General features: G+C 32.5%; 232 protein-coding genes, 6 tRNA genes, 3 rRNA genes, 4 pseudogenes and 2 other annotated features (1 of these 247 only partly in view). Of the genes and pseudogenes, 205 read left to right on the top strand and 40 right to left on the bottom strand.

Features of this window, described 5'->3' with window-relative positions; all coding sequences use genetic code 11:
* The 8 genes from BQ4446_RS07980 to rpsR all read left to right on the top strand — a co-directional run.
* Nucleotides 1–110: the 3' end of an acyl-CoA dehydratase activase gene (locus BQ4446_RS07980; protein ID WP_071028215.1), read on the top strand. Its footprint begins 709 nt before the window's first position; the window shows 110 of its 819 coding nt (coding positions 710–819); its start codon lies off the left edge, out of view; it ends in the stop codon at nucleotides 108–110.
* A gap of 13 nt (nucleotides 111–123) precedes the next feature.
* Entirely contained in the window at nucleotides 124–1,452 is a 1,329-nt protein-coding gene (locus BQ4446_RS07975) for a 2-hydroxyacyl-CoA dehydratase subunit D (protein WP_071028214.1), read from the top strand.
* 13 nt (nucleotides 1,453–1,465) lie between these two features.
* Nucleotides 1,466–2,614, top strand: a complete 1,149-nt coding sequence (locus tag BQ4446_RS07970; protein ID WP_071028211.1) for a 2-hydroxyacyl-CoA dehydratase subunit D — start codon at nucleotides 1,466–1,468, stop codon at nucleotides 2,612–2,614.
* Nucleotides 2,615–3,101: 487 nt separating this feature from the next.
* A complete protein-coding gene (rpoB, locus tag BQ4446_RS07965; RefSeq protein WP_071028209.1) occupies nucleotides 3,102–6,836 on the top strand; it encodes a DNA-directed RNA polymerase subunit beta in 3,735 nt (1,244 codons plus the stop codon).
* Between the two features lie 17 nt (nucleotides 6,837–6,853).
* Nucleotides 6,854–10,450, top strand: coding sequence for a DNA-directed RNA polymerase subunit beta' (gene rpoC, locus BQ4446_RS07960; protein ID WP_071028207.1), 3,597 nt, complete (start codon nucleotides 6,854–6,856; stop codon nucleotides 10,448–10,450).
* A gap of 91 nt (nucleotides 10,451–10,541) precedes the next feature.
* The gene (gene rpsF, locus BQ4446_RS07955) at nucleotides 10,542–10,826 is read left to right on the top strand and encodes a 30S ribosomal protein S6 (RefSeq protein ID WP_071028205.1); all 285 of its coding nucleotides are present in this window, start codon (nucleotides 10,542–10,544) and stop codon (nucleotides 10,824–10,826) included.
* Nucleotides 10,827–10,835: 9 nt separating this feature from the next.
* Entirely contained in the window at nucleotides 10,836–11,357 is a 522-nt protein-coding gene (locus BQ4446_RS07950) for a single-stranded DNA-binding protein (protein ID WP_071028203.1), read from the top strand.
* A gap of 12 nt (nucleotides 11,358–11,369) precedes the next feature.
* A complete protein-coding gene (gene rpsR / locus BQ4446_RS07945) occupies nucleotides 11,370–11,594 on the top strand; it encodes a 30S ribosomal protein S18 (protein WP_071028201.1) in 225 nt (74 codons plus the stop codon).
* A 37-nt stretch (nucleotides 11,595–11,631) separates the two neighbouring features.
* On the opposite strand, the gene BQ4446_RS07940 is transcribed toward rpsR, so the two are convergent.
* On the bottom strand, nucleotides 11,632–13,344 hold the full coding sequence (locus BQ4446_RS07940) for a hypothetical protein (protein ID WP_071028199.1): 1,713 nt from the start codon (nucleotides 13,342–13,344) through the stop codon (nucleotides 11,632–11,634).
* Between the two features lie 147 nt (nucleotides 13,345–13,491).
* Here BQ4446_RS07940 and hpf point away from each other — a divergent pair, with 147 nt between their 5' ends.
* The 12 genes from hpf (at nucleotide 13,492) to BQ4446_RS07885 (ending at nucleotide 23,496) form a co-directional block, all read left to right on the top strand.
* Nucleotides 13,492–14,028: a ribosome hibernation-promoting factor, HPF/YfiA family gene (gene hpf / locus BQ4446_RS07935; protein ID WP_071028198.1), complete on the top strand. Its 537-nt coding sequence runs from the start codon at nucleotides 13,492–13,494 to the stop codon at nucleotides 14,026–14,028.
* Between the two features lie 108 nt (nucleotides 14,029–14,136).
* On the top strand, nucleotides 14,137–14,298 hold the full coding sequence (locus tag BQ4446_RS08430; RefSeq protein WP_167632523.1) for a hypothetical protein: 162 nt from the start codon (nucleotides 14,137–14,139) through the stop codon (nucleotides 14,296–14,298).
* Nucleotides 14,225–14,899 carry a DMT family transporter gene (locus BQ4446_RS07930; RefSeq protein WP_167632546.1) on the top strand — a complete coding sequence of 225 codons (675 nt, stop codon included), beginning with the start codon at nucleotides 14,225–14,227 and terminating at the stop codon, nucleotides 14,897–14,899. The genes BQ4446_RS08430 and BQ4446_RS07930 overlap by 74 nt, the downstream gene beginning before the upstream one ends.
* Nucleotides 14,900–15,091: 192 nt before the next feature.
* Nucleotides 15,092–15,415, top strand: a complete 324-nt coding sequence (locus tag BQ4446_RS07925; protein WP_071028196.1) for a hypothetical protein — start codon at nucleotides 15,092–15,094, stop codon at nucleotides 15,413–15,415.
* Nucleotides 15,408–16,403: a V-type ATPase subunit gene (locus BQ4446_RS07920; protein ID WP_071028194.1), complete on the top strand. Its 996-nt coding sequence runs from the start codon at nucleotides 15,408–15,410 to the stop codon at nucleotides 16,401–16,403. Before BQ4446_RS07925 ends, BQ4446_RS07920 begins: the two co-directional genes overlap by 8 nt.
* 4 nt (nucleotides 16,404–16,407) lie before the next feature.
* Entirely contained in the window at nucleotides 16,408–18,342 is a 1,935-nt protein-coding gene (locus BQ4446_RS07915) for a V-type ATP synthase subunit I (protein ID WP_071028192.1), read from the top strand.
* A gap of 31 nt (nucleotides 18,343–18,373) precedes the next feature.
* Nucleotides 18,374–18,796, top strand: coding sequence for an ATP synthase subunit C (locus BQ4446_RS07910; RefSeq protein ID WP_071028190.1), 423 nt, complete (start codon nucleotides 18,374–18,376; stop codon nucleotides 18,794–18,796).
* Complete coding sequence (locus BQ4446_RS07905) at nucleotides 18,796–19,101, top strand: V-type ATP synthase subunit F (protein WP_071028188.1); 306 nt, start codon at nucleotides 18,796–18,798, stop codon at nucleotides 19,099–19,101. The genes BQ4446_RS07910 and BQ4446_RS07905 overlap by 1 nt, the downstream gene beginning before the upstream one ends.
* 10 nt (nucleotides 19,102–19,111) lie before the next feature.
* A complete protein-coding gene (locus BQ4446_RS07900; RefSeq protein ID WP_071028186.1) occupies nucleotides 19,112–19,732 on the top strand; it encodes a V-type ATP synthase subunit E family protein in 621 nt (206 codons plus the stop codon).
* Nucleotides 19,729–21,501 (top strand): V-type ATP synthase subunit A, encoded by a 1,773-nt coding sequence (locus BQ4446_RS07895; protein ID WP_071028184.1) that lies wholly within the window; start codon nucleotides 19,729–19,731, stop codon nucleotides 21,499–21,501. Before BQ4446_RS07900 ends, BQ4446_RS07895 begins: the two co-directional genes overlap by 4 nt.
* On the top strand, nucleotides 21,498–22,886 hold the full coding sequence (locus BQ4446_RS07890) for a V-type ATP synthase subunit B (RefSeq protein ID WP_071028181.1): 1,389 nt from the start codon (nucleotides 21,498–21,500) through the stop codon (nucleotides 22,884–22,886). The genes BQ4446_RS07895 and BQ4446_RS07890 overlap by 4 nt, the downstream gene beginning before the upstream one ends.
* On the top strand, nucleotides 22,876–23,496 hold the full coding sequence (locus tag BQ4446_RS07885; RefSeq protein ID WP_071028179.1) for a V-type ATP synthase subunit D: 621 nt from the start codon (nucleotides 22,876–22,878) through the stop codon (nucleotides 23,494–23,496). The genes BQ4446_RS07890 and BQ4446_RS07885 overlap by 11 nt, the downstream gene beginning before the upstream one ends.
* Nucleotides 23,497–23,623: 127 nt before the next feature.
* Here BQ4446_RS07885 and BQ4446_RS07880 read toward each other — a convergent pair whose 3' ends face one another.
* Nucleotides 23,624–24,811: a coenzyme F420-0:L-glutamate ligase gene (locus BQ4446_RS07880; RefSeq protein WP_071028177.1), complete on the bottom strand. Its 1,188-nt coding sequence runs from the start codon at nucleotides 24,809–24,811 to the stop codon at nucleotides 23,624–23,626.
* Nucleotides 24,812–25,102: 291 nt separating this feature from the next.
* Here BQ4446_RS07880 and BQ4446_RS08505 point away from each other — a divergent pair, with 291 nt between their 5' ends.
* The 27 genes from BQ4446_RS08505 to BQ4446_RS08495 all read left to right on the top strand — a co-directional run bounded on the left by BQ4446_RS08505 (nucleotide 25,103) and on the right by BQ4446_RS08495 (nucleotide 50,440).
* Nucleotides 25,103–25,402 (top strand): hypothetical protein, encoded by a 300-nt coding sequence (locus BQ4446_RS08505; RefSeq protein WP_071028175.1) that lies wholly within the window; start codon nucleotides 25,103–25,105, stop codon nucleotides 25,400–25,402.
* A gap of 248 nt (nucleotides 25,403–25,650) precedes the next feature.
* A complete protein-coding gene (locus tag BQ4446_RS07870) occupies nucleotides 25,651–26,895 on the top strand; it encodes a uracil-xanthine permease family protein (RefSeq protein WP_071028174.1) in 1,245 nt (414 codons plus the stop codon).
* Nucleotides 26,896–27,059: 164 nt separating this feature from the next.
* Nucleotides 27,060–27,572 (top strand): translation initiation factor IF-3, encoded by a 513-nt coding sequence (gene infC / locus BQ4446_RS07865; RefSeq protein ID WP_071028172.1) that lies wholly within the window; start codon nucleotides 27,060–27,062, stop codon nucleotides 27,570–27,572.
* A 33-nt stretch (nucleotides 27,573–27,605) separates the two neighbouring features.
* The gene (rpmI, locus tag BQ4446_RS07860; protein WP_071028170.1) at nucleotides 27,606–27,797 is read left to right on the top strand and encodes a 50S ribosomal protein L35; all 192 of its coding nucleotides are present in this window, start codon (nucleotides 27,606–27,608) and stop codon (nucleotides 27,795–27,797) included.
* Between the two features lie 10 nt (nucleotides 27,798–27,807).
* On the top strand, nucleotides 27,808–28,158 hold the full coding sequence (gene rplT, locus BQ4446_RS07855; RefSeq protein ID WP_071028167.1) for a 50S ribosomal protein L20: 351 nt from the start codon (nucleotides 27,808–27,810) through the stop codon (nucleotides 28,156–28,158).
* A 157-nt stretch (nucleotides 28,159–28,315) separates the two neighbouring features.
* Nucleotides 28,316–28,804: a DUF4342 domain-containing protein gene (locus BQ4446_RS07850; protein ID WP_071028165.1), complete on the top strand. Its 489-nt coding sequence runs from the start codon at nucleotides 28,316–28,318 to the stop codon at nucleotides 28,802–28,804.
* Complete coding sequence (locus BQ4446_RS07845; RefSeq protein ID WP_245149698.1) at nucleotides 28,764–29,609, top strand: TrmH family RNA methyltransferase; 846 nt, start codon at nucleotides 28,764–28,766, stop codon at nucleotides 29,607–29,609. The genes BQ4446_RS07850 and BQ4446_RS07845 overlap by 41 nt, the downstream gene beginning before the upstream one ends.
* Nucleotides 29,606–30,295, top strand: coding sequence for a DUF6873 family GME fold protein (locus tag BQ4446_RS07840; protein ID WP_071028163.1), 690 nt, complete (start codon nucleotides 29,606–29,608; stop codon nucleotides 30,293–30,295). Before BQ4446_RS07845 ends, BQ4446_RS07840 begins: the two co-directional genes overlap by 4 nt.
* 261 nt (nucleotides 30,296–30,556) lie before the next feature.
* The gene (gene thrS, locus BQ4446_RS07835; RefSeq protein WP_071028378.1) at nucleotides 30,557–32,467 is read left to right on the top strand and encodes a threonine--tRNA ligase; all 1,911 of its coding nucleotides are present in this window, start codon (nucleotides 30,557–30,559) and stop codon (nucleotides 32,465–32,467) included.
* Nucleotides 32,468–32,523: 56 nt separating this feature from the next.
* Complete coding sequence (locus BQ4446_RS07830; RefSeq protein WP_071028162.1) at nucleotides 32,524–33,390, top strand: hypothetical protein; 867 nt, start codon at nucleotides 32,524–32,526, stop codon at nucleotides 33,388–33,390.
* 242 nt (nucleotides 33,391–33,632) lie between these two features.
* Entirely contained in the window at nucleotides 33,633–34,076 is a 444-nt protein-coding gene (locus BQ4446_RS07825) for a hypothetical protein (protein ID WP_135100597.1), read from the top strand.
* Nucleotides 34,077–34,179: 103 nt separating this feature from the next.
* Entirely contained in the window at nucleotides 34,180–35,736 is a 1,557-nt protein-coding gene (locus tag BQ4446_RS07820) for a hypothetical protein (RefSeq protein WP_167632545.1), read from the top strand.
* A 302-nt stretch (nucleotides 35,737–36,038) separates the two neighbouring features.
* Complete coding sequence (locus BQ4446_RS07815; RefSeq protein WP_071028155.1) at nucleotides 36,039–37,043, top strand: methionine ABC transporter ATP-binding protein; 1,005 nt, start codon at nucleotides 36,039–36,041, stop codon at nucleotides 37,041–37,043.
* A complete protein-coding gene (locus BQ4446_RS07810) occupies nucleotides 37,043–37,696 on the top strand; it encodes a methionine ABC transporter permease (RefSeq protein ID WP_071028153.1) in 654 nt (217 codons plus the stop codon). Before BQ4446_RS07815 ends, BQ4446_RS07810 begins: the two co-directional genes overlap by 1 nt.
* A 99-nt stretch (nucleotides 37,697–37,795) precedes the next feature.
* Nucleotides 37,796–38,692 (top strand): MetQ/NlpA family ABC transporter substrate-binding protein, encoded by an 897-nt coding sequence (locus tag BQ4446_RS07805; protein WP_071028151.1) that lies wholly within the window; start codon nucleotides 37,796–37,798, stop codon nucleotides 38,690–38,692.
* Nucleotides 38,693–38,803: 111 nt separating this feature from the next.
* Nucleotides 38,804–40,348 carry an NAD(P)/FAD-dependent oxidoreductase gene (locus tag BQ4446_RS07800; RefSeq protein ID WP_071028149.1) on the top strand — a complete coding sequence of 515 codons (1,545 nt, stop codon included), beginning with the start codon at nucleotides 38,804–38,806 and terminating at the stop codon, nucleotides 40,346–40,348.
* Nucleotides 40,342–40,806: a tRNA (cytidine(34)-2'-O)-methyltransferase gene (locus BQ4446_RS07795; protein ID WP_071028147.1), complete on the top strand. Its 465-nt coding sequence runs from the start codon at nucleotides 40,342–40,344 to the stop codon at nucleotides 40,804–40,806. Before BQ4446_RS07800 ends, BQ4446_RS07795 begins: the two co-directional genes overlap by 7 nt.
* Nucleotides 40,807–40,830: 24 nt before the next feature.
* Nucleotides 40,831–43,125: an ATP-dependent DNA helicase gene (locus BQ4446_RS07790; RefSeq protein WP_071028144.1), complete on the top strand. Its 2,295-nt coding sequence runs from the start codon at nucleotides 40,831–40,833 to the stop codon at nucleotides 43,123–43,125.
* A gap of 72 nt (nucleotides 43,126–43,197) precedes the next feature.
* Entirely contained in the window at nucleotides 43,198–44,229 is a 1,032-nt protein-coding gene (locus BQ4446_RS07785; RefSeq protein ID WP_071028142.1) for a hypothetical protein, read from the top strand.
* Nucleotides 44,230–44,328: 99 nt separating this feature from the next.
* Nucleotides 44,329–44,478 carry a 50S ribosomal protein L33 gene (gene rpmG, locus BQ4446_RS07780; protein WP_071028139.1) on the top strand — a complete coding sequence of 50 codons (150 nt, stop codon included), beginning with the start codon at nucleotides 44,329–44,331 and terminating at the stop codon, nucleotides 44,476–44,478.
* A gap of 9 nt (nucleotides 44,479–44,487) precedes the next feature.
* Nucleotides 44,488–44,703, top strand: coding sequence for a preprotein translocase subunit SecE (gene secE, locus BQ4446_RS07775; RefSeq protein ID WP_071028135.1), 216 nt, complete (start codon nucleotides 44,488–44,490; stop codon nucleotides 44,701–44,703).
* Between the two features lie 14 nt (nucleotides 44,704–44,717).
* The gene (gene nusG, locus BQ4446_RS07770; protein WP_071028132.1) at nucleotides 44,718–45,257 is read left to right on the top strand and encodes a transcription termination/antitermination protein NusG; all 540 of its coding nucleotides are present in this window, start codon (nucleotides 44,718–44,720) and stop codon (nucleotides 45,255–45,257) included.
* A 50-nt stretch (nucleotides 45,258–45,307) separates the two neighbouring features.
* The gene (gene rplK, locus BQ4446_RS07765; protein WP_071028130.1) at nucleotides 45,308–45,733 is read left to right on the top strand and encodes a 50S ribosomal protein L11; all 426 of its coding nucleotides are present in this window, start codon (nucleotides 45,308–45,310) and stop codon (nucleotides 45,731–45,733) included.
* A 39-nt stretch (nucleotides 45,734–45,772) separates the two neighbouring features.
* Nucleotides 45,773–46,474, top strand: a complete 702-nt coding sequence (gene rplA, locus BQ4446_RS07760; protein ID WP_071028128.1) for a 50S ribosomal protein L1 — start codon at nucleotides 45,773–45,775, stop codon at nucleotides 46,472–46,474.
* Nucleotides 46,475–46,675: 201 nt separating this feature from the next.
* On the top strand, nucleotides 46,676–49,678 hold the full coding sequence (locus BQ4446_RS08175; protein WP_083329063.1) for an S-layer homology domain-containing protein: 3,003 nt from the start codon (nucleotides 46,676–46,678) through the stop codon (nucleotides 49,676–49,678).
* Between the two features lie 163 nt (nucleotides 49,679–49,841).
* The gene (locus BQ4446_RS08500) at nucleotides 49,842–50,051 is read left to right on the top strand and encodes a helix-turn-helix domain-containing protein (RefSeq protein ID WP_209019099.1); all 210 of its coding nucleotides are present in this window, start codon (nucleotides 49,842–49,844) and stop codon (nucleotides 50,049–50,051) included.
* 23 nt (nucleotides 50,052–50,074) lie between these two features.
* Nucleotides 50,075–50,440 carry a hypothetical protein gene (locus tag BQ4446_RS08495; protein ID WP_209019098.1) on the top strand — a complete coding sequence of 122 codons (366 nt, stop codon included), beginning with the start codon at nucleotides 50,075–50,077 and terminating at the stop codon, nucleotides 50,438–50,440.
* A 65-nt stretch (nucleotides 50,441–50,505) separates the two neighbouring features.
* Here BQ4446_RS08495 and bioA read toward each other — a convergent pair whose 3' ends face one another.
* The 3 genes from bioA to BQ4446_RS07735 are packed head-to-tail and all read right to left on the bottom strand — an operon-like array spanning nucleotide 50,506 to nucleotide 52,964.
* A complete protein-coding gene (bioA, locus tag BQ4446_RS07745) occupies nucleotides 50,506–51,705 on the bottom strand; it encodes an adenosylmethionine--8-amino-7-oxononanoate transaminase (protein WP_071028126.1) in 1,200 nt (399 codons plus the stop codon).
* Nucleotides 51,706–51,715: 10 nt separating this feature from the next.
* Nucleotides 51,716–52,399, bottom strand: coding sequence for a dethiobiotin synthase (gene bioD, locus BQ4446_RS07740; protein WP_071028124.1), 684 nt, complete (start codon nucleotides 52,397–52,399; stop codon nucleotides 51,716–51,718).
* A gap of 10 nt (nucleotides 52,400–52,409) precedes the next feature.
* Nucleotides 52,410–52,964 (bottom strand): biotin transporter BioY, encoded by a 555-nt coding sequence (locus BQ4446_RS07735; RefSeq protein ID WP_071028122.1) that lies wholly within the window; start codon nucleotides 52,962–52,964, stop codon nucleotides 52,410–52,412.
* Nucleotides 52,965–53,102: 138 nt separating this feature from the next.
* Nucleotides 53,103–53,225 (top strand) — a sequence feature (ribosomal protein L10 leader region).
* A gap of 6 nt (nucleotides 53,226–53,231) precedes the next feature.
* Between BQ4446_RS07735 and rplJ the strand changes: the two genes are divergently transcribed.
* Both rplJ and rplL read left to right on the top strand, forming a co-directional pair.
* A complete protein-coding gene (rplJ, locus tag BQ4446_RS07730) occupies nucleotides 53,232–53,768 on the top strand; it encodes a 50S ribosomal protein L10 (protein ID WP_071028121.1) in 537 nt (178 codons plus the stop codon).
* 22 nt (nucleotides 53,769–53,790) lie between these two features.
* Nucleotides 53,791–54,177 carry a 50S ribosomal protein L7/L12 gene (gene rplL / locus BQ4446_RS07725; RefSeq protein ID WP_071028118.1) on the top strand — a complete coding sequence of 129 codons (387 nt, stop codon included), beginning with the start codon at nucleotides 53,791–53,793 and terminating at the stop codon, nucleotides 54,175–54,177.
* Nucleotides 54,178–54,237: 60 nt separating this feature from the next.
* Here rplL and BQ4446_RS07720 read toward each other — a convergent pair whose 3' ends face one another.
* Nucleotides 54,238–55,215 (bottom strand): electron transfer flavoprotein subunit alpha/FixB family protein, encoded by a 978-nt coding sequence (locus BQ4446_RS07720; protein WP_071028116.1) that lies wholly within the window; start codon nucleotides 55,213–55,215, stop codon nucleotides 54,238–54,240.
* Nucleotides 55,215–56,006 (bottom strand): electron transfer flavoprotein subunit beta/FixA family protein, encoded by a 792-nt coding sequence (locus BQ4446_RS07715; protein WP_071028114.1) that lies wholly within the window; start codon nucleotides 56,004–56,006, stop codon nucleotides 55,215–55,217. Before BQ4446_RS07715 ends, BQ4446_RS07720 begins: the two co-directional genes overlap by 1 nt.
* Before the next feature lie 414 nt (nucleotides 56,007–56,420).
* Between BQ4446_RS07715 and rpsJ the strand changes: the two genes are divergently transcribed.
* The 42 genes from rpsJ (at nucleotide 56,421) to BQ4446_RS07510 (ending at nucleotide 80,135) form a co-directional block, all read left to right on the top strand.
* A complete protein-coding gene (gene rpsJ, locus BQ4446_RS07710) occupies nucleotides 56,421–56,738 on the top strand; it encodes a 30S ribosomal protein S10 (protein ID WP_071028112.1) in 318 nt (105 codons plus the stop codon).
* 53 nt (nucleotides 56,739–56,791) lie between these two features.
* On the top strand, nucleotides 56,792–57,421 hold the full coding sequence (rplC, locus tag BQ4446_RS07705) for a 50S ribosomal protein L3 (RefSeq protein WP_071028110.1): 630 nt from the start codon (nucleotides 56,792–56,794) through the stop codon (nucleotides 57,419–57,421).
* Between the two features lie 11 nt (nucleotides 57,422–57,432).
* Entirely contained in the window at nucleotides 57,433–58,056 is a 624-nt protein-coding gene (rplD, locus tag BQ4446_RS07700) for a 50S ribosomal protein L4 (RefSeq protein ID WP_071028109.1), read from the top strand.
* Complete coding sequence (gene rplW, locus BQ4446_RS07695; protein ID WP_071028107.1) at nucleotides 58,056–58,343, top strand: 50S ribosomal protein L23; 288 nt, start codon at nucleotides 58,056–58,058, stop codon at nucleotides 58,341–58,343. Before rplD ends, rplW begins: the two co-directional genes overlap by 1 nt.
* 13 nt (nucleotides 58,344–58,356) lie before the next feature.
* Nucleotides 58,357–59,187 carry a 50S ribosomal protein L2 gene (rplB, locus tag BQ4446_RS07690; RefSeq protein WP_071028105.1) on the top strand — a complete coding sequence of 277 codons (831 nt, stop codon included), beginning with the start codon at nucleotides 58,357–58,359 and terminating at the stop codon, nucleotides 59,185–59,187.
* 12 nt (nucleotides 59,188–59,199) lie between these two features.
* Complete coding sequence (rpsS, locus tag BQ4446_RS07685) at nucleotides 59,200–59,484, top strand: 30S ribosomal protein S19 (protein WP_071028103.1); 285 nt, start codon at nucleotides 59,200–59,202, stop codon at nucleotides 59,482–59,484.
* Nucleotides 59,485–59,497: 13 nt separating this feature from the next.
* Nucleotides 59,498–59,833 (top strand): 50S ribosomal protein L22, encoded by a 336-nt coding sequence (rplV, locus tag BQ4446_RS07680; protein ID WP_071028101.1) that lies wholly within the window; start codon nucleotides 59,498–59,500, stop codon nucleotides 59,831–59,833.
* An 11-nt stretch (nucleotides 59,834–59,844) separates the two neighbouring features.
* A complete protein-coding gene (gene rpsC / locus BQ4446_RS07675) occupies nucleotides 59,845–60,651 on the top strand; it encodes a 30S ribosomal protein S3 (protein WP_071028099.1) in 807 nt (268 codons plus the stop codon).
* Nucleotides 60,652–60,671: 20 nt separating this feature from the next.
* Nucleotides 60,672–61,100 (top strand): 50S ribosomal protein L16, encoded by a 429-nt coding sequence (rplP, locus tag BQ4446_RS07670; RefSeq protein WP_071028097.1) that lies wholly within the window; start codon nucleotides 60,672–60,674, stop codon nucleotides 61,098–61,100.
* Nucleotides 61,090–61,299, top strand: coding sequence for a 50S ribosomal protein L29 (rpmC, locus tag BQ4446_RS07665; protein ID WP_071028095.1), 210 nt, complete (start codon nucleotides 61,090–61,092; stop codon nucleotides 61,297–61,299). The genes rplP and rpmC overlap by 11 nt, the downstream gene beginning before the upstream one ends.
* A 1-nt stretch (nucleotide 61,300) precedes the next feature.
* The gene (gene rpsQ, locus BQ4446_RS07660) at nucleotides 61,301–61,555 is read left to right on the top strand and encodes a 30S ribosomal protein S17 (protein ID WP_071028094.1); all 255 of its coding nucleotides are present in this window, start codon (nucleotides 61,301–61,303) and stop codon (nucleotides 61,553–61,555) included.
* A gap of 19 nt (nucleotides 61,556–61,574) precedes the next feature.
* Complete coding sequence (gene rplN, locus BQ4446_RS07655; RefSeq protein WP_071028091.1) at nucleotides 61,575–61,943, top strand: 50S ribosomal protein L14; 369 nt, start codon at nucleotides 61,575–61,577, stop codon at nucleotides 61,941–61,943.
* A 14-nt stretch (nucleotides 61,944–61,957) separates the two neighbouring features.
* Nucleotides 61,958–62,266, top strand: a complete 309-nt coding sequence (gene rplX, locus BQ4446_RS07650; RefSeq protein ID WP_071028090.1) for a 50S ribosomal protein L24 — start codon at nucleotides 61,958–61,960, stop codon at nucleotides 62,264–62,266.
* An 11-nt stretch (nucleotides 62,267–62,277) separates the two neighbouring features.
* A complete protein-coding gene (rplE, locus tag BQ4446_RS07645) occupies nucleotides 62,278–62,823 on the top strand; it encodes a 50S ribosomal protein L5 (RefSeq protein WP_071028088.1) in 546 nt (181 codons plus the stop codon).
* Nucleotides 62,824–62,840: 17 nt separating this feature from the next.
* Complete coding sequence (locus tag BQ4446_RS07640; protein WP_071028087.1) at nucleotides 62,841–63,026, top strand: type Z 30S ribosomal protein S14; 186 nt, start codon at nucleotides 62,841–62,843, stop codon at nucleotides 63,024–63,026.
* A gap of 27 nt (nucleotides 63,027–63,053) precedes the next feature.
* Nucleotides 63,054–63,449: a 30S ribosomal protein S8 gene (rpsH, locus tag BQ4446_RS07635; protein WP_071028085.1), complete on the top strand. Its 396-nt coding sequence runs from the start codon at nucleotides 63,054–63,056 to the stop codon at nucleotides 63,447–63,449.
* 14 nt (nucleotides 63,450–63,463) lie between these two features.
* Complete coding sequence (gene rplF / locus BQ4446_RS07630) at nucleotides 63,464–64,000, top strand: 50S ribosomal protein L6 (protein WP_071028084.1); 537 nt, start codon at nucleotides 63,464–63,466, stop codon at nucleotides 63,998–64,000.
* 14 nt (nucleotides 64,001–64,014) lie between these two features.
* Complete coding sequence (gene rplR, locus BQ4446_RS07625) at nucleotides 64,015–64,377, top strand: 50S ribosomal protein L18 (protein ID WP_071028082.1); 363 nt, start codon at nucleotides 64,015–64,017, stop codon at nucleotides 64,375–64,377.
* Between the two features lie 10 nt (nucleotides 64,378–64,387).
* Nucleotides 64,388–64,894: a 30S ribosomal protein S5 gene (rpsE, locus tag BQ4446_RS07620; protein ID WP_071028080.1), complete on the top strand. Its 507-nt coding sequence runs from the start codon at nucleotides 64,388–64,390 to the stop codon at nucleotides 64,892–64,894.
* 7 nt (nucleotides 64,895–64,901) lie between these two features.
* The gene (gene rpmD / locus BQ4446_RS07615; protein WP_071028078.1) at nucleotides 64,902–65,078 is read left to right on the top strand and encodes a 50S ribosomal protein L30; all 177 of its coding nucleotides are present in this window, start codon (nucleotides 64,902–64,904) and stop codon (nucleotides 65,076–65,078) included.
* An 11-nt stretch (nucleotides 65,079–65,089) separates the two neighbouring features.
* Nucleotides 65,090–65,539 (top strand): 50S ribosomal protein L15, encoded by a 450-nt coding sequence (gene rplO, locus BQ4446_RS07610; RefSeq protein ID WP_071028076.1) that lies wholly within the window; start codon nucleotides 65,090–65,092, stop codon nucleotides 65,537–65,539.
* Nucleotides 65,539–66,819 carry a preprotein translocase subunit SecY gene (gene secY, locus BQ4446_RS07605; protein WP_071028074.1) on the top strand — a complete coding sequence of 427 codons (1,281 nt, stop codon included), beginning with the start codon at nucleotides 65,539–65,541 and terminating at the stop codon, nucleotides 66,817–66,819. Before rplO ends, secY begins: the two co-directional genes overlap by 1 nt.
* A gap of 9 nt (nucleotides 66,820–66,828) precedes the next feature.
* Complete coding sequence (locus BQ4446_RS07600; protein ID WP_071028072.1) at nucleotides 66,829–67,470, top strand: adenylate kinase; 642 nt, start codon at nucleotides 66,829–66,831, stop codon at nucleotides 67,468–67,470.
* A gap of 7 nt (nucleotides 67,471–67,477) precedes the next feature.
* Entirely contained in the window at nucleotides 67,478–67,732 is a 255-nt protein-coding gene (locus BQ4446_RS07595; RefSeq protein WP_071028070.1) for a KOW domain-containing protein, read from the top strand.
* A gap of 18 nt (nucleotides 67,733–67,750) precedes the next feature.
* Nucleotides 67,751–67,969 carry a translation initiation factor IF-1 gene (infA, locus tag BQ4446_RS07590; protein ID WP_071028067.1) on the top strand — a complete coding sequence of 73 codons (219 nt, stop codon included), beginning with the start codon at nucleotides 67,751–67,753 and terminating at the stop codon, nucleotides 67,967–67,969.
* 18 nt (nucleotides 67,970–67,987) lie between these two features.
* Nucleotides 67,988–68,101, top strand: a complete 114-nt coding sequence (gene rpmJ, locus BQ4446_RS07585) for a 50S ribosomal protein L36 (RefSeq protein ID WP_071028065.1) — start codon at nucleotides 67,988–67,990, stop codon at nucleotides 68,099–68,101.
* A gap of 11 nt (nucleotides 68,102–68,112) precedes the next feature.
* Complete coding sequence (gene rpsM / locus BQ4446_RS07580) at nucleotides 68,113–68,475, top strand: 30S ribosomal protein S13 (protein ID WP_071028063.1); 363 nt, start codon at nucleotides 68,113–68,115, stop codon at nucleotides 68,473–68,475.
* A 12-nt stretch (nucleotides 68,476–68,487) separates the two neighbouring features.
* Nucleotides 68,488–68,883 carry a 30S ribosomal protein S11 gene (gene rpsK / locus BQ4446_RS07575; RefSeq protein WP_071028060.1) on the top strand — a complete coding sequence of 132 codons (396 nt, stop codon included), beginning with the start codon at nucleotides 68,488–68,490 and terminating at the stop codon, nucleotides 68,881–68,883.
* Between the two features lie 43 nt (nucleotides 68,884–68,926).
* Nucleotides 68,927–69,874, top strand: coding sequence for a DNA-directed RNA polymerase subunit alpha (locus BQ4446_RS07570; protein ID WP_071028058.1), 948 nt, complete (start codon nucleotides 68,927–68,929; stop codon nucleotides 69,872–69,874).
* A gap of 11 nt (nucleotides 69,875–69,885) precedes the next feature.
* On the top strand, nucleotides 69,886–70,227 hold the full coding sequence (gene rplQ / locus BQ4446_RS07565; protein WP_071028056.1) for a 50S ribosomal protein L17: 342 nt from the start codon (nucleotides 69,886–69,888) through the stop codon (nucleotides 70,225–70,227).
* Between the two features lie 107 nt (nucleotides 70,228–70,334).
* A complete protein-coding gene (locus BQ4446_RS07560; RefSeq protein WP_071028054.1) occupies nucleotides 70,335–71,258 on the top strand; it encodes an SAM-dependent methyltransferase in 924 nt (307 codons plus the stop codon).
* Nucleotides 71,259–71,387: 129 nt separating this feature from the next.
* Nucleotides 71,388–71,666, top strand: coding sequence for an HU family DNA-binding protein (locus BQ4446_RS07555; RefSeq protein WP_071028052.1), 279 nt, complete (start codon nucleotides 71,388–71,390; stop codon nucleotides 71,664–71,666).
* Nucleotides 71,667–71,710: 44 nt separating this feature from the next.
* Complete coding sequence (locus tag BQ4446_RS07550; RefSeq protein WP_071028373.1) at nucleotides 71,711–71,953, top strand: RNA-binding S4 domain-containing protein; 243 nt, start codon at nucleotides 71,711–71,713, stop codon at nucleotides 71,951–71,953.
* Complete coding sequence (locus BQ4446_RS08425; protein WP_167632544.1) at nucleotides 71,950–72,120, top strand: hypothetical protein; 171 nt, start codon at nucleotides 71,950–71,952, stop codon at nucleotides 72,118–72,120. The genes BQ4446_RS07550 and BQ4446_RS08425 overlap by 4 nt, the downstream gene beginning before the upstream one ends.
* A gap of 65 nt (nucleotides 72,121–72,185) precedes the next feature.
* Nucleotides 72,186–72,518, top strand: coding sequence for an FtsB family cell division protein (locus BQ4446_RS07545; protein WP_071028050.1), 333 nt, complete (start codon nucleotides 72,186–72,188; stop codon nucleotides 72,516–72,518).
* A 3-nt stretch (nucleotides 72,519–72,521) separates the two neighbouring features.
* Nucleotides 72,522–72,914, top strand: a complete 393-nt coding sequence (locus BQ4446_RS07540) for a S1 RNA-binding domain-containing protein (protein WP_071028048.1) — start codon at nucleotides 72,522–72,524, stop codon at nucleotides 72,912–72,914.
* Nucleotides 72,915–72,973: 59 nt separating this feature from the next.
* Nucleotides 72,974–74,320 (top strand): tRNA lysidine(34) synthetase TilS, encoded by a 1,347-nt coding sequence (gene tilS / locus BQ4446_RS07535; protein ID WP_071028046.1) that lies wholly within the window; start codon nucleotides 72,974–72,976, stop codon nucleotides 74,318–74,320.
* The gene (gene hpt, locus BQ4446_RS07530) at nucleotides 74,307–74,840 is read left to right on the top strand and encodes a hypoxanthine phosphoribosyltransferase (RefSeq protein ID WP_071028045.1); all 534 of its coding nucleotides are present in this window, start codon (nucleotides 74,307–74,309) and stop codon (nucleotides 74,838–74,840) included. The genes tilS and hpt overlap by 14 nt, the downstream gene beginning before the upstream one ends.
* Before the next feature lie 12 nt (nucleotides 74,841–74,852).
* Nucleotides 74,853–76,817 (top strand): ATP-dependent zinc metalloprotease FtsH, encoded by a 1,965-nt coding sequence (gene ftsH, locus BQ4446_RS07525; RefSeq protein WP_071028043.1) that lies wholly within the window; start codon nucleotides 74,853–74,855, stop codon nucleotides 76,815–76,817.
* Between the two features lie 146 nt (nucleotides 76,818–76,963).
* Nucleotides 76,964–77,455, top strand: a complete 492-nt coding sequence (locus BQ4446_RS07520; RefSeq protein WP_071028041.1) for a COG2426 family protein — start codon at nucleotides 76,964–76,966, stop codon at nucleotides 77,453–77,455.
* A 608-nt stretch (nucleotides 77,456–78,063) separates the two neighbouring features.
* Nucleotides 78,064–78,381 (top strand): type 2 periplasmic-binding domain-containing protein, encoded by a 318-nt coding sequence (locus BQ4446_RS07515; protein WP_071028040.1) that lies wholly within the window; start codon nucleotides 78,064–78,066, stop codon nucleotides 78,379–78,381.
* A gap of 113 nt (nucleotides 78,382–78,494) precedes the next feature.
* Nucleotides 78,495–80,135, top strand: a complete 1,641-nt coding sequence (locus BQ4446_RS07510; RefSeq protein WP_071028037.1) for an S-layer homology domain-containing protein — start codon at nucleotides 78,495–78,497, stop codon at nucleotides 80,133–80,135.
* A 412-nt stretch (nucleotides 80,136–80,547) separates the two neighbouring features.
* Here BQ4446_RS07510 and BQ4446_RS07505 read toward each other — a convergent pair whose 3' ends face one another.
* Together BQ4446_RS07505 and BQ4446_RS07500 are read right to left on the bottom strand one after the other, a co-directional pair.
* Nucleotides 80,548–82,992: a transglycosylase domain-containing protein gene (locus tag BQ4446_RS07505; RefSeq protein ID WP_071028036.1), complete on the bottom strand. Its 2,445-nt coding sequence runs from the start codon at nucleotides 82,990–82,992 to the stop codon at nucleotides 80,548–80,550.
* Between the two features lie 132 nt (nucleotides 82,993–83,124).
* A complete protein-coding gene (locus tag BQ4446_RS07500; protein ID WP_071028034.1) occupies nucleotides 83,125–83,658 on the bottom strand; it encodes a biotin transporter BioY in 534 nt (177 codons plus the stop codon).
* Between the two features lie 133 nt (nucleotides 83,659–83,791).
* Here BQ4446_RS07500 and BQ4446_RS07495 point away from each other — a divergent pair, with 133 nt between their 5' ends.
* From BQ4446_RS07495 to lysS, 4 genes are all read left to right on the top strand, one after another.
* Nucleotides 83,792–84,577: a type III pantothenate kinase gene (locus tag BQ4446_RS07495; protein ID WP_071028032.1), complete on the top strand. Its 786-nt coding sequence runs from the start codon at nucleotides 83,792–83,794 to the stop codon at nucleotides 84,575–84,577.
* A gap of 10 nt (nucleotides 84,578–84,587) precedes the next feature.
* On the top strand, nucleotides 84,588–85,514 hold the full coding sequence (locus BQ4446_RS07490; RefSeq protein WP_071028030.1) for a tRNA dihydrouridine synthase: 927 nt from the start codon (nucleotides 84,588–84,590) through the stop codon (nucleotides 85,512–85,514).
* Nucleotides 85,515–85,622: 108 nt separating this feature from the next.
* Nucleotides 85,623–86,096 (top strand): transcription elongation factor GreA, encoded by a 474-nt coding sequence (greA, locus tag BQ4446_RS07485; RefSeq protein WP_071028028.1) that lies wholly within the window; start codon nucleotides 85,623–85,625, stop codon nucleotides 86,094–86,096.
* 8 nt (nucleotides 86,097–86,104) lie between these two features.
* A complete protein-coding gene (lysS, locus tag BQ4446_RS07480) occupies nucleotides 86,105–88,027 on the top strand; it encodes a lysine--tRNA ligase (protein ID WP_071028026.1) in 1,923 nt (640 codons plus the stop codon).
* A 214-nt stretch (nucleotides 88,028–88,241) separates the two neighbouring features.
* Here the strand turns inward: lysS and BQ4446_RS07475 are convergent, their stop codons facing one another.
* The 4 genes from BQ4446_RS07475 to BQ4446_RS08850 all read right to left on the bottom strand — a co-directional run bounded on the left by BQ4446_RS07475 (nucleotide 88,242) and on the right by BQ4446_RS08850 (nucleotide 90,518).
* Nucleotides 88,242–88,490, bottom strand: coding sequence for a hypothetical protein (locus BQ4446_RS07475; RefSeq protein ID WP_071028025.1), 249 nt, complete (start codon nucleotides 88,488–88,490; stop codon nucleotides 88,242–88,244).
* Between the two features lie 18 nt (nucleotides 88,491–88,508).
* Nucleotides 88,509–89,648 (bottom strand): G5 domain-containing protein, encoded by a 1,140-nt coding sequence (locus BQ4446_RS07470; RefSeq protein ID WP_071028023.1) that lies wholly within the window; start codon nucleotides 89,646–89,648, stop codon nucleotides 88,509–88,511.
* Between the two features lie 79 nt (nucleotides 89,649–89,727).
* Complete coding sequence (locus BQ4446_RS07465; RefSeq protein ID WP_071028021.1) at nucleotides 89,728–89,997, bottom strand: hypothetical protein; 270 nt, start codon at nucleotides 89,995–89,997, stop codon at nucleotides 89,728–89,730.
* Nucleotides 89,998–90,284: 287 nt separating this feature from the next.
* Nucleotides 90,285–90,518 (bottom strand): YSIRK-type signal peptide-containing protein, encoded by a 234-nt coding sequence (locus BQ4446_RS08850; RefSeq protein ID WP_083329062.1) that lies wholly within the window; start codon nucleotides 90,516–90,518, stop codon nucleotides 90,285–90,287.
* A gap of 508 nt (nucleotides 90,519–91,026) precedes the next feature.
* Between BQ4446_RS08850 and trmB the strand changes: the two genes are divergently transcribed.
* From trmB to BQ4446_RS07430, 5 genes are all read left to right on the top strand, one after another.
* Entirely contained in the window at nucleotides 91,027–91,668 is a 642-nt protein-coding gene (gene trmB, locus BQ4446_RS07450; protein ID WP_071028011.1) for a tRNA (guanosine(46)-N7)-methyltransferase TrmB, read from the top strand.
* Between the two features lie 103 nt (nucleotides 91,669–91,771).
* A complete protein-coding gene (gene bioB, locus BQ4446_RS07445; protein WP_083329072.1) occupies nucleotides 91,772–92,797 on the top strand; it encodes a biotin synthase BioB in 1,026 nt (341 codons plus the stop codon).
* 403 nt (nucleotides 92,798–93,200) lie between these two features.
* On the top strand, nucleotides 93,201–94,100 hold the full coding sequence (rocF, locus tag BQ4446_RS07440; protein ID WP_071028009.1) for an arginase: 900 nt from the start codon (nucleotides 93,201–93,203) through the stop codon (nucleotides 94,098–94,100).
* A 95-nt stretch (nucleotides 94,101–94,195) separates the two neighbouring features.
* Nucleotides 94,196–94,271 (top strand) — tRNA-Thr (locus tag BQ4446_RS07435).
* A 104-nt stretch (nucleotides 94,272–94,375) separates the two neighbouring features.
* Nucleotides 94,376–94,450: transfer RNA gene (locus BQ4446_RS07430), tRNA-Gly, on the top strand.
* Between the two features lie 46 nt (nucleotides 94,451–94,496).
* Here BQ4446_RS07430 and BQ4446_RS07425 read toward each other — a convergent pair.
* From BQ4446_RS07425 to BQ4446_RS07405, 6 genes and pseudogenes are all read right to left on the bottom strand, one after another.
* Nucleotides 94,497–95,204 (bottom strand): annotated as a pseudogene (locus BQ4446_RS07425) (PPK2 family polyphosphate kinase); the annotation flags it as partial.
* Nucleotides 95,205–95,219: 15 nt separating this feature from the next.
* Nucleotides 95,220–95,372, bottom strand: a complete 153-nt coding sequence (locus BQ4446_RS08690; RefSeq protein WP_245149697.1) for a hypothetical protein — start codon at nucleotides 95,370–95,372, stop codon at nucleotides 95,220–95,222.
* Between the two features lie 85 nt (nucleotides 95,373–95,457).
* Complete coding sequence (locus BQ4446_RS07420) at nucleotides 95,458–97,467, bottom strand: hypothetical protein (RefSeq protein WP_071028007.1); 2,010 nt, start codon at nucleotides 97,465–97,467, stop codon at nucleotides 95,458–95,460.
* A gap of 122 nt (nucleotides 97,468–97,589) precedes the next feature.
* On the bottom strand, nucleotides 97,590–98,024 hold the full coding sequence (locus tag BQ4446_RS07415) for a zinc ribbon domain-containing protein (protein ID WP_071028005.1): 435 nt from the start codon (nucleotides 98,022–98,024) through the stop codon (nucleotides 97,590–97,592).
* 37 nt (nucleotides 98,025–98,061) lie between these two features.
* Entirely contained in the window at nucleotides 98,062–99,645 is a 1,584-nt protein-coding gene (locus BQ4446_RS07410) for a hypothetical protein (RefSeq protein WP_071028004.1), read from the bottom strand.
* Between the two features lie 265 nt (nucleotides 99,646–99,910).
* Nucleotides 99,911–100,243 (bottom strand): zinc ribbon domain-containing protein, encoded by a 333-nt coding sequence (locus tag BQ4446_RS07405; protein WP_071028002.1) that lies wholly within the window; start codon nucleotides 100,241–100,243, stop codon nucleotides 99,911–99,913.
* Between the two features lie 91 nt (nucleotides 100,244–100,334).
* Between BQ4446_RS07405 and BQ4446_RS08310 the strand changes: the two are divergent.
* Together BQ4446_RS08310 and BQ4446_RS07400 are read left to right on the top strand one after the other, a co-directional pair.
* A pseudogene (locus BQ4446_RS08310) lies at nucleotides 100,335–100,601 on the top strand (glycerophosphodiester phosphodiesterase family protein); the annotation flags it as partial.
* Nucleotides 100,602–100,764: 163 nt separating this feature from the next.
* Nucleotides 100,765–101,067: a hypothetical protein gene (locus tag BQ4446_RS07400; RefSeq protein ID WP_071028000.1), complete on the top strand. Its 303-nt coding sequence runs from the start codon at nucleotides 100,765–100,767 to the stop codon at nucleotides 101,065–101,067.
* Between the two features lie 271 nt (nucleotides 101,068–101,338).
* On the opposite strand, the gene BQ4446_RS08685 is transcribed toward BQ4446_RS07400, so the two are convergent.
* Both BQ4446_RS08685 and BQ4446_RS07390 read right to left on the bottom strand, forming a co-directional pair.
* Nucleotides 101,339–101,443: a pyridoxamine 5'-phosphate oxidase family protein gene (locus tag BQ4446_RS08685; protein ID WP_245149696.1), complete on the bottom strand. Its 105-nt coding sequence runs from the start codon at nucleotides 101,441–101,443 to the stop codon at nucleotides 101,339–101,341.
* Nucleotides 101,444–101,578: 135 nt separating this feature from the next.
* Complete coding sequence (locus tag BQ4446_RS07390; protein ID WP_071027998.1) at nucleotides 101,579–102,565, bottom strand: aspartate-semialdehyde dehydrogenase; 987 nt, start codon at nucleotides 102,563–102,565, stop codon at nucleotides 101,579–101,581.
* Nucleotides 102,566–102,705: 140 nt separating this feature from the next.
* Here BQ4446_RS07390 and BQ4446_RS07385 point away from each other — a divergent pair, with 140 nt between their 5' ends.
* The 16 genes and pseudogenes from BQ4446_RS07385 (at nucleotide 102,706) to tnpA (ending at nucleotide 125,928) form a co-directional block, all read left to right on the top strand.
* Nucleotides 102,706–103,875 (top strand): homoserine dehydrogenase, encoded by a 1,170-nt coding sequence (locus tag BQ4446_RS07385; protein WP_071027996.1) that lies wholly within the window; start codon nucleotides 102,706–102,708, stop codon nucleotides 103,873–103,875.
* Between the two features lie 74 nt (nucleotides 103,876–103,949).
* Nucleotides 103,950–106,247, top strand: coding sequence for a stalk domain-containing protein (locus BQ4446_RS07380; protein ID WP_071027994.1), 2,298 nt, complete (start codon nucleotides 103,950–103,952; stop codon nucleotides 106,245–106,247).
* Nucleotides 106,248–106,296: 49 nt separating this feature from the next.
* A complete protein-coding gene (lepB, locus tag BQ4446_RS07375; protein ID WP_083329061.1) occupies nucleotides 106,297–106,884 on the top strand; it encodes a signal peptidase I in 588 nt (195 codons plus the stop codon).
* Between the two features lie 135 nt (nucleotides 106,885–107,019).
* A complete protein-coding gene (gene pheS, locus BQ4446_RS07370) occupies nucleotides 107,020–108,042 on the top strand; it encodes a phenylalanine--tRNA ligase subunit alpha (RefSeq protein ID WP_071027992.1) in 1,023 nt (340 codons plus the stop codon).
* Nucleotides 108,043–108,059: 17 nt separating this feature from the next.
* Nucleotides 108,060–110,441 (top strand): phenylalanine--tRNA ligase subunit beta, encoded by a 2,382-nt coding sequence (gene pheT / locus BQ4446_RS07365; protein WP_071027990.1) that lies wholly within the window; start codon nucleotides 108,060–108,062, stop codon nucleotides 110,439–110,441.
* 10 nt (nucleotides 110,442–110,451) lie between these two features.
* On the top strand, nucleotides 110,452–111,000 hold the full coding sequence (locus BQ4446_RS07360; protein ID WP_071027988.1) for a cell division protein ZapA: 549 nt from the start codon (nucleotides 110,452–110,454) through the stop codon (nucleotides 110,998–111,000).
* Nucleotides 110,990–113,320 carry a U32 family peptidase gene (locus BQ4446_RS07355; RefSeq protein WP_071027986.1) on the top strand — a complete coding sequence of 777 codons (2,331 nt, stop codon included), beginning with the start codon at nucleotides 110,990–110,992 and terminating at the stop codon, nucleotides 113,318–113,320. The genes BQ4446_RS07360 and BQ4446_RS07355 overlap by 11 nt, the downstream gene beginning before the upstream one ends.
* On the top strand, nucleotides 113,317–115,683 hold the full coding sequence (locus tag BQ4446_RS07350) for an endonuclease MutS2 (RefSeq protein WP_071027985.1): 2,367 nt from the start codon (nucleotides 113,317–113,319) through the stop codon (nucleotides 115,681–115,683). Before BQ4446_RS07355 ends, BQ4446_RS07350 begins: the two co-directional genes overlap by 4 nt.
* 9 nt (nucleotides 115,684–115,692) lie before the next feature.
* Nucleotides 115,693–117,402 carry an arginine--tRNA ligase gene (argS, locus tag BQ4446_RS07345; RefSeq protein WP_071027983.1) on the top strand — a complete coding sequence of 570 codons (1,710 nt, stop codon included), beginning with the start codon at nucleotides 115,693–115,695 and terminating at the stop codon, nucleotides 117,400–117,402.
* Nucleotides 117,403–117,412: 10 nt separating this feature from the next.
* Entirely contained in the window at nucleotides 117,413–118,189 is a 777-nt protein-coding gene (locus BQ4446_RS07340) for a hypothetical protein (RefSeq protein ID WP_071027980.1), read from the top strand.
* A complete protein-coding gene (locus BQ4446_RS07335; protein WP_071027978.1) occupies nucleotides 118,179–119,309 on the top strand; it encodes a tetratricopeptide repeat protein in 1,131 nt (376 codons plus the stop codon). Before BQ4446_RS07340 ends, BQ4446_RS07335 begins: the two co-directional genes overlap by 11 nt.
* 256 nt (nucleotides 119,310–119,565) lie before the next feature.
* Nucleotides 119,566–121,091, top strand: a 16S ribosomal RNA gene (locus BQ4446_RS07330).
* Nucleotides 121,092–122,039: 948 nt separating this feature from the next.
* A tRNA-Ile gene (locus BQ4446_RS07320) sits at nucleotides 122,040–122,116 on the top strand.
* Nucleotides 122,117–122,258: 142 nt separating this feature from the next.
* Nucleotides 122,259–125,111 (top strand): 23S ribosomal RNA (locus BQ4446_RS07315).
* Between the two features lie 29 nt (nucleotides 125,112–125,140).
* Nucleotides 125,141–125,257, top strand: a 5S ribosomal RNA gene (gene rrf / locus BQ4446_RS07310).
* Together the 16S, 23S and 5S rRNA genes with 1 tRNA gene alongside form the textbook arrangement of a ribosomal RNA operon.
* Before the next feature lie 236 nt (nucleotides 125,258–125,493).
* A pseudogene (gene tnpA, locus BQ4446_RS07305) lies at nucleotides 125,494–125,928 on the top strand (IS200/IS605 family transposase).
* 404 nt (nucleotides 125,929–126,332) lie between these two features.
* On the opposite strand, the gene BQ4446_RS08790 reads toward tnpA, so the two are convergent.
* The 4 genes from BQ4446_RS08790 to tyrS all read right to left on the bottom strand — a co-directional run bounded on the left by BQ4446_RS08790 (nucleotide 126,333) and on the right by tyrS (nucleotide 129,605).
* A complete protein-coding gene (locus BQ4446_RS08790; protein WP_335341266.1) occupies nucleotides 126,333–126,461 on the bottom strand; it encodes a hypothetical protein in 129 nt (42 codons plus the stop codon).
* Between the two features lie 108 nt (nucleotides 126,462–126,569).
* On the bottom strand, nucleotides 126,570–126,785 hold the full coding sequence (locus BQ4446_RS08785; protein ID WP_245149695.1) for a methylglyoxal synthase: 216 nt from the start codon (nucleotides 126,783–126,785) through the stop codon (nucleotides 126,570–126,572).
* A 187-nt stretch (nucleotides 126,786–126,972) separates the two neighbouring features.
* Complete coding sequence (gene pepD, locus BQ4446_RS07295; protein WP_083329060.1) at nucleotides 126,973–128,370, bottom strand: beta-Ala-His dipeptidase; 1,398 nt, start codon at nucleotides 128,368–128,370, stop codon at nucleotides 126,973–126,975.
* Nucleotides 128,371–128,378: 8 nt separating this feature from the next.
* Complete coding sequence (tyrS, locus tag BQ4446_RS07290; RefSeq protein ID WP_071027972.1) at nucleotides 128,379–129,605, bottom strand: tyrosine--tRNA ligase; 1,227 nt, start codon at nucleotides 129,603–129,605, stop codon at nucleotides 128,379–128,381.
* 197 nt (nucleotides 129,606–129,802) lie between these two features.
* Between tyrS and BQ4446_RS07285 the strand changes: the two genes are divergently transcribed.
* The 10 genes from BQ4446_RS07285 to BQ4446_RS07240 all read left to right on the top strand — a co-directional run bounded on the left by BQ4446_RS07285 (nucleotide 129,803) and on the right by BQ4446_RS07240 (nucleotide 140,412).
* Nucleotides 129,803–130,963: an NAD(P)H-hydrate dehydratase gene (locus BQ4446_RS07285; RefSeq protein WP_071027971.1), complete on the top strand. Its 1,161-nt coding sequence runs from the start codon at nucleotides 129,803–129,805 to the stop codon at nucleotides 130,961–130,963.
* Between the two features lie 90 nt (nucleotides 130,964–131,053).
* Complete coding sequence (locus tag BQ4446_RS07280) at nucleotides 131,054–131,398, top strand: type II toxin-antitoxin system PemK/MazF family toxin (RefSeq protein ID WP_071027968.1); 345 nt, start codon at nucleotides 131,054–131,056, stop codon at nucleotides 131,396–131,398.
* Nucleotides 131,399–131,538: 140 nt separating this feature from the next.
* Nucleotides 131,539–132,294 (top strand): WecB/TagA/CpsF family glycosyltransferase, encoded by a 756-nt coding sequence (locus BQ4446_RS07275; protein ID WP_071027966.1) that lies wholly within the window; start codon nucleotides 131,539–131,541, stop codon nucleotides 132,292–132,294.
* A gap of 18 nt (nucleotides 132,295–132,312) precedes the next feature.
* A complete protein-coding gene (gene tkt, locus BQ4446_RS07270; protein ID WP_071027964.1) occupies nucleotides 132,313–134,259 on the top strand; it encodes a transketolase in 1,947 nt (648 codons plus the stop codon).
* A gap of 34 nt (nucleotides 134,260–134,293) precedes the next feature.
* On the top strand, nucleotides 134,294–135,361 hold the full coding sequence (locus BQ4446_RS07265; RefSeq protein ID WP_071027962.1) for a hypothetical protein: 1,068 nt from the start codon (nucleotides 134,294–134,296) through the stop codon (nucleotides 135,359–135,361).
* Nucleotides 135,362–135,370: 9 nt separating this feature from the next.
* Entirely contained in the window at nucleotides 135,371–135,595 is a 225-nt protein-coding gene (locus tag BQ4446_RS07260; protein ID WP_071027960.1) for a DUF951 domain-containing protein, read from the top strand.
* 163 nt (nucleotides 135,596–135,758) lie between these two features.
* Nucleotides 135,759–137,255, top strand: a complete 1,497-nt coding sequence (locus tag BQ4446_RS07255; RefSeq protein WP_083329071.1) for an ABC transporter ATP-binding protein — start codon at nucleotides 135,759–135,761, stop codon at nucleotides 137,253–137,255.
* Nucleotides 137,245–138,378 carry an ABC transporter permease gene (locus BQ4446_RS07250; RefSeq protein ID WP_071027956.1) on the top strand — a complete coding sequence of 378 codons (1,134 nt, stop codon included), beginning with the start codon at nucleotides 137,245–137,247 and terminating at the stop codon, nucleotides 138,376–138,378. The genes BQ4446_RS07255 and BQ4446_RS07250 overlap by 11 nt, the downstream gene beginning before the upstream one ends.
* Nucleotides 138,371–139,333, top strand: a complete 963-nt coding sequence (locus tag BQ4446_RS07245; RefSeq protein ID WP_071027954.1) for an ABC transporter permease — start codon at nucleotides 138,371–138,373, stop codon at nucleotides 139,331–139,333. Before BQ4446_RS07250 ends, BQ4446_RS07245 begins: the two co-directional genes overlap by 8 nt.
* Before the next feature lie 17 nt (nucleotides 139,334–139,350).
* Nucleotides 139,351–140,412, top strand: a complete 1,062-nt coding sequence (locus BQ4446_RS07240; RefSeq protein ID WP_071027952.1) for a M24 family metallopeptidase — start codon at nucleotides 139,351–139,353, stop codon at nucleotides 140,410–140,412.
* Between the two features lie 85 nt (nucleotides 140,413–140,497).
* Here the strand turns inward: BQ4446_RS07240 and BQ4446_RS07235 are convergent, their stop codons facing one another.
* The 3 genes from BQ4446_RS07235 to BQ4446_RS08765 are packed head-to-tail and all read right to left on the bottom strand — an operon-like array spanning nucleotide 140,498 to nucleotide 142,452.
* Nucleotides 140,498–141,418 carry a TlpA disulfide reductase family protein gene (locus BQ4446_RS07235; protein WP_071027950.1) on the bottom strand — a complete coding sequence of 307 codons (921 nt, stop codon included), beginning with the start codon at nucleotides 141,416–141,418 and terminating at the stop codon, nucleotides 140,498–140,500.
* Between the two features lie 4 nt (nucleotides 141,419–141,422).
* On the bottom strand, nucleotides 141,423–142,343 hold the full coding sequence (locus BQ4446_RS07230) for a 4Fe-4S binding protein (protein ID WP_470381995.1): 921 nt from the start codon (nucleotides 142,341–142,343) through the stop codon (nucleotides 141,423–141,425).
* On the bottom strand, nucleotides 142,330–142,452 hold the full coding sequence (locus tag BQ4446_RS08765; RefSeq protein WP_280630416.1) for a CD1871A family CXXC motif-containing protein: 123 nt from the start codon (nucleotides 142,450–142,452) through the stop codon (nucleotides 142,330–142,332). The genes BQ4446_RS07230 and BQ4446_RS08765 overlap by 14 nt, the downstream gene beginning before the upstream one ends.
* Nucleotides 142,453–142,585: 133 nt before the next feature.
* Between BQ4446_RS08765 and BQ4446_RS07225 the strand changes: the two genes are divergently transcribed.
* On the top strand, nucleotides 142,586–143,260 hold the full coding sequence (locus BQ4446_RS07225; RefSeq protein ID WP_071027948.1) for a response regulator transcription factor: 675 nt from the start codon (nucleotides 142,586–142,588) through the stop codon (nucleotides 143,258–143,260).
* Nucleotides 143,257–144,417, top strand: coding sequence for a sensor histidine kinase (locus tag BQ4446_RS07220; protein ID WP_071027947.1), 1,161 nt, complete (start codon nucleotides 143,257–143,259; stop codon nucleotides 144,415–144,417). Before BQ4446_RS07225 ends, BQ4446_RS07220 begins: the two co-directional genes overlap by 4 nt.
* 53 nt (nucleotides 144,418–144,470) lie before the next feature.
* Here BQ4446_RS07220 and BQ4446_RS07215 read toward each other — a convergent pair whose 3' ends face one another.
* Nucleotides 144,471–145,862 carry an S-layer homology domain-containing protein gene (locus BQ4446_RS07215; RefSeq protein WP_071027945.1) on the bottom strand — a complete coding sequence of 464 codons (1,392 nt, stop codon included), beginning with the start codon at nucleotides 145,860–145,862 and terminating at the stop codon, nucleotides 144,471–144,473.
* Between the two features lie 300 nt (nucleotides 145,863–146,162).
* Here BQ4446_RS07215 and rpsL point away from each other — a divergent pair, with 300 nt between their 5' ends.
* From rpsL to BQ4446_RS07115, 20 genes are all read left to right on the top strand, one after another.
* Nucleotides 146,163–146,576, top strand: coding sequence for a 30S ribosomal protein S12 (gene rpsL / locus BQ4446_RS07210; RefSeq protein WP_071027943.1), 414 nt, complete (start codon nucleotides 146,163–146,165; stop codon nucleotides 146,574–146,576).
* 84 nt (nucleotides 146,577–146,660) lie between these two features.
* Nucleotides 146,661–147,131, top strand: coding sequence for a 30S ribosomal protein S7 (gene rpsG / locus BQ4446_RS07205; protein ID WP_071027941.1), 471 nt, complete (start codon nucleotides 146,661–146,663; stop codon nucleotides 147,129–147,131).
* 20 nt (nucleotides 147,132–147,151) lie between these two features.
* Entirely contained in the window at nucleotides 147,152–149,227 is a 2,076-nt protein-coding gene (fusA, locus tag BQ4446_RS07200) for an elongation factor G (protein ID WP_071027939.1), read from the top strand.
* Nucleotides 149,228–149,245: 18 nt separating this feature from the next.
* Complete coding sequence (gene tuf, locus BQ4446_RS07195; RefSeq protein ID WP_071026522.1) at nucleotides 149,246–150,439, top strand: elongation factor Tu; 1,194 nt, start codon at nucleotides 149,246–149,248, stop codon at nucleotides 150,437–150,439.
* Nucleotides 150,440–150,574: 135 nt separating this feature from the next.
* A complete protein-coding gene (gene proB / locus BQ4446_RS07190; protein WP_071027937.1) occupies nucleotides 150,575–151,357 on the top strand; it encodes a glutamate 5-kinase in 783 nt (260 codons plus the stop codon).
* Nucleotides 151,335–152,597, top strand: a complete 1,263-nt coding sequence (locus BQ4446_RS07185; RefSeq protein WP_071028365.1) for a glutamate-5-semialdehyde dehydrogenase — start codon at nucleotides 151,335–151,337, stop codon at nucleotides 152,595–152,597. The genes proB and BQ4446_RS07185 overlap by 23 nt, the downstream gene beginning before the upstream one ends.
* Nucleotides 152,597–154,069, top strand: coding sequence for a threonine synthase (gene thrC / locus BQ4446_RS07180; RefSeq protein ID WP_071027935.1), 1,473 nt, complete (start codon nucleotides 152,597–152,599; stop codon nucleotides 154,067–154,069). The genes BQ4446_RS07185 and thrC overlap by 1 nt, the downstream gene beginning before the upstream one ends.
* Nucleotides 154,059–154,904, top strand: a complete 846-nt coding sequence (thrB, locus tag BQ4446_RS07175; protein ID WP_083329059.1) for a homoserine kinase — start codon at nucleotides 154,059–154,061, stop codon at nucleotides 154,902–154,904. Before thrC ends, thrB begins: the two co-directional genes overlap by 11 nt.
* A complete protein-coding gene (locus tag BQ4446_RS07170; RefSeq protein ID WP_071027931.1) occupies nucleotides 154,888–155,814 on the top strand; it encodes a DMT family transporter in 927 nt (308 codons plus the stop codon). The genes thrB and BQ4446_RS07170 overlap by 17 nt, the downstream gene beginning before the upstream one ends.
* A 44-nt stretch (nucleotides 155,815–155,858) precedes the next feature.
* Nucleotides 155,859–156,650 (top strand): inositol monophosphatase family protein, encoded by a 792-nt coding sequence (locus tag BQ4446_RS07165; RefSeq protein WP_245149694.1) that lies wholly within the window; start codon nucleotides 155,859–155,861, stop codon nucleotides 156,648–156,650.
* 7 nt (nucleotides 156,651–156,657) lie between these two features.
* Nucleotides 156,658–157,116, top strand: coding sequence for a TRAP transporter small permease (locus BQ4446_RS07160; protein WP_071027926.1), 459 nt, complete (start codon nucleotides 156,658–156,660; stop codon nucleotides 157,114–157,116).
* A complete protein-coding gene (locus tag BQ4446_RS07155) occupies nucleotides 157,113–158,411 on the top strand; it encodes a TRAP transporter large permease (protein WP_071027924.1) in 1,299 nt (432 codons plus the stop codon). The genes BQ4446_RS07160 and BQ4446_RS07155 overlap by 4 nt, the downstream gene beginning before the upstream one ends.
* Complete coding sequence (locus BQ4446_RS07150) at nucleotides 158,408–159,439, top strand: TRAP transporter substrate-binding protein (RefSeq protein ID WP_071027922.1); 1,032 nt, start codon at nucleotides 158,408–158,410, stop codon at nucleotides 159,437–159,439. The genes BQ4446_RS07155 and BQ4446_RS07150 overlap by 4 nt, the downstream gene beginning before the upstream one ends.
* Entirely contained in the window at nucleotides 159,429–160,292 is an 864-nt protein-coding gene (gene aroE / locus BQ4446_RS07145) for a shikimate dehydrogenase (protein ID WP_071027921.1), read from the top strand. The genes BQ4446_RS07150 and aroE overlap by 11 nt, the downstream gene beginning before the upstream one ends.
* 327 nt (nucleotides 160,293–160,619) lie before the next feature.
* Nucleotides 160,620–161,672 (top strand): N-acetyl-gamma-glutamyl-phosphate reductase, encoded by a 1,053-nt coding sequence (gene argC / locus BQ4446_RS07140; protein WP_071027919.1) that lies wholly within the window; start codon nucleotides 160,620–160,622, stop codon nucleotides 161,670–161,672.
* 46 nt (nucleotides 161,673–161,718) lie between these two features.
* Nucleotides 161,719–162,942 carry a bifunctional glutamate N-acetyltransferase/amino-acid acetyltransferase ArgJ gene (gene argJ, locus BQ4446_RS07135; protein ID WP_071027917.1) on the top strand — a complete coding sequence of 408 codons (1,224 nt, stop codon included), beginning with the start codon at nucleotides 161,719–161,721 and terminating at the stop codon, nucleotides 162,940–162,942.
* A complete protein-coding gene (gene argB / locus BQ4446_RS07130; RefSeq protein WP_245149693.1) occupies nucleotides 162,923–163,840 on the top strand; it encodes an acetylglutamate kinase in 918 nt (305 codons plus the stop codon). The genes argJ and argB overlap by 20 nt, the downstream gene beginning before the upstream one ends.
* 22 nt (nucleotides 163,841–163,862) lie before the next feature.
* Entirely contained in the window at nucleotides 163,863–165,077 is a 1,215-nt protein-coding gene (locus BQ4446_RS07125; RefSeq protein WP_071027915.1) for an aspartate aminotransferase family protein, read from the top strand.
* A 139-nt stretch (nucleotides 165,078–165,216) separates the two neighbouring features.
* Nucleotides 165,217–166,704 (top strand): Na+/H+ antiporter NhaC, encoded by a 1,488-nt coding sequence (gene nhaC, locus BQ4446_RS07120; RefSeq protein WP_071027914.1) that lies wholly within the window; start codon nucleotides 165,217–165,219, stop codon nucleotides 166,702–166,704.
* Entirely contained in the window at nucleotides 166,665–167,774 is a 1,110-nt protein-coding gene (locus BQ4446_RS07115; protein ID WP_071027912.1) for an alanine racemase, read from the top strand. The genes nhaC (BQ4446_RS07120) and BQ4446_RS07115 overlap by 40 nt, the downstream gene beginning before the upstream one ends.
* A gap of 273 nt (nucleotides 167,775–168,047) precedes the next feature.
* Here the strand turns inward: BQ4446_RS07115 and BQ4446_RS07110 are convergent, their stop codons facing one another.
* Nucleotides 168,048–168,395, bottom strand: a complete 348-nt coding sequence (locus BQ4446_RS07110) for a transposase (RefSeq protein WP_083329057.1) — start codon at nucleotides 168,393–168,395, stop codon at nucleotides 168,048–168,050.
* Between the two features lie 101 nt (nucleotides 168,396–168,496).
* Between BQ4446_RS07110 and BQ4446_RS08300 the strand changes: the two genes are divergently transcribed.
* The 5 genes from BQ4446_RS08300 to BQ4446_RS07080 all read left to right on the top strand — a co-directional run bounded on the left by BQ4446_RS08300 (nucleotide 168,497) and on the right by BQ4446_RS07080 (nucleotide 171,315).
* Complete coding sequence (locus BQ4446_RS08300) at nucleotides 168,497–168,640, top strand: helix-turn-helix domain-containing protein (protein ID WP_135100594.1); 144 nt, start codon at nucleotides 168,497–168,499, stop codon at nucleotides 168,638–168,640.
* Between the two features lie 245 nt (nucleotides 168,641–168,885).
* Nucleotides 168,886–169,227 (top strand): integrase core domain-containing protein, encoded by a 342-nt coding sequence (locus BQ4446_RS07100; protein WP_071027906.1) that lies wholly within the window; start codon nucleotides 168,886–168,888, stop codon nucleotides 169,225–169,227.
* 257 nt (nucleotides 169,228–169,484) lie between these two features.
* Nucleotides 169,485–169,664, top strand: a complete 180-nt coding sequence (rpsU, locus tag BQ4446_RS07095) for a 30S ribosomal protein S21 (protein ID WP_071027903.1) — start codon at nucleotides 169,485–169,487, stop codon at nucleotides 169,662–169,664.
* Nucleotides 169,665–169,676: 12 nt separating this feature from the next.
* Entirely contained in the window at nucleotides 169,677–170,120 is a 444-nt protein-coding gene (locus tag BQ4446_RS07090; protein WP_071027901.1) for a GatB/YqeY domain-containing protein, read from the top strand.
* Nucleotides 170,121–170,442: 322 nt separating this feature from the next.
* Nucleotides 170,443–171,315 (top strand): putative ABC transporter permease, encoded by an 873-nt coding sequence (locus tag BQ4446_RS07080; protein WP_071027897.1) that lies wholly within the window; start codon nucleotides 170,443–170,445, stop codon nucleotides 171,313–171,315.
* 301 nt (nucleotides 171,316–171,616) lie between these two features.
* Here the strand turns inward: BQ4446_RS07080 and BQ4446_RS08675 are convergent, their stop codons facing one another.
* Nucleotides 171,617–171,754: a VOC family protein gene (locus tag BQ4446_RS08675; RefSeq protein ID WP_245149692.1), complete on the bottom strand. Its 138-nt coding sequence runs from the start codon at nucleotides 171,752–171,754 to the stop codon at nucleotides 171,617–171,619.
* 137 nt (nucleotides 171,755–171,891) lie between these two features.
* On the opposite strand from BQ4446_RS08675, the gene BQ4446_RS07070 reads away from it, so the two are divergent.
* From BQ4446_RS07070 to BQ4446_RS07030, 9 genes are all read left to right on the top strand, one after another.
* Nucleotides 171,892–172,734 carry an NfeD family protein gene (locus BQ4446_RS07070; protein WP_071027895.1) on the top strand — a complete coding sequence of 281 codons (843 nt, stop codon included), beginning with the start codon at nucleotides 171,892–171,894 and terminating at the stop codon, nucleotides 172,732–172,734.
* 14 nt (nucleotides 172,735–172,748) lie between these two features.
* Nucleotides 172,749–173,741 (top strand): flotillin-like protein FloA, encoded by a 993-nt coding sequence (floA, locus tag BQ4446_RS07065; RefSeq protein ID WP_071027893.1) that lies wholly within the window; start codon nucleotides 172,749–172,751, stop codon nucleotides 173,739–173,741.
* Complete coding sequence (locus tag BQ4446_RS07060; RefSeq protein WP_071027890.1) at nucleotides 173,741–174,325, top strand: hypothetical protein; 585 nt, start codon at nucleotides 173,741–173,743, stop codon at nucleotides 174,323–174,325. Before floA ends, BQ4446_RS07060 begins: the two co-directional genes overlap by 1 nt.
* A 110-nt stretch (nucleotides 174,326–174,435) precedes the next feature.
* The gene (locus tag BQ4446_RS07055) at nucleotides 174,436–175,623 is read left to right on the top strand and encodes a MalY/PatB family protein (RefSeq protein WP_071027887.1); all 1,188 of its coding nucleotides are present in this window, start codon (nucleotides 174,436–174,438) and stop codon (nucleotides 175,621–175,623) included.
* Between the two features lie 167 nt (nucleotides 175,624–175,790).
* The gene (locus BQ4446_RS07050) at nucleotides 175,791–179,465 is read left to right on the top strand and encodes a phosphoribosylformylglycinamidine synthase (protein WP_071027884.1); all 3,675 of its coding nucleotides are present in this window, start codon (nucleotides 175,791–175,793) and stop codon (nucleotides 179,463–179,465) included.
* Between the two features lie 143 nt (nucleotides 179,466–179,608).
* A complete protein-coding gene (locus tag BQ4446_RS07045; RefSeq protein WP_071027881.1) occupies nucleotides 179,609–180,526 on the top strand; it encodes a CPBP family intramembrane glutamic endopeptidase in 918 nt (305 codons plus the stop codon).
* Between the two features lie 14 nt (nucleotides 180,527–180,540).
* On the top strand, nucleotides 180,541–181,272 hold the full coding sequence (locus BQ4446_RS07040; protein ID WP_071027879.1) for an SIR2 family NAD-dependent protein deacylase: 732 nt from the start codon (nucleotides 180,541–180,543) through the stop codon (nucleotides 181,270–181,272).
* On the top strand, nucleotides 181,262–181,975 hold the full coding sequence (locus BQ4446_RS07035; protein ID WP_071027877.1) for a class I SAM-dependent DNA methyltransferase: 714 nt from the start codon (nucleotides 181,262–181,264) through the stop codon (nucleotides 181,973–181,975). The genes BQ4446_RS07040 and BQ4446_RS07035 overlap by 11 nt, the downstream gene beginning before the upstream one ends.
* A 171-nt stretch (nucleotides 181,976–182,146) precedes the next feature.
* Nucleotides 182,147–182,220, top strand: a tRNA-Cys gene (locus tag BQ4446_RS07030).
* Nucleotides 182,221–182,343: 123 nt separating this feature from the next.
* On the opposite strand, the gene BQ4446_RS08875 is transcribed toward BQ4446_RS07030, so the two are convergent.
* Both BQ4446_RS08875 and BQ4446_RS08870 read right to left on the bottom strand, forming a co-directional pair.
* Nucleotides 182,344–182,508 carry a hypothetical protein gene (locus tag BQ4446_RS08875; protein ID WP_470381994.1) on the bottom strand — a complete coding sequence of 55 codons (165 nt, stop codon included), beginning with the start codon at nucleotides 182,506–182,508 and terminating at the stop codon, nucleotides 182,344–182,346.
* A gap of 50 nt (nucleotides 182,509–182,558) precedes the next feature.
* A complete protein-coding gene (locus BQ4446_RS08870) occupies nucleotides 182,559–182,870 on the bottom strand; it encodes a Fic family protein (protein ID WP_470381993.1) in 312 nt (103 codons plus the stop codon).
* Between the two features lie 350 nt (nucleotides 182,871–183,220).
* Here BQ4446_RS08870 and BQ4446_RS08170 point away from each other — a divergent pair, with 350 nt between their 5' ends.
* The 11 genes from BQ4446_RS08170 (at nucleotide 183,221) to BQ4446_RS06970 (ending at nucleotide 192,691) form a co-directional block, all read left to right on the top strand.
* A complete protein-coding gene (locus BQ4446_RS08170; RefSeq protein ID WP_083329056.1) occupies nucleotides 183,221–186,955 on the top strand; it encodes an S-layer homology domain-containing protein in 3,735 nt (1,244 codons plus the stop codon).
* A 287-nt stretch (nucleotides 186,956–187,242) separates the two neighbouring features.
* Nucleotides 187,243–187,548 (top strand): 50S ribosomal protein L21, encoded by a 306-nt coding sequence (gene rplU / locus BQ4446_RS07015; protein WP_071027875.1) that lies wholly within the window; start codon nucleotides 187,243–187,245, stop codon nucleotides 187,546–187,548.
* A complete protein-coding gene (locus tag BQ4446_RS07010; RefSeq protein ID WP_071027874.1) occupies nucleotides 187,548–187,868 on the top strand; it encodes a ribosomal-processing cysteine protease Prp in 321 nt (106 codons plus the stop codon). The genes rplU and BQ4446_RS07010 overlap by 1 nt, the downstream gene beginning before the upstream one ends.
* Nucleotide 187,869: 1 nt before the next feature.
* On the top strand, nucleotides 187,870–188,160 hold the full coding sequence (gene rpmA / locus BQ4446_RS07005; protein ID WP_071027872.1) for a 50S ribosomal protein L27: 291 nt from the start codon (nucleotides 187,870–187,872) through the stop codon (nucleotides 188,158–188,160).
* A gap of 145 nt (nucleotides 188,161–188,305) precedes the next feature.
* Nucleotides 188,306–189,571: a GTPase ObgE gene (gene obgE / locus BQ4446_RS07000; RefSeq protein WP_071027870.1), complete on the top strand. Its 1,266-nt coding sequence runs from the start codon at nucleotides 188,306–188,308 to the stop codon at nucleotides 189,569–189,571.
* An 8-nt stretch (nucleotides 189,572–189,579) separates the two neighbouring features.
* A complete protein-coding gene (gene yhbY, locus BQ4446_RS06995) occupies nucleotides 189,580–189,876 on the top strand; it encodes a ribosome assembly RNA-binding protein YhbY (protein WP_071027868.1) in 297 nt (98 codons plus the stop codon).
* A 1-nt stretch (nucleotide 189,877) separates the two neighbouring features.
* Nucleotides 189,878–190,492, top strand: coding sequence for a nicotinate-nucleotide adenylyltransferase (nadD, locus tag BQ4446_RS06990; RefSeq protein ID WP_071027866.1), 615 nt, complete (start codon nucleotides 189,878–189,880; stop codon nucleotides 190,490–190,492).
* Nucleotides 190,476–191,048: a bis(5'-nucleosyl)-tetraphosphatase (symmetrical) YqeK gene (yqeK, locus tag BQ4446_RS06985; RefSeq protein ID WP_245149691.1), complete on the top strand. Its 573-nt coding sequence runs from the start codon at nucleotides 190,476–190,478 to the stop codon at nucleotides 191,046–191,048. Before nadD ends, yqeK begins: the two co-directional genes overlap by 17 nt.
* The gene (locus BQ4446_RS06980; RefSeq protein WP_071027864.1) at nucleotides 191,045–191,917 is read left to right on the top strand and encodes an LCP family protein; all 873 of its coding nucleotides are present in this window, start codon (nucleotides 191,045–191,047) and stop codon (nucleotides 191,915–191,917) included. The genes yqeK and BQ4446_RS06980 overlap by 4 nt, the downstream gene beginning before the upstream one ends.
* A gap of 10 nt (nucleotides 191,918–191,927) precedes the next feature.
* On the top strand, nucleotides 191,928–192,317 hold the full coding sequence (rsfS, locus tag BQ4446_RS06975; RefSeq protein ID WP_071027861.1) for a ribosome silencing factor: 390 nt from the start codon (nucleotides 191,928–191,930) through the stop codon (nucleotides 192,315–192,317).
* A complete protein-coding gene (locus BQ4446_RS06970; protein WP_071027859.1) occupies nucleotides 192,314–192,691 on the top strand; it encodes a RidA family protein in 378 nt (125 codons plus the stop codon). Before rsfS ends, BQ4446_RS06970 begins: the two co-directional genes overlap by 4 nt.
* A gap of 57 nt (nucleotides 192,692–192,748) precedes the next feature.
* Here BQ4446_RS06970 and BQ4446_RS06965 read toward each other — a convergent pair whose 3' ends face one another.
* The gene (locus BQ4446_RS06965; protein WP_245149690.1) at nucleotides 192,749–193,291 is read right to left on the bottom strand and encodes a tryptophan transporter; all 543 of its coding nucleotides are present in this window, start codon (nucleotides 193,289–193,291) and stop codon (nucleotides 192,749–192,751) included.
* A 75-nt stretch (nucleotides 193,292–193,366) separates the two neighbouring features.
* Nucleotides 193,367–193,593: a binding site (T-box leader), on the bottom strand.
* A gap of 135 nt (nucleotides 193,594–193,728) precedes the next feature.
* Between BQ4446_RS06965 and BQ4446_RS06960 the strand changes: the two genes are divergently transcribed.
* From BQ4446_RS06960 to BQ4446_RS06880, 17 genes are all read left to right on the top strand, one after another.
* Nucleotides 193,729–193,929 (top strand): hypothetical protein, encoded by a 201-nt coding sequence (locus BQ4446_RS06960; protein WP_071027855.1) that lies wholly within the window; start codon nucleotides 193,729–193,731, stop codon nucleotides 193,927–193,929.
* Between the two features lie 106 nt (nucleotides 193,930–194,035).
* Nucleotides 194,036–196,648: an alanine--tRNA ligase gene (gene alaS, locus BQ4446_RS06955; RefSeq protein ID WP_245149689.1), complete on the top strand. Its 2,613-nt coding sequence runs from the start codon at nucleotides 194,036–194,038 to the stop codon at nucleotides 196,646–196,648.
* Between the two features lie 56 nt (nucleotides 196,649–196,704).
* Nucleotides 196,705–196,962, top strand: a complete 258-nt coding sequence (locus BQ4446_RS06950; protein WP_071027852.1) for an IreB family regulatory phosphoprotein — start codon at nucleotides 196,705–196,707, stop codon at nucleotides 196,960–196,962.
* A gap of 56 nt (nucleotides 196,963–197,018) precedes the next feature.
* Nucleotides 197,019–197,465, top strand: coding sequence for a Holliday junction resolvase RuvX (ruvX, locus tag BQ4446_RS06945; RefSeq protein WP_071027850.1), 447 nt, complete (start codon nucleotides 197,019–197,021; stop codon nucleotides 197,463–197,465).
* Complete coding sequence (locus tag BQ4446_RS06940; RefSeq protein ID WP_071027848.1) at nucleotides 197,443–197,688, top strand: DUF1292 domain-containing protein; 246 nt, start codon at nucleotides 197,443–197,445, stop codon at nucleotides 197,686–197,688. Before ruvX ends, BQ4446_RS06940 begins: the two co-directional genes overlap by 23 nt.
* Nucleotides 197,689–197,696: 8 nt before the next feature.
* Entirely contained in the window at nucleotides 197,697–198,158 is a 462-nt protein-coding gene (locus BQ4446_RS06935; RefSeq protein WP_071027845.1) for a Fur family transcriptional regulator, read from the top strand.
* On the top strand, nucleotides 198,148–199,809 hold the full coding sequence (locus BQ4446_RS06930) for a ribonuclease J (RefSeq protein ID WP_071027843.1): 1,662 nt from the start codon (nucleotides 198,148–198,150) through the stop codon (nucleotides 199,807–199,809). Before BQ4446_RS06935 ends, BQ4446_RS06930 begins: the two co-directional genes overlap by 11 nt.
* 33 nt (nucleotides 199,810–199,842) lie before the next feature.
* A complete protein-coding gene (locus BQ4446_RS06925) occupies nucleotides 199,843–200,493 on the top strand; it encodes an O-methyltransferase (RefSeq protein ID WP_071027841.1) in 651 nt (216 codons plus the stop codon).
* Nucleotides 200,486–201,715, top strand: coding sequence for a peptidase U32 family protein (locus tag BQ4446_RS06920; protein ID WP_071027838.1), 1,230 nt, complete (start codon nucleotides 200,486–200,488; stop codon nucleotides 201,713–201,715). The genes BQ4446_RS06925 and BQ4446_RS06920 overlap by 8 nt, the downstream gene beginning before the upstream one ends.
* A complete protein-coding gene (gene udk, locus BQ4446_RS06915; RefSeq protein WP_071027837.1) occupies nucleotides 201,708–202,328 on the top strand; it encodes a uridine kinase in 621 nt (206 codons plus the stop codon). Before BQ4446_RS06920 ends, udk begins: the two co-directional genes overlap by 8 nt.
* 358 nt (nucleotides 202,329–202,686) lie before the next feature.
* Nucleotides 202,687–204,024: an electron transport complex subunit RsxC gene (rsxC, locus tag BQ4446_RS06910; RefSeq protein WP_071027835.1), complete on the top strand. Its 1,338-nt coding sequence runs from the start codon at nucleotides 202,687–202,689 to the stop codon at nucleotides 204,022–204,024.
* A gap of 9 nt (nucleotides 204,025–204,033) precedes the next feature.
* Entirely contained in the window at nucleotides 204,034–205,029 is a 996-nt protein-coding gene (locus tag BQ4446_RS06905) for an RnfABCDGE type electron transport complex subunit D (protein WP_071027833.1), read from the top strand.
* On the top strand, nucleotides 205,026–205,613 hold the full coding sequence (locus BQ4446_RS06900) for an RnfABCDGE type electron transport complex subunit G (protein ID WP_071027831.1): 588 nt from the start codon (nucleotides 205,026–205,028) through the stop codon (nucleotides 205,611–205,613). Before BQ4446_RS06905 ends, BQ4446_RS06900 begins: the two co-directional genes overlap by 4 nt.
* Before the next feature lie 9 nt (nucleotides 205,614–205,622).
* A complete protein-coding gene (rsxE, locus tag BQ4446_RS06895; RefSeq protein ID WP_071027829.1) occupies nucleotides 205,623–206,222 on the top strand; it encodes an electron transport complex subunit RsxE in 600 nt (199 codons plus the stop codon).
* On the top strand, nucleotides 206,222–206,800 hold the full coding sequence (gene rsxA / locus BQ4446_RS06890; RefSeq protein ID WP_071027827.1) for an electron transport complex subunit RsxA: 579 nt from the start codon (nucleotides 206,222–206,224) through the stop codon (nucleotides 206,798–206,800). The genes rsxE and rsxA overlap by 1 nt, the downstream gene beginning before the upstream one ends.
* Before the next feature lie 9 nt (nucleotides 206,801–206,809).
* The gene (locus tag BQ4446_RS06885; RefSeq protein WP_071027825.1) at nucleotides 206,810–207,751 is read left to right on the top strand and encodes an RnfABCDGE type electron transport complex subunit B; all 942 of its coding nucleotides are present in this window, start codon (nucleotides 206,810–206,812) and stop codon (nucleotides 207,749–207,751) included.
* Between the two features lie 199 nt (nucleotides 207,752–207,950).
* Complete coding sequence (locus BQ4446_RS06880) at nucleotides 207,951–208,244, top strand: hypothetical protein (RefSeq protein ID WP_071027822.1); 294 nt, start codon at nucleotides 207,951–207,953, stop codon at nucleotides 208,242–208,244.
* Between the two features lie 610 nt (nucleotides 208,245–208,854).
* Here BQ4446_RS06880 and BQ4446_RS06870 read toward each other — a convergent pair.
* Both BQ4446_RS06870 and BQ4446_RS06865 read right to left on the bottom strand, forming a co-directional pair.
* Nucleotides 208,855–210,033, bottom strand: coding sequence for an ISL3 family transposase (locus BQ4446_RS06870; protein WP_071027818.1), 1,179 nt, complete (start codon nucleotides 210,031–210,033; stop codon nucleotides 208,855–208,857).
* A gap of 166 nt (nucleotides 210,034–210,199) precedes the next feature.
* Nucleotides 210,200–210,994 carry a nitroreductase family protein gene (locus BQ4446_RS06865; RefSeq protein WP_071027816.1) on the bottom strand — a complete coding sequence of 265 codons (795 nt, stop codon included), beginning with the start codon at nucleotides 210,992–210,994 and terminating at the stop codon, nucleotides 210,200–210,202.
* Between the two features lie 100 nt (nucleotides 210,995–211,094).
* Between BQ4446_RS06865 and BQ4446_RS06860 the strand changes: the two genes are divergently transcribed.
* Nucleotides 211,095–212,927 carry an ATP-dependent helicase gene (locus BQ4446_RS06860; protein ID WP_071027814.1) on the top strand — a complete coding sequence of 611 codons (1,833 nt, stop codon included), beginning with the start codon at nucleotides 211,095–211,097 and terminating at the stop codon, nucleotides 212,925–212,927.
* A gap of 12 nt (nucleotides 212,928–212,939) precedes the next feature.
* Here the strand turns inward: BQ4446_RS06860 and sfsA are convergent, their stop codons facing one another.
* Entirely contained in the window at nucleotides 212,940–214,130 is a 1,191-nt protein-coding gene (gene sfsA, locus BQ4446_RS06855; RefSeq protein ID WP_071027813.1) for a DNA/RNA nuclease SfsA, read from the bottom strand.
* A 104-nt stretch (nucleotides 214,131–214,234) separates the two neighbouring features.
* Here sfsA and BQ4446_RS06850 point away from each other — a divergent pair, with 104 nt between their 5' ends.
* The gene (locus tag BQ4446_RS06850) at nucleotides 214,235–214,657 is read left to right on the top strand and encodes a hypothetical protein (RefSeq protein ID WP_071027811.1); all 423 of its coding nucleotides are present in this window, start codon (nucleotides 214,235–214,237) and stop codon (nucleotides 214,655–214,657) included.
* 49 nt (nucleotides 214,658–214,706) lie between these two features.
* Here the strand turns inward: BQ4446_RS06850 and BQ4446_RS06845 are convergent, their stop codons facing one another.
* Nucleotides 214,707–216,719 carry a urocanate hydratase gene (locus BQ4446_RS06845; RefSeq protein ID WP_418008179.1) on the bottom strand — a complete coding sequence of 671 codons (2,013 nt, stop codon included), beginning with the start codon at nucleotides 216,717–216,719 and terminating at the stop codon, nucleotides 214,707–214,709.
* A gap of 241 nt (nucleotides 216,720–216,960) precedes the next feature.
* Between BQ4446_RS06845 and hutI the strand changes: the two genes are divergently transcribed.
* The 8 genes from hutI (at nucleotide 216,961) to BQ4446_RS06805 (ending at nucleotide 226,894) form a co-directional block, all read left to right on the top strand.
* Nucleotides 216,961–218,223: an imidazolonepropionase gene (gene hutI, locus BQ4446_RS06840; protein ID WP_071027809.1), complete on the top strand. Its 1,263-nt coding sequence runs from the start codon at nucleotides 216,961–216,963 to the stop codon at nucleotides 218,221–218,223.
* 428 nt (nucleotides 218,224–218,651) lie between these two features.
* The gene (gene nhaC / locus BQ4446_RS06835; protein WP_071027807.1) at nucleotides 218,652–220,211 is read left to right on the top strand and encodes a Na+/H+ antiporter NhaC; all 1,560 of its coding nucleotides are present in this window, start codon (nucleotides 218,652–218,654) and stop codon (nucleotides 220,209–220,211) included.
* Nucleotides 220,212–220,240: 29 nt separating this feature from the next.
* The gene (locus BQ4446_RS06830; protein ID WP_245149688.1) at nucleotides 220,241–220,744 is read left to right on the top strand and encodes a hypothetical protein; all 504 of its coding nucleotides are present in this window, start codon (nucleotides 220,241–220,243) and stop codon (nucleotides 220,742–220,744) included.
* Nucleotides 220,745–220,785: 41 nt separating this feature from the next.
* The gene (gene hutH, locus BQ4446_RS06825; RefSeq protein WP_071027806.1) at nucleotides 220,786–222,330 is read left to right on the top strand and encodes a histidine ammonia-lyase; all 1,545 of its coding nucleotides are present in this window, start codon (nucleotides 220,786–220,788) and stop codon (nucleotides 222,328–222,330) included.
* 13 nt (nucleotides 222,331–222,343) lie between these two features.
* Nucleotides 222,344–223,237 (top strand): glutamate formimidoyltransferase, encoded by an 894-nt coding sequence (gene ftcD, locus BQ4446_RS06820; protein WP_071027803.1) that lies wholly within the window; start codon nucleotides 222,344–222,346, stop codon nucleotides 223,235–223,237.
* A 2-nt stretch (nucleotides 223,238–223,239) separates the two neighbouring features.
* Entirely contained in the window at nucleotides 223,240–224,916 is a 1,677-nt protein-coding gene (locus BQ4446_RS06815; protein WP_071027801.1) for a formate--tetrahydrofolate ligase, read from the top strand.
* Nucleotides 224,917–224,924: 8 nt separating this feature from the next.
* Nucleotides 224,925–225,551, top strand: coding sequence for a cyclodeaminase/cyclohydrolase family protein (locus tag BQ4446_RS06810; RefSeq protein WP_071027799.1), 627 nt, complete (start codon nucleotides 224,925–224,927; stop codon nucleotides 225,549–225,551).
* Entirely contained in the window at nucleotides 225,548–226,894 is a 1,347-nt protein-coding gene (locus BQ4446_RS06805) for a glutamate mutase L (RefSeq protein ID WP_071027798.1), read from the top strand. The genes BQ4446_RS06810 and BQ4446_RS06805 overlap by 4 nt, the downstream gene beginning before the upstream one ends.
* Nucleotides 226,895–226,962: 68 nt before the next feature.
* Here the strand turns inward: BQ4446_RS06805 and BQ4446_RS06800 are convergent.
* A tRNA-Leu gene (locus BQ4446_RS06800) sits at nucleotides 226,963–227,048 on the bottom strand.
* A 271-nt stretch (nucleotides 227,049–227,319) separates the two neighbouring features.
* Here BQ4446_RS06800 and BQ4446_RS06795 point away from each other — a divergent pair.
* A pseudogene (locus BQ4446_RS06795) lies at nucleotides 227,320–228,258 on the top strand (IS30 family transposase).
* Nucleotides 228,259–228,431: 173 nt separating this feature from the next.
* Here BQ4446_RS06795 and BQ4446_RS06790 read toward each other — a convergent pair.
* A tRNA-Lys gene (locus BQ4446_RS06790) sits at nucleotides 228,432–228,507 on the bottom strand.
* Between the two features lie 197 nt (nucleotides 228,508–228,704).
* Between BQ4446_RS06790 and BQ4446_RS06785 the strand changes: the two genes are divergently transcribed.
* Complete coding sequence (locus tag BQ4446_RS06785; protein WP_071027796.1) at nucleotides 228,705–230,027, top strand: aspartate kinase; 1,323 nt, start codon at nucleotides 228,705–228,707, stop codon at nucleotides 230,025–230,027.
* A gap of 10 nt (nucleotides 230,028–230,037) precedes the next feature.
* Nucleotides 230,038–230,676 carry a putative periplasmic lipoprotein gene (locus BQ4446_RS06780; RefSeq protein WP_071027795.1) on the top strand — a complete coding sequence of 213 codons (639 nt, stop codon included), beginning with the start codon at nucleotides 230,038–230,040 and terminating at the stop codon, nucleotides 230,674–230,676.
* The last annotated feature ends 10 nt before the right edge of the window (nucleotides 230,677–230,686 follow it).

Here is a 230,686-nt window from a genome sequence, read left to right as displayed (position 1 = left end):
AAATTTTAACGTCACCTTTATGTCAATTAAATGGGGCACTGGGAGCTGCTCTATTTGGTTTTCAAAAATATAAACTAATGGCTAGGAAAAAAGCCAAAGTTAAGGCATAATTAGGAGGGAAATATGTCTGGAAAAGTAATTCAAAAAATACCGGGTAAAAAGCCAAGACCACTAGAAGGTCATAAACCGGCAGCAGCAGTATTAAGAGGTGTAGTAGATAGAGTTTATGGAGCCGCATGGGATGCAAAGGCAAGGGGAGAATTAGTTGGATGGTCTTCATCAAAATTTCCAATTGAACTTGCAAAGGCTTTTGATTTAAACGTAACTTATCCTGAAAATCATGCTGCAACAACAGCTGCAAAAAAAGATGGCTTGAGACTTTGCCAAGCAGCTGAAGATATGGGCTATGATAATGATATTTGTGGTTATGCAAGAATAAGTCTTGCCTTCGCAGCAGGAGAACCTACTGACTCAAGAAAAATGCCACAACCTGACTTTGTTTTGTGTTGCAACAACATCTGTAACATGATGACAAAATGGTATGAAAACATTGCTAGAATTCACAATATTCCAATGATTATGGTAGATATACCATTCCAAAATACAGTAGATGTTCCTGAAGAAAAAGTTGATTATTTAGTTGGCCAATTTAAATATGCCATTAAACAATTAGAAGAACTTACAGGAAAGAAATTTGACGAAAAGAAATTTGAAGAAACTTGTAAAATTGCCAACAGAACTGCAGCAGCATGGTTAAAAGCTTGTTCATATATGGCTTATAAACCATCTCCACTTTCTGGATTTGATTTATTTAACCATATGGCAGATATAGTTGCAGCAAGATGCGAAATTGATGCAGCTGAAGGTTTTGAACTTCTTGCTGATGAATATGAACAATCAGTTAGAGAAGGCACCTCAACTTGGGAATATCCTGAAGAACACAGAATCCTATTTGAAGGCATACCTTGCTGGCCGTCCTTAAGAGCATTATTCAATCCTCTTCAAGAAAATGGTGTTAACGTAACAGCGGTTGTTTATGCACCAGCTTTTGGTTTCCAATATACAGACGTTCGTTCAATGGCAGCGGCTTATTGCAAGGCTCCATGTTCAGTATGTATTGAAGATGGAGTTGAATGGAGAGAAACAATGGCAAAAGAAAACGGAATTTCTGGAGCTCTAGTAAATTACAACAGATCATGTAAACCATGGTCAGGAGCAATGCCTGAAATCGAAAGAAGATGGAAAGAAGACTTAGATATTCCTGTAGTCCACTTTGACGGAGACCAAGCCGATCCGAGAAACTTCTCTGAAGAACAATATAAGACAAGAGTTCAAGGTCTTGTAGAAATCATGGAAGAAAGAAAACAAAAGAGAATTGCAGCAGGCGAAGACGTATATACAAACTTTGACAACACAAAAGAAACAGACTGGTCAAGGACGACTATTGATTAAGAAGGTGTGAGACATGGCTGATATAAAAGAATTATTAGAAAAATTTAAACATATAGCAGAAAATCCAAGAGAACAATTAGATAACTATCTTGCACAAGGTAAAAAGGCAGTAGGAATTTATCCCTACTATGCACCAGAAGAAATAGCCTATGCAGGTGGACTTGTACCAATGGGTGTTTGGGGCGGACAAGGCCCTATTGATAGAGCAAAAGAATACTTCCCATCATTTTATTATTCACTTGCACTAAGATGCCTAGAAATGGGACTTGATGGTACACTTGATGGTTTAAGTGCTTGTATGCTAACAACACTTGATGATACATTAAGACCACTTTCTCAAAATTATAAAGTTTCAGTAGGTCTAAAAATTCCAATGGTATTTTTAAACCACGCTCAACATAGAAAAGAAGATTTTGGTAAAACTTACAATGCAAAAATATTTGAAAAGGCGAAAGAAAGACTTGAAGATGTTTGCGAAGTAAAAATTACTGATGAAAATCTTAAGAAAGCTTTTGAAGTTTATAATGAAAATAGAGCATTAAAAAGAGAATTTATTAAACTTTGTGGCGACTATTCAAAAACAATTAAAGCATCTGACAGATGTAACGTTTTAAAGGCATCTTACTTTATGTTAAAAGACGAACATTCAAAAATGCTTAAAGAATTAATTGATGAACTTAAGAAACTTCCTGAAGAAGAAAATTCAGGACCAAGGGTTGTCCTTTCAGGAATTATTGCAGACAATCCAGGACTACTTAAAGTTTTAGATAATTTTAACATAAATGTTGTTGCTGATGACCTTGCCCATGAATCAAGAGCCTTAAAGATAGATGTTGATACATCAATTGAAGATCCAATGTATGCACTTGCAGATCAATTTGCAAGAATGGACGAAGATCCAATTCTTTATGACCCGGATATTTGGAAAAGACCAAAATATGTTGTTGATTTAGCCATAGATAATGACGCAGATGGATGCCTATTATTTATGATGAACTTTAACGATACAGAAGAAATGGAATACCCATCATTAAAACAAGCTTTTGAAAAAGAAGGAATTCCACTAATTAAAATGGGTTATGATCAACAAATGACAGACTTTGGACAAGTAAAAACACAGCTAGAAACATTTAGCGAAATGGTTGAACTTAATAGAGCATAAAAAAGAAAATTTTGGCGGCTTCGGCCGCCTTTTTTTGATTTACATAATAGAATGTCAGTTTTTAAAAGTGTTTTTATAATAAAGTTATCTATTAACTAATCATCATAAAAATAAACTTATATTAATAAATATTTTGTTCTTTACATACATATATAAAAATCATTTAATTAAATTCTTGCAATTAACCATTAATTATTTTCCATTAACTTCTAAATTTCTTACTCTCAACTGAAATAAATATTATTAGGATAATAATATCCATAATTATTTTAAAAATTGCTTTTAAGATATTTTTAATTTTTACATATTATTAATATTTTTTTGTCCTTACATCAGTTTTTAAAATTGCAAAAAATGGATTTTTGCTGATTTAATAGCTTGAATATATTGACTATTTATGATAAAATAACTATTTGCATAATAATAATTAGAGTGGATAAGTGTCCTCTAATTTAGGAAATTACTCATGAAAGGCTAGGGTGAAAAAATGGCACATCCTGTGAAATATGGGAAACGTGAGAGAATGAGCTTTTCTCGTGTAGATGAGGTGTTGAGTTTACCAAATCTTCTTGAAGTGCAGACTTCTTCCTTTGATTGGTTTATCAAGGAAGGGTTAAGAGAAGTTTTTGACGATGTCTCACCTATTGAGGATTACTCGGGCAAATTAATTTTAGAATTTGTTGACTATTATATTTCTGATGATATTAAGTATGATGTTGACGAATCGAAAAAAAGAGATACAAATTATTCTGCACCTTTAAAGGTTAAGGTTAGACTTATTAATAGCGAAACTGGCGAAGTTAAGGAACAAGAAGTTTTTATGGGGGATCTACCTCTTATGACTCCTACTGGTACTTTTGTTATTAATGGTGCGGAACGTGTTGTTGTATCACAACTTGTAAGAAGTCCAGGAGCCTATTTTAAAGAAGATAGGGACAAGACCGGTAAGAAATTATATTCTGCAACTTTAATTCCAAATCGTGGAGCTTGGCTGGAATTTGAAACTGATGCCCAAGGGGTTATTAATGTTCGTATTGATAGGACAAGAAAGCTTCCTATCACAATTCTTGCTCGTGCAATTGGAGTTGAATCTAACAGAGAAATAACTGAAATTCTTGGCGAAAATGAATCTCTTATAAAGACTTTTGAAAAAGATACAACTTCTACAAGGGAAGAGGCTCTTTTAGAAATTTATAAGAAATTAAGACCTGGAGAACCGCCAACCCTTGACAGTGCTAAATCTCTTTTTGAAAATATGTTTTTTGATGAAAGAAGATATGATTTAGCTCATGTTGGTAGATATAAATTTAACAAAAAACTTGGCATTGCTGCAAGGATTGAAAATCATTTTTTAGCTGAGGACCTTGTAAATCCTGAAACTGGTGAAGTTATTGCAGAAAGTGGGCAAAAGCTTGACAGGGAAAAGGCCTTTGAAATTGAAAATGCAGGAATTAATAGAGTTTTGTTGAAGGTAATTAATCCCTTTGATGAAGAAGAATCAAAGGAAGTAATTGTAATTGGAAATAACTTCTGTCTTCCTTCATCTTTTGATCTTTCCTTTGACCTTAGGGATTTGGGCTTTAAGGAAAAAGTTCATTATCCGACTTTTAAGGCTATTTACGAAGAGTTTGCTAATGATGAAGAAAAACTTAAGGAAGAGTTATTAAAAAATACCCATAAGTTAAGCCCAAAACACATTATTATTGACGACATGATAGCTGCCATTAATTATGAGTTTGACCTAATGGGACAAGTTGGTTTTGTTGATGACATTGACCATCTTGGCAACAGAAGAATTAGATCTGTTGGCGAACTTTTACAAAATCAATTTAGAATCGGTATTTCCAGAATGGAACGTGTGATTCGTGAAAGGATGACTGTACAAGATATTGAGGCTACAACTCCTCAATCCCTAATAAATATTAGACCTGTTACAGCTGCCATTAAAGAATTTTTCGGTTCTTCACAACTTTCACAATTTATGGACCAAAATAACCCTCTATCAGAATTAACCCACAAGAGAAGGTTATCTGCACTAGGACCTGGTGGTTTAAGTAGAGATAGAGCTGGTTTTGAAGTGCGTGACGTCCATAACTCACACTATGGAAGAATGTGCCCGATTGAAACGCCTGAAGGCCCTAACATTGGCCTTATAACTTCACTTACAACTTATGCTAGAATTAATGAATATGGATTTATTGAAACTCCTTATAGAAAAGTTGTGGATGGAGTTGTTACAGATACAATTGAATATTTAACTGCAGATGTAGAATATGAACAAATTATTGCTCAATCTTATGAAAAACTTGATAGTGATGGAAAATTTATTGCCAAGAGAATTGCAGCCAGAGGTCATGAAGGTATTGTAGATATTTTTGATGTTAATGATGTAACTTACATGGACGTATCTCCTCAACAAATTGTTGCCGTTGGTACATCAATGATTCCTTTCCTTGAAAATGACGATGCCAATAGAGCTCTTATGGGAGCTAATATGCAAAGACAAGCTGTGCCCCTTCTTACAACAGAAGCACCTATTGTTGGAACAGGAATTGAATATAGGGCTGCAAAGGACTCAGGAGTTGTAATTGTTTGCACAGATGATGGAATAATTGAAAAAGTTGATGCCCGCCATATTGAACTTAGGAAGGATAGTGACAAGTCATTAATTTTTTATAAGCTTCATAAATTTATTGGCGGCAACCAAGGAACAACTATAAACCAAAGACCTATTGTTAAGGAAGGACAAAGAGTAAAAAAAGGCGAAATTATTGCTGACGGTCCTTCAACTGATATGGGCGAAATGGCTCTTGGTAAAAATATCTTAATAGCTTTTATGAACTGGGAAGGCTATAACTATGAAGATGCCGTTCTTGTTAATCAAGAACTTGTTATAAATGATACTTTAACTTCTCTTCATATAGAAGAATATGAATCAGAAGCAAGAGATACGAAACTTGGACCTGAAGAAATCACTCGTGACATTCCAAATGTGGGTCCTGATATGTTAAAAGATCTTGACGATCTTGGAGTCATTAGAATTGGAGCTGAAGTAAAACCAGGAGATATTTTAGTTGGAAAAGTTACTCCAAAGGGAGAAACAGAACTTTCAGCAGAAGAAAGACTACTTCGTTCAATTTTTGGCGAAAAGGCTAGAGAAGTGCGTGACACATCTTTAAGGCTACCCCATGGTGAACATGGAATTGTTGTTGACGTTAGAACATTTACAAGGGCAGAAGGTGATGAACTTCAACCGGGTGTTAATGAAATGGTAAGAGTTTTTGTTGCAACTAAGAGAAAAATCCAAGTTGGAGATAAAATGTGCGGTCGTCACGGAAACAAGGGTGTTATTTCAAGGGTACTTCCTTCAGAAGACATGCCCTATATGCCTGATGGCACACCAATTCAAATTGTTTTAAATCCCCTTGGCGTTCCATCTCGTATGAATTTGGGACAAGTTCTTGAAGTCCATTTAGGACTTGCTGCTAAAAAACTTGGTTGGCATGTTGCAACACCAGTCTTTGATGGTGCAAATGAAGAAGATATTTTTGAATCTTTAGAAATGGCTGGTTATCCTTATGACGGAAAAATTCAGCTTCGTGACGGCAGAACTGGCGAAGAATTTGACCATCCAGTAACAGTTGGTTATATGTATATGTTAAAACTTCACCATTTAGTAGACGAAAAAATCCATGCTCGTTCAACTGGGCCTTACTCCCTAGTTACTCAACAGCCACTAGGAGGAAAGGCACAATTTGGAGGACAAAGATTTGGAGAAATGGAAGTTTGGGCCTTAGAAGCCTATGGAGCATCCTACACATTGCAAGAAATGCTTACTGTAAAATCAGATGATATTGTAGGCCGTGTAAAAACTTATGAAGCAATTGTTAAAGGAGAAAATATTCCTCAACCAGGAATTCCCGAATCCTTTAAAGTTTTAATAAAAGAACTTCAATCACTTGCCTTAGAAATAGAAGTGCTTGACGAATTTGGAAATCCTGTTGATCTTGAAACAGATGAAGATGATTTGACAAAAATTGATTCTATTGGCGATGATAAGGATGTTAAGGATTTAATAGAAAACACAATCACGAGTTCTTCAACAGGCATTAGAACAATTTCAGGAGAAGAAGTTGAAGCTATGGATAATTTTTCTCTAGCTGATGAAGATGAAGAATTTGACGATGATGATGAAGATTCTCAAAGTGATTTTGATGAATAAGAGAAAGGAGTATCCTTTTGAGCGAACACGAATTATTCCATTCAATTAAAATTGGTTTAGCCTCTCCTGAAAAAATTAGAGAATGGTCATATGGAGAAGTTAAAAAACCTGAAACTATAAATTACAGAACCCTAAAACCTGAAAAGGAAGGACTTTTTTGCGAAAAAATCTTCGGCCCTACTAAGGACTGGGAATGTTCCTGCGGCAAATATAAGAGAATTAGATTTAAGGGAGTGGTCTGCGAAAAATGTGGAGTTGAGGTAACAAAGGCCAAGGTTAGACGTGAAAGAATGGGCCATATTGAACTTGCAGCCCCAGTATCACATATTTGGTACTTTAAGGGCATACCTTCAAGAATGGGTCTTGTTCTTGACATGAGTCTAAGAGCTCTTGAAAAGATTCTTTACTTTGCTTCTTACGTAGTAACAGATGTTGCTCCTGGAGAAACTGTTCTCTACGAAAAGCAGCTTTTAACGGAAACTGAATATAGAGAATTTAAGAGAGAATATGGAGATAAATTTACTGCCAAAATGGGTGCTGAAGCCATTAAAGACCTTTTAGAAAAGGTTGATCTTCAAAAAGAAAATGATGAGCTGACAGCAGACCTTGAAAATGCAACTGGACAAAAGAAAATTCGTATTACAAGAAGACTTGAAGTAATTGATGCCTTTCTCCAATCAGGAAATAATCCAACTTGGATGATTTTAGAGGCAATTCCAGTAATTCCACCAGATTTAAGACCTATGGTTCAGCTTGATGGGGGAAGATTTGCTACAAGTGATTTAAATGACCTCTATAGAAGAATTATTAATAGAAATAATAGACTTAAAAAGTTAATGGATATAAATGCGCCTGACATTATTGTTAGAAATGAAAAGAGAATGTTGCAAGAAGCAGTTGATGCTTTAATTGATAACGGAAGGCGTGGAAGGCCAGTAACTGGCCCTGGAAATAGGCCTTTAAAATCCTTATCAGAAATGCTTAAGGGAAAACAAGGTAGGTTTAGACAAAATCTTTTAGGTAAGAGAGTTGACTATTCAGGACGTAGCGTAATTGTCGTTGGTCCAGATTTGAAATTTTACCAATGCGGTCTTCCAAAAAATATGGCTCTTGAATTATTTAAACCCTTTGTCATGAAAGAACTTGTTGCAAGAGGTCTTGCCCACAACATTAAATCTGCAAAGAGAATGGTTGAAAGAGTTAGAGAAGATGTGTGGGATGTTTTAGAAGATGTAATAAAGGATCATCCAGTGCTTTTAAACCGTGCCCCTACTCTTCACAGACTGGGTATTCAAGCCTTTGAACCCGTTCTTGTAGAAGGAAAGGCAATAAAACTTCATCCCTTATCTTGTACAGCTTATAACGCCGACTTTGACGGTGATCAAATGGCTGTCCATCTTCCACTTTCTATGGAAGCTCAAGCTGAAGCAAGACTTTTAATGCTATCAACTAATAATATTTTGGCATTAAAGGATGGCAAGCCTATTACAACGCCTACTCAAGATATGATTTTAGGATGTTATTATCTAACTCTTGATAGGAAAGATAAATTAAAGGGAGATGGATCGGTATTTGTTTCCTTTGACGAAATGATGCACGCCTACTATTGTGGATATTTACATTTGCAAGCTCATGTAAAAATTAGAAGATATGCAGATGAAAATGACAAGAGAGGTAAAATTGTTGCATCATCTGTGGGAAGATTTATAGTAAATGAGTTTATCCCTCAAGATTTGGGTTTTGTCAATAGAGATGAAGATAAATATTCCCTTGAAATTGATAGAGTAATTGACAAAAAACTATTAGGAAAAATTATTGAAAAGACCTATAAAAAACACGGAAATATTGGAACTGCAAAGCTGCTCGATAATATTAAATCAGCAGGCTACCACTATTCAACAATTGGTGCAATTTCTATTTCTATGGGCGACGTACAAATTCCAGAGACTAAACCTGAAATTCTTGACAAGGCTCAAAAGGAAGTAGACAAATATGAAAAAGCCTATAGACGTGGTCTTATTTCAGATGAAGAAAGATATGAAAAAGTAATTGACATTTGGAACACTGCAACTGATGACTTAACAGAAGATGTTATGGATGGTTTTGATCCCCTAAATAACATTTATATTATGGCGGATTCTGGAGCCAGAGGTTCTAAAAACCAAATCAGACAGCTTGCAGGTATGCGTGGACTTATGGCATCTCCATCAGGAAGGACAATAGAAGTGCCAATTACTTCAAACTTCAGAGAAGGACTAAGTGTGCTTGAATTTTATATGTCAGCCCATGGATCCAGAAAGGGTCTTGCTGATACAGCTTTAAGAACTGCCGACTCAGGATATTTGACAAGAAGACTTGTTGACGTATCTCAACAAATTATTGTTCAGGAAGAAGACTGTCATAGTGATGAATATTTAGTTGCCAAAGCCTTTACAGATGGCAAGGAAGTAATTGAAGACTTATTTGACAGAATTTGCGGAAGATATGCCTTTGAAGATATAGTAGATCCTAATACGGGAGAAATGTTAGTTAAAGAAAACACAGAAATTTCTGATGAAGCTGCAGAAAAAATTGTTGGTGCAGGCATAAAAGAAGTTAAGGTTAGAACAGTTTTAGGCTGTAAAAATAAGACTGGAGTTTGTGGGCACTGTTATGGCAGAAATCTTGCAACTGGAAATCCTGTTGGTGTTGGAGAAGCTGTTGGAGTTATTGCAGCTCAATCAATTGGAGAACCTGGTACTCAATTAACAATGAGAACATTCCATACAGGCGGTGTTGCTCAAGCGGCAGATATTACTCAAGGTCTTCCTAGAGTTGAAGAACTTTTTGAAGCCAGAAAGCCTAAGGGTCTTGCAATTATTGCAGAGCATGATGGCGAAGTTGAAATTAGAGAAACTAATAAGAAAAAAGAAATTGTAATTACAAATGAAGAAGGAACGAAAGATTCCTACAACTTAGTATATGGTGCTAGACTTAAGGTTAAAAATGGCGACTTTGTAAAAGCTGGAGATGAATTAACTCAAGGTAGTGTTTACCCTCAAGACCTTTTAAGAGTAAAGGGTGCTAAGGGTGTTGAAGAATATATTGTTAAGGAAGTTCAAAGAGTTTACAGACTTCAAGGTGTAGATATTAATGATAAGCACATTGAAATCATTGTAAGACAAATGCTATCAAAAGTTAAAATTGATGAAGCAGGAGATACAAACTTTTTGCCAGGAACTTTAGTTGATTCTTCAGAATTTAAAAGCGTCAATAAGGAAATGGAAAAAGAAGGCAAAAATCCGGCAGTAGGAAAGGAAACTTTACTTGGAATTACCAAGGCTTCCCTTGCAACGGATTCCTTCCTATCAGCTGCATCCTTCCAAGAAACTACAAGAGTTTTAACAGATGCTGCCATAAAAGGAAAGGAAGATACTCTTCACGGCCTTAAAGAAAATATAATCATTGGCCAATTAATTCCTGCTGGAACTGGAGCTAGAAGAAATAGAAAAGTCCAAATTGACGTTTCAAAAGAATTAAAAGAAAATTACAATATTTTGGAAAATTCTGAAATAGTTAAGAGAAAAGAAATAGAAGTTAAGGAAACAGTTGAAGAAAATCAAGGCTTAGTTTGACAAGAATAAATTATTCCTGTATAATTTTTTAGGTTAAATATAATCCTTGCATAGATAATTTCTATGCCATTAGTCCATGAGGAGGTGAATTATGAATAAGTACGAAGCAGTTATAATGTTTTATCCTGAAGTAGAAGAAGAAAAAAGAGAAGCTTCTTTTACAAGAATAAAAAATGTTATGGAAGAACATGGAAAAATTAACAATATCGATGAATGGGGAATGAGAAAACTTGCCTATGAAATCGAATATAAACAAGAAGCTTATTATATCTTTGTTGAATTTGAATGTGATCCTACAGAAATTCTAGAAATAAACAGAATTGCAAGAATTAGTGATCCTGTTATGAGAATTATGGTAATAAAAGTAGATGAATAAGGAGAAATTATGAACAGTTGTTGTTTATTTGGAAGATTAGTAAGAGATCCTGAATTAAGATATACACCTCAAGGCACTGCAATTGTAAGATTTACAGTGGCTTGTGACAGGCGTTTAAGTAAGGAAAGAAAAGCTGAAGCTGAAGCAGCAGGTCAGCCAACAGCAGACTTTATTTCATGTACTGCCTGGAGAAGTCAAGCTGAACTTATAGCTAATTATTTCCATAAGGGTGATCAAATAGGGATTGAAGGTAGAATTCAAACAGGTTCCTATGAAAAAGATGGAAGAAGAGTTTATACAACTGAAGTTGTTGTAAATTCCCTTGATTTTGTTTCTAAATCATCTGGTGGATCCTATGGTGGAAATTTCAATAGAGAAGATTATGGAAATACAAACTATAATCAAGCTACAAGTAAGCCGGCTAATAATCCGCCAGTAAATTCAGCTTATAATGACGATTTTCCAAGTTCAAACGGAGATTCAGATGGGGATGGATTTTTCCCCATGGATAATGATGACATACCATTTTAAGGAGGATAAATAGTGCAAAGAAGATTTAGCAGAAGAAAAAAAGTCGATCCTTTTGAAAAGGATAAGACTAAAAAAATAGATTATAAAGATGTTGAAATGCTAAGAAATTATATTTCTGACAGAGGCAAAATTCTTCCTAGAAGAATTACAGGTCTTACTGCAAAACATCAAAGAGAAATGACTGTTGCTATTAAAAGAGCACGTCAAATCGCACTAATTCCATATAGTGCTGACTAAAAAGCAAAACCCCTGAATTTCAGGGGTTTTTCTATGTTTAAATATTATTTTGTCTAAAATCAATGCTTATTAAATTTTTTTCAGTCCCCATTTTATTGTAATATTTAAAGATTTTTTTACCAATACTTGTAAATTTTATTGATGAATTTATTTTGATTATGTTTAAATCTACAAGGATATCAATATAGGGTTCCATTTCCCTTGGGATTTTATAATCTTTAGGAAGATTTTTTTTGTCAATAGCAATTAAGAGGTCAACTAAAAAGTCCTTTATTTTTTTTATCTTATCTTCTGTCAAAATGTCCTTATAAAAATCTGCCCTTAAAAGTGTTGAAAGCCATAGGCTATATTTTTCATGTATATCAAGGGACATATATTTTTCAATGCCCTCAGAAATTTCGTATTCCTTAGTTCCCCATACTTCATCATCATTATAGATAAGAATATTTTTTAATTTTGAAAACTGTATAAAAATTAAAATTTGCGGGAAATGATACTGTCTTAAATTTTTCACATCCTTTGTCGGCCTTAAAAGTAGTTCTTCTGCAATGTCCTTTACAATTGCAGGAGATATTTCACCGTTTTTCACCAAGAAAAGGTGAGAAAACTGCCCATAATCAAGAAAATTTTCATAGTCGGCTAAAAATTTAGAATCAGGTTCTTCCTCTTCCATAATTATATTTAAAAGACTTTCATCAACAAAAAAGCCATTGAGGGACCTTGACAAAAGATTTTGATATAGAAAAATATTGTTCATAGCCCTGTCAAGAGATTTTAAAAGCTTAGATAGATCTACTTTCTTGGCTGTTTTTAAGAAAGTATAATAATTGCTAAAAAGTATGAGAGAATCATTTAGCTCATTAGTGGTAACAAAGTAACCATTTTTTGCCATATTTTCATAGATTTTTTCAAAATTTAATTTGTTGTAAGATGAAAAATTAATATTATTTTTATCTAAATAGGAAGTAAAGAGAAGACTTAAATAATAAGAAATTTTTTCATCTGTAAAATCTTTAAATCTGTCAGTAGACATAAGTTTACCTTTAAATTTATTAAAATATTTAAGATCATCCTTAGAAAATACTGATTTATAAAAATCATCTAACATGTCTTTTTCATATTCTTCTTGTTTTTCATAAAGATAATTATTTACGACAGACCTATACATAAGCAGAATATTAGATAAATATTCCTTCAAAAATTCTTTACTTACTACTTTTTTATTTTTAATTATATGATTATCCAGTAAAAATCCCCAAAAAATATTCATAAAATAATTTGAAAATTCTTCATCATAGGTACTATACACATGCATTAGAAAATCTTCGTCATTATAGGATCCAATTCTTATAAAATAATAATCTGCCTCTTTGTTTATGAGATTTTGGCTGTTAAATATTTTTATGTTCTTATCAAGAATTAAATCCCTTACGTAGGCATAGTTTTCCTCAATTTTTAATAGTTTAAAAAAGGAAGCATATGAAGTAAATAAACATATATAAAAATCGTCGCCAAATTCTTTATCAAAGAGCTCAGATGACATAGTCCTAATAAAGCTTTCAGATTTTTTATGATCTTCAGCAGAGTCAAATAAAATCCATGATGCTATATCTTTTCTGAATTGGTCATTAATAGCACCAGCATATTCATTATCGTCATCTTCCAAATTCAAATCTTCAAGGGCAAAGTTATCCTTTGACTGATTAAGTATTGTATTAATAATAAAATAAATTGAATCAAAATAATTCATCTTTTCCCCTTTATTAGTAAATTGCTTTATTTATCATATACATTATATCAAGAAGAAATTAAAAAGTATATTACAAGTAAATAAAGTATTAAAAGAATAAATAATGGGTATTAAATAACAAAGATAAAAGTTAGGAAGGTGTATTATATGTTACTAAATTATGTTGGAAAAAATATGGAATTAAAAGAAGGCTTAAAAAATCAAGCAGAAAAAAAATTCTCCAAATTGGACAAATACTTTTCTGAAGAAATTGAAACAAGAGTGGTATTTTCCCAACCCAAGTCAGGCCAAAAAGTTGAGGTAACAGTATTTTTACCTGGTACAATTTTAAGAGCTGAAGAAGAAACGGATGATTTCTTTACATCTATTGACAAGGTCCTTGATATTTTAGAAAGACAAATTAGAAAATATAAGACTAGACTTAAAAAAAGATATCAAAATAATGAAACTATAAGATTTGATTCTTTTGAAAAATTTGCTCCTGCTGAAGAAGTTAAGGAGGATGACAAAATTTTAAGGAGAAAAGAATTTACTGTAAAGCCTATGAGTGAAGAAGAAGCTATTATGCAGATGGAACTTTTAAATCATAATTTCTTTATATTTCTAAATTCCGCAAGTGAAAAGATAGAAGTTGTTTACAAGAGAAAGGATAGTAATTACGGAATAATAGAAGTTAATAAATAATATATAAAAACTTGCCTTAAAGCTGAAAAGCTTTAAGGCTTTTTTATTGGATATTTATCTTCAAAGAATGTATAATGAGGGAAGTAATTAAGATTTTTAGGAGGGTCTATGAAAAACAAAAGTAGTTACATTTTTGCAATTATGTCAGCAGGCATATTTGGTTTTATACCTCTTATGACTAAGTATTTCATTTCCATTGACCTTGATTTCATTTCCTCATCCTTTTATAGGATGTCTTTGTGGCTTATTACTATCTTTTATAATAAATAAAGTTTTTTTAAAACTCGATATGAAAGTTAGCCTCGAAGATTTTTTTCATCTTTTTCTGGCAGGCTTTGCCTATGGAATGACCTCCCTTACTCTTTTTTCATCTTACAATTATTTGACAGGCGGTTCAGCAACTTCCATCCATTTTATCTATCCAGCATTAATTTTCATTTTATCATCCTTAATTTATAGAAATAGGCCCACAAGAGGGGAAACTATTGCCCTAATTTTATGTGCCTTTGGTCTTTTTATGCTCTTTGATTTTTCAAATTCATCTTCTTTAAGGGACATTATTTTTGCTGTTATTTCAGCCTTTACCTTTGCATTTTATTCAATAATTGTTGAAAGGTCAAATATTTCCTATATGAATGTGAAGAAGAGCTTATTTTACATATGCCTTACAGCATCTCTTGTTATTTTTGTCTATACCCTTATTTTTAAAAGTCCAATTTATATAGACATATCTTTTAAGGATTTTTTGTTTTTACTTTTTTATGCTTTTATTTTAACCTTAGGGGCAACTTTAATGTTTCAAACAGCAGTTATTATTGGGGAAAGAAACAGGTATTCTTTCAACAGCAGAACCAATGGTATCATTAATTAGCGGCTATTTATGGGAGAAAAAATTTCATTAAAGGGATTTGTGGAAATTTTCTTTATTTTATGTGCTGCGGTTTATATCATTAAGGGTCAAAAAATTAATTATTTGAAATGAATAATTTTCTTGATTATTTGCTTAAAAAGCATATAATTTAATTGTCAGCTCAAAATATATTTTTTTAGAAAGGAGCAAAGATTGAAAGATAGTATTAATAGCGTAATTTCAATAGACAATAAAACTAGGCAGCTAGTTCAAAATACAGAAGATGAAATTACAGCCCTTAGAGAAGATCTTCAAAAAAAGCTTGTCGATATGGAAAACAAAAGTCTTGAAGAAGCAAAAAATGAAGCTCAAGCGAAGTTTGAATCCATAAAAAAATCCTTTGAAGCAAAGGAACAGTCCATTCTTTTAGAAAATAAGGAAAAGGCTGCAAATGTTGAAAGTGAATATTTGAAGGAAGAAAAAACTCTAATTGATAGGGCAATTTCAATTATTTTAAACGAGGAAGACTATGAGTGATTTTTTAGCATTAAACACTAAAATTGACGGCATATTTTCCAAACTTTTTTTTGACGAGGATTATGAAAGGTTAGAAGAAGCTTCCACGTTTAGGGAAGTTATCGATTACCTTAATAATCACATTTTTTTTGAAAAAAATAAATTGACCTATGATATTAGTTATTCAGAAGCAAAACTTGGTGAATCTCTATTTATTACTCTAAATAAGCTTAAAAACTTTACTATAGGGCCCTATAGGGAATTTATTACTGAATATTTAAGACAGGAAGAAATAAATTCTATAAAAAAAGCCCTGAGATTTCTAAAAAGAGAAAGCGAAGAGGAGGACTATATTTTTAAATACCAGGATAAATCCTTTAGCTTAAAGGGCATGACCATCAAGGGATTTGTGGAAAAATTAAAAAACACTATATATTATAGGCCACTAGCAACCTATGAGGACGAACCGTCAGATGATATTTTATTTTATATGGAAATGAACCTTGACAAGTTATTTTTCAATAGAATCATTGAAACGGTAAAAAAATTTTCAAAGGAAGACCAAAGAGAATTTATCAATATATTTGGAAGACAAATAGATATTTTAAATATTTTATGGATTTATAGGGGGACTGTAAATTATAGGCTTCTGCCGGAAGAACTTCTAAATTTTGTAATCTTTGGAGGCAAGTTCCTGAGTTTTAATCTTCTAAAAGAGATGTGTTATTTAGATAATCGAAGTTTTTTAGAAGTCTTGGAGAAAACGCCTTACAGGTATCTTTTTACAGAAGAAGGGGCTGTGGAAAATTTTTCTGCCCATGGTAATAGGCTCGTATATAACTTTGCGAGGAGTGAATTTAGAAAGACCTTTGACAGTTTTGGTCATCTTCTTTCTTTTATAATCATCCTTGAAAATCAAATAAAAGATTTAAAGATATTTATGGAAAGTCATAGGCTAAATCTTGGCATAGAAAAGACTTCCAAATATCTTGTTAAGTTAAGGAAGTGAAATTATGGCCGTTGAGCAAATGAGAATGATGAATGTTATGGCACCTCTTGGAGAAATTGACAATATCCTTCTTGATATTTTAAAATCCAAGACCTGCAAATTTGTTTCATCTCAAAGTGAACTTGACAAAAACAATTTTGTTTTCAGCTTGGAAGATGAGAGAAATCTTGAACGTAACATAGAACTTAATTACATTACAACTTTTAAAACAAATTTAAAAAATCAGGAAAATGTAAAAAGAGCAAAAGAAATAATGCAGTTTTTACAAATTGATGAAGTAGATGAGGAATTTTTAGAAAAGGTGGACCTTTCCATTGACTTTGATTCTATCTACACCATCTTAAAGGAAAAACTTGACAGGTCAAATGATATTCATGAAAAGTTAAAGGCAATTGAAAGCATAGAAGAAAACTATAAACTTTTCAAAAATGTAAATTTAGACCTTTCAGAAATTTCCAATATGGAATATTTTACAGTACGTTTTGGAATTTTGGATAAGGATGGTCGTTTAAGGCTAAAAAGGTCTTATGACACTATGATTGCCATGATTTTCCATACAGCAACTATAGAAAATAATGAAATTTACCTTGCCATCTATCCCAACGATATGGGCCAGGAAATGGACAGGGTTTTAAAGAGTTTAAATTGGAGAGATATAGATTTAAGTATAAAAACTAAGGGAACTGCAACAGATATTTTATTAAACCTTAAAAAGGAAGAAACAAATATTAAAAAGGAACTTTTTGACATAGAGGCCTATAAGAATTATCTCTATAAAGAAAAAAGAGATGAACTTATGACAACTCTTGCTTCCATGCTTGTCTATGAAAAAATTGAACAAGTTAAAAAATTCCTATCAAGGTCAAAAAAATATTTTTACCTTTCAGCTTGGGTTGGAGTAACAGATGTTGAAAGATTAAAGAACCTATTATTTTCCTATGACGGAGTTTCTATAGCCTTTTTGGAACCAGAAAAGGATGTAAATCCGCCAACAAAACTTAAAAATAATTCTTTACTGAAACCCTTTGAAGCTCTTGTAAATATGTATGGAACGCCAAATTATAATGAAATTGACCCGACACCATTTTTTGCCATCACTTATATGATTTTATTTGGGGCAATGTTTGGAGATCTTGGTCAGGGAGCTGTATTTTTACTTGGAGGTATAATATTATCAAAGACTAACAAAACCTTTGGAGGTCTTTTAAAGAGAATGGGTATATCTTCCATGATTTTTGGACTTTTATATGGTTCAGTTTTTGGAAAGGAAGATTTAATAGAAGGATTTTGGTTTAAACCCTTTAACTCTATAAATAAAACCCTTGTTATTGCTATTTATTTTGGTATAGGCCTCTTATTTGTGTCATATGTCCTAGGAATAATTAATAGACTTTTAAGAAATGAAAAATTTGAAGCAATTTTCGACAAGGAAGGTCTTTTAGGGGTAGTTATATTCTTCTCTATGATAAATATAGGAATATCAGTAATGGGAGGAAAATCACTAATTTCAATGCGTCTTGGTCTAGACTTAATTCTTTTAGCATTAGTTTTAATGATTTTAAAGAGAATTATTGTTGCAATCATTACTAAAGAAAAACCAAAGGAATCAGCAAGTGACTATTATATTGAAGGAGCTTTCGGCTTAATTGAAGCCCTACTTTCAACAATGTCAGGGATTATTTCCTTTATAAGAGTTGGGGCCTTTGCCATAAACCACGTTGGACTATTTCTAGCTTTCCAAACTCTATCAGAAATGATTGGAAAATTCCCGGGAAATCTTTTAGTATTAATTCTTGGAAATGTAGTAATAATATGCCTTGAAGGTCTAATTGTATTTATACAATCCCTAAGACTTGAATATTATGAAATGTTTAGTAAATATTACAAGGGAGACGGCTATGAATTCCGCCCCGACTATGTAAATCTTAAAGAATCTTAATCTTAGATACTTGAAATATAAGGAGGAAATTATGGAAAAACTTATGATTTTATCAATTTTAGCACTAATAGCAATCTTTGGAAGCACAGGATATTTTATGCTTTCAAAAACAAAGAAATCTCAAAAATTTATGAGAGCTTTTTTAAGACTGAACTTATTAATCTTTATACCCGTTATTGTATTTGGTGTAATTACACTTGTGCCACAAATGGCAAGTGCAGCTGAAAATGCACCTCAAGGCGGAAATGGTCTTGGATTTTTAGCAGCTGGACTTTCAACAGGTCTTGCATCAATTGGTGCCGGACTTGCAGTTTCTCAAGTAGGAGCAGCAGCCATAGGAGCAATTTCTGAAGATGAAACAATCCTAGGTAAGACAATGATTTATCTAGGCCTTGCAGAAGGTATTGCTATTTACGGCTTAATTATTTCAATAATGATTTTAGGTAGATTATAATGAAATCCCTTCTTTTAACCGATAGCAGAGATATAGTTACAGGTTTAAGACTGGCGGGGATAATGGGAATTTATTGTAAGGATAAAAATATTTTAAAGGAACAATTTTTAAAGGCCTCCCAAGATAAGGACATAGGTATAATAATTTTAACTGCCGGTTCCCAAAGGGAAATTTCAAAAGAAGTTTTGCAAGTAAAAAAGGAAGGCATGCCCTTAATAGTAACAATCCCCGACTTTAAAAATGATTTGGAAGAAGATTTTATTATCAAATATATTAGAAATTCCATTGGAATAAAAATAAGCTAGTGAGGTTAATATGATTTTACTTGAAAATAAAATTACAATCTTCAATCAAATGGTTTTTGTTAAAAAACAGGAAGAATGTAGAAAAAAATTAGAAGAAGAAAAAGAATTATATAATAGAAAGATAATGGAGAAGGAAAGGACTCTAAAGGCTGAAAAAGAAGAAATCATTAATAGAAGAGCATCCCTTGCATCAAAAAACGGCTATGAACTTTTGTCAAAAGCTCATGAAGAAAACCGTATTGCAGAGTTAAGACAAGGTGAGAAACTTTTGGATAGTCTTCTTGAAAAAGTTAAGCTGAAATTAAAGGACTATACCCAAACTGATAACTATGCAAGATTTGTCCTATCAACCCTTGATAAGGCCCTTGAAGATGTAAAGGAAGAAAATATCATTGTCTATATGAGAAAAAAGGATTCCCATATTTTAAAGGAAAGAGTTATTGAAAAGCTAAAGGCCCACAAAATCAAGGCGGAATTTAGAGAACTTTATGATAAGCATATAGGAGGTCTAATTATTTCAGACGAAAATGAAACCTATGAAATAAACTTAACCCTCCTACAAAGAATTGAAGACAGCCGTTACAAAATCGGTTCAATGCTTCATTTTGGTGTAAAAGAGGTGGATAATTGAATAAAGGATATATTAAATCCATAGATGGTCCCGTTGTTTCAGGCACCAATATGAAAGATTTTAAAATACGTGAAATGGTAGTTGTAGGCGACCAAAAATTAATAGGAGAAGTTGTTTCCCTTGAAGGAGATCTTGGAACTGTTCAGGTCTATGAAGAAACTCAAGGCCTAAAGGCAGGAGGAGAAATTATTTCAACGGGAGCACCCCTTTCTGTAAAACTTGGTCCCGGCCTTATATCAAATATTTTTGACGGAATTGAAAGGCCTCTTACAAGAATAAAAGATTCCTATGGCAACTTTATGCCAGAAGGTATAGGTCTAATTTCTCTTGATGAAGAAAAGTTATGGAAGGTTCATTTTTTAGTTAAAAATGGAGATGAAGTTAAGGAAGGACAAATTTTTGCAGAAGTTCCCGAAACCGAAATCATAACCCATAAACTGTTAATTCCTATAGGAGTAAATGGAACAGTAACAGGAAGACTTGAAGATGGCTCCTATAATATAGAAGAAGTTTTATTAAAGGTTCAAGATGAAAATAAAAGTCTTCATGATGTTAAAGCCTATCAAAACTGGCCAGTAAGAATACAAAGACCAGCCCATGAAAGGCTGCCAATTGAAAAATTACTACTGACAGGCCAAAGAGTTTTTGATGTATTCTTTCCAATTGCCAAGGGCGGAACAACGGCCATACCTGGAGGATTTGGAACGGGAAAGACAATGACTCAGCACCAAATTGCAAAATATTGCGATGCTGATATTATTGTTTACATCGGCTGCGGCGAACGTGGAAATGAAATGACAGAAGTTTTGGAGGACTTCCCAAAACTAATAGACCCAAATACGGGAGCACCACTAATGGCAAGGACAATTTTAATTGCAAATACATCAAACATGCCAGTTGCTGCCCGTGAAGCAAGTATTTATACTGGAGTTACAATTGCAGAATATTTTAGGGACCAAGGCTTTCACGTTGCCCTAATGGGCGATTCAACATCAAGATGGGCAGAAGCATTAAGAGAAATTTCCGGAAGACTTGAAGAAATGCCAGCAGAAGAAGGCTATCCAGCTTATTTGCCATCAAGAATTGCAGAATTTTATGAAAGAGCAGGCTATGTAAATACACTTTCTGGAAACGAAGGATCAGTTACCTTAATCGGTGCAGTATCTCCAGCAGGCGGCGACTTTTCAGAACCCGTTACAGAAAATACAAAGAGATTTGTAAATGTATTTTTGGCCCTTGACAAGGACCTTGCCTATGCAAGACACTATCCAGCCATAAACTGGATGAATTCCTATTCGCAATATATAAATCAGCTTAAAAATTATTATGATATGAATTTAGATGGAGATTTGCCAGAACTTAGGAGCAAATTTTTAGACCTCCTTCATGAAGAGGCGAAACTCAATGAAATTGTAATGTTAGTTGGGGCTGATGTACTACCCGATTCGTCAAGGCTTATTCTTGAAATTGCAAGAGTTATAAAAGTAGGATTTTTGCAACAAAATGCCTTTAACGACATTGATACCTTTGTACCCTTAAATAAACAGTTTGAAATGTTAAGGACAATTGACCTTTTATATAGACTTGGCAAAGAAGCCCTAAAGGAAAATATACCAATTTCAAAAATTAAGGACGACAAATTATATAGCGAAGTAATAAATATGAAATACAATATAGGAAATGACCAATTAAGTAAGTTTGTAGAATTAAATAATAAAATTTCTTTATTCTACACAAATCTTATGAGTGAATATGAGGTGAGAGATTGAAAAAAGAATATTTTACCCTTAAAAAAATTGAAGGAGCACTAATTGAACTTTCTAACCTTCATCAAGTTTCCTATGGAGAAGTAGTAAAAATAAGGTCAAAGGAATCTAAAAAAATACAAGTAGGAGAAGTTGTAAAGATTACAGATGACAAGGCAGTTGTACAGGTTTATGGTTCAAACCTTGGAGTATCTGGAACAAATACTGGCGTGGAATTTACTGGAGAGCCCTTTGAAATTCCCTTGTCAAAAGAGATTCTTGGCAGAGTTTTTAATGGGATTGCAGAACCCATTGATAGGGGTGGAGATATTTATTCTGGCAAATTTTATAATGTAAATGGCAGGCCGATAAATCCCTGTGCCAGAGAATATCCAAGAAACTTTATTCAAACTGGAATCTCCTCAATTGACACTCTTACGACATTAATTAGAGGTCAAAAACTCCCAATCTTTTCAGGATCAGGATTAAATCATAACGAACTTGCAGCCCAAATTGTAAGGCAAGCAAAAATTTCAGGAGAAAATGCAGATAACTTTGCCATAGTCTTTGCAGCAATTGGTGTAAAACATGATGAAGCCGACTTTTTTAGAGATGCCTTTAAAAATGCTGGAGTTAATGAAAGGGTAGTAATGTATATAAATTATGCAGATGACCCGATTATGGAAAGATTAATTGTACCCAAGTGTGCCTTAACAGCAGCAGAATATTTAGCCTATGAAGAAAATACTCACGTTCTTGTAATTATGACAGATATTACATCCTATGCTGAAGCCCTAAGAGAAGTTTCATCTTCAAGAGAAGAAGTGCCATCTCGTAAGGGATATCCAGGCCATTTGTATTCAGACCTTGCAGCTCTTTATGAAAGGGCGGGAATGATAAAGGGAATTGACGGATCAGTAACCTTAATTCCAATTTTAACAATGCCAAATGATGATATTACCCACCCAATTGCCGACTTGACAGGCTACATTACAGAAGGTCAAATTGTACTTTCTCGTGATTTGGAAGGGGAAGGAATTTACCCACCAATAAATATTTTGCCATCTCTTTCAAGACTTATGAAGGACGGAATTGGTGAGGGCTATACAAGAGAAGATCACGCAGACCTTTCAGCCCAATTATTTTCATCCTATTCAAAGGTACAAGATGCAAGAGCCCTTGCCCAAATTATTGGTGAAGATGATTTGTCAGAAGCCGACCAAAAGACCCTCACCTTTGGTAAGGAATTTGAAAGAAGATTTTTGTCCCAATCAAGGGATGAAAATAGATCGATTGAAGATAGTCTAAACCTTGGCTGGGATTTATTAAAGAGCCTGCCAAGAGAATCTCTTGACAGAATTTCTCCTAAATTTCTTGATAAATATTTAGGTGATGAAAATGGCAAGTAAGGTAGTACCAACTAAGGCAAATTTACTTGCAGTTAAGGGACAGCTGTCTTTTGCCCAAAAGGGTTATGAACTTTTGGACAGAAAAAGAACAGTTTTAATGAGAGAAATCATGGAATTAAATAAAAGGGCCGAAAATTTGCAGGCAAAAATAAAAGAAACCTTTAATATTTCCTATGAATCATTAAAAGAGGCCACAATTTCCATGGGTTCAGAGGCTCTGGCTGACATTTCTCAGTCTGTTAATTTAGAAGAAGACTATGAAATAAAAAATAGGTCAGTAATGGGAGTAGAAATTCCTGAAATTGAATATAGGGAAAAGGAAATAAAGACAGAATATTCCTTTCATAATTCTACAATTTCCCTTGACAAGGCCACAATAAATATGAAAAACCTCCTGCCCTTAATCTATGAATTGGCAGAAGTTGAATCATCTTGTATAAGACTTGCAGAGGAAATAAAGAAGACAGTTAAAAGAGCAAATGCCCTTGAAAAAATTCAAATTCCAAGATTTGAAACAATCATTGCAAGCATAGAAAATACCCTTGGAGAAAAAGAAAGAGAAGACTTTTTTAGAATGAAAAAAGTTAAAAATAAGAAAAATAGAAGATAAAATTAAATCAAAAACAATCAAGCAGGACTGTCCTTTTACGGCAGTCCTGCTTGATGTCCTTTTACAATGAAGGGGACTGTCCCTTGTGGACTATCCCCATTTATAAATTCATTCACTAAATATAAAATTATTCACTTGCAAAATTATCAAAATAACCTTGAATCAAAACAACAGGAGTTCCCTTGTCGCCAGAACCTGAAGTTAAATCACAAAGAGATCCCAAAAGGTCAGTAATTCTTCTCGGTGTTGTGCCCAAAGTTTCATCCTTACCAACAAGGTCAGCATCCTTAGATGAAATTTTTTCTTTCATAGCCCTAGTGGCTTCTTCAGGATTCATTTCAGCCAAATCATTATCAGCAATAAACTTAATCTTAAGTTCATTAGGAGTGCCTGAAAGGCCCTTAGTGTGAGCGGGAGAAACAACAGGATCGGCAAGTTCCCAAATCTTTCCAACCGGATCTTTAAAAGCACCGTCACCGTAAATCATAACTTCAATTTGCTTACCATAAATATTAATAAGTTCCTTTTGAAGTTCATTTACAAATTTTTCTCCATCTCTTGGGAAAAGTTTAAGCCTTGTATTTGAAGTATAATTTGAACCTAAAAGACCAAACTCTTCATTATACCCAGAACCGTCAATAGATTTATTCATAATATCATCAAGAGCATAAACCTTTTTTGCTCCCCCATCTTGTAGCATTCTCTTAATAGAAAAACGAGTGTGAGTAGAACAAATTAAAGCTTCGTCAGTATAATTTAAAATAGTTAAAGGATTGTTAGAAAAATGAATTTCAACATCATTATCCTTACAAATATCCTTATAAAGACTTACATAGTCAATACCTGTAAATTTATGTTTAACAACAGGTCCAAAAATATTTCTATATTCATCTTCTTCAATCACATCAGTATAAAGATTGATATTTTTATCATATAAAAGATTGGGATCCATTAAAGAATTTCCAACTTCATCAGAAGGATAAGAAAATAAAATATGAATTTTTTTACCCGTTTTGGCAATTGCCCTCAAAATAGTGGAGAACCTGTTACGACTTAGAATAGGAAAAACAATGCCAATTTCATCGTCAAATTTATCATTAAGGTCCTTGCAAATATCGTCAGTAGAAACATAATTATTTTGAGCTCTTGCAACTAAAGATTCAGTAACTGCAACAACATCTCTGTCATGAAGAGAAATATTTTCTTCATCAGTAGCTTTTTTGACACAGTCCTTCACAATAGACACAAGCTCATCGCCGGCCTTAACAATTGGAGCACGAATACCCCTAACTACAGTTCCAATATATCTTGTCATTTATAACCTCCCAAAGCTAATAACATAAATAAACTTTTTACTAATGAATTATACCCTATCTTAATCTTAAAGTAAAATAAAATTCATATAAAATAATTTGTAAATTTAAAACAAATAAAAATTTAAGATACAGTAAAATAATAAAAAAATTATAGATTAGCTGAATTTTATGTTATGTGTTAAGACATATGTTACAGATTAAATAGAAAAAAGAAAGGTACTTTTGATACAATAAGATAAACGAAAAAAGTATTAAAAGGAGACCTCTCTATGAATATAATGACATAAGAAATGATATTCCGTCAAAAATTATGTGAATACGCATTAAAAAATGGAGTTACAAAAGCTGCAAGAAGATATCACACTAACCGACAATTTGTGTATAGGCAGTTAAAAAAATATAGCGGAAATGTAAGAAGTCTTACATTAAAATCAAGAGCCACAAAAACAAGCCCAAATGCTCATACAAGAAAAGAATTAGAAACAAAAATAAAAGAGTATGAAGAAATATACAATAATACAGCAAAATATGTATTGAATTTTAAAAGTCCAAATGAAAAAATAGAAGAATACTATCTTCAAAAACTTTAAAAATTATAAAAAGGAAACTCATTAATGTTAAGGTACGCTTCGCTCTAAAGCCCTTGACAATCATTCGCTTCCTTTTTAATAAACAATTAAGCTTTTGAAATAATTGTATAAAAGTACTATAAGTGTAACATATGTCTTGACAGTTAAGAATGAATTAAATTTTTTTATATTTCTTTTCTTGACAAGCTTTTTGCGTAAGTATAGAATTATTAAGAATGTAAATTTTGTAAAGATTTTTAGGAGGAGCAATGGATAGAATAATGAGTAAGAATCAAGTTAGTGTCTTATCTTATAGTAAAAAGATTATTTTAGGTCTTCAACATTTAATAGCTATGTTTGGGGCGACTGTTTTAGTTCCCATTTTAACTGGTTTTGATGTTTCAACAGCAATTTTTGCAGCAGGTGCAGGTACTCTTATTTTTCATTTTTGCACGAAAAATAAAGTACCTGTTTTTTTAGGCTCATCTTTTGCCTTTATTCCTGTTATTCAAATTGTGGGCCAGGCTGAAGGTTTAAGATATGCCCAAGGTGGAATTATTGTAGCTGGTCTTATTTATGTTCTGCTTTCACTTGTCATAAATAAAATTGGCGTGTCAAAAATTATTAAATTTTTTCCAGCACAAGTTGTTGGACCAATGGTTATTGTTATTGGCTTTAACTTAATTCCCACTGCCTTTAATATGGCGAAGACAAATTTTTATCTTTCCCTTACAACTTTTGCCACTTGTCTTATTCTTTCTAATTTTGCCAAGGGTTTCATTAAGCAGCTTGCAATTATTATTTCTGTAATTGTTGGCTATCTTCTTTCCCTAAAAATGGGTGTTGTTGACCTTAGCTTAATTTCAAATGCAGGATTTTTACAAGTTCCAAAATTTCAGCTTCCTGCCTTTTCAATCTCAGCAATAATTACAATTGTGCCTGTTGTTATGGCGGTTTTTATGGAACATCTTGGAGATATTACAACAAATTCTCAAGTTGTTGGGAAAAATTTTATTGAAGACCCTGGACTTAATAGGACGCTTTTGGGAGACGGACTTGCGACGATGTTTGCAGGACTAATCGGCGGGCCTGCCAACACGACTTATGGTGAAAATACTGGAGTTTTGGCCCTAACAAAAAATTATGACCCTAGCATTTTAAGACTTGCTGCAATTTTTGCAATTATTTTATCTTTTGTGGGAAAAATTGGTGGTTTTTTATCATCAATTCCCCAAGCGGTTATGGGCGGAATTTCTCTTGTACTTTTTTCGATGATTGCCCTTGTAGGCTTTAAGACTTTAAAAAATGCTCATACGCCTATGAATTTAAAAAATATTTTAATTATAGCTTCAATTTTAATTATCGGTCTTGGTGGTCATGTGGGTATTAATCTCGGTATTAAACTTTCTGATGCAGTTTCTCTAAGTGGTCTTTCTCTTGCAGCCCTTGTGGGAATTATACTTAATGCTCTTCTTGTTAAATTTGAAGACTATGTAAATAGGAAAAATTCATAAAAATTAAAAAAAACTTGACAAAAGGGGACTTTTTATATATACTATTTTTGTAATTAAGAAGAAGTCCGCTTCTCACCTTACGCTCTTAGTTTAAGGTTATTTATTAATTTGTTATTTGTGCGGGCATTTTTTAATGCTCGCTATTTTTATGGAGGTGCTTAGAAATTAAAGAACTTCAAATTAATGAGGAAATCAGAGAAAAAGAAGTGCGTCTTGTCGATGACAAGGGAGGTCAAATAGGCCTTGTTGATATTGACAGAGCACTTGACATGGCTTTTGAAAAGAAACTTGACTTAGTAAATGTTGCTCCCAGTGCCAAGCCGCCTGTTTGCAGAATTATGGATTATGGAAAATACAGGTATGAATTAATAAAAAAGGAAAAGGAAGCTAAGAAAAAGCAAAGAGTTATTAATGTTAAGGAGCTTAGGCTTACTCCGAATATTGAAAGTCATGATTTGAATACTAAGGCCAATAGGGCTATCGACTTCTTAAAATCAGGCGACAGGGTTAAGGTTGTTGTTAGATTTAGGGGTAGAGAAATGGGCCATACTGATATTGGAAAAGAAGTTCTGGAAGAATTTGTGAATTTAATTTCTGAGTATGGAGCTGTTGATAAAAAGCCAAAGATGGAAGGTAGAAATATGGTTATGTTTCTATCTGCAAAAGAGCAAAATTAAGGATATAGGATTATATTTATAAGGAGGATTTTTATGGGAAAGATGAAAACTCATAGAGCTTCTGCAAAAAGGTTTAAAAGAACTGGCAGTGGTAAAATTAAGAGATTTTTTGCTTATAAAGGACATTTAACAGGAAAGAAAACTGCTAAAAGACTTAGAAAATTAAGAAAGTCTTCTGTAGTTAGCAAGGGTGATCAAAAGAGAATTGATCACATGATTCCATAGGAGGTTTAGGATGGCTAGAGTAAAAAGAGGCGTTAATGCTAAAAAAAGACATAAAAATATTTTAAAGCAAGCTAAGGGATACTTTGGAGCAAAATCTAAATTATTTAGACCTGCAAATCAAGCTGTTATGAAATCTCTTAACTATGCATTTATTGGCAGAAAGCAAAGAAAAAGAGATTTTAGAAAACTTTGGATTACAAGAATCAATGCAGGGGCAAGATTAAATGGGATGTCTTATTCTAAGTTTATTTCAGGTTTAAAAAAGGCTGGAGTAAATATTAATAGAAAGATGCTTTCAGAAATGGCAATTAATGATCCAAATGGTTTCGCAGAACTTGTAAGAATAGCTAAAGGCGAATAAATTAGGTAAAATTAGGCGGCGGTTGCCGCTTTTTTTGTTGGAAGAAATTTTGGTGTAGCAAATGCTAAGTAATGTTAAAGTGAGCTTTTATTTTTTCTTAACAATTTCTTTAGTTTTTCTACTCACATTTTGGGTAAAATTATGATGAGGTGATAAGATGATTAATTTGGAAAAAATTGACTACGTAATCAATGCCACAGGCGCAAGCTATGAACTTGTAAGGGATGCACTACTTAATACTGACGGAGATGTTGACAGAGCTATTGGATATATTGAAGCTAAAAGAGGAGCGGAAGAATTTAAAAAGGATGAAAAAATTGAAGCAGAAGCTGAAGTTATAGAAGAAAAAGAATCTAAAAATAAATTTTTTGGAGATGTTTCTGATACCCTTGACGAAATTATTGATGCCATTAAAGAAATTTGGCGCAAGGGTAATGCTTCAAGGCTTATTGTTGAAAAGAATAAGGAAACTGTTTTATCTCTATCCCTAACTGTTTCAACAATCGGGGCACTTATTGCTCCAATTGCTTCGCTTTTAGGACTTACTGTTGCCTATATTACTGACTATGATTTTAAAATTATTATGGCTGATGGCGATGTAATTGATGTTAGAGAATATCTTAGGGGCAAGAAGAAAAACAAATAAAGATTTTTGTGAAATTAAGGTGGATTTTTCCACCTTTTTTTTATATTATAAGACCATGAAAGAAATTATTAATTCAAAGGACAACAAATATTTTAAATTTTTTAAAAAGATTTTAATAAAAAAATATCGCTATAGGGAAAATTTATTTTTAGTTGAGGGCTCAGTTGTTATTTCTGAGGCTCTAAAATATTGTAAGCCTTCCTATATTGTTGTAGAAGAGTCTAAGGAAAGTGAGTTTTCATATATTCTTAAGAAGCAAAAGTATTTAGTTTTTTCTGACGAACTTTTTCAAAAGATTTGTGATTCTGAAAGCCCCCAGGGAATTTGTGCCTATTTTCCCATGATTCACAAAAAGTTTGAAGAAAAGGAAGGGCAATTTTTATTTTTAGATGACATAAAAGACGCTGGAAATCTTGGCGGCATCATTAGGACTTGTGACGCTTTTGGAATTTCAGGTCTAATTATTTCAGAAAATTCTTGCGACCTTTACAATCCGAAAACTGTAAGGTCAACTATGGCTTCAATTTTTAGACTGCCCATTTATTTTGCCTCAAGAGAAGAAATTATTTTATCTACATTTAAAATAACTTCAACGAGCTTAAATGACGCTGTGGATATTAATGAATATAAATTTTCAAAAAATGAAATTATAGTTATTGGAAATGAGGCCCATGGTGTTAGCCAAGAGATTTTAAAAAGATCAGATGGCAAAATTAAAATCTCCATTAGGGAGGGGGTAGATTCTCTTAATGCTGGAGTCGCAGCTGGGATTTGCCTTTTTATGATGAATGGTAAAGAATTATGAAATATATTTTAGTAGACCAAAAAATGCCCCAAGAGTTTGTAGAAAAGCTAAAAGTTTTCCCCTATGAGATTGTAAAGACTAGGGCCAATAAAAATATAAATTCATCTTTAAATTCCCACCCTGATATTTTAGTTCATGGTCTTCCTAATGGAGATATTATTTGTGATAGGGATAATTTTTCCTATTACAGGGATAAATTCAAGGGCAGACAGCTTTATATGACTGAAAAATCACTGGGTGATGCCTATGAAAATCACGTCTACTTAAATGCCTTTTTCTATGAAAATTACCTTGTTGGAAATTTAAAACTGCTGGATAAAAATCTATTAAATTTTTATAGGCAGAGAAATTTTATGCTTATAAATGTGAAGCAGGGTTATAGTAAATGCTCAAGTCTTGTTACTAATAAATTTATAGCAACAAGCGATATGGGAATTTATAAGGCCTTAAAGGATAAGATTAATGTAATAAAGATTAATCACAAGGAAATAATTTTAAAAGACTATCCCTATGGTTTTATTGGCGGGGCAAGCGGTTTTATTGACAACAACTTAATTTTAACGGGAAACCTTGGCAAACATTCATCAGGATATTTAATAGAAAATGAGTGCCAAAAGGAGAAGCTGAAAATTTTAGAATTAGGTCAAAATTTTTTAGAAGATTTTGGGTCAATTTTATTAATTTGAAAGAATTTATCTAATCTTGAAATAAATATTTTTTTATGGTAAAATTTTTTTAACGGTGAAAAGAAAAGTAGGATATGAGAAGTTTTTAGAGAGAGCCGGCTGGTGAAAGGCTTAATAGATCATATTTGAAAACTAACTTGGAGTTCTGCAGCAAACTGCAGCGTTAGATGCGTTAAATCTTTTAAGTTTAATTAAGGTGGAACCACGGCCTATCGTCCTTTGGATGATAGGTCTTTTTTAATTTTAAGGAGGAAAGAGGAAATGGTTATAAGATTCCCGAATGGGGATGAAAAAGAATTTGAAAAGGGCGTAAGTGTTGGCGAAGTTACAAGGTCAATTTCAGAAGGTCTATATAGGGACAGCCTTGGGGCTAAGGTCAATGACAAAATAATGGGTAATACTGAAAAAATTGAAGAAGATTGTGATTTTAAGGTTTTGAAATTTGATGACCTTGATGGCAAAAAAATCTTGTGGCATACTGCAAGTCATTTAATGGCTCATGCCATTCAAGATCTTTATCCTGACACAAAATTTGCCATAGGACCTGCCATAGATAATGGATTTTATTATGACATGGAACTTAATCATAGATTTGTGGAAGAAGATTTTAAGGCCATTGAAGATAGGATGATTGAACTTGCAAGAAAAGATTTAAAAATTGTAAGAGTTGATATCACAAGAGATCAGGCTCTTAAATATTTTAAGGACAAGGGTCAAGATTATAAGGTTGAATTAATTGAAGATTTGCCAGAAGATGAAGCCTTGACTTTATATCAAATGGGAGATTTTACAGACCTTTGTAAGGGACCTCATATTGAATCTACAAAGAGAATTAAGGCAGTAAAACTTCTTTCAACGGCTGGAGCTTATTGGAGGGGAGATTCCAACAATAAAATGCTTCAAAGAATTTATGGTATTGCCTTTGAAAAGAAAAAACAATTAGATGAATATATTGAAAAACGTGAAGAGGCTGAAAAGAGAGATCATAGAAAATTAGGAAGAGAACTTGACATCTTTTCAATGCATGAAGAAGGCCCGGGATTTCCATTTTTCCATCCAAATGGTATGATTTTAAGAAATAATTTACTTTCATGGTGGAGAGGAGTTTTACTTGACAGAAATTATGGCGAAATTTTAACTCCAATGATTTTAAATGAAGATTTGTGGCATAGAAGTGGTCATTGGGACCACTACAAAGAAAATATGTATTTCACAGAAATTGATGAAGAAGGCTACGCAGTAAAACCGATGAATTGCCCCGGCTCAACTATTATCTATAATACAAATTCTCATTCATATAGGGATTTCCCAATGAGATTTGCAGAATTTGGTCTTGTCCATAGGCATGAACTTTCAGGTGCACTTCACGGACTTTTCAGAGTGAGATCATTTACTCAAGATGATGCACATATTTACTGCTTACCATCACAAATTAAGTCAGAAGTTTTTGACATTATAGACTTGGCAGACCTTCTATATTCTACTTTTGGTTTTAAATACACAGTTGAACTTTCAACAAGGCCTGAAGATTATATGGGCGATTTAGAATCTTGGAACTTGGCGGAAAAATCTTTAAAAGAAGCCTTGGAAGATAGAAATATGCCTTACACAATAAATGAAGGTGACGGAGCTTTTTATGGTCCAAAAATTGACTACCATTTAGAAGATGCCATTGGCAGAACTTGGCAATGCGGAACAATTCAGCTCGATTTCCAACTTCCAGAAAATTTTGACTTAACTTATGTTGCTGAAGACGGAAGCAGAAAAAGACCTGTTATGGTCCACAGGGCTTTAATGGGTTCAGTTGAAAGATTTATGGGAATTTTAATTGAACACTTTGCAGGCAAATTCCCTCTATGGTTAAGTCCAGTTCAAGTTGCAATTATTCCAGTTTCAGAAAAATTCACGGACTATGCAAAAGAACTTGAAGGCAAATTTAAATCTTTTGGTTTAAGAGTAAAACTTGACGCAAGAGCAGAAAAAGTTGGCTACAAGATTCGTGAAGCACAGCTAAAGAAAATAAATTATATGCTTGTAATTGGTGAAAAAGAAGTGGAAAGTCATAAACTTTCAGTTAGAAAGAGAAATGGTGACGAAGTTAAAGATGTTGATGTTGATAGATTTATCGAAGACCTTAAAGAAGAAGTCATTACTAAGGCAATAGTTTTATAAAAATCAAGTGGGGCTGCCTTTAATTTGGCTAGTCCCACTTTTTATAAGGATATTTTATGAAAAAGAAATTATTATTATTTTTTGGACTTTTGCTTCTGATTTTCTGCATCTTATTTTTAAAGACGGGAGTTTTTAAAAGTAAATCAGTGCCAGAAGCCTACAATATAAATAAAAAAATTTATATGGAAGAAAATGGAAGAGAATATTTTTACAAAGACCTTGTTATAAGTAAAGGTCAATCAATTTTACTAACAGACATGGGAGAAAAATTTTCCTTTGAAGGGAACAAGGAAATAATTTTTAAAATTTATGGTTATCCTCTCATAAAAAGAGGAGAATATGAAAATTATTGGGAAAAAGATTTTTTAATAAATTTTTCTGATAAGGAAAGTTTTGATGAAGAAAAAAGTCCCCAAGGAGAATTTTATATTGATTCAAAAACCATAAAAGGCCTTCCTGATGGTGATTATTTCCCGGTTTTAACAAATCTTGGCATAAATTATTATATAGAAAAGCTAAGTTTTGAAATTGTAGACAAGGGAGCATATCCAAATTCATCAGAAATTATTTTTGTAGATGGAAAGACTTTTAAATTTAAGGACCTTGATATTTTTAAGGCAGATGGAAATTTGAAATTTTATCCCCTTGAATTTTCTGAAGATGAACTAAAAGAAATAGTAAATTCTTTGGAGGGAAGCGAGCTTTTAGATGAAAGCGAAATTTATGCCCTTGCTCCAGATATTGGATCCTATGCAATAAAATTTTATGGGCAAAAAGGCGAAAGTTATTTATATGTATATGACAGCAGAAAAAATGATGATGGCTTTTATTATGCAGAATTTGTAAATGAGGAAGATGGAAATTCTTATTCTTTAAAAATGAAGGATAATTTATTTGATATTATAAAAGTTTTCGATTTATAATAATAATTATAACGTTTCTAGCGTATAGTTCATATTGAGAGTAAATTTATTTAAATTCCAATTCTAAGAAAAACCTAAAACAATTTAACTAAGTACCGAAAAAAATAGTTGAAATATATATATATATATCTTATACTTAAATAAGATACAATACTAAGAGTATATCTTAGTTTATGTATTAATTTAAAATGAGGTGAAGGATTATGAAAAAGAAGATAACGTTTATTTTACTGTTTGTAATTATGACTTCGCTATCAAGTGTTTTTGCTAAAACAATTTGGTCAAATGGAAGAAATATAGTTAGAAGTTCTGAGTTAGGGGATTTAATTTATGAGGGTTCTATGTATTTGTATCCTGCTGATGAAATGGTGGGTTCATATAGTGGAAGATATGCACATAGTGGCTGGATAAGATATAAATCTAATGCAGATGGGAGAACAAAAACTGAATATACGGGCTCATTAAGAGCTGAAGGATTTGTTACTGCTGTACTAAGGTTTAGAGACACTATATGTTGGGATTGCCCAAAGACCACTTTTAATTTTGATTTTTATACAGAATCCTATCCGAAATTTAAAAAACTTAACAATTCTGAAGAACCACAGATAAAAACTGAATATTTTAATCCTGATGTAAAAATCACTGTTGATGGTAATCATACAAGTGGAGAATATACTCACAAATAGTTAAATGAAAACAGCAAAAACAAAAAATATTCTATTGATGTGTGTACACATATTTATTTTGATATATTTAATTTTATTAGCATATGGCAGAATTCAAAGAGAAGTGTGTGCACCATTTAATTTTGAAAATAAAGCTTATGAATACAGTTTTTATCCAAAGAATTTCTATGATAACATAGAAAAAGAAGCTATAAGACAAAAAATTGATGAGTTCTTAATAAATAAAAATGGGAATAAATTATTAGTATATGAGTATCCTAATGCTATGGCTTTAGGAATTTATGACGCTGACAAGTATTATTTAAAAAGATATGACTTAGATTTTGACCAATATGTATACTATAATGGGAAGATAAAAAGGTTTTCCTATGAAAATTACCTTGAAGACCTATATAATATAGAAAGTAATTTAAAATTAATAGCTTGTGACACAGAAGATTTTTTTCTTAATAATATATTTTTAGAAAAAAGTAGTGTAAGAAAAATTATACCTAATAGGATATTTACCGAAAAACAAGTTATTAATTTCTCGGAAAATATTAATAAATATTATGATATAGAGGAAAAAGAATACGAGGGTTGGGATTTTACTAATATTAACTTTTATCTTATATTTATTAAATATTTTTTAACTATGCTTTGTTTTTTATTTATAGTATCACTGCCATACTATATTAGCTTAGATAAAGAGATTTATAAAAAAAACTATATTATCCTTAAGTTATCATTTTTGCTACTAGCTATTTGTTTACTAATAATTAGTGTTGGCAACTTAAAATCTAGCTTTAATATATATAGAGTTTTAATATTAACTATATTTACCTATTGTATAGATATCTTTTTTTGTAAAAATTTTATAAAGTTCAAGAGTAAAATTGCTAAAAAAGAGAGAATCTTGAAGCTGATTGTTGTTTTTTTAATAACTCATATATTATTACTTAATTTATTTAGCCCACAAGTTTTATATAATTTAAAAACTTATAAATACATGAATAAGGCTTTTTACAAAAACAATGAAAAAGTATTAAATTTCCGAAGTTTTTATGACAATTATAGCAATGGAATTTTAAGTCAAAGGGACGAGAAAGATTTAAAATATATAATAAATAATGGTGGATATTTTCTATATGGAGCAAGTAAGGAAATAAAGTTTATAAATGGAGAAGATAAACTATTACCCATTCTTGTAACTAATAAATTTGAAGATTCTTTTTATTACAAACATGGTATTTTTAAGTTAGGAAAAACAATTAAGAGGTATTCAGATGGTCATTTAATAGAGCCGAATAAAAATATTCTTATAAAAGATTTAAAAAATATATCTATTAATAATAGACCCGTACTTTTAGATAATAAAGAGTTTCTTATTTTAAATTTTAAAGATTTTTATAAGTTATATAAAGGAGAAATAGATCTCTTTAACCTATCTTTAAATTTTGCCTATGAAGGCTATAAAAATAACGGTTTAGATAAAATAAGAAATTTATTTAAAAGTCATGATTATTTTATAATTCCTCTTAAAATTTATCCTGATAATTCTTATAATTATGAAATGACAGCATACAATATATTTTTCTTGTTTATAAATTTAATATATATTTATGGATATTCTGATCTTATATTTAAGAGAAAAGCTAGAGAAAAATTAAAAAAAGCTTGACAAGTATTTTTTTAAAGTGTAATATATCTATAAAGTTTTTTAAACTTAATAAAGAGAAGAGTAACTAAGATTCTTAGGATTAAAGAGAGCTTCGTATGGTGAAAGAAGATGAATAAGGCTTAGTGAATATGGCCTCTTTAAAGGAAGATTCGATATTAGAGTCTTACGGGCCTTCCCGTTACAGAAGTAGAGTATGTTTGTACTTAATGAGTTTGTATGCGTGAGTATGCAATAAATAAAGGTGGTAACACGAGCTTTCGTCCTTTGTGGATGGGAGCTCTTTTTTATGTCATGGAGGAAAAATGATAGAGGTAAAAAATTTATTCAAAGTCTTTAAATTAGACGGAAAAGATTTTAAAGCACTTGATGATGTGTCCTTCAATGTAGAAAATGGAGAAATTTTTGGTGTCATTGGCCTTTCAGGAGCTGGCAAATCAACTCTTGTTAGGTGTATAAATCGCCTAGAAAAAGCTGACGGAGGGGAAGTTATTATTGACGGAGTTTCAATTAATGACCTTTCGGAAGAGGATTTAAGAAAAGAAAGAAAGGAAATTGGCATGATTTTTCAGTCTTTTAATTTATTTATGCAAAAGACTGTATATGAAAATATTGCCTATCCGTTAGAAATTTCAAAAATCCCCAAGGACAAGATTAAAGAAAGAGTTGAAGAACTTTTAAAGTTTATTGATCTTGTGGAAAAGAGAAATTCTTATCCTGCTGAACTCTCTGGAGGTCAAAAACAAAGGGTTGCCATTGCAAGGGCAATTGCAACAAATCCAAAAATTCTTTTATCAGATGAAGGAACTTCAGCCCTTGACCCTGCAAATACAGGATCTATTTTAAGCCTTCTCAAAAAAATTGTTAAGGAATATAACACAACAATTATTATGATTACTCATCAAATGGAAGTGGCTAAAGATATTTGCGATAGGATTGCAGTTATGGAAAAGGGAAGAATTATTGAAGAAAATACTACAAGGGAATTATTTAGAAATCCAAAAACTCAGGTTACTAAATCATTTATAAAGAATCTGAAAGATGAAACAGAAGACGAAATAATTAATGCAGATGATTTTAAGGGAGATGTCTTTAGACTTTCCTATGGTGATGACACTTACAAAAGGCCAATCCTTTCTAGGTGCGTTAAAAAATTTGATATTGACTTAAATATTCTTTCAGGAAATATAAATAAATTAAATGCTTCAAGTGTAGGATATTTAATTGTAGAAATTCAGGGAGATGAAGGGGAAAGAAAAAAGGCCCTTGATTTTCTTTTGGAAAATAAAGTTAATGTGGAGGTGGTCTAATGGAGAGATTAATTTCTATAATTGGGCCGGCAATCCCTCAAACCCTAATAATGGTTTTTGCATCAACTTTAATTTCTTTAATAATTGGGCTTCCCCTTGGAATTATTTTAACAATTACAAGAGAAGACGGGCTTTATGAAAATAAAAATTTATATGGGGTTTTAGACAAGATCATAAATGTTTTAAGATCCTTTCCCTTTATTATTTTAGTAGTAGTAGTTTTTCCACTATCAAGAATTCTCGTTGGCAAGGCCTATGGAACTGCGGCAATGATTATCCCCCTTTCCATTTCTGCAGCACCTTTTGTTGCAAGACTTATGGAAGGTTATTTAAACCAAATTGACAAGGGCATAATTGAAGCTGCAAAGTCAATGGGCTCAAGTAATTTTGAAATTATTTGGAGAGTTTTAATCCCTGAAGCCATGCCCATGATTGTAAATGGAATTACAATGACTCTTATAAATGTTGTAGGCTATTCTGCAATGGCAGGGGCTATTGGAGGCGGCGGCCTTGGAGATATTGCCATAAGATATGGTTATCAAATGAGAGAAAATGACATTTTATGGGCCACAGTTATCATAATTATTTTATTAGTACAAATTATTCAAGTTCTTGGAAATAGAATTGAAAAGAAAATTGACAAAAGACTTTAATTTTGAAAAAATTAAAATAGAGAACTCAAAATTTTTAGATATTTTATCTTTATGGGTTCTTAAAAGCCTTAGGCTTAATAATATTTAGGAGGAAGAAAAATGAAAAAATTAAGAATTTTAGGACTGTTATCACTAGCGCTTATCCTATCATTGACAGGATGCGGATCTAAGGAAGCAAAAGAAAATGCTGGAGCAAATGCAAGTGCAGCTTCTGAAGAAAAACCAGCTAATGCAACGACAACTGATTTAGTTCAAATTGCAGATGACAATGAAATTGTAATCGGAGTTAGCCCCACACCTCACAAGGAAATTATTGACGCCCTTCAAGACAAATTTACTGAGGTAGGTCTTGAAGTTAAAACAGTAGTTTTCGATGACTATGTTCAACCAAATCTTCAACTTAGTGCAGGAGATATTAATGCCAACTATTTCCAACACTTACCTTATCTTGAAGAATTTACAGCTGACAGAAAAATTGATAATCTTTCAAATTTAGGATTTGTTCACCTAGAACCACTTGGACTTTATTCAGATAAGTATAAATCTGTAGATGAAATTGAAGACGGAGCAGACATTATTATTCCAAATGACCCAACAAATGGTGCAAGAGCTTTAATTTTACTTGAAGATGCAGGCCTAATTAAACTTGCAGACAAGACAAATTTAAAGACTACTGAAAAAGATATTGTTGAAAATCCACATAACTTTAAATTTACAGCAGTTGAAGCAGCAAGTGTTTCTCAATTATATAAGGATGCAGGAGCTGGAATTATTAATTCTAACTATGCTCTTTCAGCAGGACTTAATCCTGTAAATGATTCTTTATTTACAGAATCAAAGGATTCACCTTATGCAAATTTAGTTGCAATTAGAACTGAAGACTTAAATAAAGAAAAATTCCAAAAATTTATTGAAATTCTTCAATCAGAAGATGCTAAAAAATTCATTGAAGAAAAATACCAAGGTGCAATTATTGCAACTTCAGAAAGTAAATAATTTATTTTACAATGGAGGCTATTTTGCCTCCTATTTTTATGGCTAAAATTAGGGAAAGATTATTTTCTTTAAAAAAATTGCCAAATAGACTAAAATAATAGTGGTGATAGATTGATTATTTTAAGAAATATAAAATTAAGGCCAGGAGAGGAAAAAAATCTCAGGGCCAAGATTGAAAATTTAATTGAAGAAAAAGATTTTTCCTTTGAAATATATAAAAGATCTCTTGATGCCAGAAAGGAGATTTTTTATGTCTATCAAGTTTTAGTAGACTGCAAGGTCAAGGATAAGATCTATAAAAAATTAAAAAATAATATAGGCGATTATAGGGAAGAAAAACTTATAATCGAAAATAAAAATAATGTAAGGTCTGCCCTTGTGGTTGGTGCAGGACCATCAGGCCTTTTTTGTGCCTACACTCTTTTAAAGGCGGGAGTAAAGGTGAAAATTATTGAAAGAGGCGATGACATTGACAGTCGCCTTAAAAAAATAAATAATTTCCTATATACAGGAGAACTTGATACTGAATCAAATATTTCCTTTGGCGAAGGTGGAGCTGGAACTTTTTCAGATGGTAAATTAACTTCAAGGTCAAAGGATCCCAGAAGTAGAAAAATTTTTGAAATCTTACACAATCATGGAGGTCCAGAAGATATTTTATATGACTCCATGCCCCATATTGGAACAGACATTTTAAGAGGGGTTATAAAAAATATTAGAAAATCCATAATTGATATGGGTGGAGAAATTTATTTTAGAAGAAAACTAATTGATTTAAAAATTAAAGGCGGTAGGATCTTGTCTGTAATGACAAATGAGGGAGAAATGAAATCTGATGAGTATATTTTGGCCCTTGGAAATAGTGCAAGAGATACTTTTGACTTATTAAATAAATATGTAAGTCTTGAGTCTAAACCTTTTGCAGTAGGTTTTAGAATTGAACATTTAAGAGAAGATATTAATTTTGCCCAGTATAAAAGAGAGGACAAAAATCTTCCTCCTGCAACTTATGCCCTCACCTATTCAAAAAAAGAAAATTCCCACAACGCCTACACCTTTTGTATGTGCCCAGGAGGACTTGTTATTCCATCGTCAAGCGAAAAAGACTTGTTAGCTGTAAATGGCATGAGCTATCATAGAAGGTCAGGTCTTAATTCAAATTCAGCTCTCGTAGCAAGTATTGATAAAAAAATTTTTGGGGAAGGGCCTTTGGCAGCTATGAATTATCAAAGAAAAATTGAGAAAAAGGCCTTTATTTTAGGAGGAGGTTCTTTTGCCGCCCCGGTCCAAAGACTTGAAGATTTTTTAGAGGATAGGCCATCACTAGGGCCAGGAAAAATTATTCCTTCCTATAAACCTGCCTACAAATTTACAAATCTTAATAACCTTTATGAGCCTTCAATTACAAAAGTTTTAAAGGAAGCCATAGACTCTATGGATAAAAAGCTTAAAGGTTTTGGTGATAAAGATGCTATTTTAACGGGCGCTGAAACTAGAACGTCATCTCCTATTAGAATTTTAAGAGAATCTTATCACACATTAGAATTTAAAAATTTAAGACCAATTGGAGAGGGTTCAGGCTATGCTGGTGGAATTATTTCCTCAGCCCTTGACGGTCTTAAATGTGCTATAGAAATTTTGGAGGGAACATGTTAAATATTTGTTTTTATGAACCGGAAATACCATTTAATACTGGTGCAATTGCAAGAACTTGCGGTCTTACAAATACAGGGCTTCACTTAATAAAGCCTCTTGGTTTTGAAATTGATGATAAGCACGTGAAAAGAGCGGGCCTTGATTATTGGCATCTTGTGGATATTAATATTTATGACTCTTATGATGAACTTGTAAAAAAATATCCGGACAGCAATTTTTACTTGGCATCAACAAAGGCTGTTAAACTTTATACTGATGTATCATATAAGGATGAGGACTTTATAGTATTTGGTCCAGAAACTCGGGGGCTGCCTGAGGATTTAATCTTTGCAAATTATGATAAGGCCATAAGGATTCCCATGCTGAAAAATTATGGAAGGTCCTTAAATTTATCAAATTCTGCAAATATTATTTTATTTGAAGCCCTAAGGCAAAATAAATTTTTTGATTTAGGATAAATTTTTTAAAGTTTTGGTGGTTTTATGGAAGAGATAAGAATTTCTGTTAGAAATTTAATAGAATTTGTGAAGAGAAGCGGCGATATAGACAGAGGTTTTTATTCAAATGCAAGGGCCCTTCAGGGTATTTATGCCCATCAAAAAATGCAGGCCCTCTACAGTTCTTCCTACCAAAGAGAAGTTTTCCTTAAAGAAGTTTTTGAAATAGAGGGAGTAAAAATTACAGTTGAAGGTAGGGCAGACGGAATTGGATTTGAAGATGGTAAATATTTAGTTGACGAAATTAAGTCCACGACAAGGGATTTAGACGAGCTTTCCTATAATTCAAATATTCTTCATTGGGCACAGGCAAAATTTTATGCCTATATTTACGCAAAAAATAAAAATTTAGATGAAATTGATGTCCGCCTAACTTATTTTCAGCTAGAATCTGAAGAAAGTAAAAAAATTGTCCATAGCTTTTCCTTTGAGGAGCTTTCAGATTTTGCAAATGAAGTTATTTATGGATATTTGGAATTTTCAAAAAGACTTATTGAATGGCAAAAAATTAGAAATAAATCTTTAAAGGAGGCAAGATTTCCCTTTAAAAAATATAGGAAAGGTCAAAGGGAAATGGCCGTTGCCATCTATAGAAATATAATGGAGCGAAATAAAATTTTTTTGGAAGCTCCAACGGGTATTGGGAAGACAATGTCTGCCATTTTTCCATCCCTTAAATCCTTGTCGGAAGAGGGGATTGACAAGGTTTTTTATTTAGTTGCAAGGTCTACAGGAAAAATTTCTGGGGAAACGGCTATTTTTAAATTAATGGACAGGGGCCTTAGGATAAAATCCCTAAGCCTTACTGCCAAGGATAAAATCTGTATAAATGAAAAAGTATCCTGCAATCCAAAGGACTGTCCCTATGCCAAGGGTCACTTTGATAGGGTCAACAATGCCATAGTTGATATATTTGATTCTCTTGATGACTTTAGAAAAGAAAATATAGAAAAATTTGCAAGAATGCATCTAGTATGTCCCTTTGAATTTGAACTTGACCTTGCAAACTTTTCAGATTTTATCATTTGCGACTATAATTATGCCTTTGATCCCAATGTTTATTTAAAAAGATTTTTTGATTCATCTCTTGAATCCTATGTCCTTTTAATTGATGAAGCCCACAATCTTCCTGAAAGGGCAAGGACCATGTATTCTGCCTCTCTTTCTCTAAATAATCTTTTATTTCTAGAAGATAAAATTCCTCAATCTCTTAAAAAAATTAAAAGGGCCTTAGACAAAACAATAAAAGAATTTCAAAAGCTAGGGTCAAAAAAATTTTATTCCTATAAGCCCTTTAATGAATTTAATGAAGCAGCTGAAAAACTCATCTATTCTATGAATGAATTTTTAATTAAATACAAGGAAGACGAAAATTATGAGGACATTTTAGAAATATATTTTGAAATTTTTCACTACAATAAAATTATGGAATACTATAATGGAGATTTTGTTTCCCTAAAGGATGAAAATGAAATTAAACTTCTTTGCCTTGACACTAGGGAAATTTTCAAAAATCTTTTAAATAGAGCCTCTTCTTCATCATTTTTTTCTGCAACCTTAAGCCCTCTAAAATATTATGGTCACCTTTTAGGGGCAAATAAAGATTCTTATTTTTATAGGATAAAATCTCCTTTTGATCCGGGGAATTTTCTAGTGTTAAGGGATAAAAATATTTCAACCACCTATAAAGATAGACTTAATTCAATTGATACAATTGTAAAAAGACTTCTTAAATTTTCAGAAGTCAAGGGAAATTATATTTTCTTTTTCCCCTCCTATGCCTTTATGGAGTCAGTTTATGAAATTTATAAGGTCTTTGACCAAGGGACAATTATCCAGAAAAGGGATATGACAGAAAAAAATAGGGAAGAATTTTTGGATAATTTTAAATTTCACGAAAATATTAGGGCCTTTGCCGTTATGGGAGGAGTTTTTTCTGAAGGGATTGACCTTGTTGGCAAAAGGCTTATTGGAGCAGCAATTATTACCCTTGGTATACCGCAAATTTCCTATGAAAGAGATATTTTAAAATCCCATTTTCAAAATAAAATTCACATGGGTTATGAATTTGCCTATATCTACCCGGCCATAAATAAGGTTTCCCAATCTGCAGGCAGGGTAATAAGAAGTGAAGATGACAAGGGAGCCTTACTTTTAATTGACAAGAGATTTTCCCTTAAAAATTATTCTGATCTTCTTCCCAAATCATGGATCATAAATGACATAGAAGATAATAGACAAATGGATATACTTTTTAAAAAATTTTGGGATGAAAGTTAGAAATTTAAGCATATTTAAGTAATTTATTAAAAAATATCCATTTAAAAACAGTATAATTATTGTGGAGTTAATATGTTTTTCTTTACTTATAAAAATAATATTTTAGAGGCGTCCTCATTTATACAAATAGGACCCCTAGATTTTTTAATTTATGTTGAAAATAAAAATTTAATAATAGATTCATGTGCCTTAAATAATGAAGATTTTAGAAGGCTTGTAAATTTAAATCAAAAAAATTCTCTTTTATCAGAAAAATTAAAGGGCCTTTCCTATATTGACTACAAAAATCTAAGGCTTGATAATTTAGATTTTATGGAACTTGTAAATATTTATAGGGAAACTTTCAAGGATAAGACCTATAAAACTCATTCATTTAAGGAAAAATTAGTAAAAACCATGGAAAAAGTCTTGGAAAATTATAGGACGGGTGGCAAAAAAACAGATGTCTATTCTTTTAAGGCCTTAGTCAGACGTGCTCTTTGCACTGACATAAAAGGTGAAGATGAAGGCATAGAAAATCTAATTAATGAATACCTTTTGTTTTTAAAAATCAAGGCCTACGAATCCATGAGCCTTTACGAACTTTTAAATGAAAGGGACAGATTTTTCAATGTTCTTGTAGGCACAAGCGATATTAAGGACTTGGGTTTTCCAAAAGTCGACTTTGATACCCTAAAAAATAGGATTTATCCTGCCCTTAAAATTTTAATAAGATTTAAGGAAGATATTTATCTTTTAGAACTTTTTAATTTTTTTAGGGACTATGAACTTCAAAATCCTTTTACAATTTGCGAAAGAGAATACAAAAATAGGAGGAGGGGAGATTTTGTCTATTTAGACAATGCAATCCTAGCCTATAATTATGAATTTTTTGAAAAATTAGGCCTATCTACAAACTTTTTTATAGATGAGGTTAAGGATCTTTTCCCCTGGCAATTTCAATTTATAACAGAATATCTTTATGGTCTTGTTGCCAAATCAATTAGGAATGTAAAATATACTGTTAATTTTTATGAAAAATTAAATACAGTTTCAAGACTTTATGGAAATATTCCCTTCATAAAATATTTTCTTGACTATGTTAAGGGAATCATTAAAATATAAAAAAATCTTTACAAATACTTGATTTTATGGTAGATTATATTAGTAAAAATTTAAGGAGCCAAATGGCGGCTCTTTTTTTTGACATCAGGAGGTGTTTTTATGGCCGATAGAGTAGTTCTTGAATGTCCAGATTGCAAAAATAGAAATTATGTGACATACAAAAACAAGAAAAAAACTACACAAAGATTGGAATTAAAAAAATATTGTAAGTTTTGTAAAACTCATACCCTTCATAAGGAAACTAAGTAAGGAGGATTTATGGCAACTAAACAAGGAGCAAAAACCGAAGAAAAAAAAGGCGGTTTTGGTAAATATTTTAGAGGCGTGAAATCTGAATTTAAAAAGGTAGTATGGCCTACTAAAAAACAAATTATACAATATTCTTTAATTGTAATTGCAGCATCAATAGCATGTGCACTTTTACTTTCCCTATACGATAGATTATTAGTATTTCTATTAAAACCTATTTATTGATAGGAAGTGTTCAAGTGGATGAAAGAGAAGTAAACAAAGACGCTGCAAAATGGTATGTTATCCACACTTATTCAGGTTACGAAAATAAGGTTAAGGATAATATGGATGCAATGGTAACAAATAGAGGTATGGAAGATTTAATACAAGATATTAGAGTTCCCATGGAATCATATGTAGAGTCAAAGGACGGAGTTTCTAAGGCAAAAGAAAGAAAGATGTTCCCATCCTATGTACTTGTTAAAATGATTATGAATGACGAAACTTGGTACCTTGTAAGAAATACAAGAGGAGTAACAGGATTTGTTGGTCCTGCTTCAAAACCCGTTCCCCTAACCGATGAAGAAGTATTATTGCTTGGCGTTACAGATAATAAAGAATTATTTGGTAACTATGAAATAGGCGAAAGGGTAAGAGTTATTAATGGTCCCTTTGAGGAATTAGTTGGGACAATTGATTCCTTTAATTATGAAAAAGGAAAAGTCAAAGTAACTATATCAATGTTTGGTAGAGATACCTTAGTAGAATTAGATTTCAATCAAATTATTAAAGCTTAATTTAAGAAAATAGTGGGAGGGTAAACCCGAAATACCACAAGGAGGAAATAATGGCAAAGAAAGTCATAGCATTAGTAAAATTACAAATTCCAGCAGGAAAAGCAACACCGGCACCACCAGTAGGTACAGCACTTGGACCTCATGGTGTAAATATTATGCAATTTACAAAAGAATTTAACGCAAAAACAGCTGACCAAGCAGGAATGATTATTCCAGTAGTCTTAACTGTATATCAAGACAGATCATTTTCGTTTATAACAAAGACACCACCAGCAGCAGTTTTAATTAAAAAAGCTCTTGGACTTCAAAGTGCAAGTGGCGAACCAAACAAGAAAAAAGTTGGTAAGCTAACAAAAGCACAAGTTGAAGAAATTGCAAAAGTAAAAATGCCAGATCTTAATGCAGCATCCCTTGAAGCAGCTATGTCAATGGTAAAAGGAACTGCAAGAAGCATGGGTATTGAAGTAGAAGCGTAGTGGGAGACGAAGGTCGTAAGTACCACAAGGAGGTAAAGAATGCCAAAAAGAGGAAAAAAATATTTAGAAGCTGTTAAATTAATAAACAAGGAAAAGCTTTATGATGTTGATGAAGCAATTGAACTTGTTTTACAAACAGCAAAAGCAAAATTTGATGAAACAGTTGAATTAGCTATGAGACTTGGCGTTGATCCAAGACATGCTGACCAACAAGTTAGAGGAACTGTTGTACTTCCAAATGGAACGGGAAAATCCATTAAAGTTTTAGTTCTTGCAAAGGGTGATAAAATTAAAGAAGCAGAAGAAGCAGGAGCAGACTATGTAGGCGGCGAAGAATTAGTTGAAAAAATTAGAACTGAAAACTGGTTTGATTTTAACGTTGTAATTGCCACACCTGATATGATGGGAGTAGTTGGAAAAATCGGTAGAGTTTTAGGACCTAAGGGCCTAATGCCAAACCCAAAATCAGGAACAGTTACTTTTGATGTTGCAGCAGCAGTAAGCGAAACTAAAGCAGGTAAGGTTGAATATAGGGTAGATAAAGCTGCTATAATTAACGTACCTATTGGAAAAGTTTCTTTTGGACAAGAAAAATTAAGAGAAAATTTTGACACTTTATCAGATGCAGTCATAAAAGCAAAACCAGCAGCTGCTAAAGGTCGTTACCTAAAATCTGTAACAATTTCAACAACAATGGGACCTGGAATCAGATTAAATGGTGAAAAATTAATGGCCAAATAAAACACCAAAGAGCCGAATTTTCCGGCTCTTTTTTAGTACCATAAAAGTGTAAGTGGAAGTAATATTCTATTTGCACTTTTTATTGTGGAAAATTAGATACATATAGTTACTTATTATTGAACACAGCAATTTTCAGTTGATTTCCTCTGTAAAAAAAGGTTATAATAAATATAAATATATAATAAACTTTTGGAGGAGGATATGAAAAGATATTTAGCGAAAATTTTGACAATGGTGCTTATAATATCTTGTGGATTTATTTTTATAGGCCAGAAAACCTTTGCTGAAGAAATTTCAGGACAAGTAACTGAAGAAAATCAACTGGGGGGGGGTATAACAAATATCCCTGAGAACAAACCACCGGATAAAAAAGGTTTAGAAGAAACTTTAGAACATAGAAATGGGCAGAAAATACAAAACTTTTTGGGCAATCCTCAAAAATTGTCTGAGGAAAAGACTTTTATAGTTATAAAAGATGACGACAATACAGAAATTGGTCGATTTGATCATTTAAATGATGCAATTCTTGAGGCAGAAAAACAACCTGAGGAAACAAAAATTACTGTATTGCAAACGAAAGACTTTGATATAGGGAAAGACAGTGGAGTGGCAACGGTCAATAGGACATTTATTACTTTAAAGTCTTCGGATAATCAACAAAAAAAAATTACCATTAATAAGTGGAAGAATGTACTTTATGTTAATTCCAAGTTAATGGTAGAAAATATTGTAATAGACGGAAATAAACAGGGATCGGCATTTTCTGTGATGCCAAATGAAGACCAAAAAGGGATTCTTACTCTAAATAATTGTGTAATTCAAAATTGTAAAAATGATGACCCGAATACTTTCTATCATGTCGCAATTTTTGTCTCTGGTAACGGTAAGCTTATACTTAATAACACAACTATAAAAAATAATGTCAATGCAACTAAATACGACCGGACCAAATTTAATGGCGTTCAATCTATTGGGTCTGGTATTTATGCAACAGACAATGCGACTTTAACGATTAACGATTCTTATTTTGAAAACAATATTACAGAAAAATATGGAGGTGCAATTTGCTCAGGTTCTGATTGCACAGTCAATTTAAAAAATGTTACCTTTAAAAACAATTTAGCAGATAGTATTGGTGGTGCAATCTTTGCTTATGGGTCACTTTCTATAGAAAGTTGTTTCTTTGAGGAAAATAAAGCTTCTAGCGGTGGAGCTATAGGTGTTATGAAAAATGTTGAAATTAAAGAGACCTCTTTTACCAGAAATGTTGCACAATATGGTGGAGCTATCATAGAATATGGTGGAGAGTTAGTAATTAAAGAAAATAGTACATTTGAAAGCAATGAAGCTACTAAACAAGGAGGAGCAATATATAATTCTGGTAAGCTAAATGTAGAAAGTTCAAATTTTTCAAATAACTTTGCAGAATCTGGCGGCGGTGCTATCTTTATTAAAGATAATAATAGCAATGAAAACAAGGTCTTAAATTCTACTTTTACTGAAAATTCGTCTAAATTTGGTGGAGGGATCTATGTAAATGTTAATTCAAAACTAGATGTTGAGAAATCAAATTTTAAGAAAAATGAAGCTGCCTATGGAGCAGGAATTTCAAGTGCTGTTTCGGGAGATGTTAAGGATTGTAAAATAAAAATAGCATTTTCAACATTTGAAGAAAACAAGGCGTTTTTAGGTGCAGGAGTTTTCACGGCTTTTCCAACAGAAATAAGTAGTGCTAAATTTATAAAAAATTATGCTGATGTACATTCACAAGATGATCAAAAAAATCCTCATGAGTCAGGATGTGGAGGAGCACTATATGTAATGGATAATAAAACGACAATAACTGGTTCGGAATTTATAGAAAATGGTGCATATGGTTCAGGAGGAGCCATAAGTATTAATGGTGTCAATAGAGATAAAGACGGTAAAATAACGAGTCTTAAAGCAAATATATCAGTAGATATTTCTAATAGTACAAAGTTTGAAAAAAATGAAGTTAAAGTTGGACAAGGCGGCGCTATTTACACAATACCCTATGAGTATAAATATGAAATAAAAGATAACAAGGCATATAAAAATTTAAATATAGACGAAACAACACTATTTTTAAATAATAAATCTGCAGAAGGACTTTTTGTCCCACCTAAAAATTATAAAGATTTTACTAACTTAAAATTTAGTAATAAATCCGATGTAAAACATGAAATATTGCAAGTAGAAAGTCTTTTAAATAATTATGATATAAATTACAAAAATGAAATGAGAATTATAACTTATGATGCAAATGGTGGAAAGTTTTCTGATGGTAAAACCATTAAATCATATGAATATGAAATTAATAAAGTAATCAAAATAATAGAAGCGCCAACAAGAGAAGGATATAAATTTTTATATTGGAAAGGTTCGGTATATAAACCTAACGATGATTACAAAGTAATAGACCATCATAAATTCATCGCTCAATGGGAAAAGAAAGAAGAACCAAAGCCAGAACCAATTCCTAAAATAGAATTTAAAGAACATGAATACACAAAGACCTATCCTGTTGTTGCAAAATTGCCAGAAAAGGCTCAAACCCACATAGAGTATTTGTCAGGATATCCTGATTTAAGAGTAAAAGCTGATGGAAATATAAAAAGAGCAGAGGCTGTTACTATGCTTGTTAGATTAAAAGGCTATCAAATTCCTCTACAAAATGATTATAAGAAAATCTATAAAGATGTTTTAGAAAATTCATGGTACAGACCATTTATTGAAGTGGCATTTAAGGAAGGAATTTTAGAAGAAAAAGAAGGAGAAAACTTTAGACCTGATGAAAATATTACAAGAGGAGAACTGGCAAAATTAATTTCTCATGTCGATGCAAAAAATAGTGCAAAAACAAGTTTTACAGATATTGAAGGCTATAAATACAAAGATGCTATTGAACAGGCCTTTGCCAACAAAAGAATAACAGGCTATCCAGACAACACATTCAGACCAGATAAGGAAATAACAAGAGCAGAAACAGTAACAATACTAAATAAACTTTTTGACAGAATGGTAAGAGAAAGAGGCCTAAAGGATGTCCGAATTGCAAAATTTATAGATTTAGATAAAAATCACTGGGCATATTACGAAATTATTGAAGCATCTCATACTCATGAATATGAAAGAATTGAGGGTGCTGGAATTGAAGAAAAATGGTTAAAAATAATTAAATAGTTTAAGAGTCCCTGAAATTCAGGGGCTTTTTTATTATTTTAAAGACTTTGCATATAAAAATAAAAGGGATACTTTCCAATTAAATTATAGATAATTTTTAACTTTACTCTTAGTAGGTATTAAAAATTTTAATGCGAGGTATAATAAAAAAGAGGTGTTAAATATGAATCAATATCTCACAGGTCTTATGATAAAAGAACTTAGAGAGAAAAGTAAAATGACTCAAAAAGAATTAGCTGAAAATTTAAGTGTGAGTGATAAAACAGTTTCTAAATGGGAAAGAGGACAAGGCTATACAGATATTGCACTGCTTGAATCAATAGCTAAGGTTTTTTCAATTTCTATATCAGAGCTTATTCGGGAGTTGCAGTAAACAATACAAATAGAGCTACAAATATGATGAAGTCTAATTTTTATGTCTGTTCAGTTTGTGGAAATGTAATTCATTCTATTGGGGATGTAGACGTTCGCTGTCACGGAATAAAACTTGAACCTGAATTAGCTGAAGAGGTAGATGAAGGACACAAAATTCAAATTGAGAAGATAGAAGATGAATATTATGTGAGAATTGAAAATGAGATGAGAAAAAATCACTACATCTCTTTTATAGCTGCAGTATCAGATGGAAAGATTGAAATAGAAAAGCTTTATCCACAGCAAGATCCTCAAGCTAGATTTAAAATAAATAGAGTGAGAAGAATTTTATTTTATTGTAATGGCGATGGACTTTTCTATAAGGATATAAAAATAAATAGAAATTAAAAAAGGGCACTGCCTGTGCCCTATGAGTATCCCTTATTAAACCATAAATGGATCTTATAAATTATTTAATTAGCAAACCATTCTTTCATAGTTCCAAGAACTTTTGTAAGCTCATCATATTCTATTACATAAGGAACCATGGAATAAATGTATTTAATAAAGGGTCTTGCAAAAATTCCTCTTTCATAGGCAAAGTCTTGATAACCATTAAGAGTTTTTGAATCTTTAACTTCGATACAGCACACATTTCCCATTATTCTAATTTCCTCAATCCTATCGTCAGAGAAACCTTCCATTTCTTCTCTTTCAACTTCTTCAATATGCTTAACCTTATCCATATAATTATTTATTTCAAAAATTTCAAGAGCTTTAAGAGATACTGAACAAGCTAGAGGATTGCCCATAAAAGTTGGTCCGTGCATAAATGCGTGATTAGGATCATCATCATAAAAAGCATCGAAAACTTTTTTATTTGCAACGGTTGTAGCATGTCCAATATATCCTGCAGTAAGTGCCTTTCCAAGAACAAGAATATCTGGAAGAACAACATCGGCTACAAATCTGTGACCGGTTTTTCCGAATCCAGTTGCAACTTCATCGAAGATTAATAGCACATTGTACTCATCACAAAGTTCTCTTGCTCTTTTTAAGAAAGAAATATCATACATTCTCATTCCGCCAGCACCTTGTAGAAGTGGCTCAACAATAAAAGAATTTAGTTTATATCCATATTTTTCAAATGCTTCTTCTAATAGAGAGGTTTCTGTTGGGACATGAACTACATAAGGGCTTTCGCCATAGGCATTAAGGACAAAGTGGTAGTCTTCGTCATCGCCAACTTCCATTGTTTTGAAAGTATCTCCATGATAAGAATTAGTAAGAGATAAAATCATAGTTCTGTCATTAATTCCTTGATTTACATAAAATTGAAGAGCCATTTTAAGAGCAACTTCAACTGCAACTGATCCAGAATCGGAGAAGAAAGGATAGTCTAAATCTCCTGGAAGAAATTCCTTCAACTTATTTGAAAGTTTTTCCACTGGCTCATGAGTCAATCCTCCAAGCATAATATGTGAAAAATTATCCACTTGGTTTTTGATAGCTTCGTTTAATTCTTTATTTTTGTAACCGTAAATTACACTCCACCATGAAGACACAGAATCAATTAGTTTCTTGTCTTTAGTGTATAAATAAACTCCTTCTGCATCAATAACCTTAATAGGTTTTTTCATTGTTTTCAGCTGTTCATATGGATACCAAATCATTTTTTCACTCCTATTCGTATAAAGATTCAAATAATTCTTTTGAAATATCTATGTCTGTGTCGCCCTTTTTAACACAAGCAATTACTTTTAATCCAGTAAGGTATTCACACATTTTGATATTATCTTCTTGCATAATATCGCCTTCGATATAATTATTAAAAATAATTGCCTTTAAATTAAGGCCTTTTTCTTTCATATAAAATGCAGTTAAGGCTATGTCATTAATAGTTCCAAGACCCGTATCAGCCACTAAAATTGAAGATAATTTGCATGCTTTTATAAAATCTTCTAAGAAAATTTTCTTATCACCAAATCTAAGCGGACATAAAATTCCACCGGATCCTTCAAGCGTAATATAATCATATTTATCTTTTATACTTTCATAATTTTCTTTTGCAACTTTTAAATCAACGGGATTTCCCTCGATTTTAGAAGCAAGATGTGGTGAAACTGCTCTTTCGTATACATAAGGGCACATTTCATCGAGAGATTGTTCAATTTCTGCCATGTCTTTTACAAACTTAGCATCTCCTGGAATTAATTTGCCATTTTCATTTTTTATATTTCCACTCATTGCAGCCTTATAATAAGCTGATTTAAAGCCGTATTCTTTCAATTTTTTAACTATTAAAGCTGCAATATATGTCTTTCCAATATCGGTACCTGTACCTGTAATAAAAATACTTTTACTCAAAATATCACTCCTAATAATAACTTTTCTTTAAAACGGGGATTAGTCTTTTTCCTAAAAAAGCTCCAATAAAACACAATAAAATATCTCCGGGGACTGCTAAGATAAAGCAGTATAAAAGAAGAGTCCAGACCCCAATTGGTGAATTCAAATAGAAATTACTGATTAAATAGTAGTAAACCATCCCAAAGAGATAAACAATTAAAAGTCCAGAAAAATTTGCGATTAATAATTTCTTAATATTTGGCTTGTCACCACTGTATGCAATCTTACCAGTAACATAAGCACCAAAGGCAAAACCAATTATGTAACCAAAACTTGGCTTAAAAATATAAGCGATTCCGCCGCCTTCAGTAAAAATTGGAAGTCCAATTAGGCCAATAATTATGTAACAAGTTACGGAAATAAAACCAAGTTCTGGCCAGAGTAGTAGCCCTGCAAGCATAGTAAATAAAAATTGCATTGTGAAGGGAACAAGGGGAATGGGTATTTTAATAAATGCTCCTACTGCTATTAGTGCTATAAATAAAGCACATAAAACTAAGTCTTTAGTTTTAAGATTTTTCATGCGTATGTCCTCCTAATTGTAATAACATATTATAAAATATTATCTTGCAGATTCATTGTCAATTATTTTTAATAAAAGGTAGACGTAAAATAGATAAAAAAATTTGAAAAAATATTTGACAATTATATTAAGAGTCTATATAATATGAAATGTTAGCCGCAGACAGTAGGTGACTTTGTCTTAATATCCTACCGAGGTTTGAGAATTCGATGTTATAATTTTCAAGTCTCACATAGCGGTGTGAGATTTTTTTATGGAGGTGAGAAGGTGAAAGAAGAAAAACTTAAAGCCAAAGAAGCCGTTGTTTCTGAAATTAAAGAGAAGATAGAAAGGGCACAATCAATTGTATTTTTAAACTACAGAGGTCTTAACGTTGAAGAAGCTACTGAACTTAGAAATAAATTTAGGGATGCGGAAGTTGAATATAAGGTATATAAAAATACTATGATGAGACTTGCCTTTAAAGAACTTGGTTACGATGGCCTTGATGAAATTCTTAAAGGACCTTCAGCCATAGCTATGGGTATGGCAGATCCTGCAAGTGCTGCAAAAATTGCAACTGAATATGCAAAAGATCATGCAGAACTTGAAATCAAATCAGGAATAGTAGACGGAAAAATTTTATCAATTCCAGAAGTGGATGCTTTAGCAAAATTACCGTCTAAGGAAGTATTAATAGCTCAAGTTCTTGGTGGCTTAAATGCACCAATTCAAGGACTTGCAAATGTATTAAACGGAACGATAAGATCACTTGCAATAGTTTTAAATGCTATTGGAGAAAAGAAAAGCGAAGAAGCAGCTTAATAATTAATTAGGAGGAAATAAAATGTCAGAAAGAACAGAAAAACTTATAGAAGAAATTAAAGAACTTACAGTTTTAGAATTATCAGAAGTAGTAAAGGCTCTTGAAGAAGAATTCGGAGTATCAGCAGCAGCTCCAATGGCAGTTGCAGCAGCACCAGCAGCAGCAGGAGCAGCACCAGCTGCAGCAGCAGAAGAAAAAACTGAATTTGATGTAGTTTTAACAGAAGCTGGTCAAGAAAAAGTAAAAGTTATTAAAGTAGTTAAAGATCTTACTGGACTTGGACTTAAAGATGCAAAGGCACTTGTTGACGGAACACCAAAAGCTGTTAAAGAAGGCGTAAGCGCTGACGAAGCTAACGAAATCAAAGCTAAACTTGAAGAAGTTGGAGCAACTGTAGAAGTTAAGTAAAAATTTTTAAATCAAAAAAGAGTAGTCACTTTAAAATGACTACTCTTTATTTTTGCATATTTATTTATTTTTAAGTTTTTCTGTAAGTTTTGGAAGTATTTCAAAGAGGTCTGCCACAATACAGTAGTGGGAAACTTGTAATATTGGTGCCTTAGGGTCATTATTAATGGCAATTATAAGTTTTGAATTTTTCATACCATTTAAATGCTGAATGGCTCCGGAAATTCCAATTGCAAAATAAATGTCTGGCTTAACAATATTTCCGCTTACTCCAATTTGATAGTCGCTGGGGCAGATGCCCAAATCGCAAACCGGTTTCGATGCTGCAACATGACCTCCAACTGCATCTGCAAACTCTTCAATTAAATGCCAATTTTTGCTTTCGCCTATACCCATACCTCCAGCCACAATAATTTTTGCCTTGCTTATATCCTTAATCTTATTTAAAAGCTCCTTGGAATTTAAAATTTCGCTTACTATTAAATCATCGGAAATTTCCAAATCCTCTTTAATAACTGCTCCCCTTAAATTATCATTTTCTTTAGCAGGTAGGAAGGCCCTTCCTCCTATTGTTGCCATAAGGGGGCTTGTTGTTATTCTTATGTCAGAATATAATTTGCCGTCAAAAGTTGGCCTTATAAATTTTATGTCGCCCTCGTCTATATCAAGGTCTGAACATTCAGCAACAAGACCTATTTTTCTTCCTGCACAAATTCTTGCGGCCAGCTCTCTGCTATTAAAAGTAGCTGAAAATAAAATTAAATGGGGCTTATATTTATCTATTAATTTATTTAGGGCCTCTTCATAGGGAAGAGTCCTATAAATTTCCAAATTTTTATTATTTACATATAAAACCTTGTTAGCTCCATAAAAAATTGACTTTTGGCAAATTTCATCCTTTTTTGGCCCGAAAATTACAGCTGTCAAATCTTTTTTCAAATCATCTGCAATTTTTCTTGCCTTATTCATTATTTCCTTAGAAAGCTCTGACAAGTCATTTTTTTCTTCTTCAATAAAAACCCAAATATTATTTGCCATTATTCTATTACCTTTCTTTCTCTTAATATATCAATAAGTCCCTTAACTTTTTCGTCAATACTACCTTCAATAAATTGTCCAGGCTCATTATGAACAGGTGGAAAAACTTCTTTTACTATGGTAGGTGAACCCTTTTGACCAATTCTATCCTCATCAAAGTCCACGTTTTCTGAAGACAAAATTTTTATTTCAGCCTCTTGGGCAATTTCTTCACGACCACGAGAAAATTTTGAAGGTCTTGGTACTGAATCCTTTAGAGCAGTTACAAGTAAGGGAGCTTTTGCCCTAACTTCTTCCTCTCTATCATTAGAGATTCTTGTCACAATAAAAGATTCATCTTCATATTTTATATCCTTAATAAAAGACAATAGATTAAAGTCTAAAAATTTAGAAAGTTCAGGGCCGACTTGACCAGTATCCCCATCTAAAGTTGAGTCACCCGTTATAATTAAATCAAAATCCCCCAAAGATTTTATGGCACGGGAAAGGGAATAGGAAGTTGCCAAAGTGTCTGAACCCTTAAAGGCCATATCAGATAATAAATAGGCTTTGTCAGCGCCCATTTGAATTGCATCACGCAAAAATTTTTCGGCAGCCATTGTTCCCATACTTAAGACAGAAATTTCTGTATCATCTAAAGCATCCTTAATATTTAAGGCAAACTTAAGACCGCAAAGGTCAGATGGATTTACAACCATCCTCATAGATGAGCGGTCCAAATTATTTGTAACAGGATCTATTTTTGCCTCCCTTACATTAGGAACAAGTTTTAAGCATACTAAAATTTTCATAAACACCTCTCCTTTATATTTATTCTAATTATATAACAAATCAAAAGCTTTTTCTATTAGACAAAAATATTGCTCATTAATGTGAGAAGTTTATAAATAAATTATTTAGTAAAAAATATAAAGGAAAAACTTAATTTATAAAATCCTATAAAAAACCTCCATAGAATTTTTACAAAAAATATAAGAAAATCTTAAAAAACGTCTTTACATTCGGCTTTCTATCCTATATAATATTTAGGCATGAAAATTTGCTGCGATGAAATTATAAGTTGCTCATTCGCACGGAAAAGGCGGCTGAGGTAATTATAATGGAGAAGTCGGACTAGATTCCGGCGGGGATATTTTCTAATGCGGCCATATAAAACACTAGGCTGCGTGTATCGATCCCCTTCGCATTATGCCAAGGAGGTAAATATGTCAAACAATGCAAAACAAAAAATTAGAATTAAGCTAAAAGCTTATGATCATGAATTACTTGACAATTCAGCAACGAGAATAGCTGAAGCAGCTAAGCAAACAGGTGCTGTTGTTTCAGGTCCAATTCCTCTTCCAACTGAAAGAGAAATTATTACTATCTTAAGAGCTGTTCATAAGTACAAGGATTCGAGAGAACAATTTGAGCAAAGAACTCACAAACGTCTTATTGATATCATTAATCCTACTCAAAAAACTGTAGATTCTTTAATGAAACTCAATTTGCCAGCAGGCGTTGATATAGAAATCAAACTATAAGACTTTGCTTTATATGACTAGGAATAGTCCGCTGTAAAAAATAGGAGGTAAACATGAAATATTTAATTGGTCGTAAAATTGGTATGACACAAATTTTTGACGAAAACGGAACTGTTACTCCTGTCACTGTTATTGAAGTTGAACCAAATGTTGTAGTACAAAAAAAGAGCCTAGAATCTGATGGCTATAATGCTATTCAATTAGGAGCTGGCTCTCTTAAGGAAAAAAAGGTTAATAAGCCTACTAAAGGACACTTTGATAAGGCAGGGGTTGAATACAAAAAGTATTTATCCGAAGTTCGCGTTGATAATGCTGAAGAGTATAATCTAGGCGATGAAATTAAGGCAGATATCTTTGAAGTTGGAGAACACATTGATGTTACTGGAACTTCTAAGGGTAAAGGAACCGCTGGTATCATTAAGCGTCATGGCTTTGGCCGTGGTAGAGAAACTCACGGTTCTAAATTCCACAGAATGCCTGGCGGTATGGGTGCGGCATCATATCCCGGAAAGGTATTTAAGAATCACAGAATGGCAGGCAAGATGGGTAACGAAAGAGTTACTGTACAAAATCTTGAAATTGTTAGAATAGATGCTGGAAAAAATTTGATTTTAGTTAAGGGTGCTATTCCTGGAAATAAAAAATCAAAAGTTATCCTAAAAAGCACTGTTAAGAGAGCGTAAGGGGGTTTAAAATGTCTAAGATTCAAATGATAAATATAGAGGGAAATCCCGTTAATGAAATTGAGCTTTCTGATCAAATTTTTGGCGTTGATGTTAATGAACATGTTGTTTATCTAGTAGTTAAAAATATTTTAGCTAATAGAAGGCAAGGAACTCACAGCGCTAAAACACGTGCAGAAGTGCGTGGAGGCGGAAAGAAACCTTGGAGACAAAAGGGAACTGGCAGAGCAAGACAAGGATCTATTAGATCACCTCAATGGAGAGGCGGCGGAGTTGTATTTGCTAAAAAACCTAGAGATTATTCTTACACTACTCCAAAGAAAGTTAGAAGACTTGCTTTAAAATCGGTTTTAACTTCTAAATTAAAGGACAATGAAATTATTGTTTTAGATAAATTAGAAATGAATGAAATTAAAACAAAGACTTTTGCTAATATCTTAAAAGCTATTAAGGCTGATAGAAAAGCACTTGTTGTTATTAATGACAATGATGAAAATATTGTTAAATCAGCAAGAAATATTGCAAATGTAAAGACTTCTTATGTAAAAGACATTAATGTCTATGATCTTTTAAAATATAATAGTCTAATCATTACAAAGGATGCAATAGACACCCTTGAGGAGGTGTTTAACTAATGAATATGTACGATATTATTAGAAGACCAATTGTTACTGAAAAAAGTATGGCTCAAATGGAAGAAAAGAAATATACTTTTGAAGTTGACAAGAGAGCAACAAAACGTGAAATAAAAGAAGCTATTGAAAAGATTTTTAATGTAAAAGTTGCTAGAGTAAACACAATTAATATGCAAGGAAAATTAAAAAGGCAAGGAGCCCATATGGGTAGACGTCCTTCATGGAAAAAAGCAATAGTTAAACTTACTGATGATTCAGATACTATTGAATTTTTTGAATCAATGTAAGAGGAGGTAAATTATGGCAATTAGAGGATTTAAAGCTACAACTCCCTCCCGCAGACAAATGACTGTTTCTACATTTGAAGAAATTACAAAAACAAGTCCAGAAAAAAGTCTTTTAGTGTCACTTAAAAAGACTGCTGGACGTAATGCTCACGGCAGAATAACTTCAAGACACAGAGGCGGTGGAGTTAAGAGAAAATATAGAATAATAGATTTTAAAAGAGATAAGGACAATATACCTGCAAGAGTTGCAGCAATTGAATATGATCCTTACAGATCAGCATATATAGCACTTCTTAACTATGCAGATGGAGAAAAAAGATATATTATTCAACCATTAGGCTTAAAAGTTGGGGATGTTGTTGAAAGTGGAGCAGAAGCCGACATTAAAATTGGTAATGCCCTAAGACTTAAGGACATTCCAGTTGGTACAACAATTCACAATATTGAATTGACACCAGGCCGTGGCGGACAAATGGTTAGAAGCGCCGGCGGAGAAGCACAATTAATGGCAAAGGAAGGAAAATATGTACAGTTAAGACTTCCTTCAGGAGAATTTAGATATGTTAGTCCAAATTGTAAGGCAACAATCGGTCAAGTAGGAAATATTTCCCACGAACTCATCACTCTTGGTAAAGCTGGACGTAAGAGATATTTAGGAATTAGACCTCATGTTAGAGGTTCGGCGATGAACCCGGTAGATCACCCACATGGCGGTGGTGAAGGTAGAGCACCAGTAGGTAGACCATCACCAATGACACCTTGGGGTAAAAAAGCTCTTGGACTTAAAACTAGAAAGAGAAACAAAAAGAGCGATATGTATATTGTAAGAAGAAGAACAAAGTAATGGAGGGTTTAAATGAGTAGATCACTGAAAAAAGGACCATTTGCAGATGAACATCTATTAAAGAAAATAGATGAATTAAATGAAAAAAATGAAAAGAAAGTAATAAAGACTTGGTCACGTAGATCAACAATTTTCCCGGAATTTGTTTCACATACTATAGCAGTTCACGATGGAAGAAAGCACGTGCCCGTTTATATTACTGAAGATATGGTAGGACATAAACTAGGCGAATTTGTTCCGACAAGAACTTTTAGGGGTCATGGCGGAAAAAGTGAAAGTACAACATCTACTAAATAATAGGGGGTAAATAATGGAAGCAAAAGCAATTGCTAAATACGTTAGAATTTCACCTCTAAAGGTGAATTATATATGCGATGAAATTCGCGGCAAACAAGTTGACGAAGCCCTTTCTATTTTAAAATTCACTAATAAAAGAGGAGCTCATGAGCTATATAAAGTGCTACATTCCGCTGTGGCTAATGCTGAAAACAACTTGAACTTAGATAGAGGAGATCTTTATGTTAAAAAGGCTTATGCTAACGACGGACCTACAATGAAAAGATTCCGTCCTAAGGCTAAGGGAATGGCTTACCCGATTTTAAAGAGATCCAGTCATATTGGCGTTGTAGTAGCGGAAAAAGAGTAAGGAGGTAGACAATGGGCCAAAAAGTAAATCCACATGGTCTTCGTGTTGGAGTAATAAAAAACTGGGATTCCAAATGGTATGCCAATAAAAAGAACTTTTCTGATCTTTTAATTGAAGATAATGAAATTCGTAAATTTATAAAGAAAAAATTATATTCAGCAGGAATTTCAAAAGTTGAAATAGAAAGAGCTGCAAATAGAGTTAAGGTTTCAATTTATACTGCAAAACCTGGCGTAGTAATTGGACGTGGTGGTGCAGGAGTTGAAGAACTTAGAAAAGAAATTGAAACAAAAACAGGAAAGACTATTGTTTTAAATGTTGAAGAAATCAAAAATCCTGATGTTGATGCACAATTAGTTGCTGAATCAATTGCAGAAGCTCTTGAAAGACGTGTTTCTTTTAGACGTGCTATGAAACAAGCTATTCAAAGAACAATGAGAGCAGGAGTTTTAGGAATAAAAACTGCCGTTGCTGGACGTTTAGGTGGAGCTGACATGGCAAGAACTGAAGGTTATTCTGAAGGGACAATTCCTCTTCAAACTTTAAGAGCTGACATTGATTATGGTTTTAGCGAAGCTGATACAACCTATGGAAAACTTGGCGTAAAAGTCTGGCTTTATAAGGGTGAAGTTCTTCCTGAACTTAAAGATGACAGAAAGAGAAGAGATTATTCTGGAAAAGGTAAAGACAGAGATAACAAAAAACGTAGAAGACGTGACAACAAAGACGGAAAGAAAAATTCCAACAACAGAAGAAACAATAACAATAATAGAGATTTTAACAAGGACAAAGCTAGAGAAACTAATAAAAAATCCTAGTACTGAGAGGAGGATAATTTATGTTAATGCCTAAAAGAGTTAAATATCGTAGAGTTCATAGGGGCAGAATGAAAGGTAAGGCACAAAGAGGCAATACAATTTCCTATGGAGATTTCGGTATTAAAGCATTAGAACCGGCATGGATAACATCAAATCAAATAGAAGCGGCACGTCGTGCCATGACTAGATATATTCGTAGAGGTGGAAATATTTGGATTAAAATATTCCCGGACAAACCGGTATCTGAAAAACCGGCTGAAACACGTATGGGTTCAGGTAAGGGAGCTCCTTCTTACTGGGTGGCAGTGGTTAAACCTGGAAGGGTCCTATTTGAAATGAGTGGTGTTTCTGAAGAAATAGCAAGAGAAGCAATGAGACTTGCATCAATGAAACTTCCAATTAAAACAAAGTTTGTGAAGAAAGAGGATGGTGAATCAAATGAAGGTTAAAGAAATTCGCCAAATGTCAAGTGAAGATTTACAAAAGAAGGCAGACGATCTAAAAAGCGAACTTTTCAACTTGAGATTTAGACTTGCAACCGGCCAACTTGATAATCCACAAAGCATAAAAATGGTTAAAAAAGATATTGCAAGAGTAAAAACTATCATTAGAGAAAGACAACTCCAAGAAGGAAAGGAGATAATCTAAGATGGAAAGAAATAAAAGAAAAACCATAGTGGGTGTTGTAACAAGCGATAAAATGGAAAAGACAATTGTAGTTTCCGTAGAATCTTTTAAAACACATCCAATTTATAAAAAGAGATATAAGAACACAAAAAAATACAAGGCTCATGATGAAAACAACGAATGTGGTATTGGAGATAGAGTAAGAATTATGGAAACAAGACCGCTTTCAAAGGACAAGAGATTCAGACTTGTAGAAGTTATAGAAAAAGCAAAATAATAACTGAAAGGAGATTAACATGATTCAACAAGAAACAAGATTACATGTTGCTGATAATTCAGGTGCAAGAGAACTTTCCGTTATTAAGGTGCTTGGCGGAACAAATAGAAAAATTGCAAATATCGGTGATATTGTTGTATGCTCTGTAAAAACAGCTACACCAGGCGGAGTAGTTAAAAAAGGTAGCGTTGTTAAGGCTGTTATAGTAAGAACATCAAAGGGACTAAAGAGAAGAGACGGATCATATATTAGCTTTGACGATAATGCAGCAGTAGTTATTAAGGACGATAGAAGCCCTGTTGGAACTCGTATTTTTGGACCTGTAACAAGAGAACTTAGAAGAGGTAACTTCATGAAAATTATCTCTTTGGCACCTGAAGTGCTTTAATAGGAGGTACATTTATGAGAATTAAAACCAATGACACAGTAAAAATAATAGCTGGAAAAGATAAGGGTAAGGTTGGTAAAGTTTTAAAAACAATCCCAAAAGAAAATAGGGTTATTGTTGAAAATGTAAATATGGTTACTAAGCATATGAAACCACAAGGCCCAACTAAACCAGGTGGAATAGAAAAGAAAGCAGCTCCTATTCATGTTTCCAATGTAATGTATTATGATCAAAAAAGCGGCAAGGGAACAAGACTAGGATATAGATTTGAAAACGGCAAAAAAGTTAGATTTAAAAAATCTGATAATGAAACAATTAAGTAGGAGGTAGAAAAATGACTTCAAGATTAAAAGAAAAATATGAAAAAGAAGTTACGGGCTACCTTGTTGACAAATTCGGATACACAAATAAAATGCAAGTACCGCGTCTTGAAAAGGTAATTATTAACATTGGTATTGGCGAAGCAAAAGACAATCCAAAAGCCTTGGAATCCGCAGTAAATGATTTAACTGTTATTGCAGGTCAAAAACCTATAGTAACATTAGCAAAAAAATCAATAGCAAATTTTAAACTTCGTGAAGGTCAAAAAATTGGTGTTAAGGTAACATTAAGAGGAGAAAGAATGTACGATTTTCTTGACAAACTTATGAATGTTGCCCTTCCAAGAGTAAGAGACTTTAGAGGAATTAAATCAACAGCCTTTGACGGTAGAGGAAATTATGCCCTTGGACTTAAGGAACAACTTATTTTCCCTGAAATTGAATATGATAAAGTAGATGCAATCAGAGGACTTAATGTTGTAATAGTTACTACTGCAAATACTGATGAAGAAGCAAAAGCATTCTTGGAAAAAATGGGAATGCCCTTTGCTAAGAACTAATTAAATGGAGGAATTTTGTGGCTAAGAAATCAATGATAGCAAAGCAAAAGAGGGAAGCAAAATATTCTACTCGCGCATATACAAGATGCAAAATTTGCGGAAGACCTCATGCTGTGCTTAAAAAATATGGAATTTGCAGAATTTGTTTTAGAGAACTGGCTTACAAAGGACAAATTCCTGGCGTTAGAAAAGCTAGTTGGTAAACCCAAGGTGAAAGGAGGCAAACTGATATGATGACAGACCCAATCGCGGATATGCTTACAAGAATTAGAAATGGTAATCATGCAAGGCATAAAACTGTTGACATCCCAGCTTCAAATATTAAAAAAGAAATAGCAAAAATTCTTTTAAATGAAGGATATATAAAAGGATATGACCTTGTTGATGATAATAAGCAAGGACTTATAAAAATAGATTTAAAATATGCTCAATCCGGGGAAAGAGTAATTTCCGGACTAAAGAGAATATCAAAACCGGGCCTTAGAGTTTATGTTAAGTGCGAAGATGTTCCAAAAGTTCTTGGAGGACTTGGAACAGCAATTATTTCAACATCTAAGGGTATTATTACAGATAGAGATGCAAGAGAAAAGGGAGTTGGCGGAGAAGTAATCTGCTACATTTGGTAATTGGAGGTGAAACAATGTCCAGAATCGGTAAAAAACCTATAGAGATCCCAAAAAATGTCGAAATAAAAATCGAAGAAAATGAAATAGAAGTAAAGGGACCTAAGGGAAGTCTTAGACAAGCATTTGATAAGTCTATGACTTATGAATTAGAAGATGGAGTTCTCACAGTAAATAGACCAAATGATAGCAAAAAAATCAAAGCACTTCATGGTCTTACAAGAACTCTTATATATAATATGATTGTTGGTGTAACAGAAGGTTATAAGAAGGAACTAGAAATCGTTGGAACAGGATACAGAGCCAGCAAAAATGGCAATAAACTTGCTTTAAACCTTGGTTTTTCCCATCCATTGGAACTTGAAGATCCAAAGGGAATTATAGTTGAGGTACCTGCTGCTAACCAAATAGTTATTTTAGGAAACGATAAACAACAAGTTGGAGCTTATGCTGCATTCATTAGAGGATTTAGAGAACCTGAACCATATAAGGGCAAGGGTATTAAATATGTTGATGAGCACATAAGACGTAAAGTCGGCAAGACTGGTAAGTAGAAAGGAGTTTTACAGTGTTCAAAAAATTAGATAAAAATCAAATTAGAGTAAAAAGACACAAAAGAATTAGAAGGCACATTTCCGGAACTTCAGTAAGACCAAGACTTTCTATTTATAGGTCAGATGCTCATATTTATGCACAGTTAATTGATGATGAAAAGGGACATACAATTTGTCAATCATCAACACTTGACAAGTCATTGAATTTAGAAAATTCAAAAAATATGGAAGCAGCAAAGGCCGTAGGTTCAGATATAGCAAAGAAAGCTGTTGAAAAGGGAATTACTGAAATTGTTTTTGATAGAAGCGGCTATATTTACCACGGAAAAGTCAAAGCTCTTGCAGACGCAGCAAGAGATGGCGGTCTAAAATTCTAAGGAGGGAAAAATGGAACGTTCATTAATTAATGCGGCGGAACTTGATTTAGAAGATAAAGTTGTAGCTATAAATAGAGTTGCCAAGGTTGTAAAGGGTGGTAGAAACTTTAGATTTGCAGCCCTTGTAGTAGTTGGCGATCACAACGGTCACGTTGGTGTAGGTACAGGTAAAGCACTTGAAGTTCCAGAAGCAATTAGAAAAGCAACACAAGATGCTAAAAAACATATTATAAAAGTAAATTTATTAAACACTTCAATCCCTCATATGGTAACAGGAGTTTTCGGTGCTGGAAAAGTATTTTTAAAACCTGCTAGAGAAGGTACAGGAGTTATCGCCGGAGGAGCAGTGCGTGCAGTATGTGAACTTTGCGGAATTACTGATATTCGTACAAAGAATTTAGGATCAAGTAATCCTAGAAATACTGTTAATGCAACAATTGAAGCTTTAAAACAATTAAAGACAGCTGAGTCTGTTGCAAAACTTAGAAATAAATCAGTGGATGAAATTTTAGGATGAGGTGTCTATGAGTACTATAAAAATTAAATTAGTTAAGAGCCCTATTGGAAAAATTCACACTCATAAGAGAACAATTAAGGCTCTTGGCCTTAGAAAAATTGGCCAAGTAGTTGAAAAAAACGACACTCCTCAAATTAGAGGAATGATTAAACAAGTTGAATATATGCTTGAAGTTGAAGAATAAGGAGGTGCAGCATGAAATTACATGACTTAAAACCTGCCTGTGGCGGTGGAGTTAAAGCCAGAAAAAGACTCGGTAGAGGCATCGGATCAGGAACAGGCAAGACTGCCGGACGTGGTCACAAGGGTCAAAATGCCAGATCAGGTGGCGGAGTAAGACCTGGATTTGAAGGTGGCCAAATGCCATTATTTAGACGTCTTCCAAAAAGAGGTTTTTATAATGTATTCAGAAAAGAATTTGGAGTAGTTAATGTATCTGATTTAAACTGCTTTGAAGAAGGAACTGAAGTTACAAAAGAACTTTTAATTGAAAGAGGACTAATAAAAAGGTCAAAATCAAAGGATGGTGTAAGAATTCTTGGTAATGGAGATTTAGAAGTTAAGCTAAATGTTAAAGCCAACCATTTCTCCAACTCTGCGACTGAAAAAATAGAAGCTCGTGGAGGAAAGGCTGAGGTGATTTAATGCTAACCACCTTTAAAAATGCGTGGAAAGTTCCTGAAATTCGTAAAAAAATTCTTTTTACCCTTTTCATGTTACTTCTTTATAGATTAGGATCTCACATTGCAGTTCCTTTTATGAATGCTTCAGTAATTGAAAAATTATTTGAAGGTGCAAATTCATCACTTTTTGCCTTTATGGACTTAATGGCAGGAGGTAACTTTAGAAATTTTACAATTTTTGCGGCTAATATTTATCCCTATGTTACAGCATCAATTGTACTTCAGCTTTTGACCATAGCAATCCCTTCCCTTGAAGCACTAGCAAAGGAAGGTAACACAGGACGTAAAGCTATAGCAAAATATACAAGATATTTAGCGATAGCAATCTCTCTTGTACAAGCTATTGGTTATACATTTGGAATTTTTAGAGGTGCTGTTAATGCAACAGAACCTTTGGAATATATAACAATTATACTTTCAATAGTAGCAGGTTCAACTATTCTTATCTGGATAGGTGAACAAATTACAGAACATGGTATTGGAAATGGTATTTCAATATTAATTTTTGCAGGTATCGTTGCAAGATTCCCTGTAGATATAGTTCAATCAATACAATTAGTTAGGGCAGGCATGGCAAGTCCAGTATATCTATGGATTTTCCTTGTTGTTGCAATAGCCATTTGCGTATTTGTTGTAATCCTTAATGAAGGAGAAAGAAGAATTCCAGTACAATATGCAAAAAGAGTTGTAGGAAGAAAAATGTATGGCGGTCAAGCCACTCATATTCCTATTAAAGTTCTTTTAACTGGAGTTATGCCTATAATCTTTGCTAACTCACTATTAGCAATTCCATCAACGATAGCAATGTTTACAAAAAACGAAGCTACAAGAAATTGGATTGCAAAATGGCTTTCACCATCAGGTGGACCAGGAGTAGTAATTTATGTAATCTCTAGTGTGATTTTAATTATATTCTTCACATTTTTCTATACAACAATACAATTTAATACAGTTGAATATTCTAAGAATTTACAACAAAACGGTGGGTTTATTCCAGGCATCAGACCAGGAAAACCGACAAGCGAATATTTACAAAGATCTTTAAATAGATTAGTTTTGCCAGGTGCAATTGCACTTGCTTTCTTATCAGTTTTACCTACAATATTGACAAAGCTTAGCAATCTGCAGTTCAATTACGGTGGAACAAGTATTATAATTGTAGTAGGTGTAGTACTAGAAACTTCAAGAGTACTGGAACAGCAACTTTTAATGAGAAATTACAAAGGATTCTTAAAGAAATAGAGGTAATTCATGAGATTAGTTATTTTGGGTCCTCCAGGGGCCGGCAAAGGTACGCAAGCAGATTATATTATTAAAAAATATAACATTCCACATATATCAACAGGTGATATTTTTAGAGAAAATATTAAAAACAAAACTGAACTTGGAAATAAGGCAAAATCATATATGGATAAGGGACTTTTAGTTCCTGATGAACTTGTTATAGATTTAGTTGAAGATAGACTTAATAAAGAAGATTGTGAAAATGGATTTTTACTTGACGGCTTCCCAAGAACAGTTGCTCAAGCAGTAAGTCTTGATGCAATTCTTGATAAAAAAGACAAGGCTTTGACAAAAGTTATTAATATTGATGTTAAGCCTGAAATTTTAGTAGAACGTGCAGTGGGAAGACGTGTTTGCAAATCTTGTGGAGCAACATATCATATTAAATTCAATCCTCCAAAGGTTGAAGGTATTTGCGACAAGGATAATGAAAAACTCATCCAAAGACAAGACGATACGGAAGAAACTGTAAAGACCAGAATTAAAGTATATTTTGAACAAACAGCACCATTAATAGATTATTATAAGGCGCAAAGTCTTCTATTAAATATTGATGGACAAAAAGACATAGATAAGGTATTTGAAGATATAGTTAAGGGTCTTAATTAGGTGAAATATGGATAAGACAATATCTCTTCAAAGGGGACAAGTTGTAAAATCCAAAAAAGGTCGAGACGAGGGTCAAGTATTTGTTATCATTGAAATTATTGACGATAACTATCTTTTACTTGTTAATGGAAAAAGTAGAAAGCTTGAAAAACCTAAGAAAAAAAAGGTTAAACACATTTCAATTTATAAGGATATTGTTAATCTTGATGTTAAAGATATTAATGATTCCTATATTCGAAAAATGCTAAAGCCTTATAGCTAAAGGAGGAAATACCTATATATGGCTAAAGAAGATGTAATTGAAGTGGAAGGAGTTGTAACTGACGCCCTTCCTAATACAAATTTCAAAGTTAAACTTGAAAATGGACATGAAATACTTGCTCATATTTCGGGGAAATTAAGAATGAATTATATTAGAATTCTTCCAGGTGATAAGGTGACTGTAGAGCTTTCACCCTACGATTTGACAAGAGGAAGAATTACTTGGAGAAAAAAATAATCCCGTAAGGAGGTTACAATGAAAGTTAGACCATCAGTTAAGAAAATGTGCGAAAAATGCAAAATTATCAGAAGAAAAGGAAAAGTTATGGTAATTTGTGATAATCCTAAGCATAAACAAAAACAGGGTTAAGGAGGTAGATTATGGCAAGAATAGCCGGTGTGGACTTACCAAGAGAAAAGCGAGTTGAAATTGGACTTACTTATATCTTTGGTATAGGTAAAAGCAGATCACAAAAAATTCTTAAAGATGCCGATGTTAATTTTGACACAAGGGTTAAAGATTTGACTGAAGCTGAACTTGGAAGAATTAGAGATGAAATTCAAAAATACCACGTTGAAGGTGATTTGCGTCGTGATGTTGCATTAAACATCAAGAGGCTTCGTGAAATCAACTGCTATCGTGGACGTAGACATAAAGCAGGTCTTCCTGTAAGGGGACAAAAGACTAAGACTAATGCTAGGACAAGAAAAGGTCCTAAGAAGTTAATTTCTAAGAAAAAGTAAGGGGGGTTATAAATGGCAAAAAAACAAAAGGCAACACGTGTTAAACGTCGTGCTCGTAAAAATATTGAAAAAGGTCAAGCACATATAGCCTCTACTTTTAATAATACAATGGTTACTCTAACAGATACTAATGGAAATGTTATTTCCTGGGCTAGTGCTGGACAATTAGGTTTTAGAGGATCAAGAAAATCAACACCTTTTGCAGCACAAGAAGCTGCAGCTGAAGCAGCAAATAAGGCAAAGGAACATGGACTAAAATCTGTAGATGTTTATGTTAAGGGACCAGGCAGTGGAAGAGAAGCAGCTATAAGATCCCTACAAGCATCAGGACTTGACGTTACTATGATTAAAGACGTAACACCAATTCCTCACAATGGTTGCAGACCGCCAAAACGCAGAAGAGTTTAATGGTATTAGTTAGTAAGCAATTGCTAAACTAAAAGGAGGAACCATGATAGAAATAGAAAAGCCTAAAATTAGTATTGAAAAGTTGGATGATTCTGGAAAGTATGGTAAATTTATAGTGGAACCCCTTGAAAGCGGATATGGTATTACTATTGGTAATTCTTTAAGGAGAGTTCTTTTATCATCACTGCCCGGAGCAGCTGTATCCTTTTTAAATATACGAGGAGTAGAACATGAATTTGATACAATTCCTGGTGTTTTAGAAGATGTACCGGAAATTATATTAAATATTAAATCACTTGTGTTAAAGATGGAAAATGATGAACCTATAAAAATCATTATTGATAAATCTGGCAAGGGTGAAATCAAAGCTAGTGATATTATTCTTGAACCAGGGATTGAAGTAGTAAATAAGGATCATCATATAGCTACTTTAAATGAAGATGCAGATGTTTATATTGAAATGACTGTTGAAAAAGGTCGTGGTTATGAGCCTTCCGAATTAAAAAAAGATGAAGTAACTCAAATAGGAATAATTCCTATGGATTCAAATTACACTCCAGTTAAAAAAGTTAATTGGAAAGTAGAAAATACAAGAGTTGGGCAAAGAACTGATTATGATAGATTAATTCTTGAAGTTACAACTGATGGATCCATGAAAGCAGATGAGGCAACTTCTCTGGCAGCAAAAATTTTAACTGAACACCTTGATCTATTTATAGGACTTACAAATCATGTAAATGATGTAAATATTATGGTAGAAAAACAAGAAGATCAAACTGAAAAAGTTATGGATTTAACTGTTGAGGAACTTGATCTTTCTGTTAGAAGTTTTAACTGCTTAAAGAGAGCGGGCATTAATACCGTTGGGGAACTGACAAACAGAACTGAAGAAGATATGATGAAAGTTAGGAACCTAGGGAAAAAATCCCTTGAAGAAGTGGTTGCTAAACTTAAAGATATGAATCTATCTCTTAAACAAGAAGAGGAATAAAGGAGGTACTAATGACAGTACAAAGAAAACTTGGCCGCAATTCAAGTCATAGACGTGCCATGCTTAGAAATCTTGTCAGCTCACTTTTAAGGGAAGAAAAAATTGTAACAACTGTTACAAGAGCAAAAGAGACAAGAAGAATAGCTGAAAAAATGATAACACTTGGTAAGCGTGGAGATCTTCATGCAAGAAGACAAGCCTTAGCATATATTTATGACGAAGATACAGTTACAAAAGTTTTTAAAGAACTTGCAGAAAAATATGCTGATAGAAATGGCGGTTACACAAGAATAATTAAAATGGGACCAAGACGTGGTGATGGGTCAGAAATGGCTATCTTGGAATTAGTTTAATATTTATAAATAATTAAAGAATCCTTTGAGGGTTCTTTTTTTATGATTAGTTGTAATTTCATTTTTTCTAATATATAATTTTTTTAAAGTTAATTTTAGGAGTTATTATGATAAATATTGTTGGTCTTGGGGCAAGTGATGAAAAAGCTTTAATCCTTGGAGCCTTAGAAATTATAAATAATGGTAGGAAAAATTTTTTAAGAACTGAAAAGCATGAAGCAGTTTCTTATTTTATAAATCACAAAATTTCTTATAAATCTTTTGACTATATTTATGAAGATGAAAAGAGCCTTTCTTTTGAAGATGTTTATGGAAAAATTGTAGAAATTCTTTTAAGGGAAGAAAAAGAAAATGGTGTAATTAATTATTATGTTCCTGGCAATCCCTTTGTGGCTGAAAAAACAGTAAGTCTTTTAATAGAAAAAACTGCGACTAATGTCATAAAGGGCATGAGTTTTATAGATGATGTTTTAGCTCAGGTGAAAAGAGATGCTGTTGACGGACTTTTGTTTTTAGATAGTGATTTTGACCTACTAGATATTAATCCCTCAATGGATATTTTAATCACGCAGATTTACAATAATAGAATAGCATCTGACACTTCAATAAAACTTCAGGAAATTTATAGTCCAGATCATGAGGTCATACTTTTAATTGATGCTGGCCTTAAAAGTCAGAGAATAAGTAGGGATAAATTATATCTTCTCCCTAGGCAGGAGGGGATTAACCATCAAACTGCTCTTTATGTGCCCAGGATTAGAGAAGATAAGAGAAAAATTTTGATATCCTATATAGAAAAGCTAATTGACGATAAAAATTTATCTTATAGTGATGAGGTTCTTAATATAATTAGGGAAAAAATGATAGAAGAAGCTGAGAATTTAAAGGCAAATGATGATAATTCTCTTGCTAAGCTTTATTTTTTAATAAATTTACTTTTAGGCTTAGGAAATAGGGAAGGATTTTTTAACAAAGACTTGATTTTGGAAACTATTTTACAAAAAATAAGAGAAAATAGCGATTTTTTCTAAAATAGGACTAGAAAAATCCATAAACTTAGGTTATAATTGTTACAGTCTTAATTTTAACGGCAAGCTAGTTTGCCATTCGCAAAAAGAGATTGAAAGACTAGTAAATTTTTAATCTTCAAGGAGGATATTATGAACAAATCAGAATTAGTAGCAAGCATAGCTGCAAAAAGCAGTTTAACAAAGAAAGATGCTGAAGCAGCCCTTAACGGTTTCTTAGCTTCAGTTGAAGAAGCTTTAACAAGTGGAGAAAAGGTGCAATTAGTAGGATTTGGAACTTTCGAAGTTAGACAAAGAAAAGCAAGAGAAGGAAGAAATCCAAGAAATCCAGAAGAAGTAATTAAGATTCCTGCATCAAAAGCACCAGTATTCAGATCAGGTAAAGCTCTTAAAGAAGCAGTTAATAAGTAATTGAAATTAAGGAGGCCTTTGTGCCTTCTTTTTTTAAAAATATTATGAGATTAGATAAATTTTTAAAGATTTCGAGAATAATTAAGAGAAGAACTCTTGCCAAAGAAGCCTGTGATAAGGGACTTTGTTCTTTAAATGATAAGCTAGCTAAGGCAGGAGATGAAGTTAAAATTGGAGATATTTTAGAAATAAGACTAGGCTCAAGAACTGTTAAAGCCGAAGTCCTATCCCTTGAAGAAAATACAAAAAAAGAAGACTCTAAGGCTATGTATAGGAGAATTGAATGAATCCTTTCCTTATTTCCTATGATGGTTTTTTGGCTCTTGTTTTTGCCTTTATAACCATTATAGTAACTTATAAGTCCCTAAAGGGCCATGATGGTCATAGACTTATATTTATTTTTATAACATTTGTTATTTTGATTTTATACCTTCTTAGGGGCGGAATAATGTAAATTATTTTTATTTTATATCTTTACAAGTAGCTTATTTTCTGCAATAATTGACTTGGAGGTTAGATATGAAAGTTAAAAGAAAATCATTCCCCTTAATCTATTCCATTATTATTCTTTTGATGGTAGTTTATTTTGGATTTTTAATGTCCAAAGCTATTGTAGCTAGAAATCAAAAACTTGATATTTTAGCAGAAGATCAAAGTATGGTTAAGCAGCTTAATAAAGACATAGATTCTTTAAACAAGGAAATAAAAAATGCCAATACTCTTGATTTTGTTGAAAAGACAGCAAGAGATGATTTGGGAATGGTAAAACCAAAGGAAATTATATATATTGATAAAAATAAAGAAAACCTTGAAAATAACCTCCAAGCTGAAAATATACAGGAGGATAAATAGTTTATGAGCTTAGCTGTAGGCGATGTTGCTTTAGGTATTGTTTCAAACCTTACGAAATTTGGTGCTTTTGTTAATTTGGATGATGGAGCAAGTGGACTTGTACATATTTCCGAAATTTCCGATAGCTATGTGGAAAATGTTTCAGATTTTTTAGAAAAGGGACAGAAAGTTAAGGTAAAGGTAATTTCCATAGATGACAAGGGCAAGGTTTCTCTATCAATTAAGGCAGCAATGGAAAAAAAACCGCCTGAAATTCACTTTACTAAACCTGATTTAAATGCTAGTTTTGAGGATAAATTATCCAAATTTTTAAAGGACTCCAATGAAAAGTTGGAACAAGCCAGGTCTAGAGAAAAGCAAAAAACTAAAAGCAACAGGTCAAGAAATAGATTTTAAATAGTAATTAAAAGGACCTTTTTGGTCCTTATATTTTTTATAAATATTTGGTGGGACATATGGATAAAATTTTTTTGGATGAGCTAAATAAATATAAGTTCATAAAAAAGGGAGATAGACTGCTTTTAGGAGTTTCTGGTGGCCCTGATTCCATGTATTTACTTTATAATCTACTTGATTTAAGAAAGGAATATGACTTAGATTTATTAGTGTGTCACTTAAATCATGGAATTAGAAAAACAGCCCTTAGGGATGAAAAATTTGTAATAGATATTTGCAAAAAATATAATTTAACTTATAATATAAAGCATGTTAATATGAATGAATTTGCAAAAATTCACAAGATGACAAGTGAAGAAGCTGGAAGATTTTTAAGATATGAATTTTTTAGAGAGCTTTCAGATGGAAGAAAAATCTTGACTGCCCATAATTTAAATGACCAAGCTGAAACCCTTTTAATAAGAATTATTAGAGGGACAGGCATCAAGGGTCTAAAGGGTATTCCCATGGCAAATGAAGATCTTTTAAGACCTCTTGTAAATATTTCAAGAAAGAAAATTGAAAAATACCTTGATGAAAATAAACTTCCCTATGTGCTTGATGAAACAAATGAGGGAGTTGACTATATAAGAAATAGGATTCGTAATGAGCTTATACCCTATCTTGAAGAAAATTTTAATGAGGGGATTTTAAAGGTCCTTATTAGATTAAACGAAAACGCCCTAGAGGAGAGAACTTTTGTTGAAAAAATCATTGCTAGAGAATATGAAAAGCTTAAAGATGGGAAAAGTTTAATTATTGAACCTCTTCTTGAAGAAGACCCTTTCATTGGCAGGGAAATAATAAAACTCTATCTTGAAAGCTTTAATGAAGATTTAGTAACAAGGGCAAATATTTTAGCTATCTACAATATGCTTGAAAAAAAGTCTGGAACATCCATTGATTTATCAAAAAAATTTTTGGCTAGAGTATCCTATGGAAGGCTGATAATAGAAAAAAAAGAAAATATTAATTATAAAAGTCAAAAATTAGACTTGGGTGAAAATCTAACGGATTTTGGCATAGTTTCTTTAAAAAATGTGCCTTTAAATGAACTTAGTAAAATGGATATAAAGGCAAATCCTAGGTCAATTTTTATAGATAAGGATAAAATTTCTGGACCTCTTTATATAAGAAGTAGACAAGACGGGGATAGGTTTAGGCCCCTGGGTATGGATAAGGATAAAAAACTAAAGGACTTTTTTATAGACAAAAAACTGGACAGACTTTTGAGAGATAAAATAGGTCTAATCTGTGACGACAACAAAATTATTTGGATCATAGGCTATGGCATTAGTGATATATATAAAATTAGAAATAATTCTAAACATATACTTAATTTGGAGGTAAAAAATGGAAATGGTTAAGGAAATTCTCTTTACTGAAGAAGATATTAAAAAAAAGGTAAAAGAGCTAGGCAAGCAATTAACTTCTGATTATAAAGATAAAAATCTCTTATTAGTGGGTATATTAAAAGGAGCTGTACCTTTTATGGCAGATTTAATGAGAAGTATTGATCTTGACTTAGAATATGATTTTATGGATGTAACTTCATATGATGGAACAACATCTCTTGGTGAAGTTAGAATTTTAAAAGATATTTCTACAAAAGTTGAAGGCAAGGATATATTAATAGTAGAAGATATTATTGACACAGGCCTTACTCTTTCTTATCTTACTAAAATTTTTCAGTCAAGAGAAGCTAAGTCAGTTGCAATTTCAACCCTTCTATCAAAACCAAAGAGAAGAAAAATAGATATTCATGTAAAATATATTGGCTATGAAATACCTGATAAATTTGTTGTGGGCTATGGTATGGATTATAACGAAAAATTCAGGGCCCTACCATATATTGGTGTCCTTGATGAAGATGCCCTAAGAAAGTGAGGATGTGATATTTTGAAGAAAAGAATGGGAGGAACATTATTTTATTTTGTTCTTATTCTCTTATTATTTGCGACAATTAGATTTTTTAGACCACCTAATGAAACAGTGGTAAATAAAAGTGTCACAGAATTTTTAGAGGACCTAAAGGCTGATAAAGTTGTGGCAATTACAATGGTTGAAGATACAGATTCAGTTGCACATGTAAAATTAAAGGATGGGTCAACATTTGTAACCCTAATTCCTGATGCTGCAACAGAAAATATATTCAAATCCTATATACAAGAAAAGGTAGCAAATGGTGACATTAAATATAATTTAGAGCCTACAAAAGTTAGACCCTATTATTTAGATTTTATACCGTCACTTCTTATGATTGCAGTTGTTGTTTTTATTTGGTATAGACTTATGCAGCAAAACTCTGGCGGGGGAAGAATGAATTCCTTTGGCAAGAGCAAGGCAAGAATGGTAGACAAAAATTCTAAAAAACTTATTACCTTTAAGGATGTTGCTGGACTTGTGGAAGAAAAGGAAGAACTTGGAGAAATTGTTGATTTCCTTAAAAATCCCAAAAGATTTACAGAAATGGGAGCAAGAATACCCAAAGGGGTTTTATTAGTAGGCCCTCCGGGAACAGGTAAAACCTATTTGTCCCGTGCAGTTGCAGGAGAGGCAGGCGTTCCATTTTTCATAATGTCAGGTTCAGACTTTGTTGAAATGTTCGTGGGAGTTGGAGCATCAAGGGTAAGAGATTTATTTGACAATGCTAAAAAGAATGCACCTTGTATAATTTTTATTGATGAAATTGATGCAGTTGGCAGACGACGTGGCGCAGGTCTTGGAGGCGGTCATGATGAAAGAGAACAAACTTTAAATCAGCTATTAGTTGAAATGGACGGCTTTGGAACAAATGAAGGCGTAATTGTAATGGCTGCCACAAATAGACAAGATATTTTGGATCCAGCACTTTTAAGACCAGGCAGATTTGACAGAACTGTTTTTGTTGGAAGACCTGATATTATAGCTAGGGAAGAAATTTTAAAAATCCATTCCAAGGGCAAAAGAATTGGTGATGACGTTGATTTAAGATTAATTGCAAGGAGGACACCAGGCTTTACACCAGCTGATCTTGAAAATCTAATGAACGAAGCTGCACTATTGGCAGCAAGAAATGGGGACGCAAATATAAGTATGGAAGATGTTAACGAAGCATCTATAAAAGTCCAAGCAGGTCCTGCTAAAAAGTCAAAAATCGTTTCAGAAAAGGAAAGAAGACTGACAGCAGTTCATGAATCAGGCCATGCTATTGTATCTCAGTTCTTTCCAGAAGAGCATCCCGTTCACATGATAACAATAATACCTAGAGGACAAGCAGGAGGATTTACTGCCTATGCTCCAGAAGACGACATTTCTTTCCAAACAAAAGGAATGATGGAAGCACAAATCGTTTCCCTTTTAGGGGGTCGTGTTGCAGAAAGTTTAGTTTTGGAAGATATTTCAACAGGGGCTTCAAATGATATTGAAAGGGCAACACAAATTGCAAGAGCCATGGTAACCACTTACGGCATGAGCGAAAGACTTGGAACCATAAATTTTGATTCTGGAGATAATGAAATCTTTGTTGGAAGAGATTTAGGCAGGGCGAAAAATTATTCAGAAAGAACAGCTGCTGAAATTGATGAAGAAGTGGCAAGAATAATTAACGAAGCCTATATAAAATGTAGAGATATTTTAAGAGAAAACATGCCAAAACTCTTAAAACTATCAGATGCCCTTCTTGAAAAGGAAACAATCTATAGAAAAGAATTTCTTGAAATTATGGAAATGGAAGGGGACAAGACAGAAATATCTAATTCTAAAACCTATGGGGATGACAAAGTTTTAACAAAAGAATCTGTTGAAGGAAAGACTATAGAAGAAATTTATAAGGAAAATAAAAAAGAAGATTCTGAAAAATCAGATGATAACAAAAATAATTAAAATAATAAGGGCCATCCTTTGTGGATTGCCCTTATTATTTTGTTACTGGAAAACTGGTGATTTTCTTTTTATAAAATCTTAATAAAAATTAAATATTTATGATATACTTTCTATTATATAATTTAGGAAAACAAGAGAGGAATAATATGAGTTTTTTTGATAATCTTGCAAACACAATTGAATTACTTCTGCCAAAGGAAATTGCCATAATTGTTCTTTCTATGCTTCCTTATTTTGAACTAAAGGGGGCAATTCCCCTAGGCATATCCCTTGGCATGTCCTATAGAGAATCCTTTATTTATTCCCTAATAGGCTCATTTTTGCCAAGCCCTATAATTATTTTTGTGGTGACAAGTCTTTTAAATAATTTAAAGAGCAATCCTTCCTATGGTAGATTTTTAGAAAAATATAAAAAGAGGGTTAGAAATAAAAAAGACTTAGTAAAAAATTTAGGTTATCTAGGCTTATTTATTTTTGTAGCAATTCCACTTCCTGGCACTGGAGTTTGGACCGGATCATTTTTAGCTTCAATTTTTAAAATGGAAAAGAAAAAATCAATGCTTGTAATATTTTTAGGAAACCTCTGTGCAGGCCTTATAATAACTTTTTTAAGTATTGGAATTCATAAGATGATATAAATATAGTTTTAAATATATTGAAGTAACAAAATAAACCTTGACTAAATAATGAAAATGGAATACACTAAACATATAAATTTATAGCAAAAGCATGGGATGATTTTAATGAAAAAAAGTTTTTTGAAAACTATAAATCTCTAGAAATGGCCTATATATACAGGTCTTAAGCTTGCACCTTAAATAGTTATAAAGCAGAAATCAATTATCCATAAGAGGATGGTTTATTTCTGCTTATTTTTTTATGTTTTTTAAAGAAGGAGTAAATATTATAAAAATTAAAAAATCATTAACTTTAGTATTAGCATTAATAATGCTAATAGGGATAGTAGCAAGTACTAATGTATTTGTAGAAGTAGAAAGTGAAAAAAAGTTACAAGTCAGTTAACTTTTGAAGATGCTGGAATAAGAAGTCGTGTAACAGGTAGCCTTACTTTTGATAAAAGTCTTGAAAAAAACCAAATTGAAAAAGTAGAAGGAGCTGACGATAAATACCAAGGCACTTTTAGTGGTACAGTTGAATCTTCAGATTTATTCAGAGATTTATATGATTTATATATAAATGAATTATATACTAAAAAACTTTTATTTGGTATTGGAGAAATATTGTTATGTTTGGAAAAACAGAATCTACATTTCCAAATGCAACATACACAATAACTTTTCCTGAAAAAATAAAGGTAGACACTGATAAAGTTGTCGCTAAGTCTAATACATCAACAGTTAGTAAAATTGAAGTTGATGCTCAAGAACATTCTGTAAAGTTTACATTCAATTTAGGCTCTTGGAATGATTATGAAGGATTTTTTAAACTCGTTGAAAGTGAATTAGATTCTACTGGAAAAACCATATATATTTCTATTCCATATACAATAGAAGGAATTCATAATCCTTCTGATATTAGCGGAATAATTACAGGCTTTGGATAATGTAAACTTTATAAACATGGTAAACACCCACTAAAAGACCCTATAATTGATATTTCGCTTAATGGACCATCATTTGACTTAAGTCAATCAAATAATTAGGAGCTAGTGAAGTAATGAAAAAGGTTAATATAAACTTTAAAAAGATTTTTATTTTAGTGCTTTCTATTCTAGTATTAAGTCCATTAAATTCTTTTTCTGAGGCTAATATTATCTCCAATACAAAAATATCTAATCTTTTTGTTGAACCAGTAGAAGATATTTCCACTGGAAATTATGAAAATAAGATTGCTGACATAATAAGAGATAATTATTGGTCTAATTTAAAAGAAATTGAAGTTACAAATAGAGAAGCGAAGGCAGATAAAGACGGTAAGTTCGACAATAAGTTTAAAATCGCTATACCCAAATATTTATTAGGACCAGATGAAACAAAAATAAATTCATTTGCAACACACAATGATTTTGGTGGAAATGGAGGAAATTTTTTCTTTAATTTTGGTATCATTCCAAATTGGATAGGATTAAATGTTATGGCACCTCAAAAAATCTCTGCTGCAGAAGACTCAGATTTTAATGAAAATTTATACGAATTAGCAAATGATATAAAATTTAAGCCTAATAATGGTGAAGATTATAGAAATGTTTTTAGTTTTACAGCAGATGATATCCTTAAAAAGGAAGAATTTACTGATAAAGGTGATAAATTAAGACTTCTTAGAGATTTAAAGAAAAAAGATAGTAAAGATTCAAAAAAAGTTAATGAGTTGAAAGCTAATGAAGAAATAACACTTGATTTTTCAACCGAAATTAAAGAAGAAAATGAAGGTGGAAAAACTAAAAAAGTTCTTCTTGTAAAATTAAGAAAAAAAGAAAATAATTCAAATAAACAATTATCAGATTTTGTTAAATCAATAAAAAGTATTTGTGAATTTGACGAAAGTAACAAAACAACTTCAAAAAATTTAGTTGTTAGAGTAGAGGGACTAAAAGTTTCAAAAGATGTAGAAGCAGAAAAAAATATTAGCATAAATGCAACTGCTTCTGCAATGTATGATTTTGCAACTTCAGAAACAGAAAAATTTTATTTGTGTGACGATAAACATAATACTTTATTTAATCGAAAGGGCGAAGGATATGAAAATGCAGCTAATAGATTTTATTGGACTTTTGCAGCAATGCAAGATCCTGAGGGATTAGATGAAGCGGCTCCAAAAGACAAGCCAAATCAAATTTCCTATACTTTTAAAGTAGCACAAGCTCCAAAGCCACAGCCAAAGCCTGAACCAAAGCCAGAAGAACCAGTAATTGTATTTAAACCCCATGAATATGTAGAAACACATCCAGTAAATGCAATAATAAGAGATGAAATCCTTGAAGAATTAATACATGAAAAATATATCTTTGGATATCCAGAAGATATAATAAAACCAGATGGAAATATGACAAGGGCAGAAGCGGTATCAGTAGTAGCAAGACTAGAAAAATTAAAACTAGAAGATGAAAAAGAAATCTTTAAAGATACAAAAGTAGGTGCATGGTATAATAAAGCATTAAACGCAGCATATAAAGCAGGATACCTAGAAGAAAAAGAAGGGGAAAACTTTAGACCAAACGACCAAATAACAAGAGCAGAAGTAGCAAGCATGCTAAATAAACTCTATAACAGATACCCAGACAAAAACTTTATAGATGCAAATCCAAATAAAATCCACAGCTATAAAGACCTAGAAAAAAACACACTGGGCATACTATGAACTTGTGGAAGCCTATGAAACACATAAATACCATAGACTAGCAAATAATATGGAAGAATGGATAGATATAATTAAATAAAAAAACCAAAGCAGGGCTGCCTGAAAGGGCTGTCCTGCTTTTAAAAAATATTGAGCTGGGGACTTGTAGCCTTGCTTGTGCTTGTAGAGTACGGACTGTCCTTACTAAACAAAGAAAATAACACAACAAAAAAAATCAAATAAAATAGGGACAGCCCACTCACTCGCTATCGCTTGTTAAGGGACAGTCCCTATTTAAATAAATAAATATAAGGAGGACAGTCTTACATAAATTTCGCTAGGCTCAATTTATTAAAGATAGCCCTCAAAGAAAAAAAATAAATAAATATAAAGGGGAAAGGTTGTAAAAAGCAGCCCTCCAACATATTACATATTATTCATTTATAATACTTCTTGAGTTATTTGAAGATTTTGATGACTTCTTCCTAGAAGATTTTCCTGAATCTTCATTTGAATTTTTATTATCACTAGATTTTTTCTTTGATGATGATTTTTCTTCATCATCGTTACCATCGTCATCATCGTCTGATTCCCAGTATAATTTATTGGTGAAGTGTGGTTTTGTTCCATCTACAAAAAGTTCTCTTCTATCAAAGGAATATTTTGTATAAATGCCATCTGGCTCTTCAAATTCTTTTTTATCCAAATCTTCGTGGACTTTTTTCATTATTTCCTTCCAAAGATTTGCAGCCCTGTCAGATCCAAAGTTCAAATTTTCATTTTTGTCATTTCCAATCCAAACTGAGGCTGTGTAATATGGTGTGTATCCACAGAACCAAACATCTCTTTTATCAGATGTTGTACCAGTTTTACCAGCTACATCCATGCCAGGGAAGTTGGCCTTCGTACCTGTTCCTTTTTTAACAACGTCTTGTAATATATTTGTTAATATATAGGCATTTTGTTTGCTAGTAATCTCTTCTTCTTCAGGTTCTGCTTCATAAATTGCATCGCCTGTATTTGAAAGAACCTTTGTAACCAAAATAGGTTTTGCATATTTTCCTTCATTGGCAAGGGTCGTAAAAGCTCCTGCCATTTGAAGAGGACTAATGCCATGGGTCATGCCTCCAAGGGCAAGAGGTGAAAAGGAATAGTCATTTGTAAGAAGAGTATTAGGTTTTTCAGGATCAGGCTTAACAATTGAAGTTACACCAATTTTTTCCAGTGTTTCCACAACTTTTCTTATAGCCTTATCATCATCATATACCTTAGAATATGTTGAATTTTTATTTTTGCTTGAATCCTTATCAACAGAAATATCTCTTAATACTTGGAAGGCACCAACATTTGATGACCTTCTAACTAAGTTTCTAAGACTTGTCCAGCCTTGGTAAGAATTTGCATTATTTCTCGGTGGATTTTTAAAGTTGGCAGACTTTGGGATTGGTCCGTCTAAATAAATATCTCCTGCAGTAGCCCCATTATTAAAGGCCGTTAAATAAACAGAAATTGGTTTTATGGAAGAACCAGGCTGTCTAGGAACGACTGCTCTATTTAAAAGCTGACCTCCTCCAACGCCTCTACCTCCAACAAGAGCCTTAACTTCGTGGGTATGGTGGTCAATAATAACTGATGCAACTTGAGGCTGAATTACGCCACTGTCATCAACAAATGATCCCCTATAGTAGTCGGGATTGGCAACAGTTTCTTCCAAAGTTTTTTGAATATTAAAATCCATGGCAGTATAAATTTTGAGGCCGCCGTTAAATAATTTATTGTGGGCTTCTTCCTCGCTATAGCCAAGATTTGTTAAAATCTCCTTAACATCTTTTTGAACAAGGTCCGTATAAAAAGATGAAATTCCACCTTCACGTCTTTTGCCAATTTTTATAATTATTGGTTCAGCTAATGTGCTTTCATAGTCTTCCTTGGAGATATACTTATTTTCATACATCTTTTTAAGAACTCTTTTCTGTCTTGTCTTTGAATTTGGATTAAAGACAGCCTTGTAGGGAATATAGGTGTTATTTTTTACTTGTATATAGTCAAAATAATCAATTTTCCCCAGATTCATTAAATCTTCTGCAAAGTGGACTAAATATTCAGAATTTTCATAACCTTGGGTAACATTTGGTCTTAAAACAACTTGGACATCGCTAGGATTATCTTCTTCACTTATTTGCTTATAATTATAGGGAGTGTATTCCTCTGGCCTATTTGTAACACCTGCTATAAGAGCAGATTCAGCTAAGGTTAATTCTGAAACATCCTTATCAAAAAAAGAATGGGCTGCTGCAGAAACTCCAACAGTTCCCTTTGAGAAAGAAGCACAGTTTAAATACGCCTCCAAAATTTGAGATTTGTTTAAATTTTCTTCAATTTTATAGGCATAGTAAATATCTGTCACTTTTCTTTGAACACTTTTTAATGAAGAAGTGTAAAGATTTTTTGCCAGCTGCATAGTTATTGTTGATGCCCCTTGTTCCATGGAGCGTGTTTTAATATCGTGGACAAGAGCCCCGACAACCCTTCTAAAGTCAACGGCATTGTGTTCGTAAAATCTTTCATCTTCTATGGCCACAAAGGCATTGGCAAGATGTTCAGGGATTTTATCCATGGGAACAAACTCACTATATTCATCGTCAACAAGAGTTTGCAGGAGTTTTCCATCTTCTGTATATATTTTTGAAGTTTCGGCCATTAGGGCCCTGTAATTGTTAGGATCAATTTCTGGCGCACTTTTAAAAATTCCAAGAATTAAGGTTGTGCCTATTGTTCCAATAAATATAAGAACAGCAAGAATTAATAATACTAGTATTTTAAAAATACTGGAAACTTTTATAAGTCCATGAGGTTTACTTGCTCTTTTTCTATTCATGATAGCCTCCTTAAAAAATATTATAACATGATTTACTAAAAATACATAAAAATACTTATTAAAAAATCTTTACAAATAATTTAATAAATAAAAAAAGACTGCCTAAGCAGTCAAATGAAGTATAAGTATTTTTTAAAGGTTTTTTTTGATTTTCGGAGCAAGATAAGCAGCTATTGCAGCCTTTGCCATATCGGGAATAATAAAGGGAGTCATACCCACAGCAAAAACTTTGCCAAGTGACAGACTTGCACCTGAAACTTTTGTAATAATCATATACATATAGGGAAGTCCAATTGCATAGAAAAGAACTTCAGCAATAATTAAAACAATTATTAATTCACCAAGTTTTTTCTTTCCTTGAGCAAGTTTTGATATTAATGCAGCTCCTAATATAAATGAAATTAAAAATCCAAACGTTGGTGAGAATACGTATTGCATTCCTCCTTGAAAGCCTGAAAAAATTGGTAGACCAATAAGGCCTAAAAGTACATAAGTAAGTACGCTAAGAGCCGCATATTCTGGTGTCAAAAGTAGGCCAGCCATAAACACAAAAAAGTTTTGCATTGTAAAGGGAACGGGACCAATGGGAATAGTTATAAAAGCACCAATGGCAATTAGGGCACACAAAAGTGCGGTTTGTGTTAAGTTTTTCGTTTTAATATTCATAATTACCTCCAGCTATTATTCTAGTTACTGTTTACCAAAAAGTCAATAGAGTTGACAAAAATATTTTTTTGTTTATTTTTTAGTAAATATCATATAGAATGATACTATAAATAAAAAATCCGAAGGTGATAAAATGTTATTGGTAATGGACGTAGGCAATACAACTATTGTTTACGGAGTTTATAAAGATAAGGAACTTGTCCATGACTTTAGAATTTCTTCAGACAAAATAAGAACAAGTGATGAATATGGACTGATTTTTACAGATTCTCTAACTCATGCAAATATTGATCCAGCAGAAATTTATGATGTAGTAATTTCTTCCGTTGTGCCAAATTTAAGACACACCTTGGCTAGCATGGTTATAAAATTTTTTAATAAAAAGGCAATTTTTGTTGAATCAGATTTAAAACTTAACATAAAAATAGATTACGACAATCCAAAGGAAGTTGGGGCAGATAGAATTGTAAATGCTGTTGCAGTAGCAAAGCTTTATAAAGTCCCCGCAATTATTATTGATATTGGTACTGCCATGACTTTTTGTATTGTAGATGAAGATGCAAATTATTTAGGGGGCTTAATTATGCCGGGCATTGGCATTTCATCTGAAGCCTTATTTTTAAGGACTTCAAAACTCCCTAAAATTGAAATTATAAGGCCCGATATTTTAATTGCAAAAAATACTATAGGTGCTATCCAATCAGGTCTTTATTTTGGATTTACAACAATGATTGATGGCATTATAGAAAAAATCCTTATTAATAAAAATTGGAAAAGGGAAGATACAACAATTATTTCAACAGGTGGATTCTCAACAATGCTGACATCAGATTCTAAATACGACATTATCATAAATAGGGACTTAACCCTAGAGGGTCTAAGAATAATTTATGAAATGAATAAGGATCAAAATAAATAATGGTGATTACTTGTTTAAATTAATTTTAGCGCCAATGGCAGGCTACACCGACAGAGCTTTTAGAGAAATTGCAAGTGAATTTGGAGCAGATGAAACAATTAGTGAGATGGTTTCCTGTAAGGGAATAACTTTTAAGGACAAAAAAACCCTTAGCCTTCTTGAAAAATATCCAGGAGAAAATAATCTATCAGTTCAAATTTTTGCAGGAGATAAAGAATCTGTCATTTCAGCTTGTCAGATTTTAAAAAGTTTTGATTTTAAGTCTATAAACATAAATATGGGCTGCCCAGCTCCAAAAATTGTAAAATCAAATCAAGGCTCTTATTTAATAAAAAAACCTGATTTAGTTTATGATCTTGTAAGGGCTGCTGTTTTAAATTCAAACCTAGATGTGTCAATAAAAATAAGAAAATCTTTTGAAGGCATTTTTTCAATAGATGCCATAAAAGCCGCTGAAGAGGCTGGAGCAAGTGGAATAATTCTCCATGCAAGGTCAAGAGAAGAATATTATAGGGGAGAAAATGATTGGGACTATATAAAAAAAATTAAGGGTCTTATAAAAATTCCCCTTATTGGCAATGGTGATATACTTTCAGTAAAAGATGCCAAGGAAAAAATAGAGTATTCTGGAGTCGATGGCCTTGCCATTGGGAGAGGGACAATTGGAAATCCCTATATTTTTCGGGATATAAAGGCCAACTTAAAAGGACAAGAAATAAGTCATCCTACAAAAGAAGAAAGACTTGATTTGCTTTTAAGGCACTTAAATTTATCTATAAAATATAAGGGAGAAAGACTTGGAATTTTAACAATGAGAAAATCCTATGCCTATTATTTTAAAAATATGGAAAATTCCAAAGAACTTAGGACGAAATTAAATACAGAAAATGATTATAGAGAAATAGTAAAAATTATAGAAGATTATAGGGGTCTATAAGGCTTAAAAATCTTGACTTTTAGCCCCATATTTACTATAATAATTAGACTAAAGTAACAAATTAGGCGTAAAGCGCCTTATTTTTTATATTATTAAGGAGAGATATTAGTGGAAAAAGATATATTTTTCACTCCTGAAGGTTTGGAAAAAATTGAAAATGAAATTGAATATTTAAAAACCATTAGGAGAAAAGAAGTTGCCGAAAGAATTAAGGTAGCTTTAGGATATGGCGATCTTTCTGAAAACTCTGAATATGATGAAGCAAAAAATGAACAAGCTCAAGTTGAAGAAAGAATTGTTAAACTTGAATCCATGGTAAGAAATGCCAAGGTTATTGATGAAAAAGACCTAAATACTGAAGTAGTCAATGTAGGCTCAACAGTTTTAGTTAAAGATATGTCAACAGGGGAAGAAGAAGAATTTACAATAGTAGGTTCTGCTGAAGCTGACCCTCTTGATGGAAAAATTTCAAATGAATCACCAGTAGGCTCTAAGCTTATTGGCCTTAAAGTAGGCAATGTTACAGAAATTGAAATTCCTGACGGATTTATTAAATATGAAGTATGTGCCATTAATTTATAGGAGGCATTATGAAAAATAATAACGAAGAAAACTTAAATGAAATTCTTTTGATGAGAAGGCAAAAATTAAAAGCTCTTATTGAAGAGGGTAAGAACCCATTTTTATATGAAAAATATGATGTAAATGCTTATTCAGTTAATATCAAAGAAAATTTTGAAGAATATGATGGCAAAGAAGTTACAGTTGCAGGCCGTGTAATGAGTAAAAGGCGTCACGGAAAAATTTGCTTTATAGATCTTCAAGATTCCAAGGGAAGAATTCAAATTTTTGCCAGAAAAGATATTTTGGAAGAGGCCTATGAAGATGTTAAGGGTCTTGATATGGGCGATATAATTGGAGTTAAGGGAGAAGTATTTAAAACCGAAGCTGGCGAAATTACAATTAGAAGCGATGAGCTTGTTTTACTTTCCAAATCCCTACAAATTCTTCCTGAAAAATTTCATGGCTTAAAAGATCCAGACCTTAGATATAGACAAAGATATGTAGATTTAATTGTAAATCCAGAAATAAAAGAAGTATTTTTAACTAGAACAAAAATTATTAAAGCCATTAGAGAATATCTTGACAATTTAGGTTTTATAGAAGTTGAAACACCAATACTAGGAACAGTTGCCGGTGGGGCAAATGCAAGACCATTTTTAACTCACCACAACACACTTGATTTAGATATGCAAATGAGAATTGCCAATGAATTATTTTTAAAGAGATTAATTGTTGGCGGATTTGATGCTGTTTATGAAATGGGCAAGATGTTTAGAAATGAAGGAATGGACACAAGGCACAATCCTGAATTTACAAACATTGAATTATATAAGGCCTATGTTGACATGGATGAGATGATGAGAATTACTGAAGGCATTTTTGAATATGTGGCAACAAAAGTTTTGGGAACAGATACAATCACTTATCAAGGAAGGGAAATCTCCCTAAAAGCACCTTGGAAGAGAATGTCCATGATTGAGGCAGTTAGAGAATATGCGGGAGTAGACTTTGATAAAATAGAAAGTGATGAAGAAGCCTATAAAATTGCTAAAGAAAAGGGACTAGAAATTGCTGAAGGTGAAAGCTGGGGCAAAATTTTGTCAGAATTTTTTGAAGAATATTGTGAAGAAAAATTAGTTCAACCGACTTTCATTACAGGCCATCCAGTTGAAGTTTCTCCTCTTGCTAAAAAAGATCCAAAAGATCCAAGGGTAACAAGAAGATTTGAAGCCTTTATTAATACTTGGGAACTTGCAAATGCCTTTTCAGAATTAAATGACCCAATAGATCAAAGAGAAAGATTTGAAGCTCAAGTTAGGGAACATGAAAAGGGAGATGAAGAAGCCCATCCAATGGATTCAGATTTTATCAATGCAATTGAAGTTGGTCTTCCGCCAACAGGGGGACTTGGAATTGGCGTTGATAGAATGATTATGCTTTTAACTGATCAAGCTTCCATTAGAGATATAATACTTTTCCCAACAATGAAGCCAATAGGCTTAGAAAAGACAGAAAATGGGGATTTGTCAAAAGAAACTTACGAAACTTACGACAAATTTACGACAGAAAAAATCGACTTTTCCAAAGTGAAAGTAGAACCAATATTTGAAGAGATAGTTGATTTTGATACATTCTCAAAGTCTGATTTTAGAGTTGTTAAAGTTAAAAACTGTGAAGAAGTTCCAAAGTCAAAAAAACTTTTGAAATTTACCTTAGATGACGGTTCGGAAAAAGAAAGAGTTATTTTATCTGGAATTAAAAACTTTTATAACCCAGAAGAATTAGTTGGAAAAACCCTATTAGCAATAACAAACCTTCCTCCAAGAAAAATGATGGGAGAAGAATCACAAGGGATGCTTTTATCAGCAATATGTGAATATGATGGGGAAGAGGCACTTAACTTAATTATCTTAGATAAAAATATTCCAGCAGGAGCAAAAATTTATTAATAAGAATTTTATTATTTTTTATAAAAGCGTGCTATTAAATAGAAATAACTATTTTATAGCCGCTTTTTTTATATAATTTAAGATATAAGCTTACAGAAACTTTTTTATTAAAAAGGGGACTGCCCATAACTTTAATTTCTAGAGTGTGGACAGTCCCATATTTTAACTTTTTTATATTAAGAAGTCTTAATTGCCAGGGCTTTTAATATTTTAATTATTTTTTCTTTCTTCTCTTCATTTCAAAAGCTGCTAGTAGGGAAGAGGCAAGTCCAGTTATTGCAGCATATCCTCCAATACCGGCATCATAGGTTTTTGGATTATCTGCCAAAGATTTGACTTTATTTCCTTGCATAGCATTTGTTTTAAGGTCTTTATATTTTGGACTATTTTCGCTATCTTCTTCTTTAGTTTCTACTTCTTTACTATTCTCTTTTTTAGGCTTAGCTTCTTCGGCCTTTTCCACTTCTGAATTTTCCTTATTTTATACTTGTGTCGGGTTTTTATTTTCATAATCCTTTGGATCAATTTCTTCTACCTTATTTGGAGTAGATTTTTCTGGAACCTTTGGCTTTTCAGGACTAGGATTTATAGGTTTTTCAGGAGTATCAGTTCCTGGCTTTGGATTATCAGGTGTGCTTGGTTTATCTTTTCCTGAATCTTCTGAATCACTACCTTTAGGTGGAATTATAGGGCACATGTTTTCTACTGGTTTTTTTCCAACCTTAATGACAGCATTAACTGGCTCTGTTTCAGTTACTGTAGTTTTTCCAACAACTTGTGAATTTTTGATTGTCCATTCAGTAGTTTCTGAGCCAGCTTTTCCTTCCATTACTATTACATAAGTTCCAGCTTCCATATTTTCGTCATATTCAACAGTATATCCAAATGGAATTTTTTCTGTGTGGCTGTGTTTGCCTTCTGGCATTGTGCCAACTTTAATAACCTTGTCATGTTTTTCGGTTATTGTATTAGTTTCTACCCTTCCTTTAACCAAAACTTTTCCGGCCGAGTTATTCTTTTCATCAATTCCAAGTAATTCATCAATATTATCCTCATTGTATGTTGCTGTGATTTTACCATCTTGGTATGTTATCTTTTGTACTTTTCCTGCTTCCCAATAACCTTTTTCTACCATGTATTTTTCAATAACATCGTAGTTTGGATTGTTATTATCGTCACGGAAGTTTTCTTCTCCGATAGTATTGTACATATCATCCATATCGGCAATTTTTGATGGAGTTACTTTTGTTTCTGTTTCACCAACAATGCCTTCAGTAACGCTTTCAGTTTCTCCAGCTTTTTTTGTATCGTCAAATTGAATTTTAGTTTCAAAAGGTTCTTTGTTTTTGTGGTTATAAGCTTCAATTTTAATCTTCATAGCCTGCATTTCAGATGTTGTTTCTCTATTGACTATGATGTTACCAGTTTTATGATCTCTTGATATTGTAATGGTGATTTCACCATCTAATCCTTCTTGCTCTACTACTTCTTCACCTAGTTTAAGGTTTGGATCAACAATATATTCAATTGTGTGAGGGATTATAACGGTTTCTTTTACTGGTTTTACACCAACTTTTACAAGTCTATCTACTTTTTCTGTTACAGTTTTTTCAACAAGCACATACTTATCAACTCCAGCTTCAAATTTTCCTTCAGAGTTAATAATACCTTTAACACCATTTTGAATAGCTTGGGTAAATTTAAATTTTTTCTTGCCCGCTGTAACTTGGTTTCTTACCAGCTTTTAAGTTTGTTTCTAATTCTTCTTTTGTTTCAAAAGGAATATCTTTTTCATATTCATGCACTACTTCATTTTGGTATTTTGGTCTTGCTATGAATTGGGCTTTAACAGTTTCGGACTTCTTGTCTCCAGTTAATTTATCGGTGTAAATTACCTTTACATGTATAAATATATTTTCGCAATGAATGATATTTATATTTTCGCCAGTTGGTACTACAGCAGTAACCACACCAGTTTTAGAATCAATACTTACGTTAGACCATACGTTTCCACGATCATCTTTATATTCTCCAACTTTCTTTTATCAGCAGATATAGAGCCTTTGTCTTTTGTTATGATTTCATTATTTTCATCTCTAGCTACGCCGTCATTTTTTGATGGCTTTTCAGTTTTTTTCTTTTGGATTTTTTGGTTCAATAGGTTGTGTAAACTCAGCATTAGTATATAAAGAAATTTATTTCTTTTCTTCTGTCTCTTTAATTTCTTCTGCTACAGTTTCCGATTCAGTTCCATTATCTACAGCATCAGAAGGAGTTGCTGTTTCAGAAGCAGTTGCCCCAGTTGCTTCTGGTTTTGTTTTTCTTTTCCTACATTCTCTAATTCTGTGTTTTGAGATGTAGATGTACTATTGTTAGTATTTTCTACTATCGCAGGAGGTGTTTCATTCACAGTTGCATTTACTACATTAGATGCTACAAATGTAATTATACCGAGTGTACAAGAGACTAATCCCACGGATAGTTTTCTCATTCCATACTTAGGTATTTTGGGAGCAGATTTTAATTTTTTATCTTCTACAATTTTTTTAATTTTTCCAATTTACAATCTCCTTTTTTTATTAAAAATTTTTAAGGTCAAAAAATAAATAATGTTTATGTGAACTATAAATAAATAAACTTATAGTACCGCTAAATAAATTCTTTATTATCTTGATATAGAATAAATTCAAAGTAAATTCTAATTTAACGAACATTTATTATATCAAATTTATACACATATAAAAGTAAAATAATTGTATAATGTATGAAAATTATTTTTTACAATTTATTATATAGAAAATAACTGAATCAAATTAAGGAATGGTAATATTAATAATATTTTCTTAAGAATTTTTAAGTGAATTTTTATAGATTATTCTAAAAATTATTTAAATAAATAAGTTATCTAATCGTGTTTTCTTATTTATATTATTGACTTAAAACTTACACCAGTTTATAATTACTTATTAATTGCAAGAAAGGGAATTTGTAGGTGAAATATGAGATTAAGAAAAAAACATTTTGCTATTCCTGAAATGAAAGAAAATCCATTTGTTTTTTATGATGGTGAAAAATATAAGGGTAAATGGATGGAAGTTTTTGAAAATAATAATCCCATTTATTTGGAACTGGGAGCAGGGAAGGGGACTTTTACCGCTCAGTCAGCAATGGACAATCCCAATATAAATTATATTATGGTTGAAATGGAGTCAAATGCTTTTATTTATGGCACAAGAAAAATTTTAGAATATAAACTAACAAATGTAAGGGCCCTTCCAATTAAGGCAGAAAATATTTTAAATTATTTTGAAGATGAAGAAATTTCTAGGATTTATATAAATTTTTGCACTCCTTGGCCCAAACTTAAACACCAAAAGAGAAGACTTACTTATCCTGATTTTTTAAAAAAATATAAGGTGATTTTAAAAGATGGTGGGGATATTTATTTAAAAACTGATGATAGGGATTTTTTTGAAGACTCCCTAAAATATTTTGAGGACCAAAGGTTTATGGAAGTTTTGAGGGATTTTGATATGAAGGAAGAAGAATATCCTTTAAATATAGTAACTGAATATGAAAGGAAATGGCGAGATCAAAATAAGCCAATTTGCTTTGGCGTTTTTGAAAAATATGTTGATTAATCTACTGGTGGCAGTAGATTTTTTTAAAATTATAGTTAACCTAAATTTATTTACAATTGACAAATCTCTTAAAATCAGTATAATTATTTTAGGAGTTGAAGATATGGAAGTTAAGGAATTAGAGATAAAAATAAATAAGTCTAGAAATGAAAAAGCGACTGCAAAAGATGTTAAGGTATTACTTGACAAGGTTTTAAAGGGTTATGAAATTACAAAAGATGATGCAAGATTTTTGTATTCAGCTGATTATAATGCCCTTGTAAGTGCATCAAAAAAAATCAGGGAAACTTTTTGTGGAGATTCTTTTGATATGTGCACAATAATTAATGCAAAAAGTGGCAAGTGCCCTGAAAATTGTAAATTTTGTGCCCAATCTGCTTTTTATCACACATCAGTTGAATGTTATGGTCTGCTCCCAAATGAAGTTATAATAAAGGATGCAATTGAAAAATATAAAATGGGAATACCAAGATATTCTTTAGTTTCAAGTGGCAAAAATTTGTCAGACAAGGACATTGATAGGGTATGCGAAATTGTAGAAGAAATTCATAAGGAAGTGCCTGTTGAAATTTGTATTTCAGGTGGTCTTATTAGTGAAGAAGGCTTTGAAAAATTAAAAAAAGCCGGTGTGAGAAGAATTCATAATAATTTGGAAACTTCCAGAAATTATTTTCCAAGTGTTTGCACAACTCATTCCTATGACCAAAAGTTAAAGGCAATTGCAGATGCAAAAGAAGCAGGAATGGAAATTTGTTCTGGAGGAATTATTGGTCTTGGAGAGTCAAGAGAAGATAGGCTTGATATGATTTTTGAATTAAAAAAATTAAAGGTTAATTCAATTCCCATTAATGTTTTAAATCCTATCCCTAAAACACCTCTTGAAAATAATGAAATTTTAAGCGAGGAAGAAATCAATAGGACTGTGGCTGTTTATAGGTTCGTATATCCTAGCGCAACTTTAAGGCTTGCTGGCGGCAGGGCTCTTATGAAATCTTTTGGCAGAACTGCCTTTGAGGCAGGAGCAAATGCTGCAATTTCTGGCGATATGCTTACAACTCATGGAGTATCAACAAAAGATGATATTGAAATGATTGAATCTTTAGATTATAAGATTAGGTTAATTTCTTAATATTAATATATTTAAAGGAATCTTCTTTATGAAGGTTTCTTTTTTATGATAAAATTTTTTATTTGATTTGGAGGGGCATTAGGGGCATCGTGAAAGCCCCTTTGCCCCTTCAAGCCACCCCATTACACCCCGACGTACTGGCGGATAAAAAATTTTGGAAATGCTAAATTTTCAAAACTCACTCGCTTCGCTTACTCAAACAATTGAAAATTTTTAACGCATTCCCAAAATTTTTCTTTATTCTATTTTTAACTACTTATTTTAAGATAATTCTTTGTTTCTCATTTAAAATTTTAAAAGCATTTTAAATGAATTACTATTCTTTGATTTTAAATGTAGTATGTGTATTTTATTTTATGAAGCTTCTTTTTTGTGGTAAAATTTTCTTAGGTAGGTGAAATTTGTGAATAAAAATATAAATATTATTGGTATGCCTCTTGATATGGGAGCTTCAATTAGGGGAGCAAGGCTTGGTCCTGATGCAATAAGACTAACAGGATTAAAAAAAGCCTTAGAGGATTTGGATTATAGGGTAGAAGATCTGGGAAATGTTGAAGTAAATCCTTCTTATGAAGAAAAAATTGGACCTAATAATTTAAAAAATTTTGAACTTGTAAGAAATTCAAACGAAAAACTTTTTAGCCTAGTGGACAAAACAATAAAAGATAAAAAACTGCCCCTTGTTTTAGGTGGAGATCATTCTCTTGCCATAGGCTCAATAAAAGCCGCCTTAAATAATTTTGAAAATTTAGGAGTAATTTGGATAGATACCCATGGGGATATTAATACAGAAAAAATTTCACCATCAGGCAATATTCATGGGATGAGTCTTGCTGCCATTATGGGATATGCCTGTGAAGAACTTTCTTCAATTGGTCAAGATAAAAATTTTTTAGAGGCTGAAAATTTAGTTTACATTGGTCTAAGAGATCTTGATAGGGAAGAGAGAATGCTTTTAAAGGAAAAGAATATAAAGGCCTTTTCTTTGCAAGAAATTGATGAATATTCTATTGGCAAGGTAACAAGAGATGCCTTAAATTATTTGAAGAAAAAAACAGAAAATATTCACATTTCTTTAGATATTGATGTTGTGGATCCACTTTTTGCACCAGGAACAGGGACAAGAAAAAACGGCGGTCTTAGTCCAAGGGAAATTTTTCTTTTAACTGAAATTATTTCTAAGGAAAAGGGAATCACAAGTGTAGATTTAGTTGAAGTAAATCCTCTTATTGATGAAAAAAATAAAACTGCCCAGCTTGCAGTTGACATTTTAAAAAGTTTATTTGGAGAAAAGTTATTATAGGGAAGACTCCTAAAACTTGACAAAAAATTTGGCTAAGGTTATAATTTAAAAGCTATTTAAGCTCTTAGGCTGAATTGGCAGAGCCAAAACAGTCTGCCGGCATAGCTCAATTGGTAGAGCAACTGAATCGTAATCAGTAGGTTGGGGGTTCAAGTCCTCTTGCCGGCTCCAAATTTGATATCGAAGAAAAATATAAATTTTGTAAAATATTTTAAAAAATACTTTACATTCTAAGTAAAATTAGTTAAAATATATCTATGCTTTAAAAAGCACATGCGGATGTGGCTCAGTGGTAGAGCATCGCCTTGCCAAGGCGAGGGTCGCGAGTTCGAATCTCGTCATCCGCTCCATTTTTTTAGGCTGCCATTTTGGGTAGCCTATTCTTTTTATATTCTTTTAAGATTCTTCCAAAATCTTTTTCCACTTGTCCAGTTCTTTTTCTTCGTCTTTTGAAAGTATAGGATATTTTGGATCAAGGTCTTTTAAATATTTTAAAATAATTTCTGATGCCAAATATCTTGAGAACCATTTTTTATCAGCTGGCAAAATATACAAAGGAGCATATGCTGTTGATGTTTTGTTAAACATATCTTCATAGGCCCTTTGATAGTCGTCCCAAAACTGCCTTTCAGTAATATCTGATTTTGCAAATTTCCAGTGTTTATCTTCTCTTAGGATTCTATCCATAAGTCTTTCTTTTTGCTCTTCTTTTGACAGGTGCAAAAATAATTTCATAACTTTTATTCAATTGTCATTTAAATATTTTTCAAAATTATTTATTCCCTCAAACCTTCTGTCCCAAATTTCAGAATTTTTTAAATTTTTGGGAAGAGGTTGATTTATAACTAGCTTGTGGACTCTTGAAACAATGACATCTTCATAATGAGACCTATTAAAAATACCAATTTCTCCTCTTGGTGGAAGCTCTTTGGCAACTCTCCACAAATAGTCATGATCTAAGTCTATATAAGTTGGCTCTTTGAAAGAAATAATTTTAATGCCTTGAGGATTTACTCTAGACATAACATTTTTAATAAGTGAATCTTTACCGGCTGAATCCATAGCTTGAAGGACGATTAAAAGTGCCTTAGTGTTTTCAGTATATAGTTTTTCCTGATATTAACCCATTTTTTTAATATTTTCAATTAAAAGATTTTCTTTAACTTCATCTTTATCCAATTTTCCGTCATAGGATGTAGGAACTTTTTTTAGGTCAATCTTTTTAAAATTTTTTTCACTTTTAGCTATAACTCTATATTTTTCTATGCTCATAAAAACCCCCATTTTTATTATTTTACCAAAAAAAGGGAAGATTTATCTTCCCTCGCATAATTGTTTATTCTATTCTATTATATAATTAATGTGACTGGCTTTTATTATTTGATCTAAAGCCTGAAAAGTATAAGTTTGGGCTAATGATATCGTCAATATTTTGATCAACCGTGTAAATAAAAAGCTTATTTGAAATTTTTTGAGGCTTAGAATTTTTATCTTTGATATATAAAGATTCTGCTCCTTCGTCAATAAAGACCTTTAAGCTTGCTTTTCCTGTCTTCTTATTAAAATCTGTTAAATAATAATATTTTCCATTATACAACTGACCTTCTAAAACATTGTCAGAAATTGGAAGAATCTCACCATTTTTATAATACATTAAAGTTCTATTGCTAGATTCACTCAAGGAATCTTTAATATAAAAGAGTTTTTCTTCTGAATCATCAAGGGTCAGGGAAGTAAAGTTAACATTTTTATCAATTAATTTTTTATTTTTATATAGGTTTCCAAACTCACTATATTTATCTACATCTTTAACATAGAAGATGTCGCCATTTTTTGTAATGTATCCTGAACCTGATACATTTTTATTATATAATTCTGCCCTTAGTTTTTCGCCATCTAGATTAATTTGATATAAATCTCCATCTCCCGTGCAGTAATAATATACATCCTTAGAACTTCCAAACATTATTCCTATGGAATTAAAATCACAAGGGTCAGCAAAATTCTCTACATCCATAAGTTTATCATTCTTTAAAAACTTAAATTCCATTAAATTATCTTTTAAAATATTATCTATTTCTTTTAAAGACTTATCTTTAAAAGCTTCAAGCTTAATCTTTTTTATATTTTCTTTTGGAACTAATATAATGCCTTTTCTATCGTTATCTAAAGACATAAGAGAATTATATGAAGAGCAAATTTTTGTAAATTTTTGACCGTCAAATCCATATAGGTCATACATAGATGAATTAACAGAGGATTTTACAATAAACTCTGTGTCATCAAATTCGTAAGGATTTGTTTTTTCAGTTCCTGTGCCTATATTCCTGTTTACAGAATTAGACCTATTACTTTCCTTATCTTTATAAGTATCTTTTGCAAGTCTGAAATTTGAATTATCAATATATTTTTTATAATAGTCTTCTGAAGTCCTTAAAAAAATTACATTAGTATCGTCCATAAAAAGGCCACTTTGCCTAGGGTCAATATCTTTTGCAACAAGAATTTTTTCTTTGGAAAACTCTTTATAGTAAAGGTCCATTAAAGAATTATTTTCATAAGGGTGATCTATTTTTAAATCTTTATTTACAAAATAATAATAAGAAGAGTTTCTATTTGAAACGAAATCTTGAACATTATCTGCTATAAAAACCTTTTTGTTTGAGGGTGAAACTTCATAAAGTCTAAATTTCGAATCGTTAAATATTATATTATTGGAAGTATCAGCTAAGAGCCAAAATTTGTGCACATCATCTGAAAGCATTTCGCTATCTTTGCCTAAGGGTTTATAAAAAAGTTTGTTGTCATTAGTTATATAAATGATGTCAGCATTATTTTTAATTAAAATATTGGCTGAAATATTTTGCTGAATAAGTTCTTTTGATTTTTTAGAAATATTGTAGTCGTAAAGGTCTTTGTCCTTAAGATAAATAAGATGTTTATTATCATTAGAAAGTTTGAAAAAAACAACAGAATCATCAATTTTGGTCTTTTTATTAAATAGTGGCTGCGTTGATTTTTTGTAGAGGGAAAAATTTCCCTTATCATCTGGATCTGTTGGATAAATAAAAAATTTGCTGTCTGAGGAAAGCTGAATATCATAGTTAGTATATATATAATTGTTTTGCTCTTCACTTAAGGCTATAGACTTATCTGCTGACATATCATAAAAATAGAGACGTTTGTCTTTTTCATAAAAAACAAAATCTTTTGGGTCTTTGGGACCATAGAAATTTTTAAGAATAAAGATACAAGCTATAAGCATAACAAGTCCAAGAAAAATAAGTATTAGTTTAAAACTAAATTTTTTTGACTTATTTTCTTTTTTTAAAAGACCTACATTACTATCAATATTTTCTTTTGTCATAAGATCACCTTAATTTTTATTTATTTAATTAAATTATAATTAAGTTAAAGTAATTGTGCAAGTTATATATAAAAAAAGCGGGCATAAGTCCCGCTTAATTAAACACTTTTATAATTTTTTATTTAAAATAATTTATTTCCACACTTCCTGCAAAAGTTGACTTTTTCTTCATATCTTGCTCCACATTTGTCGCAAAATATTACTGAGTCTTCTTCCATTGGAACCCCAGAATTTCGCAGTTTTTCTTCTTCGCCAAAAATTTTTCTGTCCCTTTCATCAATTGCTTCAATTTCTTTTTTTGCTTCATCAATATTGTCATAGGACTCCTTAATTTTTGAGAAAAAAGCATTTATTTTATCCCTATCTTCATCTTCTTCAATATAGGCCCTAAAAACTTCCTCTCCAAGGTCATATTTTATTTTTTTAATTTCATTTTCAAGAGAATCAATATAGGTATTTATTTTGCCCTTTTCTAAACTTGACGAAGTTTTAATACTAATACTAGTAATTCCTCTATTGAATGAGGATTTTATCTTTTCAAAAGCATCATTTGCCATAAATTATCTCCATATTAAGAAATATAAATAGCCTAAATTAGCATCCTCCCACATCGGCATTGTCGTAATAATAAGTTTGTGGAAAGACAAGTTCATTTACATCTGTATCAATAAGTTCTGATTCACTTCCCTTCAAAACCTTTAAATCGCCAGAAGATGATTTACTACTATAATCATTTATATAATATATTTTATCAGGAAGTTCTGAATAAGAATATACATTGTCATCAACTTTTTGAGATTTTCCATTTTCAAAATAGTAAAGAGCTCCGGTAAAACTTTTACTTGAGAAGTCCTTGCCATAGAAAATTCTATTTTCATTGGGGCTTAGAGAAATAGAATAAGCATAGACATCGGAGTCCACTTTTTCTTTATTATGATACAGATCTCCATGGTCCTTATTATCAACATCTTTTACATAGAATAAATCTTTGCCATTATTTAAAACAAATGCACTTGCTGAAACGTCACTATCATAAAGCTGAGGAGTAATTTCACTTGCTGTGGCATCAATTTTATATAGGTCTTTATTATCTGTTATAAAATAGAAAATATTTTCAGATTCACCTATAGCAAAAAGACTTGATCCTAAAATTTCTGCATCTAAACCTCCTCCTATAGGCTTACTTGTTCCCTTGTGTATAAATTTGCAATTAGTAGCTTCTTCTTGAATTTTTTTAAGAATTTCACTTTCGCCTAAGGGAACTAAGCTAGAAAGTTTTACTTTTTCACCAACATTTTCTTTTGGGCTAGAGATAATACCAGTTGAAGCACTTACTAAGGAATAAAGACTGTTAAAAGTAGTGTCAATTTTTACACTTTCCTTGCCATTAAAATAATATAGGTCATAAACATTGTTATTAATAATGTTTTTAATATTTTCCGCTGTATATTCTAAATTGCTTGCTGCAAATTTTTCACTACGATAAGTTTCTAATTTGTCAGAATATGCTTCATATTCAGCTTGATATTTTATATAGGCTGCATCATAGGATTCATCACTATCATAATCATAATATGAAGGATAATCAGGAGCCTTAGGCTCTTCTATTGTTTTGTTTGATTCAGAATCGTCAATTAATTTACTGTAGAAGTCATCATTTGAATTTGTAAAAACAAGAGCTGTTCCGTCAGTATCAAAAGAAGTTCCGTCAACACGTACATCCTTAGCAACTAAAATAGCTTCTCCTCCAAAGGCTTTATAGAATAGTTTATTATCTTCAGCTTCATAATCGCCAGTAAAATAATAGTAAGAAGAGTCTTCGTTTTGCTTATAAGAAAAAACATCAGAAGCAACTTTTTGTCTTTCTCCCCCTGGTGTAACTTCATATAAAATATTATCTTCATCTGAGAATAAAATATCATCTGGATTTGAAGCCCCATATCTGTAATCTGCTGCTGAATTTGAAAGTTTTACCTTTTCTTTTCCAAGTTCTTTTAAATACAATCTCTTATCATTAGTAATATAAACAACCCTGCCATTATCTTCAATAGTGTATGTATAGCTTACATCAGAATCAATTTTTTCCTTTTCAGCTTTAAAAATATTATAGGAATAAAGTCCGCCGTCTTTAAAATAAATAAGGTCATTATCATTATTAGTAAGAACAAAAGAAGTCACATCAGAATCAATTTTTTACTTGTCATCTTTTTTAAAATTAGTGGATTTTTTATATAGGGAGAAAGTATTGTTATCTTCAAAATTATCCCCATATATAATAAATTTCCCATCAGTAGAGAAGGTAACTTTATCTCCCATATATGCATATTTGCCTAAATTATTTGCAAGTTCAAAGGGAGCATTTTTTGAAAAATCACTATAAATAAGTTCATTATCTTTAACATAGCAAATAAAATTATCGGGGCTCTTTGGGTTAGATAAATTTTTAAATAGGAAAAACCCTCCACCTAAAAAAAATTAGGGTAAGAAGAGTAAATATTAGGGGTTTAGCAGATCTTTTTGATCTCTTATCACCAAAATATTTTTCATTCTTTCCCCTATTATGTACAGGTGTATTTGGAGCAGCTACTGGAGCTTTTCTAATTTCTGCATCTTTAATAAGTTTGTGACCGCATTTTTCACAAAAAAGGGCATCGGGAGAATTTTTCTCACCACAGGAATCGCAAAAGACAAGTTCCTCATCAAATTTTTGTCCGCAATAGTCACAGAACATAGCATCATCTGCTATTTGGGCTCCGCAATTTTTACAAATTTTCATAAGTCCTCCTTAAAAAAACATTTAATTTTTCTAAATAAATTATAAAAAATAGATAAATGTTGTCAATTAATGCCATTATTCACTTTTAAAATTTAAAGAAATTGATAGGGAAGTTCCAATTGCTGCCCTAACTTCATCAGAAGTAATCGAACCCCATAAATATTTAAAAGAAAATGGTATTGGTTTTTACCATCCACTATTTTCATCAGTAGATGAAAAAATTTTAAAAGATTTGCAAGAAGAGGGAATAGAAACAAATGTATGGACAGTTGATTATAAAGAAATTTTTGATAAATGCATGAAAATTGGTGTTGAAGGAATAATTACAAACTATCCAGAACTTGATTTTGAAAAATAAATAAGAAAGTATGACTTTAAAAACCTGGCATAGCCGGGATTTTTTTATTATTAAGTCTAGAACCATAGGTGGAAAACTCAATTATTTATTATAAAAGCTGAAATTATTTTTTATAGGTGATATAATAATGCAAATTAAAGCATAAGTATAGAAGGGGCAATCAATGGTTATTTTAGAAAAAGTATTGGAGAAATTATTTTATTTTATAGGCCTTTCGTTTCTCGTAAAAATTATAAGCTTTTCTCGTAAAACCAGGACTTCAAAAATCCCAAAAATTTTAAGCAGATTATTTACAATTTTAATTTTTCTTATATCAATTTTGTCCTTAGCTTTTTATAGCCTTGTAATAATTGAAGTTGGAATTGTTAAAAGGATTATTGCTGGGATTTTAGCAATAATATTCTTAGGATATCTAATACATACAATTAAAGGGTATAGGGAAGATGAAAAAATTAAGACTAATTAATTTAAAGAAAAAAGCGGGGCATAAGCTCCGCTATAATAATAAATGGCATTTATTGTAGTTTTTATTTTTCTTCGTATAATTTTCCAGCAAGAGGTCCTGATGATAAGGTATAAATTTTATCTATATCAATTATAACCGCTGCCTTTTTTGGACTCACGCCGCATATTTCTCTTTACAAAGGCAACGATAATTTTTTCATTAGCATTAATATTCGAATAGTGTCTGCAACCTGTATTTTCACAATAAATCAGTCTATTGTCATCTAAAACCCTCATTGTTTTTTTGGGCCAATATCTGGCAAACCATCTTCGCCAACTGTTGCAATATAAGCTAACTTATCTTTAATAATTTTTTTCATTTCATCATTAAGTTTCATTTATATGTCCTCCTTAAATCTAGAGTAATTACACCCAAATTAATAATAATTATCAATTTGTTTAAAAAATATGCGAAATTATATAGGATTAAAAAAAGACAGCTATTTTAAAACTGTCTCAAAATTAAATTAAATTTATTTTATTAGGCTTTCTAAAATTTGAATTGTATTTAAGGCTGCACCTTTTCTCATATTATCTGCAACGCAAATTAAATCAAGGCCATGTTCAAGAGAGATATCTTTTCTAATTCTTCCAACATAAACTGAATCTTTTTCAGCAGCTATAATTGGCATTGGGTATTTTAAATTCTTGAGATCATCATAAAGAACAATACCTTTAGAATTTTTGTAAAGGTCAAAAACATCTTCTATTTTAAAATCTTCTTTTGTTTCTACATTTATTGCCACCATGTGTGATGTTCGTACAGGAACTCTGCATGTTGTCGCCGTAATTTTTAAGCTGTCATCATGGAAGATTTTTTTTGTTTCATTAACCATTTTCATTTCTTCTTTTGAATAGCCTGATTCTAAAAAGTCATCAATATGGGGAAGGACATTTCCAATAATTGGATAGGGATAAAATTCATTTTTTTCTCCCTTCATACCTCTTTCCAAATCTTCCATTCCTTTTTTTCCAGAGCCTGAAACTGCTTGGTATGTTGTATAAACTATTCTTTTAATTCCGTATTTCTTATAAATTGGATAAAGGGCAACAACTGATTGAATTGTTGAGCAGTTTGGTGATGGAATTATATTTCCGTCATATTTTGCATCTTCTGCATTAATTTCTGGCACAACAAGGGGCTTATCTTCGTCCATTCTATAAGCTGATGAATTGTCAATAACTTTTATGCCAAGTTTGGCAGCTATAGGAAGAAATTTTTTTGCCTGCGGTGAATCTAAAGCTCCTAAGGCGTAATCTAAATGAGAATTTTTTAAATTTTCTTCATTTAATTCTAAAACTTCGTAATCTTTACCTGCAAATTTAATTTTTTCTCCTGCTGATCTTTCTGAAGCAAAGAGAAATAAATTTTCAATAGGTAAATTTCTTTCTTCTAAAATTGAGAGCATTGTTTGGCCAACAAGACCAGTTGCTCCAAAAATTCCTAGTTTAATTGTCATAATTTTTCCTCCTTTTTTTAATAATAGCCAATACTTTAACTTCTGTCAATTGATATTATGTTAAAAAGGCTTAAAATTCCTTATAGCCTTGACTTTGAGGCAATTCTTTTATAAAATTTGTCTATATTAGGAGGTAGAAGATGAAAAAAATTGCACTTTTGGGTTTTGGCACTGTTGGCCAAGGTGTTTTTAATATTTTAAAAGAAAAAAAGGCCGAACTTAAAAAAAGAGGATTTGATTTAGAAGTTAAGAAAATTCTTGTTAGAAATTTAAATAAGGTGAAAGATTTTGATCCTTCTCTTTTCACCAATGACTTTGAAGATATTTTAAGAGATGATGAAATTGATCTTGCAATTGAAATGACAGGAGATTTAGAAAATTCTTATATTTATATTTCTAAACTTTTAAAGGCAAAAAAAGATGTAATCACATCAAATAAATCAGTCTTATCTCTTCACTTTGAAGAATTTTTAAATCTTTCAAAGGAAAATGGAGCAAAAATTTATTTTGAAGCTGCAGTTGGTGGAACAGTACCTGTTGTTCGTGAAGTTAAGGCCTTAAGTATATTTAATAAAATAGATAAGATTTACGGAATTTTAAATGGAACCAGCAATTATATTTTATATAATATGTTTGAAAATAAAGCAGACTATAGCGAAGTTTTGGAAAAAGCTCAAGAACTTGGCTATGCTGAAAGGGATCCATCTGACGATGTTTTGGGCTATGATATGAGAAGAAAACTTAGAATTTTAATGTCTATAATTGGTGGCGGAAAAATTACTGAAGATGAAATTGAAGTTTTTGGCCTAGACAAAATTACAAAAATTGATGTCGAATATTTGGGAGAAAATTATAGGGTAAAGGAACTTGCCCTTGGAAAATTTAATAAAAATAAATTTGTTGGACTTGTGGAACCAGCTCTTTTCAAAAAAGATGAAGACCTTGCAAGGCTTGATGATGCCAATAATATGGTAGAAATTTATGGCGACTATTTTGAAAAGCTAACCCTTAAGGGTAAGGGAGCTGGCAGATATCCAACGGCATCAGCAGTTGTTTGCGATTTAATTGATCTTCTATCAGGAAATGACTGGGAAATTTCAAGCGGAAATGATCTAATAAATGAAAATAAAAATTTCAAGGCTTCCTATTATTTAAGGACCAAAGGAGATTTTCCCAAGGATTTAATTGCTAGCCAAGAAGAATTTAAAGGCTACAAAATTATCAGGACTAAGGAAATATTAAGGTCTGATTTAATTAAAAATATTAAGGATGAAGATTCATTTTTTGCAAGGATTGAAGAAAATGATTAAATTTTCATTACAAATTGGAAATTTTAGAGATTTTTTACCCATATTCTCTATAATATAAATATGGAGGTTTTTTGATGAGGAAAAAATTTTTTATTTTTTTTACTTTAATTACAGTTTTACTTTTAAATATTGCGTTTGCTGAAAGCACAAAAACTCACGAAGAAATTATTGCACCAGGAGTTACTAGATACGAATATAATGTAGATACATCAAAGGGCAAGGCCATAGTAAACGTGTTGAAGTGTGATTTAAATGATCCTAATTTAAAAATTACAACAGTTGCTGGCGGCGGAACTTATACAAATAAGGCAACAGTAAGCCAAATGGGAGATAGGACAAATGCCGTTGGTCTTGTAAATGGTGATTTTTTCACCATGGCTTTGCAAGGAGTTCCCCTTGGTGGGTCTATAATTGATGGAGATATTAAATCATCTCCTGCAGTTTTAACCGACATCTACTCCTTTGGCATTGACGATACGAATACCTGTCATATTTTGGCAACAAATTTTGGAGGCTCAGTTATTGCTCCAAATGGTGCAAAATATCCCATTGATGGTTTAAATAAAACATTTTATTGGTATCAACCTTCAAAGGAATATTCTCATGCTGGAAAAATCCAAATGTATAATGATTTTTGGACTTCAAAATCTCGTGGTGACAAAACTGCTGGCGAAGTATTGTTGAGTTCTGAAAATGTTGTAGAAGAAATTGTCTACGATAAAAATCTTGATATGGCAATCCCCAAGGGTAAAAAAATCCTTCAAATTTCAGGGGAAAGTGCAAATTTCATTAAGACAAATGTAAAAGTTGGCGACAAATTAACAATAGATTATGGAATTTTTCCACAAAAAAATTGGAAGACTTTAATTGGAGGCCATTCACTTTTAGTTGACAAAGGAAAGGTTAGGGAATATAAAAAAGATATTAATTCTATTGGCGGCACTCGAGCAAGGACCTGCGTTGGCTATGGAAATGATGGAAAAATTTGTTATATTGTTTCAGCAGAGGGCAGAACAAAAAGATCGAAAGGTATGACTTTAAATGAACTTTCAAACTTTATGCTTTCCTTGGGATGTCAAAAGGCTTTAAATCTTGATGGTGGAGGCTCATCTGCCATGGTTGTTAGAAATCTTGGAGATTTAAAAAGAACTAGGGTAATAAATCCTGAATCAGGCAAGGGAGAAAGAAAAGTTGTAAATGGTCTTGGAGTTTTTAATACATCTGTCAATAGCGGAGTCATTAAAGATTTGAAATTTGAAGGGAAATCCGACCTATTAATTGGCGAAGCTACAGATTTTTCTGTAAAATCTGCTTGGGACGAACTTTTAAATCCCATTGATATAAAGGATAGGACCTTTACAATAAGTGAAAATTCACAGGGAGCGAATATATTAAATGGTGCAAGTTTTCTGCCTCTAAATCCCGGGAAATTTCAGCTTACTTTTACTTCGAATAAGGGTGAATCTGTTAGCAAGGAAATTAATGTAAATGATGCATCAGCTATTGAATCTCTTTCCATAAAATCTGAAAAGAAAAAAGTAACTGATGGGTCAAACCTAAAATTTGAAATATTTGCAAATTCTAATGGAAAGAAAATAAAACTTTCTCCAAGAGTTTTTAGCTATGAAATAGAAGGTTTTGATGGAGAAGTCGATATTGATAATTCACAAATTAAAATAAATGGCTTGGGAGAAAATCCTAAGCTCATTGCAAAAATTGCTGATAAATCAGCAGCCTTCTCTCTTTATGATGCAGACTCAAAGGTTATTGTTATGACTATAGGCAAAAAAACTTATAGCATTGATGGAGAAAATAAGGAAATGGATGCAAGCCCCTTTATTAAAAATTCAAGGACCTTGGTTCCCTTAAGATTTATTGTTGAAGCCATGGGAGGAATCGTTGATTGGAATGGGGAAGAAAAAACTGCAAGTATAAAACTTGATTCGGTTCAAAATGTTATGAAAGTAAAAATTGGTGCAAAGGAAATTATTGTTGATGATGATATGGTTCTTCCTATTGACTCGCCGGCAATAATTAAAGATGACAGAACCTATGTGCCAGTAAGATTTATTGCAGAATTTTTCAAGATGGAAGTTTCCTATGACGGAGCTAATAAAGAGATAACAATTGTTGATAGGGCTGCAAAGGATAGGAAGACAGCTAATACCAAAAACCCATCGGTAGACGAGGAAGTAGTTACTAACGGTCAGGTAGAAAATAATTCTTCTCAAAAAAATAATACTAAGGGAAATGCTAACCATAATTCTAATGCAAGTGCCAATTCAAAGGCTTCTGATGATATAAATTATAGACAAATGGAAGAAGAAAGTAAGGAGCTTGAAAATATCATTAGGAATTCTAAATCCAACTAATTTTCTTGTTAATAAATAAATTGTAGTTTATAATAATTTTGGTGATAAAATGCTAGAAGAAGAAAAAAATGATAATGTAAATAATTTAGAGAGTGAAGAAAATCCAAAGGATAAGAAAAAGAAGTCAGGATTTATGGAAGATTTAAAAATCGTAGTTCTTGCCATTCTTATAGCCCTATTTGTAAGGAATTTTGTCTTTAATTTGGCTGTAGTAAATCAAACATCAATGTATCCAACCCTCCACCCCAAAAATGTGGTTGTGGTAAATAGGATTAATGACCTTAGAAAAAATTATAATAGGGGAGATATAATAATATTTAAAAGTCCTGAAGATAGCAAAAATTTAATTAAAAGATTAATAGGTCTTCCAGGGGAAACAGTTGAAATTAAAGACGGTGAAGTATTTATAAATGGTCAAAAATTAGAAGAATACTATTTGCAAGATGGAGTTTATACAGATTCCATAGAAAGTAAGTTTATTTTAAAAGATGACGAATTTTTTGCCATGGGCGATAATAGAGAAGGGTCTTTTGACTGCCGAAATTTTGGTCCGGTAAAGACCAAGGCTCTTATGGGAACAACAACTATAAGAATTTTACCTTTTTCAGCAATGGGAAAAATTGACAAGGAAAAATAAATAAAAATTATAATCTGCTAGAAAAAAATTTCTGGCAGATTTTTTTGGAATTTTTTCAAAAAGGCTAATATGTGTAAAATATTGTCTTTAAAAGGCGTGGGTGATATAATTAAAAGAATAAAAAGGGAGGATTTTATGAAGGAAGAACTAAAAAAGATTGAAGAAGAATCTTTAAAATCTATTGAAAATGCAAATTATTTAAAATTAATTGAAGAAATTAAAATAAAATATTTGGGAAAAAAAGGAGAATTAACGGCAATTTTAAAGGGAATGGGAAAACTTTCTAAGGAAGAAAGACCGCTTATGGGTTCCCTCGCCAATGAAATTCGTGAAAAAATTGAAGCTTCGCTAAAAGAAAAAGAAAATTCACTTAAGAATGGACTTTTAGAAGAAAAATTAAAGTACGAAAGAATTGACGTTACTCTTGAAACTGACAATTTAATTTTGGGACACTATCATCCCTTAAAAAAGACTATTGAAGATTTGGAAGATTTATTTATAAAAATGGGTTTTATTGTCTATGACGGACCAGAAATTGAAAGTGTAGAAAATAATTTTGATTTACTTAACACTCCTAAAAACCATCCTTCAAGGGATATGTCAGATACCTTTTATTTTGACGAAAATAGGTTACTAAGAACTCAAACATCTCCTTGTCAAATCAGGGCCATGAAAGAATTGGGAGCACCTTTAAGAATGATATGCACAGGAAGAGTTTTTAGAAATGATGAAGTAGATGCAACTCACTCACCAATGTTTCACCAAATGGAAGGCCTTGTTATAGATAAAAATGTTACAGTTGCAAATTTAATTCATTCTCTTGACTATTTTGTCAAAGCATTTTTTGGAAATGACATGAAGACAAGATATAGGCCACATTATTTTCCATTTACAGAACCCTCTCTTGAAGTAGACACAACTTGCATAAATTGTAAGGGCAAGGGATGTCCAAAATGCAATCACACCGGCTGGTCCATGGAACTTTTAGGATGCGGCATGGTTCATCCCAATGTTTTAAGAAATTGCGGCATTGATCCAGACATTTATCAAGGTTTTGCCTTTGGTATGGGAATCGACAGAATTGCAATGGTAAGATACGAAATAAAAGACATTAGAATGATGTTTGAAAATAATACGAAATTTTTGGAACAATTTTAAAAACTTTAGGAGGAAGCATGTTAGTACCTATTAAATGGTTAAAAGATTATATAGATATAGATGAAGATATAAAGGAAATTGCAGATAGACTTTCAAATTCTGGAAGCCATGTTGAATCAATAACAAATAGGGCAGAAGGAATTGAAAAAGTTGTAAGCGGTAAAATTTTAAAAATTGAAAAGCATCCCGATGCAGATAAACTTGTTATTTGTAGCCTTGATATAGGAAATAAAGTTTTGCAAATTGTAACGGGGGCGAAAAATGTTTTTGAAGGAGCTATTGTGCCTGTTGCCCTAAATGGTTCTAGACTTGCTGGCGGAGTAGAAATTAAGACTGGCAATCTAAGAGGGGTAGAATCGGAGGGAATGTTATGCTCTTTAGAAGAACTTGGTTATGAAACATCAGTTATTCCAAAGGAAGCAAGGGATGGGATTTTTATTTTTCCACAAGAAACTGAAATTGGAGTGGATGTTACTGAACTTCTTGACTTAAATGAAGAGATTATTGAATTTGAAATTACACCAAATAGACCTGATTGTCTTTCCATTATAGGGATGGCAATTGAAACGGCGGCCTCTTTTGACAAGAAAATCACAAGACCTGACACTACAATAAAAAATCAAGTTGGAGATATTAATGATTATCTTGAAGAAATAAAAATAGAAAGTCCAAACTGTAATAGATATTTTTCAAGAGTGATTAGAGATATAGAAATAAAAGAATCTCCATTATGGATGCAAAATTATTTAATGGCAGCAGGAGTCAGACCAATTTCAAATATTGTTGACCTTACAAATTTTGTCATGCTTGAATATGGAATACCTATGCACGCCTTTGATTTAGATTCTTTAAAAAATAAAAAAATTGTTGTAAGAGAAGCAAAGAAAGGCGAAATATTAAAGACATTAGATGGAAAAGATAGAGAGCTTGCTGATGGGGATATTTTAATTACTGACGGGGAAAATATAATTGGCCTTGGTGGAGTTATGGGAGGTTTTGATTCAGAAATCACTTCTTCAACAAAAAATGTTTTAATTGAAGGGGCAGCCTTTAATGCAAATAATATTAGAAAGACTTCAAAAAGATTAGGATTAAGATCTGAAGCATCATCAAGATTTGAAAAGGGTCTTGACACTAATACCTGTGAAATTTCAGTTAATAGGCTTTGTTATCTTGCAGAAATTTTGGGACTTGGTAAAGTTGTCAAAGGTTTCATTGATGTCTATCCCAATAAGGAAGAGGAAAAAATCATAAACTTAAGTCTTGAAAAAAATAATAAATTAATAGGAATTGATTTTTCAGCTGAGGAAATTATGAATATTTTAGAAAGACTTGAAATAAAATGCGAGGTAAATGGCGATGTTATTTTTGCTAAAATCCCTAGTTTTAGAGGTGATTTAAATATTCCTGAAGACTTAATTGAAGAAGTTGCAAGAATTTATGGCTATGATAATATTAAACCAGTGGCATTAAGCGGCAAACTTTCTGTTGGTTCAAGACCAAGACACAGGGAAATTGAAATAAAAATAAAAAACTACCTAACCGGCCTTGGCTATAATGAATTTATGACCTATTCCTTTGTAAGCCCTTCAATATTTGATAAGCTTGAAATTTCAAAAGATAATCCTATAAGAGATGTTTTAAAAATTATTAATCCTTTGGGAGAAGACTATTCAATTATGAGGCCAACTTTAATTCCATCTATAATAGAAGCCCTTGCAAAAAATTCTTTTAGGGGCAATGAAAATGTGGCTGGTTTTGAAATAGGAAATACATTTTTTAAGTCAAACTCTGACATAGCTGAAGAAAAATTAAAACTTGTTATGGGCTTTTATGATCTTGGAGATTTTTATTATCTCAAGGAAAGTATAGAAAAAATTCTTTGGGATGTTGGACTTTCGGGATTTTCATATAAGAGAATTAAAGAAAGTTTTCTCCATCCAGGCAGAAGTGCGGAAATTCTTTATAAGGGTGAAAGGATTGGAATAATGGGTGAAGTTCATCCAAAAGTTCTTGAAAATTACGGAACAAAGAAAAAAATATATGTTGCAGAAATTGACTTTGATTTAGTTGTTTTAAATTCTATAAATAATTATAAATTTAAGGATCTAGCAATTTATCCATCAGTAAAAAGAGATTTTGCCTTTATTATGGATAGGGATATTGAAGCTGGTCAAATTGAAGAAATTGCAAGAGAAAAGGCTCATGAGCTTTTGGAATCCTTTAAGGTTTTTGATATTTATGAAGGAGAAAATATAGAAAAGGGCAAAAAATCTTTAGCTTTTTCACTAATTTTCAGGTCCAAGGACAGAACATTGGCCCAAGATGAAATAAATGAAATTTCATCTGAAATAATTAAGGAAATTGAAGAAAAACTGGGGGCTCTTTTAAGAAGTTAGGAGGGATTTCATGACAGATAAAAGAGTGGAAGTAAAAATTAAGGATATGAGTTTTTATGTTGTAGGCGATGAAAATGCTGCCTATATTAAAAGGCTTGCCTCAAATTTAAATTCCAGATTAAATGAAATTGAAAGAAAAAATTATAGGTTAAATCAAATTGAATCCACAATTTTAACAGCCTTAAATATTCTTGATGAATTGGAAAAGGAAAGGGAAAATAAGGCTGACCTTCAAAGTATTTCAGGCGATCAAAAAGCTGTTGCTGAAAAGATAAATGAATTAAAAGAGCTGAGAAAGGGATTTTCAGAAAAGGAAAAGGAAAACAAACAGTTGAAGGATAATTTAATTAGCCTAAGCAATAAGCTGAAAAAGGCGAATGATGATATAACTAAAAAGACTTCTGAAAATTTCCAAAAAAATGATAAGATAGTTGCCTTAAATAAGGAAATTGAAGACTTAAAAAAGACTAAAGAATCTCTACAAGGACAAAATCAAGAGGCACAAAAAAAGATTATAGATTTAAACAGAGAATTAGAAAGCATATATAATGAAAAATAATTATGAAATCTTGGCACCTGCAGGCAGCTTTGACACACTTGTTGCGGCAATATCAGCAGGTGCCCATGCTCTTTATTTGGGAGGAGAAAAATTTTCAGCCAGAAAAAAAGCGAAGAATTTTTCTATGGAAGAACTGGAAAAGGTCGTTAAATATGCCCATCTTAGGGGAGTGAAAATATATTTAACGGCAAATATTTTAATTGATAATGGAGAAATGGATGAGGCTATTGATTTTATAGAGGGACTCTATGATTTAAAAGTTGATGCCCTAATTGTTCAGGATCTTGGCCTTGCAAAAAATATTAAGGATTATTTCCCTGATTTTGAAATTCATGCTTCTACGCAAATGGCAATAAATAATTTTTATGGGGCAAAATTTTTAGAAAGTTTTGGCTTTTCAAGAGTTGTCCTTGCAAGAGAAACTCCTCTTTATGAGCTTGACCTTATAAAAAAAGGAACAAATTTAGAAATAGAAACTTTTATACATGGGGCCCTTTGCGTTTCATATTCAGGAGAATGTCTGATGTCTTCAATGATAGGTGCGAAATCAGGAAATAGAGGCGAATGTGCTCAAGCCTGCCGTAAATCTTATGAAATAATTTCAAAAGAAGGAAAAATTTTAGGGGGCAAAAAATATTATTTGTCCCCAAGAGATTTAAACACCTTAGATGAGATTAAGGATATGATTAGTCACGGTGCCTATTCTCTAAAAATTGAAGGTAGAATGAAAAGGCCAGAATATGTTTATGAAATTGTAAAGGCCTATAAAAAATCCTTAGATGACAAATTAACTAGTGAAGATAAGGAAGATGTAAAACAAATTTTTAATAGGGATTTTACTAAAGGGCTTTTTTATGGTGATTTTGGTAAATCTTTCGTGTCTGAAAATAGACCTGACAATAGAGGGATTGAAATTGGCGAAGTTTTAGGGAGACTTGGCAAAAATTACAGGATAAAATTTTTCCAAGACATAAAAATTGGCGATGGACTGGAATTTAAGGGTGAAGGAAAAAGTTTTGGTTTAAAATCCGAAAAATTCTACGAAAAAAATAAGGTGCATTTATTTTATTCAAGAGAAAAAATTCTTTTTCCTTCTATTATAAATAGGACACTTTCTATTGACCTTGAAGAAAAAATTTCAAATGAAATTAAGGATAATGAATTTTCTCTTGACTTAAATATTTTTATAAGCCTAAAAAGGGGAGAAAGAGCCTTTGTGAGAGGTGAATCTTCTGGCTTTTTTGCAGAAGTATATTCTGATGAATTTGTAGAAGATGCCCAAAAAGCTGCTCTTGATAGAGATAAGGTTTTCGAATCTATAAATAAATTAGGGGACACAGTTTTTAAAATTAATAATTTTGATGCTAAGCTTGATAAGGGAATTTTTTTAAGAACTTCTTCTTTAAATAAGATGAGAAGAAAACTTACAAGCGATTTAGAAGAAAAGCTAGTAGCTATAAATAGAAGAAAAAAACCTTCAAAGGTTAAGATTGTAGAACTTGAAATTAGGGAAGAGCAAGGAATTTTAATTGAATTGTCAAAGACTGACCATTTAAAATATTTAAAGGAACTTAAAGGAAACTATCATTTAATTATTAATTATAGGGACCTAAAAAATTTAGACCTAACAAATACAAATGCTCGTGAAATTTCTATAAAATTTGAGAAAATATATGATTCCTATGAGCTAAAAAATATTTATGAAGATTTAAAAAATTATAAGATAGATGGGCTTTTTATAAATAATCTTTCGCAAATTGAAATTTTTCGGGGCCTAGGTCTTAAAATGCACGCTGATATTGGACTTAATATATTTAATTCTTCAGCAGTAAGTTTTTTGGAAAGTCATGGTTTTTCATCAATCACTTTATCGCCAGAACTTAATTTAAGACAGATTAGAAAAATTGCAAAGTCTTCTAAAATCAAATTAAATGTAATTTCCTATGGTAGAGTTCCGGTTATGACCATGGAACATTGCCCCTATTCTTTAATTAAAAACTGCAAGGATAATTTTCACTGCCAAGACTGCTCCTTTAAAAATTATTATTTAAAGGATGAAAAAAATGTGTACTTTGAGCTTATAAGAACAGGACATTTAAGTGAAATTTTAAATTCATATCCCATTTTTTTAGATAGGGAACTTGATCAGTTAAAAGATTTAAAAATAGACCCTATAATTATTTCAGATTCTTTTTTGGATAGGGTTTTTAATTTATATTCCTTAGCTTATAATGAAAGAGAATGGGAAAAGACAAAAGGAATTATTAAAGATAGATATAAGTCCCTAACCAAAGGGCATATTACAAGGGGGCTCCTATGAATTTTTCCAAAGTTTCAAAAACTTTAGAATTAGATAAAATCCTTGAAAATTTAAAAGACTATGCTTCGGCGCAAGTAACAAAAGAATATATTGATAAGGTGGAAATTTCAACAAATTTTGAAGAAGTTATAAATAGGCTTGAAGAAACAAGACAAGCTGTAAATTTAATTACAAGAAATGGGGACCCACCTCTTTTTGCAATTATCCCTGTAAAAAATCTTTTAAAAAGAGCAAGCCTTGGTGGAGTCTTATCCATTAAAAATCTTTTAAATATAAGTGATTTTTTAAGAGTTGGGAGATTTTTAAAGAATTATTTAAAGAAAGATGACAAACTTTTGACTGAAGAAAATTTAGGACTTATTAGTTCTTTTATTGATAATCTTTACACCAATAGAGCTCTTGAAGATTCTATTAATGAAAAGATAATCTCGGAGGAAGAAGTTGCTGATGACGCATCAAGAGAGCTTCTTTCAATTAGGAGGTCCATAAAAAAGCTTGAGTCATCTTTAAAGGATAGACTTGAAAAAATTCTTGCGACTAATAAGGATTATTTGCAGGATAGCCTTGTAACTTTAAGGGAGGGCCGCTATGTTATCCCTGTTAAAAATGCAAATAAGGGAAGGGTAAAGGGCCTTGTCCATGATATTTCATCTTCTGGGCAAACTCTTTATATTGAACCAATGGAAATAGTCAATGCAAATAATGAAATTAAATCCCTAAAAGTTGCTGAAAGAGAAGAAATTGAAAAAATATTAAGGAAACTTTCAGAAGAAGTTGCCGATGTTTCTGAAAATATAGGCGGTAACGAGGAGCTTTTAATTTATTTAGACTTTGTTTTTTCCAAGGCGAAATTTGCCCTAGAAAATTTTTGCTATTGCCCTAAAATCAATAATAAAAAAGTAATAGATTTAAAAAATGCTTATCATCCGCTTTTGGATAGGAAAAAAGCTGTGCCCATAGACATAAATATTGGAAGAGATTTTATGTCCATAATAATTACAGGGCCAAATACGGGCGGGAAAACTGTTACTTTAAAGACAGTTGGACTTTTGCAGCTTATGGTTCAGTATGGACTTTTTATTCCCGCCAACGAATCATCAGAACTATCTATTTTTAATAAGCTTTTTGCTGATATTGGTGATGAGCAGTCAATTGAGCAAAGCCTTTCGACTTTTTCATCTCACATGACAAATATTGTTGAAATTATTAAAAATGTTGATGAGGAATCTTTAGTTTTATTTGATGAACTTGGTGCTGGCACTGATCCAACAGAAGGGGCGGCTCTAGCAAGGGCAATTATGGATTATATGCTACAAAGAAAAATAAGGTGTATGTCCACAACTCACTATAATCAGCTTAAAATTTATGCTCTTACAACAGATGGAGTCCAAAATGCCTCTATGGAATTTGATGTAAATACATTAAGCCCGAGTTATAAATTATTAATAGGCCTGCCAGGCAAGTCAAATGCCTTTGAAATTTCAAGAAGACTTGGCCTTTCTTCTGCTATAATAGAAGATGCTGGAAAATTGATTTCCGATGAAAACATAGAATTTGAAAAAGTTTTAGCTTCAATTGATGAAGATAGAACAAAAACACGGGAAGATAGATTTTTAGCCCAAAGAGAAAAGGAAGACCTAGAAGAAAAAAATAGGTCTTTAAAAAGAGAAATTCAAAAAATTGAGGCATCAAAGGAAAAAATTCTTGCTGATGCTAGAGAAGAGGCAAGAAAAATTGTCTTAAGGGCTAAAGAAAATAGCGAACTTGTCCTATCTGAAATAAATGACATAAGAGATCAGATGACCAGCGAAAACGCAAGAAGACTCCAAGAGTCAAGTGACATTTTAAGAGAAAGTATAAATGCTCTTGATGGCAGGGGACAAGTGAAACTCGAGAAAGCAGCAAATCCTATAAAAGAAATTAAAAAAGGAGATAAAGTAAGAACGAGTTTTGGAAATATTGCAACGGTTTTAGAACTTCCTGATGCCAATGGAAATGTTTATATCCAGTCTGGGGTTATGAAAATGAAAGTCCCTAAAGATTTCTTAACAAAAGTTTTAGAGGAAGATGGAGACCAAAGACAAAGGACTTCAAATATAATTAAAAATAAGGCAAAAAACATTAGACCTGAAATTGATTTAAGGGGCAAAAATTTTGAAGACTCTAAGGATATAGTTGACAAATATTTAGATGATGCCTTTTTGGCAGGTTTAAAAACTGTTAGGCTTATCCATGGCAAGGGAACGGGAGTTTTAAGAAAAAAACTTAGAGAATACTTAAGAAAACAAAAAAATGTTAAGTCTTTTGAAGACGCAAACTATAATGAAGGCGGAGACGGAGTTACTAACGTACATTTAAAATAAGGAGTTAATATGATTAATTTTAGAGAAGAAATTATTAATATTTTGCAAGGAAACATAGAGAATTTGGACAGAGATGACATTGATAAAAAAATTGAGATTCCACCAAACTATGATTTGGGAGATTTTGCCTTCCCAGTTTTTTCGCTTGCTAAAGTTTATAGAAAAAGCCCTGCCCTAATAGCAGAAGAACTTGCGGGGAAGTTAAAGTCCAAATATTTTGAAAAGATAGAAAATAAGAATGCTTATTTAAACTTTTTTATAAATAAAAATATATTAGCAGAAGAAGTTTTAAAAGAGTCAGTATCTAAAAAAGATGAATTTGGCAAGGTTAATTATGGGGAAGGGAAAAACGCAATAGTTGAATATTCTTCAACAAATATTGCAAAACCATTTCATATAGGTCATATACGCTCAACAGTAATTGGAGATTCCTTAAAGAGAATTTATAAATTTCTTGGATATAATGTAATAGCCATAAATCATCTTGGAGATTATGGGACTCAATTTGGCATGCTAATTTATGCCTACAAAAAATGGGGTAGTAAAGAAAAAATTGAAAACAATCCCATTGATGAACTACTAAAATTATATGTAAAGGTCAATGAAGAAGCGGAAAATAGCAAAGAAGTAAAAGATGAATGTCGATATTGGTTTAAAGAACTTGAAAATGGAAATGAAGAAGCTGTAGAAATTTGGAAATGGTTTAAAGATGTTTCTTTAAAAGAATTTAATAGAGTATATGATATGCTTGACATTGAATTCGATTCCTATAACGGAGAATCATTCTATTCAGATAAAATGCCAGCCTTAATTGAAAACTTCAGAGCTATAAAGGTTTTAGAAGAATCAGAAGGAGCAGAAATAATAAATCTGGAAGATTATGATCTTCCACCAGCCATTGTAGTTAAAAGTGATGGAACAACAATATATTTAACAAGAGACTTAGCCGCAGCAAAATATAGACATGAAACCTACAGACCCTATAAAAATATATATGTAGTTGGAAGTCAACAAAGCCTTCACTTTAAGCAGTTAAAGGCAGCCCTTAAGAAAGCTGGTTTTGATTGGTATGATGAAATAGTTCATGTGGCTTTTGGAATGGTTTCTTTAGAAGACGGAACTCTTTCGACAAGAAGAGGGAAAGTTTTATATTTAGAAGATGTGTTAAATAAAGCTACAGACAAGGTTCGTGAAATTTTAAATGAAAGAGAAAATGAGCAAGGTATAAAAATTGAAAATAAAGATGAACTGTCACAAGTTGTGGGAATAGGTGCCATTAAATTTCAAGAATTATTTAATGGAAGAATTAAAGACTATGTTTTTGATTGGGACAAGACGCTTTCTTTTGAAGGAGAAACTGGCCCATATGTACAATATGTACATGCTAGAATATCATCCCTATTAAAAAAAGGACAGTTCGATCTTAATAATGAATTTGATTCAAGCCTATTAAATTCAGAAGCCGAAATAAATATTATTAGGAGTCTTTATAACTTTACAAATGTAGTGATAGATGCTCACGAAAAATATGAACCCTATTTTATAACAAGATATGTAGTGGAATTAGCAAAGAATTTTAATAAATATTACAATCAAACAACAATTTTAGTTGATGATGAAATTTTGAAAAACTCTAGGCTTGTCCTATGTTATAGCGTAAAAAATGTTATAGCTCAGGCTCTATACTTACTTGGTATAAAAGCACCTGAAAAAATGTAGAGGAGGACTAATGAATTTTTTTAAAGACTTACTTTTGGTCTATAAACAAGCCTTTAATGAAAGCCTAAAAAATTTAAAAAGAAATCCAATTTTTATTCTAATGCCAATTTTTTATGGAGTTTTGTACCAAGTTGCCATTTTGGCCTTCACAAATTATATAGCACCTCTGCTTGGAGTATTATCGGGATTTGTAATGCCTCTTATGATTAGCCTTATACTTTCCAGCTATTACTCTATGTTAAGCGACCTTATATTTTATAATAGAATTTCCTTTAAAAATTTTGAAGGGACTTTTACGGCCTATTTTTCTTCAATATATTCAGTCTACTTCATTTTTATTTTAGTATCTTGGCTAAAAACTCTATTATTGAATAATTTTATTTTTATTTTAATTATTTCTATAGTTATGTTGATTTTATTTAATCCTATAGCTGAAAGTATATATATTGGAGGAGAGCAGTATCAAGGAGCCTTTATTCATTCCTTTAATTTTATGAAAGAAAATATGAGTCTTTGGATTCTACCATTCCTTCTATATTTAATTTTAATCAGATTATTAACATTTGACTCCTTTGGACCTTTAGAGTTCATTTTGTCATCTAGTCTTGTAGATATAATCCTTGGGAATTTTAATCTTATTTTCATCTTAAATAAGGGAACTCTATTTACAATTATTGCTATGGTTTTGACAGGAATATATGCAGTATTCAGGGGTAATCTATTTAAAATTTTAAATAACTCAACCAGAAGAAAAAGACAATTTATGGGAGAATTTAATGACTTTTAAAGAAATCATAGAAAAAAATAAACTTGAAAAATTAAATGACATTGGCTTTTTAAAGTTTAAAAAAGATATAGAACTTAAAAAGGGTCTAAAATTTGAAAAGGGGATAGATTATCCCCTTAAATTTTCATATATAAAAGAGGGGATTAGAGAAGGTGGTTTTGATGAAGGCATAAATATAGATAAATTCTTAGATTCTATGGCCTATATTCTAGGAATAGATAGCAAACTGGAAAATACAGAAGATTATAAAAAAATACTAAAGGGTCTTTTAGACGAGCCAGCCAAATATTATATTTCAAAAATAGTAGAAAATTTTAAAGAGAGTCCAATAGATTCACTAATTTATACTTCATCATATAACAAGTTATTCTCTGCAAATAAAAGAATAGAATTAATAGAAAAGGAAAGTCTTTCGAATCTTTTGGACTCCTTAAAAGAAGAACTAGATTCTAGAGACTTTGAATGGGAGGCTCAAAATATTCTAAATTCTTACGAGGAAATGACCCTAAAATACGAAAATTTTGCACCCCCATACCTTCATCTTGCTTATATTTATGAAGGAGAGGAAAACTATATAAAAGCAAAGCTCTATTATGAAAAATTTTTAGAAAAGTCAGGTGACAATAAATTAAAAGATGAAGTAAGAGAAGAACTTTTGAAAATAGAAGACTATGTAAATATAGAGAGTGCTAAAACCTACCTTGCTTACGGAGAAGCTTATAAGGCCATTAACTATTTAAAAAATGTTAGTATGGACTATTTTGACCGAGAAGAATTCTATTTCCTTATGGGAAGATCCTACTATCTCTTAGGGGAAAGCCAAGAAGCAGAAGAATATTTACAAAAATCCTTTAATGAAGAAATTACAGACGATAATGCAAGTCAGCTTGCCATGATTTTAGTTAATGAGAATAAACTTGATAAAGCAGAAAAGATATTAAAAAGTGCAGAGGAAAAAATCAAAGACTCTTTTTTTATTTATTATAACTTGGCAAGTATTTATTATTTAAAAAATAATGAAAAGAAAGCATTGGAATACTATGAAAAAGCCCATAAAATAGACAATCTTGAAGAAATTGAAAAAATTATAAGAAATTTAAAAAAAAGGCTTGACAGTTAAGAAATAAAAAGTTATACTATAAAAGCTGTCGCGAAAGACAGCAAGCATCCGATGAGAAAAGTCAAAAAAAAGTAAAAAAAATGAAAATTTTTCTTGACAAAAAAAACCAGAGGATATATAATAAACAAGCTACTAAAAAGTAGCGAAGAAAAATGATAATTAAATAGTGTAAGAATAGAATCACAAAAGCAGTTATCGAGAGATAACAAAGAAACCAGAATTCGTAATCAGAAATGATTTTTGAGTTAGACAAATTATAATTGAGAGTTTGATCCTGGCTCAGGACGAACGCTGGCGGCGCGCTTAACACATGCAAGTCGAGCGATGAAGATTTGACAGAAGCCTTCGGGCAGAAGACGAATTGGATTAGCGGCGGACGGGTGAGTAACACGTGAGTAACCTGCCTTTTACACAGGGATAGCCTCGGGAAACTGGGATTAAAACCTGATGAAACTTTCATATCGCATGATAAAGGAAGTTAAAACTCCGGTGGTAAAAGATGGACTCGCGTCCCATTAGCTAGTTGGTGAGGGTAACGGCCCACCAAGGCAACGATGGGTAGCCGGCCTGAGAGGGTGAACGGCCACATTGGAACTGAGAGACGGTCCAAACTCCTACGGGAGGCAGCAGTGGGGAATATTGCACAATGGGGGAAACCCTGATGCAGCGACGCCGCGTGAACGAAGAAGGCCTTCGGGTCGTAAAGTTCTTTTATATGGGAAGATAATGACGGTACCATAAGAAAAAGCCCCGGCTAACTACGTGCCAGCAGCCGCGGTAATACGTAGGGGGCTAGCGTTGTCCGGAATCACTGGGCGTAAAGGGTTCGCAGGCGGCAATGCAAGTCAGATGTAAAAGGCGGAGGCTCAACCTCCGTAAGCATCTGAAACTGTATAGCTTGAGAAGTGTAGAGGCAAGTGGAATTTTTAGTGTAGCGGTGAAATGCGTAGATATTAAAAAGAATACCGGTGGCGAAGGCGACTTGCTGGGCACATTCTGACGCTGAGGAACGAAAGCGTGGGGAGCAAACAGGATTAGATACCCTGGTAGTCCACGCTGTAAACGATGAGTGCTAGGTGTCGGTAGAAATCGGTGCCGCAGTTAACACAATAAGCACTCCGCCTGGGGAGTACGTGCGCAAGCATGAAACTCAAAGGAATTGACGGGGACCCGCACAAGCAGCGGAGCATGTGGTTTAATTCGAAGCAACGCGAAGAACCTTACCAGGGCTTGACATATTGAGGACAGTATTAGAGATAATACCTCTTCTTCGGAAGCCTTAAAACAGGTGGTGCATGGTTGTCGTCAGCTCGTGTCGTGAGATGTTGGGTTAAGTCCCGCAACGAGCGCAACCCCTACCTTTAGTTACCAGCAGTAAGATGGGGACTCTAAAGGGACTGCCGATGATAAATCGGAGGAAGGTGGGGATGACGTCAAATCATCATGCCCTATATGCCCTGGGCTACACACGTGCTACAATGGCTGTAACAAAGAGAAGCGAAATCGCAAGGTGAAGCAAACCTCAAAAAGACAGTCTCAGTTCGGATTGTTCTCTGCAACCCGAGAACATGAAGTCGGAGTTGCTAGTAATCGCAGATCAGAATGCTGCGGTGAATGCGTTCCCGGGTCTTGTACACACCGCCCGTCACACCATGGGAGCTTGTAATACCCGAAGCCTGTGAGCTAACCGCAAGGGAGCAGCAGTCGAAGGTAGGATAAGTGACTGGGGTGAAGTCGTAACAAGGTAGCCGTATCGGAAGGTGCGGCTGGATCACCTCCTTTCTAAGGAGAAAACCGAAACCAGATAGGATCTACGGATTCTATCTGGGAAGGAAAATCACATTATTCTTACACTATTAATTATGTTTTTTTAACGGACTAACTTTGATAATTCAAAACATGAATAAAAAAATCAATAATTATGTAACTATGGTAAATTTATTTATCATATTGCAATACTTGTACTACGTTACAAATTTTAATGTGGAAGGATTGTACGTAAGATTTCCTAAACTATTGGTTTTTTTGCGATGGTTTTCAAAGATTTGCAAGTTTGATTTTGATTGCTATAATTGGCAAAAAAGCCTTGATAAAAAAAGCAGATTTCAAATGTTGCTAGAGCTGAGTCCGGTGATATTTATATTTATATCTTATACCTTAGTAGAAAGAGTATATACTGAAAAAGTTTTTTATTATTTGGATAAAGTAGAAGCCGCTGATTTAGGAGAAATAGAAGAAAATATATTGCGCACAATTTTATATTTATATTTTTTTTAAAAAAGTATGAGGCATGATTACTTAACACGAATTTTTATAACGGAGTATTTAAACAACCAAGTGAGGAGTTTGTACAATGAATAGAAATCTTTTAAGTAAAAACGTGTTTGTATATCTGTTAATAATTAGTATATTATTTCCAACGAATATATTTGCGATAAATGAACATTGCGAATTTAGCTTATCAAAACTGGGCTAATATTTTCACGTTGAAACACCCCGGCTATATTTATTTCAGGTCTTGGGTTAAGGTTAAATATAGAGTAGATAGACTTAATGGAAACATGTATATAGAGGATAGTTACTTGTATATAGAAGCTAACAAATATCTATACAACTCCCCAGACGGAGATGTTGAGTTCGACGGCACTGAAGTTTGGAGCACGAGGATCAAATAGGAACCTACCAAGTTGGTCTGTTAAATTTTTTAATATATAACAGAGACATCTATATGGACCTGTAGCTCAGCAGGTTAGAGCGCACGCCTGATAAGCGTGAGGTCGGTGGTTCGAGTCCACCCAGGTCCACCATAACTTTAAAGATTCTTTTAAAGTTAAGGACCAAATAACCCATCGTAAGATGGGTTGTGAACCATAACAACTAAAAACTAAAAACAAATTTCTAAAAAACAATAAACACTGGAAAATAAACAGAAACAGTTTATTAAACAAAGGTCAAGTTAAAAAGAGCACTAGGTGGATGCCTAGGCACCAAGAGGCGAAGAAGGACGTGACAAGCTGCGAAAAGCTGCGATTAGGAGCAAATATCCCGAAAGTCGCAGATCTCCGAATGGGGAAACCCTTCCGAAAGGAAATCATTAAGTAAATCCATAGCTTAATGAAGCGAACCAGGGGAACTGAAACATCTAAGTACCCTGAGGAAAAGAAAGAAACCTCGATTCCCAAAGTAGCGGCGAGCGAAATGGGACCAGCCCGACCGTACAGACGATCTAAATACTTAGCCGAACAATTTGGGAAAATTGTCCAAAGAAGGTAAAAGACCCGTAGGCGAAAAGGAAGAAAGATCAGTACAAAAGACTACCACGAGACACGAGAAACCTTGTGGGAACATGGGGGGACCGCCCCCTAAGGCTAAATACTCCTTGGTGACCGATAGCGAACAAGTACCGTGAGGGAAAGGTGAAAAGAACCCCGAGAGGGGAGTGAAAAAGAATCTGAAACCTAGTGTTTACAAGCAGCGAAAATGGCACAAGCCATGATCGTGTACTTTTTGTAGAACGGGCCAGCGAGTTATGGTAAGAGGCAAGATTAATCTCTAAAGGAGAGGAGTCGCAGGGAAACCGAGTCTTAAAAGGGCGGAAGTCACTTGCCATAGACCCGAAACCGTGTGATCTATCCATGGGCAGAGTGAAGTTGAAGTAAAATTCAATGGAGGCTCGAACCGGGTAGCGTTTAAAAGCTATCGGATGACCTGTGGATAGGGGTGAAAAGCCAAACGAACACGGAGATAGCTGGTTCTCCTCGAAATAGCTTTAGGGCTAGCCTCTAGGGGCGTGTGAAGGAGGTAGAGCACTGATTGGTCAAGGGGCATGCATATGTTACCGAGACCTATCAAACTCCGAATGCCGAGACACAACCTAGGGAGTCAGACTATGTGGGATGAGCTTCATAGTCGAAAGGGAAACAGCCCAGACCATCAGCTAAGGTCCCAAAATAATAGTTAAGTGGGAAAGGAAGTAGAATTACTGAGACAACTAGGATGTTGGCTTAGAAGCAGCCATACATTCAAAGAGTGCGTAATAGCTCACTAGTCAAGTGATTCTGCGCCGAAGATAACCGGGGCTAAACTATATACCGAAGCTATGGAATTGAAAAATTGGTAGAGGAGCAATGTATAAAAGAAGAAGCATAAGACGCAAGTCAATGTAGATGATATACAAGAGAGAATGCTGGCATGAGTAGCGAGAGGTGAGCGAGAATCTCACCCGTCGAAAACCTAAGGATTCCTGAGCAAGGCTCGTCCACTCAGGGTAAGTCGGGACCTAAGGCGAGGCTGAAAAGCGTAGTCGATGGACAACAGGTGGAAATTCCTGTACCGATATGAATCGATTGAAATAAGTGGGGACACAGGAGGATAGTAGTAGCGCCCAGTTGGTGAGGCGTGCAAATGCAAAGTCTGGTAAATAGGCAAATCCGTTTACCGAAAAAGGTGAAGCATGATGCAGATCGAAAACAAGTAGAGAAAGATACGAATCCACACTGTCAAGAAAAGCCGCGTATTAGAGACATATCGCCCGTACCGCAAACCGACACAGGTAGGAAAGGAGAGAATCCTAAGACGAGCGGAAAAACCTTTGTTAAGGAACTCGGCAAAATGACCCCGTAACTTCGGGAGAAGGGGAGCCCCTGTAAAAGGGGGCCGCAGTGAAAAGGCCCAAGCGACTGTTTACCAAAAACACAAGTTTCTGCCAAGTCGAAAGACGAAGTATAGGAGCTGACACCTGCCCGGTGCTGGAAGGTTAAGGGAAAAAGTTAGCGTAAGCGAAGCTTAGAACTGAAGCCCCAGTAAACGGCGGCCGTAACTATAACGGTCCTAAGGTAGCGAAATTCCTTGTCGGGTAAGTTCCGACCCGCACGAAAGGTGTAACGATTTGGGCACTGTCTCAACAAAGGATCCGGTGAAATTGTAGTAGCGGTAAAGATGCCGCTTACCCACGACAGGACGGAAAGACCCCGTGGAGCTTTACTGTAGGCTGAGATTGGATTTTGGGATCAAATGTACAGGATAGGTGGGAGGCAAAGAAACATGTACGCCAGTATATGCGGAGCCGACCTTGGGATACCACTCTTTTGATACTAGAATTCTAACCTAACCCCATGAATCTGGGGAAGGGACACTCTCAGTTGGACAGTTTGACTGGGGCGGTCGCCTCCAAAAGAGTAACGGAGGCGTTCAAAGGTTCCCTCAGCACGGACGGAAATCGTGCAAAGAGTATAAAGGCAGAAGGGAGCTTAACTGCGAGACCAACAAGTCGAGCAGATGCGAAAGCAGGACTTAGTGATCCGGTGGTACCGAGTGGAAGGGCCATCGCTCAACGGATAAAAGCTACCCCGGGGATAACAGGCTTATCTCCCCCAAGAGTCCACATCGACGGGGAGGTTTGGCACCTCGATGTCGGCTCGTCTCATCCTGGGGCTGAAGTAGGTCCCAAGGGTTGGGCTGTTCGCCCATTAAAGAGGCACGCGAGCTGGGTTCAGAACGTCGCGAGACAGTTCGGTCCCTATCCGTCGTGGGCGTAGGAAATTTGAGAGGAGCTGTCCTTAGTACGAGAGGACCGGGATGGACAAACCTCTGGTGCACCAGTTGTCATGCCAATGGCACAGCTGGGAAGCTAAGTTTGGAAGGGATAAGAGCTGAAAGCATCTAAGCACGAAGCCCCCCTCGAGATGAGATTTCCCTCAGAAATGATAAGACCCCTTGAAGAAAATGAGGTAGATAGGCTCAAGGTGTAAGAGTAGCAATACTTTAAGCTAGCGAGTACTAATAGGTCGAAGACTTGACCAAAGAAGAAAAGTTTTTAGTTTTTAAGTTTATCCGGTGAGAATAGGAAGATGGACACACCTGTAACCATACCGAACACAGAAGTTAAGCATCTATCCGCTGATGGTACTTGGTTGGCAACGACCTGGGAGAGTAAGTTATTGCCGGTTCAAAGTCTATGGACGCAAAACTCATTTCGTTTATAGACTTTTGCTATTTTATAATATTTTAAAAGGACTGCCCTTTGGCAGTCTTTTTCATTTGTGACTTTAGTAAGTTGAGCACGCAAGGCGTGTGAAACATAAAACTACCCGCTATGCGGATATGCAACAATAGGTTATAGCAAAAAATCACCTTCGTATTATAATAGAGTTGTTCAGACCTAAAATAATAAGAGGTGATTAATATGGAACAAAAGGCAAATTCATTATCACACACAAAATGGATGTGTAAAAATCATATTGTCTTTACACCAAAGTATAGACGAAAAATAGTATTTAATCAATATCGAGATAGTTTGGGAGAGATATTTAGGACATTATGCAAATACAAAGGAGTAGAAATAATAGAATGACATTTAATGCCAGATCATGTGCATATGTTAGTTAGTATTCCCCCAAAAATATCAGTGTCAAGTTTCATGGGATACTTGAAAGGAAAAAGTGCACTAATGATGTTAGACAAGCATGTAAACCTAAAATACAAATTTGGAAATAGACATTTTTTGGCAGAGGGATATTATGTAAGTACGGTAGGATTGAATGAACAAACAATAGCAAAGTATATAAGAGAGCAAGAGCAACATGACATAGCAATGGATAAATTAAGTGTAAAAGAATAGGAAGATCCATCCAAAATAAGATGAATGAAGCCCTTTCAGGGCTAGCTAAAGAGGCAAAAATAATAAGGTTTGAACAAAGTGAAAACCAGCGCCTTGAGACGCTGGTTGGTATCACTCGGGCTTATAGCCCGTGATCAAACCACCCGTTTGACGGGTGGTTATGATTTATGAGGGGGGAGTCCCGTCCTTCTTAATTATGTGTAGAACGTGTGTAAGAGATTTTGGTGTGTATAGGACGCATAAAATACTTTAGATTTTATTATTTTTATCTAGCTTTTATTATACTAATGAGTAAGGATTATTATCATCATAAGTATTACTATGTTCTTTTTATCTAATCCTTATATTTTAATAAGAGTAAAAATGAGGGTAAGGACAAATTTATTTAAATTAAAAGTTATTATTTATTCAAATTTATTTTCATAAATCATATTTTCTACATTATCATCTGAATTTGGTGCATATGCATTATATGTTTCATCAAATAGCGATGAAGTTATTAAATAATCAGCTGTGATTTTTGAAGTTGCCATTGCCACATCATATAAGGTCGAAATTCTAAGCAGAGCCTTAACATCTGGATCGTGGGGAAGGGCTTCAAGTGGATCCCAAAAAAATATTAATATATCTATTTTGGATTTTTAAATTAAGGCTCCTAACTGCTGATCGCCGCCAAGAGGACCTGATGCTAATTTTTCAACAGTAAGTGATGTGTTATTTGTTATAAGAGTTGCTGTTGTCCCTGTGCCAATTAAATTGTGGTTTTTTAGTTTATTTTCATAGGACTTAACCCATTCTATTAGTTCTTTCTTTTTGTGATCGTGTGCAACAAGAGCAATTGTTTTTTTCTTTTTCATTTCAATTTTTTTACTTTCCGTAATTCTCCCTTCTAATCTATAAATAATTTATAAATTTTGTTATCCTATAAATACAATAAAATATAGAAAATAATTTGTCTAGCTCATTATTTCTACTTAAAAATTTATTAAAAAAAGGCAAGCCCACATGATTCAGGTTTGCCAATTTTTTTTGATATTAGAGCTTTTATTTTAAATTTTCAATAATTGCTTTTAAGTGCTTATAAACTCTTTTTGTTGATTCAATATATAATGTTTCCTTTGGAGTGTGGGCTCCTGTAATTGTTGGTCCTATGGAAACTATATCAAGATTTGGATTTTTCTTATAAAATACTCCACATTCTAATCCTCCATGAGTAATTTCAAGGGACATTTCTTTTCCATATTGGTCCTTATAAGTTTTATTTACAAGTTCTCTAAAGTCTGATTCTTTTTTATATTCCCATTCAGGATAATAATTAATAAAGTTCACTTCTACTGGATAGCCCTTAGAAATTTCTGTAAAGGTCTTTTCAAAATCTTCTAATAATGAAGACTTGGCAAATCTTATAGAATCTTTAATTTCATATTTTTCTTCATCTTCTGTGAACCTTCTAACTATTGCAAGATTTGATGAAGATTCTAGGAATTTTTTACTTTCGTCTGTATATGATTTAACGCCTGTTGGAAGGGCTAGTAGTAAATCTGCAAAATCTTCTGTTGATTTTTTATTTTTGATTTTTCCTTTGTAGTCTTCTTTTTTTGCCTTGATTTCAAGTTTTCCTTCAACTTCTTTATATTTTTCTTCTATTTCTTTTTTTATTTCTTCAAAGATATCTTCTTTAAGTTCAATTTTCAAGAAACCTTCTCTTGGAATGGCATTATCTTTTGTGCCGCAGTTAAAATCTACAAGCCTTGCCTTAGACAATTTTACAAAATCTGCCATTACTTTAATCATATTGCCCTTATTTTTGGAAATTTCAACACCAGAATGGCCTCCTTCAAATCCTCCAAAGTCAATTTTTAAAATTGTACCTTCAAAATTTTCATATTCAGGAGCAAATATTCCTTGATATTGTTTGCCTCCTGCTGATGAAACAGTTAAAACTCCTTCATCTTCTGAGTCAATATTAATTAAATAGTCTCCTTCTAAATGTTTTGGGTCAAGTTCCTTGGCTCCGTGCATATCAGTTTCTTCTGAAACAGTTACAATAATTGTCATTGGGCCGTGAGATGTTTCTTCTGCAAGGGCAAGGGCACTTGCAAGGCCAACACCGTCATCTGCACCTAGAGTTGTTTTGTTTGCATGAAGTTTATCTCCATCTTGGATTAATTCTATTGGGTCCTTTAAAAAGTCATGGTCAGATTCTTGAAGTTTTTCGCAAACCATATCCATATGACCTTGCAAAATAACTCTTTTGTCATTTTCCTTGCCCTTAGAGGCTGGAACATCCATAACAATATTTAGGGCCTTATCTTGAACTACCTTATAACCCTTTTCCTCTCCTAATTTTACAAGATAATCAGAAATTCCTTTTTCATTTCCTGATCCTCTTGGGATTTGTGAAATTTTTTTAAAATAATCGAAAACTAAACTTTTTTCCATCTTGCACCTCATTTTAAAATAATTTTGTGGTAAACTTTTTTACCTTTTTTAATAATTATTTCTCCGTCTTTAAAATCTTTTTTCCTAATAATTAAAGCAGGGTCTTCAATTTTTTGGTCATTTATAGAAACTCCGCCTTGGTTTATTAGTCTTCTGCCTTCAGAATTTGTCTTTATAAGGTCTACCATGTTCATAAGATCTAAAATTCCTATGCCATCTTTTATTATATCAATTTTTAGTTCACTTGAGGGCATATTTTCTGCATTTATATTTCCACCAAAAAGATTTCTTGAAGTTTCTAGTGCCTTATCTGCTTCTTCCTTGCCATGAACATCTTTTACAACTTCGTAAGCCAATACTTCCTTGGCCTTATTTAATTCTTGACCTTCTAATTTTTCATATTTAGCAATTTCGTCCATGTCAAGCATTGTTAGAAGTTTTAAAAATTTAATTACATCTCTGTCATCAGTATTTCTAAGGTATTGGAACATTTCATAGGGAGAAGTTTTTTCTTTTGAAAGCCAAATTGCTCCCTTTTCAGTCTTGCCCATTTTAATGCCATTTGCAGTTATTAAAAGTTTAAAAGTCATGCCGAATACTTTTTCTTCTTCAAGTTTTCTTACAAGTTCGTAGCCACCAATAATATTTGACCATTGGTCAGAACCTCCAAGTTCAAGTTTAACATGGTGGTTTCTATAAAGATAAAGGAAGTCATAGGACTGCATTAGCATATAGGAGAATTCAAAAAAAGTTAGTCCCTTTTCCATCCTATTTTTGTAGCAGTCAAAAGTTAGCATCCTATTAACAGAAAAATGAACACCAATATTTCTTACAAATTCAAGAAAATTTAAATTTAAAAGCCAGTCAGCATTGTTTAAAATTAATCCCTTGTTTTGAGAAAAGTCTATGAAATTTGAAATTTGATTTTTAAAGCACTGAGCGTTGTGGTCAATAACTTCTCTTGTCATTAATTTTCTCATATCATTTTTTCCTGAAGGGTCGCCAATGGAAGTTGTGCCGCCTCCTAAAAGTGCAACAGGAATGTGGCCTGCCTTTTGCATATGCTGCATAACCCTAATTTGTAAAAAATGACCAAGTGTTAATGAATCAGCAGTTGCATCAAAGCCAATATAAAATTTTACCTTTTCTTCTTCAAGCATCTTTTTAAGATTTTCTTCATCAGTTACAGAATCAATAAAACCTCTCTCTTCTAACGTGTCAAATACATTTTTCATTTTTACCTCCACAATAAAAGGCCCAGGCGTTAAAGGGACGCAATCGTGGTACCACCCTTCTTCGCACAAGGCCTTAAAAATTATTCGACTCCAATATTGTAATTCAGCATAAGCTTACTGTATATCTTCATTGTCTTTAATATGATATACTAAAATTATACTAATAAAAATTTTTAAAGTCAATGGGAAGTGGTTAAATGTTAGGTATTGATATTGTTAAGATTTCAAGAATAGAAAAGATTTATAAGAAGCACCCAAATTTTTTAGAAAAGATTTTTGGAGAAGAGGAAATTGCATATATAAACAAAAGAAAATATCCCTATGAAAGAATTGCAGGACTTTTTGCAGCCAAGGAAGCCATAATAAAGACCATGGATTTTGAATTTAATTTTTCTCCAAAGGAGATAGAAATTTTAAGGTTTGGAAAAAAGCCCTATGGATTTTTTAAAGGAGAGATTTTTGACTTATCCATAAGCCATGAAAAAGACTATGCCCTAGCTATAGCAAAAAAAAGAGAATTTATGCCAAAAGTTAGGGAAGAATTTTTAAATACAATTTCAAAAAGAGATAAAAATTCTCACAAGGGAAGCTACGGAAAAATAGGAATTATTGGAGGCTCACTTGGCATGACAGGATCAATTTATCTTTCAGCAAATGCAAGCCTAAAGGCTGGGGCAGGTCTTGTTTATGCCCTTGTGCCAAAAGAAATTTTTGAAGTTATGTCCATTAAATTTGTAGAACCAATAGCTAAAGCCTTTGAAAATAATGATGCTTTAGAAGCTTTTATAAAAAATCTTGATATTTTAGCAATAGGACCAGGTATGGGAAGAAAGGAATCAGCCATTGATCTTTTGAAAAAAGTTCTACCCGTAAAAAAACCCCTTTTAATAGATGCAGACGGTCTAACAAACTTAGGGGAAATTGAAAATCCTTTTAAGGATAGGGACGATTTTTCTACAGTCCTAACACCACATGCCTTGGAATTTTCAAGAATTTCTGGATATGATTTAAGAGATATAGAAAATTCAAGAGAGGATTTGGCAAGGGCATATGCAAAAAAAAATAAAATTATTTTAGTCCTCAAGGGTCATAATACGATTGTAACAGATGGTGAGAGGGTATATATTAACGACTCAGGAAATGCTGGCATGGCAACAGCAGGTTCAGGTGATGTTTTAACGGGAATTATTTCATCCCTATTAAAAATTCTCCCTCCCTATGAAGCTGCAAAAATTGGAGTTTATGTCCATGGCCTTGCTGGCGACTTTGCCAAGGAAAAATATGGAGAAAATTCATTAATTGCAAGAAATATTATAGAATTTTTGCCCAAAACCTTTAAATGCCTAGAAAAATCTTAATTTCAAGGCAATAGTGAATTTTTGACAAAGACCAATTTCTAACTTATAATTAAGTGGGAAAGTTTTTTCTGAGGCTTAAAAGGTGAGATAATGATAATAAAAAGAGGAGATATTTTTTATGCAGACCTTTCGCCGGTTATTGGTTCGGAACAGGGTGGCGTTAGACCTGTTGTGGTTGTCCAGAACGATGTTGGAAACAAATATTCACCAACTTTAATTGTAGCCGCTATCACAAGTCAATTAAATAAAGCTAAGTTGCCCACCCATGTAAATGTAAAAGCGAAAACTGTACCGCTTCCAAAAAATTCAGTTATATTACTAGAGCAAATTAGGACGATTGATAAAAAAAGGCTCAGAGAAAAAATAGGCAAATTCGGTGACGATGTAATGGATAGTATAGATGCGGCTATAAAAGTGAGTTTGGGAATTAAATAGTTGTGGACTTACATATTGGAGCTGTCTTAGGACGGCTCTTTTAAATTGTAAATTTTAGACACATCCTTTGGTTTTTTTATGGAAAATAAGGGCCTACTATGATAAAATCAAGAAAGAAATTTAATTAAGGATAGGATATTTTGAATACTATTTCTATATTTGGAGTAAATATTTGTAATATTGACTTTGAAGAAAATAAAAAAATTTTAAATTCTTTTTTAAAGTCTGAAAAATTAAATAAAATTTATACGCCCAACACGGAAATTGTAATGGCGGCAAAAAACGATGAAGGCCTAAAGGCCCTAATAAATAAGGGGGATTTAATTCTAGCTGACGGAATTGGTCTTATTTATGCCTCAAAAATGAGAAAAAAGCCTCTGAAAGAAAGAGTAACTGGTTTTGACAGCTCAATTGAGCTTTTAAAAATGGCCAATAAAGATGCTTTAAAAGTATACTTTTTAGGGGGAAAAGAGAGAATTGCCAAAAGGGCAGCTGAAAATGTGAAAAGAGAATATGAAAACCTAATTATTTGTGGCTATCACAATGGTTATTTTAAAGGAGCTCACACGGGGGATATAAATTCTCCTGAGGAGGAAGCAATAATTAGGCAAATAAATGAAAAAAATCCCCATATAATTTTTGTGGGTCTAGGTTTCCCAAAACAGGAAATATGGATAGACAAAAATTATGATAGGCTAAAGGGTAAAATTATTATTGGAAATGGAGGAGTTTTAGATATTTTGGCAGGTGCTACCAAAAGAGCTCCGGAAATTTTTATAAAATTAAATTTAGAATGGTTTTATAGGCTTATTACTGACCCCAAAAGAATTAAAAGACAGCTAGCCATTCCAAAATTTTTGCTTGCAGTTTTATTTGATAAATCCAGCGTGAAATAAAAGAGGGAAGGAGAAACAATGAAGGATATTAATAATGTAAATACTATAAGAATGTTATCAATTGATCAAGTTCAAAGGGCAAATTCTGGTCATCCAGGTCTGCCACTTGGGGCTGCACCAATGACCTATGAACTTTTTAAAAACTTTTTAAGACATAATCCAAAGGATCCAGCTTGGTTTAACAGGGACAGATTTATTTTGTCTGCAGGTCATGGATCAGCACTTTTATATTCACTTTTATACTTATTTGACTATGGACTTACTCTTGATGACCTAAAGAATTTTAGGCAAATTGATTCAAAAACTCCTGGCCATCCTGAATATGGTCATACAAAGGGGGTTGAAGCAACAACAGGCCCTCTGGGGCAAGGAATTTCAATGGCTGTTGGAATGGCACTTGCAGAAGAAAAACTTGCAAGTATTTATAATAGGGATTTGAAATTAATAGACCACTACACCTATGCCCTTGTTGGAGATGGTTGTTTAATGGAGGGAATTTCCAACGAAGCATCCTCCCTTGCAGGAACTTTGAATTTAAAAAAATTAATAGTTTTATACGATTCTAATAATATTACAATTGAAGGTTCAACAGAGCTTGCCTTTACTGAAGATGTTTTAAAGAGATATGAAGCCTTAAATTGGAAGGTCTTTGAAGTTAAGGACGGAAATTCTTTAGAAGAAATTGGAAAGGCTATAGAGCTTGCAAAAAAATCAGATAAACCATCTCTAATAAAAATTAATACAAAAATCGGCTATGGATCCCCAAGAGCTGGGTCAGAAAAAAGTCATGGCGAAGCTTTGGGCGAGGAAAATATTAAAAAGACTAGAGAATTTTTTGCCATGAAAGATGAAGATTTTTATGTGGCAGATGAAGTTAAAAATTCTTTTAAAGAAATAATTAAGGATTTAGAAGAAAAATATAATAAGGAAAAAGAAAAGGAAAAGGCCTACGAGGACAAATATCCAGATCTTTATAAAGACTTTATGGATAACTATGAAGGAAAGATTAAGGACTCCTTTATTGATGAAAAGGTCTATGATTCTTTCAATAAAGATATGGCAACAAGAGGATCTTCAGGAAAAGTTTTAAACCATATTGGCAAAAAATATAAAAATATTTTTGGAGGGTCAGCTGACCTAGCACCTTCAAATAAATCATCCCTAGATGGGGAAGAATATTTTTCAAAAACAAATAGGGAAGGAAGAAATTTAACCTTTGGCGTTAGAGAAAATGCCATGGGAGCAATAACAAATGGAATACTTCTCCATGGAGGTTTAAGAACTTATGGGGCAACTTTTTTAGTTTTTTCAGACTATATGAAGCCATCAATAAGACTTTCCTGCCTAATGAATATTCCAAATATTTTTATCTTTACTCACGATTCAATTGGAGTTGGAGAAGATGGACCAACCCACCAAGCAATAGAACATCTTGCAGCCCTAAGATCTATACCAAATATTATTGTCTTTAGACCTTGCGACGGCAGAGAAACTGCAGTGGGCTGGGAAATTGCCATGAAGTCAAAACACACTCCCGTAGCCTTGATTTTAACAAGACAAAACCTTCCACAAATGGAAAATTCTTCAAGAGATGCCAGCAAGGGAGCCTACGTTTTAAAGAAGGAAAGGGGAGAACTTGAAAAAATTGTAATCGCTACAGGCTCTGAAGTTCATCTTGCCTATGAGGCAGTAAAGGAAATGGATAATGTAAGACTTGTATCCATGCCTTCAATGGAACTTTTTGAAGCCCAAGCCGCAAGTTATAGGGAAGAAATCCTTCCAAAGAAAATTACAAAAAGACTTAGCGTTGAAGCTTCATCATCCTTTGGTTGGCAAAAATATACAGGCTTTGAAGGGAAAAATATTTTCATAGATTCCTTTGGAGTTTCAGGCAAGGGAAGCGAAGTCTATAAATATTTTGACATAACCACAGACCACATAAAAAAAGCAATAGAAGAACTATAAGCATAGGGGAAAGCCCCATAGGAAGTGACGAATTTTGAAAATTAAAAAAAATCATCTCTTAATGATTATTTTTTTATTGATTTTATTCATATATATAATTGGAAATAGGTCAAACTTTACAAAGACAAGGACCATTGAAAGAATTAAGGGCATGAATACCCAAAGCCCAATTGAAGACTTTCACATAACGAATAAGTCCGTGTTTTTGTGGGGCAACAATACCCTTTACCTTTGTGACAAGGAAGGCAACATTTTAAAGAAAATTGAAAGAGATGATGACAAACTCCAAAATTATTTTATAAATAACTATGCCTTTTTATATGAAGAAGACCTAAAAAGAGTTTATCAATATTCCGAATATGGAGAGCTTTTAAATACAATTGTAGTTCCAGGAAAAATTTTAAATATATCCTATGAAAATTCCAATACAGTCTTTCATATAGAAGATAAGGATAAGGAAATCCTCTATGTATTGGGAAATGACAATTCCCTTTCAGAACTTTATTCTACAGGAAATAGAATTTTAGCCCACAATCTAATTGACAAAAATAATTTTGCTGTTGGAGAAATGCAAATTAGTGCCAATGGTTATAAGTCACTTTTAAATCTTTCAAAAAAGGGAGTCAATGAACAAAAGACATTAAATAATGAAGTAGTTATGTTTATAAAAGCCGAAGGAAATTCCTTTTTGGCCCTCACCAATGAAAATCTATATAGGTATATAGATAAAGAAAACTTTTATACGGCAAAGATTCCAAACATAACAGACATTGCCGTAAATGGAAAGATAACTTACCTTCTCCATTCTGGCATACTGTCAAAATATAATTATAAGCTGGAAGAAACTGAGAAAAAAATAATTGCCGCAAATGTAAATAAGATAAAACTAATTTCAGGCTCGGTTTATGTTTTAGGACCGTCAGATATTGGAGGAGAAATAGGAAAGGGCGGAGAATTTTATAGGAGGCTAGGCTACTCCATAGAAAAAATTGAAATAGAAGGCCTAACTATTGGTCTTTTAAAGGATAATGAACTTAATCTTTACAGGATTACAAATAAAAGAATATCCGAAGGAGAAAACGAAGATATATCAATAAAATAAGGGGGACCTATGTTATATTATAAACTTGATGATATAGTAACTTTGAAAAAAATTCATGCCTGTGGTGAAAATAAGTGGAAAATTGTTAGAGTTGGTGCAGATATTAAACTCGAATGTTTAGACTGCGGTAAATTAATTTGGATGAGCAGAATGGAATTTGAAAAGAGAGTTAGAAAAATAAAAGAAGGGGAAAAGTTTGTAAGTATTGTCCACCACAAAAATGAGGAAGAATAAACAAAAGGCTCGGAAGTCCGAGCCTTTTTAATTTACATAAAAGTCAATGATTTTTTATTTCTTATTAATTTATTTAATAATTCTTAATCTTTTGATATAATTTATTTAACAAAGTAAAGGAGAGTTTAGCTTGGATATAAATAAGGATAATCTTGTTGTATCAATGAGAGGAATCACAAAAAAATTTGGTGATTTCGTTGCCAATGACAAGATTGATTTAGATGTAAAAGCAGGCGAGGTTCATGCGCTTTTAGGTGAAAATGGAGCCGGCAAATCCACTTTAATGAATATGCTTTATGGTCTGTATCAGCCAACTGAAGGTGATATATACATAAAAGGCCAAAAGAAAAAATTTAAAGACCCAAAAGATGCTATTGAAGCTGGGCTAGGTATGGTCCATCAGCATTTTATGTTAATTGAACCTTTTACTGTAGTAGAAAATATAATACTTGGAAAGGAAAGGACAAAGGGAATTTTTCTTGATATGGAAAAGGCAAGAAGGGATGTCTTAGATCTTTCTGAAAAATATGGTCTTGCCATTGACCCCGATGCCAAAATTGAAAATGTAACTGTTTCCACTCAGCAAAGGGTTGAAATTTTAAAAATTCTTTACAGGGGAGCGGATATTTTAATTTTTGACGAACCAACTGCAGTTTTAACTCCTCAAGAAATTGATGAACTTGGGGAAATAATTAAAAATCTTTCGGATATGGGAAAAGCAGTTATTATTATTACTCACAAACTTAAAGAAATTAAGGAAATGGCAGATAGGTGCACAATAATAAGAAGGGGCAAAAAAATTGCAACTGTTGATGTAAAAGATGTGTCTGAAGAAGATCTTGCCAATATGATGGTGGGAAGGTCTGTACTTTTAAATGTTGAAAAGGGTCCACAAAAAGAGGGGGATTTAGTTTTAGAAATTAAGGATCTTGTCGTTAAAGATGAAAAGGGAATTAATAAGGTTAATGGCCTTAATTTAAAACTTCACTATGGAGAAATTTTAGGACTTGCTGGAGTTGATGGGAATGGTCAATCACAACTTTTAGAAGCCTTAACAGGATTAAGAAAGGTGACAAGCGGCGAGATTTTAATTAATGGGGAAGATATTGCCAATAAAAGTCCAAGACATATCCAAGAAAAGGGAATGTATAATATCCCGGAAGATAGACAAAAAAGAGGTCTTGTTTTAGATTATTCAATTGCTGAAAATATTGTTTTGGAAAATTATTATAAGGATCAGTTTTCTAAAAAGGGAATTTTAAAATTCAAGGAAATTGAAGATTATTCCAAAGATTTAATTGAAAAATTCGATGTTAGACCTAGGGATATTTCCTATGCAGCAGGAGATCTTTCTGGTGGCAATCAGCAAAAAGTAATTTTGGCAAGGGAAATTTCCAATGATCCTGACGTTTTAATTGCTGCACAGCCAACAAGAGGACTTGATGTTGGTGCTATTGAATTTATTAGAAAATATTTAGTAGACCAAAGAGATAAGGGCAAGGCTGTTTTACTTGTGTCCTTTGAACTTGATGAAATTCTTGCTCTATCTGATAGAATAAATGTAATTTTTGGAGGCAAAATTACAGGCTCCTTCAAAAGGGAAGATACTGACGAAAGGCAGCTAGGCCTATACATGGCAGGTGGTAAAAATGAAAATTAATAAAAGATTTGTCTATACACTAATTGCCATTCTTTTTGGCGTTTTAATTGGTTCTGTAATTCTTATAATAAATAATATTAACCCGGTTGAGGCCTATAAGGTTATATTTTTAGGTTCTTTTGGAAAGCCGAAATATATTTCTTGGGTTTTAGTTCGGGCCTGCCCCTATATTTTAACAGGACTTTCAGTTGCTTTTGCCTTCCAAACAGGTTTATTTAATATTGGAGCTGAAGGTCAATATATTGTTGGAGGACTTGGTGCTTTAATTGTGGGAATTTTAGTTCCCATGCCTCCAGTTATTCATGCTATTGTTGCCCTTTTTGTTGGTGGTATTTGTGGAGCTATTTGGGGAGGAATTGTAGGTTATTTAAAGGCAAAGCATGAAGTAAATGAAGTTATTTCTTCAATAATGCTTAATTGGGTTGCCTTTTATCTTTCAAATTTTGCCTTAACTTTTCACAGTTTAAGAAATATTGAATCAGATAATTCCTATCCAATTCTTGAAAGTGCATCAATACGAATTTTGGGTCTTTGGAAAAAATCTGAAGCAGGAAAGGAATTTTTAAGGTCTAATAAATTTATTAGAGATATATTAAATCCGCCAGTCAATTGGGGAATAATTTTTGCAATAATATGCGTAATTGTAATTTGGTATATTTTAAAGAAGACAACACTTGGCTATGAATTAAAGGCTGTTGGTTTTAATTCATCAGCTGCAGAATATGCAGGTATAAATATTAATTCATCTATAGTAAAATCTATGGCAATTTCTGGAGCTCTTTCAGGACTTGCAGGTGCAATTATGGTTTTAGGTGTAAATCATAATATTGGAAGGATGTCATCTACTGAGGGTTATGGTTTTGACGGAATGGCAGTTGCCTTAATTGCAGGTAATTCACCAATAGGTATAATTCCTTCCGCCATTTTATATTCTGCCCTTAATTATGGGGGAGCAAAGCTTACAACAATAGGAACATATTCAGAAGTTGTAAAAATAGTAATTGGCATAATCATTATATTTATTTCTATGCCTAAACTTTTTGAAATTTTAAAACAAAGGGGATTTAAGATCTTTAAGGGACCTAAATCTGCTAGTGGAAATGAGGCGAAAAAAGATGAATGATTTTTTATTAAATTTAGCTAATATTTTATCCATAACACTTTTATATTCAGCCCCCTTAATTTATACGGCTCTTGGAGGAGTAATAAGTGAAAATGCCGGTGTTGTAAATATCGGCCTTGAAGGCATGATGTCAATAGGGGCAATTGTTGGATCAATTGTGGGATTTTATAGTGGAAATCCATGGCTGGCCTTTTTGTGCGGCGGCCTTGGGGCAATGGCTCTTGCCTTAATTCATGCAATTGCAACTGTTTCTCTTGCAGCAGACCATGTTGTTTCAGGTATTGCTATAAATCTTTTGGGCCCTGGCCTTGCTCTTTTCCTTTGCAGATTATTTTTTGACGGTGCGGCAATGTCAAAGCCAATCCCCTATGAAAATAAACTTCCAATGCTTTTTAAGGGATTTTTCACAGCGGAAAGGATGGCAAAATTTCCATTTTTAAAATATTTAGACATCATTTTTTCCCAATATATAATTGTTTATATAGCCTTAATTTTAGTTTTCCTAACTTGGCTAATTCTATATAAGACAAGACTGGGACTAAGAATAAGATCATGCGGAGAACATCCAAGGGCTGCAGAAACTTTAGGAATTAATGCCTATAAAATAAAATATATTTCGGTTTTGGCTTCAGGATTTTTAGCAGGACTTGGGGGAGCAAGTATGTCCCTTTCTGTTGTTTCATCTTATAGAGAAACTTTAATTTCAGGTCAAGGATTTATTGCCCTTGCTGCCATGATTTTTGGAGGTTGGACACCACAAGGTGCTATGCTTGGCTGCCTACTTTTCGGTGCATCTCAAGGTCTTTCAATCTTTTTAGGGTCAGTAGGTGTAAAGATAGATACAAATATTCTTTCAATGATTCCTTATATTATTACCCTTGTTGTTCTTGTATTATTTGTTAAGGGATCAAAGGGACCATCAGCAGATGGCAAGCCCTATGAAAGAAATAACTAATTTTTTTAGGAGGTATTATGAATAATAGAATAGAAAAATTAAGAGCAAAACTTGTAGAAGAAAATATTGATAATTTTTTAATTACAGACCCCTATGCCATATTTTATTTAATAGGCAAGTGGTATGACCCTGAAGAAAGACTTTTAATTTTAAATATCTCTAGGGAAGGAAAGGTAATTTTATATTTAAATAAACTTTTCCCGGCTCCAAAATTTGATTTAGAAATTAAATCTTTTATAGATACTGATAATCCGATAAAACTTATTTTAGAAGACTTAAAAGGAAGCGTTGGTCTTGACAAAAATATGCCTGCAAAATTTTTATTGCCTATAATGGACGGTCACAAGGCAGATTATAAGATTGCTTCAAAAATCATTGACGACCTAAGGGGAGTTAAAGACGAAGAAGAAATTGAAAAGATGTTTAAGGCATCTGAAGTAAATGATAAGGCCATGGCAATGATGAAGGAAAAATTAAAGGAAGGCCTTAAAGAAAGTGAAATGGCAGAATATCTTTTAGAAGTTTATAAGTCTATGGGATCAAATGAATTTTCCTTTGAACCAATTGTTGCCTATGGGGCAAATGGAGCAGACCCTCATCATTCAACAGATGCTAGCCTTCCAAAAGAAGGGGATTCCATTGTTGTTGATATGGGGTGTATGCTAGATGACTATGCCTCTGATATGACAAGAACATTTTTCTATAAAAGTGTTCCTGAAAAGTCAAGAGAAGTCTATGAAACAGTTTTAAAGGCAAATCTTGCTGCAATTGACAAGGTGAAGGCTGGTGTAAAACTTTCAGATGTGGATAAGGCGGCAAGAAAAGTTATTGAAGATGCTGGCTATGGTGAATATTTTACCCACAGAACAGGTCACTTTATTGGGCTTGAAACTCACGATGCAGGAGATGTTTCTTCGGCAAATGACACCCTTATAAAGGCTGGAAATATATTTTCCATAGAACCAGGAATTTATCTTCCTGGTGAAGTTGGAGTGAGAATTGAAGATTTAGTAATGGCAACAGAAGATGGCTGCAAACTTTTAAATAATTTTCCAAAAGACCTGCAAATAATTGAATAGTTATAAAAGAAAAAGACCGGATTTTTTGTCCGGCCTTTTCAATAAGTTATATATGTTAAAAATTTTAATTTACTTTTATATTTTTTTATTTTTTGTCGGCTGCGATGATTTCGTCAATTTGCTTCATTAGGCTGTCATAATTTTGTTTTTTGTCAATTCCTCCAAGGAGGGGATCGCCAACTATTTTTCCTTCTCTATTTATAAGAATTGTTGTTGGGAAGCCTGTAATTCCTAGGGCAAGCTTTCCAGCTTCTGAACCTGAGTCAAAGTAAATATTTTGATATTTTATGCCCTTGGCATCAATTATTTCTTTGGCTCCTCCAATTCCTTCTTCATTTCCATCCAATGTTTCTGTGTTAACTCCAATAACTTGGCCACCCTTTGCCTTTAAGTCTTCATTTAACTTATCAAGATCCTTAAGTTCTGCAACGCAAGGAGCACAACCATTAAACCAAAAATTCATAACTGTTACTGCGTTTTTTGAAAATATTGAAGAATCAACGTCATTGCCATCAAGGTCTTTTCCTGTAAATTCAGGAAAAGTTTCATCTGATCCTGTAGGCAATTTTTCTTTTTCTAATCCTTCAAGTTCCTTTTGAAGTTTTTCTATTTCTGCATCTTCTGCCTTAATTTTGTCAACATCTCCTTTTAAGATTTTTACTTCTTCTTCAGTAAATTCACCTGCATTTTTGTCAATTAATTTTGTCAAATATTCTGTATAGGGAGTTCCGTCATCAATTAAAGCCGATCCCTTGTCTTCCTTATCTGCTAGGGCAAAAAGTTTGTCCCATAAATCCTTGTGAGCTTCAAAAATTTTATTTTCATTTGTTGATAGCTCTTGAATTTTTGCCTTTATTTCGGCAACTTTCTTGTCTGTTTCGCCTGCATTTTCTTCAACTTTAGTATTTTCAGAACTATTTCCTCCATTTCCCTTGTTTCCGCAAGCAGATAGGGAAAATAACATTGCTCCTGCTAATAAAACAGCGGCTAATTTTTTTGTTTTCATAATTTTACTCCTTTACACTTTTAAGTATTTCCTGAGAAGGCATCTTTTTTTCAAGGCTTTCTCCAAAACCATATTTATATGAAATTGCTCCCGTTGGGCAGCATTTTGCACAAAGTCCGCATCTAATGCACTCTGCATGGTTGGGACTTTTTCTTACGTCCACATCCATCTTGCAAACATGATAGCATCTGTTGCAGCCTATGCAAGATCCAAAATCCACCTTCATTTGCAAAAATGAAACCTTATTCATTAGAGCATAAAAAGCTCCAAGAGGGCAGATGAATTTGCAGAAGGGTCTGTAGGTAAATATTGAGGAAATTATTGTTATAATTAGAAGGATAAATTTCCAGGTGAATAATTTACCTAGGGCATTTCTTACGCTTGGATTTACAAAACTTAAAGGTATGGCACCTTCAAGAGCACCTTGCGGACAAAGATATTTACAAAAGAAAGGGTTACTCATTCCAAGTTCATTTGTTATAAAAATTGGAAGAATTATAACCATTAGGGCAAGTATTAAATACTTTAAATATTTTAAGGATCCTAATTTTTTGGTGGAAAATTTTTTAGTTGGAATTTTATAGAGAAGGTCTTGGAATAAACCAAAGGGGCACAAAAAGCCACATATAAATCTTCCAAGAAGAACTCCGAATAAAATTAAAATTCCTGTAACGTAGTAGGCAAAAGAAAATTTTGATGAGCCAACAGTTGCCTGAAAGGCACCAATTGGGCAAGAACCTGTTGCACCAGGGCATGAATAGCAGTTAAGACCTGGAACGCACATAGATTTTGCTTTTCCCTTATATATATCTCCCTTCAAAAAATTTCCAATGTGGATATTTGTTAATAGACTTGCAAAGCCTTGAAGGGGATTTCTATAAGAGCCTAAAAATTTTGCAAATTTCGCTTTCTTATCCAATGCCAACACATTCCAAACATAATTTAATTGCCTTATTTAATACTACATTAATTTCTCCTCTGTATGATCCATAAAAAATAAATAGGACCCCCAAAATAAAAGTTAAAAATTGAATTTTACTTTTGTGCTTACTAATAATTATAATCACCCTTTCTTTAAATCTTTTCTTTATGTTACAATATCCTATATAAAATTTGTGTTAAGAAAAATAAAAAAATAAAAAAATTTTAAATTTTTTTGGAGGCCATATGCATATTTTAATAGTAGAAGATGTAAAAGAGCTTTGCACAACTCTTGCCAGTTCTTTAAAGGCTAGTGGTTTTGAAGTTGATACATCAAGTGATGGATTAGAGGCCATGGAGCTACTTGAAACTGAATCCTATGATTTAATTGTCCTTGACTTAAATCTTCCGGGAATGGACGGCATGGAAATTCTTGAAAATTTTAGGAATTTTGACAATAAAACTAAGATTATAATTTTATCTGCCAGATCCCAAATTAAGGATAGGGTTGAGGGCCTTGACAAGGGAGCCAATGACTTTTTAATTAAGCCCTTTCATTTAGAGGAACTTGAGGCTAGAATAAGATCACTTTTAAGAAGGGAGTTCGTTCAAAATTCAACTGTTTTATCTTATAAAGATCTTTCTTTTGATACAAAAAAAAGGAAGGCAATAGCAAAAGATCAAGATATTTCCTTAACAAGAAAGGAAAGTGGAATTTTAGAATACCTCCTTTTAAATAAGGGAAGACCTGTAAGCCAAGAAGAATTAATTGAGCATGTTTGGGATGATAGTGTTGATCCTTTTTCAAATTCCATAAGAGTTCATGTTTCATCTTTAAGAAAAAAATTAAAAGCGGCCATTTCCTATGATCCTATTATTAATAAGGTGGGGGTTGGATATTTAATAGGAGAGGAAAAATGAAAAAAATTTCTTTACAATGGAGAATTACTATTTTAACATCTCTTTTAATTGTCCTAAGCTGCATTGCCATGAACCTTGCACTTTATTATAGGGGAGTTACTTATATGGAATCAATTGGGGGATTTATTACAAATTATTCAGACTTGACAAAGCCTGATGAGAGCAGTGAAAATTCCTTATACATTTGTATACCGGAAGATAAGATTAAGGATTTTACAGAAGACATTAGCAATGAAATTGACACTTCAAAGTCGGCATTTTCCCTAAGCGGATGGATTATAACTCTTGTCATTTCCTTGACATCTGGAGTTATAGCCTATTTTGTAACGGGTAGGTCCTTAAAACCCCTCAAGGATTTTTCTGGAGAAATTGAAAGAATTGAAATGGAAAATTTAACTTCTTCTTACGTCAATGAAGATCAGGTTAAAGAATTTAAAAATTTAAGTCAATCTTTTAATGAACTTTTAAAAAGACTTTCAAGTTCCTTTGAGGAGCAGGGGCAGTTTACGGCAAATGCAGCCCACGAACTTAGAACCCCTCTTGCCCTTATGCAGGCAAAAATTGACTATTTTAAAAGTGATTCATCTAAAGATTTAAGTCTGGCTAGGGAAACAATGGACCAAATTGAAAATCAAATAGAAAGATTAAAGGACGTGACAAAAATTCTCCTTGATATATCAGAACTTGATTCTGTTAAGAGAAATGATAGGATTGACCTATATCCTTTGGTTGAGGAAATTATTCAGGATCTCACGCCTCTTGCAGAGTCAAAAAAAATTGACCTTGAAATTTCTGGGACAAATATTGCTATTAAAGGAAATGACACTTTAATTTATAGGGCAATTTTTAATATTTTAGAAAATGCAATAAAATATAATAGAGAAGGTGGAAAAGTTTCTATAAATATTTCAGTAGCTAAGGGAAGGGCAAAAATATTATTTACTGATACAGGAATTGGAATTGAAAAAGATGATTGGGGAAAAATTTTTAATCCCTTTTATAGGGCAGACAAATCAAGAAATGGAAAAGTTTCAGGAACTGGTCTTGGCCTTGCCCTTGTAAGTAAAATTGTAAGCCTTCACAGGGGGCAAATTAAAATTATAGATTCAAGGGCTGGAAAGACTGTAATAAGTCTTGACCTTCCAAAAATTAAGTAAAAAAAATCGGGATTATCAATTGTGAGATAAACCCGATAATTTTTTATATATTTTTATTTTTCAGGAATGAAAACTAAATCGCCATTTTCAATAAGAACTTTAGCGACTATGTCTTTGCCGTCACGAACTGCCTTTTGTTCTCCTAAAACATAGTGAACCACAGGTTTAAGAATTCTAACATCTTTCATAGCTTCTTCATATCCAGCTTCATTTGTCTTTAAATTAATAACATAGCCATCATCAGTTTTTGAAACTTCATAGTACTTAGGATCAACTTTAAATTTCTTATATTTTGGAGTTGCTCCAGTTTTAAGATCAAGGCTTGAATCCTTATAATCAGAATCTTTAACAGCATTTAGCATAACAGCAATTTTACCTTGGTCAAGACTTGCAGCCTTAGATTTAATTACAATTTTGTTATCAGTAAGTTTAGTATAATCCTTTCCATGGCTTGCTTTGAAATCCCTATTTACTTGTGTATTCCAGTCAACAGCAAAATTTGTTGCAAGTTTTGCTAAACCACCAGTTAAAAGGTCTTTCTTTTCATGAACTTTCGGAAGAAGATCTCTTAGTTCCTTTTCTTCAGCAGGACTTAAGTCTTTTTTGTCAACAAGGATTTTTGCTCTTTCAATTCCTGCCTTTAAGTCTTTAAGAGCTAATTCGCTAGTAGGGATTCTTGCTTCAAAACCATCTTTGGAAGAAACCTTTTCAAGGTCAGAAACTACATTTCCTTTTTCAAGTAATTCTACAAAAGATTTTACCCCAGCCTTAACATCTTCAATTTTAATTTCTTCAGATTTTTGATCTTTCTTTTCTTCGACTTTAGCATCAGAAACAATTGCATTATAAATCATAACAAAAGCGTCTGATCTTATGGCATCCTTAGAATAGTCTTTAATTTCAACTCCAAGGTCTTTGCCAGTAATCTTTAGGTCATCACCCATTTTAATCCATGAATCGGGCCACTTCATTTCCTTTACTTTAGCTTCGTCTACAGATGGATTTTTTAAAACGTCAAGGATTTTTACAAGTTCAGCATAAGTAATATTACTATCACCCTTAAAAGTCATATCAGGATATCCACTAATTAAAGATAAGCCCTTTTCATTTTTTAAATTAACGGCAGTATTAATAATACCGTTAGCCCAATATTCTTTTTTAACATCTTTAAAAGTGCTTTCCTTATCTTTTAATTCAGCTGCTTTTTTATCTTCGCCAATGGCATAGACTACAAGCTTTGTAAGTTCGGATCTTGTAAGATTTTTATCAAGGCCAAGGCTTCCATCAGCATAGCCTGATACAATATTAATCTTTCTCAGTTCTTCAACTTTTTGAGCATTGTCATTTGCTTTTCCAAGTTTTGGAAAATTAAAGGCAAAAGTAGAAGTAACTGTTGATGAAATCATTGCAAGTGTTAAAATACCTGCTGCAAATTTTTTGTTCATATGAAACCTCCAATATATTTATATTTTAATTATAAAAGATAAGATTTTAAAAAATTTTAAGAAATTACTATTATAAAAAAAACAGGTATATTTTGAAAAAATTTAAGTGGAATTCAACAAATTCATATATAAAATATGTATAAAGGAAATAATTGTAAAAAAATCCAATAAATTGCAGAAATTAAAGGAACTTTTAATTGACACTTAAAAGCTTTAATGGTAAAATTACTAAGTATTTAGAGATTTGAGGCTACCCACAGGTAGTCTTAAATAATGTACAATTTTTAAGGAGGTGTAGGAATGCCAACAATAAATCAACTTGTAAGATCAGGCAGAAAGAAAGTAGAAACTAAATCAAAATCTCCTGCTCTTGATGTCAACTATGATACCTTAAGAAAAGAAGAAACTGAAGTTAATTCTCCACAAAAAAGAGGAGTATGTGTAGCAGTTAGAACAGTTACACCAAAAAAACCTAACTCAGCTTTAAGAAAGGTAGCCAGAGTTCGTTTAACAAACGGATATGAAGTTATGGCTTACATTCCAGGTATCGGACACAACTTGCAAGAACATAGTGTTGTTCTAATTCGTGGAGGAAGAGTAAAAGATCTTCCAGGTGTTAGATATCACATTATAAGAGGAACACTTGATACAGCAGGCGTTACTGACAGGAAACAAGCAAGATCTAAATACGGTACTAAAAAACCAAAGAATTAATAAGAATATTAAATTTTTTTATAGATTCTTAGCAAACGGGAGACCGAGTACCGAAGAATTACTATTTGGTTAAGGAGGGAAGTTATGCCAAGAAAAGGACATATTCAAAAAAGAGAAGTAATGGCCGATCCTGTTTATGACGATGTTGTAATTACAAAATTAATTAACAATGTTATGTTAGACGGCAAAAAGGGAACGGCACAAAGAATAGTTTATAGCGCACTTGAAAAAATTGCCGAACAAACAGGCGAAGAAGCTCTTGATGTATTTTACAAGGCTTTAAATAATGTTATGCCTGTACTTGAAGTAAAAGGTAGAAGAATTGGTGGGGCGACTTACCAAGTTCCTATGGAAGTTAGACCTGAAAGACGTCAAACTTTAGGTTTAAGATGGCTAGTTAAATATGCCAGAGCCAGAGGAGAACACACTATGGACGAAAGGCTTGCAAAAGAAATTTTGGATGCATCAAATAATTTGGGCGGTAGTGTAAAGAGAAAAGAAGAAATGCATAGGACTGCAGAAGCTAATAAGGCCTTTGCACACTATAGATGGTAAACAAATGAGGGAGGAAAAAAATGCCTAGAGAGCTACCACTAGAAAAAGTTAGAAATATAGGTATCATGGCTCATATAGATGCCGGTAAGACAACTACAACTGAACGTATCCTATATTATGCGGGCAAAATTCATAAAATTGGAGAAACTCACGAAGGTGCTGCTCAAATGGACTGGATGGAACAAGAGCAAGAAAGAGGTATTACAATTACTTCAGCAGCGACAACAGCTCACTGGAAGGGATACAGGCTAAATATCATTGACACACCAGGACACGTTGACTTTACAGTTGAAGTTGAAAGATCCTTAAGAGTTCTTGATGGGGCAGTTGCTCTTTTTGATGCAAAATCAGGGGTAGAACCTCAATCTGAAACAGTTTGGAGACAAGCTGACAAATATAAAGTACCAAGAATAGCCCATATTAATAAAATGGACGTTACAGGAGCTGACTTCTTTAGATCAGTTGACACAATCGAAAAGAAACTTCACGGAAATCCTGTTCCAATTCAAATCCCAATGGGAGCTGAAGATACATTTATAGGAATGATAGACTTAGTTGAAATGGTTGCTGAAATCTATAAGGATGATTTAGGAACAATCATTGAAAAAACTGATATTCCTGAAGAATACAAGGAACAAGCTGAAAAATATAGAGAAAATTTGATTGAAAAAGTAGCCGATTTTGATGAAGAACTTATGGATAAGTATTTGGAAGGCGAAGATATTTCAAACGAACTTATTAAGAGAGCCATTAGAAAAGGAACACTTGCAGTTCAATTAACACCTGTTTCTTGCGGTTCATCTTACAAAAATAAGGGGGTTCAATTACTACTTGACGCAGTTATTGATTATCTACCATCTCCAATAGATATTCCTGCAATTGTAGGTACAGATCTTGATGGAAATGAAGTTGATCGTCACGCATCAGATAAAGAACCATTTTCAGCCCTAGCTTTTAAAATAGTTACAGATCCCTATGTTGGTAAACTTGCATACTTTAGAGTTTATTCAGGCGTTTTAAAGGCTGGCTCATATGTAATGAATTCAACAAAAGGCAAGCGTGAAAGAGTAGGAAGAATTCTACAAATGCACGCAAATAAAAGAAATGAAATAAATGAAATTTACGCTGGTGAAATTGCAGCTGCCGTTGGTCTAAAAGACACAACAACAGGCGATACACTTTGCGATGAAAAAGAACAAGTTATACTTGAAAATATGGAATTCCCAGAACCAGTTATTTCAGTTGCTATTGAACCTAAAACAAAGGCATCTCAAGATAAGATGGCAATAGCACTACAAAAACTTGCAGAAGAAGATCCAACTTTCAGAACTTATACAGATGAAGAAACTGGTCAAACAATTATATCTGGTATGGGAGAACTTCACTTAGATATCATTGTTGATAGACTTTTAAGAGAATTTAAAGTTGAAGCTAATATTGGTAATCCACAAGTATCTTATAGAGAATCAATTACAAAGGGAGCTGAAGGCGAAGGTAAATACGTTCGTCAATCAGGTGGTCGTGGTCAATATGGTCATGCTAAGATTAAAGTTGAACCATTAAAACCAGGCGAAGGATTTGTATTTGAAAATGCCATTGTTGGTGGTGCTATTCCAAAAGAATTTATTGGACCAACTCAACAAGGTATTGAAGAAGCTCTTCAATCAGGTGTACTTGGAGGATATGAAGTATTAGATATTAAAGTTACCCTTTATGACGGTTCTTTCCATGATGTCGATTCATCAGAAATGGCTTTCAAAATTGCAGGTTCTATGGCATTAAGAGATGCCCTTGCAAAAGCAGGCCCAGTTCTTCTTGAACCAATGATGAAAGTAGAAATTACAACTCCTGAAGAATATATGGGAGATGTAATTGGAGATATAAATTCAAGACGTGGAAGAATGGAAGGTATGGAACTTGTAGCAGGAGCTCAAATTGTTACTTGTTATGTACCTCTAGCAGAAATGTTTGGTTATGCAACTAGCTTGCGTTCTAATACACAAGGTAGAGCAAATTATTCAATGCAATTTGACCACTATGAAGAAGTTCCAAAGTCAATTGCAGAAGAAGTTATTGGAGATAAAAAGAATAAGTAATTCTTAGGAGGAAAAATAATGGCAAAAGCAAAATTTGAAAGAAACAAACCCCATGTAAACGTAGGAACAATAGGCCACGTAGACCATGGTAAAACAACATTAACAGCAGCAATAACCCTAATCCTAAACAAAAGATTTGGATCAGGAGAATTCGTAGACTACGCCCACATTGATAAAGCACCAGAAGAAAGAGAAAGAGGAATCACAATCTCAACATCCCACGTAGAATACGAAACAGAAAAAAGACACTACGCCCACGTAGACTGTCCAGGCCACGCCGACTACGTAAAGAACATGATCACAGGAGCAGCCCAAATGGACGGAGCAATCCTAGTAGTAAGTGCAGCAGACGGACCAATGCCACAAACAAGAGAACACATCCTACTAGCAAGACAAGTAGGTGTACCAAAAATCGTAGTATTCCTAAATAAAGAAGACCAAGTAGACGATCCAGAACTAATCGAACTAGTAGAAATGGAAGTAAGAGATCTACTATCAGAATACGACTTTGACGGAGACAACACACCAATAGTAGTAGGATCAGCCCTAAAAGCCCTAGAAGAACCAGACGGAGAATGGGGAGACAAAATCCTAAAACTAATGGACGCAGTAGATGAATACATTCCAACCCCAGCAAGAGACATCGACCACCCATTCCTAATGCCAGTAGAAGACATCTTCTCAATCACAGGAAGAGGAACAGTAGCAACAGGAAGAGTAGAAAGAGGAACAGTAAAAGTAGGAGACACAGTAGAAATCGTAGGCCTAACAAACGAAAAAAGAGACGTAGTAGTAACAGGTGTAGAAATGTTCAAAAAACAACTAGACCAAGCAGAAGCAGGAGACAACGTAGGCTTACTACTAAGAGGAGTACAAAGAAACGAAATCGAAAGAGGTCAAGTACTAGCAAAACCAGGAACAATAAAACCCCACACAAAATTCGAAGCAGAAGTATACGTACTAACCAAAGAAGAAGGCGGAAGACACACACCATTCTTCAACGGCTACAGACCACAATTCTACTTTAGAACAACAGACGTAACAGGAGACATCCAATTACCAGAAGGAGCAGAAATGGTAATGCCAGGAGACAATGCAACATTTACAGTAACACTAATAACCCCAATAGCAATGGACGAAGGACTAAGATTTGCCATTCGAGAAGGCGGAAGAACAGTTGCATCAGGAGTAGTATCAAAAATAATAGAATAAAAGATAAAGAAAAGTTGGCCCTAGAGGCCAATTTTTTTACATAAAATATTAATAAATTAAGTCTAAACATTTGACTAATGGCTTTTTTTTAAGTATATTATAAAAAACACTAGTGATATTTAAAGGTGGTAACATATGAGAAAATTTACTAAAGATATAAAGACAGTAGTTATAAAAGTTGGATCTTCATCAATAACTCATGAAGATGGATCTATAAATCTTTCAAAAATTGATGACCTATGCTTTGAACTTGCAAATTTAAAAAATAATGGCATAAATGTAATTTTGGTTTCTTCTGGGGCAATTGCTGCTGGCAGAAAAAAATTAAAGCTTACTGAAAGACCAAAGGATACAGCAACAAAACAGGCTGCAGCAGCTGTCGGTCAAGTTGCCCTAATTAATATATATGATAGGTCTTTAAATCACTATGGTTATTCACCCGCACAAATATTGCTGACTAAACATATTGAAAAAGACCTAAATATGAATGAAAATACAAAAAATACCCTTTCAACTTTGGCGGCCATGGATGTAATTCCCATAGTAAATGAAAATGACACAATTTCAACTTTTGAAATTAAATTTGGAGATAATGACACCCTATCAGCTATTATTGCAAAACTTTGCAAGGCTGATCTTTTAATTATGCTTTCTGATATTGACGGTCTATATACGGATGATCCAAGAAAAAATAAGGATGCTAAGATAATTTCCCTAGTGGAAAACATAAAGGATGTTGAAGATTTTGCCAAGGAAACAGAATCAAATGTTGGGGTTGGTGGTATGACTACAAAAATAAATGCAGCTAAAATGGCCCTTGAAAAAGGGACAGAAGTTGTAATCGCTAATGCAAAAGATTTTAATATAATTAGAAAAATCATGGAGGGTGATGAAGTTGGAACTTTCTTTAAAAGATGAAGTGCTAGAAATAGGTAAAAAGGCAAAACAGGCTTCAAGAGACCTATTTACAATGTCAAATAGGGATAAAAATAAAATCCTGGCTGAAATAAAAAATTGCCTAATTAAAAATAAAGATCACATTTTAGAAGAAAATAAAAAGGACCTTGAAAATGGGAAAAAAGTAAATTTAAAAGAGGGGTTTATGGACAGGCTTCTTTTAAATGAACAAAGACTTGATGATATGGCTAAGTCAATTGACAAGGTTATAACTTTAGAGGATCCAGTAGGCAGAAGTGACTATGCCTTTGTAAGTGAAGATGGATTAAATATTGAAAAGAGAACAGTGCCTATGGGGGTCATTGCCATAATTTATGAAGCAAGGCCTAATGTTACTTTAGACGGAGCTCTTCTAGCCATTAAGGCTGGTTCTGCCATAATTTTAAGGGGTGGAAAGGAAGCGATTAATTCAAATATTGCCATTGCATCTGCTATGAGAGAGGCTCTTAAAAATTTAAATTTAAATGAAGATATAGTGCAAATCATAGAAAATACAAGTAGAGAATCTTCAAGGGAGCTTATGCAGCTTGTTGGCTATGTTGATTTATTAGTGCCAAGGGGATCAGCTTCCCTTATAAATTCTGTTGTGGAAAATGCAAAAGTTCCTGTTTTAAAAACAGGTGTGGGAAACTGCCATATCTTTGTTGATAAATCTGCTGAGATTGATATGGCTATAAAAATAATTGAAAATGCAAAAACTCAAAGAATTGGAGTTTGCAATGCAATGGAAAGTCTTCTAGTTCATGAAGATGTAGAAAAAGATTTTTTTGAAAAGCTTCAAAATTTAATTGATAAATATAAGATTAAGGTATATGGCTGCGAAAAATCTCAAAAACTTTTAAAAAATATTTATAAGGCAAATGAAGAAGAGTATGGAAGAGAGTACTTGGACTATGCTTTTTCCATGAAAATTGTTTCATCTCTTGATGAAGCGCTTGACCATATTTATAAATATTCAACAGGTCATTCGGAAGCTATAATTACAGAAGACTATGAAAATGCCATGAAATTCACGCAAATAGTTGATTCTGCAGCCTGCTATGTAAATGCTTCAACAAGATTTACTGATGGTGGAGTATTTGGTTTTGGGGCTGAACTGGGAATTTCTACTCAAAAACTTCATGCTAGGGGACCAGTGGGCCTAAAGGACTTAGTTTCTAGCAAATATATAATCCTTGGAAGTGGACAGGTGAGGGGATAATGAAATATATTTCAACAAGATTAAATGACAAGGCCTTATCAACAAAAGAAGCTATTTTAAGGGGCATTGCCTCTGACGGCGGTCTTTTTATGCCTGAAGAATTAAAAAAAATAAATTTATCTAGTAAAATAAAAGAAAAAATGGATTATAGGGAATTTGCTTATGCTATAATTTCGCAAATCTTTGATGATCTAAATGAGAATGAATTAAAAGATGCTATAAATTTAGCTTATTCTAAGGAAAATTTTTCTAAGGAAAATTGTCTTGATCTTAAAAAAGTAGATGATTTCTATTTAATGGAGCTTTACTATGGCAGGACAGCAGCCTTTAAGGATTTCGCTCTTTCCCTTCTTCCCTATTTTATAAAGATGGCAAAAAAGGGCCAAGAAAAAATTGCCATATTAACCGCCACTTCAGGAGATACGGGGAAGGCTGCCCTTGCAGCTTTTAAGGATTTAGATGATACTGAAATCATTGTTTTTTATCCAACAGAGGGAGTTTCTATCGTACAAAAATATCAAATGATGACCCAAGAAGGAAAAAATTGTCACGCTATTGGAATTCTGGGAAATTTTGACGAAGCCCAAAGTGCCCTTAAGACAATTTTTAATGACAAAGACTTGGAAAAATTTTTTAAGGAAAAATCTATAAGATTATCATCAGCAAATTCCATAAATATTGGAAGACTTGTTCCCCAAATTGTCTATTATTTTTATGCCTACTATAAACTTGTAAAAAGTGGGGAAATAGAAGATGGGGAGGAAATAAATATAGGGGTTCCTACAGGAAATTTTGGGAATATTTTAGCTTCTTATTTAGCAAAAGAAATGGGTCTAAGGATCAAAAATTTTATTGTGGCTTCCAACAGGAATAATGTCTTAAGTGAATTTTTTAAGACTGGAGTTTACAATGCAGATAGGGAATTTTATAAGACTAATTCTCCGTCAATGGATATTTTAATCTCCTCAAATTTGGAAAGACTTTTATTTTTAAAGGCTCCACAAGAAACAAAAAAATTTATGGAAGACCTTAAAAATAATAAGTCTTATAAACTCTCAGAGAAACTTTTAAAGTCTTTAGAAGAATTTAAAGGATATTACATGGAAGATTGGGAAGTAATAGACTTAATTGGACAAATTTTTGATGAAAATTCATATTTAATGGATACTCACACAGCAGTTTGTTATGGAGCTTGCCAAAAGTACAGGGAAGAAAGCGGAGATCCTAGAAAAATTATTATTGCTTCAACAGCATCTCCTTATAAGTTTCCAAAATCCATAGGAGAGGCTTTAAAGATTAATTGTGAAAATGAATTTGATTTAATTGAAAAAATCCACAAAAAAACATCTATCGAAGTTCCTGAAAATTTAAAGAGCTTAGATAAGAAAAAATTGCTGCAAGACAAGATTATCGACAAGGAAGAAATTAAAAATACGGTTAAAGAAATTTTGGGAGAAAATAATGATAATTAAAGTGCCAGCAACAAGTGCAAATCTTGGCCCTGGCTATGATGCCATGGGTATGAGCCTTAATTTATATAATGAATTTACTTTTGTTAAAACAGATGAAAAAATTGATTATAAAGATTCTTTGTTCTATAAGGCCTTTTCCTATATTTTTGATTTGGAGAGGAAAGCTCCTCCCCAAGTAAAAATTTCAATAAAGACGGGAGTGCCAATTGCAAGAGGACTTGGATCTTCTGCAACCTGTATTGTAGCAGGTCTTTACGCCGCTAATATTATTTTGGGAGAAAAATATTCAAAAGATGAAATCCTAAGATTTGCAACAGATATTGAAGGTCATCCTGACAATGTTGGCCCTGCAATTTTAGGAGGTCTTGTCATTTCAGCTATGGAAAAGGATAGGGTCTTTTATTATAAAATAAATCCTTCAAAGAAACTTTCCTATATTTTAATTATCCCAGATTTTGAACTTGAAACTAGCCTAGCAAGGTCAATTCTTCCTAAGAAAGTTACAAGGGAAGATGCAGTCTATAATATTGCAAGGTCAAATTTAATTTCAAGAGCCATAGAAAAGGGCGACATGGAAATGCTAATAGGAATTTTTGGCGATAAATTGCATGAGCCCTATAGAAAAAAATTAATTAAGGATTTTGATCTCTATGAAAAAATAGCCAGGGAAAATAAGGCGACAATTTTTATTTCTGGAGCAGGCTCATCAATGCTTATTATTTCATCAAAGGAAAATTTGGAAATTTTAAATAAACTAAGGACAATTAATGAAAATTATAAGATAATGGAGCTTTCTTCAGGAGGAGGGGCAGAGATTATTGGAAAAGATTTTTAAAAATAAAACTTCCGCACAAATCATGGCACTTTTTGCCATGCTTTTGTGGGGTTCTGCTATTCCAATGATTAAAATGACCTACAAGACCTTTGACATTTCAAAAACAGATTCTGGTGCAATGACACTGGTGGCCGGTTACAGGTTTGTAATAGCAGGTTTTATTGTAATTTTATATAAGTTTTTATTCGATGAGGAAAAATCAAAGCCTATTAATTTTAAACCGACTCTTTATATTGGAACAGCTTTATTGCAAATTACTATTCAATATATTTTTTACTACAATGGTCTTTCCAAAATAACTGGTGTCCATTCTTCTATAATTCAGTCTACAAATTTTTTAATGGTTTTAATTTTTGCTCATTTTATGATGCCTGATGATAAATTTAATTTAAAAAAATTAATATGTGTAATTCTAGGCCTTGTTGCAACAATTTTATGTAATTATGGGTCAAGGCTTGAAAGTGGGGAAAGTTCCCTCAAAGGCGAAATATTTATAATAATTTCAACTGCCCTAAATGCCCTTGGAACTGTTGTTATGAGAAAGTGGGCTGGAGATGAAAATACCTATGACATTTCAATTTTTCAGTTTGTCTTTGGGGGAGGCATTTTAATTATTCTTGGTCTCTTTACAGCTAATAGAATTTTCATCATGAATTTAAAGGGACTTATTCTTTTAATTTATGGAGGTTTTATTTCTTCGACGGCCTTTGTAATTTGGTATCTTTTACTAAAATATAGGAAAGCATCTAGGGTGGGAGTATACAAGCTCTTTATTCCAATTTTTGGCTCCCTTTTATCTGTAATAATTTTAAAGGACAGATTTAATCCATATCTTGTAGAAGCCTTAATCCTAACAAGTTCTGCAACTCTATTTTTAAATTCCAACATAATGGAAAGAAAAAAGAATTAAAATCCTGTATAATGAATAGAGATGATAAATTGAGGGTGACTATTTTGAATTTTACTAAAGAGGATTTAATAAATATAAAAGAAAAATGTAGGCCTTTTTTAATTGAGGCTGCAGATTTTTTTGCAGATGAAGATGAGAGAGCAAAAATTAAGGTCAAGTCAAGAAATAATTTTGTAACAGAAGTTGACCTTAAAGTTCAAGAATTTTTAAGGAAAAAGCTGGCGGAAATTTTGCCAGATGCCAAATTTTATGCCGAAGAAAAGGATAATGAGGGCATAGATTTAGGAGATTTTTTATGGATTCTTGATCCTTGTGACGGGACAACAAATTTAATCCATGATTACAAGCACTCAACAATTTCTCTTGCCTTAGCAAAGGGGGGAGAGCTTTTGCTGGGCCTTGTTTATGAGCCTCATGCCAAGGAACTATTTTGGGCAATTAGAGGAGGGGGAGCCTACTTAAATGACAAAAAAATTTCTGTTTCAAAAACCCTCGATATTAAAAGTTCTATTATTGGTCTTGGGGCAGGAGGAGCAAGAATTGGTAGAGCAGAAGAAACTTTTGAAATGATTAAGGATATATTCATTACCAGCCAAGGCTTTAGAAGAATCGGTTCAGCTGCTCTTGAAATGTGTTATGTGGCAGCAGGTAGAACTGATGGATATTTGGAAGAGGATTTAAAGCTTTGGGACTATGCGGCTGGACTTTTGCTGATAAAAGAAGCGGGCGGATTGGTTTTAAATTTTCACGGAGAAGATTTGAGCCTTGAAAGGATTTCTGGTGTTATTTGTGCCAATAAAATTCTTATTAAGGAACTATTAAAATACAAATATTAGGAGTTTTATGTTAAAATTTTTAGACGATAAATTTGAAGAAATAATTTTAATTGTCATCTTATTTTTAATGACTCTTGTTTTGGGAGTTCAAATTGTGGCAAGATACATTTTTAATAATTCACTTTCTTGGTCAGAAGAGTTTGTGAGGTATATGTTAATTTGGTCAGCTTTTATGTCTATACCCTATTCTATAAAAAAGGGTTTATCCATAAGAGTAGACTTTTTTTTAAACCGTATGACTTATAAATGTTCAGACTTTATAAAGAAGCTAAGCCTTTATTTTATGGTCTTTTTATTTGGAATTTTATCTCTATTTACCCTAGAAATAGTTAAAAATTCTCTTTTAAGCGGTCAAAGGTCTTCAGCCATGGGTATGCCTATAATCTATCTCCATCTTCTTATTTTTTTATCCATAATCTTAAGTCTTTTTAGGACTTTTCAAAAAATTTGGGAGCTTAGAAAATGAATTTAGGAATAATTTTTGGACTTTTTTTAATACTTGTTTTTTTGGGAATTCCTATAGCCATGGTCCTGTGTTTTTTGGGAATACTACCCAATCTACTTAACCCCTGGTTTCCAGCAGACACTGCCTATATTATTCGTGCTATGATTTCAGGAGTAAATTCCTTTCCCCTCATGGCAGTACCTATGTTCATTCTTTCGGGAAATATTATGGCAAGGGGAAAAATTTCAGACAAAATTTTTGAATTTTTTTCATATTTTATAGCGGACAAAAGAGCAGGTCTTCCAATTGCAACAGTTATAACCTGTCTATTTTATGGAGCAATTTCAGGTTCAGGTCCAGCGACCTGTGCTGCAGTTGGTTCTATGACAATTCCTATTATGACAGAATTTGGCTATGATAAATCCTTTGCGACCGCTCTTGTAGCATGTGCTGGTGCTTTAGGAGTAATTATTCCCCCTTCTATTCCATTAATTTTTTATGGACAGTCAGCCGGTCTTTCGGTTTCCGATTTATTTATTGGAGGAATTTTGCCAGGGCTTTTATTTGGCCTTATGCTAATAATATATGCTTATTATTATTGCCTTAAAAATGGAGAGGATAGAGAAAAATTAAAGGAATATTCAAGAAAAGTTAGGATCAAGGGATTTTTGAATCTCTTTAAGTCATCATTTTTTGCCCTTTTATCGCCCTTAATTATTTTAGGATCAATTTATTCGGGTATTGCTTCACCAACGGAAGCAGCTGTTATTTCAGTTTTTTATTCACTTTTTATAGGACTATTTATTTATAAGTCCATAAAAATAGGTGACATCTATTATATTTTTAAGGATTCAGTTAAAACTTATGGGGGAATTTTATTTATAATTGCTGGTGCAACTGCCTTTGCAAGAGTTTTGGCCTTTATGAAGGCAGGACTGGTAATTTCAAATTTAATTACAAATGTAGTTTCATCAAAAATTGGTCTTTTAATCATAATTAATATTTTGCTTTTATTTGTGGGAATGATTATGGACACAAGCCCAGCAATTTTAATTTTAACGCCAATTTTTATGCCTATAATTTCATCTTATGGAATAAATCCCATTCACTTTGGCCTAATTATGGTTGTTAATTTAGCAATAGGTTTTGTGACACCGCCTGTGGGAGTAAATCTTTTTGTGGCATCATCGCTTTCAGATTTACCCCTGGAAAAAATTATGGTAAAGGCTTTGCCTTTTATTATAGTTTTTATAATTGCCTTACTTTTGATAACCTTTATTCCACAAATTTCTCTTTTATTGGTAGGTGGAAAATGAAAAAAAATTTAAAATTTGCACTTGCGATTTTGTTATGCCTTGGTCTTTGTGCCTGCTATAAAACTGAAAATAGAAGAAAGGCCTATATACCAAAAACCTATGAATTTTATATTGCCTGCGACTCTCAGGAAGATACGGTTACGGGTATTTTTATGGATGAGTTTGCAAGGATTTTAGAAGAAAAGGGAGGGGGTAAGATAAAGGTCTATACCTATCCTAATTCACAGCTGGGTTCTGATATGGAGATTACAGAAGCCGTACAAAACGGAAATATAACTTTTGCAGTGGGGACAACAGGGCCTCAAGTTTCTTTTGTAAAAGAAGCTGCAATTTTTGATGCTCCTGTGGCTTTTAAGAATATAAAAGTTGCAAGAAATGTTTTAGATGGTCCGCTTGAAGATCAGCTAAAAAAATATTACGAAAGGAAAAACATAAGACTACTTGCCTTTGCAGACCAGGGATTTAGGCTTATGACTTCCAACAAAAAAATCTTAGGACTTAAAGATTTTAAGGGAATAAAGATTAGGACGATGGAAAATAAAAATCACATAGCTTTTTGGAAAGCCATTGGGGCAAACCCAACTCCAATGAATTGGTCAGAAGTTTATATAGGTCTTGAACAGGGTTCTATTGATGCTCAAGAAAATCCACTTGAAGCTATAGTGGCCTCAAAAATTTATGAAAAACAAAAATATATTATAAATACAAATCACCTTCTTCATACCCTTGCTCTTGTTGGATCTTCAAAAATTCTTGACAGTCTTCCAAGAGAAATTTTAGAAGAAATTGAAGAAGCTGCAAATGAAGCAAAAATTTTGGCAAGAAAAGCAGCAGATGAAAGGGCAGAGGGAAGACTAAAAATTGTTAAAGATTCAGGGCTTGAAATCGTTGAAGTGGATGAAGAACTTTATGGTCAAATGAAAGATCATTCAAAAATTATTTGGGACAATCTTGAAAAGGACCTTGGAAAAGATCTTATAGATTTATTAAAAGAGGAAATAGAGGAGGCTGAAAAAAATGAAAGTTAGTGGAAAAACAAGACTTATTGGCCTTTTGGGAGATCCTATAAGCCACTCCCTTTCGCCAGCTATGCATAATTTATCCTTTGAAGACAAAGCTGAGGATTATGTATATTTATGTCTTCCAACTGGAAAAGATAGGTTAAAGGAGTCCCTTGAAGCCTTAAAGAATTTTGGAGCCAAAGGATCAAATATTACCTACCCCAATAAAATCGAAATTTTAAAATATTTAGATAGAGAGTCTGAGGAAGTTAAAATAATAGGCTCTTGCAACACACTTTTAATTGATGATAACAAAAAGGTCATAGGCTATAATACTGACGGTAAGGGATTTGTGAAGTCCCTTGAAGAGAATAATATAGATTTTAAAAATAAAAAAATTGCCATTATGGGATGCGGAGGAGCAGGCTCGGCAATTATTACAGCCATTCTAATGGCAGGAGCTGAGGAAATTTTAGTTAAGGAAATGGATTTAGAAAAGGCAGAAAATTTCAAGAAAAAAATCTTAACATTTATACCTAATGTAAAAATTACTATTGCAAAAGATGAAAAATATTTTGGAGAAAAACTTGAAAAAGGTTCTTTACTAATAAATGCAACGCCCTGCGGCATGGCAAAAAATGAAAAAATATTTCCTATTAATCCTGAAATTCTAAGGGGGAAGGATTTAATTCTATATGACATAATCTATTCACCATTAGAAAGCCCTCTTATAAAAAAATGTAAGGAATATGGTTATAAAACTTTTAATGGAATAAATATGATGATAAATCAGGGAGCAATTTCTTTTAAAATTTGGACTGGAAAAGATATGAACATAGAAAAAGTAAAAAAAGAAATTTTAAAATTAATTGAGAGCTAGATATATTTTTATTTGTAAGTAGCATATTAAAGCAGAAATATAATATTAACTTAAAAACACTTAAACACTAGCAAAAGTTTTTACTAAAGTTAAATTAATAAAATTAAAAAAATTCCTAAGTCTAAACAAGCATTTTTAAAGACCTAGGACTTTTTTTATTTTCAATCTCTTTATTTTATTAAATAGATAAGTGGAAAAATTACTTTTAAGAAAGAATTTTAACTTGAAATTATTTAATATTAGATATAAAATACTAATAAGGAAGTGGACTAAAACAAATTGTTATCTTCCATAAAATATATGAGTAGAAAGGAGCTACGATTTAAAATGATTAAATACTCAGTTGTAGGTGCAGCTGCTTATGCTTGCGGCGAATTCCTAAGATTGATGGTAAATTATCCAGATGCGGAACTTCAAATGGTGGCAGATGGATTTGCAAAAGGGGACATGATTCAAAATGTTCACCCACAATTAACTGGATTCCATGACATGGAAATCATGGGTGTAACTGATGAAGAAATCCAAAAAATTATTGAAGCTAGTGACGTGGTTTTAGCTGCAGTTGATGCAGGAACAACTTGTGAATTAGCTGACAAAGTTTTAAAAGGCGGAAAGAAATTTATAGACTTTGGTGCTGATTTACGTTTCCGTGATCCAGCTGTTTATGAAAAATGGTATAAAATTAAACATACATATCCTGAAATGACTAGGAATTGTGTATATTGTATCCCAGAAATGAACAGAGCTGACGCTAAGGGACAAAACCTTATTTCTAATCCAGGATGCTATCCAACAGCTTCTACATTAGGATTAATGCCAATCCTTAAAGAAGGATTTGTAGTTGAAAATACTATTATTATTGATGCTAAGAGTGGTTATACAGGAGCTGGAAGAAGACCTACCTTAAACAAGATGATTACAGAATCTGAAAACAGTTTCCGTGCTTATTCTTTAGGCGGGGGACACAGACATACACCTGAAATTGAACAAAACATTGAATACATTACAGGTAAAAAGCAATTTATCAATTTCCAACCACACCTTTCACCACAAATTCGTGGTATTGAAGCAACTATTTATGCCGGTTCAAATAAAGACATTTCAAATGAAGATCTTTATGAATTATATCAAAAACACTATAAAGATGAACCATTTGTACACGTTTATCCTGCATCAAAACCAGTTGAAACTAAATGGACAGCAGGAACAAACTTCTGCTGCATAAGCCCATCTTACGATGCAAGAACTAAGAGATTTATTATTTCTTCAGTAATTGATAACATTGGCAAGGGAGCTGCAGGACAAGCTATCCAAAATATGAACATTATTTTCGATAGAGATGAAACAACCGGTTTATTAAGACCACCAATGTATCCATAATAAATAATTTAATTTATTTATATAATCTTACTGAAAGGAGAAAAGTATGGATTACAAAATTATTGAAGGCGGTGGAATTACTTCACCGAAAGGATTTAAGGCAGGAGCAAAATACTGTGGTTTTAAGAGCAAAAATTCTGAAAAGCCAGATTTAGCTGTTGTTTATTCTGAAACAGAAGCAACTTGTGCAGCAGTTTTTACTACAAATGTATTCTGTGCAGCACCAGTTATCCTAGATAGAGAAATACTAAAAAAAGGAAAAGCAAGAGCTGTTGTAATTAATTCTGGTATTGCAAACGCCGCTACTGGCGAACAAGGTATTGAAGATGCCAAAGAAATTGCAAGAAAAGCAGAAAAACTTCTTGGATTAGAGAAAGATCAAGTATTTGTATCTTCAACAGGTGTTATTGGACAAAAATTACCTGTTGAAAAAGCTCTAAAAGGTTTGGAAGAAATTGTTCCCAATATGAGCAAAGAACAAGGTACTGATGCAGCCTATGCTATTATGACAACTGACACAGTTAAAAAAGAAACTGCTATGGAAGTTGAATTCTCTGGTGGAAAAGTTACAATCGGAGCTATGGCAAAGGGAAGCGGAATGATTCATCCTAACATGGCTACAATGCTTGTTTACATTTCTACAGACGCAAAAATTGAACAAAAAGAATTACAAAAGTATCTATCTGCCAGTGTAGATGATACATTTAATATGCTATCAGTTGATGGTGATACTTCAACAAACGACTCTTTATTCTTAATTGCAAATGGAGCGAGTGGAGTAGAAATTAAAACTGATGAAGATAAAGAAAAATTTGCTAAACTTATTAAAGAAATTTGCCTAGACATTACGTTAAGAATTGCAAGAGATGGTGAAGGCGCAACACACATGATCGTTTCTCATGCAAATAATCTTCCTACTGACAAAGATGCTAGATTAGTAGCTAAGTCAATAGTATGTTCATCTCTAGTAAAAACTGCTATCTACGGAAAAGATGCTAACTGGGGACGTATTATGGCTGCAGCAGGATATTCTGGAGCAAAATTTGATGTTTCTAAAGCTGACTGCTTCTTAGAATCAAAGGCTGGAAAAATTGCTGTAATGGAAGGCGGATTTGGTACAAACTTTGATGAAGATAAGGCTAAAGAAATACTAACAGAAGAAGAAATTATCATTACTGTTGATTTACATGACGGAGATGCTTGCGCAACAGCTTACGGATGCGACTTGACATATGATTATGTAAAAATCAATGGAGATTATCGTTCTTAATAGGGAGGATAATTTGATAAATATAGAAGAAAAAGTAAATGCTTTAATTGAAGCAATGCCTTTTATTAAAAAGTATAAGGGAAAAACTGTAGTAGTTAAATTCGGCGGAAATGCCATGATTAATGAAGAAGTAAAAAATGCAGTTATTGAAGATGCTGTACTTCTTCAAGCTTTAGGCGTTAATGTTGTTCTTTCTCATGGTGGTGGCCCTGCTATTAATAAAATGCTTGAAAGATTAAATATTAAAAGTGAATTTGTTAATGGATTAAGAGTTACATCTAAAGAAGTTATTGAAGTTGTTGAAATGGTTCTATCAGGTTCAGTAAGTGCAGACTTAGTAAAAAAAGTTGCTGCTTTAGGTGGAAAGGCAGTAAGTCTTTCGGGTTCTGATGGTGGAATTTATTTCTGCAAGAAAAATGAATCTGATTATGATTATGGCTTTGTAGGAGAAGTAGTTTCTGTAAATCCTGATTCAATAAATGCGCTTATAAATGCTGGATTTATTCCAATCATTTCACCAATAGGTGCAGATGATAAGGGCAATTCATATAACATTAACGGAGATACTGCTGCAGGAGCTTTAGCTTCAGCATTAAAAGCAGAAAAATTAATATTATTAACAGATATCGAAGGCTTATGTAACGATATTAAGATTAAAGATGTAATAAGTTATCTTAATATAAAAGATGTTGCCAAACTAAAGGAAATCGGAACCATTGCAGGTGGCATGATTCCGAAGGTTGACAGCTGTGTAGAAGCTATTAAAAATGGTGTAAATCAAGTTCATATTATGGACGGTAGAAAAGCACATAGCTTGCTATACGAAGCTTTCGTAGAAGAAGGCGGACACGGCACTGTTGTTGGCGAAGCTAAAGACAGTGTTGGTATAAAATGGTAAATTTATAAGGAGGTACAAACCAATGAATGAAAAATTCACAAACAATGCAGATATAACTGCTGCTGGTAAAAAGTATACTATGGATACTTATGGTCAATATGAAGTTGGTATGGTAAAAGGTGAAGGATCTTATCTTTGGGATGCTGATGGAAAGAAATATATTGATTTACTACAAGGCGTTGCAGTTAATGCATTAGGCCACTGCTATCCAGATGTAGTTAAGGCTACTCAAGAACAAGCAGCTACACTTACTCAATGTGCTAACTATTTTTACATTGAACCAGGTGTAAGACTAGCAAAAATAATTATTGAAAATTCTTGCATGGACAAAGTTTTCTTCAGCAACTCAGGAGCTGAATCAAACGAAGGTGCAATGAAACTTGCTCGTAAATATCAAAAGATGAATGGTCATCCAGAAAGATATGAAGTTATTTCTTTCAAACAATCTTTTCACGGAAGAACTCTTGCTACTTTAACAGCAACAGGACAAGATAAATCTCACCTTGGATTCGATCCACTTCCAGCAGGATTTAGATATGCTATTCTAAATGATATGGACTCTGTAAAACAAGAATACAATGCTAATACAGCTGCAGTTATTATTGAACCAGTGCAAGGTGAAGGCGGAGTTATTCCATGTACGAAAGAATTCTTAGAAGAATTACGTGCTTTCTGTACAGAAAAAGACATCGTTCTTATCTTTGACGAAGTTCAAGTTGGTTGCGGAAGAACTGGTCATCTATTTGCATATCAAGGATATGGAGTTGAACCGGATGTTATGACTTTGGCAAAAGCTCTTGGTAATGGTATTCCAATTGGAGCATTCTGTGCAAGAGGTAAATTTGCAGAAGTTTTACAACCAGGTAACCACGGTACAACTTATGGTGGAAACCCAATAGCTACTGCAACAGCAGCTGCTGCTTTAACAGCTATTATCGAAAACAAACTTCCTGAAAGAGCTCTTGAAATGGGAGAATATCTACAAGGAAAATTAAACGAAATGAAGAAAAAACATCCTGTAATTAAGGAAGTTAGAGGAAGAGGTTTAATCGTTGGTGCTGTTCTTGATCTTGAAGATGCACATGTTGTAACTAATCCATGCTTTGAAAAGGGATTAATTCTTAACTGTACAGCAGGTAATGTATTAAGATTTGTTCCAGCATTAAATATTCCAAAAGAAACATTGGATGATGCACTAGCAATTCTAGAAGAAGTTCTTACTGAAATTGGTAAGTAATAAACACTAATAATTTATAAAATTTTATAATAGTCTCAGCTTGGCAATATAATTTGTCGAGCTGGACTAAAATAATCAATTCAATTTATATTGAAAATTCAAAGAAAACGATTTTTTTTAAAAAGGCGGTTTTTATATTATGGAAAATAACAAAAAACAACAAGAGATAAAAGAAGGCAGAATGCCTTATCTTTGGGAAGCATTATTATCATTAGCTATCTTAATTGGCGTATTAGCAGTAGGTATTATAGTTTATCATGTTGACCCACATGTTCCAATGTTTGTTGGTGCTTGCGCAGCAGCATTAATGGCATTAAGACTTGGATATAAGTGGGATAGAATTGAAAAAATGATGATGGACGGTATTTATAAAGCCCTTCAATCAGTAATTATTTTGATTATCATAGGTATATTAGTTGGTGTTTGGGTAGATGCAGGTGTTGTACCAGCAATGATTTATTATGGATTAAAGATTATTCACCCAAGTATCTTCTTAATCGCAGCTTTAATTATTTGTTCAATCACTTCTTTAGCAACTGGTACTTCTTGGGGTACAGTTGGTACAATGGGTATCGCTCTTATGGGTATTTCATTAGGACTTGGAATTAATCCAGCAGCTACAGCGGGTGCTTGTCTTTCAGGAGCATATTTTGGTGATAAAATGTCTCCATTATCAGATACAACAAACTTAGCACCAGCTATGGCAGGTACTGACGTTATGACTCACGTTAAGTTCATGATTTTACCAACAGTTGTTGCTTATACATTATCAATTATATTCTTCGGAGCATTAGGATTCCATTATTATCAAGGTGGTGGAGCTGACTTAAGTTCAGTTGCTGAAATTTCAAATGCTCTTAAAGATTCATTTACAATTAATCCATTCCTATTAATTCCACCAATCGTAGTTATTGTTTGTGTAGCTATGAAAATGCCAGCTATTCCTGGTATAGCAATAGGAGCTTTCGTTGGTGCAATAATGGGTGCTTTATTTGGAAATTCAAATTTAGGTACAATTCTTGACTGTGGTATGAATGGTTACGTAGCTGAAACTGGTCTTGAAGCTGTAGATAACCTACTTTCAACTGGTGGTCTAATGAACATGATGAGTTCAGTTTCTATGACTCTAATAGCTATGATGTTCGGTGGTATCATGGAAGATACAAGACAACTTCAAGTTATTGTTAATAAGTTAAAACCACTTGCTAACACACCAGCAAAACTTATTATTCTTACAGAAGTAACTTGTTTCGCATCTAATGCTACAATGCCAGAACAATACATTTCAATCGTAGTTCCTGGTCGTATGTATGCAGAAGAATATCACAACATGGGTCTACATCCAAAAACTTTATCAAATGCTCTTGAAGGTGCAGGTACAGTTTCAGGTGCAATGATTCCATGGAACACTTGTGGTGTTTATATGTCAACAACATTAAAGATGAGTGTAGGACAATACTTACCTTACCTATTCTTCAACTACACTATGCCTATAGTAGTTGCTATTATGGCACTTGTAGGTTTAACATGTGCTGATATGGAAGGTAATAGATTAAATGCTAAACAAGCAAATTCTAAGGAAGTAACATGGCCAACAAAACCAATCGATGGAACAGTTCGTATTTAACTTATCCAATAGTTGTTTGTAAATTAAATAAACTTAAAGAAAATTTGGTGGCGCTTAAAGAGCGCTGCCATATTTTTAATGTGGATATAGCAGGAGTTATTAAAGGATTTAACGGAATTCCAGAAATTGCCGAAGTTTTTTCAAAGGAATTTTATTATATTGCATCTTCAAGACTTGAACATTTGAAAGTCTTAAAAGAAAAAAATTTTTCAAATCCTTTAATGTGTATTAGAATTTCAATGCCCTATGAGCTTGAAGAACTTGTCGATATTTGTGACATTTCGTTACAGTCTGATCCCTATGTAATTAGCTTAATAAATAAAGCCGCTGAAAGGGCAGGCAAAAAGCATGATATAATTCTTATGGCTGATCTTGGAGATTTGCGTGAAGGATTTTGGGATAAAAATAGCCTTATTGATGAGGCTGAAAAAATTGAAAAAGAATATAAAAATCTTCATTTAAAGGGGATAGGTACAAACTTAGGCTGCTATGGATCAATAAAGGCGACTCCAGAAAAACTTGAAGAACTTGTTGCCATTGGAGAAAAAGTTGAGGAAAGAATAGGAAGAAAACTTGAAATAATTTCAGGTGGAGCATCCTCTTCACTTCTAACACTTTTTGAAAATAAATGGCCCAAGAGAATAAATCAGTTAAGAATTGGTGAAGGACTTTTAATGGGGCTTGAAACTTGGGATCTAAAAGAAGACTTTTTGAATGATGACTGTTTTATTTTAAAAACTCAAGTTGTGGAAGTTGAAATGAAACCATCTTTTCCGGTTGGGGAAAGGGGAGTTGATGCCTTTGGTAATGTTGTGGAATATGAAGATATAGGAATTCATAAAAGGGCTATAGTTGCAATAGGAAAACTTGATTATGGAAATGATCCATTTAGTCTCACGCCCCTAGATGAAGATATTAAAATTTTAGGAGCTTCTTCAGACCACACACTTTTAGATGTAAGTCATGCTAAAGAGGATATAAAGGTTGGAGATATAGTAGAATTTAAAATACCATATTCCAATTTAATATATCTTACAAATACTAATACGGTTAGAGTAGTAGTAGAATAGAAATATTAAGGCTCTATGTCAAATATTGGTGAGGCTCGATAAAATCGAGTCTCTCTTTTACTATAAAAATCAATAAAAACACCTAAATATAAGTTTAAACTTTAAATAAAATAAAATAAAATCTTATGTTTTAGACCATAGCAAACAAAACCCCTAGGGGTTTTCGAAAAAATTTCCCGCTTTTCTACCTGTCAATTACAACAAAGCATAATTCACTTTCGGAATCTTTCAAAATTTCTCATAGCAAAACAATATCTTTTTAAAGTCTTTATCTTAAGTGTGTGTTCCCTCAAGAGGTCCATTAGTAAATTCATAATCAAAGGAATTACAAATCTCTTCAAACCAATTAGTAAAAGTACTAGTACAAGCATTAAATTCCTTTAATACCGTCTCATTAACTCTTCTTAACCACTCATTAAAAGCCTTACTAGCTCTTGTGCTATTAGGATGAGTAAGAAAATATTCATAAAAAAGTTCTTTCGTTCTGTAAACTAGTTTCAAATCTTCACTTAAATTAAGCATTATTGATACTCTGTTAGCCTCATCAGAATTTAATTTCTTAGCAGATTTAATTAATAAACTTCTACTTCTTTTAAAATATATTCTAAGCTCCTTAGGCAAAGTTTTATGTGTTAAGACATATGTTACAGATTAAATAAAAAAAGAAAGGTACTTTTGATAAAATAAGATAAACGAAAAAAGTATTAAAAGGAGACCTCTCTATGAATATAATGACAGAAGAAATGATATTCCGTCAAAAATTATGTGGATACGCATTAAAAAATGGAGTTACAAAAGCTGCAAGAAGATATCACACTAACCGACAATTTGTGTATAGGCAGTCAAATACGAAAAAATGGATTTAAGGAACCAGAAAAAAGAGCTAAAAGTTATACTAAATACTTTGGTATGGGCGGAAAATATCCAGGAGATAAAGTTCAAGTAAACATAAAATACCTTCCGAAAGAATGTATAAAATTCCCTACGTATGGTAATAGATATTATCAAATAACAGTCATTGATGAATACAGCAGAAAAAGGATATTAAAAATAGTAAAAGAAAAAAAGTAGTTATGAAACAGGCAAATTTTTAGAAACACCTGAAACAGAAATGGGCTTTAAAATAAAGACAATACAAGTAGATAACGGATATGAATTTGTAAATGATAAAGATAAAACAAATGAAAAAAGCATATTTCAAAAAATAGCAGAAAAGCAAGGTATAGAAATAAAAAGGACTAGACCATATTCACCATGGCAAAATGGCAAAGTAGAAAGAAGCCATAGAGAAGACAGAAAGATAATATATACAAGACTATTCCTTAGAAGCGAGAAAGAATTAGAAACAAAAATAAAAGATCATGAAGAAATATACAATAATACAGCAAAATATGTATTGAATTTTAAAAGTCCAAATGAAAAAATAGAAGAATACTATCTTCAAAAGCTTTAAAAATTATAAAGAGGAAATTCATTAATGTCAAGGTACGCTTCGCCCTAAAGCCCTTAACAATCATTCGTTTCCTTTTTAATAAACAATAAATAAGCTTTTGAAAGAATTGTATAAAAGTACTATAAGTGTAACATATGTCTTGACAGTTAAGAACTAGAAGTCAAGTTATTTTAAAAATATATTGAAGTTTATGGCGTTTTATTATATAATATTTCCGATGCCACAAGGCTACTCTTTTCTACGAGAGGAGGGATATTTTGTCAGAAATTAGGGTTGGAGAAAATGAATCTTTAGACAACGCTCTTAAAAGATTTAAGAGACAATGTGCCACTAGCGGAGTTTTAAAAGAAGTTAGAAAAAGAGAACATTATGAAAAACCAAGCGTTAGAAGAAAGAAAAAATCTGAAGAGGCACGCCGTAAAAAACATAGATTCTAAAGAAGGTGTATTATGTCTATTAAAGACAAATTAATGGGAGATTTGAAAGAATCAATGAAATCCCATAATAAACTTCGTAAAGATGTAATAACTCTAGTTCGTTCGGCTATCAAACAAAAAGAAGTTGATGAGCGAGTTGAGTTAAAAGACGAAGATATTCTTGACATTATTTCAAAACAGTTAAAAGAAAAAAAATCATCAATTGAAGAATTCAAAAAAGGAAATAGAGAAGACTTAGTTAAGCAAACAGAAGATGAAATTGACATCCTTTTGGAATATTTACCTAAGCAATTATCGCAAGATGAATTAAAGGTTATAGTTGAAGAAGCTTTAAAAAAAGAAAATATTACTTCTATGAAGGATATTGGAAAATTGATGAAAACTGTTATGCCTTTAGTAAAAGGCAAAGCTGATGGCAATGCAGTTAACAAAATTGCTCGAGAACTTTTAAACTAACCTAGGAAATCCTAGGTTTTTTTATTGGAAGTTTAAAGTACTTTGGCCCATCATATGAAATATATAATTCTTGGGTAAAGACTTATTATGTACACTTTAATTATTTCTATATTAAGATTATTTTAATAATTTTTTTAGAGATTTTTTCTTTAAAAAATCTAGGCCAGGTGCTAAGATTTTAGAGTCTGGTTTTTTCTTGCAAGTAAATAATAATTTTAAATAAAAATTATATATACTATTGGCTAGGATTAATAATTTTAAAAATATAATATTTTTAAGTGTTAAATTTAATAGATTAATATTTAAGCAAGGTGATAATACTATGGTAGAAAATGTATACATATTTAATTTAATGGCCCTCTTTATAATATATTCTTTTTTGGGTTGGTGCATGGAAGTTTTTTATGCAGCCTTCAAGACGGGCAAATTTATCAATAGGGGATTTTTAAATGGACCCTTCTGCCCAGTTTACGGTTTTGGGGCAATAGGAGTTCTTCACTTTTTAAGTCCTCTTAAAAATAATTTACTTCTCCTTTTTCTCCTTTCTAGCCTTATGGCAAGTTTTATTGAATTTATGGCAGGTTTTGTTCTTGAACTTTTGTTTAAAAAGAAATGGTGGGACTATTCTAACAGAAAATTTAATCTATTTGGATATATTTGCCTTGAATTTTCTCTGATTTGGGGAGGTATATGTATTTTTATAGTAAAAGCTTTAAATCCAATTGTCTTAAAACTTTTAGGGAGTTTGGAATTAAGATTTTTAATTGTTCTTATAATTATTCTTTATATATACCTATTCATTGACTTAATCGCAACAGCACGATCTGTTTTGAAACTTAACAAAAACCTTGATAGGGTTGACCTAATGGGAAGGAAAATTTTAAAGCTATCCAATAAAATAGGACTTTTAATTGCGGAGGACTCCTTAGACCTTTTATATAGTGTTGAAAAATTTGCAAAGGATTATGAAGAATTTGCAAAGGATTATGAAGAATTTGCAAATAATCCTGACAAGAAAGAGGCTCTTCTTAAATTAAAGGCCCTTATCCAGGAGAGAAATTCCTTTATAAGGGCAAAATATTTGGATCACAAAAGGCTTTTTAAGGCCTTTCCAAATTTAAAATCAAAAGATCACAATAAAATTATTAAAGATCTAAAGTATTTAATTGAACATGGAATTTCCTATAAGCTTTGAATTGCTTCTAAGATAATGCCGTCTGGCTCGTAAAAATAAAAGGCTTTGCTTTTACCAAATCCCCATTTGCTAGAATCAAATTACTGTGGACTAGACATGGTTTTAACATTTTTTCCAAAAGATAATCATAAAATTCATCAATGTTCGCCACTTCAAATCAGAGTTCCGAAATTGAACTTTCAAAAAGTGAGGATTTTCTTTCTGTAAGAGTATCACTTGTAAATTCAATTAGTTTAATATCTGCTGGGGCAGAATCTTTTGAATATGAAAGATAGGCAACTTTTGTCTGGATATTTTTCTTTTAAAGGAATTCATCAGATGATGGACCTTCCATTCCCACCTTTCCTTTGTAATGAAGACCTAAAATATCTCTATGAAATTCAATGGATCTTTCTAAATTCTTTACACTTAATCCGATATGGACAACTGTTTTTATCATTTTATGCTCCTTTATAATTATAGTTCATTTATATATACCCCAAAGAAATAAAAATTTGTAAATGAAAATTTACTATATTATTATAAAAAACTATTAATTTAAAGTACTTTGTAGGGTATAATAATAAGGGGGATTAAATGAAAAAATTAGTTTTATACACACTTTTTGCATTTTTTATATTAAGCTTTACAGGAATTTGGGCAAAAGAAATTACAACCCAAGGGGATTTTTCCAGTCTTCCTAATAAGAAAATTGTAAGAGAAGTTCCCCTTAAAGATTTAGGGGATAAAATGACTTTTTTGGATTCCTCAAAATTTAAAAGTCAGGAGTCAAAAATCTTTAAGCTTATAACTAATAAAAATTTTCTTAGAGCGGCTTTAATTATAGGAATTTGTGCCGCAGTTGCAGAGCTATTTATGCCATCTTTTGGCATCTTAGGCATAATTTCTTTAATTGCATTTATCCTATATTTTTTAGGAAACTTTGTAGCGGGAAATAGTATTTTGCTTCCTTTGATTTTCTTTATCCTAGGAGTATTCTTAGTTATTTTTGAAATTTTTGTGCCAGGATTTGGACTGCCAGGCATTGCAGGAACAATGTTTTTAATTTTGGGAATTATAAATGCAGGGACAGATTTATTCTTTTCTCTTATTTCACTTGTTATAGCAACTGGTATTGCTGGATTTATAGCAATTGTACTATTAAAGTTGGGGTATGATATGAAATTTTTTGATAAATTAAGACTTAATAAAAGATCTGATGGCAGCGAGGGGTATTTAAGTGTAGATAATCCTGAGCTTAAAATTGGAGATGAGTTAATTACTGTAACAGCCTTAAGACCTTCAGGCTTTGCAAAAACTTCGGACTCATCAATGCAAAAAATTGAAGTTATTTCACAGGGACAATTTGTAGAAAGGGATAAAAAAGTTCATGTGACAAAAATTGAAGGATTTAAAATATTTGTAGAAGAAGTAAAATAAGGAAAGGAGTTTTTATGGATAGTTTATTTGTAGCTGGACCTTTAGTGATCCTAGTATTAATAATTATTGGAGCTAGTATATTTTTATCATTTTTCCCAATAGGTTTATGGGTAACAGCCTTTTTCTCAGGGGTTAAAATTAAATTTACAGATCTTATTGGTATGAAATTAAGACGTGTTAGGCCATCAAGAATTGTAAATCCCGCAATTAAGGCAACAAAAGCAGGACTTGATCTTGACATTTCAGGCCTTGAAGCCCATTATCTTGCAGGAGGAAATGTAAATACTTTAGTAGATGCTTTAATTGCAGCTCAAAGGGCAAATATTCCACTTCATTTTGAAAGGGCAGCAGCCATTGATTTGGCAGGAAGAAATGTTTTAGAAGCTGTTCAAGTTTCGGTTAATCCAAAGGTAATTGAAACGCCAAATATTTCTGCAGTTGCCCAAGATGGTATTGAAGTTATTGTTAAGGCTAAGGTTACAGTTAGGGCCAATATTGATAGACTAGTTGGTGGTGCTGGCGAAGAAACAATAATTGCAAGAGTTGGTGAAGGTATTGTAACGACAGTTGGTTCTTCAAAATCTTATAAGTCAGTTTTGGAAAACCCAGATTCAATTTCTAAAGTAGTTTTGGAAAAAGGTCTTGATTCAGGAACGGCTTATGAAATCTTATCAATAGATATAGCGGATGTTGATGTTGCAAGAAATATTGGTGCAAGACTTCAAACAGATCAAGCAGAAGCAGACAAGAGAATTGCCGAAGCTAAAGCATCTGAAAGACGTGCCATGGCTCTTGCCCGTGAACAAGAAATGAAGGCTGAAGTTGAAGCCATGAGGGCAAAAGTTGTGGAAGCTGAATCAGAAGTTCCATTAGCTATGGCTGAAGCCTTAAAAAATGGCAACATTGGAGCAATTGATTATTATAAAATAAAAAATTTAAATTCTGATACTGATATGAGAACTTCTATTTCCAAGTCCACAGAAAAAACTAAGAAGGCTGAAAATTAATGGTTACTTTCGTAAGTACCTTTATTAGTATCCTTATCTTTATAATTTTTCAGATTTTACCCTTTGCCCTACTTATTGTGGCCTTAGCTGCTGTTAAAAGATACTTTATAAAAACTAAGGAAGAAATAAAAAAGGAAGATCGTGCCGATAAAATGGCAAGTGAAACCATAAAAGAGGCTAGAAGAGATAATAATAAACAAAAAGCCAAGGAAAATAGAGAAGAATTTTTTAATAAGGCAAAAAAAATCGAAAAAGGAAAAAGGGGAAAAAAGGATAGGACCTATAAGAAAAATATTTTTATTTCCGATAAGGAAGAAGATATATTAAAGGCCCAAAAGGACAATAAGACTTTTGACAATAAAAAATATTTAGAAAAAGTTGAAAATGAAAAAAGCGAAGTAAAAAAATATTATGCGGAATTGGAAGAAGAGGAAAAAAGAGAAAAGATCAGAAAAATGGAAGAGGAGAATAAAAATAAGATCTTTGATTTAAAGGAAACTGTAGAAGATTTTTCTGAAGATACTTTAGTTAAGGCTATTATTTATAAGGAGCTTTTGGATAGGCCTCTTTCCCTAAGAGATTAAAAAAAGAACGGTTTAAAGCCGTTCTTTTTTTAATCTTTATAACTTTAATTTAGGCTAACAAAAATATTCTCCATCAGTTATAATAATATAAAAAGACTAGGGGGCTAAAAATGAAATACGATTTTGTGACTAGGGTAGACAGAAAAAAGGACGGTTCTAATAAATGGGTTGCCATTGAAAAAAAATTAAAGGGAAGGGAAGGAATTGTTCCCTTTTCCGTTGCTGATATGGAATTTAAAACGCCACCGGAAATAAAGGATGGACTGACAGAATTTCTTGATCATATGGTACTTGGTTATACATCAGCAAATGATGATTATTATAAGGCCTTAATTTCTTGGATGGAAAGAAAACATAATTTTAAAATCGAAAGAGAATGGGTGGTCCACACTCAAGGAATTGTTGCAGGGATTTTTAATGCTATTAGGGCCTACAGTAGTAAGGGAGATGGAGTAATTATTATGAGACCAGTTTATTTTCCTTTCTCCTTTGCCATTGAAAGGCAGGAAAGAAAAATTGTAAACTGCCCATTAATAGAAAATAATGGATATTATGAAATTGACTTTAATCTTCTTGACGAGCTTGCAAAGGACCAAAATAATAAAATCTTATTATTCTGTTCACCCCATAATCCATGTGGAAGAGTTTGGACAAAAGAGGAGCTTGAAAAAATTGGTAAAATTGTTTTAGATAATAATCTATTGCTTTTGTCTGATGAAATTCATTCAGATATTATTATGCCTGGCAGCAAACATATAGTTTTTCAAACCTTATCAGATGACCTTGCGGAAAAAACTATAACATTTACATCACCATCAAAAACCTTTAATTTAGCAGGACTTGGTCTTTCAAATATTATTATTAAAAATAAAGACCTAAGAGATAAATTTAAAAAAGCTATGTTTAATGTGGGAATAAATGCAAATTCTGCTTTGGGTTATAAGGCAGGAGAACTTGCCTATAATTATTGTGAAGGTTGGCTGGATGAGGCAATTTCTGTAATTTATGAAAATGAAAAATTTCTAATGAATTTTTTTGAAAAAAATTATTCTAAAATCAAGGCTCCACTAAGTGAGGGAACTTATCTTAGCTGGATTGATTTTAGGGATCTTGGCTTAGATGATACGGACCTAGAAAAATTTTTAGAAGATAAGGCAGGAATTTTTTCAAATATGGGCTATATTTTTGGAGATGAAGGAAAGGGATTTGTAAGACTTAACCTTGCATGTCCCAAAGATGTTTTGGCAGAAGCTTTAGGAAGACTTGATGCTGCCCTTAAGGAAATTAATTATAAATAAAGTTTTTAGGGACAATTCTTTTGGGAATATGTCCCTAAAATTTAAATTTAAAAAATAAAATCTCCTCAAATTTTAATGACAAGTATCTTATGTTATAATATTAATTAAAGAAAGAGCAGATTTTATTAGTATGGTTTAGCCTATAAATCTATTTTTTAGGAGGAAGTATGACTAAAAATAATCCAATTAGAGTTTATGTCAGAAAAAAGGAAGAATTTGATTTTTTGTCAAGGGATTTAAAAAAAGAAATTGAAAATGCCCTTAGTATTAAATTGAGAAAGCTCGTAGTCTATAGATGCTATGATTTAGATATTGATGAAGAAACTTTCTCTTCAATCCTTTATACAGTTTTAGCTGAAAAGCCCGTTGACGAAGTTTATGTTGAAAATGAAAGCAAACCGTCAAATGACTTGGTTTTAGAAAATCCCATTCGTGTAGTTTATCTTGAAGGTCAATTTGATCAAAGGGAGGAAAGTCTTCTTGATACTATTAAATTATTTACAGACAAAAAAGTCAGGGCAAAAGTTTCTCTTGTCTATGATATTGGGGAAGTTCAATCTCCTAAGGACAGGGAGGAAATTGAAAAGTATTTAATTAATCCTGTGGACTCAAGGGTTACAGAACTATATGAAAATTTCTTCAAGGAAGAGAAAGATACAAATAATTTAGAAAATATTACTTTTGACGGTTTTATTTCCTATGACGATAGACAATTAGAAAAATTTTTAAATGATAAGAGCCTTGCAATGAATCTTGATGATTTAAAAGTTTTTCAGGCTTATTTTAAATCTATAAATCGTGATCCCAATGAAACAGAGCTTGCAATTATTGACACCTATTGGTCTGACCACTGTAGGCACACAACTTTTAATACTGAACTTACAAGTCATTTTGATCTTAAGACTAAACTTGATGAGGAAATTAAAAAGGCCTTTGATGAATATCTTCAAATGAGAAGGGACTTAAAGAGAGAAAAACCAGTAACCTTAATGGATATGGGGACAATCCTTGCTAGGCATTTAAGGGCAAAGGGCATGTTAGATGATCAAGAAATTTCTGATGAAATTAATGCCTGCTCTATAAAAATAAAGGTTAAAGTAGAAGTGGATGGAAAAATAGAAGAAAGGCCCTATCTTTTAATGTTTAAAAACGAAACTCATAACCATCCAACAGAAATAGAACCAGTGGGCGGAGCTTCAACATGCCTTGGAGGTGCAATTCGTGACCCCCTAAGCGGAAGGTCTTTTGTTTATCAAGCCATGAGAATTAGTGGAGCAGCTAATCCCTTCACGCCAGTTTCTGAAACTTTAAAAGGAAAACTTCCTCAAAAACAAATTACAAGGCAGGCTGCCAAAGGCTATTCATCTTATGGTAATCAAATTGGTCTTGCAACTGGATATGTTGATGAAATATATCATCCATCTTATGTAGCAAAAAGGCTTGAAGCAGGAGCCGTTATAGCGGCAGCCCCTGAAGAAAATGTTAAAAGATTAAAGCCGCAAAAGGGCGACATGGTAATTTTACTAGGTGGAAGAACAGGCCGTGATGGTATTGGTGGAGCAACAGGTTCATCAAAATCTCACAAGGAAACATCAATTAAAACTCAATCTGCTCAAGTTCAAAAGGGAAATGCACCAGAAGAGAGAAAAATACAAAGACTTTTTAGGATTCCTGAACTTGCAAAGTTGATAAAAAAATGTAATGACTTTGGTGCTGGAGGAGTTTCCATTGCCATTGGTGAACTTTCTGATTCTATTGAAATTTTCCTTGACAGAGTACCTTTAAAATATAATGGTTTAAAGCCAAAGGAAATAGCAATTTCAGAATCTCAAGAGAGAATGGCTGTTGTCATTGGTCCACAAGACTATGATAAATTTATGGAATATGCTCACAGTGAAAATCTTGAAGCAACTCATGTTGCCACAGTTACTGACACAAATAATATGCTTATAAAATATAAGGACAAGATTATTGCTGATCTTTCCTATGATTTTATAAATTCAACGGGAGCAAAGAGGAAGCAAGAAGTTTTTGTAAGTTCAGAAGATTTGCCAAAGATATTAAACAATCAAGATAAGGATCCAAAAAATTTAAGAAAATATCTATCAGATTTAAACATTGCATCTAAAAAGAATTTAATAGAAATTTTTGATCCATCTGTTGGAAGAAGCACTGTTTTAGCCCCACTAGGTGGAAACAAACAAACGGTTCCGGTTCAGACTATGGCCGCAAAAATTCCATCCTTTGATGGTAATGTAAAAACTGCATCTCTAATGTCCTATGGATTTAATCCTTATCTGTCAGAAGAATCACAGTTTTTAGGAGGCTATTATGCCGTTATTGAATCAATATGTAAAATTATTGCATCAGGAGGAAGCCCTGAAAAAATCAGACTTTCCTTCCAAGAATATTTTGAAAAATTAAAGGATAAAAAAGCATGGTCAAAGCCTTTAAAAGCCCTTTTAGGTGCCTTTGAAGCCTCAAAAGCTTTTGACGCTCCCCCAATTGGAGGAAAGGATTCAATGTCTGGAACTTTTGAAAACATAGATGTTCCGCCAACCTTAATTTCTTTTGCTGTAACAACAGCAGATGTCCAAAATATAATTTCACCTGACTTTAAGGGAAGGGGAAGAATAGGCTTAATTGAAATCTCCTATGACGATGTAGGAAAAATTGACCTGCAAATCTTAAAGGAAAACTTAAAGAAAATTCATAAGGATATTTTAGATGGAAATATAATTTCTGCAACTGCTATAACGAACAAGGGCACACTTAGTCATATTTTTGAAAATGCCCTTTATCAAACTGGATTTGATATAAAATTAGATGATTTATATTCACCAAAATACGGATCATTTATTGTTGAATTTTTAGATAACAGAGATTTTATCAGAGAAATAGGAAAATTTGCAGAAGCTATGACAGTAAATGGATATAAACTTGATAAAGAAGACTTGGAAAGGGCCTATATTCATAAATTTGATGAAATTTTCTCACCAAAAGATTCTAAACTTTTAGAAAATTTTGAAAATAAAAAAGCAGGTGACAGGAGAAAGAAATCTACAAAGCTCGTAGAAAAAGTTAAGGTTGTAATACCAGCTTTCCCTGGCACAAATAGTGAATGGGATACAAAGAGAGCTTTTGAAGATGAAGGGGCTGAGGCTGAAATTATTCTCTTTAAAAATAGGACAAATGAAGATATAGAAAATTCACTTGAAGAATTATCTAGAGCCCTTAAAGATGCACAAATTTTGGCAATTCCTGGCGGATTTTCTATGGGTGATGAGCCAGATGGATCTGGGAAATTTATTGCTAGTGTAATAAAATCGCCGAAGGTTAAATGTGCCATTGAATTTATGCTTGAAGAAAATGACGGTCTTATACTCGGAATTTGTAACGGATTTCAAGCTCTTATAAAAACTGGCCTTCTTCCCTACGGTAAAATAAAAAATTTGGAAAGTGAAGACCCAACTCTAACCTTTAATTCCTGTCAAAGGCACATTGCAACAATAGAAAAGGTTAGGATGATGACTAAAAATTCTCCATGGCTAACATATTTAGATGAAGAATCATATATGCTACCCATATCTCACGGGGAAGGAAGATTTGTTGGAAATAAGGAAGTTTTAGATGAACTTTTGGAAAATGAACAAGTTGTTGGAGTTTATGAAAATTGTCCAAACGGCTCTTCTTTAAATATTGAATCAATAATTTCTAAAGACGGAAAAATTTTTGGTAAGATGGGTCATAGTGAAAGAGTTGACGACGGCTTATTTAAAAATGTTCCTGATATGAAAAAACAAAATATTTTTAGAGCTGGTGTTGAATATTTTAGAAAATAAAAAAGTAGTGCCTGGTCAAAGTAAAATAAATATAAAATTAAAAGGGGGCGTCTCTTGCAGTCTGTCCCCAATAATAAATAAAAAAAGTTAAGGGAAAGTCTCTCAAAAATAATAAGACTAAGCAAAAAGTAAAGGTAAGTCAAATGAAAAAATATAAAAAAAGATACCTAAATGTACTGTCGGTAAATAGCTTAATATTAATTCTTGCCATAGTATTTTTAACTATAGGCTTTGATATACAAAAAAAATATGACTTTATGGGTCAGCTGATAACAGAAGTTTTTATAATACTTTTGCCAGCCTTATTTATATCCAAGACGGGAAATATTAGAAAAGTTTTAAGGGTTCATAAAATCTCCTTTAAAAATATTTTTCTTACAGTTTTAATAGTTATTCTGGCTTATCCCATAATTTTACTATTAAATGGAATATTTATGTCTCTAATCTCATCCTTTATGGATTTTACAAATTCATCAAGAGATTTAATTGATATGGATCCCAATATCTATAATTATATAATATTTTTTTGCATAGTCCCAGCCATTTGTGAAGAAGTCCTTTTCAGGGCAACAGTAATAAATGCTTATGACATCTATGGGACAAAATTTGCCATAGGCATGAGTGCTCTTGTCTTTGCCCTTTTTCATTTTGACATTCAAAATTTTGTGGCTCCCCTACTTTTAGGGATTTTGTTTGGAAATATTTTAAAGCTGACAGATTCGCTCTATGCAGCCATTATTGCCCATTTTACCAATAATATTATAGCTGTAATCTTTTCTAGGTATATTAATGAAAGATTTTCAAAAATGCTTTGGCAGACAGAAATGGCAAGACAAATAGGTTCTCTTCAGCTTTTTATAGTTATTATTTTAATTGTCCTTTCCATACTTTGTAGCATAATCTTAAGATTATTATTTAAGCATCTTAAAAAGGAACAGATAAGGGAAGAGAGAAATATTACGGCCTATAGGGAAGTGGAAGGCATTGACATTTTTAATTTTGTGCCAATTCTTGCCCTTGTAATTTTGTATATAATTTATTATTCAATAGTTTTTAAGTGAAATTGGAGGATTTTATGGAAAAAATTAAAGAAGCAGCAAATTTAATAAAAAATTCATCAAAGGTTATGGCCTTAACTGGAGCTGGCATTTCAACAGATTCTGAAATTCCTGACTTTAGAGGAAAAAATGGATATTATAAGGATATGGATCCGGTAAATTCTCTTTCCAAAAACAGACTGGAAAATGAGCCAGAAATATTTTATAGGGAAGGCTATAAAATTCTTTTGGATTTAAATGATAAAAAGGCAAATGATGGCCATATTGCCCTTGCAAAAATGGAAAAAGATGGATATATAAAAGGAGTTATAACTCAAAATATTGACAACCTTCATTTCAAGGCAGGTTCAAAGAATATTTACGAAGTTCATGGAGAAACAAGAGGTATTCACTGCACAAAATGTCAAAAATCCTATTCTTTTAAAGTTATGGAAGAAAAAGTTTCAAAAGGAGAAATACCACCAAAATGCAACTGTGGAGGAACTTTAAGGCCAAATGTAGTTATGTTTGGTGATATGATGCCTAGAGATTTTGAACTTGCTATGATTGAAATGGAAAGTACAGAAACTTTAATAGTTGTTGGAACATCACTTACAGTTTCACCAGTAAATATGTTGCCCCGCTATGCCAAGCATTTGATTATAATAAATGAAACGCCAACCCCCTATGATTCTTATACAGATTTTGTCTTTCATGAAAACTCATCAAAAGTTTTAGGGGAAATTTATAAAGAATTAAATGATCTATAAAAAATTTGCAGGTCTTTACGATCTATTAATGTATGATTTCCCCTACGAAAAGGCAGGGGATTTTATCTTTCAAATTTTGGGAGAAGGAAAAATAGAAGTTCTTGATATGGCATGCGGAACAGGAACTTTTACAAAAATTTTAGGGGAAAAATATGTGATGACAGGCTTTGATTTGTCAGAAGAAATGCTAGCCCTTGCACAAAATAAAAATCCAAGAAATAGATTTTTTAAGCAGGACCTTAAAAATTTTAAAGCTCCGGGGACTTATGATGCAGCAATTTGCATGTGCGATTCTATAAATTATCTTTTAAAAGAAGAAGAAGTAAAATCATCTTTTAAATCAGTTTATGGATGCTTAAAAAAGGGCGGATGCTTTATATTTGATGCCAACACCAAGGAAAAATTTCAAAAAATGGAAAATACCTATGTAGATGAGAGAGAAAATTCCTTTTATATTTGGGAAAATTATTATGATAAAGAAAAAACAATAAATTCCTATGTAGTGAATTTTTTTGTAGAAAAAGACAATGGTCTATATGAAAGATTTACAGAAGAACATTTTGAAAGAGCTTATGAAGGGGATTTTTTTATAAAAACTTTAGAAGAATTTGGATTTGAAGACATAAAAATATATAAGGCTTACGAATTTAGTGAAAATTTAGAAGGAGCAGACAGATTATTATTTGTAGCAAAAAAATTATAAAGAATTGCAGAGCAGTAGCTTGGGACAAGATCCAAGGAAAGACTGCTCTTTTTAAAATATTTATAAATGAAGTGGATGCATTAATAATAAAAAATCATAAACTAAAAATCACAAAAAATTTATAAAAAACTTGAAATTAATTTACTTAGATGTTATACTTAAAAAAGCTACGGCGACATAGCCAAGTGGTAAGGCACGGGTCTGCAACACCCTTACCGCCGGTTCAAATCCGGCTGTCGCCTCCATATAAACCACAAGATTTATTCTTGCGGTTTTTTATTTTTTGAAGCACTAATTTTAAGGTCCAAGCTCATACAAAGGATTCGTGTTTAGGAGTTTAATTTATAGTTATTAAAAGATAAACAATATTATTTTTTCCTATCTATTTCATAAATATCAAAATCATACAAGCTTTCATAGTCATGTGAATTTTGGATACCCATCATGTAAACTTCTCTATTATTAATATCCTTAGTTAATGCTGATATCAATAGGTGATTTAATTCTAGTGTATTTATTGGAGAGTGTTCCATAACACTTAAGTATTTAAATTTATCAATTCTTGACCAATCAATACAAAGTTTTAAGTTTTTTTAAGTATTAAGTCAAGCCATATTCTCGTAGCCCTACCACTATCTTCTCTAAAAGGGTGAGCAACATTCATTTCTGTGTATTTTTCTATAATTCCTTCAAATGTATTTTCAGGCATCTTTTTAATTATTCTTAAATTATCATTTAAAAATAAAAGTGAGGCGAATCTGAAATTACCCTTATATAAATTTACTTTTCTTATTTTACCGGCAAAATCAATTATATTTTGGAACAAATATTTATGAATAACTTGTAGCCCTTTTATTGTACCAACTTCAATATCATCTATTATTTTTTGTCCCATAATTCTATAGATCTTTTTTTAGATGAAAATTCTTCATTTCCTATAATTAACCTCTTTAAAAACATATTAAAAAACGATATACATTAGCATCTTTCAAAGGATTTAGCTTTTCTGATTTCTTTATTTCTATATTGGTAATAACATATTTTAGAAGGAAAGTGACAATAAGAACTGCATATTAAAGAATATATAAAAATTATTAAGAAATGTTAAGTTCGTGCTAAGTATAGCTAATCGTATTTGTAATTAATGTACTTAAAAATTGTAAAAATATTTTTCTAATGATATGATTAAACATATAATGCTTTTTTAATTAAGTTATATAAAATATATTAAAATGGAGGTAAAAAATGAAAGAAAAAATTTCGAAAATTGTATTTCTATTTTCTGCTGTCTTTTTAATTGGTTTTATGCAAATAGAAAATGTAAATGCAACAACTTATTCACCAAGTACATTGGATGAATTTAGGACACTAGTTAAAAATTCACAAGACGGAGATGAGATAGATCTTGTGAAACTAAGTAATGGAGAGAGCTTTGATTCAGTGGGAGGGGGTAGTACCGACTTAGCCTCAATAGGAGAAATTAATGTAAATAAAAATATTACAATATTTTCTTCTGAACCTGAAAAAGCAGTACGATATTTAGACTTTAGCTGGTATAGAGCTGTTTTTTTAAAAAATGTTAGTTTTAATGTAAGTGAAGGAAATACTCTTACATTAAAGGGATATTTATATTTAAGAGGAACAGATGATGCTCCAGTCTTTCACGGTGATGGTAATTTAATCTTAACTGAAAGGGCTCATATAATTGGGAGAAATGGGCATCCTGCTATTGAGCTTAAAGAAGGCAAGGTAGAAGTTAATAATTTAATGTCCTTTGATAATTCTTCTAAGTATGGGAGAGATTCTGAAAAATTTAAAAGTGAAATAATCGGAGGGGATTCAAGCTCTTCTAACGGAGCAAGTGCCATAGTTGCAAAAATTATTGAAATCAAACAACAAAATCTCAAATTTAAAGATTATCCAAATTATGTTTCCCAAGGTCTTTGTATAAGAGGTGGACATTGTCTTGCAGAGAATGGACAAGGCGGATTTGCTATAGATGGTGAAGAGATCACAATAGACCTGTCTGGCGAAATGAACGAGTATGCAACAGATTCAATAATAGTGGGAGGTTCTGGTCCGTATGGTGCAGGAGCTATTAAGGGAAAAAATATAGATATAGAATGTGCCGGCAATGGCAAGATAGTACCTGGCAATGGAATAGATACAGATACAGAAAATGTAAGAAATAACTTTTACTATGGAGTAATAGAAGTTGAAGAAGGTGGAACCTTAAACTTTGGAACAAACGAAGTTCATACGAATAATAATGGGCCTAATCGTGAAGAAAGCATGAACTATGTTGTTGGTGGAGATAATAGAACTATATTCTTTAACGAAAATGAAGATTGTTCGACTTATTTTAAAGATAAAAAATGGAATAATTTTTACCCGCCAGTTATATTGGCAAAAGGTGATGCAAAAGTAAATGTATACAGGGGCCACCTTCAAGATAAGGGACCTAATGCAAACGGACCGGAAATATTAGGTAAAAGTGTATTTATGTATAATCTTCCTATATCACCAGTTATAGAGATGGATAAGGGAACTTTAAACATAGGCAAAGAAAATGGGCAGACAGACAATATATATATTTCAGCATCAAGTCACGTATTTAATACATCTGAATCGCTCATTAAGTCAAATGCTGATGTAAATGTATATGGTGAAAACACAGTTATTGAAGGACTGACATTCACATCAATGACTATAAGTGAAGAAAAGCAAGTTGGATATGCGAAAAATCCGATAGCACCTAAGGTTGGAGCATCGGGAATTAAAACTAGCGGTAAAGTATTTGTAAATGCAGCTAATATATGTGGTGGTACAATATCTAACATATTGGCTGAAAATGGAAGCAAAAAAGATGAATATCGTTTTGGCTCTGGAATTGTAGGAGCAAGTGATGTGACACTTGTAAACGGAGCAGTAGTACAAGGCTATGGACCTATAAAATATTTAAGAAATAAAGAATTATATAATTATTCAAGAATTTCTGACAATAATGTTTCAGCAGGATATGGGCTTGAAAATATTGGAAATGTATACATTGAAGACTCAGAGGTTCATGGTGGGGATATACAAACTGTGAAGGGAACTTGTACTTCTTCTATTCCTGGGTTTTGTGAAGGAAATGGCAAAGCGGGGGATGGAATTAGAAGAGTTAAGTATGTAGAGGTTAAGGGAGATTCATTAATTACAGGTGGATCGTCAGTAAATAACTATTCAAATAATCGTACCATATTTGTAGATAGACTCCAAGCTGGCAGTGGAATAAATGAAGCTCAAAATGTCAATGTTAAGGGAAATGTGCAAGTATATGGAGGTGGAAGCTCCACAAGTGCAGGCCATGGAATAGCCAATTCAGAAAATATTACATTAGAAGGAGATGAAGCTACAAATAAAGAACCCATAGTATATGGTGGGGCGTGTAGACAGACAAAGGATACTGGAAAGGAAATTTCAGGCTCTGGAATTTATATGGCAAAAAATGCAAATATAAAAGCCGGAAAAATTGAAGCTGGAAATATGGTTTATCAGATGTATTTAAATAATTATAAGGATAAAGTCCACAGTAGAACAAGAACAGGTGGATTTAATGGAACATCAGATAAGGCATATGCCATTTCAGGAACTGGTAAAATATTAATAGACGGAGATAAGAATTTTACTCCAGAAATAAAATCTTATAATAGCATATCGCAAGTTGGGTGGATTGGAACTAAAACACCAATTGCTAGTGTTGGACTTTTAGATAGTGGTGCACTTTATGTTGGCAAGGCAAAAATTTATTCTGGTGGAGATGAAAATTATAGGGATAAAAACATACTTGTAAGTGGTGGCAAATACCATGTAGATATTTTTAAGGACAACATAATCAATTCTTTTGAAGAGATAAAAGATAATAGAAGGTCACAGGGAATTAAATACAAGGCAAAAAATTCTGTAAGTCTTTTTAGAATATTAAATAACGATAAAACTGATTATGAGAATGAAGAGATAAAAAAATCTGCTGCATATGATGATATCTTTCTAAATGATTTTAAAATCAATCTTTACAAGGAAAAAAATAGTTTAAATTCAGTATTAACAAAAAAAGCAGCTATTAGAAAAGAAATGGGTCAAGGTCTTAAAACTATGGGGATTGAAAAAATAGAAGATTTAGAAAAAATGATTGATGACAATATAATTTTAGATAAAACCGAACCAACCCCAAAACCAGAACCAACCCCAACTCCAGAACCAACCCCAAAACCAGAACCAGAAGAGATAATAGTATTTAAGCCTCATGACGACACACCAACCTATAAAGTAGAGGCAAAGAAAATAGAAGAGTTAGAAAATCACATAAAATACATCTTCGGCTATCCAGAAGGAACATTTAAACCAGAGGGAAAAATAAAAAGAGCAGAAGTAATGGCGATAATAGCAAGAGGAGAAGGATATAAACTTTCAGATGAAAGCAAACCAAACTACCAAGACGCAAAAGACAAATCCTGGTATAATAAATATATAAACGCCTGTACAAAAGCAGGAATCCTAAAAGAAAAAGAAGGAGAAAAATTAAGAGCAGAAGAAGCCATAACAAGAGCAGAATTAGCGGACCTAATTTCAAGAATTACAAACGGAAACGACAAAAAATCAGACCTAACAGACATAAAAGGACACTGGGCAGAAGAAGCCATAAACCAAGGATATGGAAACGGAATCCTAACAGGCTATCCAGACAAAAGCTTTAAACCAGATAATACCATAACAAGAGCAGAAACAATAATCATAATAAACGCCCTATACAACAGACATCCAGACAAGGATTATATAGACGCTAACCAAGAACAAATGACAAAATATATAGACCTAAACAAGAGCCACTGGGCATATTATGAAATAGTGGAAGCATCAGAAAGCCATAAATTTGTTAGAGTAGGAGAACATGAGGAAAACTGGAAGGAACTGATGAAAGATTTGACAAATAATTAGAAAAACCAAGTTTTAAAAGCGGGGCGATTATTTCGTCTCGTTTTCATTTTGAATTGCTCTTATTGTTTATAAATGGAATTTTATGATATAAAATAGATATATAAAAAAATATATATTTTTTTAAGAAAATAATTTTAAAAATATAAACTTATGAAATAATAAATATGTAAATATAAAATTTTTCTTGATAAATAGGGGGCATTATGTTAGTATAAATTAATGTAACCGCACAGAAGAGGTTTAAATATTACCTTTATGGCGAGTCTTGTAATGAGGAGGTGCTACAAATGTATGCAATAATTGAAACTGGTGGAAAACAATATAGGGTTGAAGCTAAGGATAAGATTAAGGTTGAAAAGCTTGATTTGTCTGTTGGCGATAAGGTTGTTTTCGATAAGGTTCTTGTAATTGGTGACGACAATGTTAAAGTTGGTAAGCCTTATATTGAAGGTGCTAAAGTAGAAGGAAAAGTTTTACTTCAAGCCAAGGACAAAAAAGTAATTGTCTATAAATATAAGCCTAAGAAAAATGAAAGAAAGAAAAAAGGCCATCGTCAACCTTTTACTCTTGTTGAAATCGAAAGTATTAATTAATGACGAAAATTAAATTCTTTAAAGACGGTAATTTTTATTACGGTTTTGAATCTAGGGGTCATGCTTCTAGTGGTGAATTTGAAGAGATTGTATGTGCTGGTATTTCTGCCTTAACTGAAACTTTCTACTTTTCACTTCTTGATTTATGTGGCCTTGACTCTGAATTTATTTTAGATAAGCAAGATGACGGATTTTTAAAAATTGAAATTTTAAAAAATTATATAAAAGATGAAAGGGTTCAATTTTTTTTTGAGTTTTTGATTTTAGGGCTTAAAAAGATTCTTGAATCCTATCCCGATTATTTAAAGTTGGAGGTGTAAAATGATTAAATTTGATTTACAACTTTTTTCTTCTAAAAAGGGGGTTGGTTCTTCTAAGAACGGTCGTGATTCAAACGCTAAAAGACTTGGAGTTAAAAAAGGAGACGGCTCCTATGTACTTGCAGGTAACATTTTAGTTAGACAAAGAGGAACTAAAATTTTCCCTGGGGAAAATGTTGGACGTGGCAATGATGACACTCTTTTTGCAAAAGTTGATGGACGTGTTTCTTTTATTACTAAGGGAAAAGGCGGAAAGAAGTTTGTTAATGTTTGTCAAGAAGAATTAGCTTAAAAGTGAAGATGATATTATTATTTTAAGGAGGGGTTGTCAGTTGGCGACTCCTTTTTATCTGTTTACTATTTTTTAGAAATTTTTTATAATATTGTCACATACTTTTAATTTTTTTATTATATAATGAAAAAAATGGAGGATCTTTATGTTTATAGACAGTGCAAAAATTAAATTAAAAGCTGGTCGCGGTGGCGATGGTTGTGTTGCCTGGAGACGGGAAAAATACGAGCCTTCCGGAGGTCCTCACGGTGGTGATGGAGGCAGAGGCGGAAGTGTTATTGTTAAAGCTGACGAAGGCATTCATACACTAATGGATTTTAGATATAAAAGAGAATACAAAGCTGAAAATGGCGAAAATGGTATGAGTAAGCTTAAATATGGAAGAAGTGGTAAAGATATTATTTTGAAAGTTCCAGTTGGGACTCTTGTTAAAGATGAGGAATCAGGAGCTGTTATATTTGATTTAAAAAATAAGGATGATGAATTTGTAGTTTGTCGTGGAGGCAAGGGAGGCCTTGGCAATGCAAAGTTTAAATCATCTACAAGAAGGGCTCCGGCTTTTGCCCAAGCTGGCTCTGATGGTGAACAGAGAAATATTATTTTAGAATTAAAACTTCTTGCCGATGCAGGACTTATTGGTTTCCCTAATGTTGGAAAGTCAACCCTTCTTTCTGTAGTTTCTGCTGCAAAACCAAAAATTTCTAATTATCCTTTCACTACTCTTACGCCGAATTTAGGTGTTGTGTCCCTTGGTCCTGAAGAGTCATTTGTACTTGCTGATATTCCAGGGCTTATTGAAGGAGCAAGCACAGGCATTGGTCTTGGTGACGAATTTTTAAAGCATATTGAAAGGACAGGGGTTTTAATCCATGTAATAGATATGGCAGGAACTGAAGGTAGAGATCCCCTCGATGATTTTTATAAGATTAACGAAGAATTGAAGTGCTATAATGAAAAATTAGCGGAGAAAAAGCAGGTTATTTTTGCTAATAAGATGGATATTCCACAGGCAAGTGAAAATCTAATATCCTTTAAGGAAAATTTAAAGGGAGATTATGAAATCATTGAAGGAAGCGCTGCTACTGGAGAAAATGTTAAAAAACTTATGCAAATAGTTTATACTTATATAGAAGACTATGGCAAAAATTATGAAACTTATGACGAAGTTTATGTTGACACATCTGTTCGTGAAGAGGGAATTAAGGTCCATAAGGAAATGGGAGAATATATTGTTGAAGGCCCCTATATAGACAAATTAATTCGCTCCACAAATTTTGAAGATAATGAATCCCTAAAATATTTCCAAGAAAATTTAAGAAAAAATAAGGTAATAGATAAATTAAAGGAACTTGGAATTGAAGAAGGCGAAAGTGTCATTATAGGCGGTTATGAATTTGAATTTTTTAATTAGGAGATATTATGTTAAGAGGAAAAGATAGGTCTTATCTTAAAAGTTTAGCTAATAATTTAAAACCCCTTGCTCAAATTGGAAAGTCTGGCATTAGTGATGGGCTTATCAATCAGCTTGATAAACTTTTGGAAGATCATGAATTGGTTAAAATAAATGTCCTTCAAAATTCGCCTGACGAAGCAAAAAATATGACAGAAGAAATTTTGAATAGGACTGGGGCTGAATTTGTTCAGCAAATAGGTTCTAAGATTACTATTTATAGGGAGTCTAAGGAAAATAAACAAATAGAATTTGATAGGAATTGATATGGAAAAAATTGGAATTATGGGTGGTACCTTTAACCCCATTCATTACGGTCATCTTATGATAAGTGAATATTTGAGGGAGGAAATGAAGCTTGATAAGGTTTTATTTATACCAACAGGCAATCCCCCCCACAAAATTTTATCTCTGGATTCAAAATATCGTTATGAAATGGTAAAAATTGCAACTGAGTCAAATAAATTTTTTGAAGTTTCTGACATAGAAATAAAGAAGTCAGGCTATTCCTATAGCGTGGATACGGTTAAGGAACTAAAGGAGCAAAGACCTGCTGATTATATTTTTTTAATTGGTCTTGACACCTTATTTCAATTAAAGACTTGGAAAAAACTTGAAGAGCTTTCAAGGGAAATTGAATTTGCAGTGGCCTTGAGGCCAAATTATATGGAAAAGGAAAAAGTTGAAGGAGAGCTGACTCTTCTTAGAAAAATTTTTTCTACAAAGATCCACATAGTTGAAAGCCCCCTCTATGAAATTTCTTCAACAGAAATTAGAAACAGAATTAGGGAAGAAAAGTCTGTAAAATACTTAATGCCTAGAGAAGTAATAAAATACATTAAAGATAATAAATTATATAGAGATGATGAAATTGGATACTAAAAAATTTGAAAAAGAAATAAAAGATAGGGTTGGCACAAAGAGATATGACCATATGCTTAGGGTTTCTAAAGAGGCTAAGAGCCTTGCAAAAATTTATGAGGAAGATGAAGATAAGGCAGAAATTGCTGGCTATTTTCACGACTGTGCAAAATTAAAAGATAAGAGCGAAATTCCATCTTTGTGTCAAAAAGTAGACTTTGAAATCACAGATGAAATGAAAAAAGCCCCGTCAATAATTCATTCTTTTTTGGGAGCAGTCCTTGCAGAAAAACTTTATGATATTCATGATGAGGACATTTTAAATGCCATTAGTTGGCACACAACGGGAAGACCGAATATGTCTACCCTAGAAAAAATTGTGTTTTTGGCAGACTATATTGAACCTGGCAGGGATTATCCAGAAGCCAAAAAGGCCAGAACCCTTGCCTATAAAAATCTTGACAAGGCCATGGAATATGCTCTTAATCAAAATATTTTAAATTTAATTGATAGTAACAAATATATTGCCATGGAGTCAGTAAATGCTAGAAATTATTATTTGGAGATAAATAGATGAAAACTTTTTTTAAATCTTTTTTTATAACTCTTTTACTTATCCTAATTTTAGGAGGATCTATTGGAGGATATTATTATTACAAAACAAGTAAGGACCCAGAGGTTAGTTCTTTAAAAAACCTTAAGTTTTTAGTTTTAGGAGTTGATTCTCTGGAGTCAAAAAAGGCTGAAAATACAAGATCAGACACAATAATAATTGGAAATTTTGACCTTGAAAATGGGAAACTTGATTTAATTTCAATCCCTAGAGATACTTATGCAGAAATTAGGGGCTACAAAAAACAAAAGATAAATCATTCATATAATTATGGGGGAAGTGAGCTTACCCTTGCAACAGTTAATAATCTTTTGGGAACGGATATAAAATATTATTTAACAATTGACTATAAATTTGTTATGGATGTTGTAGATAGTCTAGGTGGGGTAAAAGTAAATGTACCCTTAAATATGGACTATGAAGATCCAACAGCTGACCCACCACTTTATATTCACATAAAAGAAGGGGAACAAGTATTAAATGGTTCTGACGCAGTAGGATTTTTAAGATTTAGAAAGGGATACAAAAGCGGCAGCGACCTTGAAAGGTTAGGAGCTCAACAGGAATTTATGAGAGCTTTATTCACATCTTTAAAAAGTGGAAAAACAATTATAAAAGCACCTATGCTTTTTAATGCTTATGTTAATGACACTCAAAATAATATTCCTAAAAACTATCTATTAAAACTTGCCATGGCGGCTACGAAACTTAATATGGAAAATATTAATGCCCAAACACTTCCAGGATATCCAAAATACATTAAGAAGGTTTCATATTTTATAGTAGATGAAGATGAAGCAAATAATTTATTAACAAATTTAAGTTTTAAATAAGGAGGTAAATTTGGAAGTTAAGGAGAAACTAGAAATTATTAAAGACTCTTGTCTGTCTAAAAAGGGGATTGATTTTAAGGTAATTGACATTAAAGAACTTTCATCAATTGCTGATTATTTTGTTATAGTTAGCGGTAATTCACAAACCCAAGTTTCGGCACTTGCTGATGAAATTGAAGAAAGACTAGATAAGGAAGGAGTATGCCTTGAAAATCTTGACGGCAAAAATTCTGCAAGATGGATTTTGCTCGACTATGGAGATATTATTGTCCATGTTTTTCATAAGGATGAAAGAGCCTATTATAATTTGGAAAGACTTTGGTCAAAAGATGACAATGAAGGAGAAAGTCAAGATGAGGTCGAAGATAAATTAATGATTAAGGACGAGGAGGATTTATGAGTAAAGTTATTGAAACAAAAAAAGCACCAGCAGCAGTAGGCCCTTATTCACAAGGGATAATTACTGGAAATTTAGTATTCACTTCAGGACAGCTTCCAATTATTCCTGAAAGCGGAGAATTAATTTCAGATGACATTGAAAAGGCAACAGAAAGAAGCCTTGAAAATGTTAAGGAAATTTTGGAAGAAGCGGGAACAAGTTTAGATAAGACCATTAAAGTTAATATTTTCTTAATAAATATGGCAGACTTTGGCAAGGTGAATGAAATTTATTCAAAATATTTTAAGGAACATAAACCTGCGAGATCTTGTGTAGAAGTTTCAAATCTTCCCAAAAATGGAATAATTGAAATAGAAGCTATTGCTGAAATATAAGAAAACAAAATAAAGGGACTGTCCACATTGGATAGTCCCTAATCTTTTTCTTTAAACTTATTTTGTCTTATCAATAATTTTAATTATTTTTACCATTATAATTCCGAAGACAGTATTTGCACAGGCTGTTGGGAAAACCACTGCTATTAGCATAGGGATTAGACCGCCTGAAAAAATTGCTATAACTTCTGCCATTCCAAGTAGTTTTCCAAGAAGAAGACAGCAAGCTAAAAATACTGAACCTGAAAACATAGTTCCTATAAAAAATAATATTCCGTATTCAAATAATTTAACTTCACCCTTTCTTTGCATAAGTCTTAAAAGAAAGCCGAAGAAAATTGTTGTAAGGGCCTTGTCAACTAAATTTGGGATTTGCCCAGCAGGAAAGCCCGTTGTCATTGCCGTTATAATTCCAGCAACAATTCCTATAACTGCCATTTCTGAATTTCTTTTTGTCAAAGTTAGGGAAACAAACATACATGCCAGCATAAAGTCTGGTTTAATTCCAAAACCAGGCACCACTGTGTGAAGCACTGTTCCTAATGCCATAAGTATGGCGCTTGTTACTAAAATTCTTGTTGATGATTTACTACTTGTCATAATAATTACTCCTATCTTAAAATTTAAAATATTAATTATAGGTCATTTTTATTGGCAATAAAAAACCACTTGCTCATAAGGAGCAAATGGTAAATTCGCGGTGCCATCCTTTTTCTATAAAAATAGATCTCTTTTCAGATACATACATATCCTATCTCTATAACGGGAGAAATCCGTCTTAGCTACTATAATTCGCTTTGCATTCATAGACCCATTCACAGGTAACCTTCCAATAATTTCCACCAACCATTATCTCTCTATAAGTTAGCTACAAGCTACTACTTTCTAATCAACATTTTATATTAATTATATTTTACAAGACTTTTAAAAATTGTCAAGGGTTTTCAAAAAAATTCTGAAATTTAAATGAATAAGTAGTATTTATTGTTAAAAAGTGATAATATTAAATTAAATAAATATAGTGAGGAGTTATAAAGATGACAAAAAAATTAAAAATTATTAGTATTGTTTTGGGCATAATTTTATACTTTGCTATTATTATCGACTCTTTTCACTTTGTAAATTTATATTATAAAATTTTGGGTATTGATAAGAGAATTGTCGAACATCTTGAAATTACAGATTATGGAAACCACGCTAGTGGGACCTATTATTTAGAAGTAGAAAGTACAAAGTAGGAAAATCATAGGCTCAGAATTTCAAAAAATTGACATTTTTTCCTAAAAACTTTATAATTATTTTAGCATACTCCTCTAGGGGAGTTTTTTTAAAATGAGGTGTTCAATGAAAAATTTAGGTCTACACGAAATAAGAAAAGAATTCCTTAGTTTTTTTGAAAAAAAAGGTCATTATGTACTGCCTTCTTTTTCATTAATTCCTAAGAATGATAAATCACTATTATTAATAGGAGCAGGCATGGCTCCAATGAAAAAATTCTTTACAGGGGAAGCGACTCCACCTGCCAAAAGGGTTACAACATGTCAAAAATGTTTGAGAACAGGTGACATTGAAAATGTAGGAAAAACTGACAGACATGCAACTTTTTTTGAAATGCTTGGCAACTTTTCTTTTGGAGATTATTTTAAAAAAGAAGCTATCCCTTGGGCGTGGGAATTTTTAACTGTCAATCTTGAAATTCCAAAGGAAGATCTCTGGGTTACAGTTTATTTTGAAGATGACGAAGCCTACAATATTTGGAAGGATGAGATCGGAGTTCCTGAAGAAAAGATTATCCGTCTTGGAAAGGAAGATAATTTTTGGGAACTAGAAGTTGGTCCATCAGGTCCTTGCACAGAAATTTATGTTGATAGAGGATTAGAATACGGGTCAGAGGATGAAAGACCTGGCGGTGAAGGTGACAGATTTATTGAAGTTTGGAACCTTGTTTTCACACAATTTGACAAGGATGAAAAGGGAGTTTATAATCCCTTAGCTCATCCAAATATTGATACTGGAATGGGTCTTGAAAGAATTTCTACAGTTCTTCAACATGCAAATAATATTTTTGAAATAGATGCCATAAAAGAAATCCTTGAAGAAATTAAAAATATGTCAGGCTACAAATATGGCTTAGACAAAAAACTTGACGAATCAGCAAGGGTTATAACTGACCATATAAGGGCCATTACTTTTTTAGTTGGTGACACTGTAAGGCCATCAAATGAAGGAAGAGGCTACGTTTTAAGAAGACTTATAAGAAGGGCAGCAAGACATGGAAGGCTTCTTGGCCTTAAAAAGGCTTTTTTATATGAACTTTGTGATTTGATTATTGACTCATGGGGCGTTGAATATAAAGAATTAATTGAAAATAGAGAAAAAATAAAGGATGTTATAAAGGGAGAAGAAGACAAATTCTTAACTACTATTGAATCTGGTATGAATATTTTATCAGGTCTTATTGAGAAGCTTGAAGCTGATAATAAAAAAGTGCTAGGTGGCGAAGATGTCTTTAAACTTTATGATACCTATGGATTCCCACCTGATTTAACAAGAGAAATTCTTTGGGAAAAGGGCCTTGAAATTGATCAAAAGGGCTTTGAAGAAAAAATGGATGAACAAAGAGAAAGAGCAAGGAATGCCAGAGATGATTCTAATATTGGCTGGGATTCTCATGCAGATGAATCTGTTTTTGAAGGCTATACAAATGAATTTTTAGGCTATGACCATAATTCTTGTCAAGGAGAAATCACAGGGATTTTTAAAAATTATAAGGAAGTTGAAAGTGCAGAGCCAGGAGAAAAAGTCATGGTTCTTCTTGATAAAACTCCTTTTTATGGCGAAGGCGGCGGACAAGTTGGCGATACAGGTTATATCATAGGTTCTGATTTTAAGTTAAGAGTTTTTGATACTAAAAAAACAAGAGAGGGTCTTCATCTTCATCTAGTAGAAGTTTTAGAAGGCTGCTTACAAAAAGAAAAAGTGGGGGCTGAAATTGATGTTGAAAGAAGAAATAATATTAGGAGAAATCATTCAGTTACTCACCTTCTTCACAAGGCCTTAAAAGAAACTTTGGGAAGCCATGTTAATCAAGCAGGCTCCCTTGTTGAAGCTGATAGAATGAGATTTGACTTTACACATTATGAAGCGATCTCTAAAGAAGACCTTAAAAAAATAGAAGCTAGGGTAAATGAAAAGATTTTTGAAGATCTTCCTGTTGTAACAACAATTACAAATCCACAAAAGGCTGGAGAAATGGGAGCAATTGGACTTTTTGAAGAAAAATATGGAGACCTTGTTAGAGTTTTATCTATGGGAGATTATTCCATGGAACTTTGCGGCGGCACTCACGTTTCAAATACAGCACAAATTTCTATGTTCAAAATTTTATCTGAATCTGGAGTTTCAAGCGGAGTTAGAAGAATTGAATCAATAACAGGCCTTGCAGTTTATAAATATCTTTTAAAGGCGGATAGCTTAAGAGATGATCTTTCAAGAGAACTTAAGGTAAATAAAAGTGATATTCTTCAAAAGACTAAAGCAAATATTGAAGAAATTAAAAAACTTCACAAGGAAATAGATAAACTTGAACATGACAGTGCTAAAGATGAGGTTTCAAAAGTCCTTGAAAATATAAAAACTAAGGGCGATATAAATTACGTTAGCTATAAATTTATAGATAAAGATGTAAATACTTTAAGGGATATGGCTGATGAAATTAGAAGTAAAATATCAAAAATTGTAATTTTATTTGCAGGTATTATTGATGGAAAAATTAATTTTGTGTGCGCACTTTCTAAAGATTTAGTAAAAAATCCTTACGAAGCTGGAAAGATTATTAAGGATATAGCAAAAATTGCAGGCGGCAGCGGTGGCGGAAGACCTGATATGGCAACTGCCGGCGGAAAAATTTTAGAAAAAGTTGATGATGCTTTAAATTCTCTTTCAGATTTTATCTAAATTTTATCTAATATACAATTTTTGCCACTTATGCTATAATTTACTTGGAGGTAGTTATGGATCAAAATAATAGCAATACTCAAGTTTTTGAAAAACAAAAATTAGAAAGGTCAAGAATTAAAGAAGTTTTAAAGAAAGTTTATAAGGCTTTGGAAGAAAAGGGTTATAATCCTATTGATCAAATTATTGGATATATATTGTCTGGCGATCCCACATATATTACAAGCCATGAAGATGCAAGGTCCATAATTCAGGATATTGAGCGTGACGAGCTTTTACAAGAAATGTTAAAAGTTTATTTAGAAAATAATTGAGATGGCAAGACCATCTCTTTTACATATTTAATATGTACCTATAAGGTTGTGATTTTATGGATAGGGTAATAGGACTTGATATAGGAGAAAAATATATTGGCATAGCAATTAGTGATGAAACTTTTACTATTGCTCAAAGTCTATGCACAGTTGAAAGGACATCTAACAAAGAGGCCTATGAGAAAATTCATGAAATATTAGAGAAGTACAATGTAAAAAAAGTAGTGGCAGGACTTCCGAAAAATATGAACAATACCATTGGGCCAACTGGTCAAATGGTTATGAAATTTGCAGAAAAGCTTAAAAATAAGTTTAGGATACAGCTGGTATATGTTGATGAAAGGATGACAACTCTTATGGCTGATAGAATTTTAATTGAATCTTCAGTCAGGAGGGAAAATAGAAAGAAATATGTTGATAAAATTGCAGCATCCTTTATTTTACAGTCATATATTGACAGCATCCGCAATAAGGAGGATTATGGAAAAAACAGTATTCTATGATGAATCGGGTAAAGCTATGGAATTTATAATACAAGGGAAATTTTCCATAGATGAAAATGATTATATTGCAATGATACCTGCAAATGAAGAAAATCCTTATGTTTATATTCTTAGAATTACTCTTGACGAAAATGGTGAAGAAGTATTGGAAGGAATTGATGATGATGAACTGGAAGAGGCTTCAAAAATTTATGAAGAACTCTTACAAGAAAAATTACAATAGGTGAAAATATGAATTTAAAAGATTTAAATGTGAAAGATGTGTTAAAAGAGCATGGCTACAAATATACCTGGCAAAGAGATACAGTTTATAAGGTTTTCTGTGATCATATTGATGAGCACTTAACCACAGAAGAAGTTTATAAATATATATCAGATAAAAATCCTGAAATAGGTATTGCAACAGTTTATAGGACTTTGCAACTTTTTCATAAGTTAGGCATACTAGATCAAATCACCTTTGAAGACAACATTGTTAGATATGAATTAAAATTAAAAAACAAGGGTCATAGACACCATCACCTCATTTGTTTAAATTGCGGAAAAATTACAGAAGTAAATGTTGATAAGTTAGACGCTATCGAAGAAGAAATTAAAAATAAATATAAATTTGAAATTGTAGATCATTCTCTAAAAGTTATGGGTTATTGCGAAGACTGCCAAAAGAAGTTAGGAGATGTAGATGAAAAATAGCAATAAGCTAAGAATAATTCCCTTAGGGGGATTACACGAAATAGGAAAGAACATGACGGTTATTGAATATAGAGATGACATTATTATTGTTGATTGCGGCATGACTTTTCCTGAGGATGAAATGCTGGGAATAGATGTAGTTATTCCTGACGTGACTTATTTAGTTGAAAATAAAAACAAGATTAGAGGTCTTGTTTTGACGCATGGACACGAAGATCATATTGGTGCCATTCCATATATAATGAAAAAATTGGATATGGAAATTTATGGAACACCACTTACAATTGGATTATTAGAAAACAAATTTAAGGAACACAATTTATCAAAAAAATGTCTAAATGTTGTCCATGCAGGAGATACAGTTAAACTTGGAAAAATGGAAGTTGAATGGATTAGGGTAAATCACTCAATTCCAGATTCAACAGCTCTTGCAATTAAAACTCCTCTTGGCTATGTTTACCACAGCGGAGATTTTAAAATTGATTTAACTCCAATTTCAGGCAAGCCAATTGACCTTGCAAGAATTGCAGACATTGGCAAAAAAGGTGTAATTGCCATGGTTGGAGAATCAACAAATGTCCTTCGTGAAGGATATACTATGAGTGAGTCAAAAGTTGGAGAAACTTTTAACCGTCTTTTTATGCAATTAATGGATAGTAGAATTATTATTGCAACTTTTGCATCAAATGTGCATAGGGTTCAGCAAATAATTAATTCTGCAGAAAAATATAATAGAAAAGTTGTCCTTTCAGGAAGGTCTATGCTTAATGTAACAGAGACTGCAAGAAGACTTGGCCAGCTTAAAGTTAAAAAAGATACTTTTGTAGATATTAGGGATATGAATAAATATGATGACAGCGAGCTTTGTTTAATAACAACAGGCTCTCAAGGCGAACCCATGAGTGCTCTGACAAGAATAGCCTATAATGAACACAGAAAAATTAAGCTAACTCCCAATGATGCCATAATTTTATCGGCAAATCCAATTCCTGGAAATGAAAAAGATGTAACAAAAGTTATTAATAAACTTCTTGAAAGTGGAGCTGAAGTTATTTATGAAACACTTTCTGAAATTCACGTTTCAGGTCACGCTTGCCAAGAAGAATTAAAGCTCCTTTTAGAGCTTGTTAATCCAAAATATTTTATTCCTGCCCATGGTGAAATCAGGCATCAAATGAAGCATGCTGAAATTGCTGAACAAATGGGAGTAAAGCATGACAATATTTATATTATGGAAAATGGAAACTGTCTTGAAATTGGTGAAGACGGAGCTAATCTTGTGGCCGATGTGCCAAGTGGAAATATTTTAGTTGATGGTCTTGGCATTGGAGATGTTGGAAATATTGTCTTAAGAGATAGGCAGCATTTGGCTGAAGATGGTCTTGTAATTGTTGTAATTTCTGTGACAAATACAGGCGAAGTCATTTCAGGGCCAGACATAATTTCCAGAGGTTTTGTCTATGTTAGGGAGTCAGGAGATTTAATAGATGATTCTAAAAAAGTTGTCAAAGATATCTTAAATGAAAATACAAGAAAACATTTAAGGGACTGGACAAGTTTAAAATCTGAAATAAGAGAAGGACTTAAGTCATATATCTTCCAGACAACAAAAAGGAATCCTATGATCTTACCTATAATAATGGAAATTTAAGGGAATCAGAAGATTCCCTTTTTTAAGAATAATATGGTTAATGTAAATTACGATTTTATAGAAGATTATATAAGAAGTTTAATAGTTAAAAAAGATGAGGACTTAGAAGTCTTAAGAAAATATGCAGAGGAAAATCATGTGCCAATTATTGAAGAGGAAAGTGAAGAATTTTTAAAATTTCTCTTAAAGCTTATTGAACCAAAAAAAGTCTTGGAACTTGGAAGTGCAATTGGCTATTCTGCAATTTCTTTTGTAAAAAATCAAAATGCCATAGAAAATCTTGTTACAGTTGAAATAAGTGAAAAAATGTATAAATTGGCAAAAAAAAATATAGAAGATTTTGGCTTTCAAGATAAGATAAATATTTATTTGGAAGATGCCTATGTATTTTTGCAAAAGACTTTAGATAAATTTGATTTGATTTTTATTGATGCTGCTAAGGGTCAATATGAAAATTATTTTTCTCTTGCAATTGAAAAATTAAATCCAAGGGGTGTTATAATTTGTGATAATGTGCTTTTTAAGGGCATGATAGCAAATGATGATTTAGTTAAGAAAAGAAAAATAACTATAGTTAGAAGACTTAGATCTTTTTTAGAAAAAATTGAAAGTGACAAGAGATTTACTTCATCAATAGTACCAATTGGTGATGGGATTTTATTAGTTAGGAGAGATAATGGATAAAATTGAATTACTTGCACCTGCAGGTGATATGGAAAAATTAAAAACAGCTATAGAATATGGGGCAGATGCCGTTTACTTGGGAGGAGAATCCTTTGGACTAAGAAAGGCTTCTAAAAATTTCACCTTAGATAAAATAAAGGAAGCGGCGGATTATTTACATGAAAGGGGCAAAAAACTTCATGTTACCCTAAATATTATTCCTCATAATGATGATATAAAGGGCCTTGAAGATTATGTAAAAAAACTAGAAGGAATTGGGGTTGATGCATTTATTGTAAGCGACCCAGGCATGTTTTTAAGAATAAAAGAAGTAATCACAAAAACCGAAATTCACATTTCAACTCAGGCTTCCGTTACAAACTCATCAACAGTTTTATTTTGGCAAAAACTTGGGGCTAAAAGAGTTGTCCTCGCAAGAGAATTATCTTTAAATGAGATTCGGGAAATTGTAAAAGATGTGGACGGAAAAATAGATATAGAAACATTTTGCCATGGAGCCATGTGTATGTCCTATTCTGGTAGGTGTCTTTTATCAAATTATATGACAGGAAGAAATGCAAATATGGGCGACTGTGCTCAGCCATGTAGATATAAATATTATTTAATGGAAGAAAAAAGGCAAGGAGAATATTTCTCAATTGAGGAGCATGATGAGGGAACTTTTATTATGAATTCTAAAGACCTTTGTATGATTGAACATGTACCAGATTTAATTGAAGCTGGAATTAGGTCCTTAAAAATTGAAGGTAGGGTAAAGAGCGAATATTATTTAGCAACAGTAGTAAGATCATATAGAATGGCCATTGATTCCTATTATAATGATCCTGAAAACTATAAATTTGATCCCTATCTTTTAGAGGAAATTAAAAAAGTTAGCCATAGAGATTTTACAACGGGATTTTTCTATAATAAGGCCAATGAATCATCACAGGTCTATGATAAAAATTCATATATTAGAGGTTATGATTTTGTGGGTCTTGTTCTTGACTATGATGAAAAAACAAAAATTGCAACTTGCGAAGAAAGGTCAAGAATTTTTAAGGGAGAAGAAGTTGAAATTTTTGGTCCCTCAATAAAACACTATAATCAAACAATTGGCTATATGACAGATGACAAGGATAGGGAAATTGATGTGGCAAATAAGGCTAAAGAGATTTTTAAGATTAAAGCTGACGGAAAATGTCAAAAGGGATATTTTATTAGGAGAAAAGTAAGTGAGTAAAAAAAGATTAATAATCGGCATTGCTGGCGGAAGTGGTAGTGGAAAGACAACTGTTACAAATAGGCTTGTAGAAAAAATTCGTGAGGAAAAGGTAACTGTTATTGAAGAAGACTCTTATTATAAGGACCAGTCAAATCTCTCTTATGAAGAAAGAGTCAAAACAAATTATGACCATCCTTTTGCCTTTGATAGTGATCTTCTAATTGACCATTTAAAAAAGTTAAAAGAAGGGAAATCCATAGAAAAACCCCTTTATGATTTTGAAATACACAATAGAAAAAAAGAAAAAGAAAAAGTTAGTCCTAAAGAAATTATTATTTTGGAAGGAATATTAATCCTTCAAGATGAAGATATAAGAAATTTACTTGACATAAAAGTCTTTGTAGATACAGATTCTGATGTGAGAATTATTAGAAGAATTTTAAGGGACATAAAGGAAAGAGGAAGGAGTCTTGATTCAGTTATTCTACAATATATGAATTCAGTACGCCCTGCTCATCTACAGTTTGTTGAACCTTCAAAAAAATATGCCGATATAATTATTCCTGAAGGCGGTCACAATGAAGTTGCCATAGATTTACTTTATCAAAAGATTAGATCCATAATTGAATAAATTATGGATTTTTTTAATGGAAAAAATCTAAAATTGTAAATAAATTAAAATTTTATTCTATAATATGACAATGTTTTCATATTATGAAAATTTTAGGGATAAAATTAATAAATTTTTTTTAAAAAATTCACCTATTTATTTTAAAAATATCAATAGAAATTATTTATTAAAGTTTATAAATGATTTAAAAATAGGGGAATACTAACTTTTATATTTTTTAAAACTTGTTAATTTTCAAGGTTTATAAGAGGATTTTATAAAATTTTACATATACATCGTGAAAAATTAGTGTTATAATAAATCTAAGGTTATTATTAAATAGCTATAATTTATTAGTAATAATAAGGGGTGAAGTTTTATGAGTTCAAGAAATCTCACATTTTCAATCGGTGGAGTTCATATGGACGAACACAAAACTTTAACTGAAAAAATTGCAATTGAAAGGATGCCGGATCCTGAAATTGTTTACATACCTATGTCACAGCACATAGGCGCACCCAATATACCAATGGTAAAAAAGGGTGACAGAGTTAAAGTAGGTCAAATTGTGGGAAGCTCAGATGCTTATATTTCTGCTGCTGTTCATACCGGTGTATCAGGAGAGGTCATTGGTATTGAAAAAATGTACACAGCAGATGCAAGGTACTGTGACTGCGTTGTCATAAAAAATGACGGATTAAACGAAAAAACAGATTTCACTAATATGAAAGATTACAGAGATCATCCAATTGATGATCTGGTGCCGTTCATTAAAGAAAAGGGAGTAGTCGGCATGGGTGGAGCTGGTTTTCCACTTCATGCTAAATTAAAAGGAGTGGATCCAGTCCTTGATGAATGTATTATCAATGGAGCTGAATGTGAACCGTTTTTGACTTGTGACCACAGGATTATGCTTGAAAAGACAGAAGAAATTTTAACAGGTCTAGATATTTTTTCCTATTTCTATAATAGAGAATCTTCTTATATGGCAATAGAAGAAAATAAACCAGATGCAATTGCAAAGATGGAAGAGGTAATTTCAGAGCATCCAAATTGGAAACATTTAAAAGTTGTTGGATGCCAAACCAAATACCCTCAAGGCGATTCAAAAAGACTTTCAGAAGCTGTTTGTGGAAGGATTGTTCCTCAAAATGGCGTAACAAATGATGTCGGGGTATTTTTAACAAATGTAGGAACAACTCTTGCCTTCTATGAAGCTATGATTGAAGGAAAACCTTCTTATGAAAGAGTCATCACCGTTTCAGGCTCAGGCATTAAAAATCCTAAAAATATATTAGTTAAAATAGGAACGCCAGTTGGAGAAATTTTAAAATTCTGTGGCGGCCTAGTTGATGATTATATTGAAATTATTTGTGGAGGACCTATGACAGGAAAGTCTGTATTTGACTTAAATTCTCCAATCACTAAGACAACATCAGGGATTTTAGTTTTTACTTCTAAGGAAATAAATCCAATAGATGAAAGTCCCTGCATAAGATGCTCAAGATGTGTTGATCACTGCCCGGCAAATATCAATCCGACAGATATTAATGCGGCAATTCTTCGTGGCAAACTTGACATATGTAACGATCTTCATGCAGACCAATGCATGGAATGTGGAATATGTTCTTTTGTGTGCCCAGCGAAAAGACACCTTTCAGCGTCTGTAAAGCTTGCTAAACGTGAAATAAAAATGGCTCAAAGGGCCAAGAAATAGGAGGAACTTATGGAAAAGAATATAAATAAAAAAGTGGACGGTTCCGAATATTTTGTATCTTTGGCTCCGCATATAAGATCAAATGACACTGTAAGAAAAATAATGCTTGATGTTATTATTGCACTAGTGCCTGCGGCAATCGGCTCAGTTTACTTTTTTGGATTAAGAGCCTTAATTTTAATTTTAATTTCAGCCTTAACCTGCGTGGCAACTGAATATATAACACAAAAGCTAATGAAAAAGGATATTCAAATAGGCGATCTTTCAGCAGTCGTTACAGGAATTTTAATTGCCTTTAATGTACCGTCAAATATGCCCATTTGGATGGTAATGTTCGGAGATATTTTTGCAATCTTAATTGTAAAAGAATGTTTTGGCGGCATAGGTTTTAACTTTATGAACCCAGCCCTTGCTGCTAGACTTGTTATAATGGCTTCTTGGACAACAAAGATGACAGACTATGTTAGTCCTGAAATGTTAAAAAATGGTATAACAACAACTGTGGGTGCAGATATGATAACTTCAGCAACGCCACTTAAATTAATTGGTCAAGCTGCCTACGAAAAATTGCCTTCACTTTTTGATATGGCAATAGGAAATATTGGGGGAGTTTTGGGAGAAACATCATCAATACTTTTATTAGTAGGATTTTTGTACTTAGTTATCAGAAAGGTAATTTCTTGGGAAATTCCTGTAATTTATGTTTTAGTAACAGCTATATTCCTATTTATTTTAGGAATTCCTGCAAATATTGTTCCCTATGAACTTTTGGCAGGAGGTTTAATTTTGGGAGCCTGCTTTATGGCTACAGATTATGCAACGAATCCTATTACTAGAAAGGGAAGAATTATTTTTGCAATAGGCTGCGGATTTTTAACTGCTTTAATAAGAGTTAAGGCATCACTTCCTGAAGGCGTTTCCTATGCAATATGCCTAATGAATGTTTTAACTCCAGTTATTGATAAGTTTACAAGAACATCAGCTTATGGGGAGGCGAAAAAATGAAAGAACCCGTAAAATTCGGATTAATACTTTTAATTTTCTGTGCAATTTCTGCTGGCTTGCTTTCAATAGTAAATGGATTTACAGCTCCAATTATTGCTCAAGCTGAACTAGAAAAAGCACTAGAATCTTATGAATCTATTTTTGGAGAAACTGCAGATAGTTTTCAAGAATGTGACGAAGCTAAGCTTCAGTCAATTAGAGAAAAATATAAAAATGTAGATAAAATTTTCGTTGCTCAAAAGGGCGGAAAAATTGTAGGATATGGAGTTAATGTTAAGGCATCAGGCTTTGGTGGAGATATGATTAATGCCATAGGAATTTTGCTTGATGGAGATAAAATTGTTGGTTTTAGAAATATTTCAAACCAAGAAACTCAAGGCTTTGGTTCCAGAATAACATCTGAAGAATATTTTCCTCTTTATGAAGGAAAATCAGTGGCAGGACCATTAGAACTTGCTGTAAATCCTACAGAAGAAAACCAAGTTCCTTGGCTGACAGGTGCAACAGTAACATCTAAGGCTGCTTTAGAGGCAGATAATGTTGTTGTTGAAGTTTATAATGAAATTTTAAAGAATGAGAAATAGGAGGTTAAGATGAAATTATCTAAAGTTTTTACTAACGCAATGTTTAAAAACAATCCTATTTTTATTCAGCTAATAGGTTTGTGTTCAACCCTAGCTATAACAAATAACTTAACAAATTCTATAGCCATGGGAATAGCTGTAACATTCGTACTTATAATGTCAAATGCAGTAGTGTCGATCCTTAGAAAAGTAATTCCTGACAAGATAAGAATTCCATGTTTTATAGTCGTTATTGCTTCTTTCGTAACTTTGGTACAAATGATTCTTCAAGCATATGTGCCTCCAATTTATAGGGCACTTGGTATATTTTTACCATTAATCGTTGTAAACTGCTGTATTCTTGGTGAAGCAGAAGGATTTGCCTATAAAAATAAAGTTATACCTTCAATAATTGATGGTTTAGGAACTGGTGTTGGCTATACGATGGCCGTATGTATAATGGGTCTTATTCGTGAATTTTTTGGCTATGGATCCCTTTTAAATATCCAGTTAATACCTGAAAATTTATATCCGGGAATTGGAATTTTTGGAGCACCTGCGGGAGCTTTCATCCTTCTTGGATTTGTAATTGCAGGTTTTAGATCAGTAATGAGTAGGAGGGCTAGCTAATGTTAAAAAGTATATTTATAATTTTAGTTTCAACAATACTTGTAAATAATTATATATTTGCACAGTTCTTAGGAATTTGTCCTTTCCTTGGAGTTTCTTCTAAAACAGAAACTGCAATGGGCATGGGACTTGCCGTTACTTTCGTTGTAGTTATTGCTTCTGCTTTAACTTGGCTTATTCAAAATTTTATTTTGAATCCACTTGGCATTGCTTATTTGCAAACCATAGCCTTTATTTTAGTAATTGCATCTCTTGTGCAATTTGTAGAAATGTTTATTAAAAAGGCATCACCAGCACTTTATACGGCAATGGGAGTTTATCTTCCACTAATTACAACAAACTGTGTTGTGCTTGGTGTTGCAGTTTTAAATATTCAAAAAGAATACAATTTAATAGAAACAGTATTTTCTGGTTTTGGTGCATCAGTAGGTTTTACCTTAGCATTACTTCTGATGTCATCATTAAGAGAAAAACTTGCAATTGGTAGCGTTCCAAAGCCCTTGCAAGGAGTTCCTATTGCCTTAATAAGTGCAGGACTTATGGCTCTTGCCTTTTCAGGCTTTGGTGGATTGGTATAGGAGGGAATTATGGATATTAAATCAATTTTATTTCCAGTCTTATTTTTAGGAATAACAGGAACACTTTTTGGAGTTATCTTATCAGTTGCCTCAAAAATATTTTATGTAAAGACAGATCCAAAAGTTATAGCAGTTAGAAATGCACTTCCTGGTGCAAACTGTGGTGCTTGTGGATTTCCTGGCTGCGACGGGATGGCAGATGCTATTTGCACAGGCAGTGCACCTGTAAACGGATGTGTAATTGGTGGTTCAGAAACTGCCGAAAAAGTTGCAGAAATTATGGGTTTTAATGCAGAAAATGTTGAAAGAAATGTTGCAGTAGTTTTATGTCAAGGAACATGTGGCAAGGCAAAAAATAAATATGACTACCATGATCTTGTAGATTGCCGACTTATCTCTGATTTTCAAAAGGGACAAAAGGCTTGCCAATTTGGATGCTGCGGTGGGGGAACATGCGTTAGTGTATGCGAATTTGATGCCATACATATGGTTGATGGAGTTGCAAAAGTTGACAAGGAAAAATGCGTTGCCTGCAAAAAATGTATTGATATTTGTCCAAAACAAATAATTAAATTAAGACCCTACAAATCTAAGACAGTTGTTAAATGTATGTCTATGGATGTTGGAAAAGTTGTTAGAAATAACTGCACTATAGGCTGTATTGCCTGCAAGATGTGCGAAAAGAATTGTCCTAAAGATGCAATTCATGTTATAGATAATTTGGCAAGAATTGACTATGACAAATGTATAAACTGTGGTATGTGCGTTTCAGTTTGCCCAACAGGAGCAATTGATTGTGAATATAAGGAAAGAGTTGCAAAGATGAAAGAAAGAGCAGCTGAAAAGAAAAAGAAGGAAGCTGAAGAAAAAAGGGCAAAACTTGCTGCTGAAAAAGCAGAAAAAGAAGCACAAGTAGCAAATGACAATAAATCAGGAACTGAAGTAATATAAAAAGAAAATTAACAGAAAAATGCTCTTATCTTTTATGAATTGAGAGCATTTTTATTGATTTACTAACTCATTTAAATAATTTTAAAAAAATTACACATATAATAAAGATATTTTTTATAATTATTTAATATAAAAAATCGTTATAGTATAAGAGAAAGAATGTGATTCCATTAGATATGAAAATGAAGATAATTATACTATGCACATAAGTGAAGAAGAAGCTAAAGATGAAAGAACTTATGAGGCTAATGTTAAAGATTTTATTTCAGGAAGTATGGGAATCTATTCTTCTAAAGCTGGCTTTGTATTAATGTGTATTTTAAAATTTTATCATGGGCCCTATGATTCAGCAGGAACTTATTATATAAAAAAATCAACCTGTAAAAGGATTAAGCATGATAGATTGACAGGAGATGAAAGAGTAGTAGATGTGGGGATGAGTCTTGAGATTTCTCATAATGATCGTACTTATTCTAACAACTATTGGTATTAATGAAAAAAATGAAAGCAGATGATAAGAAGAAATATGCAAAAGATGCTTATATAAGAGCATCTAGTATACCTATAGGAATAGCTTTGAGTTTCCTTTTTATTTATAATCCAAATTTATATAATAATAAAGTATTTAATATTATAATGTGTTTAATACTTATTTTGTTTTTCTTTTTCACATGTGACTACATAGTTGTACATGGATGGCTTATATCTATTGTATGTCTTAGTCTTTACTTTATTATGAATAGGATTGTTATGAGTTTTTTTGATCCTAGCAGTTCATCATATGATGGTATAAAATATGGTTTTAACTTTCTATTTTTAACTTTAATGCAGATACCATTAATAATAGAAGATTATATTAAATATAAAAAGGACGATAAAAAGTAAAAAAATCCCTCTTTACTAGCTGTCTGGTAAAGAGGTTTTTATAATGGCTCTATGTCAAATATTGGGGAGACTCGTTAACTCGAGTCTCTTTCTTTATGTAAAAATCAATACATAGACGCTAATAGAATATCAAAACTAAAATAAATAAAAACTACTAAAAATAAACATAGCAAATAAAACCCCTAGGGGTTTTGCAAAATTTTTCCTGTTTTTTGTCACTACTTACAAGCAAACATAATTCTTTTTCTAAATAAATTAAAATTTTTCATACCAAAACAATTTCTCTTTAAAGTCTTTATCTTAGTATGTGTGCCTTCAAGAGGACCATTAGACCAAGGATAATCAAAAGAGTTACATATCTCATCAAACCAGTTATTAAAAGCAGTGATACAAGCTTTAAATTCTTTTAAATTAGATTCTTCAGCTCTTTTTATCCATTCTCTTAGAGATTTAGCTGCCCTAACTCTATTGGGTTGGGTAAGAACATATTGGTAGAATAACTCCTTTAACCTATATGCTAATTTTAAATCTTCACTAATATTAAGCATTAGAGAAACATCTTCAGCTTGATCAGTTGTTAGCTTAGAAGCAGGTTTTGTAAGTAGACTCCTACTTCTCTTAAAATACTTCCTAAGCTTAGAAGATATATCCTTTTGAATCCTCTTTCTAACATTCTCCAAAGCCCATGAAACTTGCCTAATGAAATGATACCTGTCAACAATATGGATAGAATTCTTAAAGAACCTATTCTTAACAGACTTAAAGGTATTAGACATATCACTTACAAAAAACTTAACAGCTTGTCTCTCCTTGTTAGGAACTTTTTTAAAGTAGCTAAACAAAAAATTCATATCTCTAGTAGGTAAAATATTAATGATAGAGTGTTTAGCTCCATTTAGAAGTGATGTTTGGTACTTAATATTTCCACTATCCCCTTTAAATTCATCTATACAAAGGACTTCAGAAAGCTTATCTCTCGAAACACTTAAACAATTTAAAATTCTAAAAACAGTGTTAGTAGAAACATTATACCTTTTAGCAATAGATGAGATAGAGTAGAGCTCATCAAACTCAGCAACAATAGCAAAAACAAGTCTATTAGTCATAGTATGACCCTTAGCAATAAAATTAAGTTCTCTTTCAAAACGACAGCCACAAGACTTGCAATCATACCTTGTTTTCTTTAAATGAATAAGACATTTCTTTCCACGAATGTGAGTATCCTTAATCTTTTGAATTCTATGATCATGAACCCAAATCTTTTTAGAACCACAGTGAGGACAAGCATTCATCTTTTTAACAGACGCATGAACATAAACAAAGTCATTATCCTCGTCAAAGCTATCAAAAACTACATCTTTAAAACCTAACAAATTAATGTTATTATTATTTTGCACTTATATGCACCTCCTAGCTTTGTTTGTTGTTATTTTAAGTTTAGGATTAAATGCGTATAAGTGCAAATTTTTTTCATAATAATATCTGTTAGAGATTTACTCCCCAACAGATATTATAGAGCCTTTATAATTCTTCATATCTTAATAATTTAAAGTTTTTATTTAATTAAAGAGCAAAGTATCCCAAATTCAAATAGTTTTCTTCGTCAGTAATTTCTATATTCCATTTATTAGTAATTCCAATTGTTTTCGCCATTTCCTCAAAATAAAATAAAATTACTCCCATATCAACTAAAGAAAGTTTATCTTCAGGTGATTTTTTCATATAGGCATAGACCTTTTCATCCTTTATGACAAATCTCCAGGGCTGAAAATTTTTATGGCTTGGTGCATATCGTATCGATGAAAAAATATTAAAGAGACCTCTTTGTTCCAGAAATTGTCCTGAAATTGGAGAGTCTATATCATCTTTAAAGACAAGCTGATCTAGAGTGTATCTTTCTTGTGTCACTTCCGGTTCAAATAATTTTTTCTTTTTTGGATAGCCTAGGGCAATTAAATAGTCAATATTATTGCCAGACTCACCCAAAACAGATTTTTTTGTTTCATTATCGACTTTTGAAAGAGTAATCCAGCAAGTTCCTAAGTCAAGTTTAACTATTTCTGTATTTAATTTTTCCAAAAGATAGCCAGATTTCAAAATATTTACATAATCAGACTTATCCATTTCAAGACCTATGTAGTGAGGAGCTTCAATCATTACTCCGCTGTAACCGGCTTTACCTTGAAGAGCCTTAGAAATTATGCCACCGTTTTCATAAAGATAAAATTTAGCACTATTTTCTAGGTCGTTTACATTTGCCATATAGTCTTTAATTTTATAAAGTAAGTCCTTAGATAGAGCATTGTTTTTAAAATCTCTAACTGATTTCCTTTCTTGCAAAAAATTTGTCATTAACATATTATCACTCCCATTACTTTAATTATAATACACTTTAGGGGAAAAAAATAGATTTAAAAAATAATTAAGATGGCTTAAAATAATATTTAGGTGAAAAAATTTGAAATTAACAGAAAATCAGATTAAGGCTACTAAACATTTTAAAGGGCCGGCTCTTGTGCTGGCTGTTCCTGGAGCTGGCAAGACAACAGTTATTTTATATAGGATAATAAATTTAATAATAAATGGAGTTGACCCCAGAAAAATTTTGACTATAACTTTTTCTAAGGCTGCAAGCCTAGATATGGCAAGAAGATTTGAAAAACTTTCAAGGGCAAAGGGAGTGAATTTTTTGACAATTCATGCTTTATGCTACAGAATTTTACTTGACTTTGGAAGGATTAAGGGCAAAAAATATGACCTTCTTGAAAAAAATAGGGGAGATAAGATTAGGCTTTTAAAGGATATTTATATTTCCATAAATAAGTCCTATCCATCAGATGAGCTATTGGAAAATACTATGAATGAAATTTCTTTTTGCAAAAATACTCTCCTAAATGCCGAATCCTTTGAGGCAAGGGAAGAGTGTCAAACTTTAAATTTCTCAAAAATTTATAAGGCATATGAAGATTATAAGGTCAAGAAACATCTTATAGACTTTGACGACATGCTTACTATTAGCTACAAAATTTTAAGAGACGATAGCTATATTAGGACGAAATATAGGAGTTTTTTTGAATTTATTTTATTAGATGAGGGTCAAGACACGTCTTATGTTCAGTTTTTAATATTAAAAATACTGGCAAAGCCTTTGAATAATTTTTTTATAGTTGCTGATGACGATCAAAGTATCTATGCTTTTAGGGGAGCAAGCCCAAGAGAGCTTTTTAACCTTAAAAAAACCTATAGTGACCTTAAGACCTATTATATGGAAGAAAATTTCAGGTCTTCAAAAAATATAGTTAATATTTCAAATTCTTTTATTGGTCAAAATGAAAATAGATTTAAAAAAACTGTCTTTACAGAAAATGCTTGGGCAAGTCCTGCAACAATAGCCAAGGTTAAAAGCCCTGCTGATGAATATGATTTTATTTTCAAGCAGTTACAAAAGTTAGAGGGGGAAAGTGCCATTCTCTATAGAAATAATCTTTCTGCCATTGGTCTTGTAGAATTTTTGGAAAGAAAAAATATATTTTTTAATATAAAGGACCAAAAAAATAAATTTTTCTCTCATTTTATTGTAAGAGATATTATAGACATCTTAAAATTTGCAGAAGATTTATCAAATATAGACCTTTACCAAAGATTTTACTATAAACTTGAAGGCTATATTTCAAAAAGACATATTGCATATATGAAATCCAGGGGAGGATCAAATATTTTTGATTGTCTTTTTAAATTTCCAGGCCTACCAGATTATTATTTAGAAAAAATTGGTAAGCTAAATAGGGATTTTAAAAAATTAAAAAGGCTAAATTTATCTGAAGCAATAGGCTTTATTGAAGATGAAATGGGATATTTAAATTATTTAAAGGAAAATTCTAAAAGGCTAGGCGAATCTTATAAGGTCCTAATGGAATATCTTTTTTATATAAAATTTATTGGCAAAAATGCCCCAAGTCTTGATGATTTTTTAGGGAGATTAAAGCACCTTGAATACCTATTGCAAAAACCAAAGTCCGTAGGAGCAAATCTTGAACTTTCGACAATTCATTCGTCAAAAGGTCTTGAATATGACAATGTTTTTTTAATTGATTTAATTGATGGAAACTTGCCTACTAAGTCAGCTATAGATAATATTAGGGAAAAATTATATGCTTTTGAAGAGGAAAGAAGACTTTTTTATGTTGGCATGACCAGGGCCAAGAAAAATCTATTTTTCCTCTATCCCAAATATATGAATGGGGAAGAAGTAGAAATTTCAAGATTTTTATCTGACCTTGAAAGTATGTAAAAAAACCTTTAATTATTTTAAAGGTTTTTCAAAGGACTGTCTTGGAACATTCCCATATATATAAGTTATGCCTGCATATTCAAAATTGCAGGATTTTAAAAGATTTTGCATCTTATAATTATCTTTGTGGGTATCAATTCTTAAAATATGGATGCCTTGATTTAGTGCATAATTTTCAATTTCATAAAGGAGCTTTCTTGCATAGCCCTTATTTCTAAAGGAGCCAGATACTGCAAACCTATGAATTACTATATATTCTCCTTCATATTTCCACGCTCCATCAATTCTATTATAATTTTTTTCAAAGTTAGATAAAATTGCAGTTGCAACAATTCCATTGTCGTCTAAAACATAAAGCTCTTTAGAATCAACAAGTTCTTTCATATTATCAAGATTTGGTTTTTGAATTCCTTGCCATTGGTCAACGCCCATTGCCTTTAAAGACTTTGAACCGTCATCATAGATTTTTAAAACGGATTTTTTATCTTCCATCCTTGCTGGCTTTAAAATTATTTCGTGGAGATTATAGTCGATTTTATGGTCTAAAATAATTTCATCTTCCTTAACAATAGAATCATAGGCAAGAATGTTCACTCCTGCAAGGTCAGCTTCCTTTAAATAGTTGGCAAAAGCCTTGTCAGTCTTATAATTTGGATAAAATTCATGGGGACCATGCATTTGAATTAAAAATAAAATATAGGCTTCATAGCCTTCTTTTTTTGCCTTAATTAGCTCTTTTAAGTGTTTAGAACCTCTTAAAGTTGGTGCATCTGGAAAGGATGCAATTCCATAATTTTCAAGGGTAACTCCCTTAACTTCTAAAAATGCCTTTTTATTTTCCCCTTCAAGGTAAAAATCAAATCTGCTTTTATCATAGGTAAATTCTCTTATATAATTTGTAACTTCAAAATCGAAATCTATTTTCCCAGATTTTATAGCTTCTTCAACGGCAGCATTTGGTGCCTGAGAGTCAATATTTATAAGCATTTGATTTTTTTCAAGAGCAATTAAGGTAAATTTTGTTTTTCTTTGGTCAGAAAAATTTTCAGAAAGATAACAGTTCGCTCCATTAGAAAAAATTTCCTTACACCTACCAGTATTTGGCACATAGGCTAAGTTTATTTCTCCATTTATGGAAACTTCAGCTATAAACCTGTTCAGTCTTCTTATAAATTTTCCTTGGCGTACGTTTAAGTATTTCATAGTTTCCTCTCCCTATAAAAGTATATAGCAAAAAAATTATAAAAAAAAGACTTTTGAATTGAAAAAGTAAAAATTTTATATAAAATAAACTAAAGGAGATAAATATGAAAAGATTTTTTAAAAATTTTCAGAATTCTAAAAATTATAAAACTATATTTTTCATGCTAATATTATTAGAAATTTTATTTTTTCCAATCCTTCCAATTATGCCAAAATTCTATCTATATCCCATAAATCCTATTTATAATTTTGTACCTATGGGGTCCTTTATATTTGGGATTTATTTTCAGTTACTTTTAATGCTTGCTGTATTTTTCCTCTATAAAAATATATATCTTTATATTTTTACATTTATAGCCTTTAGCCTTAACTTTTTCCTTTATTATGTAGGCAAGGGAGTCGGCTCTAAAGACGACAAAGAATTTATTTTATTTTTGCTACCCATAATAGGTATTTTCATTTTTAATATTATTGCATCTCAAATAAGTTATAAATATAAAAAGGATTTAAAGTGGATAAAAATATAAAAAAGAAGGCTTTCTCATTTTTTGAGAAAGCCTTAATTAATATATATACTTATTTCATATCCTTAACTGCATTTTCAATTAATTCATCATTAACAAGATAAGGAAGAGTAATTGCTCCGCTTGTGCCTTCCTTATTAAATTCCAATGAAACCTCCATAGCGTGTTCATTTCTAGCCCAGTTACGTCTAGCAACGCCACTCATTACGTCCCAAGTTAAAGATAGGTCAATAATTTCATCAACTCTTTCAGATCCATCAAGTACAAGACCAAATCCACCATTAATAGATTTACCAATACCAACTCCGCCGCCGTTATGAAGGGCAACAAGACTCATACCTCTTGCACAGTTGCCGGCAAAGCATTGAGTTGCCATGTCAGCCATAACATTTGAACCATCTTTAATATTTGAAGTTTCTCTAAATGGAGAGTCAGTTCCTGAAACGTCATGATGATCACGACCCATCATTACAGGACCGATTTTTCCTTCTCTAACAAGTTCATTAAATTTATGAGCGATTGCAACTCTGCCCTTGCAGTCTTGATAAAGAATTCTTGCTTGTGTTCCAACAACAAGTTTATTCTTTTCTGCATCTCTAATCCAGTTATAATTATCATGATCTTGATATCTTCTATTTGGATCTATACATTCCATAGCTGCATGGTCAGTGGCAATTAAATCCTCATGTTTTCCAGATAGGCAAACCCATCTAAAAGGTCCATATCCATAGTCAAATAAAAGTGGTCCCATAATATCTTCTACATATGAAGGCCAAATAAATCCGTCTTTGTCATCATGACCATTTTTAGAAATTTCTTTAACCCCTGAGTCATAAATTGCCTTTAAAAATGAGTTACCATAGTCAAAGAAATAAGTTCCCTTAGCAACTAAATTCTTAATTACTTCATAGTGTCTATGAAGAGTTTCATCAACCAAGCCTCTGAATTTAGAAATATCTTCAGCAAGAAGTTTTGTTCTTTCATCAAAGCTAATGCCAACTGGGCAGTATCCACCATTATAAACATTATGGCAAGAAGTTTGGTCAGAAAGTAAATCTATATGAATATTATTTTTATCCATGTATTCAAGAAGATCAACGATATTTCCGTGGTAGGCTATAGATAGGGTAGATTTTTCTTCTAAAGCCTTTTTAGCAAGGGAAACAGCTTCTTCTGGGCTTTCAGCAAGTTTCATAATCCAGCCTTGTTCAAGTCTTGTTTCAATTCTTGAAATATCAACTTCAGCAATAATTGAAACTGCACCGGCAATATCTCCAGCCTTTCCTTGAGCCCCACTCATTCCACCAAGTCCTGAAGAAACAAATAATTTTCCTTTAAGGTTATCTTTTTCGCCAAGACCAAGTTTTAATCTTCCGGCATTTAAAATTGTATTGTAAGTTCCGTGAACAATCCCTTGAGGTCCAATATACATCCATCCGCCAGCAGTCATTTGACCGTAGTTAGCAACACCCATTTCTTCAGCAATTTCCCAGTCATCAAGATTGTCATAAAGACCAACCATTAAACCATTTGTAATAATTACTCTAGGAGCATTTTTTCTTGACTTAAAAAGTCCAAGAGGGTGTCCTGATTCCATAACCAAAGTTTCATCATCGTGCATTATTTCTAAGTATTTTTTAATTAAATTATATTGCATCCAGTCATGGCAAACAGAACCTGTTTCACCGTATGTTACTAATTCATAAGGATAAAGAGCAACTTCAAAGTCAAGATTATTATCAATCATAACTTGAAATGCTTTTCCTTCCAGGCAATTTCCTTTGTATTCATCAATAGGTTTTCCGAAGATTCTGCCTTCCGGTCTAAATCTGTATCCATAAATTCTCCCACGAGTTTTTAATTCATCTAAGAATTCAGGAATAAGTTCTTCATGGTATTCTTCAGGAATATATCTTAGAGCATTTCTAAGAGCGATTTTTGTTTGGTCCTTAGTAAGTCTAAATCCCCTGTCAGGTGCACGCCTAATACCTGACTCAAAACTCTTCTTTTCAGGAAGAACATCAAGCCTTACTTTCATTGCATTTTGCAAAATTTGATTATCTATCAAAGCTAATCAACCTCCTTTTAATTTAAATTATAGTCCACTTAAAAAAAATTGTAAACTTAAAAATTATAAATGATTTATAGTTTTTAAATTTTAGGAAAAAGATTTATAATAGCTTTAGAAAATATTTTTTTATTTATTAAATAAAAATTCAATCTTATGGTAATATTTTTTTGGATTTTATATAATAGTAAAAGAAATAGAATTTGCTTTTATTTTTAAAATTAAAAGGAGGTTAATTATGAAAGCTGATAAAATTTTATATAATCTGGAAGAAGTATTTTCACCTAATGACTTAGGAAGACCCCTAAAGGGCAAGGAAATGAACGAAGCCACAATTTTAAAAAACGCCTACATTGCAATTGCAGACGGAAAAATTTTAAAAGTTGAGGAAGGGGAAGGATATAAGGATTTTAAAGATAACAATACAGAAATGATTGATCTTAAGGGATGCGTTGCAACTCCAGGACTTATTGATGCACATACACATCTTGTTTATGGGGGTTCAAGAGAAAACGAATTTGCCATGAAACTTAATGGCATGGAATATCTTGAAATTTTGGCAGCAGGCGGAGGAATTCTTTCCACCCTAAAGGCTACAAAAGAATTACCTTTTGACGAACTTTATGAAAAGACTAGAAAACTCGTTGAACAATTTATGGTCCATGGAGTAACTTGTGTTGAAGCCAAATCAGGTTATGGTATTGATCTAGAAACTGAGGTTAAAGAACTTGAAGTTATAAAAAAATTAAATGAAAATCTTCCTATTGATCTTGTTCCTACTTTTATGGCTGCCCACGTCATAGCAGAAAAATATAAGAAAAATCCTGACGAATATGTTGATATAGTCATAAATATGATGCCAACAATTAAGGAAAAAGACCTTGCAGAATTTTGTGACGTATTTTGTGAAAAAGACGTTTTCACTGCAGAACAAACTGAAAGAATTTTAACGGCGGCTAGGGAAAATGGCTTTAAACTTCGTGTTCATTCAGACGAAATTGAAAATATAGGAGGAGTTAATGTTGCGGCTGACCTTAAAACAACTTCAGCTGAGCATTTAATGGTTGTTGACGATAAGGAAATTAAACTATTGGCAGAAAATAATGTTATAGGAAATTTACTCCCAGGAACAACTTTTTCACTAATGAAAGATACCTACGCACCTGCAAGGAAAATGTTAGATGCAGGAATGGCTATAACTCTTTGCACAGATTCAAATCCTGGTTCTTGCCCAACAGCAAATTTACAATTTATTATGCAGTTAGGATGCCTTGCTATGAAACTTACTCCAATTGAAGTTTTTAATGCAGTTACAATTAATGCTGCTTATTCAGTTGACAGGGCAAAGACAATGGGTTCTTTTGATGAAGGAAAAGATGCCAATATTACAATATTTGATGGTAAAAATTTAGACTATCTTTTATATTTCTTTGCAACAAATTTAACAAAAGAAGTTTACCATAAGGGAAAATTAGTAGTAAAAGATAGACAGCTTGTATAGCTATTTACCAATATATTAATTTAAAATTATATTTTTAATACCGGAAATTTTATCCGGTATTTTTTATTTGTCAAATTTTTTATAATTTTTTCCAAAAATTCAAATTAATAAAATATAGAACTAAGTTTTCATATTAATAAGCTATCATGACTACCAGATAAAATATTGAAATTTACACATTTTTAAAATAAAAAAAATCATTTTCATATTGACTTTATAAATCCTGTGTGAAATAATGGACTTGTAAAATTAAGGCATATTTCTAAATATTTTTACTTACAGCCATGTTATTATCTTAATATGTTAATTTTATCAGAAAGTTTATCCATAACTTAAATTTATAAATGAAAATTTATAAGGGAGGGATAAACATAAGGAGTATGCGTTATCCTAAAAATTAACGTAAATATTTTAAGGGAGGCTTATTTATGGAAAACAATAAGCAAAAGACAGTAAGGCTACCAAATATTTTTGAAGCACTACTGCCAATTATCACTATGGTTGGTTTAATGCTCTATGTATTTAACTTCGCTTATGAAATAGTTGATGGAGAAAAGGTTAATATTTACGATGGAGCTCACATGCCACTTGTTGTAGCTATTGTAGTAGCTTGTATAGTAGGGGCAATGTGTGGACACACTTTTTCTGACATGTTAGCTGGTATGGTTGAAAGACTAAATGCGACACTTGAAGCAATTTTAATTCTTTTAACAGTTGGTATTTTAATATCATCTTTCATGATTTCAGGAACTATTCCAGCAGTAATTTATTATGGATTAAAATTATTAAGTCCACAATTATTTTTACCTGTTGGATGTATATTAATCGCTATTGTATCACTTGCTTGCGGTTCATCATGGACAGCAACAGGAACAATTGGTATTGCTTTTATGACAATTGGTGTTGGCCTTGGAATTAACCCAGCCCTAACAGCAGGCATGGTTATTTCTGGAGCATACGTTGGAGATAAATTCTCACCACTTTCTGATACAACAAATTTAGCAGCTGGAGTTTCAGGAACAGGTCTTTTTGACCACGTTACTGCAATGGTTTCTACAACAGGCCCAGTATTTTTAATTGCCCTAGTTATTTATGCAATTTTAGGTTCAAGAGTAAATGTTGTAAACTATGACCCCACAATTGCTCAAGGTATTGAAGATGCACTTGCGGCAAACTTTAACCTTAATCCTCTTGTACTTTTACCAATTGTTGTAATTGTAGTTGTATGTATTTTAAGAGTTCCAGGACTTCCTGGAGTTATCATTTCAGTTATCACAGGTGCAATTTTCGCAATAATTTTCCAAGGTGGACACAATATTGCCGAATTATTTGCAATTCTTCACTATGGCCCAACAATTGAAACAGGAAATGAATTTGTAGATGCTGCTCTTGCGAAAGGTGGTATGGACCATCAAATGTGGACAGTAAACTTAATTCTACTAGCTGTATCCTTTGGTGGTGCACTTGAAAAATGCGGTAGCGTTGAAAGAATTTTTGGCGGATTAAAACATAAGATTCACTCTGTTGGAACTTTAGTTTTAGCAACAATGTTCACATCAATTTTCTGCGACATGGCAATGTGCGACCAATTCTTAGGAATAGGAGTTCCTGCTCCATTATATGACACTAAATATGATGAGATGGGACTAGCAAGAAATATGCTTTCTCGTACTCTTGAAGATGCTGGTACACTTTGGGCATGTATGTTTCCATGGACAGCCTGTGGTGCTTATCAATCTGGCGTTTTAGGCATGAGCCCATTTGTATATTTCCCATTTGCCTTTGTTAACCTATTAAATCCAATTTATGCTGCAATCACAGCATTTATGGGAAGAAATATCTTCTGGGCAGATGGATCCTACACAAATCTATTTGGCAAGACTACTTTGAAGAAAGCTGCCAAAGCTCCAGAAGAAGCTAGAAAATTTGCTCTTGCTCAACTTGAAAAATTAAGAGCAGAAGGCAAAGCACCTAAGGTTAATGCTTAATAATTAGTTTATAGTTTTAGAAGTAAAGGATGGATTTAATTTTGCATTTTGAAAAGCCCTGGAAAGATTTAGGCGGAAATATTTTTGAAGCCTTTCCACTTGTAGAAAGAAAAAAATATGTGACAATAATGGCTTGGTGCTTGGCATTTATATTTCTTTTAATTGGAATATTAACCACCTATAGAATATGTTTATTCTTAGCCTTCGTACTTTTTCTAACTCTTTTGTCAAAAAGATATACAGTCCTCACCAAAAGGGGTCTTGAAATCTTTTACACTATGGTTTTTACAAAGTCTTATGAAATGTGGTTATGGGAAGACATTTATGCCCTAACTCATGAAAATGAGCCCAAGGATAAAGACGTCATCAGAATTTACATTACAAAAGGCGATAGAAGCAAAAGACTTTACTTTAAAAAGGAAGATTTGGAAAATATAATTAAGCTCGCTAAAGAAAACAATAGAAAAATAAAAATTTTTGATGCAGCAAAACATAGAAGCGAGCTTAATTTAATTAAAAAAAATAGTAAATAAGAAATTAAAATAAAAGGATATTAATTAAAAAGGAGAAAATTATGAAAGTTGTTTTAACAGGTAATGATTTAACATTAGAAGAATTAGTAGAAGTATCAAGAAATCATGCTGAAGTTTCTATTGATCCTAGTGCAAAACAAAGTGTTTTAGATTCTCGTAAATTTGTTGAAGAAATTGTTGAAGAAGAAAGAGTTGTATATGGAATCAACACGGGTTTCGGTTCTCTTTCTCGTGTAAGCATTTCTAAAGAAGATAATGCTCAGCTTCAAGAAAACCTAATCAGAACTCATGCTTCTGGCTATGGCAATCCACTTCCTGAAGATGAAACTAGAGCCGTCATCTTAATTAGAATTAACTCTCTATTAAAAGGCGTATCAGGAATTAGATACGAAACTATTGAAAAATTAGTTGAAATGTTGAATAAAAATGTTGTTCCATTTATTCCTGAAAAAGGATCTTTAGGAGCAAGTGGAGACTTAGCACCACTCGCTCATATGGTTCTTCCAATGCTAGGCCTTGGCAAAGCATATTATGAAGGAGTACTTTTAAGAGGAGATATGGCTATGGAAAAAGCAGGAATAAAAACTATGAAACTGGCTGCAAAAGAAGGCCTTGCTCTTATTAATGGTACTACAGTTTTAACTGCAACAGGTGCCTTAGCAACATATGATGCAATTAATCTTGCAAAGATTGCTGACATTGCTGGTGCCCTTTCTGTTGAAAGTGCAAGAGGAATTATAGATGCTTTTTGGGAAAAACTACACACAATTAGACCTCACAAGGGCTCTCTTGCAACAGCTAAAAATTTAAGATCTCTATTAGAAGACTCAACTTATGTAACACACACTGCTGAAATTAGAGTTCAAGATGCTTATACTTTCAGATGTATGCCACAAGTTCATGGTGCAAGTAAGGATACAATTGCCTACGTAAAAGAAAAAGTTGAAATTGAATTAAATTCAGCAACTGATAACCCAATTGTTACAGGAGATGGTCTTGTAATAAGTGGTGGTAATTTTCATGGGGAATTAATGGCTCAACCTCTTGACTTCTTGGCAATAGCAGTTTCAGAACTTGGAAACATTTCAGAAAGAAGAATTGAAAGATTAGTCAACACAACTCTTTCGGGCATGCCTTCTTTCTTGGTAAAACACCCTGGCTTAAATTCAGGATTTATGATTACTCAATATGCAGCAGCAGCTTTAGCTTCAGAAAACAAAACTTTATCTCACCCAGCCTCTGTTGACTCAATTACATCTTGTGAAAACCAAGAAGACTTTGTATCAATGGGTAATTGGGCATCAAGAAAAGTTCGTGAAGTTGTATTTAATGTAAAGAGAATATTAAGTACAGAACTTATGATAGCTTGTCAAGCAATCGACTTTAGAGAAGAAATGGAAGAAGGAAAACTTCATCTTGGCAAGGGAACACAAGCAGCTTATGATACGATGAGAGAATTTGTTAAATTTATTGAACAAGACAAAGACATTGAAATATATGACGAATTAGAAAAGGCAACTGACGCAATTAATAGTGGTAAATTACTTGAAGAAGTTGTAAGCAAAACAGAATTAGACTTAATCTAAGGAGGATTTATAAATGAAAAGAGTAATGTGCATTCCCAACTATTCTGAAGGAAGAGACTTACAAAAAATAGAAAAAATTACAGAATGTTTTCGTGCAAAAGAAAATGTAAAACTTATTGATTATCAACCAGATGCTGACCATAACAGACTTGTTGTTGAAGTTATTGGCAGTCCCAAAGAAGTAGTAGATGCAGTTATTGAATCTGTAAAAGTAGCTAAAGATCTTATTGATATGACTACTCATAAGGGAGCACACCCAAGAATGGGTGCAGTTGATGTTGTACCTTTTGTACCAGTAACAGAAATGACTACTGAAGAATGTGTTGAACTTGCAAAAGAAGTTGGAAAAGCAATTGGAGATATGGGAATTCCTGTTTATCTATATGAAGATGCAGCAACATCTCCTGACAGAAAGAATCTTGCAAAAGTAAGAAAAGGTCAATATGAAGGCTTCTTTGAAAAGATTAAAGATCCAGCATGGAAACCTGATTTTGGTCCAAACGAAATGAATGAAAAATCTGGTTGTACTGCTGTTGGAGCAAGATTCCATTTGGTAGCTTTCAATGTAAACTTAAGAACTGATGACCTTGAAATTGCTGACAAAATTGCTAAAAAAGTTCGTCACATTGGCGGCGGCTTAAGATATGTAAAGGCAATTGGACTTTCTCTTGAAGAAAAAGGACAAGTTCAAGTTTCAATGAACCTTGTGAATTTTGAAAAGACAAGAATTTATCAAGCTCTTGAAATGGTAAAAGCTGAAGCAAGACGTTATGGTGTTAGCGTTGCGAATACAGAACTTATTGGTCTTCTTCCCTTAAGAGCTTTAATTGAATCTGCTGCATATTATATGCAAATTGAAGATTTAAAAGAATCTCAAGTTCTTGAAACTCTTTTGATTGAGGAATAAATATGGAATTTAAAACAGACATTGAAATAGCTGACGAAGCTAAAATTGAAAAAATAGATAAGATAGCAGAAAAAATTGGCCTTTCAATAGATGATATAGAACTTTATGGTAAATATAAGGCAAAAATTTCTTGGGAAGCAATTAATAGATTAAAAGAAAATAAAAGCGGACAATTAATTTTAGTTACTGCAATTTCTCCAACTGCAGCTGGAGAAGGAAAATCAACAGTATCAATAGGTCTTTCTCAAGCCTTTAATAGAATTGGAAAAAAATCTGTTGTTGCTTTAAGAGAACCATCCCTAGGACCTGTTTTTGGGGTTAAGGGTGGGGCAACAGGTGGCGGATATGCCCAAGTTATTCCTATGGAAGATATTAATCTTCATTTTACTGGTGATCTTCATGCAATAACTGCAGCCAATAATTTAATTTCAGCTTGCTTAGATAACCACATTCACCAAGGCAATGCTCTTGAGATTGATATTAACAATATCACATGGAATAGGGTTTTGGATATGAATGATAGATCATTGAGAAATATTGTTATATCCCTTGGCAAAAAAGCTGATGGTGTTCCAAGAGAAGATCATTTTATGATAACTGTTGCTTCTGAAATTATGGCTACACTTTGCCTTTCAGATGATTTAGAAGACTTAAAAGAAAAAATTGGTAAGATGGTTGTTGCTTATAATAGAGGCGGAAAGCCTGTATTTGTTTCTGACCTAAATATTCAAGGTGCTGTTACAATGCTATTAAAAGATGCTTTAAAACCAAATCTTGTTCAAACTCTTGAAAATACACCAGCAATAATTCATGGCGGACCATTTGCAAATATTGCTCATGGCTGCAATTCAGTTTTAGCAACAAAAATCGCCTTAAAAACTTCTGAATATGCAGTTACAGAAGCAGGTTTCGGTGCTGACCTTGGTGCTGAAAAATTCATGGATATTAAGTGCAGAATGGCAGGCATTTCTCCTGATGCAGCTGTTATTGTTGCAACAATAAGGGCCCTTAAGATGCACGGAGGCATGGACAAAAAAGAATTAAAGGATGAAAATGTTGAGGCACTTGAAAAAGGTTTTGCTAATTTAAAACGTCACGTTGAAAATATGAGAAAATTTGGTGTGCCAGTTGTTGTTGCCATTAACCAATTTGTAAATGACACTCCTGCAGAAATTGAAAAACTTGAAGCTCTTTGTAAGGAACTTAACGTAGAAATTTCTCTTTGTCAATGTTGGGAAAAAGGCGGCGAAGGTGCAGAAGATTTGGCTAAAAAATTAGTGGAATTGACTGAAAAAGAAAAGTCAGAATTTAAATTCTTATATGATGCTGAAGATACAATTTCCAATAAATTAAACAAAATTGTTACTGAAATTTATAGGGGTAGCAAAGTTGTGTTTACAGCAGCGGCTAAAAAGCAAGTTAAAAAACTTGAAGAACTTGGTCTTGATAAACTTCCAATCTGCGTTGCAAAAACACAATTCTCCTTCACTGATGATAAAAACATTGTAGGAGCACCAACAGATTTTGATATTGAAATTAAAACTGTTAGAGTTTCAAACGGAGCAGGATTTATAGTTGTTGAAACTTCAAACATTATGATTATGCCAGGCCTACCTAAAAAACCTGCAGCAGAAAATATGGACATTGATAAGAACGGTAAGATTACAGGTCTATTCTAGGAGGAAATATGCTTAAAGATTTAAATATAGTAGAATTTGCTGACGAAACAGCTTCCAATTCACCAGCACCAGGTGGTGGATCAATTGCAGCTCTTAATGCTGCAATGGCTGCATCTCTTCTTGCAATGGTTGGAAATTTAACAGTTGGTAAGAAAAAATATATGGAATTTTCACCAAGGGCAGAAGAAATTGCAAAGGCTTGTGCTGAATACAAGGATAAATTTGTTGATGCAATAGATAAAGATGCAAACTCTTTTAACGGAGTTATGGATGCAATGAAGATGCCAAAGGAAACAGAAGAAGAAAAAGCTGCGAGGTCAGAAAAAATACAAAAGGAATATAAGATTGCTATTGAAGTTCCTCTAAGCCTAGGAATGGGAGTAACAGATCTTTATCCCTATGCAAAAGAACTTGCAGAAAATGGAAATGCAAATGCCATAACTGATGTTGCAGTTGCCCTAATAAATATTAAGGCTGCAGCAGAAGGTGCTTTCTTAAATGTTAAAATTAATTTAAATTCTTTAAAAGACGAAGCTTATAGAAAAAGTCTTGAAGAAAAAATGGCAAAAACTCTTGATGAAGTAAATGTAAACCATGAAGAAATCATGGGAATTGTAGATGAAAAATTGAGATGAAATATTTATTAGTAGATGTAGGTTCAACATACACTAAATTAAATCTAATTGACACAGAAATGTGTAAAATTCTTGCATCTGCTTGGTCTTATACAACGGTTGAAACTGATGTAAATGAAGGTTTCAATAAGGCCTACAAAAAATTAAGACAAATATCTTCAGAAAAATATGATAGGTTTTTAGGAGCCTCATCAGCATCTGGAGGTTTAAAAGTAGTGGTTGTGGGATTTTCTAAAAATCTCACAACTTACGCTTTAAAAGCAGCTTCACTATCCAGTGGAGCCAGAATTTTGCGTGAATATTATTATGAACTTACTGATGAAAAACTTGATGAGATTGAAAAATATAAGCCTGATATTCTTCTTCTTTGTGGGGGAACAGATGGCGGAAATTCATCAAATATAATTTTTAATGCAAAAAAAATAGCTAAGAGAAATTTTCCCTTCCCATTATTAGTGTGCGGAAATAGTTACGCAAATGATGAGATAAGAGAAATATTTAAAGATTCTAAAATGAATCTTAGCTTTACAGAAAATGTAATGCCAAATGTAAATGTTATAAATTACAAGCCTTTAAGGGAAGTAATAGGTAAAATTTTTATAGAAACTATTACAAGGGCAAAGGGGATTTTATCCCTATCCCAAAAATGTGAAATATTTTTGCCAACACCTATTGCTGTCCAAAAAGCCGTAACAAATTACGGTAAATTTAAAAATGCTGAAATTATAGCCATTGATATTGGCGGAGCCACAACTGATGTTTATTCACTAGGAGTATCATATAAGGGAAAAGAAAATATAATTCCACCTGAAATTGATGAACCCTTTGAAAAAAGAACAGTTGAGGGAGATATGGGCATGAGATATTCAGCAACGGCACTTTTTGAGTCCTTGGGACCAGAAATATTTCGTGATTATGGATTTCCAGATGCCTTAGAAAGATGTCAAAAAAGATTTAATCATCCAGATTTCATTGCGGAATCCAGGGATGAAGAAAAATTTGACGAACTACTTGGGTTTTTAGCAGCTAAAACAGCCCTATCAAGACACATTGGTAAGCTGAAAAAAATCCCAACTAAAACAAGATATATTTATGAGCAGTCAGGAAAAGATTTAAGTGAAGTTAAAGAATTTATCGGAACAGGTGGAGTAATAATAAATTCTCCCAATCCAAAATTTATTTTTGACTCCTTAAAAGCACTTGATGATTCATATTTAAAGGTAAAAAATCCAAAATATCTATTAGATAAGAGATATATTTTATCTTCAGCAGGACTTATTTCGGAATTTGAAAAAGAAAATTCCTATAGAATCATAAGTAAGTATTTGCAAGAAGTTAAATAATTATAAAAAATAGCTTAGTAAAAAACTAGGCTATTTTTTTGCGGAAATTTATCTAATAAATACAAAAATGGTGCAGGAGAAGGGACTTGAACCCTCACCCGCAATGCGAACATGCTTCTGAGACATGCCTGTCTGCCAATTCCAGCACTCCTGCAAATTCTACTTTATCTTAAATTAAAATAATTCATTTGTCAATTGCCCCTAAACCTTTTATGTGAAATGATATATAATATTAATTAAAAAAATATCAAATCAAGTTGGAGGTAAATTATGCTTACTTATAGACCTACTTATTGGTTATTTATTTCATTTTTTATGATAGATTGTAAAATTAAATGCGACACTAATATAAAATAAAAACCCATAACAAAATCAATTCATGTAAAATGTAATTACCACAAAACATAGACATGAAGGAGATTGTTATGAGTCATAAATATATTACCATGGATTGTAGAAATAAAATAGAGGTTTTAAATAATGAAGGTTACTCGGCCAGAAAAATAGCAAAAATATTAGGTTATCATCATTCATCAATTAGTAGAGAGCTAAAAAGATGCAAAGACAAATACAATGCGAAAAAGGCTAATCTTGATTATTCTATTAATTCTAAAAGCAAAGGTAGAAAGTCAAAATTTACTGACGATTTAAAAGAATTTATCAAAGGAAAAGCTAGAGGCCACCTGGTTCCCTGAACAAATAATAGGACGATGTTTTAGAGGTGAATTAAGCTTTAAAACAATATATAATTGGCTATATAAAGGGCTTTTAGATGTATCAGTTAAAGTCTTAAGGAGAAAAGGAAAATCTTTAAAAGCTAAAGAAACAAGAGGTAAATTTAATATAGGAACATCTATTTCTAAAAGACCCCAAGTTGTAAAAAACGTGTGGAATTTGGTCATTGGGAGCTTGATACAGTAGTGTCATCTAGAGGTAAAAGTAAAGGATGTTTAGCGACGTTTGCAGAAATGAAGACTCGTGCATATTTTGCAATAAAAATGCCTGATCGCAGTAAAGAATCTATGTTAGATGCAATACACACTTTAACAAAAGAATTGCCACAAGGAGCATTCAAGACATTCACTTCAGATAGAGGTAAAGAATTTGCTTGTTATGAAGATATAGAAAGTAAATTAAATATAGACTTTTATTTCGCAGATCCATATAGTGCTTGGCAAAGGGGAACTAACGAAAATAGCAATGGTTTACTTAAAGAATTTTTTCCTAAGAAAACTGATTTAGCTAAAATCGAAGAGGAAGATTTAATAGATGCTATTTATAAAATAAACTCTAGACCGAGAAAATGTCTAGAGTTTGATACACCATTTGAACGTTTTATACATGAATTAAATTTATTAAGCTAAGTGTCGCAATAATTATTGCAAATTAACATTATAATAAATTAAAAAAAATTAAATTAAATAATAATAGATCTATAGAGAAGGTATGGAGTGATCTTTTTTTTTCAGCCAATTTTTAATTATTTTGGTCATATTAGAAGAAAAGCCTTATAATATTAAAATTACAAGGCTTTATATGGTGCACCTTCAGGGACTCGAACCCTGGGCCCACTGATTAAGAGTCAGTTGCTCTACCATCTGAGCTAAAGGTGCAAATTGTGTTTACAACAAAATATATTATATAAATCAGCTTGGCTTTTGTCAAGATTATTTTAAATTATTATTGAATTATTTATTTTCTGTAAATTAAAAATCCGTTTAATACAATCTTTAGAAAGAGCTATAATCTAATTAACTATTGACTTAATTATTTTTTAACTTTACAATTGTAATAATTGGGAGGAAATGAGATGAAAATTGTTGTTTCAAAATTTGGTGGTTCATCACTAGCTTACTCAGATACTTATAAAAAGGTTTATGATATTATAAAATCTTCTCCTGACAGAAAATTTATTGTTGCTTCTGCTCCGGGAAAGGTTAGTTCAAATGATACAAAGATTACAGATTTACTTTATTTAGCTTATGATCTTGCAAGTCACAAAATTAATTACACAGAAATTTTAGAATCAATTGAAAATAAGTATAGAGAAATTGTTAGCACTTTAAATATTGATTTTGATATAGATATGGAGCTAAAAAAATTAAATAATGATTTGAGCTCATCTGTCACAAAGGAATATATGGCCTCAAGGGGAGAATATATTAATGCAAAGATTCTCGCTTCTTATTTAGGCTATAAATTTATGGATGCAAAGGATCTTATATTTTTTGATAGGGAAGGCAATTTTTTAGATGAAAAATCCTATATTAGCATCTACAAATTAAGGGAAAGTGGTGATTCCTATGTTATTCCTGGATTTTATGGTGAAGATGAAGACGGGAATATTAGAACTTTTTCAAGAGGTGGAGGAGATTTAACGGGCTCAATTATAGCTAGTGGTTTAAAGGCTAACCTATATGAAAACTGGACTGACGTTTCTGGATTTATGAGTGCAGATCCAACTATTGTTAAAGACCCAAGACATATTGAAATTATAACTTATAGGGAACTAAGGGAGCTATCTTATGCTGGGGCTTCTATTCTTCATGAAGAAGCAATTTTACCAGTTTCAAAGGCGGGCATTCCTGTTGTAATTAAAAATACTTTTGCCCCTCAAGATGAAGGGACTTTAATTCTTCCTGATGATTCAAAAAAACTTTCTAAAAATGACAGGGGAGTTACGGGAATTGCTGGAAGAAAGAATTTTACAGTAATTAATATTGAAAAAACTAAGATGAATAAGGACAAGGGCTTTCACAGAAAGCTTATGTCTGTTTTAGAAGTTAATAATGTGCCTCTTGAACATATGCCTTCAAGCATTGATTCCGTATCTCTAATAATTGCCGACAAATATTTAACTGGACATACTGATTCACTTGTCAGTGAAATTAAAAGTTTTGTAAGGCCGGATAAGATAAAGATCACAAAGGGAATTGCCCTTATTTCTGTTGTGGGTAGGGGAATGATTAGACACGTTGGGGCATCAGCAAAATTATTTAAGGCCTTGGCTGAAAATAATGTAAATATTCAAATGATTATCCAAGGTTCATCAGAAATGAATATTATAGTTGGAATTGACGAAAATGATTTTGCAAAGGCTATTAACTCAATTTATAGCGAATTTTTAGCATAGGAGAAAATTAATGAAAAAAATTTTAATATTAGCAGTATCTCTAGCCCTATTAACAGCTTGTGGAGCTGAAAAAAATGCAGGTGCATCTACAAATGCTTCTGCAAATATTGAAAGCAATAAGGCAAATGTAAGTACAAATGCACAGACTAATAATAAGAAAGAAAATGGAGAAATTGCTGGTCAAGAAGCAAATCAAAATGCTTCTCTTGATATTCAAAAAACAATAACATCTAAGGCAGATGCCTTTAATAAATATATGGAATTACACCCAAATTCAAATGTTAATGAATTTTCTTTTGAAGCAAATAAGAAGAAAAATGTAGTTACTTTTGAAATTGAAGGTTATGACGCTGAAAATAAATATGAAGTAAATCTTAATGCAGAAGATTTAAGTGTAATAAAGGATAAGACAAAAAGAGGAAAAACTGATGATACTAGGGTTATTGTTGGGGCAATGTTAGAAGCTATTGATTCACTTGTAGAAGAAGCTGCAAAGGATGTAGGAGCTGACTATAGTCTTTTTAAAGCTAGTCTTTCCTTTGATGATGGAAAACTTGAACTAGAATTGGAATTTGAGAATGCAAGTGGCCAAGACATTGAATATACTTATGATGTTGCGAATAGCAAACTAATTGAAAAGGACGCTTAAAATTTTATTT

Origin of the sequence: Peptoniphilus raoultii (genome assembly GCF_900099555.1) — a bacterium.
Taxonomy (GTDB): Bacteria; Bacillota; Clostridia; order Tissierellales; family Peptoniphilaceae; genus Peptoniphilus_A; species Peptoniphilus_A raoultii.
Note: the sequence above shows the minus strand (reverse complement) of the source record. Positions and strands in the feature narration are given on the sequence as shown.

Coding starts and splice junctions, on each gene's coding strand:
- rpmG (WP_071028139.1), top strand. CDS start 44,329: ATGGCCGATAGAGTAGTTCTTGAATGTCCAGATTGCAAAAATAGAAAT.
- BQ4446_RS07560 (WP_071028054.1), top strand. CDS start 70,335: ATGATAAATATTGTTGGTCTTGGGGCAAGTGATGAAAAAGCTTTAATC.
- argS (WP_071027983.1), top strand. CDS start 115,693: ATGATTAATTTTAGAGAAGAAATTATTAATATTTTGCAAGGAAACATA.
- BQ4446_RS07060 (WP_071027890.1), top strand. CDS start 173,741: ATGGTTACTTTCGTAAGTACCTTTATTAGTATCCTTATCTTTATAATT.
- thrC (WP_071027935.1), top strand. CDS start 152,597: ATGAAATATATTTCAACAAGATTAAATGACAAGGCCTTATCAACAAAA.
- BQ4446_RS07595 (WP_071028070.1), top strand. CDS start 67,478: ATGGATAAGACAATATCTCTTCAAAGGGGACAAGTTGTAAAATCCAAA.
- BQ4446_RS07715 (WP_071028114.1), bottom strand. CDS start 56,006: ATGAAAATTTTAGTATGCTTAAAACTTGTTCCTAATGTAAGGGAGGCA.
- BQ4446_RS07380 (WP_071027994.1), top strand. CDS start 103,950: ATGAGGAAAAAATTTTTTATTTTTTTTACTTTAATTACAGTTTTACTT.
- BQ4446_RS07735 (WP_071028122.1), bottom strand. CDS start 52,964: ATGAAAAATCTTAAAACTAAAGACTTAGTTTTATGTGCTTTATTTATA.
- BQ4446_RS07515 (WP_071028040.1), top strand. CDS start 78,064: ATGTTTGGAAAAACAGAATCTACATTTCCAAATGCAACATACACAATA.
- rpsE (WP_071028080.1), top strand. CDS start 64,388: ATGGAACGTTCATTAATTAATGCGGCGGAACTTGATTTAGAAGATAAA.
- secE (WP_071028135.1), top strand. CDS start 44,488: ATGGCAACTAAACAAGGAGCAAAAACCGAAGAAAAAAAAGGCGGTTTT.
- fusA (WP_071027939.1), top strand. CDS start 147,152: ATGCCTAGAGAGCTACCACTAGAAAAAGTTAGAAATATAGGTATCATG.
- rplU (WP_071027875.1), top strand. CDS start 187,243: ATGTATGCAATAATTGAAACTGGTGGAAAACAATATAGGGTTGAAGCT.
- BQ4446_RS07810 (WP_071028153.1), top strand. CDS start 37,043: ATGGAGAGATTAATTTCTATAATTGGGCCGGCAATCCCTCAAACCCTA.
- thrB (WP_083329059.1), top strand. CDS start 154,059: ATGATAATTAAAGTGCCAGCAACAAGTGCAAATCTTGGCCCTGGCTAT.
- BQ4446_RS08430 (WP_167632523.1), top strand. CDS start 14,137: ATGAAAAACAAAAGTAGTTACATTTTTGCAATTATGTCAGCAGGCATA.
- BQ4446_RS07970 (WP_071028211.1), top strand. CDS start 1,466: ATGGCTGATATAAAAGAATTATTAGAAAAATTTAAACATATAGCAGAA.
- rpsM (WP_071028063.1), top strand. CDS start 68,113: ATGGCAAGAATAGCCGGTGTGGACTTACCAAGAGAAAAGCGAGTTGAA.
- BQ4446_RS06950 (WP_071027852.1), top strand. CDS start 196,705: ATGGATCAAAATAATAGCAATACTCAAGTTTTTGAAAAACAAAAATTA.
- BQ4446_RS07850 (WP_071028165.1), top strand. CDS start 28,316: ATGATTAATTTGGAAAAAATTGACTACGTAATCAATGCCACAGGCGCA.
- BQ4446_RS07520 (WP_071028041.1), top strand. CDS start 76,964: ATGAGTTTTTTTGATAATCTTGCAAACACAATTGAATTACTTCTGCCA.
- BQ4446_RS07885 (WP_071028179.1), top strand. CDS start 22,876: ATGGCAAGTAAGGTAGTACCAACTAAGGCAAATTTACTTGCAGTTAAG.
- BQ4446_RS07260 (WP_071027960.1), top strand. CDS start 135,371: ATGTTATATTATAAACTTGATGATATAGTAACTTTGAAAAAAATTCAT.
- ruvX (WP_071027850.1), top strand. CDS start 197,019: ATGGATAGGGTAATAGGACTTGATATAGGAGAAAAATATATTGGCATA.
- BQ4446_RS07975 (WP_071028214.1), top strand. CDS start 124: ATGTCTGGAAAAGTAATTCAAAAAATACCGGGTAAAAAGCCAAGACCA.
- bioB (WP_083329072.1), top strand. CDS start 91,772: ATGGAAGTTAAGGAATTAGAGATAAAAATAAATAAGTCTAGAAATGAA.
- lysS (WP_071028026.1), top strand. CDS start 86,105: ATGAAAAATAATAACGAAGAAAACTTAAATGAAATTCTTTTGATGAGA.
- rplE (WP_071028088.1), top strand. CDS start 62,278: ATGACTTCAAGATTAAAAGAAAAATATGAAAAAGAAGTTACGGGCTAC.
- bioA (WP_071028126.1), bottom strand. CDS start 51,705: ATGATTTGGTATCCATATGAACAGCTGAAAACAATGAAAAAACCTATT.
- rpsS (WP_071028103.1), top strand. CDS start 59,200: ATGAGTAGATCACTGAAAAAAGGACCATTTGCAGATGAACATCTATTA.
- BQ4446_RS07545 (WP_071028050.1), top strand. CDS start 72,186: ATGAAAGTTAAAAGAAAATCATTCCCCTTAATCTATTCCATTATTATT.
- BQ4446_RS06925 (WP_071027841.1), top strand. CDS start 199,843: ATGGTTAATGTAAATTACGATTTTATAGAAGATTATATAAGAAGTTTA.
- rplF (WP_071028084.1), top strand. CDS start 63,464: ATGTCCAGAATCGGTAAAAAACCTATAGAGATCCCAAAAAATGTCGAA.
- BQ4446_RS07390 (WP_071027998.1), bottom strand. CDS start 102,565: ATGACAATTAAACTAGGAATTTTTGGAGCAACTGGTCTTGTTGGCCAA.
- rsxC (WP_071027835.1), top strand. CDS start 202,687: ATGAGTTCAAGAAATCTCACATTTTCAATCGGTGGAGTTCATATGGAC.
- tilS (WP_071028046.1), top strand. CDS start 72,974: ATGGATAAAATTTTTTTGGATGAGCTAAATAAATATAAGTTCATAAAA.
- infA (WP_071028067.1), top strand. CDS start 67,751: ATGGCTAAAGAAGATGTAATTGAAGTGGAAGGAGTTGTAACTGACGCC.
- yqeK (WP_245149691.1), top strand. CDS start 190,476: ATGAAATTGGATACTAAAAAATTTGAAAAAGAAATAAAAGATAGGGTT.
- BQ4446_RS08495 (WP_209019098.1), top strand. CDS start 50,075: ATGATGAAGTCTAATTTTTATGTCTGTTCAGTTTGTGGAAATGTAATT.
- BQ4446_RS07825 (WP_135100597.1), top strand. CDS start 33,633: ATGACTTCGCTATCAAGTGTTTTTGCTAAAACAATTTGGTCAAATGGA.
- rpsK (WP_071028060.1), top strand. CDS start 68,488: ATGGCAAAAAAACAAAAGGCAACACGTGTTAAACGTCGTGCTCGTAAA.
- BQ4446_RS07500 (WP_071028034.1), bottom strand. CDS start 83,658: ATGAATATTAAAACGAAAAACTTAACACAAACCGCACTTTTGTGTGCC.
- BQ4446_RS08300 (WP_135100594.1), top strand. CDS start 168,497: ATGAATATAATGACAGAAGAAATGATATTCCGTCAAAAATTATGTGGA.
- BQ4446_RS07720 (WP_071028116.1), bottom strand. CDS start 55,215: ATGGCAAATAATATTTGGGTTTTTATTGAAGAAGAAAAAAATGACTTG.
- BQ4446_RS07250 (WP_071027956.1), top strand. CDS start 137,245: ATGAAAATTAATAAAAGATTTGTCTATACACTAATTGCCATTCTTTTT.
- obgE (WP_071027870.1), top strand. CDS start 188,306: ATGTTTATAGACAGTGCAAAAATTAAATTAAAAGCTGGTCGCGGTGGC.
- BQ4446_RS07790 (WP_071028144.1), top strand. CDS start 40,831: ATGGAAGAGATAAGAATTTCTGTTAGAAATTTAATAGAATTTGTGAAG.
- BQ4446_RS07785 (WP_071028142.1), top strand. CDS start 43,198: ATGTTTTTCTTTACTTATAAAAATAATATTTTAGAGGCGTCCTCATTT.
- BQ4446_RS07080 (WP_071027897.1), top strand. CDS start 170,443: ATGGTAGAAAATGTATACATATTTAATTTAATGGCCCTCTTTATAATA.
- BQ4446_RS07155 (WP_071027924.1), top strand. CDS start 157,113: ATGAATTTAGGAATAATTTTTGGACTTTTTTTAATACTTGTTTTTTTG.
- BQ4446_RS07420 (WP_071028007.1), bottom strand. CDS start 97,467: ATGACAAAAGAAAATATTGATAGTAATGTAGGTCTTTTAAAAAAAGAA.
- rplW (WP_071028107.1), top strand. CDS start 58,056: ATGAATATGTACGATATTATTAGAAGACCAATTGTTACTGAAAAAAGT.
- BQ4446_RS07910 (WP_071028190.1), top strand. CDS start 18,374: ATGGAAAAACTTATGATTTTATCAATTTTAGCACTAATAGCAATCTTT.
- rplP (WP_071028097.1), top strand. CDS start 60,672: ATGTTAATGCCTAAAAGAGTTAAATATCGTAGAGTTCATAGGGGCAGA.
- BQ4446_RS07385 (WP_071027996.1), top strand. CDS start 102,706: ATGAAAAAAATTGCACTTTTGGGTTTTGGCACTGTTGGCCAAGGTGTT.
- rpmI (WP_071028170.1), top strand. CDS start 27,606: ATGGGAAAGATGAAAACTCATAGAGCTTCTGCAAAAAGGTTTAAAAGA.
- rplX (WP_071028090.1), top strand. CDS start 61,958: ATGAGAATTAAAACCAATGACACAGTAAAAATAATAGCTGGAAAAGAT.
- BQ4446_RS06805 (WP_071027798.1), top strand. CDS start 225,548: ATGAAATATTTATTAGTAGATGTAGGTTCAACATACACTAAATTAAAT.
- BQ4446_RS08675 (WP_245149692.1), bottom strand. CDS start 171,754: ATGATAAAAACAGTTGTCCATATCGGATTAAGTGTAAAGAATTTAGAA.
- BQ4446_RS07900 (WP_071028186.1), top strand. CDS start 19,112: ATGATTTTACTTGAAAATAAAATTACAATCTTCAATCAAATGGTTTTT.
- rpsJ (WP_071028112.1), top strand. CDS start 56,421: ATGTCAAACAATGCAAAACAAAAAATTAGAATTAAGCTAAAAGCTTAT.
- BQ4446_RS07400 (WP_071028000.1), top strand. CDS start 100,765: ATGGTTATTTTAGAAAAAGTATTGGAGAAATTATTTTATTTTATAGGC.
- BQ4446_RS06960 (WP_071027855.1), top strand. CDS start 193,729: ATGACAAAAAAATTAAAAATTATTAGTATTGTTTTGGGCATAATTTTA.
- rplD (WP_071028109.1), top strand. CDS start 57,433: ATGTCTAAGATTCAAATGATAAATATAGAGGGAAATCCCGTTAATGAA.
- BQ4446_RS06865 (WP_071027816.1), bottom strand. CDS start 210,994: ATGTTAATGACAAATTTTTTGCAAGAAAGGAAATCAGTTAGAGATTTT.
- BQ4446_RS06830 (WP_245149688.1), top strand. CDS start 220,241: ATGGATTTAATTTTGCATTTTGAAAAGCCCTGGAAAGATTTAGGCGGA.
- rplK (WP_071028130.1), top strand. CDS start 45,308: ATGGCAAAGAAAGTCATAGCATTAGTAAAATTACAAATTCCAGCAGGA.
- BQ4446_RS07805 (WP_071028151.1), top strand. CDS start 37,796: ATGAAAAAATTAAGAATTTTAGGACTGTTATCACTAGCGCTTATCCTA.
- BQ4446_RS06850 (WP_071027811.1), top strand. CDS start 214,235: ATGAAAAGATTTTTTAAAAATTTTCAGAATTCTAAAAATTATAAAACT.
- BQ4446_RS06935 (WP_071027845.1), top strand. CDS start 197,697: ATGAATTTAAAAGATTTAAATGTGAAAGATGTGTTAAAAGAGCATGGC.
- BQ4446_RS06780 (WP_071027795.1), top strand. CDS start 230,038: ATGAAAAAAATTTTAATATTAGCAGTATCTCTAGCCCTATTAACAGCT.
- rpoB (WP_071028209.1), top strand. CDS start 3,102: ATGGCACATCCTGTGAAATATGGGAAACGTGAGAGAATGAGCTTTTCT.
- BQ4446_RS07340 (WP_071027980.1), top strand. CDS start 117,413: ATGAATTTTTTTAAAGACTTACTTTTGGTCTATAAACAAGCCTTTAAT.
- BQ4446_RS07055 (WP_071027887.1), top strand. CDS start 174,436: ATGAAATACGATTTTGTGACTAGGGTAGACAGAAAAAAGGACGGTTCT.
- BQ4446_RS07550 (WP_071028373.1), top strand. CDS start 71,711: ATGAGATTAGATAAATTTTTAAAGATTTCGAGAATAATTAAGAGAAGA.
- BQ4446_RS06930 (WP_071027843.1), top strand. CDS start 198,148: ATGAAAAATAGCAATAAGCTAAGAATAATTCCCTTAGGGGGATTACAC.
- BQ4446_RS08690 (WP_245149697.1), bottom strand. CDS start 95,372: ATGAGCATAGAAAAATATAGAGTTATAGCTAAAAGTGAAAAAAATTTT.
- BQ4446_RS08175 (WP_083329063.1), top strand. CDS start 46,676: ATGAAAAGATATTTAGCGAAAATTTTGACAATGGTGCTTATAATATCT.
- BQ4446_RS07335 (WP_071027978.1), top strand. CDS start 118,179: ATGACTTTTAAAGAAATCATAGAAAAAAATAAACTTGAAAAATTAAAT.
- BQ4446_RS07115 (WP_071027912.1), top strand. CDS start 166,665: ATGGCCAACAAAACCAATCGATGGAACAGTTCGTATTTAACTTATCCA.
- BQ4446_RS07510 (WP_071028037.1), top strand. CDS start 78,495: ATGAAAAAGGTTAATATAAACTTTAAAAAGATTTTTATTTTAGTGCTT.
- rplB (WP_071028105.1), top strand. CDS start 58,357: ATGGCAATTAGAGGATTTAAAGCTACAACTCCCTCCCGCAGACAAATG.
- BQ4446_RS07125 (WP_071027915.1), top strand. CDS start 163,863: ATGAATGAAAAATTCACAAACAATGCAGATATAACTGCTGCTGGTAAA.
- pheS (WP_071027992.1), top strand. CDS start 107,020: ATGAAGGAAGAACTAAAAAAGATTGAAGAAGAATCTTTAAAATCTATT.
- nadD (WP_071027866.1), top strand. CDS start 189,878: ATGGAAAAAATTGGAATTATGGGTGGTACCTTTAACCCCATTCATTAC.
- nhaC (WP_071027914.1), top strand. CDS start 165,217: ATGGAAAATAACAAAAAACAACAAGAGATAAAAGAAGGCAGAATGCCT.
- rpmA (WP_071027872.1), top strand. CDS start 187,870: ATGATTAAATTTGATTTACAACTTTTTTCTTCTAAAAAGGGGGTTGGT.
- BQ4446_RS08870 (WP_470381993.1), bottom strand. CDS start 182,870: ATGGGACAAAAAATAATAGATGATATTGAAGTTGGTACAATAAAAGGG.
- BQ4446_RS07415 (WP_071028005.1), bottom strand. CDS start 98,024: ATGGCAAATGATGCTTTTGAAAAGATAAAATCCTCATTCAATAGAGGA.
- BQ4446_RS07225 (WP_071027948.1), top strand. CDS start 142,586: ATGCATATTTTAATAGTAGAAGATGTAAAAGAGCTTTGCACAACTCTT.
- BQ4446_RS07280 (WP_071027968.1), top strand. CDS start 131,054: ATGATAATAAAAAGAGGAGATATTTTTTATGCAGACCTTTCGCCGGTT.
- BQ4446_RS06940 (WP_071027848.1), top strand. CDS start 197,443: ATGGAAAAAACAGTATTCTATGATGAATCGGGTAAAGCTATGGAATTT.
- tyrS (WP_071027972.1), bottom strand. CDS start 129,605: ATGAAAAATGTATTTGACACGTTAGAAGAGAGAGGTTTTATTGATTCT.
- BQ4446_RS08875 (WP_470381994.1), bottom strand. CDS start 182,508: ATGGAACACTCTCCAATAAATACACTAGAATTAAATCACCTATTGATA.
- BQ4446_RS07040 (WP_071027879.1), top strand. CDS start 180,541: ATGGAAAAAATTAAAGAAGCAGCAAATTTAATAAAAAATTCATCAAAG.
- BQ4446_RS07050 (WP_071027884.1), top strand. CDS start 175,791: ATGACTAAAAATAATCCAATTAGAGTTTATGTCAGAAAAAAGGAAGAA.
- floA (WP_071027893.1), top strand. CDS start 172,749: ATGGATAGTTTATTTGTAGCTGGACCTTTAGTGATCCTAGTATTAATA.
- BQ4446_RS07350 (WP_071027985.1), top strand. CDS start 113,317: ATGAATTTTTCCAAAGTTTCAAAAACTTTAGAATTAGATAAAATCCTT.
- rsxA (WP_071027827.1), top strand. CDS start 206,222: ATGTTAAAAAGTATATTTATAATTTTAGTTTCAACAATACTTGTAAAT.
- BQ4446_RS07795 (WP_071028147.1), top strand. CDS start 40,342: ATGTTAAATATTTGTTTTTATGAACCGGAAATACCATTTAATACTGGT.
- BQ4446_RS06900 (WP_071027831.1), top strand. CDS start 205,026: ATGAAAGAACCCGTAAAATTCGGATTAATACTTTTAATTTTCTGTGCA.
- trmB (WP_071028011.1), top strand. CDS start 91,027: ATGAGATTAAGAAAAAAACATTTTGCTATTCCTGAAATGAAAGAAAAT.
- rpmC (WP_071028095.1), top strand. CDS start 61,090: ATGAAGGTTAAAGAAATTCGCCAAATGTCAAGTGAAGATTTACAAAAG.
- BQ4446_RS07505 (WP_071028036.1), bottom strand. CDS start 82,992: ATGAATAGAAAAAGAGCAAGTAAACCTCATGGACTTATAAAAGTTTCC.
- rplN (WP_071028091.1), top strand. CDS start 61,575: ATGATTCAACAAGAAACAAGATTACATGTTGCTGATAATTCAGGTGCA.
- BQ4446_RS07840 (WP_071028163.1), top strand. CDS start 29,606: ATGAAATATATTTTAGTAGACCAAAAAATGCCCCAAGAGTTTGTAGAA.
- BQ4446_RS07950 (WP_071028203.1), top strand. CDS start 10,836: ATGAACAGTTGTTGTTTATTTGGAAGATTAGTAAGAGATCCTGAATTA.
- nhaC (WP_071027807.1), top strand. CDS start 218,652: ATGGAAAACAATAAGCAAAAGACAGTAAGGCTACCAAATATTTTTGAA.
- rplL (WP_071028118.1), top strand. CDS start 53,791: ATGTCAGAAAGAACAGAAAAACTTATAGAAGAAATTAAAGAACTTACA.
- BQ4446_RS07100 (WP_071027906.1), top strand. CDS start 168,886: ATGGGCTTTAAAATAAAGACAATACAAGTAGATAACGGATATGAATTT.
- hpt (WP_071028045.1), top strand. CDS start 74,307: ATGGAAATGGTTAAGGAAATTCTCTTTACTGAAGAAGATATTAAAAAA.
- BQ4446_RS07495 (WP_071028032.1), top strand. CDS start 83,792: ATGTTATTGGTAATGGACGTAGGCAATACAACTATTGTTTACGGAGTT.
- BQ4446_RS07245 (WP_071027954.1), top strand. CDS start 138,371: ATGAATGATTTTTTATTAAATTTAGCTAATATTTTATCCATAACACTT.
- argJ (WP_071027917.1), top strand. CDS start 161,719: ATGGATTACAAAATTATTGAAGGCGGTGGAATTACTTCACCGAAAGGA.
- BQ4446_RS07880 (WP_071028177.1), bottom strand. CDS start 24,811: ATGACAAGATATATTGGAACTGTAGTTAGGGGTATTCGTGCTCCAATT.
- sfsA (WP_071027813.1), bottom strand. CDS start 214,130: ATGAAATACTTAAACGTACGCCAAGGAAAATTTATAAGAAGACTGAAC.
- BQ4446_RS07405 (WP_071028002.1), bottom strand. CDS start 100,243: ATGAAAATTTGTAAAAATTGCGGAGCCCAAATAGCAGATGATGCTATG.
- BQ4446_RS07010 (WP_071027874.1), top strand. CDS start 187,548: ATGACGAAAATTAAATTCTTTAAAGACGGTAATTTTTATTACGGTTTT.
- ftcD (WP_071027803.1), top strand. CDS start 222,344: ATGAAAAGAGTAATGTGCATTCCCAACTATTCTGAAGGAAGAGACTTA.
- BQ4446_RS07070 (WP_071027895.1), top strand. CDS start 171,892: ATGAAAAAATTAGTTTTATACACACTTTTTGCATTTTTTATATTAAGC.
- rsxE (WP_071027829.1), top strand. CDS start 205,623: ATGAAATTATCTAAAGTTTTTACTAACGCAATGTTTAAAAACAATCCT.
- lepB (WP_083329061.1), top strand. CDS start 106,297: ATGCTAGAAGAAGAAAAAAATGATAATGTAAATAATTTAGAGAGTGAA.
- BQ4446_RS07555 (WP_071028052.1), top strand. CDS start 71,388: ATGAACAAATCAGAATTAGTAGCAAGCATAGCTGCAAAAAGCAGTTTA.
- rpsH (WP_071028085.1), top strand. CDS start 63,054: ATGATGACAGACCCAATCGCGGATATGCTTACAAGAATTAGAAATGGT.
- rpsQ (WP_071028094.1), top strand. CDS start 61,301: ATGGAAAGAAATAAAAGAAAAACCATAGTGGGTGTTGTAACAAGCGAT.
- BQ4446_RS06905 (WP_071027833.1), top strand. CDS start 204,034: ATGGAAAAGAATATAAATAAAAAAGTGGACGGTTCCGAATATTTTGTA.
- BQ4446_RS06980 (WP_071027864.1), top strand. CDS start 191,045: ATGAAAACTTTTTTTAAATCTTTTTTTATAACTCTTTTACTTATCCTA.
- proB (WP_071027937.1), top strand. CDS start 150,575: ATGAGAAAATTTACTAAAGATATAAAGACAGTAGTTATAAAAGTTGGA.
- BQ4446_RS08505 (WP_071028175.1), top strand. CDS start 25,103: ATGATATTCCGTCAAAAATTATGTGAATACGCATTAAAAAATGGAGTT.
- argC (WP_071027919.1), top strand. CDS start 160,620: ATGATTAAATACTCAGTTGTAGGTGCAGCTGCTTATGCTTGCGGCGAA.
- thrS (WP_071028378.1), top strand. CDS start 30,557: ATGGTTATAAGATTCCCGAATGGGGATGAAAAAGAATTTGAAAAGGGC.
- hpf (WP_071028198.1), top strand. CDS start 13,492: ATGTTACTAAATTATGTTGGAAAAAATATGGAATTAAAAGAAGGCTTA.
- BQ4446_RS07540 (WP_071028048.1), top strand. CDS start 72,522: ATGAGCTTAGCTGTAGGCGATGTTGCTTTAGGTATTGTTTCAAACCTT.
- BQ4446_RS08850 (WP_083329062.1), bottom strand. CDS start 90,518: ATGAGAAAACTATCCGTGGGATTAGTCTCTTGTACACTCGGTATAATT.
- yhbY (WP_071027868.1), top strand. CDS start 189,580: ATGTTAAGAGGAAAAGATAGGTCTTATCTTAAAAGTTTAGCTAATAAT.
- rpsC (WP_071028099.1), top strand. CDS start 59,845: ATGGGCCAAAAAGTAAATCCACATGGTCTTCGTGTTGGAGTAATAAAA.
- BQ4446_RS07160 (WP_071027926.1), top strand. CDS start 156,658: ATGTTAAAATTTTTAGACGATAAATTTGAAGAAATAATTTTAATTGTC.
- rpmD (WP_071028078.1), top strand. CDS start 64,902: ATGAGTACTATAAAAATTAAATTAGTTAAGAGCCCTATTGGAAAAATT.
- BQ4446_RS07360 (WP_071027988.1), top strand. CDS start 110,452: ATGACAGATAAAAGAGTGGAAGTAAAAATTAAGGATATGAGTTTTTAT.
- BQ4446_RS06885 (WP_071027825.1), top strand. CDS start 206,810: ATGGATATTAAATCAATTTTATTTCCAGTCTTATTTTTAGGAATAACA.
- hutI (WP_071027809.1), top strand. CDS start 216,961: ATGAAAGCTGATAAAATTTTATATAATCTGGAAGAAGTATTTTCACCT.
- BQ4446_RS07045 (WP_071027881.1), top strand. CDS start 179,609: ATGAAAAAATATAAAAAAAGATACCTAAATGTACTGTCGGTAAATAGC.
- BQ4446_RS08425 (WP_167632544.1), top strand. CDS start 71,950: ATGAATCCTTTCCTTATTTCCTATGATGGTTTTTTGGCTCTTGTTTTT.
- BQ4446_RS07920 (WP_071028194.1), top strand. CDS start 15,408: ATGAGTGATTTTTTAGCATTAAACACTAAAATTGACGGCATATTTTCC.
- alaS (WP_245149689.1), top strand. CDS start 194,036: ATGAAAAATTTAGGTCTACACGAAATAAGAAAAGAATTCCTTAGTTTT.
- aroE (WP_071027921.1), top strand. CDS start 159,429: ATGAAAGTTAGTGGAAAAACAAGACTTATTGGCCTTTTGGGAGATCCT.
- rplC (WP_071028110.1), top strand. CDS start 56,792: ATGAAATATTTAATTGGTCGTAAAATTGGTATGACACAAATTTTTGAC.
- BQ4446_RS07235 (WP_071027950.1), bottom strand. CDS start 141,418: ATGAAAACAAAAAAATTAGCCGCTGTTTTATTAGCAGGAGCAATGTTA.
- BQ4446_RS06965 (WP_245149690.1), bottom strand. CDS start 193,291: ATGACAAGTAGTAAATCATCAACAAGAATTTTAGTAACAAGCGCCATA.
- BQ4446_RS08785 (WP_245149695.1), bottom strand. CDS start 126,785: ATGAAAAAGAAAAAAACAATTGCTCTTGTTGCACACGATCACAAAAAG.
- BQ4446_RS06920 (WP_071027838.1), top strand. CDS start 200,486: ATGGATAAAATTGAATTACTTGCACCTGCAGGTGATATGGAAAAATTA.
- rplQ (WP_071028056.1), top strand. CDS start 69,886: ATGACAGTACAAAGAAAACTTGGCCGCAATTCAAGTCATAGACGTGCC.
- BQ4446_RS06815 (WP_071027801.1), top strand. CDS start 223,240: ATGGAATTTAAAACAGACATTGAAATAGCTGACGAAGCTAAAATTGAA.
- secY (WP_071028074.1), top strand. CDS start 65,539: ATGCTAACCACCTTTAAAAATGCGTGGAAAGTTCCTGAAATTCGTAAA.
- BQ4446_RS07035 (WP_071027877.1), top strand. CDS start 181,262: ATGATCTATAAAAAATTTGCAGGTCTTTACGATCTATTAATGTATGAT.
- BQ4446_RS07285 (WP_071027971.1), top strand. CDS start 129,803: ATGTTAGGTATTGATATTGTTAAGATTTCAAGAATAGAAAAGATTTAT.
- rpmJ (WP_071028065.1), top strand. CDS start 67,988: ATGAAAGTTAGACCATCAGTTAAGAAAATGTGCGAAAAATGCAAAATT.
- BQ4446_RS07815 (WP_071028155.1), top strand. CDS start 36,039: ATGATAGAGGTAAAAAATTTATTCAAAGTCTTTAAATTAGACGGAAAA.
- BQ4446_RS06785 (WP_071027796.1), top strand. CDS start 228,705: ATGAAAATTGTTGTTTCAAAATTTGGTGGTTCATCACTAGCTTACTCA.
- hutH (WP_071027806.1), top strand. CDS start 220,786: ATGAAAGTTGTTTTAACAGGTAATGATTTAACATTAGAAGAATTAGTA.
- BQ4446_RS08790 (WP_335341266.1), bottom strand. CDS start 126,461: ATGGCAACTTCAAAAATCACAGCTGATTATTTAATAACTTCATCGCTA.
- rpsF (WP_071028205.1), top strand. CDS start 10,542: ATGAATAAGTACGAAGCAGTTATAATGTTTTATCCTGAAGTAGAAGAA.
- BQ4446_RS07940 (WP_071028199.1), bottom strand. CDS start 13,344: ATGAATTATTTTGATTCAATTTATTTTATTATTAATACAATACTTAAT.
- BQ4446_RS07240 (WP_071027952.1), top strand. CDS start 139,351: ATGAATAATAGAATAGAAAAATTAAGAGCAAAACTTGTAGAAGAAAAT.
- BQ4446_RS07830 (WP_071028162.1), top strand. CDS start 32,524: ATGAAAAAGAAATTATTATTATTTTTTGGACTTTTGCTTCTGATTTTC.
- BQ4446_RS07600 (WP_071028072.1), top strand. CDS start 66,829: ATGAGATTAGTTATTTTGGGTCCTCCAGGGGCCGGCAAAGGTACGCAA.
- BQ4446_RS07255 (WP_083329071.1), top strand. CDS start 135,759: ATGAGAGGAATCACAAAAAAATTTGGTGATTTCGTTGCCAATGACAAG.
- tkt (WP_071027964.1), top strand. CDS start 132,313: ATGAAGGATATTAATAATGTAAATACTATAAGAATGTTATCAATTGAT.
- argB (WP_245149693.1), top strand. CDS start 162,923: ATGGAGATTATCGTTCTTAATAGGGAGGATAATTTGATAAATATAGAA.
- rpsG (WP_071027941.1), top strand. CDS start 146,661: ATGCCAAGAAAAGGACATATTCAAAAAAGAGAAGTAATGGCCGATCCT.
- BQ4446_RS07915 (WP_071028192.1), top strand. CDS start 16,408: ATGGCCGTTGAGCAAATGAGAATGATGAATGTTATGGCACCTCTTGGA.
- BQ4446_RS08685 (WP_245149696.1), bottom strand. CDS start 101,443: ATGAAACTTAATGATGAAATGAAAAAAATTATTAAAGATAAGTTAGCT.
- BQ4446_RS07870 (WP_071028174.1), top strand. CDS start 25,651: ATGGATAGAATAATGAGTAAGAATCAAGTTAGTGTCTTATCTTATAGT.
- BQ4446_RS06810 (WP_071027799.1), top strand. CDS start 224,925: ATGCTTAAAGATTTAAATATAGTAGAATTTGCTGACGAAACAGCTTCC.
- BQ4446_RS08500 (WP_209019099.1), top strand. CDS start 49,842: ATGAATCAATATCTCACAGGTCTTATGATAAAAGAACTTAGAGAGAAA.
- BQ4446_RS07090 (WP_071027901.1), top strand. CDS start 169,677: ATGTCTATTAAAGACAAATTAATGGGAGATTTGAAAGAATCAATGAAA.
- pheT (WP_071027990.1), top strand. CDS start 108,060: ATGTTAGTACCTATTAAATGGTTAAAAGATTATATAGATATAGATGAA.
- tuf (WP_071026522.1), top strand. CDS start 149,246: ATGGCAAAAGCAAAATTTGAAAGAAACAAACCCCATGTAAACGTAGGA.
- rplO (WP_071028076.1), top strand. CDS start 65,090: ATGAAATTACATGACTTAAAACCTGCCTGTGGCGGTGGAGTTAAAGCC.
- rplT (WP_071028167.1), top strand. CDS start 27,808: ATGGCTAGAGTAAAAAGAGGCGTTAATGCTAAAAAAAGACATAAAAAT.
- pepD (WP_083329060.1), bottom strand. CDS start 128,370: ATGGAAAAAAGTTTAGTTTTCGATTATTTTAAAAAAATTTCACAAATC.
- BQ4446_RS06880 (WP_071027822.1), top strand. CDS start 207,951: ATGCACATAAGTGAAGAAGAAGCTAAAGATGAAAGAACTTATGAGGCT.
- rpsL (WP_071027943.1), top strand. CDS start 146,163: ATGCCAACAATAAATCAACTTGTAAGATCAGGCAGAAAGAAAGTAGAA.
- BQ4446_RS06970 (WP_071027859.1), top strand. CDS start 192,314: ATGAGTAAAGTTATTGAAACAAAAAAAGCACCAGCAGCAGTAGGCCCT.
- BQ4446_RS07150 (WP_071027922.1), top strand. CDS start 158,408: ATGAAAAAAAATTTAAAATTTGCACTTGCGATTTTGTTATGCCTTGGT.
- BQ4446_RS07220 (WP_071027947.1), top strand. CDS start 143,257: ATGAAAAAAATTTCTTTACAATGGAGAATTACTATTTTAACATCTCTT.
- BQ4446_RS07355 (WP_071027986.1), top strand. CDS start 110,990: ATGAAAAATAATTATGAAATCTTGGCACCTGCAGGCAGCTTTGACACA.
- BQ4446_RS07905 (WP_071028188.1), top strand. CDS start 18,796: ATGAAATCCCTTCTTTTAACCGATAGCAGAGATATAGTTACAGGTTTA.
- BQ4446_RS07845 (WP_245149698.1), top strand. CDS start 28,764: ATGTTAGAGAATATCTTAGGGGCAAGAAGAAAAACAAATAAAGATTTT.
- BQ4446_RS07215 (WP_071027945.1), bottom strand. CDS start 145,862: ATGAACAAAAAATTTGCAGCAGGTATTTTAACACTTGCAATGATTTCA.
- rplV (WP_071028101.1), top strand. CDS start 59,498: ATGGAAGCAAAAGCAATTGCTAAATACGTTAGAATTTCACCTCTAAAG.
- BQ4446_RS07570 (WP_071028058.1), top strand. CDS start 68,927: ATGATAGAAATAGAAAAGCCTAAAATTAGTATTGAAAAGTTGGATGAT.
- BQ4446_RS08170 (WP_083329056.1), top strand. CDS start 183,221: ATGAAAGAAAAAATTTCGAAAATTGTATTTCTATTTTCTGCTGTCTTT.
- rplA (WP_071028128.1), top strand. CDS start 45,773: ATGCCAAAAAGAGGAAAAAAATATTTAGAAGCTGTTAAATTAATAAAC.